We start from the raw sequence: 219,798 nt of genomic DNA, 5'->3' as shown, positions 1-219,798 counted from the left end.
CGTCGGCTCGCCGGCCGCGACAAGACCCGCCTGCCCGTCGGTGGCGTGCCCACCCTCGAGCGGGTGCTGCGCAGCGCGCCGGTGCAGCGACGGATCGTCGTCGGCCCCGAGGGGGAGGACGGCGCCGGCATCGCCGAGCGCCACGGAGCACGGTTCGTGCGGGAGGAGCCCGAGCTCGCCGGCCCCGCCGCAGCCCTCGCGCGCGGCGTCGCGGAGCTCGGGGATCTCGGCGACACGGCGCGGGTGCTCGTGCTCGGCGGGGACATGCCGCTGCTGCGCACGGAGACGCTCCACGCCCTGCTGGATCGGGCGGCGCTGGGCCGGGTCGCGGCGCTCGCCCGGGAGGACGGCACCGCCCAGTTCCTCACCGCCGCCTGGCCGCTCGCCCTGCTGCGCCAGGCGCTCGCCGCCGTCGAGCGGCCCGGCACCGGCTGGCAGGACCTCGCCCTGCGCGCGGTGTACGCCCAGCTCGCGCCCGAGCAGCTCGAGCTGGTCCCCGCGACGGGCGCCGAGGCCGCGGACCTCGACACCCCGGAGGACGTCGCCGCCGCGGAGCGCGCCGCCGGGCCCCGCATCGCCCTCGCCCAAATCGAGGTCTCCGAGGACGTCGACGCGAACCTCGAGACCGTGCGCCGTGCCGCCGAGCGCGCCGCGGGGGAGGGGGCGCGGGTGCTCGTGCTGCCCGAGGCGACGCTCACCCCCTTCGGCACGGACCTCCGCGCGGCCGCCGAGGCCCACGACGAGCGCTTCGCCGCCCTCCTCGAGGCGCTCGGCGAGCAGCACGGGCTGACGATCATCGCCGGCTCCTTCTCCCCGGCGGACGGCACCCGTGTGCACAACACCCTCCTGGTGCGCGGGGGCGGCGTCAGCGCGGAGTACCGCAAGATCCACCTCTACGACGCCTACGGGTCGCGGGAGTCGGAGACCGTCGCGCCGGGGGAGGAGCTCGTCGTGATCGAAGTCGACGGCGTGCGCATCGGCCTCGCGACCTGCTACGACGTGCGCTTCCCGGCGCAGTTCCAGGCGCTCGCCAGACGCGGCGCCCAGGCGGTCGTGCTGCCGCTCGCCTGGGGGGACGGGCCAGGGAAGAGCGATCAGCTGCAGGTGCTGCTGCGCGCCCGCGCTCTCGACGCGACCTGCGTGCTGCTCGCCGCGGACCAGGCCCCTCCGGCGGCGTGCGCGGGCCGGGCTCCGCGCGGGATCGGCGAGAGCGCCGTCATCGGTCCGCTCGGGCAGGTCCGCTCGCGCCTGGGCCGTGAGGAGGGCATGCTCCTCGCCGAGATCGACCTCGAGGAGATCGCGCAGGCGCGTCGAGCGCTCCCCGTGCTCGAGCACGGCGCGGGCGACTCCGCCCTGTGAGGCCGCGCGGGCCCCGCTGTGAGGCCCGCGACACCCCGCCGAGGTCCTGGACCCCGGGTGGGTAGAGGCCGGACGTAGCCTGCCGGGTATGACCACTCCTGTGCACCTCGCGCGCCCGCACGCGGCGTCGCCGCTCCTGCTCCGGCTCGCCCCGCTCGCGGCGCTCGTCGCCGCGGCGCTCCTGCTGCTGCTCACCGCGGCGCCGGCCTCCGCGCACGACTCGCTCGTCTCCTCCGATCCCGAGGACGGCGCGACCCTCGAGACCTCGCCCGAGCAGGTCACGCTGGACTACTCGGCGGACGTCCTCGACGTGAGCCCCGTCGTGCGGATCACGGGGGAGGGCGGCGAGGTGGTCGCCGAGCTCGATCCGGAGGTCGACGGGTCCACCGTCACCGCGGCGCTCGACGAGCCGCTCGCCGCGGGCGACTACGAGGTGCGCTGGCGCGTGGTCTCCTCCGACGGCCACCCCATCGAGGGAACCCAGTCCTTCACGGTCGAGCAGGGTGCCGCCGGCGCGCCGTCCGACGCCGGCGGGCGGACCTCCGCCCCGGCGAGCGACGCGGGCGGCGCGACGAGCGCTCCCGCGGAGACCCCCGCTCCCGCCGCGCAGACCGAGGACTCCGAGGGCGGGGCCCCCGTGGTCCTGATCGTCGTCATCGTCGTGGCCGTGCTCGCCGTCGCCGGCGGGGCCGTCGCCGCGCTGCGCCGGAAGAGGTGACCCCGGCCCCGCGGCGCAGGGAGCGAGCGCGCTCAGCGCCGCGGTGCGGGACGAGAGATCCGTGGCGCGGGCCCGGACATGACGGAACCCCCGGCGCCCTGGGGTGCCGGGGGTTCCTGCGGTCACGCGCGCCGCGAGGGCGCGGGACTCACTTGTTCTCGTCGCCGCCGAGGCCGAGCTGATCGCGAGCGGCGTCGCCCGCCTGATCGACCCCGCCGTCGAACTGATCCGGAGTGCGCTCCTTGATCTGATCGCTGGCACCGTCGATGCCCTGCTCGACCTGCTCGGAGTTCTCGCCGGCGACGTCCTTGGCCTTGTTCAGCGCGTCATCGAAACCCATGGTGAGACATCCTTTCGTCGCTGTACACGCCCCAACCGGGGCGACGGACTCCAACGTAGGCCCGTCCCCGTCGTGACACAAACGTGATCAGAAAAATGACGGAGAAGTGACCGAATCTGAGCGCACGGACGGGCGGGATGCGCGATCCGCGCAATACTGACTGCGTGAATGCGAGCAGTCCCGACTCCCCGGCCGTCGCCGGCACCTCCAGTGCCGCTGCGCCCGACGCCCCCCAGCCCGCCCCCGGGATGCACAAGTCCGCCCGCTGGGACCACGTGCTCTCCCTCCTCGCCCAGGAGCGGCGGCTGAGCGTCGCCGAGGTCGCCGCAGATCTCGGGATCAGCGAGTCCACGGTGCGCCGCGACTTCGTCGAGATGGAGCGCGCGCAGCTCGCGCGGCGCACCCACGGCGGGATCGTCGCCGTGGACGTCGCCTACTCCCTCGCCGCCTCCCCGCGCTCCACCGACCAGGACGGCGCCGACCGCGAGCGCGTCGCCGCGACCGCCGCGGCGCTCGTGACCCCCGGCCAGATCATCGGCGTGAACGGCGGCCGCTCCACCACCTCGACCGCGCGGCGGATCGTCGCCCGCCCCGACCTCGACTCCAAGGACGGCGTCCCCGGGCTCACCGTCGTCTGCGCCGCGCTGAACATCGCGCTCGAGACCGTGCTGCGGCCCTCGGTGCGCACGGTCGTCCTCGGCGGCGTCGCCGAGCCCTACTCCTTCGAGCTCACCGGCCCGCTCGCGACCGCGACGATGCGGGATCTGTGGCTGGACATGATGTTCGTGGGGACCGTCGGCCTCGACATCCATGCGGGGCTCACCTGCAACTCCGACGCCGAGGCCGGGGTCACCCGGACGATGATCGGGCACGCGAGGCGGGTCGTCGGCCTCGCGACCGCGGACAAGGTCGGCCACCGCGCGCTCGCCGGGATCTGCCCCGTCTCCGCCCTCACCGACCTCGTCATCGCGGGCCCCGTCCCCGAGGAGCTCCGGGCGCACCTCCAGGAGACCTCGGTGCGCCTGCACGAGGTGTGAGCCCGCCCGCGTCCGGGCGTCCGCGCGCGGCACGCCTGCACGTGCGGGAGCCCTGCTCCCGGTAGCGTGAGCGACCATGTGGAGTTTCCTGCGCGGGAAGAAGCGTTCCGAGGTCACGGCATCCCCGGCGGAGGGTGATCAGGCCCTGTCCGCCCTCGCCGATCGCGCCCGCGGTCGACAGCAGGACGGGCAGCAGGAGCAGCCGGCGGGGGACCGCCCGGCGTCCTCGCGCCCCGGTGGTCCCGTGAGCCCCGGCAGCCCCTCCGCCGCGCCCGCTCCGCGGTCCGCGCAGGACGGCGTGGGCATCGTCGTGCAGCACCGCCTGGACGCCGCCGGCAGCGTCGGCGCCGGCATCGCCCCCGAGCAGAGCGAGGACGACCAGCTCACCCCGCCGCGCGAGCACCGCCCGCTCAGCCGTGAGGACCTCGTCGCGGACGCCCTGGACCGCTGGACCCACCGGATCACCGGCGGGCGCACCGCCCCGTCCTTCCTCACGCAGATGCGGGCCGGCTCGACTGTCCTCGACCTCTCGCACTCCCATCCCTCGGGCCTCGCGCAGCTCCTCGCGGGCCGCGGGCCCACGCGCCTCTCCTCCCTCGTGCGCGAGGTGGGCGCGCTGGCCGACGCCCGCGCCCACGCCCGCACGATCCGCGAGATCGCCGAGCGCCACGCGGAGGAGGTGGGCCTGACCACCTGCCACCTCGGCATCGGTGAGGCCACCTGGAACCCGGAGGACGGCTCCGCGCCGATCCACGCGCCCGTCCTCGTGCGCCCCCTGACCCTGCGCCTGCGCGGCAACGCCCGCGAGGACGTCGAGCTCGAGATCGACGCGACCGCGGATCTGAACCCCGTGCTGCTGCGCGCCCTGCGGGACGCGGGCGTCGCGATCGACGCCCGCTCGCTGCTCGCGACCACCGACTCCACGCACGGCTTCGACCCCACCCCGGTGCTCGACGCGTTCCGGGCGCTCGGCCAGCCGCTGCCCGGCTTCCGGATCAGCCACGCCCTCGTGGTCGGCAACCTCATGGACGCCGCCGGCTCCGTCGCCACCGACCTGCGCACCGACCCCGCGGACTGGACCTCCTCCGACCTCGTCGCCGCCCTCGCGGGGGACGCCGAGGCCGCCCGCACCCTGCGCGAGGCGCGGGACGCGGAGGTCCCCGCCCTCGACGAGCGCGAGCTCGTCGCCGCCGTGGACCTCGACCACCAGCGCGTCGTCGAGCGGGTCCTCGCCGGCCAGGACCTCGCCGTCGCGGCCGGCCCGGGCGCCGGCACCCTGGACCTCGTCGTCGACCTCGTCGAGGAGCTCGGTGCGCGCGGCAAGAGCGTGCTCGTCGTCTCCCAGCGCCGCCGCAACCTCGCCCAGCTCGTCGAGATCGCCCGCCGCCGCGGGATCGACGAGCTCGTCTTCGACCTCTCCCCGGACCCGTCCCTGCAGCGCAACGCCTCCGCCGCGCTGCTGCGCAGCCTGCGCCGCGCGGGCAGCCACGTGCTCGGCCCCGAGGACGCGGACACCGAGGAGCTCGAGCGCACCCGCGAGATCCTCACCGGCCACGTCGAGGCGATGCACCGGGTGCAGGAGCCGTGGCAGGCCTCCGCGCACGACGCGATCTCCGCCCTCGCCGCGCTCACCCGCCGTCGCCCCGCGCCGCGCACCGTCGTGCGCCTGCGGGCGGACGTCGCCCAGCAGATGATCGGCGCGGACCGCGAGCGCTACGCGGACGCCCTGCGCGAGGCCTCCGAGGTGGGACTGCTCAGCACCGGCCCCGAGGAGACCGCCTGGTACGGCGCCCCCATCAGCACCGACACCCAGGCGCAGCGGGCCGCCGAGCTCGTGGACCTCCTGCGCGGGGAGCTCCTCCCCGCGCTGCGGAAGGCCTCCGTGGACACGGGCGTCGAGATCGGTCTCGAGCCCGCGGGCTCCGCCGCCGCGCTCGTCGAGCGGATCGCCCTGCTCGACCGCGTCGCCGAGCTCCTCGACACCTTCCAGGGCGCCGTCTTCGGCGCCGAGCTCGCGGACCTCGTCGCCGCCACGGGTGACAAGTCCTGGCGCGCCGAGCACGGCGTGACCATGGGCTGGGGCGTCCGACGCCGGCTGCGCCGCGAGGCCGCCGCCCTCCAGCGCCCCGCGACCCTCTCCCCGGACCTGCACGGCGAGCTCCAGAAGGCGCGCCGCGTGCGCGAGGACTGGCGCCGCGCCGCCGCCGGCAGCGGCACCACGCCCTCCGTCCCCTCCGGACTCGAGGAGGTCCGCACGCTCATCGCGCGCACCCAGAAGGTGCTCGACGAGCTCGGCGTGCTGCTCGCCGGCACGCCCGCCGGCGCGTCCCTGCAGACCACGTCCTTCACCGTCCTCGGGGAGCGCATGGACGCCCTGGACGCGGACCGCGCGGACCTCGTGCCGCTGCCGCGCCGCACCGAGCTGCTGCGCCGCCTCGAGTTCGACGGCCTGGGCGAGCTCGTCGAAGACCTCCGCCGGCGTCGCGTGCCCGCCGCCCAGGTCGGCGCCGAGCTCGAGCTCGCGTGGTGGCGCAGCGTCCTCGAGCTGATCGCGGGCGCCGAGCCCACGATCTCCGAGTACGACGGCACCTCCCTCTCCCAGGTCGCCGAGCGCTTCCGCCGGCTCGACGCGGAGCACCTCGCCGGCGCCGGCGCGCGCGTGCACGCCGCGGCGGACGAGGTGCGCGTCGAGACCATGAAGTCCTACCCGGACACCTCCCGGGCGGCGATCGCCGAGCTCGCCCGCGCCTCGACCGTCTCCGTGCGCGACCTCGCCGCGAAGTACGAGGACATCCTCTTCCGCGCCCGACCGGCCTGGCTCGCCTCGCCCTACCTGGTCCCGCAGGTCATCCCGCGCGGCCGCCACTTCGACGTGGTCATCGTCGCGGACGGCGGCCGCCTGCCCACCGCGGCGGCGCTCCCCTCGATCGTGCGCGGCACCCGCACCGTGGTCGTCGGCGACCCGCTCGAGTACGGCGGCGACTCCGAGCCGAGCCTGCTGGACGACATGCTCCGCATCGCGCCTCACGTCGAGCTCGCCCGTGACCCGCAGCCGGCCCGCGAGGGACTGCGCGCCTTCGCCCGCCGCCGCGCGCTCGGCGCGGGCACGGTCGCCGTGCCGAGCCCGATCCCGCCGGAGGACGACCGCCTGGTGCGCGTCGAGAACGGCCGCGGCCCCGTCACCGAGTCCATGGAGTACGTGGAGTCCACCGAGGCGGAGCTGCGCAAGGTCACCGACCTCGTCATCGAGCACGCCCGCTCCCGCTCCGAGCGGTCCCTCGCGGTGCTCACCTTCACGCCCGAGCACGCGCGCCGGCTCATGGAGCGGATCATGAGCACCGTCTCCGTGGTCCCCGCGCTGCGCTCCTACTTCGACCCGGACGCGACGGAGTACTTCACCGTGCTGCCCGCCGCGCAGGCCAGCAGCATCGTCCGCGACGACGTCATCGTCTCGGTGGGCTTCGGCAAGACCCCGCACGGCCGCCTGCTGCACCGCTTCGGTCCGCTCTCCGAGGCGGGCGGCCGCAAGGCCCTCGCCACGGTGATCACCCGGGCCCGCGGCCGCACCACCGTCGTCTCCGCGATCGACGTCGAGGACCTCGATCCGGCGCGGCTGCGCACCGAGGGCGCCGAGGACCTGCGCGCGATGCTGTGGGTGCTGCGCGGCGGTCAGGACGTCCCGGTCGTCCCGCACGTCTCCGCCCTCGCCGGGAGCACGGAGCCCGTGCCGGCGCCCCTCGCGCCGAGCCCCGCCCCGGCGCCCGCGGAGGAGCCCCGCACACCCGCCGCCCCGTCGGACGACGCCGAGGTCCCGGCCGCGGACCTGTCCGAGGAGGACATGGACGCCGCGATCGAGGCGGCTCTCGCGCGGAAGTCCTCCGCGGACGAGCCCGCCGAGGCTGTCGTCGAGGACGGCGCCGACGAGCCCGTCGAGGAGACCGCCCCGACGGCGGAGGATGCCCCCGAGGGCGCGCAGGCCGAGGCCGCCGAGGCCGACGCCGTCGATCCCTCCGGCGAGCCTGCCGACGCGGAGCCCGCAGCTCCCGCCGACCCCGCCGACCCGGCCGACGAGCCCGTCGCGGAGCCCGCCGACGAGCCCGCGGCCGCGCCCACCGCGCCGCGCGAGCTCGAGACCGACGCCCTCGTGCGCGACCTCGCCGACCGCCTCTGGCGGATGGGCCTGCAGGTCGAGCGCGAGTTCGGCCCCACCCCGGACCGGATCGAGCTGGCCCTCGGGCACCCGGATCTCCCCGGCCGGCTGCTGCTGGCCGTGGACACCGACGGCGCCCGGTACGTCGAGACCGCGAGCCAGCGCGAGCGCGACCGCCTGCGGGCCGAGCGCCTCGAGGCCGCGGGCTGGGCGACCGAGCGGGTCTGGTCCTGGGCGCTGTTCATCGATCCCGACGGCGAGGCCGAGCGGATCCGCCGCGCCACCGAGCGCGCGCTGCGCATCGTGCAGGCCGAGGAGAGCACCGACTCCCCGGCGGGTGTGGGCACCATCCGCCATCGCCTGCCGCGCCCGCAGATCCCCGCCGGCCACCCGCTGAGCTTCTACTCGAGCGAGGACTTCGACGAGGTCGTGGAGTACATCTGCTCCGACGGCCGCGCCCGCCTCGAGGAGCACCTCGCGACCGAGGTGCGCAGCTTCCTCGGCTTCGAGAGCCGCTCGGTGCTGCTGGACGTCTCCGTCTCGAGCGCGATCCGCCGCTACCAGGAGCGCCAGTGAGCGGCCGCGTCGTCATCTCCTCGCTGACGGGCCGCCCGATCCCCTGGGAGGACCCGGAGGACCACGCCGGTCCCGCCGGGGCCGCGGCGCGCGGCGAGGAGCCCAAGGTGCTCCCGGACCGCGTCCGCGAGGACGCGCCCGAGCCCGGCGCCGACGAGTCCAACGACTCCCGCCTCGCCCGCGACCGGCCCCCGCACTGGGGGACCGGCGCCTGAGCGGGTCGTTACGCTGGTCGGCATGACATCCAGCGCAACCACCGTCCCCGCCCCCTCGACCGCCCGCATCGCCGTGATCGGCGCCGGGAACATGGGCGGCCCCGTCGTGCGCACCTTCCTCGCCGCCGGCGCCCGCGGGGAGAACGTCCACGTCGCGAACTCCACCCCCGGGAGCAGCGAGCGCGCCGCCGGCGAGCTCGGCGTCACCGCCGCCGCGAGCCGCTCCGAGGCGCTCGCCGGCGCGGATCTCGTCGTGCTCGGTGTGAAGCCCTACCAGGTGATCGACCTGCTCGGCGAGATCGCCGACGAGCTGCCCGAGCAGGCCGTCGTGTTGTCCCTCGCCGCCGGCGTGACCCTCGAGGCGATGGAGGGCGCGCTGCCCGCCGGCCGCCCCGTCGTCCGCTCCATGCCCTCCACGCCGATCGCCGTGGGCGAGGGCGCCGTCGGCCTCATGCGCGGCGCGAGCGTCACCGACGAGCAGTACGGCTTCGTCGAGGAGCTCTTCTCCCGCGCGGGCGTGGCCGTGACGATCACCGAGGACCAGGTGCACGCCTTCATCGGCGCGGCCGGCTCGCTCGTCGCCGTCGTCTACGCGCTGCTCGAGTCCATGACCGACGAGGCCGTGCGCCAGGGCCTCAAGCGCGACCTCGCCGCGCAGCTCGTCCAGCAGACCGTCCGCGGGGCCGCGACCGTGCTCACGGAGACCGGCGTCCACGCGGCCGTCGCGAAGAACGCCGTCACGAGCCCCGGCGGCACCACCGCCGAGGCCCTCGCCGAGTTCGAGCGGCAGGGCGTGCGCGGGTCGATCGCGAGCGCCATGCAGGCCGCCGCGGACCGCTCCCGCGCCATGACCGGGGACTGATCCCGCCTCCCTGCGAAATCGAGACCCGGCCCCGTCGCCCCGCTCCTCCTCGAGCCGGGGCGGCGGGGCCGCTCGGTGCTACTTCGCCTGGTGCGTGAAGCGGTCGATCTTCGTCGTCTCACCCGCGACGATCACCACGTCGTGCGCCTCGACGACCGTGTCCGGGCTCGCGTAGCGGAACTCCTTGCCGGGGGACTTCACGCCCACCACGGTCACGCCGTAGGTGCGGCGGATGTCCGCCTCGGTGAGGGAGAGGCCGTGGATCGAGCGCGGCGGCCGCATCTTCACGATCGCGAAGTCGTCGTCGAACTCGATGAAGTCCAGGAGCCGGCCGTTGACCAGGTGGGCGACGCGGCTGCCCGCATCCGCCTCCGGGAACACCACGTGATGGGCGCCGATGCGGCGCAGGATCTTCCCGTGCGCGGCGGAGATCGCCTTCGCCCAGATGACCGGGCCGCCCAGGTCCACGAGGTTCGCGGCGATGAGCACGCTCGACTCGATCGAGGAGCCCACGCCCACCACCGCGACCTTGAAGTCGCTCGCGCCGACCTCGGCGAGGGCCTCCGCCTGGGTGGCGTCCGCCTGCACCACATGGGTGAGGTGCGCGGCGTGCGCCTGGACGAGGTCCGCGTCGGTGTCCATGGCGAGCACGCGGGTGCCCAGCCGCTCGAGGGTGAGGGCGAGCGCGGCGCCGAAGCGGCCCAGGCCGATCACCAGCACGCCGCTGGCTTCCGAACGGGATCGGGGCACGGGGTTCCTCCTGGGGGCTGGGGGATCGGGGCGGACTATCGGGAGGCTGCCGATCAGGCTCTGCTGTTCTGCTGATCTCCTATCGCTCGCAAGCTCGCGGTACGTCGATCAGCCGACGATAGGACGTTCTGAGGGGAAGCGCACCATCCGGGTGCGCGAGCGCAGCGCGAGCGCCGCACCGAGGGTCACGGGGCCCACACGGCCGATGTACATGCACGCGGCGAGCACGAGCTTCGCCCCGGTGGAGAGCTCGTCGGTGATCCCGTAGCTGAGGCCCACCGTGCCGAAGGCGGAGAGCACCTCGAACAGCGACTGGTCCAGCGTGAACGAGGTCAGCCGCAGCAGCGCGAAGGTGCCCGCGAGGACGACCGCGGAACCCATGACGAGCACGCCGATCGCCTGGCGGATCGTCTCCTGCGGGATGCGGCGCTGGAACACCTCGACGTCCTTGTTGCCGCGCATCTCCGCCCAGATCGACAGCACGAGCAGCGCGAAGGTCGTCACCCGGATGCCGCCCGCGGTCGAGCCGGAGCCGCCGCCGATGAACATGAGCACGTCCGTCAGCAGGCGCGACTCCCCGGTCAGGTAGCCCACGTCGAGGATCGCGAAGCCTCCCGAGCGCGGCATGATCGCCGTGAACCCCGACGCCAGCAGCTTCTCGCCGATCCCGAGCGGTCCCAGCGTCATCTCGTTGGACCACTCCATGACGAGGTACCCGAGCCAGGCGACGGCGAGCAGCAGGCCCGAGGTCGCGAGGGTCAGCTTCACGTGCACGGACCAGCGGCGCGGGCGGCGCCACTTCTTCACGACCACGAGGATCACGGGGAAGCCGAGGGACCCCACGAGCACCGCGAGGCCGATCGGCACGAGGAACAGCGGGTCGCTCGCGTACTGGGTGACGCCCTCCGCCTCCGGCACGAAGCCCGCGTTGTTGAAGGCGCTGATCGCGTAGAACATGCCGAGGAACACCGAGCGCCAGAACGGATGGTCGGTGATGATCATGTACGGCGTCAGCGCGATGAAGGTGAGCACCTCGAAGGTCGTCGAGGTGATGACGATCGTGCGCAGCACCCCGCCCACCTCCGCGATGGACTCCGAGCGGGTCTCCGTCGCGGTCCCGATCCGCTGCGCGAGGCCGATGCTGCGGGCCACGGAGAGCGTGAGCAGGGAGGCGAGGGTCAGCATGCCCATGCCGCCCAGCTTCACGGCGACCATGATCACGGTGAGCCCGCCGTCGGACCAGTGCGCACCCGTGTCCACCGTCGACAGCCCTGTCACGCAGATCGCGGAGATCGCGGTGAACAGGGCGTCCACGAAGGGGGTCGTGGAGCCGTCGGCCGTCGCGAAGGGCATCATCAGCAGCACGGTGACGATCGCGATGAGGCCCGTGAAGGCGCCGAGCGCGAGCCGGGCGGGGGTGGGCTTCGTGAGGCCGCGCAGGGTGGCGCGCCAGCCGCTGTGCAGCGGGGTCGGGGCGAGCGTCCCGGGCGGGGCCTTCACGGCACGGGAACGGCCTCGTCCCATGTCACGCCCCTTCCCTGTGCACCGTCCCGTGCGCCCCGGTGGCGCCCGACGCGGGGGAGTCTACGTCGAGCAGTGCGCTGACCTCGGTAGGCTTCGGCGCATGCATGACGGAGCGATGGCGACCGGGGTGGTGTGGGACGACGCGCTGCGCGACTACGACTTCGGCCCGTACCACCCGATGTCCCCGATCCGGCTCGATCTGACCCGCACCCTCGCCGCGGCGACCGGGCTGCTGGACCGTCCCGGAGTGGTCACCCTGCCCGCTCCCGTCGCGACCGACGAGCAGCTGCTTCGCGTCCACGAACCGGAGTACCTCGCGGCCGTGCGCCGCGCCTCGGAGCCCGGCGCCGAGTGGGAGGACCTGCTGCGCTTCGGGATCGGAGGGGACGACGTCCCGTCCTTCCCCGGCATGCACACCGCCTCCGCACGGATCGCGGGCGGGGCGATCGCCGCGGTCGACGCGATCCTCGACGGTCAGGTGCGCCGCGCCGTGCACGTCGCCGGCGGGATGCACCACGCGAAGCCCGGCGCCGCCTCCGGCTTCTGCGTCTACAACGACGCCGCGCTCGCCGTGCGCCATGCGCTGGACCGCGGCGCCCGCCGCGTGCTCTACGTCGACGTCGACGTCCACCACGGGGACGGCGTGGAGCGCGCCCTGTGGGACGAGCCCGCCGCGATCACCCTGTCGATCCACGAGACGGGGGAGCGGCTGTTCCCCGGCACCGGGTTCGTGCAGGACACGGGCGGTGCGGGCGCCCTCGGCTCCGCGATCAACGTGCCGCTGCCGCCCCGCACCGACGCCGACGGCTGGGTGCGCGCGATCCGCGCGGTCGTCCCGGCGCTCGCCCGCGCGATCGGCCCGGACCTCCTCGTCACCCAGCACGGCGCGGACACCCACCGCTCGGACCCGCTCGCGGATCTCGGCGTGACGCTCGAGGCGCAGAGGGAGGTCATGCTGCTGCTGCGGGAGACGGCCGACGAGGTCTGCGAGGGCCGCTGGCTCTCCCTCGGCGGCGGCGGCTACGCAGTGATCGACGTCGTGCCCCGCTCCTGGGCGCACCTCGTGGCGGTCGCGACCGGCGAGGCGATCCCCGCGGAGGCCCCGCTGCCTCCGGAGTTCCTCGAGGCCGCCGCTCGCGCCCGCGAGGAGAGCGGCCTCTCCCCGGAGCCCGGCATCCTCACCTTCGGCGACGGCCGCCCGCTCGCGGTGCGCGACTGGGAGGGTGGCTACGACCCCGAGGACGACCTCGACCGGGCGGTCCAGGCGGCCCGCCGCGGCGCCTTCCCCGAGTGGGGCCTGGATCCCTTCCTCGACTGATCGCCCCGCCCGCCCCGGACCGGGACGGGCGGCCTGCCACAATGGCGCCGAACCGCACGCCGAGGGGGAGACATGACCACCACGCCCGCCGCCGTGCTCGGCACGTTCGCCGAGCACCTGCGCACCCTCGAGCTGCCGCTGCCCGTGGACGGCGCGGAGGACGCCCGCCGTGAGGTCACCGCGGCGCTCACCCAGCTCGACGACCACGTCATCCCACGCGTGGAGTCCCTCGACGCGCCGCTGCTGGTCGTCGTCGGCGGGTCGACGGGCGCCGGGAAGTCGACGCTCGTGAACTCCGTCGTGGGGGAGGCGGTGAGCCGCTCGGGCGCGATCCGCCCGACGACCCGTCGGCCGGTCCTGCTCCATCACCCGGCCGACGAGCCCTGGTTCACCGGCACCCGGATCCTGCCCGGCCTCGCCCGCGTGACCGGCAGCGGCGGCGGCACCACGGCGGAGGCGGAGGACGCCTCGGTCGCGGCGACCTCCCTCGAGCTGCGCTCCCTGCCCGCGATCCCGCAGGGCCTCGCCCTGCTCGACGCCCCGGACATCGACTCGGTCGCCGCGGGCAACCGCGAGCTGGCCCGGCAGCTTCTGCGCGCCGCGGACCTCTGGCTCTTCGTCACGACCGCGAACCGCTACGCGGACGCCGTGCCGTGGGAGGTGCTGCGCACCGCCGCCGAGCGCGACGTGACCGTCGACGTCGTCATGAACCGGGTGCCGGAGGCGCCGGGCGTCGCCGAGGAGCTCGCCGGGGACCTCCGCGCCATGCTCGAGCGGCAGGGCATCGACGCGGACCACCTGCTGCTCGTCCCCGAGACCCGGCTCGACGCGGAGGGCATGGTCCCCGCGGAGGTCATCGCCCCGCTGCGCGAGCGCCTCGTCTCCCTCGCGGAGGACGCCGAGACCCGCGGCCGCATCGCCCGGCGCACCCTCGCGGGCGCCGTCGGCGGGCTCGCCGCCTCCGCCCGGGAGATCGCCGCCCACGCCGCCGCCCAGCACGAGGAGGCGGAGCGGCTCGAAGGCGAGGTCGACGCGGCCTTCGCGGCGAGCCGCGAGAGCATCGACGAGGCCGTCGGCGACGGCTCGCTGTTGCGCGGCGAGGTGCTCTCCCGTTGGCAGGACGTCGTCGGCACGGGGGAGTTCCTGCGCGGCGTGGAGAGCCTCGTGGGCCGCCTGCGGGACCGCATCGGCATGGCGCTCACCGGCCGCACCGCCCCCGCGGTGAAGGCCGAGCAGGCGCTCGGCGCGAGCCTCGTCCACGTGATCATCGACGAGACGGCGCGCGGCGCGGAGCGGGCGGACACCGCCTGGCGCCGCAGCCCCGCCGGCCGCTCCCTCGCCGAGGGCCACGACCTCTCCCGCCTGCCCGACGGCTTCGGAGAGGAGGCCGCCGCCTCCATCCGCGCCTGGCAGGGGGACGTGCTGGACCTCGTGCGCACCGAGGGCGCGGACCGCCGCACGAAGGCGCGCGTGCTGTCCCTCGGCGTCAACGTGCTCGGCGTCGCGCTCATGGTGATCGTCTTCGTCTCCACCGCCTTCATCCCGACCGGCCTCGAGGTGGGCGTCGGGGCGGGCGCGGCGGTCGTGGGGCAGAAGCTGCTCGAGTCGATCTTCGGCGACGAGGCCGTGCGGCGCATGGCGACCGTGGCCCGGGAGCGGCTCACCGCCCGCCTGGACGCGCTCGTGAACAGCCGCACCGCCCCGTTCCGCGAACGGCTGGACGCCCTCGGCGACCTCCGCGGGGGAGAGCTGCTGAGCAGGGACGCCGACGCCCTCGAGCAGCTCGCCGCCTCGATCCGGGAGCAGGCATGAGCCCCCGCCTCGGGCGCCGCGGCAGCCGCGCCGGCGTGGGCCTCGCCGAGCGCATCGAGGCTCTGGACCGGGCCGCCGCGGTCATCGCCCCCGTCGCCCCCGAGTCGGAGGGGGAGGCCGTCGCCGCGGTCCTCGAGCGGATCGACCGTCGCCGCGCGCTCTCCGCCGAGCACACGATCATCGGCTTCTTCGGGGCGACCGGCTCCGGGAAGTCCTCCCTCGTCAACGCCGTCGTGGGGCGTGAGGTGACGCGGGCCGCCGTGCGCCGCCCCACGACGGGCCACCCGGTCGCCGCGGTCGTCGGCGAGACGGGCGCCGATCCGCTGCTGGACTGGCTGGGCGTCGAGGACCGCCACCTGCTGGACGGCACCGGGGCCGCGCTCGAGCAGGCGGCGCTCGCCGTGCCCAGCTCGCGCCGCGCCCGCCGCGAGGACCAGGGCGCCCCGGGGATCGTGCTGCTGGACCTCCCGGACATGGACTCCGTCGAGGCGGCGAACCGCGCGATCGTCGAGCGCATGACCGGCATGGTGGACGTGCTCGTCTGGGTCACCGACCCCCAGAAGTACGCCGACGCCGTGCTCCACCAGGAGTTCGTGCGCCCCCTCGCGGGGCACGACGCGGTGACCGTGCTCGTGCTGAACCAGATCGACCGCATCCGCGAGGACGAGCGCCGTCCCGTGCTCGCCTCCCTCGAGGGGATCGCCCGCGCGGACGGCCTCACCTCCGCCCCGGTGCTCGCGACCTCGGCGACGACCGGGGACGGGGTCGAGGAGCTGCGTGATCGGCTCGTGCAGGTCGCCCGGTCCCGCGGGGCGATCGCCGAGCGGCAGCGGGCCGACGTCACCGCCGCCGCGACCCGCCTGCGCGCGGCCGCGGAGCCCGCCGGCATGGCGGCGCAGAGCTCCGAGCGGGAGCGTGCCGCGCTCACCGCCGACCTCGCCGTCGCGGCCCGCGTCGAGCCGGTCGCGACCGCCGTCGGCGCCTCCTACCGCCACCGCGCGGCGGGGAAGGTGGGCTGGCCGCCGCTGCGCTGGGTGCGCCGCTTCCGCCCGGATCCGCTGCGCCGCCTGGGGATCGGACAGGAGCGGGACGCGAACCGTCTCGAGCGCACCTCCCTGCCCGAGCCCGATGCCGCGACCCGGGCCCGCGCCTCCGGCGGGGTGCGGCGCTTCGCGGACTCCGCGAGCGCGGGCGGCAGCGACCCCTGGCGCTCGGCCGTGCGCCGTGCGGCCCGCTCACGCGAGGAGGAGCTCCCGGACGCCCTCGACCAGGCGGTCGCGGAGGCGGATCTCCGGGCCCGCTCGGGCTCGTGGTGGTGGCCGGTGCTCGACGTGCTGCAGTGGCTCGCCGTCCTCACCTGGGTGGTGGGCCTCGGCTGGCTGGCCGTGAACGCGGGCCTCGCCTTCCTCGGCATGCCCCCACTGCCGGTCCCGATGCTCGAGGACCTCCCCGTCCCCGTCCCGCTGCCCACCGCGCTGATCGTGCTGGGCGTGGCGGTGGGGGTGCTGCTCGCCGTGCTCGGCACGGTGATCGCGGCGCTCGTGGGCACCTGGCACCGCCGCCGCGCGCGGCGGATCCTCACCGACCGGGTCGAGGATGTGGGCTCGGGGCTCGTCGTCGCGGAGGTCGACGCGGAGCTCGAGCGGGCCCGCGCGGCGGATGTGGATCTCGCGCTGGCGGCCGGCACGGCCCGCTGAGTCCGATCTCGCATCGGCGGCCGTGGCCGTCCGGGTGATCCGCGTGTAAAATGGGTGGTCGACCGTGGCGCCGGACCCGCGCGCACCCGGTGCATGAGCACCGGCGTGGTGCATCCGCGGGCCGCGCATCCCCGATCCGTCGATCCGCACGCAGGCTCATGCCTGCAGAACAGAGGCACCCATGGGTTCTGTCGTCAAGAAGCGTCGCAAGCGCATGTCGAAGAAGAAGCACCGCAAGCTCCTCCGGAAGACCCGCCACCAGCGCCGCAACAAGAAGTGAGCGCTCGCTGAGCGACATCGGGGCCCCCGTCGGATTCGACGGGGGCCCCGATGCGTCGGTGCGTCGTGGGGAGGGGTGGCGGCTCAGCGGCGCAGCAGGCGCCGCCACAGGGGCCGCTTCGCGAGCGCGGTGCGCAGGGCGGCGGCGTCGACCCGGTAGCGGGCGTGGACGGCGCCGTCCACGATGATCACGGGAACGTCGTGGTTCCAGTCCGCGAGCAGAGCGGGGTCCTCGTCGATGTCGCGCACCTCGACGGCGCTGCCGGCGCGGTCCGCCTCGGCGCGCACCACGGGGAGCGCCTCGTCGCACAGGTGGCAGCCCTCGCGGGTCAGGTACAGCACCCGGGCTTCCGGGTCCGTGGGGGAGGGGATGCGAGAGGTCATGGGAAGCACTGTAGCCATCGCCGGGACGCGGCAGGGGCCGCTCACCGCCGTGGCGGGAGCGGCCCCTGTGCGTATGAGGGGAGGGTTCGGCTGCGGGTCAGGCCGCGGTCGGGGCGGTGAACTCCGCCTCGACGACGATCTTCACCGAGTCGCTGACGAGCACGCCGCCGGCCTCGAGCGCGGCGTTCCAGGAGAGCCCGAAGTCCTTGCGGGAGATCGTGGTCTCACCGGTGAAGCCGGCGCGGTAGGTCCCGAAGGGATCGGTCGCGGCGCCCTCGTAGGTGAAGTCGAGGGAGATCTCGCGGGTGGTGTCGCGGATCGTGAGGTCGCCGACGAGCTGGTCGCCCTCCACGCGGGTGGAGACGAAGGTGATCGTCGGGTAGGTCTCGGCGTCGAAGAAGTCCGCGGAGCGCAGGTGGCCGTCGCGGTCCGCGTTGCCGGTGGAGATGGAGGCGACCTGGAGGGTCGTGGAGAACGCGAGGTCCTTGTCGGACTCGCCGACGGTGAGGGTGCCCTCGAGCTCGCCGAAGGTGCCGCGCACCTTGGAGATGCCCGCATGGCGGACGGTGAAGCCCGCGGAGGTGTGGGCGGCGTCGAGGGTCCAGGTGCCGGGGGTGAGGTCGCTCATGCGAGATCCCTTTCTGTCTGTCGTTCTGCTGACCCGGGGCGAGCGCCCCGGGCTTGTGCTTGAAATCTAAACTGTTCTGGCGGAGAATGCAACCGGGACTCGTCCCGATGAATAGGAGAACGTGATGCACACCACCCCGTCAACCGTGGAGACGGCCTCGACCCCCGGGGACCTCTGGCTCTCCCGCGAGGAGCAGGAGGCCTGGCGGCAGTACCTGTACGCCACCACGCTGCTGAGCGAGAAGCTCTCCGAGGCGCTCGAATCCGCCCCCGGGATCGATCTGACGCTGGGCGAGTACGAGATCCTCGTGCGCCTCTCCGAGGCCGACGGCGGCGCCATCCGCATGTCCGACCTCGCCGACCAGGTCGTCCATTCGCGATCGCGCCTCACCCACACCGTCACCCGCATGGAGCGCCGCGGTCTCGTGGAGCGCGTGCGCTGCGCCGCCGACGGCCGCGGCCGCGAGGCGCACCTCACCGCCGTCGGCCGCCGGCTGCTCGAGCAGGCCGCCCCGGTCCACGTCCGCTCGGTGCGGGACCGCCTCGTCGACGTCATCGGCCACGACGACCTCCTCGAGCTGGGCCGGATCCTCGCCCGGACGCTGCCGGAGGACGCCCCCGTCGCCCTCGGGTGTCCGGCACCTCACGCAGGGGCTCCCGCAGGCGACTGATCCGCAGGTTCCGTTGGTACCGTGCGGGCGAACGGACCGGAGGAGGATCCTGCCGCCATGACCACGACCACCGTCCACCTCGTCCGCCACGGCGAGGTGCACAACCCCGAGCGCATCCTCTACGGGCGCCTGCCCGGGTACCGCCTCAGCGAGCGCGGGGAGCGGATGGCGCAGTGCGTCGCGGGGCACCTGGCCGGCAACGACGTGACCCTCGTGCGGGCCTCCCCGCTGCTGCGCGCGCAGCAGACGGCCGCGCCGATCGCCGCCGCCCACGGCCTGGACGTCTCGCAGGACCAGCGCCTCATCGAGTCCGCGAACCACTTCGAGGGGCAGCGGATGGGCCACGGCGACGCCAAGCTCACCGACCCCCGCAACTGGCGCTGGTTCGCCAACCCGCTCCGCCCCAGCTGGGGGGAGCCGTACCGCGAGCAGGTCTCCCGTGTCACCGCCGCCATGCATGCCGCGCGCGCCGAGGCGGAGGGCCACGAGGCCGTGCTCGTCCTGCACCAGCTGCCCATCTGGCTCACGCGCCTGAGCGCCGAGGGCCGCCCGCTCGTCCACGACCCGCGCCGCCGCGAATGCGGCCTGTGCTCGGTGACCAGCTTCCGCTTCGCGGGGCCGCACCTCGCCGGCGTGGACTACACCGAGCCCGCGCAGGAGCTGTACGCGGGCGCCGTCGACGCCACCGGAGGCCGGCTCACATGACCCGATCCACCAGGCGCCGGTTCCTCGCCGGCTCCGGGGGGCTGCTCGGCGCGGCGCTCCTGGCCGCCTGCGGCGACACCGACACCTCCTCCCGCTACGACTCCGGCTACGTCTCCGGGGACGGCGTGACCACCGAGATCCCCGCCGCCGACCGCGCCGAGCCGCTCACCGTCACCGGCAACACCTACGAGGGGGACGCCTTCTCCTCGGAGGACGCCCGCGGGCACGTGCTCGTCATCAACGTCTGGTACGCCTCCTGCCCGCCCTGCCGCAAGGAGGCCCCGGAGCTGGAGAAGATCCACCAGGACTACGCCGACCAGGACGTCCAGCTCATCGGTGTCAACGTGCGCGACGAGGAGGGCCCCGCCGCGGCCTTCGAGAAGAAGTACGGCATCACCTACCCCTCGATGCCCGATCTCGACGCCCAGATCATGTACTCCCTGCGCGGCCAGGTCGCCCCCAACGCGGTCCCCTCCACCCTCGTCCTCGACACCGAGGGCCGGGTCGCCGCGCGCATCTCCGGCGCCGCGGACCCCTCCGTGCTGCGGGCCATGCTCGACCGGGTGCTCGACGAATGAGCGGGACGGACATCGGCCAGGCCTTCCAGGCCACCGCCCTCTCGGGCTCCCTTCTGCTCGCCCTCGCGGTCGCCGCCGCGGCCGGGCTCGTCGCCTTCCTGTCCCCGTGCGTGCTGCCCGTGGTCCCCGGCTACCTCGGCTACGTCTCCGGCCTCGCCGGGCAGGGCTCCACCACCGGCACCGGGCCGGGCGTCGTGCGCCCTCCCGCCCGCCCCAGCACCGGGCGCATGCTCGCCGGCAGCGGCCTCTTCGTCGCCGGCTTCACGATCGTCTTCATGGTCCTCGGCGGCTTCGCCGGGACCCTCGGCTACCTGCTGCAGGCCCACGCCGTGCTCATCAACCGCATCGCCGGCGTCGTCGTCATCCTCATGGGCCTCGTGTTCATGGGCGTGTTCCCCGGCCTCAGCGGCACGAAGTCCCTCACCGGCCGCCGCCCCGACGCCGGCCTGCTGGGCGCCCCGCTCATGGGCATCGTCTTCGGCCTGTCCTGGACCCCGTGCATCGGCCCCACCTACGCCGCGATCCTCGGCCTCACGCTCGACGGCTCGGGCGGCGGCGCCGCGACCCGCGGCGCCCTCCTGTCCCTCGCCTACGCCCTCGGGCTGGGCATCCCCTTCGTCCTCTTCGCCCTGCTGTTCGAGAAGGCGCTCGGCCTCAGCCGCGCGCTCTCCCGGCACCGCCGCAGCATCGGCCTCCTCTCCGGAGCGCTGCTCATCGCCATCGGCGTGCTGCTGCTGACCGGGCAGTGGGCCCAGTGGACGGCCGCCCTGCAGGGCGCGATCGCGACCTTCGAACCGGTGGTGTGATGACCCGCAAGCGAACGACGGACACGACGCCGGGGAGCGAGAGCGCCGGCCCGGACCGCTCCGACTCCTGGAGCAGCAAGCAGGAGCCCGTGAGCGTCCCCTCGCTGGGACTGCGCGGCACCCTGCTGTTCCTCTGGCGCCAGCTCACGAGCATGCAGACCGCCCTCGTGCTGCTCATGCTGCTCGCCGTCGCCGCCGTGCCCGGCTCGCTCTACCCGCAGCGCAGCGTGAACCCCACCCTCACCGAGCAGTTCCTCGACGAGAACGGGAAGTGGGGGGAGATCCTCGACACCCTCGGGTTCTTCGACGTCTTCTCCTCGCCGTGGTTCTCCGCCATCTACCTGCTGCTGTTCATCTCGCTGATCGGCTGCATCATCCCGCGCGTGCTCGTGCACCTGCGCCAGCTGCGCTCCCGGCCCCCGCGCACCCCCTCCCGGCTGGACCGCTTCGTGGGCCACACCCGGATCGAGCTGCCCGCCGCGGATCCCGAGGAGCTGCTCGGCGCGGCCCGCAAGCGCCTGCGCCGTTCCCGCTACCGCACCGACCTGCGCGAGGAGAAGCGCTCCTCCTCGGTGAGCGCGGAGCGCGGGCTGCTGCGCGAGACCGGCAACCTCCTGTTTCACATCGCGCTCGTGGGCGTCCTGATCTGCGTGGCCGGCGGCCAGCTCACCGCCTACCGCGGTCAGATCACCGTGATCGAGGGCGACGGCTTCTCCAACTCCCTCACGCAGTACGACTCCTTCGACTCGGGCGCCTGGTTCGACTCCTCCTCGCTGCCGGACTTCCGCTTCACGCTCGACGACTTCCGGGCCACGTACGACACGACCCAGACCGAGGAGAGCTTCGGCAAGCCGCTCTCCTTCGAGGCGGACGTCTCCGTCGACGCCGACGGCAAGACGTTCTCCCAGACCCTCCAGGTCAACAAGCCGCTCCACGTGGACGGCTCCTCGATGTACCTGCTCGGCAACGGCTACGCCCCCGAGATCACGCTCACCGACCCCGAGGGCAACGTCGTCGCCTCCGGCCCGCTGATCACCGTGCCGCTCGGCGACACCGGCTACACCAGCCAGCTCGTGCTCAAGGCGCCCGACGCCTCCCCGGAGCAGACGGCCGTCGTCGGCTTCTTCCTGCCCACCGGCACGATCGACGACAGCGGCCCGCACTCCTCGTACCCGGACCTCGTGGACCCGCAGGTCGTCGCGACCGTCTACCAGGGCGACCTCGGCCTGGACTCGGGCGTCCCGCAGAACGCCTACGAGGTGGACCTCTCGACCCTCACGCCGCTCACCGAGGAGGGTTCCGAGGACCCGCTCCTCCTGCGGCTGTACCAGGGGGACTCCACGACGCTGCCCGACGGCTCGACGCTGAGCTTCGACGGCGTGAAGCGCTACGCGGCCTTCGACGTCGCCCACGACCCCTTCGAGCGGTGGGTGCTGATCTTCGCCCTCACCGCGGTCGCCGGGCTGATCCTCTCGCTCTTCGTGCCGCGCCGCCGCGTCTGGGTGCGCGTCACCCCGCGCGAGGGCGGCGGCGCCGTGCTCGAGGTCGCGGGACTCGCCCGCAGTGACGACCCGTCCCTCGCGGATGACGTCCGGGCCCTGGCCCGGACGCTCGGGACGGAGCAGGATAGGGGAGCCGGTCCCGGCTCCACGAACAGCCCGGAAGGGGAAGCGCAGTGATCGACCAGCAGCTGGCGGAGGTCTCCCACCTCGCCCTCGTCGTCGCGATCGTGCTCTACGTGCTCGCGCTCATCGGTTTCGCGGCGGATCTCGCCGGGACCTCTCAGCGCCGCAGCGACGAGCGCCTCGCGGCCAAGGACCGGGCGCGCGCCGCGGTCCCCGCGGGCGTCGGCGGAGGAGCCGGGGGAGTCGCCGTCGCCGAGCCGCCGTCGGCCGAGGTCGCCGCCCCCGTCGCGGCCCGTGGCGGCATGAGCGCCCAGACCTTCGCCTTCGGCGTCTCCGCCGCGGGCGCGGTGCTGCACGTGGCCGGCGTCGCCATGCGCGCGATCGCCACCGAGCGCGTCCCGTGGGCGAACATGTACGAGTTCGCGACCACGAGCTCCGCGGTCGTCATGGTCGCCTTCCTCGTCTTCTCCGTGCGCCGCACGGAGCTGCGGGCCCTCGGCACCTTCGTGGTCGGCCCGATCCTGCTGCTCATGCTCGCCGCTCAGACCTTCTGGATCGTCCCCGCCGCGAAGCTCACCCCGAGCCTGCAGAACTCGCACTGGATCTACATCCACATCGGCGTCGCCATCCTCGCCACGGCCCTGTCGATCCTCGGCGCCGTCGTCGCCGGGCTGCAGCTCGCCTCTGCCCGGCACGAGAAGGTGCTCGCCGCGAAGATCGCCGCGGGCGAGGAGGACCCGGAGCACTGGGGCCGCGCGGGCCACGTCCTGGACCGCCTGCCCCGCTCGGTCTCCCTCGAGGCGCTGAGCTTCCGCATCCACTCCGTCGCGTTCGTGTGCTGGACCTTCACACTGATCTTCGGCGCGATCTGGGCGCGCGAGGCGTGGGGCCGCTACTGGGGCTGGGACCCCAAGGAGGTGTGGACCTTCATCATCTGGGTCATCTACGCCGCCTACCTGCACGCCCGCGCCACCGGCGGCTTCCGCGGGACGCGCGCGGCCTGGCTGGCGCTGGCCGGCTTCACGGCCGTGGTCTTCAACTACACGATCGTCAACACGGTGATCAACGGCCTGCACTCGTACTCGGGTCTCGGCTGAGCCGTCGCCGCACGAGAGGCCGACGGTCCACCCGACCTCGGCGTGACCGCCCCCGCGGTCTGCATCGGCACCTGCCGATCAGGCCTCGGGGGCGTCGTCGTCCCCGGGGGTTTGCTCCCGGCGCTCCCGGTCGCGTCGCTCGCGGCGGATCTGCTCGTCGAGGTCGCGCAGGAACTCCGGGTCGTCGTCAGGGGCGAGCGGCCCCTCCCGGCGCGGACCGCCGCGACGGGCGGTGCCGGTGCCCGGGGTCCGGTCCCGGCCCACGAGGAGCCAGGTGATCGGTCCGATCCACGGGATCAGCACGACGAGCACGATCCAGGCCCACTTCGGAATCCCGCGCACCTTCGCGTCCTCCGTCTGCACGCAGTCGGCGAGGGCGAAGATCGTCAGACCGATCGAGAGGACGGCGGCGAGGGCACGGAGCATGGATCGAGTCTAGGCGGCGACGCCGCCCACTGGTCCGCGCGGAGGTCCCGGTCGCGGTGGAGGTCCTGGTCGGAGCGGCGGCCGCATGGGCTCCGGGGGCCGGGGGAGTGACCTCCGCCCCGGAGCGGGCCGCTCCCGAGGCTCCTCGGAGGTGGGGGTCCTACGCTGGGCCCATGCGCAACGTGCTCGGCTACGCCCTGATCCGGATCGCCCTGTGGCTGGTGATCTGGTACCTGCTGACCCTGGTCGGCGTGGGTGTCATCCTCGCGGGCCTGCTCGCGGTGCTCATCGCGATGATGATCTCCTTCCTCCTGCTGGGAGGCCGGCGGCAGAAGGCCGCGGAGGGCTTGCAGCGGGTCGACGAGCGCCGGCGCGAGAAGCGGGGCCCGGTCGTGGACGAGGACGCCGCGGAGGAGGACGCGCTCCTCGACGAGCGCGACCGCGACTGAGCGTCCGCACCCGACGTCGCGGGTCGGCTCAGGATCGCCCCGGTCTCAGAGGCAGAGGCCCGCGAGCAGCAGCAGCGCGAAGACGAGCTCGAGGCGCCCGGCGGCGCCGAGCACGGGGATCAGGGCCCGGCCCTGGGCGCCCCGGAGCACCACCCGCGCGGGGCCGATCGCGAGCGGCAGCGCGAGCAGCACGAGCGCGGCCGGCCAGTGATGGAGCATGAGCGGCACCACGAGCACGAACGGCGCGATGACGGTGAGAGCGAACAGCAGCCGGGTGCCGCGCTCGCCCAGGCGCACCGCGAGGGTCGTCTTCCCCGCCTCGCGGTCCGTGGGGATGTCGCGCAGATTGTTGGTGAGCATGATCGAGACCGCGAGCAGCCCGATCGCGCAGGAGACCAGCAGCGCGGAGAGGGAGAATCCGCCGGTGATCGCGTAGGCGGTGCCGTTCACGGCGACGAGGCCGAAGAACACGAACACGAACAGCTCCCCGAGGCCCAGGTAGCCGTAGGGGTGCTTGCCGCCCGTGTACATCCACGCGGCGGCGACGGCGGCCGCACCGACCACGAGCATCCACCAGACCCCGGCGATCGCGATGAGCACGACACCCAGCAGGGCGCCGAGGGCGAGGGCACCGATCGCGGCGCGCTTGACCGTCGCGGGCTCCGCGGCGCGAGAGCCGGTGAGCCGGAACGGCCCGACACGGTCGTCGTCCGTGCCGCGGATCCCGTCGGAGTAGTCGTTGGCGTAGTTCACGCCCACCTGCAGCGCGAGCGCGACGCCGAGGGCGAGCAGCACCCGCGGGAGCAGCAGCCCCCAGCCGAGGCTCTCCCCGCTCGCGAGGATCTCGCGCACGGCGACCCCGGTGCCGGCGGCGACCGGGGCGACGGCCGCCGGGAGGGTCCGGGGGCGCGCCCCCTGCACCCACTGGGAGAGGCTGGCCATGATGCTCCTGTCGCCGTCCGGTCCCGCGCTGCGCGGCCCCGTCGAGGATACGCCGCTCAGGCGCGCCGTTCGCCCGTGGAGGTCCCGCCCGGGGCCGTGTCATCGCCGACGTCGACAGCGGTGGTGGCCTCCTCTGCCCGGCTCCGGGCGAGCGCGGCGGCGGCCGCCCGGTCGATCTTCCCGATGCCCCGCAGCGGGAGCTCGGCGACCACGTGCACGCGCTTGGGGATCGACCACGAGGGCAGCTCCGCGATCCGCAGCGCGGAACGCACGAGCGCCGTCGCCTCCTCCGGGGCGGCGCCCGCGCCGAGGGTCACGAGCGCCTCGACGCGCTGACCCCACTCCGGGTCCGGCACGCCGACGACGGCGCAGCCGGTCACGAGCCCGCGCAGCACGAGCGAGGCCTCGGCGGCGCGCTCCACGTCCTGCGGGAGCACCTTCCGGCCGCCGGTGACGATGACATCGTCCGCGCGCCCGAGGACCGTGAGCGCGCCGTCCTCCGCGATCCGGGCGAGGTCGCTCGTGACGAGCACGCGCCGACCGTCGACCTCGGCGAAGCCGTCCTGCAGTCCGGCGCCGTCCGCGCCGAGGTAGCCGGTCGCGAGCGTGGGGGAGTCGACGAGCAGGCGGCCCTCGCCGTCGTGCGCGTCGGCGAGGAGGAGGTGCACACCCGCGAGCGGCGCGGCGTCGTACACGCAGCCGCCCGCCGTCTCCGAGGAGCCGTAGGTGGTGCGCACAGCGATCCGGGCGCCGCGGGCGCGGGCGAGGACGTCGCCCGGGGTCGCCGCGCCGCCCACGAGCACCCCGGCGAAGCGGCGCAGCAGGGCGCGCGCCCGGGCGTCGTCCCCCGTCGCGCCCGTGACGATGCGGGCGAGCTGCGTGGGCACGAGCGAGGTGAAGGCGGGCAGGCCCGCGGCCTCCGCCTGCTCGAGCGCCGGAGCGGCCGCGCGCACGAGCGCGGCCGCGTCGAAGTGGCCGCGGAGGTCCGGCAGCTGCTCCGGGAGCGCGGCGGCGTCGAGCCCGAGCACCTGGGCGGTGCGATGGGCGCGCGCGATGACCTGCACGCCCGCGATGTGCGTGGGCGGCAGCAGCGGCAGCCAGAAGCCGTGCCCGCCGAGCGCCGCGGCGGTCGCGTCCTGCGAGGCGAGCAGCGTGCGCAGCGGATGCGCGACCGACTTCGCGGTGCCCGTCGAGCCGGAGGTCGGGACCACGAGAACCGTGTCCTCGAAGCCGGCGGGCAGGGACGACGGCGGGTCCCCGGCGCCGAGCCACAGCCGGGTGCGGCCGGCCATGACCTCGCCGATCGCCGCGACGTGCTCCGCGAGCGAGGCCGCGGAGGCGTCATAGGGGGCGGGCCGGGTCCAGGGCGCTGCGGGGGAGATCGCCGCGGTCACTGCGGGTGCGGGAAGGAGGACCACTCCGGGGCGCGCTTCTCGAGGAACGCGTCGCGTCCCTCCGCGGCCTCGTCGGTCATGTACGCGAGTCGGGTGGCCTCCCCGGCGAACACCTGCTGGCCCATGAGGCCGTCGTCGGCGAGGTTGAAGGCGAACTTCAGCATCCGGATCGCCTGCGGGGACTTCGTGGCGATCGTCGCGGCCATCGCGAGTGCGGCGTCCTCGAGCTCGGCGTGGTCCACGACCCGGTTCACGGCGCCCCACTCGTACGCGTCCTGCGCGGAGTACTCCTCGGCGAGGAAGAAGATCTCCCGGGCCCGCTTCTGCCCCACCTGCTTGGCGAGATAGGCCGAGCCGTAGCCGCCGTCGAAGGAGCCGACGTCCGCGTCGGTCTGCTTGAAGCGCGCGTGCTCGCGCGAGGCGATCGAGAGGTCGGCGACCACGTGCAGGGAGTGCCCGCCGCCCGCGGCCCAGCCGTTGACGACCGCGATGACGACCTTGCCCATGGTGCGCATGAGGCGCTGCACCTCGAGGATGTGCAGCCGTCCCGCGGAGCGGGTGCGCACGGAGGCGGTCGCGTCGAGCTCCTCGGCGTCGTCGTACTCGTAGCCGGAGCGTCCGCGGATCCGCTGGTCGCCGCCCGAGCAGAAGGCGTGGCCGCCGTCCTTGGGGGAGGGGCCGTTGCCGGTCAGCAGGATCACGCCGACGGAGGGGTCCAGGCGGGCGTGGTCGAGCGTCCGGTACAGCTCGTCGACGCTCTGCGGCCGGAAGGCGTTGCGCACCTCGGGCCGGTCGAAGGCGATCCGCACGGCGGGGAGGTCCCGCACGGTGCGCTCGCCGTCGGGGCTCTCGATCCGCTCCACGGCGCGGTGGTAGGTGACGTCGGTGAGCGCGGGGCCGCCGAGCTCCTCGGGTCCCACCTCCCGCCAGCGCGTGGGGTCGAAGGTGTCGGACACCTGACGGGGCAGGGGAGCGGGGTCGACGGTCATCTGCTCAGGGTATCGCCGGGCTGGAGGGCCGGGGAGGCGGTCGGCGGGCGGCGCCGGGCCGTCCGTCCGTGGGGCGACCACGGCGTGGCGCTCGTGCGAACGGTCGATGACCGAGGAGTAGCCTCGCGCGGTGACCTCAGACACCACCTCCCGCACCACCCGGCAGGGCGGCGACGGCGATCAGTCCTCCCCGCACCTGGACCGCGCCCTCGGCAACCGCCACATCCAGCTCATCGCGATCGGCGGCGCCATCGGCACCGGGCTCTTCATGGGCTCCGGCAAGACGATCTCCGTGGCCGGCCCGTCCGTGCTGCTCGTCTACCTGATCATCGGCTTCATGCTGTACTTCGTCATGCGCGCCATGGGGGAGCTGCTGCTCTCCCGCCGCGAGTACCGCAACTTCGCCGACTTCACCGGTGACCTGCTGGGCCCCTGGGCCGCCTACTTCACCGGATGGACGTACTGGTTCTGCTGGGTCGTCACCGCCGTGGCGGACGTCATCGTCATCGCCTCCGTGTACGTGCGCCACCTCGTGCCCGTGCTGCCGGCCTGGGCCACGCCCGTCATCGCGCTCGTCGTGATCGTGGCGCTGATCGGGCTGAACCTGCCGACGGTGCGCGCCTTCGGCGAGACCGAGTTCTGGTTCGCGATGGTGAAGATCGTCGCGATCCTCGCCCTCATCGTCGTGGGCCTCGTGCTCGTCCTGACGAGCTTCGACTCGGGCCACGGCGCAGCGAGCTTCGCCCACCTGTGGGACCAGGGCGGGTTCTTCGGCAACGGCTTCACCGGCTTCGTCGCCGCCTTCCAGATCGCGACCTTCGCCTTCGTCGGCATCGAGCTCGTCGGCACGACCGCCGCGGAGACCAAGGACCCCGAGCACAACCTGCCCCGGGCGGTCCGGTCGATCCCCGTGCGCATCCTGCTGTTCTACATCGGCTCCCTCGTGATCCTCATGTCCGTCATGCCGTGGACCGTCTACGACGCGGACAACTCCCCGTTCATCCAGGTCTTCGACGCGGCGGGGCTGCCCGCGGCCGCCGCGATCGTCAACCTCGTGGTGCTGACCTCCGCCATGTCCTCGGCGAACTCGGGCATCTACTCGACCTCGCGGATGGTGTTCGGCCTCGCCACCCAGAAGGACGCCCCGGCCCTGTTCGCGAAGGTCTCGCGTCGCCGGGTCCCCCAGAACGCCCTCTACCTCACGGGCGTGATGCTGCTCGCCTCGGTCGTGCTGCTGGCCTTCGGCCTCGGCGAGTCCGCGGCGTTCTCCGTCGTCACGACCGTCTCCTCGCTGTGCTTCATGTTCGTGTGGACGATGATCCTGCTGAGCTACCTCGCCTACCGCCGCCGGCGGCCGCAGGAGCATGCCGTGAGCAGCTTCGCCATGCCCGGCGGGCGCGCCATGGTGGGCGTCGTCCTCGCCTTCTTCCTGTTCCTGCTGTGGGCGTTCACCGGTGACCCGGACACGCTCGCGGGCATGCTCGCCACGCCGGTGTGGTTCGTCGTGATCGCGGTGGGCTACGTGCTGCTGCGCCGCCGCCCCGAGCACGTCGCCGCGCGTGCCGCGTTCCGCGAGCAGGTCGCGCGGGAGCAGGGGGAGGCCGACGCCTGGAACGCCGCGCCGCAGGCCCCGTCCGCCGGCCCGGGCGCGGACCGCTGAGGGAGTCGCACTACCCTCGAGGGATGCAGATCCCCGCCTCCCTCCGAGACCTCGGCATCGACCGGGCGCACGCCTGGGCGATCGCCATGACCACTCGTTTCCGCCGCATCGAGGTGCGCGACGGCGTGCTCCTGCACGGGCCGGAGGGCTGGGCGGAGTTCTCCCCGTTCTGGGACTACGAGGCGGAGGAGTCCTCCGCCTGGCTGCGCGCCGCGATCGAGGACGCGACCCTGCCCCGTCCCTCCGCGCTCCGCCAGGAGATCGGCGTCAACGCGACGATCCCCGTCGTGCAGCCGGCGCTCGCCGCCCGGCTCGCGGGCGTGGGCGGCGCACGCACCGCGAAGGTGAAGGTCGCCGATCCCGGTGCGAGCCCCGAGGAGGACCTCGACCGGGTCGCCGCCGTCCGTGACGCGCTGGGCCCGGAGGGCCGCATCCGCGTGGACGCGAACGCCGCCTGGACCCTCGAGGAGGCGCTCGACGCGCTGCCCCGCCTGGACCGCGCCGCCGGCGGGCTCGAGTACGCGGAGCAGCCCTGCGCGAGCATCGAGGACCTCGCCGCCCTGCGCCGCCGCCTCGACGTGCCGATCGCGGCCGACGAGTCCGTGCGCCGCGCCGAGGACCCCCTGCGGGTCGCCCGCGCCGAGGCCGCGGACGTCCTCGTGATGAAGGTGCAGCCGCTCGGCGGGGTGCGCCGCTGCCTCGATCTCGCGCAGGAGTCGGGGCTGCCGGTCGTCGTCTCCTCCGCGATCGAGTCGAGCGTCGGGCTCTCCGCGGGGCTCGCGCTCGCCGCCTCCCTGCCCGAGCTCGCGCACGACTGCGGTCTCGGCACCGCGAGCCTGCTCACCGCGGACCTCACCGCGCGCCCGCTGCACGCCCGCGGCGGCGTCCTCCCCGTGGGCCGGGCGGAGCCGGAGGAGGACCTCCTGGACCGGCACGCGGCCGCCCCCGCCCTCGAGGCCGCCTGGGAGCAGCGTCTCGCGGCGTGCGCGGCGCTGCTCTGAGCCCCGCACCGCCGGCGGGCACCGGCCCCCGGGGCGCTGACTACGCTGGGCCCATGCCCGTTCTCCCCGGCCCCACCACGATCCCCGTCCCGGCCCCCACCGGATCGGGGGCGGTGGACGCCTCGGTCACCCTGTGGCGCACGCTCGCCGCGCTCGGCGTGCGGCACGTGGTCGCCGCGCCGGGCTCCCGCTCCGCCCCGCTCGTCCACGCCCTCCACGAGGGCGACCTCCCGGAGCTGCTCGAGGCGCACGTGCGGATCGACGAGCGCGCCGCGGCCTTCACGGCCCTGGGCCTGTCCCGGGAGGACCCCGCGCATCCCGCGGCCGTGCTCACCACCTCGGGCACCGCGACCGCGCACCTGCTCGCCGCCGTCATGGAGGCCCACCACTCGCGGGTGCCGCTGATCGTGCTCACCGCGGACCGCCCCGCGGAGCTGCGCGGCACCGGCGCGAACCAGACCACCCGGCAGGCGGACCTGTACCGCGACTTCACGCGACTGCGCGCGGACCTCCCCGCGCCGACCGCCGCCGGCGCGACCGCGACCGAGCTGCGCACGCTCGTCTCGACGGCCGCCCGCGCGGTCGCCGCCGCGACGGGCGAGCATCCCGGCCCCGTGCACCTGAACCTCGGGTTCCGCGACCCCCTCGCGCCCGCCGCCCCCGACGCCCGCCCCGCCCCGGCCGCGGACGCACCGGGGATCGTCCTCACCCGTCGGGTGCCCGCGGGGCCTCCCGCCCCGGTCGCCGTGCCGATCGACCCGAGCGCGGTCGTCGTCGCGGGGGACGGCGCCGGTCCCGCCGCCCGGGAGCTCGCGGAGGCGCAGCTGCTGCCGCTGCTCGCCGAGCCCAGCTCCGGCGCCCGCTCCGGGACCTCCCTCGTCCCCGGCTACCCCGCGCTCCTCGCCCGGGTCATGGCCGATCCCGCGCACCCGCTGCGCCCGCGGCAGGCGATCGTGCTGGGGCACCCGACGCTCTCCCGCCCCGTGATCGGCGCGCTCCTCGGCGCGGCCGACGTCGACGTGGTCGTCGTCGATCCCCATCCGGACTTCGCCGACGCCGCCCGTCGGGCCCGGCTCGTGGTCCCCGCGATCACCGCCGCCGCCCCGGACGCCGCCGAGGCCGCGCGGCGCCGCGAGCACCTCGCCGCCTGGCAGGAGCCCGATCCTGCGGCGGAGGGCGCCGCGGTCCCGCCGCCGTGGCAGGCGCGCGCCGCGCTCGCCGTCTGGGACGCGACCGAGGAGCAGGACGTCCTCGTGCTCGGCTCCTCGAGCCTCGTGCGAGACCTCGAACAGCACGCGGGACCCGTCGCGGGCACCGTGCTCGCCAACCGCGGCCTCGCCGGCATCGACGGCACCACCTCCGTCGCGGGCGGCGTCGCTCTCGCCCGTTCCGCCTCGGGGCAGGGGAGCACGGGCCGCGTGCGCCTGCTCGTCGGCGACCTCACCGCCCTGCACGACCTCACCGGGCTCGTCATCGGGCCCGAGGAGCGCCGCCCCGACCTCGACGTCGTGGTGGTGGACGACGACGGCGGCAGGATCTTCGGCGGGCTCGAGCACGCCTCCGCGCCCCCGGCCCTGCTGCGGCGCTTCTTCACCACCCCGCACGGCACCGATCTCGCCGCGGCGGCGGCCGCGCTCGGCGCCGAGGCCCGCACTCTCGCACCCGAGGAGCTGCCCGCCGCCCTCGCCGCGCCGTCCCGCGGCCTGCGGGTCCTCATCGCACAGGAGATGCACAGCCGCTTCCAGCCGGACTCCGGGGAAGCTCCGCTTCACTGACTCCCGTGAACGAGCAGAGCACGCCCCCGCAGCCGCAGCAGCCCCAGCAGCCCCAGGCCCCCCAGGACCCCACTGTGTCCCCGCCGCAGGGCTGGTACGCGGCGCCGGACTCCCGGCCGGGCGCGGAGCAGCCCACCGAGACGCTCGCCCCGCAGTGGGGTGAGCCGCCCACGGAGCAGCTCGGCACCGCGCCCACCGCCCAGCAGCCTGCCCAGGCCGGCGCCGCGCAGACCTCCGCCGACCCCTGGTGGGCGGCGAGCCGCGAGGCGCCGACCTACGGCGCCCCGGCCCCCGGCGGCTCGTACGGCGCACCGGGCGATCCCGGGTACGCGGGACCGGTGCCGGTCGACACGTCGGCGGCGGTCGCCCCCGCTCCCGCCCGCACCCGCCGCGGTCCCGGCTGGGGCGGCGTCGTCGTGCTCGTCGGCGCGGGGATGCTGCTCTCGAGCGGCGTGACCCTCGGCGGCGTCGTCGCCTACGGCCAGCTGCTCGGCTCCGACGGCGCCTCCACCGCGGCGACCTCCTCGTCCTCGACCCAGGGCCCCGTGAGCACCGCCTCCTCGTCCTCGGACCCGGACTGGTCCGCGGTCGCCGCGGCCGTCACCCCGAGCACCGTGGAGATCCAGGTCGCCGCCCAGGGCGGCACCTCCACCGGCACCGGCGTCGTCCTCGACACCAAGGGGAACATCCTCACGAACAACCACGTCGTCGACGGCGGCCAGCAGGTGCAGGTCACCCTCTCCGACGGCTCCGTCTACGCCGCGAGCATCGTCGGCACCGACGCCTCCACGGACCTCGCCGTGCTGCGCCTCGACGACCCGCCGAGCGACCTCCAGCCGGCGACCTTCGGCGACTCGAGCTCCGTCGCGGTGGGCCAGGACGTCATGGCGATCGGCACGCCGCTCGGGCTGCAGAACACGGTCACCACCGGTATCGTCTCCGCGACCGCCCGCCCCGTGACGACGACGGGCCAGCAGCCCGACGGCTCCGACTCGACGTACACCTCCGCGATCCAGACCGACGCCTCGATCAACCCCGGCAACTCCGGCGGCCCGCTCGTGGACGCGACCGGCGCCGTGATCGGCATCAACTCCTCGATCGCGGGCGTCGCGAGCGGCCAGGAGACCTCCGGCAGCATCGGCCTGGGCTTCGCGATCCCCGCGAACACCGCGAAGCTCATCGCGGACCAGCTCATCGACGGCGGCACCGCTCAGCACGCCTACCTCGGCGTCACCACGACGGACGGCAGCGCGGAGGCGAGCGGCACCACCCGCACGGGCGCCGAGATCGTCTCCACGGAGGACGGCACCCCGGCCTCGAAGGCCGGGCTGCGCAAGGGCGACGTGGTCGTCGCGGTCGACGACACCCCGGTCGACGGGGCCGCCGCGCTCACGGGTGTGGTGCGCGGGCTCGCGGTCGACTCGGAGCACACGCTCACGGTGGTCCGCGACGGGAGCGAGCAGCAGCTCACCGTGACCCTGACGGCCGCCTCCTGACGGTGCCGCTCGGGGGCCGCCGGGCCTGAGAGCCGACGGGGCTCAGCCGCGCAGGGCCCGCAGCATCGGCCGGCACTTCGCGAGCACCTCGGCGTGCTCGGAGACCGGGTCGGAGGCGGCGACGAGCCCGCCGCCCGCCTGGAGCCGCACGCCGCCGTCCTCGAGCAGGTGGCCGCCGCGCAGGGCGATCGCCCACTGGCCGTCGCCGCGCGCGTCCATCCAGCCCACGGGCGCCGCGTAGCCGCCGCGGTCCCGCGCCTCGAGCCGGGCGATGATCTCGTCCGCCGCCTCGCGCGGGGTCCCCGAGACGGCCGCGGAGGGATGCAGGCGCGCCGCCACGTCGAGGCTCGTGACGCCCTCGGAGAGCTGCGCGGTGACGTCGGAGGCGAGGTGCTCGAGGCCCGGCAGGCGCAGCACGAACGGCTCGGGGGAGCGGTGCTCGACCTCCGCGATGCCCTCGAGCCGCGCGAGCACCGAGTCGATCGCGTAGGCGTGCTCGGAGAGCTCCTTCGCATCGGCGAGGAAGGCGCGGCGGTCGTCCGCCGCGAGCTCGCCGTCGTCGGCCACGGATCGCGTCCCCGCGAGCACGCGCGAGAACAGCCGGCCGTCCTGGACCTGGGCGAGCATCTCCGGGCTCGCCCCGATCATGTCGGCCACGTGATACGTCCACGTGCTCGGGTAGGCGGCGGTGAGCCGGGCGAGCAGCGCGCCGGGCACGGCGGGCTCCGCGGTGCGCACCGTCGTCGTCTCGGAGAGCACGACCTTCTCCGCCTGCCCCGCCCGGATCGCCCGCACGGCCTCGCGCACGAGCGCCTGGTACTCGTCGGGGGAGTGGTCCGCCTCGATCGTGAGCCGCCCCGGGGGGAGCGGCGGCTCCGCGGGGGCGGCGGGGAACAGCGACGTGAAGTGGGCGGGGGTCGATGGCTCGTCGTCCCGGGAGACGAGCGTGAGGAACGCCTCGCCGTCGTGCACGCCGAGCACGGCCTCCGGCACCAGCAGCGTCGAGGGGCGCTCGGAGGCGGCGGCGTAGGAGAAGGAGCCGAGGGCCACGAGTCCGCTGCCACGGGTGAGGACCTCGTCGCCGACGTCGGCGCGGGCGGCGAGCGCCCGGAAGGCGGCGGAGGCCGCTGTGAAGCGGTCCGGCCCGGCGGAGGTGAACTCCCAGGCCCGGCCCAGGGCGACGAGCCCCTGACCGTGTCGCAGCCACGCCCCCGAGGGGGTCGCCGGCAGGTGCGCCGCGAGGTCGACGTCCTCGTCGATCCGCCAGGTGCGCACCACGAGCCGCGGCGGCTCCGCAGCGGGGTCGGGGTTCAGGTCCGTGGATGGCATCCGTGTCATTATGCGACACCGGACGGCCCGTCCCGGGTGCGACCATGGACCTCGACCAGCACACCCGGCGGATGGAGCAGAGCGTGAGCAGCAGCGGCGGCGGAAGCATCGCGACACCCCTGGTCCGGGGGGTCGTCGCCGCCGCAGTGAGCCTCGGCACGGTCCTCGCGATCACCGTGGTCCCCGCGCTCGCCGCGCAGATCGCCGGGAGCGGCTCGAGCGCCACCGCCCTGGACGCCGTCCTCATCGCCCTGAACCTGCTGGTCCTCGGCCACGGCGGCGGGGTCACGCTCGGCACGGGCGTCATCGAGGGCGCCACGACCCTCACGCCGCTGGGCCTCAGCCTGCTCTTCGTCGCCGTCTCCGCGCTCGGCATGCGCCGCGTGGGCCGCGGCCTGGACCTCGTCCGCGACGACGGCGTGCTGCGCACCCGGGCCCTGCGGGACGCCGGCGGGGCGCTCGGCGCGTACACGGCGGTCTACGCGATCGGCATGGCGGTCGTCGGCGCGCTCGGCCGCAGCGGCGAGGCGAGCCCCGTGATCGCCTCCGCGCTCGTCTCCGCCGCGCTGATCGCCGTGGTGGGCGGACTGCTGGGCCTGCTGTGGTCCGTGCGCCGGGAGGCGACCGCGACGGTCCCCGCGGTGCGGGTCCTCGCCCTGCTGCCCTCGCCCTTCGACGCCGTCGCCCGCGCCGTGCTGCTCGCGCTGGGCGGGCTCGTCGCCGCCGCGACCGCGCTCGTCGTGGTGCTGCTGGTGATCTCGGTCCCGGGCCAGTCGGCGCTCTTCGACCAGCTCGCCCCGGGCGTCGTGGGCGGCGCGGTGCTGACCCTGCTGCAGCTCGCCCTGCTGCCGCTGCTCGTCGTCTGGGCGATGGCGGTGCTGCTGGGCGGGACCGTCTCCGTGGGCAGCGGCACGGCCCTGTCCCTGCACGGCGTCGAGAGCGGTGTGCTCCCCGCGCTGCCGATGCTCGCGGCGATCCCGCAGCCCGGCGCCGCCCCCGTCGGGGTCTGGGCGCTGCTCGTGCTGCCGATCGCGGCGGTGGTCCTCGGCGCGTACCGGCTCGTCCGGGACACCGCCGGACTCGCGCTGCGGGACCGCGTGACGGCCTGGGTCGCCTACCCGGTGCTCGTCGTCGTCGCGGTGCTGCTCGTCGCGGGCCTCTCCACGGGGCGCATCGGCGAGGGCCGCCTGGTGCACCTCGGCCCGGTGATGTCCACGATGCTGCTGCCGCTGCTCGGGATCGTCGTGCTGAGCACCGCCGCCGTGATCGGCCTGCTCGCGACCCCGGCGGTGCCGTGGGTGCGCGGTCTCGTGGGCTCCCTCCGCGAGCGGGTCGAGCGCGCGGAGCAGGAGGAGCGCGGAGTCGGCGCCGCCCGCTCGGGGGCCACGGACGACGACGCCGCTGACGCGGACAGCACCGGATCCGGCGCCTCGACCGCGTCCGATGCCGCCACCGCTCCCGGCGCCTCCACCGCGTCCGACGCCGAGGGGGCGGAGGAGAGCGGGACGAGCCTCGCGGCGGGCTCGCCCTCGGAGCGCTAGCTCTCCGTCAGCTCCCTGTCAGGTCCCCGAGCCAGGTCGCGACGGAGTCCTCGACGTCCTGGCGGCACTGTGCCTCCGCACGCTGCGTGAGCGCCGTGTCCCGGCACTCCTCGAGCTCCGACATCGGGCCGTAGAACAGCACCGAGACGAGCGAGCTGGTGATGATCATGAGCGTCGCCGGCACCCCCACCACGGCGGCGAGCACCGCGGAGCCGCGTCGGCCCCGGCGGAACGCGGAGACCGTGACCGGGACGAGCACCACGAGCGCGGGCGCGGCGACGACCCCCGCGAGCAGCGACCACGGCAGCGGCGCGATCAGCAGGACCCAGGCCAGGAGCATGAGCACCGTGAGCAGCGCGAGCCGCCGCGTCTGCCGGCGGCTGTCGTCGGGGGAGGGGTCGCTCGCGGGACTCATCGCCCCATTGTGCCCGCTCGTCGCTACCCTGGCCCGGTGACCCCCGCGACCCCCCTCCCCGCGACCCCTGCGACCACCGGGACCGCCGGGACGGCGCCCACGCGCGTCGTCGTCCTGCTCTCCGGCGCCGGCTCCACCTTCGCCGCCCTCCTCGAGGCCTCCCGCGCCGCGGACTCGCCCTACGAGATCGTCGGCGTCCTCGCGGACAAGCCCGCCGCCGGCCTCGACATCGCCCGGGACGCGGGGATCCCCACCGCCGTCGTCGCCCTGCGCGACTTCCCCGACCGCGCCGCCTGGGACGAGGCGCTCGCCGCCGCCGTCGCCGCTCACGACCCCGAGCTCGTGGTGCTCGCCGGCTTCATGCGGCTCGTCGGCTCCCCGCTGCTGGACGCCTACGGCGGCCGCATCGTCAACACCCACCCCGCCCTGCTGCCCTCCTTCCCCGGCGCCCACGGCGTGCGCGACGCCCTCGCCCACGGGGTGAAGATCACCGGCGCGACCGTCATCGAGGTCGACGCCGGGGTGGACACCGGGCGGATCCTCGCCCAGGTCGCCGTCCCCGTCCTCGAGGACGACACCGAGGGCACGCTCCACGAGCGCATCAAGGCCGCGGAGCAGCCGCTCCTGGTCGACGTGGTGCGCACCCTCGCCGCCCGGTAGTCTGGCCCCACACGACTGGCGCAGGTGGGAGGACCACCGGGGAGTGAACCGCGAGCATCGACCGCCTGGGTGCTCGTCGCAAGGACCGCACCCGCCCTCGAACAGGAGCCCCCTCGTGACCGCCACCGATCGCCGCCCGATCCGCCGCGCCCTCCTCTCCGTCTTCGACAAGACCGGCATCGTCGAGCTCGCCACCGCGCTCGCCGAGACCGGCGCCGAGATCGTCTCCACCGGCTCGACCGCCGCGACCGTCCGCGACGCGGGCATCGCCGTCACCGAGGTGGAAACCGTCACCGGCTTCCCCGAGATGCTCGACGGCCGGGTGAAGACCCTCCACCCGCGCGTGCACGGCGGCATCCTCGCCGACCTCCGCGAGGAGACCCACCGCGCCCAGCTCGCCGAGCACGGCATCGAGCCCTTCGACCTCGTCGTCGTGAACCTCTACCCGTTCTCCGAGACCGTCGCCGCCGGCGGCAGCTTCGACGAGATCATCGAGAAGATCGACGTGGGCGGCCCCTCGATGGTGCGCGGCGCGGCGAAGAACTTCGCGAGCGTCGCCGTCGTCGTCGAGCAGGACGGCTACGCCGACGCCGCGCGCGCCGCCCGCGCCGGCGGCTTCACCCTCGCCGAGCGCCAGGAGCTCTCCGCGATCGCCTTCACCGTCACCGCGGACTACGACACCGCGATCTCCGAGTGGATGACCGCGCGCCTCTCCGAGGACGCCGGCGAGGAGACCGACGGCGCCGAGGAGGGCCAGGACGTCTCGCTGCTCGACCTCCCCGAGGACGAGGCCGCCGCCTTCGGCATCACCGCGACCCTCCGCTACGGCGAGAACCCCCACCAGCGGGCGCGGCTCGCCGTGACGGACCCCGAGGCCCCGGGCCTCGCGGGAGCGACGCTGCTGGGCGGCAAGCCGATGAGCTACAACAACTACGTCGACGCGGACGCCGCCGCGCGCGCCGCCTTCGACCACGACCAGCCGTGCGTCGTCGTCATGAAGCACAACAACCCCTGCGGCATCGCCGTGGTCGCCGAGGGCGAGGATCTCGCCCTCGCCCACGCGCGGGCCCACGCGACGGACCCGCTCTCCGCCTACGGCGGCGTCATCGCCGCCAACCGCACCGTCACCCTCGCGATGGCGCAGCAGGTCAAGCCGATCTTCACCGAGGTCATCCTCGCCCCCGGCTACGAGGAGGACGCCCTCGCGCTGCTCCAGGGCAAGAAGAACCTCCGCATCCTCCAGGTCGAGGACCGCACCCGCGGCGGCGTCGAGGTGCGCCCGATCTGGGGCGGCACCCTCATCCAGGACGCCGACGCGGTCGACGCGGACGGCGACGACCCCGCGCAGTGGACCCTCGCCTCGGGCGAGGCGGCGGATGCCGCGACCCTCGCGGACCTCGCCTTCGCCTGGCGCTCGGTGCGCGCCGCGAAGTCCAACGCGATCCTGCTCGCGAAGGACTCCGCGGCCGTCGGCATCGGCATGGGCCAGGTCAACCGCCTGGACTCCTGCCGGCTCGCCGTGACCCGCGCGAACACGCTCGGCGAGGACGGCGAGGAGCGGGCCCGCGGCGCGGTCGCCGCGTCGGACGCCTTCTTCCCCTTCGCCGACGGCGCCCAGATCCTCATCGACGCCGGAGTGCGGGCGATCGTCCAGCCCGGGGGCTCGATCCGCGACGAGGAGGTCGTCGAGGCCTGCCGCGCGGCGGGCGTCACGATGTACGTCACGGGCACCCGGCACTTCGCCCACTGAGCCCCGCCGGGGCTCCCGGCCGGTCCCTCGCGCACGCCGTGCGACGGACCGGTCGGTCCCCGCTCCGAGCAGGCCGTCCGTTCACCTGGACGTCATGCACGCCCCCTACAGTGGTGCCCAACATGAGCATGTGTCGAAGGAGTGACCGTGAGAATCCCTGACAACCAGTCCCTGCGCGAGTACATCGAGCACCTGCGCGAGGAGGGCTACACGGTCCAGGACGGCCACACCCCCGACCCCGACCTCATCGACCCGCAGGGCAACCCCGTCTACACCTGGCAGGAGGGGTACCCCTACGAGACCCGGATGGACCGCGAGGACTACGAGCTGGAGAAGTACAAGCTCCAGGTGGAGCTGCTGAAGTTCCAGTACTGGCTCGAGGACAACGACCAGAAGGCGATCATCATCTTCGAGGGGCGGGACGCGGCCGGCAAGGGCGGCACCATCAAGCGCTTCACGGAGCACCTGAACCCGCGCACCGCGCGCGTCGTCGCGCTGAACAAGCCGAGCGACCGCGAGCGCGGCCAGTGGTACTTCCAGCGCTACGTCCAGCACCTGCCCACCGAGGGCGAGATGGTGCTCTTCGACCGCTCCTGGTACAACCGCGCCGGCGTCGAGCGGGTCATGGGCTTCGCGAGCCCCGAGCAGTACGAGACCTTCATGAACCAGACGCCGTCCTTCGAGCGCATGCTCGTGGACTCCGGCATCCACCTCACGAAGTTCTGGTTCTCGGTCTCGCAGAAGGAGCAGCGGACCCGCTTCGCGATCCGCCAGCTCGACCCCGTGCGTCGCTGGAAGCTCTCCCCGATGGACCTCGAGTCCCTCGACCGCTGGGAGGCCTACACGCAGGCCAAGGAGGAGATGTTCCGCCGCACGGACAAGAAGTACGCGCCGTGGACGATCATCCGCAGCAACGACAAGAAGCGCGCCCGCATCAACGCGATGCGCTACTTCCTCTCGCAGTTCGAGTACGAGGACAAGGACCACGACGTGGTCGGCCAGCCCGATCCGAAGCTCGTCATGCGCGGCAAGATGGAGGAGGCCGACGAGTGAGCCGCTGAGCCCGCCGTCCCGCCGTCCCTCGTGACGCGCGGAAGGGCCCGGTCCCCGAGGGGCCGGGCCCTTCCGCGTCCCGGGCGGGACGGGCCGACGGGGTCGGCGGGTCGGCTCAGACCGTGCCGTCGTCCGGGACCGCGAGCTCCTGCGGGTCCTGCTCGAGCGGACGGCCGATCTCCCCGGAGTCCGGGGCCTCGTCCGTCAGCGCGGGGATCGTGCCCGTGGCCGTCGCCCGCACCGGGCGGGTCATCGAGGCGGGGGAGAGCAGCAGCTCCAGCCGGTGCTCGTCGATGAGTCCCCGCTCGAGGACGAGCTCGCGCACGGGCCGTCCCGTGGTGAGCGCGGTGCTCGCGATGTCCGTCGCGGCGGCGTAGCCGATCACCGGCACGAGCGCCGTCACCACCCCGATCGAGCGGTGGATGTAGTCGTCCACGACCTCGCGGTTCACGGTGATCCCGCGGATGCAGCGCTCCGCGAGCGTGCCCATCGCCCGGGTCATGATCCGGGTGGACTCCAGGATGTTGAAGCAGATCACCGGCTCGAAGGCGTTCAGCTGCAGCTGGCCGCCCTCCGCCGCGAAGGTCACCGTGAGGTCGTTGCCGATCACCTCGAAGGCGACCTGGTTGACGACCTCCGGGATCACCGGGTTCACCTTCCCCGGCATGATCGAGGAGCCCGGCTGCACCGCCGGCAGGGTGATCTCGGCGAAGCCCGCGCGCGGGCCGGAGGAGAGCAGGCGCAGGTCGTTGCAGATCTTCGAGATCTTCACCGCGATGCGCTTGAGCACCCCGGAGAAGGTGACGAAGGCGCCCGTGTCGCTCGTCGCCTCGACGAGGTCCGCGGCGACCGTGAACTCGACGCCGGTCAGCTGCGAGAGCTCACGGGCCGCGAGCTGCGCGTAGCGGGGATCGGTCGTGATGCCCGTGCCGATCGCGGTCGCGCCGAGGTTGATCTCCTGGAACAGGCGCGCCGTGCGGGTCAGCCGCTCGACGTCCTCGCTGATCGTCGTCGCCCAGGCGCGGAACTCCTGGCCCACCGTCATCGGGACCGCGTCCTGCATCTGCGTGCGGCCCATCTTCAGCACGTCCGCGTACTCGTCGCCCTTGTCCCGCAGCGCGCCGATGAGCGTGTCCATGGCCTCCGCGAGCGCGGGGAAGGAGAGCATCATCGCGAGCCGCACGGCGGTGGGGTAGACGTCGTTCGTGGACTGCGCGAGGTTCACGTGGTTGTTGGGGTGGAGGTGCTCGTAGTCGCCCTTCTCGTGCCCCAGGATCTCGAGCGCGCGGTTCGCGATGACCTCGTTCGCGTTCATGTTGGTGCTCGTGCCCGCACCGCCCTGGATCATGTCCACGACGAAGTGCTCGTGCAGCGCACCGCCCGCGATCTCCTCGCAGGCCTGCTCGATCGCGGCGGCGCGCTCGTCGTCGAGCGCCCCGAGAGCATGGTTGGCCCGGGCGGTGGCCCGCTTGACCTGGGCGAGCGCCTCGATGAGGCGGGGGAAGTGGGACAGGGGGACTCCCGTGATGTGGAAGTTCTCCTGCGCCCGCAGGGTCTGGATCCCGTAATAGGCGTGGGCGGGGACCTCGCGATCGCCGAGCAGGTCGTGCTCGCGGCGGGTGGCGGATCCTGTCGTCGCACCGGGATGGGTCATGGGTACTGTCCTCCGGGTTCTCGGACGGCCGGCGTCGTCGTCGGCCGCTGACACCCTATCCACCCCGGACCCGTAGCATGTGCCCGTGCCGGAGCCCAGATCACCCTTCACCGTCGGGGCCGCCGTGCGCCGCCAGGCGGTGCTCACGGGAGCCCTCGTGGCGCTCGCGGTCATCGCCCTGCTCGGCATCGCCGGGCACGCCCCGCTCGCGGGGATGCTGCTGAGCGCGGAGCTGCTCGTCCTCGCCGCCCTGCGGCTGCTGCTGCCCACCCGCGCGGTGGGCGCGCTCGCGGTGCGCTCCCGGCTCGTCGACGTCCTCTGCCTCGTCGCGCTGGGCGTCGCGATCGGTGCGCTCACGGGCTCCCCGAACCTCTGATCCCGACTGTGCCGAGCGCCTCCCCGGAGCCGCCCCCGGCACGGTTCCGAGCAGGCCCGCGCATATGGCACGATCGCGGCGTGCCCACCGATTCCGCCCGCCTGCACGCCGTCTTCGACCTCGCCATGAGGGTCGGCGAGGGCCTGCTCACCAACGGCGCCGCGGCCTCGGAGGTCACCGCGACCGTCCTGCGGATCACGAGCTCCTCGGGCCTGCGCAACGTGGCCGTCCAGGTCACCTTCGACGAGGTCACGATCTCCTACCTGCCGGACGAGCTCTCCGCCCCCTTCACCCGCGTGCGCGCCGCGAGCGAGCGCGTGCAGGACTTCGCGCGGCTCGCCGCCTACGAGGACGTCACCTTCGGCTACATCAGCGGTGACCTCTCCCTCGAGGAGGCCCGCCACCAGGCCGCCGCGATCCCGCAGGAGAAGCCGCCCTACCGCCTGTCCCTCGTCTGCGCGGGCTTCGGCCTGCTCGGCGGCGGCGCCGCGCTGAGCCTCGGTGCGAACTGGCTCGTGGTGATCGCCGCGACCCTCGCCGCGGCCCTGATGATCCTGGTGGACACGGTCCTCACCCGGCGGCGCATCCCGCGCTTCTACAGCCAGGCCCTCGGCGGCTTCCTCGCGGTGGGCGTCGCCGTGTTGCTCGGTGCGCTGGACCCCTCGCTGAACCCGTCGATCGTCGTCGTCGCGTGCATCATCGTGCTGCTCGCGGGCCTCACCTCGATCGGTGCCATGCAGGACGCCGTCACCGGCTGGTACGTGACGGCCGCCGGGCGGATCCTCGAGACCCTCATGCTCACGGTCGGCATCGTCGCCGGTGTGCGCGGGGGGCTGCTCGTCGCGGACCTCGTGGGGGTGGACGTGTCGATCTCCTCCGCGGCCCCGGTCTCCCTCGCCTCCGTGCTCGTCCTCGTGGTCGCCGGAGCCGTCATGGGCCTCGGCTTCGGGGTCGGCGCCCAGGTCCCCATGCGGATGCTCGCTGCGGTCGCGCTGGTCGCCGCGGGCTCGGCGGGGCTCTCGCACCTGCTGAGCGACGTCGTGGACCGGGTCTACGCGGTCGGCGTCGCCTCCTTCCTCGTCGGCGTCGCGGCCGTGGTGCTCGGCGACCGCATGCGCGCCCCCACGCTCGTGTTCGTCATGGGCGGCGTGGTGCCGCTCGTCCCGGGCAGCCGGATCTACCGGGGCCTGCTCGCCCTCGGCGACGCCGTGCCCGACGGCGCGCTCGAGCTGTTCAGCGCCGGGGAGATCGCGATCGGCATCGCCGCCGGCGCCGTGCTGGGCCAGCTGCTCGCCTCGCGGGTCGTCGGCGCCCGCCAGATCGCCTACACGCCGATGATCTCGGTGCCCTTCACGACGATGCGCCGCCGTCGCCTCTCCGTGGGCACGCGCCGCCGCGCCCGTGGTCGTGACGGCGTGGCCCTCGTCGAGCCGTCTACGATGACCGGTGAGATGACAGCGCTGTCCCCCTCGATGCTCGAGGAGCTCGACCCCGCCTCCGCCGCGGGGGACCGCCGCACCGATCCCGAGGAGCGAGCATGACCTCTCCCGCACTCGTCGCCGTCGGCGGCTACTCCACGAGCGGCTCCGGCCGCGGCACCGGCATCGCGCTCCTGCGCGTGACCCCGGACGACTCCGGCGCCGCCGCGGAGACCCTCTGGGAGGTGGCCGCCGCGGATCCCTCGTTCCTGCTCTGGAGCGCCGACGGCTCCCTCCTGCACGCGGTCACCGAGACCAGCCCCACGCACGTGCTCACCCTCCGCGTCGCGGAGGACGGCTCGAGCGGGGAGATCATCGGCGACCTCGAGCTCGCCGGCTCCGGGGGCTGCCACCTCGCGCCCGGCACCCGACCGGACACCCTGCTCGTCGCGAACTACGGCTCCGGCTCGGTCGAGACGGTGCGCCTGGACGCCGAGGGCCTGCCCGTCGAGCTCCTCGACCTCGACGACCACCACGACTACGCGGAGGACCGCGACCCGCATCCCCACCAGGTGGTGCGGCTGCCGGGCACCGAGCTCCTCGCCGTGCCGGACCTGGGCCTGGACCGCGTGGTGCTCTACCGGCAGGTGCAGACCGGCCACATCGAGCCGGCCGGGGAGATCCCCTTCAGCCGCGGCAGCGGGCCCCGCCACCTCGCGGCGGACCACGAGTCCTCCCAGCTCCTCGTGAGCTGCGAGCTCTCCGGCAAGGTCGGCGTCGCCGCGCGCGGCGAGGTCCCGCAGGACGTCGGCGCGCTGCAGGTCATGCGCGGCCCGGAGCTGCAGTGGTCGGTGCGCTCGATGGTCCCCGCGTCCGGACGCCCCGAGGAGTCGGCGCTCTCGCACGTGGAGCTCGCCGCGGACGAGCACCACGCCCTCGTGGCCAACCGCGGCCCGGACACGATCGCGCTGTTCAGCCTCGCCGGCATGCGTCCCGAGCTCGTCGCGGAGGTGTCCGTGGGCGCTCATCCCCGTCACTTCACCCAGCTGGGGACGACGATCCTGGTCGCCGCGCAGGAGGGCGACCGCATCGACGTGCTGCGCCGCCACCAGGACACCCTCGAGGTGGCGGGGGACCCGATCCCCGCCCCGAGCGTCTCCTGCCTCGCGCCTCGCCCCTGATCCTCGGCGACGGCCCGCCGTCCTCTGGCCGGTCCTGGACGCCGCGGCGGGCGGGCCCTGGCTAGACTCTGCCGGGCGCCCGCCCCCCCCTGCCCCGCTCTGGAGGACCCACCATGACCCCTGCCACCACCGCCGGCACCCCCGTGCTCTCGGCCGCCCCGGACCGCGCTGAGGCCGCCGCGCGCGCCGAGCAGCTGTTCGTCGAGTCCTACGGGTACCGCCCCGACGGCGTGTGGTCGGCCCCGGGCCGGGTCAACATCATCGGCGAGCACGTCGACTACCAGGACGGCCTGTGCCTGCCGATGGCGATCTCGCACCGCTGCTTCGCGGCCGCCGCCCGCACGCCCACGGACCGCGTGCGCCTGCGCTCCGCGCAGGACGACCTCCAGCTCGACCTCGACGCGGCGGCCCTCGAGCCGGGCGCCGTCGAGGGCTGGCCCGCCTACGTCGCCGGCGTGCTCTGGGCGCTGCGACCCTTCATCTCGGGCGCGCACACGCAGGGCATGGACATCCTCATCGACGGCCAGGTGCCGCTCGGGGCGGGGCTCTCGAGCTCCGCGGCGCTCGAGTGCGCAGCGGCGGAGGCGATCGATGCCCTCCTCACCCTCGGCACCACCCCGCTGGACCGGGTGCGCGCGGCGATCACCGCGGAGACCGACTTCGCGGGCGCCTCCACCGGCGGCCTGGACCAGTCCGCCTCGGTGCTCTCCCGTGCCGGCCACGCGCTGTACCTGGACTGCCGCGACTTCTCCACGCGCCCCGTGCCGTGGGACCTCGCCGGTCAGGGCCTCGCGCTGCTCATCACGGACACGCGGGCCGAGCACTCCCACGTGGACGGCGAGTACACGGCCCGTCGGGCGGACAGCGAGCGGGCCGCCGAGGCCCTCGGCGTCGCGACCCTGCGGGACGTGGACGCCTCCCGGCTCGAGGAGCTGCTGCCGACGATCCAGGACGATGTCGTGCGCCGCCGTGCCCGGCACGTGGTCACCGAGATCCAGCGGGTCCGGGACGTCGACGCCCTGCTCGGCGAGGGCACCGTGCGGGAGCACGTCGCGGAGCTCGGCGCGCTGCTGAACGCCTCGCACGACTCCCTGCGGGACGACTACGAGGTCACCGTCGAGCAGCTCGACGTCGCGGTGGACGCGGCCCGCGCGGCCGGGGCGCACGGCGCCCGCATGACCGGCGGCGGCTTCGGCGGCTCCATCATCGCGCTCGTGGAGGCCGATGCCGCGGGCGGTGTCGCCGCGGCGATCGCGGAGGCCTTCGCCCAGCGGGGCTTCACCGCCCCGGAGTTCTTCCTCGCCCTGCCCTCGGAGGGCGCGGGTCAGGACCGCTGATCCACCGTTCCTGCCGCTGAGGGCGGGGGAGCGGCGAGCCAGTCCGCGACCCCGGCCCGCAGCCGGGCGGCGGTGGCGGCATCCGCCGCGGAGATCCCGATCGAGGAGAGGGCCAGCGCGGCGAGCTCCTCGTCGGTGAGCCCGATCCGCCGGGCGACCGCGTACTGCTCCACGAGCCGGGAGCCGAACAGCAGCGGGTCGTCGGCCCCCAGGGCGATCTGCGCCCCGGCCTCGACGAGCGCCTGCAGCGGGACGTCCTCCGGCTCGGCGACGACGCCCAGGGAGGCGTTCGAGGCGGGGCACAGCTCGAGACCGATCCCCTGCTCGACGATCCGCTCGAGCAGCCGCGGGTCCTCCGCGGAGCGCACACCGTGGCCCAGGCGCCGCGGGGCGAGCGCGTCCACGACCGCCTCGACGTGGGCGGGCCCGAGCAGCTCGCCGCCGTGGGGGAGCGACCACAGTCCCGCCTCGCGGGCGATCCGGAACGCGGGGGCGAACTCGGCGGTCACGCCGCGGCGCTCGTCGTTGGACAGCCCGAACCCGATGACGCGGCCGACGTGCCGGGCCGCGAGCCGCGCGAGGGTCCGCGCGTCGAGGGGATGCCTCGTGCGGGAGGCGGCGACGACGATGCCGACGCTCACGCCCGTCGCGCGCTCGCTCGCCTCGGCCTCGTCGAGCACGATCTCGAGGGCGGGGGAGAGCCCGCCGACGAAGGGCGCGTAGCTCGTGGGGTCCACCTGCAGCTCGAGCCGGCCCGAGCCCTCGGCGGCGTCGTCCTCGACGGCCTCCCGCAGGATCCGCCGCATGGCAGCCTCGGAGTCCACCACCGCGCGGGCCGTGTCGTACTCGCGCTGGAAGCGGAACCATCCGCGGCGGGTCGGCTCGACCTGCAGCGCGACGTCGTCGGTGAGCGAGCGCGGCAGCCGCAGGCCCCGCTCCTCGGCGAGCTCCCGCAGCGTGCCCGGGCGCATCGACCCCGTGAAGTGCAGGTGCAGATGCGCCTTGGGCAGCGCCGCGAGGTCGCGGCCCGTGCTCATGCGCGCCGCCCGCCCGCCGTCACTCGGAGAGCAGGGCGATGACGCGGTCGATGCCCTCGGCGAGGTCCTCGTCGCCGAGCGCATAGGAGAAGCGCAGATGCCCGGGGGCGCCGAAGGCCTCTCCCGGCACGGCGGCGACCTCGGCGTGCTCGAGGATCGCGGAGGCGAGGTCGGAGCTGGTCTCCACACGGGTCCCGCGGATCTCCCGGCCGAGCGCCCCGGTCACCTCGGGGAAGGCGTAGAAGGCGCCCGTGGGGGTGGGGACGGAGAAACCGGGCACTGCGGAGAGCTTCTCGACGATGGTGCGACGACGGCGGTCGAAGGCCTCGCGCATCTCCTCGACGGTCTCCATCGGACCGGTGAGCGCGGCGATCGCCGCGCGCTGGGCGACGTTGTTGACGTTCGAGGTGAGGTGGCTCTGGAGGTTGGACGCGGCGGCGATGACGTCCTTCGGGCCCACCATCCAGCCCACGCGCCAGCCGGTCATGGCGAAGGACTTGGCGACTCCGCCCAGCAGCACGGTGGTCTCCGCGAGCTCGGGGACGGCCTTCAGAACCGAGGTGAAGGCGACGCCGTCGTAGGTGAGGTGCTGGTAGATCTCGTCGGTGATCACCCACAGGTGGTGCTCGAGTGCCCAGCGGCCCAGCTCCTCGACCTGCTCCGGGGTCATGACCGCGCCGGTCGGGTTCGACGGGGAGCACACGAGGATCGCGCGGGTGCGCTCCGTGCGGGCCGCCTCGAGCTGCTCGATCGTGGGGAGGTAGCCCTGGTCGGCTCCTGCGAGGACGGGCACCTCGACGGCGCCGGCGAGACGGATCGCCTCGGGATACGTGGTCCAGTACGGCGCGGGCAGGATGACCTCGTCACCCGGGTCCAGGAGCGTCGCGAAGGTCTGGTAGACGGCCTGCTTGCCGCCGTTGGTGATGAGCGTCTGCGCGGGGGAGAACTCGAGCCCGGTGGAGGCGGCGACGCTCGCGGCGACGGCCGTGCGCAGCTCCGGGAGGCCGGCGGAGGCGGTGTAGCGGTGGTTCGCCGGGTCCTGCGCGGCGGCCACGGCGGCCTCCACCACGTGCGCGGGCGTCGGGAAGTCCGGCTCCCCGGCGCCGAAGCCGATGACCGGCCGGCCGGCGGCCTTGAGGGCCTTCGCGGCCTGGTCGACGGCGAGCGTCGCGGAGGGGGCGATCGCGGCGATCCGCTGGGAGATGCGGTGCTCGCGTGCGCTGCGGGACGGGGCGGGAAGGGCGTCGTCGGTGCTCACGGGCCTATCGTGGCAGAGCGGGCGTCGTCCCGCCAGGATGACCGGCGATCGGCCGCCGGCGCGCGATCGGGCGGGGCGCGACGGGGGAGCGGGACGACGAGTGTGACGTGGGTCCGGTCCGCCGCGAGCGGATTCGCCCCGGGTCCCGGCTGCTTGTATGCTGGTCCTCGGCCCTCGGGCCCACGGGGTTCGCCCCGTGAAGGGTAGTGGCGCAATTGGTAGCGCAGCGGTCTCCAAAACCGCAGGTTGCAGGTTCGAGCCCTGTCTACCCTGCCCGTCCGGCCGGGTTCGTCCGGCTGGATGCGGATGACGACGACCAGATCGGACCCTGCAGACGTGAACTCCAGCCGGAACGACGAGGCCCAGGCCTCACGCAACCCGTTCGTGGCGATCGGTCTGTTCGTGCGCCAGGTGATCGCCGAGCTCCGCAAGGTCGTCGTCCCCACTCGCAAGGAGCTCGCGGTCTACACGCTGACCGTGCTGCTCTTCGTGGCCGTGATGATCGCCTTCGTCTTCGGCGTCGACGCCCTGTTCAGCTGGCTGTCCCGGCTCACCTTCGCGGTCCCTGACTGAGCGGGATCCGCAGCAGTCCCACCGGACCACGGTCCGATCCGATCCCCAGCTGTCAGGAAGGCAGGTTCACGACGGTGAACGAGCAGACCTCCACCCCCGAGGACTCCTACGACGACGTCGACGACTCGCTGTCGTTCTCGTCCTCCCCCGAGCAGGGCGCCGACGACGCGACGCTCGAGGCCTCCGAGGAGCCCGCCGCCGTCGAGTCCGTCGACGTGGATCCCGCCGAGGACGTCGCGGCCGACGAGGCCCCTGCCGACGACTCCGCCGAGGATCCGGTCGAGGGCGAGCCCGCCGAGAGCAACGACGCCGAGGACACCGACGAGGACGCCGCCGCGTCCGAGGGATCCGAGGAGCCCGAGGAGGAGGACCCGGTCGCGGTCCTCAAGCGCCACCTGCGCTCCGCCCCCGGCGACTGGTACGTCGTCCACTCCTACTCCGGTCACGAGAACCGCGTGCGCACGCAGCTGACCACGCGCATCGAGACGCAGGACATGGAGGAGTACATTTTCCAGGTCGAGGTCCCCATGGAGGACGCGACCGAGATCAAGAACGGCCAGAAGAAGATCGTGCGCCGCGTGCGCATCCCCGGCTACGTGCTCGTGCGCATGGAGCTCGCCGAGGAGTCCTGGCGCGTCGTCCGCGACACCCCCGGCGTCACGGGCTTCGTGGGCAACGCGACCGATCCGACCCCGCTCTCCTTCGACGAGATCTTCTCGCTGCTGTCCCCGTCCGTGGGCCTGCCCGAGAAGAAGCGCTCCGGCTCCGGCGCGCCGTCCAAGGCCGCCGCCGCCAAGGCCGTGCCGGCTTTCGAGATCGGCGAGTCCGTCACCGTCATGGACGGTCCCTTCGAGACGATGCCGGCGAGCATCTCCGAGATCGACAGCGAGCACCAGAAGCTGCAGGTGCTGGTCTCGATCTTCGGCCGCGAGACCCCTGTCGAGCTCGCCTTCGACCAGGTCGCCAAGATCTGATCCCCCGAACCCCCGGCGTCGATCGGACGAAGATCACCCTTCGTCCCGCTCGACGGCGGCGCGGCGCACAGGTAGCGTCGCACCCGGTCCTCGCACGCCCCGGCGCGCAGGGCCAGTGGGAGGAGCGCTTGATGAGCTCCGCCCGAACCACGACACAGTAAGGAAGAGCAATGGCTCCCAAGAAGAAGATCGCGAGCATCATCAAGCTCCAGATCCAGGCCGGCCAGGCCACCCCTGCGCCGCCCGTGGGTCCCGCGCTCGGCGCTGCCGGCGTGAACATGATGGAGTTCGTCAAGGCCTACAACGATGCGACCGCCGATCAGCGCGGCAACATCATCCCGGTCGAGATCACGGTGTACGAGGATCGCTCGTTCACCTTCATCACCAAGACCCCGCCGGCCGCCGAGCTCATCAAGAAGGCCGCCGGCCTTCCCAAGGGCTCCGCCACCCCTCACACCGTGAAGGTCGGCAAGATCACCCAGGCGCAGGTCCGCGAGATCGCGGAGACCAAGATGCCTGATCTGAACGCGAACGACATCGAGGCCGCTGCGAAGATCGTCGCCGGCACCGCTCGTTCCATGGGCATCACGGTGGAGGACTGACGACATGGCATTCCGCAGCAAGGCTTACAAGGACGGCGCCGCCAAGATCGAGGCCGGCCGCCAGTACTCGCCGCTCGACGCCCTGCGCCTCGCGCAGCAGACGAACCCGGCGAAGTTCGACGCCTCGGTCGAGGTCGCGATGCGTCTCGGCGTCGACCCCCGCAAGGCTGACCAGATGGTGCGCGGCACCGTCAACCTGCCCAACGGCACCGGCAAGACCGCCCGCGTGATCGTCTTCGCGACGGGCGCGCAGGCCGAGGCCGCTCTCGCGGCCGGCGCCGACGAGGTCGGCGACGACGAGCTCATCGAGAAGGTCGCCGGCGGCTGGACCGACTTCGACGCGGCCGTGGCCACGCCGAACCTCATGGGCAAGGTCGGCAAGCTGGGCCGCGTGCTCGGCCCCCGCGGCCTCATGCCGAACCCGAAGACCGGCACGGTCACGATGGACGTCACGAAGGCTGTGAACGACATCAAGGGCGGCAAGATCGAGTTCCGCACCGACCGTGCGGCGAACCTGCACTACATCGTGGGCAAGGTGTCGTTCTCCGACCAGCAGCTGGTCGAGAACTACGTCGCCGCCCTCGAGGAGATCCTGCGGCTCAAGCCGTCCTCCTCGAAGGGTCGCTACATCACGAAGATCACCGTGTCCACCACCATGGGCCCGGGCATCCCGGTCGACGTGAACCGCACCCGCAACCTCCTCGAGGACACCGACGAGGCCTGAGCCCCGTCGTCCTCCTGCGACGAGCCCCCGCATCCCTCGAGGATGCGGGGGCTCGTCCGCTTCCGCACGGGCCCGGCCGGGTGGGCCCTCGTCCGCGTCGCGCGTGTGACGTGCGTCCGAGTGCCCCCTGATCCGTGGCGCCGGGGGAGGGGGCTGGTCTAGGCTGGACCTACCGAAGACCGCCGGTCGTCGCCCTCCATCCGGAGGACGACCGAAGGATTCCCTCACGGGATGGCCTGCGCAGGTGAATGAAGCGACCCGCACGGTCGCGCCCTCCGCGGGGAGGAATCCCCCGGTGAGCCGGATCGTGCGTCTGGCCTCGACACCTGCGTGTCGAGGCCTTTTCCCGTTCCGGGACTCCTTCAGCCGGCGGCGAGAGACCTCTGGAAGGAGGGCCATGGCGAACCCCGAGAAGGTGGACGCCGTCGCCGAGATCGCGGAGCTGTTCCGCGAGTCCGACGCCGCCGTCATCACCGAGTACCGCGGGCTCAGCGTCGGCCAGCTCAAGCAGCTGCGTCGTTCGCTCGGTTCCGACACTACCTACGCCGTGGTGAAGAACACGCTCACGGAGATCGCCGCCCGCGAGGCCGGCATCGACGCCTTCGATGGCACGCTCAGCGGTCCCACCGCCATCGCGTTCATCAAGGGTGAGCCCGTGGAGCCCGCGAAGGCTCTGCGTGACTTCGCCAAGGATCACGACGCGCTCGTGATCAAGTCCGGCTACTTCGAGGGCAAGGCGCTCTCGGAGGACGACGTCAAGAAGCTCGCGGACCTCGAGTCCCGCGAGGTCCTGCTGGCCAAGGCCGCCGGCGCCATGAAGGCGTCGATGTCCAAGGCCGCTGCCGTGTTCCAGGCGCCGCTGTCCAAGGCAGCGCGCACCGTGGACGCGCTCCGCGCCAAGCAGGAGGCCTGAGCCTCCCGGCTCAGCCCGTAGAACCTGGCGCGTGAGCGCCGTCAACACCACCGGGACACCGTCCCACCGACAGGAAGGAACGCCACCATGGCGAAGCTCAGCAACGACGAGCTCATCGAGGCTTTCAAGGAGATGTCCCTCATCGAGCTCTCCGAGTTCGTGAAGCAGTTCGAGGACGTCTTCGACGTGACCGCCGCCGCTCCCGTGGCCGTCGCCGCCGCCGGCGGTGCCGCCGCCGACGCCCCGGCCGCCGAGGAGAAGACCGAGTTCGACGTGGTCCTCGAGTCCGCCGGCTCCGCGAAGATCGGCGTCATCAAGGAGGTGCGCGCGCTCACCTCGCTCGGCCTCAAGGAGGCCAAGGAGCTCGTCGACGGCGCGCCCAAGGCCGTCCTCGAGGGTGTCAAGAAGGAGGACGCCGACGCCGCCAAGGAGAAGCTCGAGGCCGCCGGCGCCACCGTCACCGTCAAGTGATCCGAGGCGCCCTCGCGGCGCCTTGCATCGCTTCGTGAGGAGCCGTCCCGCTGTGCGGGGCGGCTCCTCCGCCGTTTCCGGGAGAGCACGGCGCGGGGCGCGTGTCCGGCCGTGACCAGCGCGAGCGCGCGGACCGCGGCTCGACGGGGAGCGCCGCGCCGCGCCGGGGGAGCGGCGCGTGCTTGACTCCGGGGCCGCCGAGGTCCAGAATCTTCCCCGTAACAGCGCTGCTGTTCCTGCCGCAGGACCCCCGGGACACCGGGCGCGGTCACGTCGAGAGAGACGGGCAGGAGGCAGGCCTTCCGCGCCAGGCATATGGTGGCCGACGCGGATGGACCGGGCTCTGAGGGCCCTTGCGTCCATCCGTGCATTTGTGTATGCTCGGTCCTTGCGCTGTGCGTCGTCCACGGGTCCCGCTGCTTCACGCTGCTCCACCTGTGCCTCATCGCCCCCGGAGGACGCTCGCCGCGCCTGGGAACCCGTCATCGGCCTGTGGAAGGACCCCACCCTTGGCTGCCTCGAGCACCGACCTCACCACTGACATTCAGCTGCGCACCGCTTCGCCGCGAGTCACCTTCGCGAAGCTCGGAGACCCGATCGAGGTCCCTGATCTGCTCAGCCTGCAGACCACGTCCTTCGACTGGCTGCTGGGCAACGAGCGCTGGCAGGAGCGTGCCGCCGAGGCCGCCGCCGCCGGCCGCGAGGACGTCCCGCAGACCTCCGGTCTCGCGGACATCCTCGAGGAGATCTCCCCGATCGAGGACTTCGCCGGCAACATGTCGCTGTCGTTCCGCGACCACACCTTCGACGACCCGAAGTACACGGTCGACGAGTGCAAGGAGAAGGACCTCACCTACGCCGCTCCGCTGTACGTCATCGCGGAGTTCATGAACAACGAGACCGGTGAGATCAAGACCCAGACGGTCTTCATGGGCGAGTTCCCGCTCATGACGGACAAGGGCACCTTCATCATCAACGGCACCGAGCGCGTCGTCGTCTCCCAGCTCGTGCGCGCCCCCGGCGTGTACTTCGAGGAGAGCATCGACAAGACCTCGGACAAGCACATCTTCTCGACGAAGATCATCCCGTCGCGCGGTGCGTGGCTGGAGTTCGAGATCGACAAGCGCGACCAGGTCGGCGTGCGCATCGACCGCAAGCGCAAGCAGTCCGTCACGACGCTTCTGCAGGCCCTCGGCATGTCCCACAGCGATATCCTCGAGGAGTTCGGCGAGTTCGAGTCGATGCGCTCGACCCTGGAGAAGGACCGCGTGTCCTCGCAGGACGAGGCGCTCATGGACATCTACCGCAAGCAGCGTCCGGGCGAGCCGCCGAGCCGCGATGCGGGCGAGGCCATGCTCAACAACCTGTACTTCAACCACAAGCGCTACGACCTCGCGAAGGTCGGCCGCTACAAGATCGGCAAGAAGCTCGGTCTCGAGGGCAGCCTCTCGGAGTCGACCCTGCGCCTGCAGGACATCGTCGCCGCGATCAAGTACATCGTCGCGCTGCACGACGGCGTCACCGAGTACACGAGCGTCGACGGCCGCACGGTGCGCGTCGAGACCGACGACATCGACCACTTCGGCAACCGTCGCATCCGCGCCGTGGGCGAGCTCATCCAGAACCAGGTCCGCACGGGCCTGTCCCGCATGGAGCGCGTCGTCCGCGAGCGCATGACCACGCAGGACGTCGAGGCGATCACCCCGCTGACCCTGATCAACATCCGCCCGGTCACGGCGGCGATCAAGGAGTTCTTCGGGACCTCCCAGCTCTCGCAGTTCATGGATCAGAACAACCCGCTGTCGGGCCTGACCCACAAGCGCCGTCTCTCCGCGCTCGGCCCGGGCGGCCTCTCGCGCGACCGCGCCGGCATGGAGGTCCGTGACGTCCACCCGTCGCACTACGGCCGCATGTGCCCGATCGAGACCCCTGAGGGCCCGAACATCGGCCTCATCGGCTCGCTCGCGACCTTCGCGCGCATCAACCCGTTCGGCTTCATCGAGACCCCGTACCGCAAGGTCGTCGAGGGTCGCGTGACGGACGAGATCGTCTACCTCACTGCCGACGACGAGGACCGCCTGGTCATCGCCCAGGCGAACGCGAAGGTCGGCGAGGACGGCACGTTCCTCGAGGACGCCGTGCTCTCCCGCACCACGGGCGGCGAGCCCGAGCTGGTCCCGCCGGCCGAGGTCGACTACATGGACGTCTCCGCGCGTCAGATGGTCTCCGTCGCGACCGCGATGATCCCGTTCCTCGAGCACGACGACGCCAACCGCGCGCTCATGGGCTCGAACATGCAGCGCCAGGCCGTGCCGCTCCTCAAGACCGAGATGCCGCTCGTCGGCACCGGCATGGAGCGTCGCGCCGCCGTGGACGCCGGCGACGTCCTCGTCGCCTCCAAGGCCGGCATCATCGAGGAGCTCTCCGCGGACCTCATCGTGGTGATGGCCGACGACGGCACCCGCCAGACCTACCCGGTGCCGAAGTTCGAGCGCTCCAACGCGGGCAACTGCTACAACCACCGCGTGCTCTGGAACGAGGGCGACCGCGTCGAGGCCGGCTCCGTCCTCGCCGACGGCCCCTCCACCGACGAGGGCGAGCTCTCGATGGGCAAGAACCTGCTCGTCGCGTTCATGTCCTGGGAGGGCCACAACTACGAGGACGGCATCATCCTGTCCTCGCGGATGGTCCAGGACGACGTCCTCACCTCGATCCACATCGAGGAGCACGAGGTCGACGCGCGCGACACGAAGCTCGGCAAGGAGGAGATCACCCGCGACATCCCCAACGTCGGTGACGACGTCCTCGCGGATCTCGACGAGCGCGGCATCATCCGCGTCGGCGCCGAGGTGCAGCCGGGCGACATCCTCGTCGGCAAGGTGACCCCGAAGGGCGAGACCGAGCTGACCCCGGAGGAGCGCCTGCTGCGCGCGATCTTCGGCGAGAAGGCCCGCGAGGTGCGCGACACCTCGCTGCGCGTCCCCCACGGCGAGACCGGCACGGTCATCGGTGTGCACGTGTTCAACGACGAGGAGGACGGCGACATCCTCCCGACCGGTGTGAACGAGATGGTCCGCGTGTACGTGGCCCAGAAGCGCAAGATCACCGACGGCGACAAGCTCGCCGGCCGTCACGGCAACAAGGGCGTCATCGCGAAGATCCTGCCCGTGGAGGACATGCCGTTCCTCGAGGACGGCACCCCCGTGGACATCATCCTCAACCCCATGGGCGTGCCCGGCCGCATGAACATCGGCCAGGTCATGGAGACCCACCTCGGGTGGGTCGCCAAGTCCGGCTGGGACATCGACCCCGAGAGCGAGACCGCCGCGGAGCTCCCGGCGTCCGCGCTGCACGGCGAGCCCGGCACCCCCGTCGCGGTCCCCGTCTTCGACGGTCTCTCCGCGGAGGAGGTCACCGGCCTGATCGCGAGCCACCGCCCCAACCGGGACGGCGAGCAGATGGTCAAGGCCTCCGGCAAGGCGCAGCTGTTCGACGGCCGCTCCGGCGAGCCGTTCCCGGACTCGATCTCCGTGGGCTACATGTACATCCTGAAGCTCCACCACCTCGTGGACGACAAGCTGCACGCGCGCTCCACCGGCCCGTACTCGATGATCACGCAGCAGCCCCTGGGCGGTAAGGCCCAGTTCGGCGGCCAGCGCTTCGGCGAGATGGAGGTGTGGGCCCTCGAGGCCTACGGCGCCGCGTACGCCCTGCAGGAGCTGCTGACCATCAAGTCGGACGACATCTCCGGCCGCGTGAAGGTCTACGAGGCCATCGTCAAGGGCGAGAACATCCCCGAGCCCGGCATCCCGGAGTCCTTCCGGGTGCTGCTCAAGGAGATGCAGTCGCTGTGCCTGAACGTCGAGGTCCTCTCCTCCGACGGCACCGCCCAGGAGGTGCGCGAGAGCGACGAGGAGGTCTTCCGCGCCGCGGAGGAGCTCGGCATCGACCTGTCCCGCCGTCCCCACGAGGGCGTCGGCTCCATCGAAGAGGTCTGAGCGACGGGGTGGGACGGGGAGCGCACCTCGCGCCCCGTCCCACCGCCCCCGCCCTGATCCCTCAGACCACACGACTTCAGATTCGAGAGAAGGACACCTGTGCTCGACGTCAACACCTTCGACGAGCTGCGCATCGGCCTCGCGACCGCCGATGACATCCGCGCCTGGTCGCACGGCGAGGTCAAGAAGCCGGAGACCATCAACTACCGCACCCTGAAGCCCGAGATGGACGGCCTCTTCTGCGAGCGCATCTTCGGCCCCACCCGGGACTGGGAGTGCTACTGCGGCAAGTACAAGCGCGTGCGCTTCAAGGGCATCGTCTGCGAGCGCTGCGGCGTGGAGGTCACCAAGTCCTCCGTGCGTCGTGAGCGCATGGGCCACGTGGAGCTCGCCGCCCCCGTCACCCACATCTGGTACTTCAAGGGCGTGCCGAGCCGTCTCGGCTACCTGCTGGACCTCGCGCCGAAGGATCTCGAGAAGATCATCTACTTCGCCGCCTACATGGTGACCTCCGTGGACGAGCAGGCTCGCCACGAGGACATGCCCGATCTCCAGGCCCGCCACGACCTCGAGGTCAAGGAGCTGGAGAAGGAGCGCGACGCGGCCCTGAACGACCGCGCCGTCTCCGCGGAGAAGGACCTCGCCCAGCTCGAGGAGGAGGGTGCCAAGGCCGACGCGAAGCGCAAGGTCCGCGACTCCTCCGAGCGCGAGCAGGCCCAGATCCGCAAGAAGTACGACGCCGAGATCGACCGCATCACCCGCGTGTGGGAGCGCTTCAAGGGCCTCAAGGTCGCCGACCTCGAGGGCGACGAGCAGCTCTACCGCGCGATGAAGCTGCGCTTCGGCACCTACTTCGAGGGCGGCATGGGCGCCGAGGCGATCCAGAAGCGCCTCCAGGACTTCGACCTGGACGCCGAGGCCGAGCTGCTCCGCGAGATCATCGCGACCGGCAAGGGCCAGAAGAAGGCCCGCGCCCTCAAGCGCCTCAAGGTCGTCTCCGCGTTCCGCTCGACCACCAACTCGCCCGTCGGCATGGTGCTCGACGCGGTCCCGGTCATCCCCCCGGACCTGCGTCCGATGGTGCAGCTGGACGGCGGCCGCTTCGCGACCTCCGACCTCAACGACCTGTACCGCCGCGTCATCAACCGCAACAACCGCCTCAAGCGGCTGCTCGATCTCGGCGCCCCCGAGATCATCGTGAACAACGAGAAGCGCATGCTGCAGGAGTCGGTCGACTCGCTGTTCGACAACGGCCGCCGTGGTCGCCCGGTCACCGGGCCGGGCAACCGCCCGCTGAAGTCGCTCTCCGACATGCTCAAGGGCAAGCAGGGGCGGTTCCGCCAGAACCTGCTCGGCAAGCGCGTGGACTACTCCGCCCGCTCCGTCATCGTGAACGGCCCGCAGCTGAACCTGCACCAGTGCGGTCTGCCCAAGACCATGGCGCTCGAGCTCTTCAAGCCCTTCGTCATGAAGCGCCTCGTCGAGCTCAGCCATGCGCAGAACGTCAAGGCCGCGAAGCGGATGGTCGAGCGCGCCCGCCCCGAGGTCTGGGACGTGCTCGAGGAGGTCATCACCGAGCACCCGGTGCTGCTGAACCGTGCGCCGACCCTGCACCGCCTGGGCATCCAGGCCTTCGAGCCGCAGCTCGTCGAGGGCAAGGCCATCCACCTGCACCCGCTCGTGTGCGCCGCCTTCAACGCGGACTTCGACGGCGACCAGATGGCCGTGCACCTCCCGCTCTCCGCGGAGGCGCAGGCCGAGGCCCGCATCCTGATGCTGTCCTCGAACAACATCCTCAAGCCGTCCGACGGCCGCCCGGTCACCATGCCCGCGCAGGACATGATCATCGGTCTGTACCACCTCACGACCGTCCGCGAGGACGCCGTGGGCGCCGGGCGCCAGTTCTCCTCGGTCGCCGAGGCGATCATGGCGAACGACGCGCGGGAGCTGCACCTCAACGCGCCCGTGAAGATCCGCTTCGAGGACATCGTCCCGCCGAGCGACTGGGAGGCCCCGGAGGGCTGGACCGAGGGTGACCCGATCATCCTCGAGACGACCCTGGGCACCGTCTACTTCAACGAGACGCTGCCGGTGGACTTCCCGTTCGTGCAGGGCCAGGTCGGCAAGAAGCGCCTCGGCTCGATCGTCAACACGCTCGCCGAGCGCTACGACAAGGGCCAGGTCGCCGCGTCCCTGGACGCGCTGAAGTCCTACGGCTTCTCGTGGTCGACCCGCTCGGGTGTGTCCTTCGCGCTGTCCGACGTCGTCGCGCCCCCGAACAAGGGCGAGATCATCTCGAAGTTCGAGGCGAAGGCCGCTCAGGTCCAGGAGAACCGCGACCTGGGTCTGGTCTCCGAGGCCGAGCGCAACATCGAGCTCATCGACATCTGGACCGAGGCGACCAACGAGGTCGACAACGCCATGCGTGAGAACTTCGAGCGCTCCAACACCATCTTCCGGATGGTGGACTCGGGCGCCCGAGGCAACTGGATGCAGATCCGTCAGATCGCCGGTATGCGCGGCCTGGTGAACAACCCGAAGGGCGAGATCATCCCGCGCCCGATCCTCTCCAACTACAAGGAGGGGCTCTCGGTCCTGGAGTACTTCATCGCGTCGCACGGCTCCCGCAAGGGCCTCGCGGACACCGCGCTGAAGACCGCCCAGTCCGGCTACCTCACGCGTCGTCTCGTCGACGTCTCGCAGGACGTCATCGTCCGCGAGGCCGACTGCGGCACCTCGAAGGGCCTCACCCTCGCGGTGACCGTCGAGGAGGCCGGCGCGATCGTCCCGGCGGAGAACCTCGAGACGACCATCCACGGACGCATCCTCGCGGCCGCCGCCCTCGGTGCGGACGGCCAGGAGGTGCTGCCCGCGGGTGCGGAGATCGGCGACGTGCAGATCGAGCAGCTGGTCGCGGCGAACGTCCGCGACGTGAAGATCCGCTCGGTGCTGACCTGCGACTCCGCCGTGGGCACCTGCGCGAACTGCTACGGCCGCTCGCTGGCCACCGGTCAGCTCGTGGACATCGGCGAGGCCGTCGGCATCATCGCGGCGCAGTCGATCGGCGAGCCCGGCACGCAGCTGACCATGCGTACCTTCCACACCGGTGGTGTGGCGAGCGCGGACGGCGACATCACGCACGGTCTGCCGCGTGTGCAGGAGCTCTTCGAGGCCCGCACCCCGGCCGGCTTCGCGCCGATCACCGAGGCCGCAGGTCGCCTGGAGATCGAGGAGAGCGACAAGCAGCGCAAGCTGACGGTCACGCCGGACGACGGCACCGACCCGATCACCTACACGGTCTCCAAGCGCGTCACCCTGCTGGTGGCGGACGGCGATCACCTCACGGTGGGCCAGCAGCTCTCGCAGGGCTCGGTCGACCCCAAGCAGGTGCTGCGCATCCTCGGCCCGCGGGCCGTGCAGAAGCACCTGGTGGACGAGGTCCAGAAGGTCTACGTGTCGCAGGGTGTGGACATCCACGCCAAGCACATCGAGGTCATCGTGCGCCAGATGCTGCGTCGCGTCACGGTCATCGAGTCCGGCGACGCGGATCTGCTGCCCGGCGACTTCGCCGAGCGCGTGATCTTCGAGCGGGAGAACCGTCGGGTGCTCTCCGAGGGCGGTCAGCCCGCCTCCGGTCGCCCGGAGCTCATGGGCATCACGAAGGCGTCGCTCGCGACGGACTCGTGGCTGTCGGCGGCCTCCTTCCAGGAGACCACCCGCGTGCTCACCGAGGCCGCCCTGAACCGCCGCAGCGACTCGCTGGTGGGGCTCAAGGAGAACGTCATCCTCGGCAAGCTCATCCCGGCCGGCACGGGTCTGTCCCGCTTCCGCAACATCGCGGTCGAGCCGACCGACGAGGCGAAGGCGCAGATGTACCAGGTGCCGGGCTACGACGAGCTGGACTTCTCGGGCTTCGGCTCGACCGGCTCCGTGAACCTGGACGACATCGACTACGCCGATCCGTTCCGCACGGACTTCCGCTGAGCCGAACCTGCTGAGGGCCCTGCGGCCCGCACGCTCCTGACGGGGCGGTCCCACCTCCGGGTGGGGCCGCCCCGTCGGCGTTCCCGGGGCCGGTGACATCGCCGCGCACGTCGGCCGGACGCTCCCGCGCGGGCCTCGACGCCGGGGGCCCGCGCCCCGCTGGGCGATGGGCCGGACGGGGCGGCCGAGCTGGGATACTGACCCGATGGGACAGGACGGACGGGCGGCGAGCGCGGCGGGGGAGCGGCGCATGCGCCCGGGCGAGCCCCGCGGGGCCACCCGCCGCCGGCTCACGTTCCCACCCCGGCTGCGCGAGCGCCTGCTGGGGCCGCGCGTGATCGATCCTCCGCTGCGCCTGTTCGCCGGGCTCTTCGCGGTGGCCATGGTGCTGCCCTCCCCGGGGACCGATCTGCTGCGCGCCGACTACCTCACCGAGGCCGCCGCGGCGGCGCTCCTGCTCGTCGCCACGGTGCGGCCCACGTTCGCGCTGGTGCTGATCCTGCCGGGCGAGGCAGTGCACGCCGTGCTGGCGCCCGCTGACCCGACCCCGTTCCTCGCGACCTGCGCGACAGTGGTCGCCGTCTCGGCCGCCGGCCGTCGCTGGCGGCTGCTGCTCGTCGCGACGGGCGTGTACGTGGCGCTCATGCTCCTGGGCGGCATCGTGAGCCCGGACCGGACCTTCGGCATCGACCGGACCGAGCCGATCCTGTGGCTGCTGACGATGATCCTGGGGCTCAGCGCGGCCGTGCTCCAGGCACGGATCGACGCGGAGATCCGTCGCCGCGAGCGGGCGGCCCGGCTGGCCGAGCAGGAGCTGCAGCGACTGCGGGTCGAGCTCGCCACCGACACCCACGACACGGTCTCCCATGCGCTCGCGACCGAGGCCGCGATCATCCGGATGATGGGGCGGTCGCGGGAGGAGGGTCTCGACGAGCGGGTGCTCTCGGAGCTCGCCCTCGTCAACGCCCGCGCGCAGCGTCAGCTGCGGCAGCTCCTCGCGCGTCTGCACTCGCCCCGGGACTCCGACGACGTCGTCGACCTGAGGCGGGAGATCCCGGCGTCCCTCGAGGCGATCCGCTCGGGGGCCCGCGCGGGCGGCTTCGACCTCCTCACCGCCCGCGGCGACCTGCCCGGACGGGTCGAGTCGCGGTTCGCCGCGGAGGTGCAGCTGATGCTCTTCGAGCTCGCCACGAACGTCCTCAAGCACGCGTGCTCGCCGGACGGCGCCTCGGTGCGGGCGGGTCTCGCGGAGGGTCCCGGTGTGCAGGCGCTCCTGCTCGTCTCCCGGAACGTCGTGGAGGGGACGGATCCGGTCTCGCCGCGCACTCTCACGCGCCGCGCCCGGGCGCTCGGCGGGGACTGCTCGGTGGGGCACGGTCCGGGGAGCACCCTCGAGGTGCGGGTGCTGCTCCCGGTGCCGGAGCTCCCCGAGACGGATCCCCCGGGGGCGGAGGGCGAGGAGGTCCTCGACGGGCCCGTGGCGGTCGGTGCCCTCGGCCCGGACACGTCGCCCGAGGGACGTGCGGCGGAGGGCCGGGGACCGGGTCGTCCCCGGCGCCGGGATCATCTCCTCCGCGCGGGGGAGGCCGAGGATCGCCGTGCCGGGGTGGAATGAGGCCATGCGCCTCCTCGTCGCCCTCCTCCTCGCCGCCGGGTCGTTCCTGACGACCGCGCAGCATGCGGACGCGCTGGCCCCGTGCTCGCCCGGAGCGCAGCGGGCGGAGGGGGCCGGCGCGCCGGCGACCGTCGGCGTCCCCGAGGGCGGTGTCCCCGCGGAGGGGGCCGTCGTGCTGCTGCGGCTGCCGGGGGAGATCCGGTGGGGATGCCTCTACTGGCGGTTCACCGACCACGAGCGCTTCCAGAGGAACTGCACATGAGCGCCGACGTGCCCGTCGTCCGGGTGCTCATCGTCGACGACGACCGCTGGACCACGCGCGCCGTCGCCGCCGTGCTCGGCGACGACCCGGGGCTGACGGTGCTCGAGCCCGAGCACAGCGGGGAGGACGCGATCGCCGCGTACCGCGCGCTGCGCCCGGACGTCGTGCTCATGGACGTGAACATGGCGCCCGGGATGAACGGCATCGACGCGACCGCCGAGATCCTCCGCCTGGACCCCGCGGCCCGGATCGTGCTGCTCACGACCGTCTCCCCGGGCCCGGGGATCGCGCGTGCCCTCGAGGCGGGGGCCATCGCCTCGGTCGCCAAGACGGCCGCGGAGGAGGTGCTCGTGGACACGGTGCGCCGGGCCGCGGCGGGGGAGGCCCCGCTGCGCCTGGGCACCCTCGCGGAGGACATCGTCATCAGCGGGGACGTGCTGCCGGAGGCGCCGGCGACGGCCCCGCGCCTCACCGAGCGCGAGCGGGAGACCCTGCGCCTGCTGTGCCAGGGACTCGAGTACGAGCAGATCGCGCAGCAGCTGTGCGTCGAGGTGAGCACCGTGAAGAGCCACGCCCGCAGCCTGCGCGAGAAGCTGGGCGCGGCGAACCACGCGCAGCTGATCATCCAGGCCGTGAAGCACAAGTACTTCACCCCCGCCTGATCCTCGTCGCAGCGCGCAGGCTCGACGATCCTCCCGGGGACCTCCTCCGTACGGGGGAGGACACCCCGCGGCGGGTCTCCGTACGGTGGACCGGTCAGGGCACGGGTGCCGGTGACGGCGGGGAGGAGCACGTGATGTCGGGGGAGAGGTCACGCCGCTGCCTGCTTCCCGTCGTCACCCTCGCGGCGACGGCCGTGGTGCTCCTCGCCGTCGATCCGCTGCTCGCGGGCGCGCCGTGGTGGCGTGCCGAGGCGGCCCTGCTGCGCCCCGCGCTGCTGCCCGCGCTCCTCGCCTGGCTCGTGCTCTGCGCGGGCGCCCTCACGGCCGTCGCGATGCGTCCCACGCGCGGCGCCTCGATCCTCGCGGCGACCGCGGTGCTCGGCGGGGCGCTGCTGCCGGCCGTCGTCGGCTCCGTCCTGCTCGGCAGCGTCTTCCCCGCGTCCAGCCCGCTCTGGGCGAGCGTCGTCCTCGGTGCGGCGGCCGCGACCTGGAGCGTGCTCTCCGTCTCCCGTCGTGCGTGGCAGGGAGCACGCGGAGGGTCGTCCGAGGTGACGGAGACCGCGCCGAACCTCAACGCTTCGTAAAGACTCCCTGGGCGTCTCCCCAAAGTCCGCTGGCAGCCCTTCCGTCGCCCCGCGCGCGCCCGGGAGGATCGACCACGGCGGAGAACTCCGCGCGAACTTCCCCCGCAGCACCTCGTGACCCGAGGACGCGCTCGCGCCCGCCCCGCACCTCCGCCCCCGGAGCGTGCGGCTCCGGGAACGAGCACCGCCGGCCGACCGCCGGCGGCGGAACAGGTGGATGCAGTGAAGAAGACCCCGTGGATCATCGGCGCGGCGACCGTGGCCGTGCTCGCCGTGGGCGGCGGCGGCACCGCCTACGCCGTCTCGAGCGAGGCCGACGTGACCGTCTACGGCAAGGCGAGCAGCGTCCGCACGTTCTCGAGCCCCACCGTGGCCGAGCTCCTCGAGAGCCAGGGCATCACCGTCCAGGAGAACGACCTCGTGACCCCCGGCCTCGACGAGACGGTCACCGACGGCATGGACATCCAGGTCGTCCAGCGCCACCTCGCGACCGTGACGATCGACGGCGCCGAGAAGGACGTCCTCACCGCCGGCACCACCGTGCAGGACGCGCTCGACGAGCTCGACTACAAGGCCGAGGGTGCGAAGGTCACCCCCGCGCCGGAGACCGAGCTCTCCGCGACCGAGGCCACCGCCGTCGACGTCTCCACGCTCAAGACCGTCACCTTCACCGGGCAGTACGGCTCCGCGACCTTCGAGACCACCGCCAAGACGGTGGACGAGGCGATGACCTCGCTCCTCACGAACATCGAGGACTCCGACACGGCCTCCGTCGAGCGCGATGCGCTCCTCGAGGACGGCGCCACGATCGAGGTGCACCGCACCCGCGAGAAGGAGCGCACGGAGACCGAGGAGATCCCCTTCGAGACCACCACGAAGAAGGACGACACCCTCCTCGAGGGCACGACGAGGACGACCACCGAGGGCAAGAAGGGCTCCAAGGAGATCGTCTACAAGGACACCGTCGTCGACGGGAAGACCACCGAGTCCGAGAAGGTCTCCGAGAAGGTCACCGCCGAGCCCGTCGCGAAGGTCGTCGTCGAGGGCACCAAGAAGGCCCCCGTCGAGGAGACGACCGACGAGAAGACCGCGGAGAGCTCCTCCTCGAGCGGCTCCGCCTCGAGCTCCCGCAGCACCACCGAGTCCTCGCGCAGCTCCGAGCGCTCCTCGTCCTCCGAGAAGGAGAGCTCCTCCGACGAGAAGAAGAGCTCCTCCTCGAAGAGCGACGACTCCTCCTCCGAGAAGGAGAAGAGCTCCTCCTCGTCGAGCTCCTCCGCCCCCTCGGTCTCCGGCGGCTCCGTGTGGGACAAGCTCGCCACGTGCGAGTCCGGCGGCAACTGGTCGATCAACACGGGCAACGGCTTCTACGGCGGCCTGCAGTTCACCAAGTCGACCTGGCTCGCCTACGGGGGCGGCCAGTACGCCTCGAACGCGCACCTCGCCACCCGCGAGCAGCAGATCGCGATCGGCAAGAAGGTCCAGGCAGGCCAGGGCTGGGGCGCGTGGCCGTCCTGCACCTCGAAGCTCGGCATCCGCTGACGAGGTCCCTCGACGGGTCCCGGAGGACCCTGCAGGCATCCGGTGCGAGAGCGCGCCGCGGGAACCCGCGGCGCGCTCACGCCGTCCCCGGGGGAGGGCTCGCTGCCCCCCCCGGGGGAGGGGCGGAGTCGCCGCGACCGGGCGCGCCGGGCATCCCGTGTGATCTGCGTCGGATGGACGCGGATCCTTTGACCGTTCACACGCGGTCTCACTAGACTGTCGCGTGCGTCCGGAGTGCCCTCCGGTCGTGACCCGGGACGAGATCCGGACCTGACGCCCGTGCGGCGGAGGGGACGGAGGGTGTCCCCCGCGAGGAGCGGATCCTCGCGGCGTGCCCGAAAGACGGGGAGAAGGCCATGCCCGGCCCCTCCCCGCGGGCACCGATCACGGTCCTCCGGACGCCCGAGCGGTGCCATCACCGCACGGGCGGGTCGCCATCCGTCATCCCGGGCATGGGAGCGGATCCGCGGGTCGCCGGTCGTCTCGACGACCGAAGCAGTTGATCCTCGTTCAGCAATACTGATCGGGGCCGAACAGGAAGAGAAGCTGTGCCTACTATCCAGCAGCTGGTGCGCAAGGGGCGGCAGGACAAGCCCTCTGCGTCCAACACGCCGGCGCTCAAGGGCTCGCCCCAGCGCCGCGGTGTGTGCACGCGCGTGTACACCCAGACCCCGAAGAAGCCGAACTCCGCGCTGCGCAAGATCGCGCGTGTCCGACTCTCCACGGGCGTCGAGGTCACCGCGTACATCCCCGGTGAGGGCCACAACCTCCAGGAGCACTCCATCGTGCTCGTGCGCGGCGGTCGTGTGAAGGACCTCCCGGGCGTGCGCTACAAGATCATCCGCGGCTCCCTGGACACCCAGGGCGTGAAGGGTCGTCAGCAGGCTCGTTCCCGCTACGGCGCGAAGAAGGAGAAGAAGTAATGCCTCGTAAGGGAGCAGCTCCGAAGCGCGACCTCGTGGTCGACCCGGTCTACGGGTCCCCGATGGTCACCCAGCTCATCAACAAGATCCTGCTCGACGGCAAGAAGACCGTCGCCGAGCGCATCGTCTACGGCGCGCTCGAGGGTGCCCGTGAGAAGAACGGGCAGGATCCCGTCGCGACCCTCAAGAAGGCTCTCGACAACATCCGCCCGACCCTCGAGGTCCGCAGCCGCCGCGTCGGCGGTGCGACCTACCAGGTGCCGGTCGAGGTCAAGCCGGGTCGTTCCACGACCCTCGCGCTGCGCTGGCTCGTGGGCTACTCGCGCGCCCGTCGCGAGCACACGATGACCGAGCGTCTGATGAACGAGATCCTCGACGCCTCGAACGGTCTCGGCGCCGCGGTGAAGCGTCGCGAGGACACGCACAAGATGGCCGAGTCCAACCGCGCCTTCGCTCACTACCGCTGGTGAGTCCGGTCGGGGGCCCGCCCATCCGGCGGGCCCCCGCCCCGCACCCCCCGGCCGCTCTTCCCGCTTCAGCCCAGACGAAAGGCAAAGCCCGTGGCACTCGCAGTGCTCAGCGACCTCACGAAGGTCCGCAACATCGGCATCATGGCCCACATCGATGCCGGCAAGACCACCACGACCGAGCGCATCCTGTACTACACCGGTGTCAACTACAAGATCGGTGAGACCCACGACGGCGCGGGCACGATGGACTGGATGGAGCAGGAGAAGGAGCGCGGCATCACGATCACGTCTGCCGCGACGACCTGCTACTGGAACGACAACCAGATCAACATCATCGACACCCCGGGTCACGTGGACTTCACCGTCGAGGTGGAGCGCTCGCTCCGCGTGCTCGACGGCGCCGTCGCCGTGTTCGACGGCAAGGAGGGCGTGGAGCCCCAGTCGGAGACGGTCTGGCGCCAGGCCGACAAGTACGACGTCCCCCGCATCTGCTTCGTCAACAAGATGGACAAGCTCGGCGCGGACTTCTTCTTCACCGTCAAGACCATCATCGAGCGCCTCGGCGCGAAGCCCCTCGTCATGCAGGTGCCGATCGGCGCCGAGAGCGAGTTCAACGGCATCGTCGACCTCGTGAAGCAGAAGGCCTTCGAGTGGCCCGAGGTCTTCCCGGACGACGCCTCCGCCGCGCCGTTCGGCAAGAAGGGCGGCGACGCCACCCTCGGTCAGCTGCAGGTGGAGATCGCGATCCCCGCCGACCTCCAGGACACCGTCGACGAGTACCGCGCCAAGCTGGTCGAGGACGTCGCCGAGTCCACCGAGGAGCTCATGGAGGCGTACCTCGAGGAGGGCGACCTCACCGAGGAGCAGCTCAAGACCGGCATCCGCAAGATGACCGTGAACTCCGAGGCCTACCCGGTGTTCGCCGGCTCCGCGTTCAAGAACAAGGGCGTCCAGCTCATGCTCGACGCGGTGATCGACTTCCTCCCCTCGCCCCTCGACGTGCCGCCGATGATCGGCCACGACCCGAAGGACGAGGAGAAGGAGCTCACCCGCAAGCCCGACTGGGACGAGCCCTTCTCGGCGCTCGCCTTCAAGGTCGCGGCGCACCCCTTCTTCGGCGCGCTCACCTACGTCCGCGTGTACTCCGGCCAGGTGAAGACCGGCGACCAGGTCCTCAACGCCACCTCCGGCAAGAAGGAGCGCATCGGGAAGCTCTTCCAGATGCACTCCAACCAGGAGAACCCGGTCGATGAGGCCTTCGCCGGCCACATCTACGCGTTCATCGGTCTCAAGGACACCAACACCGGTGACACGCTGTGCGACCTCCAGGCCCCGATCGCGCTGGAGTCCATGACCTTCCCCGAGCCCGTGATCTCCGTGGCCATCGAGCCCAAGACCAAGGGTGACCAGGAGAAGCTCGGCGTCGCCATCCAGAAGCTCGCCAAGGAGGACCCGACCTTCCAGGTCGAGCTCGACGAGGAGACCGGTCAGACGGTCATCCGCGGCATGGGCGAGCTGCACCTCGACATCCTCGTGGACCGCATGCGCCGCGAGTTCAAGGTCGAGGCGAACATCGGCAAGCCGCAGGTCGCGTACCGCGAGACCATCAAGCGCGCCGTCGAGAAGTTCGACTTCACGCACAAGAAGCAGACCGGCGGCTCCGGCCAGTTCGCGAAGGTCCAGCTGACCTTCGGTCCGCTCGAGGGTGCCGAGGAGGGCGTGTTCTACGAGTTCGAGAACGCGGTCACCGGCGGTCGCGTCCCGCGCGAGTACATCCCGAGCGTCGACGCGGGCATCCAGGACGCGCTGCAGAGCGGTGTCCTGGCCGGCTACCCGGTCGTGAACGTGAAGGCCACCCTCACCGACGGCGCCTACCATGACGTCGACTCCTCGGAGATGGCCTTCAAGATCGCCGGTTCCATGGCCGCCAAGGAGGCCATGCGCAAGGCGAACCCTGTCATCCTCGAGCCGCTCATGGACGTCGAGGTGCGTACTCCGGAGGAGTACATGGGAGATGTCATCGGCGACCTGAACTCCCGTCGAGGTCAGGTCCAGTCGATGGAGGATGCGAGCGGGGTCAAGATCGTCCGCGCTCTCGTCCCGCTGTCGGAGATGTTCGGCTACGTCGGCGACCTGCGGTCCAAGACCCAGGGTCGTGCGATGTACTCGATGCAGTTCGACAGCTACGCGGAGGTCCCGAAGAACATCTCGGACGAGATCGTCGCGAAGACCCGGGGCGAGTGAGGGTCGGGGGAGCAGGTAGCATTCCTGCCTGCTCCCTCCGCCTCCGTCGGAGAGCCACCGGAAGGTGGGGACCCGATCCCGACCAGAAGTACCCAGAGATTACGAAGTCCTAGGAGGACACACCATGGCGAAGGCCAAGTTCGAGCGGAACAAGCCGCACGTCAACATCGGCACCATCGGTCACGTCGACCACGGCAAGACCACGCTGACCGCTGCCATCTCGAAGGTCCTGTACGACCAGTACCCGGACATCAACGAGAAGCGGGACTTCGACCAGATCGACAACGCGCCTGAGGAGAAGCAGCGCGGCATCACGATCAACATCTCGCACATCGAGTACCAGACCGAGAAGCGTCACTACGCCCACGTCGACGCCCCCGGCCACGCCGACTACATCAAGAACATGATCACCGGCGCGGCTCAGATGGACGGCGCGATCCTCGTGGTCGCCGCCACCGACGGCCCGATGGCCCAGACCCGTGAGCACGTTCTGCTCGCCCGCCAGGTGGGCGTCCCCTACCTGCTGGTCGCGCTGAACAAGTCCGACATGGTCGACGACGAGGAGATCCTCGAGCTCGTCGAGATGGAGGTCCGCGAGCTGCTGGGTTCGCAGGAGTTCGACGAGGACGCCCCCGTCGTGCGCGTGTCCGCTCTCAAGGCGCTCGAGGGCGACGAGAAGTGGGTCAAGTCCGTGCAGGAGCTCATGGAGGCCGTGGACGAGAACATCCCCGACCCGGTCCGTGACATGGACAAGCCGTTCCTCATGCCCGTCGAGGACGTCTTCACCATCACCGGTCGCGGCACCGTCGTCACCGGCAAGGTGGAGCGCGGCAAGCTCGCCATCAACTCCGAGGTCGAGATCGTCGGCATCCGCGAGCCGCAGAAGACCACGGTCACCGGCATCGAGATGTTCCACAAGCAGATGGACGAGGCGTGGGCCGGCGAGAACTGCGGTCTTCTCCTCCGCGGCACCAAGCGCGAGGACGTCGAGCGCGGCCAGGTCGTCGTGAAGCCGGGTTCGATCACCCCGCACACCAACTTCGAGGCGCAGGTCTACATCCTGTCCAAGGACGAGGGCGGCCGTCACAACCCGTTCTACTCGAACTACCGTCCGCAGTTCTACTTCCGGACCACCGACGTCACCGGCGTCATCTCCCTGCCCGAGGGCACCGAGATGGTCATGCCCGGCGACAACACCGAGATGACGGTGGAGCTCATCCAGCCCATCGCCATGGAGGAGGGCCTCGGCTTCGCCATCCGTGAGGGTGGCCGCACCGTGGGCTCCGGCCGCGTCACCAAGATCACCAAGTGATCACCGCGGGGGTGACCCCGCAGCCGTGAACGGCACTCGAAGGACCCCTGGCCGGGAGACCGGTCAGGGGTCCTTCCGTCTGTCCCGGGGCGGCTCGAGGCGTGGCGGGGCCGACGGCGGTCGCCGTGGTTGCAGCGGTCCCTGGAGCGGCGGTGCCCGGACACGACCCGGGGGCCCGGTCCGTCCACGGTGGTCGATCGGCATCGGCATCGGCATCGGCATCGGCTCCGGCACCGGCGCGGGCCCGGCACGCGGTCGGCGGCCTGCGCGGATACGGCACCGCCGACCAGCCGGCGGAGGGCGCGCGGGCGGATGCGAGGACGGGCGCCCACCCGGAGGTGGCCGCCCGTCCTGTCGGCGTCGTGCGGAGGCGGCGGCTCAGCCGTCCCGACGGTCGTCCTCGCCCCAGCGCGGTGCGTCGGCGCGCTCGGTCGGCGTGGGCCGGGTGGCGTCGTCGGGCCCTGACGCGGTGGAGGGGGCGTCGGCCGCCGACGGGGACCCGGTGGCCGGGGCCGTCCCCTGCTCGGCGGGCCGGCCGTAGCTGGGCCGGGGGGCGGCGGCGCCGTGCTGGGCCTCCGGCGTCGCGGGCGCCGGCTGCCCGTAGCTGGGGCGGTGGCTCGCACCCGTGCCCGCGTGGGAGCTCGGCGCGCCGTAGCCGTAGGACCCCGCAGGGGAGTCCGGCCGGGTGGGTGCGCCGCCGGGACCGGACGCGCTGTGCGCACCCGTCCCACCGATTGTCTGGCCGGGGGCGCCGTGGCCGACGCCGCTCGCGCCCGCGCCGGGGGCCGCGGCGCGGCCGCTCGGGGATCCGAGACCCGGAGCCTGGGCCGGGGGCACCGTGGAGCGCCCGGTCGCGGGGCCGGGGTTCACGCCGGCCTCGGCGAGCACGCGGCGGGCCTGCTCGGCATGGCTGTGCTCGACCATGAGCTCGTACTGCATAGGGATTGTCGCGGTCATCGACGTGAAGTCCCGCTTGCCGCCGGTCATCGCGTAGCCGATCACGGCCCAGACGGTGAAGAAGATGATGCCGAGCAGCACGCTCGAGACGACGGCCGCGACGCTGCCCCCGGGGTTGAGGAACATGAGGATGAGGCCGATGAACAGGCCCATCCAGACACCGGAGAGCACGCCCTGGCCGATCACCTTTCCCCAGGTGCGGCGGCCGGTGACCCGCTCGATGAGCTTGAGGTCCGTGCCCACGATCATGGTGTTCTGCACGGGGAACTGGCGGTCCGCGAGCGCATCGACGACGGCCTGCACCTCGGCGTAGGTGCTGTACACGCCGAGGGAGCGGGGGTACTCGAGGTCGTAGAGCCGCTGGGTGAGCGGCGAGTGCTGCGGTGAGGTCATGTGCTGAGCCTAGGACAGGAGTCCGGATGCTCCCAGGGAGTGACGCCGATCTGCCTGGGAGTCCCCCGACCCCGTGCCGGGAGACGGCGCCGGCGGGGCCTGCGGAGGGGCGGTGGAGGGCTGTCGGGAGGGGTGCGGAGCGGCCCGCCGGAGCGGGGGAACAAACTTTCATGTCACGACACGGTGTCGAAACTGCCAGAAGTGATCTGCGCCTCCCCGCGCGCGGTAGTGTCCCGGGGACAGCGTCGTCGACGAGGAGTGAGGACCCACCATGACTGCACGTGATCAGCGCCCTGCGGAGGACCCCGCCGCGCTGGAGACCCCCCTCGACCGGCTGGGCGCCAGCCGTCGCCGCTTCCTCTCGCTCGCGGGCGTCTCCGCGGGTGCCGCCGGGCTCGCGGCCTGCGCCGCGGGGGGCGGCGGGGACGATGCCGGCTCGAGCGACGGCGGCGGGGCCGCGGTCGCCGAGGGGGGCGGCGAGGTGAGCGACGACAACCCCTTCGGCGTGGACGCCTCGGCACCGGTGGAGGTCGTGATCTTCAACGGCGGCTTCGGCGACCAGTACGGCAAGGATGCCGGCACGAAGTACGAGGAGCTCTACCCCGAGGCGACGGTCGACGTGAAGTCCACCGTCAACATCCAGCCGGATCTCCAGCCCCGGTTCATCGGCGGCAACCCGCCGGACCTCTTCGACAACTCCGGCGCGCAGAGCATGAACACCTCGGCGCTCATCAGCGACGGCAGCCTCGGGGAGCTCGGCGCGCTCATCAAGGCCCCGAGCCTCGACGGCGGCACCATCGAGGAGTCCCTGCTCCCCGGTGTGCTCGTGCCCGGCACCTACTCCGGCAAGCTCTTCGCGCTGAACTACACCTACACCGTCTTCGCCCTGTGGTACTCGGCCACCCAGTTCGAGAAGGAGGGCTGGAATGCCCCCGCCTCCTGGGACGAGGTCATGGCGATCGGCGAGTCGGCGAAGTCCGCGAAGCTGCCCCTGTTCGCCTGGGGCGGCCAGAACGCCGCGGACTACTACCAGGAGCTCGCGCTCTCGATGGCGATCAAGGAGGGCGGCAAGGAGGTCGCGACCAAGCTCGACAAGCTCGACGCCGATGCCTTCTCCCAGCAGACCGTCGTCGACGCGCACAAGGCGATCGAGGAGGCCGTGAAGGCGGGGTACTTCATGTCCGGCGGTGCCGGCATCAAGCACACGGAGGCGCAGGCGGAGTGGGTGACCGGCAAGGCGGTCATGTACCCCTCCGGCTCCTGGATCGAGAACGAGCAGCGGGACGTCACGCCCGAGGACTTCAAGATGACGGGCGTCTCCACGCCCGTGCTCAGCGACGGCGCGAAGCTCGGGGCGGCCGCCATCCACGGCGCCGCGGGCGAGCCCTTCATGGTCCCTGCCAAGGGCAAGAACGGTGCCGGCGGCCTCGAGTTCCTGCGCATCATGCTCTCCAAGGAGCAGTGCCAGAACTTCTCCAAGCTCACGAGCTCCATCACGATCGTCAAGGACACCGTGCCGGAGGATGCCTTCGGCTCCACTGCGCTCGCCTCCGTCAACGAGCTCATCCAGGGTGCGGGCGAGGACGTCTTCACCTACAACTTCAAGGACTGGTACGGGCTGGGCCCGGACATCAAGCCCCTGTGGACCGAGTTCCTGAGCGGCGACATCACCGCGGACGAGTGCCTCGAGCGCACGCAGGAGATCGTCGACAAGGTGCGCGAGGACGACAGCATCGAGAAGTTCGACGTCGAGTGATGGCAGCAGTCCCCACGTCCACCACCCCGGGGGCGGCGCCGGCCCGCCCCCGGGGGTCCAGCGCCGCGCTGCGACGGCTGACGCCCGCCCGCATCCTCTTCTTCCTGATCTTCCTCGGGGTGCCGCTCGCGATCTACGTCGTCTTCGTGGTCTCCCCGTTCCTCCAGGCGTTCTACTACTCGCTCACGGACTGGCGCGGCCTCTCCCGGGCGCCGCAGTTCATCGGGCTCGAGAACTACGTGACGCTCTTCCACGACCCGGTGTTCCTCAAGGCGCTGCGCAACAACCTGATCCTGCTCGTCACCCTGCCGCTGATCACCATCACCCTCGCGTTCACCCTCGCGGTCCTCGTGACGGTGGGCGGCGACTCCCGCGGAGCGATCCGAGGCGTCCCCGGCGCTACGGTCTACCGCGTCGTGAGCTTCTTCCCGTACGCGATCCCCGCGGTCGTCGTCGGCATCCTGTTCGCCTTCGTCTACTCGCCCAACGGCGGCCTCCTCAACGGCCTCCTGCAGGCGGCGGGTCTGGACGTCTCGATCGGCTGGCTCGGTGAGCGCCGGTTCGCGATGGCGGCGATCGTCGCGGCCGTCGTGTGGAGCCTCGTGGGCTTCTACATGGTGCTCTTCGTCGCGGCGATCAAGTCGATCCCCTCGGAGGTCGTCGAGGCCGCGCGCATCGACGGCGCCGGCCGGCTGCGGCTCGCGGTCCAGATCGTCCTGCCGATGGTGCGGGGCAACGTCTCCACCGCAGCCGTCTACATGGGGATCATGGCGCTGGACATGTTCGTCTTCGTCAACGTCATGACGCCGACGGGCGGCACCGGCAAGAGCACCGAGGTGGTCTCGCGGTACCTCTACGAGACCGCCTTCTCCGAGTCGCGGTTCGGCCTCGCCTCCGCGATGGGCGTCGTGATGGCGCTGCTGACGATGGCGATGGCCGTGCTGGTCCTCGTCGTCAGTCGCGGGAAGGACGAGGCATGAGCGCCACGACCACCGGGCGGGCCACCGAGCCTGCGCCCGCTCCGTCCGCCGCGTCGCCGGCAGTGCCGCGACGGCGCCGGCCGCGCGGCAGCGTCGGGGACCGCGTCTTCGGCGGGGTCTCCCAGATCGTGCTCGCGCTCTGGGCGCTGATCGTCGTCATCCCGCTGCTGTGGACGGTCTTCAGCTCCTTCAAGTCGACCCGCGGCATCCTCACCTCCCCGTTCGCCCTGCCGGAGCAGTGGAATCTCGACAACTTCGTGCGCGCCTGGAACCAGGCGGGGATCGGCCGGTACTTCTTCAACACCGTGCTCGTCGTGGGCTCGGCGCTCGTGCTCGTCATGGCCCTCGGCGCGATGTGCGCCTACGTGCTCGCCCGCTACGAGTTCCCGGGCCGGCGGGTCATCTACTACGCGCTGATCGCCGGGCTCACCTTCCCTCTGTTCCTGGCCGTGGTGCCGCTGTTCTTCATCCTCGAGTCGATGGGGCTGCGGGGCACCTACCTCGGGCTCATCCTGAGCTACGTGGGCTTCGCGCTTCCCTTCACGGTCTTCTTCCTCTACGCGTTCTTCCGGCAGCTGCCGGAGGAGATCGCCGAGGCGGCCGCGATCGACGGCGCGGGGGACTTCCGCACCTTCTTCCAGGTCATGCTCCCCATGGCCGGGCCGGGGATGGCCAGCGTCACGATCTTCAACTTCCTGGGGCTGTGGAACCAGTTCCTGCTCCCGGTCGTGCTGAACACCGACGAGTCGAAGTTCGTGCTCGCGCAGGGCCTCGCGAACCTGCAGGCCCAGCAGGGCTACCGCTCGGACTGGGCGGCGATGTTCGCCTCGGTGACGATCACGATCCTGCCGGTGCTCGTCGTCTACCTGATCTTCCAGCGCCAGCTGCAGGGCGGGATCGGGCCCAGCACGAACAAGTAGGGACCTCGTCCGCGGGTGCGGGGGAGAGGGGCGGGTGCGGCCGGTGTGACTGGCCGCACCCGCCCCTCCCTTGTGGGGGTGAACGCGTCCGGGGCATACTTGGGGAGTTGTCTGCGTGGGCCGCCATGCCCGGTTCCGTTCTCCGTGGGTCCTCCCGCGGCGAATGATCACCGGAGGAGGTCCATCCCCAGGACGCGAACGATGCCTCGCATCGACCGCGCGTCGGAGGAGGGAGAAGCGCAGACGCAGCCGTCACGCGGCGGCATCCGCACGCGCTCGCGCGCTCCGCGGAGGCCGACACGCCCGTCCTCGGGTACCGGGGCGGCTGTTCCATGACAGACGAAGAAGAGAGACAGGACGCCATGGCGGGACAGAAGATCCGCATCCGGCTCAAGTCGTACGACCACGAGGTGATCGACTCCTCGGCGCGCAAGATCGTCGACACGGTCACCAACGCGGGCGCGACGGTCGTGGGCCCGGTGCCGCTGCCGACGGAGAAGAACGTGTTCTGCGTGATCCGTTCTCCCCACAAGTACAAGGACAGCCGTGAGCACTTCGAGATGCGCACGCACAAGCGACTGATCGACATCGTCGATCCCACGCCGAAGGCCGTGGATTCGCTCATGCGTCTCGACCTGCCGGCGGACGTCAACATCGAGATCAAGCTCTGAGGCAGGTCGACATGAGCAACGAACTGACGGGACAGCGTGCCCACGCCGTGTCCGGCGTGCTCGGCACCAAGCTCGGCATGACCCAGGTCTGGGACGAGAACGGAAAGCTCGTCCCCGTGACCGTGGTCCACGCCGGTCCGAACGTCGTCACCCAGGTGCGGTCCGTCGAGTCCGACGGCTACGACGCGGTCCAGATCGCCTACGGGCAGATCGATCCCCGCAAGGTCTCCAAGCCGCTGAAGGGCCACTTCGAGAAGGCCGGCGTCACCCCGCGCCGTCACCTCGCGGAGCTGCGCACCATCAACGCCTCGGACTTCACCCTCGGCCAGGAGATCGACGTGTCGGTCTTCGAGGCCGGCCAGAAGGTCGACGTCGTCGGCACCTCCAAGGGCAAGGGCACCGCGGGTGTCATGAAGCGTCACGGCTTCTCCGGTGTCGGCGCCTCCCACGGTGCGCACCGCAACCACCGCAAGCCGGGCTCCATCGGCGGCGCCTCCACCCCGGGTCGCGTGTTCAAGGGCCTGCGCATGGCGGGCCGCATGGGCAGCGACCGCACCTCTGTCCAGAACCTGACCGTTCACGCGGTCGACGTCGAGAAGGGCTACGTGCTCGTCAAGGGAGCCGTCCCCGGCCCCAAGGGCGGCCTCGTGCTGGTCCGCTCGGCCGTCAAGAGCCCCGCGAAGGAGGCCTGAGCCCGATGGCAGACAACCTGACCGTCGACGTGCTCGACCCGGCCGGCAAGAAGGCCGGGACCGTCGAGCTCCCCACGTCGATCTTCGACGTGCAGACGAACGTCCCCCTGATCCACCAGGTGGTCGTGGCCCAGCAGGCGGCCGCCCGTCAGGGCACGCACAAGGCCAAGACCCGTGGCGAGGTCCGCGGTGGCGGCAAGAAGCCGTACAAGCAGAAGGGCACCGGCCGTGCGCGCCAGGGCTCGCTGCGCGCTCCGCAGTTCGCCGGCGGCGGCACGGTCCACGGACCGGTCCCGCGCGACTACTCGCAGCGCACACCCAAGAAGATGAAGGCCGCCGCCCTCCGCGGTGCCCTCTCCGACCGCGCGCGCAACGGCCGCGTGCACGTGGTGTCCTCCCTCCTCGAGGGTGACGCCCCGTCCACCAAGGCCGTCCGCTCGACCCTGTCGAACGTCTCCGACCGTCGCCACCTGCTGGTGGTCGTGCGTCGCGACGACGACCTGGGCGCCCTGAGCTCGCGCAACCTGCCGACCGCGCACGTCCTGTACGCCGATCAGCTGAACACCTACGACGTCATGCTCTCCGACGACGTCGTGTTCACCTCCGGTGCGCTCGAGGACTTCGTGGCCGCCGCAACCCTGTCCCTGCCCACCTCCGGCTTCGCGAAGGCCCGCACCGAGGCGTCCGCCCCGGCCGCTCCGGTCGCCGCTGCCGCGCAGGACGCCCCCTTCGGCGAGGGATCGGCGGCCCCCCTGGCCGACGGCTCCGCCCCCCAGGGCTTCAGCATCAAGGGCAACAAGGACTCCATGAAGTTCCACTCGGTGGACTCTCCGTGGTACGGCCGCACCAAGGCCGAGGTCTGGTTCGCGACGGAGGAGGCCGCCAAGGCCGCCGGGTTCGTGAACGCCGTCAAGGAGTCCGCCTCGTCCGATGAGGAGGCCGCCAAGTGAGCGCGCTGAACAAGGATCCCCGCGACGTCCTGCTGGCCCCGGTCGTCTCCGAGAAGAGCTACGGGCTGATGGACGAGGGCAAGTACACCTTCCTGGTGGCTGCCGACGCCAACAAGACCGAGATCAAGATCGCCGTCGAGAAGGTCTTCGACGTCAAGGTCTCTTCGGTCAACACGATCAACCGTCAGGGCAAGGCGCGTCGCACGCGCTTCGGGATGGGCAAGCGCAAGGACACCAAGCGCGCCATCGTCACCCTGACCGACGGAGCCATCGACATCTTCGGAGGGTCGGTCGCCTGAGCGCGGCCGACGTCCGAGGAGCCGAAGAGAGTCTGAGGGAAACCCACCATGGGAATTCGCAAGCACAAGCCGACCACGCCGGGCCGTCGCGGCTCGAGCGTCGCCGACTTCGTCGAGATCACCCGCGACACGCCTGAGAAGTCGCTGGTCCGCCCGCTCTCCAAGAGCGGCGGCCGCAACGCCAACGGTCGTGTCACGTCCCGTCACCGCGGTGGCGGCCACAAGCGGGCCTACCGCGTCATCGACTTCCGTCGTTCCGACAAGGACGGCGTGAACGCGAAGGTCGCGCACATCGAGTACGACCCCAACCGCACCGCGCGCATCGCGCTGCTGCACTACGCCGACGGCGAGAAGCGCTACATCCTCGCCCCGGCCAAGCTGCGTCAGGGTGACTGGGTGGAGAACGGTCAGGGCTCGGACATCAAGCCCGGCAACAACCTGCCGCTCAAGAACATCCCGCTGGGCACCGTGATCCACGCGATCGAGCTGCGCCCCGGCGGCGGTGCCAAGATCGCCCGCTCGGCCGGCGCCTCCGTGCAGCTGGTCGCCAAGGAGGGCCGCTTCGCGCAGCTGCGCATGCCCTCCGGCGAGATCCGCAACGTCGATGCGCGCTGCCGCGCGACCATCGGCGAGGTCGGCAACGCCGAGCAGTCCAACATCAACTGGGGCAAGGCCGGCCGCATGCGCTGGAAGGGCAAGCGCCCGCACGTCCGCGGCGTGGTCATGAACCCGGTCGATCACCCGCACGGTGGTGGCGAGGGCCGCACCTCCGGTGGTCGTCACCCGGTCTCGCCCTGGGGTCAGCCCGAGGGTCGTACCCGTCGTCCGGGCAAGGAGAGCGACAAGCTCATCGTGCGCCGTCGACGGACCGGCAAGAAGCGCTGATAGGGAGAACCGCACATGCCTCGCAGTATCGCCAAGGGCCCGTTCGTCGACGACCACCTGCAGAAGAAGGTGGACGTCCAGAACGAGAAGGGCACCAAGAACCTCATCAAGACCTGGTCGCGCCGCAGTGTCATCACTCCGGACTTCCTGGGTCACACCTTCGCAGTGCACGACGGTCGGAAGCACGTCACGGTGTTCGTCACCGAGTCGATGGTCGGCCACAAGCTCGGCGAGTTCGCCCCCACGCGGACTTTCAAGGGCCACGAGAAGGACGACAAGAAGGGCCGCCGCCGCTGACCTCGGTCAGCACGGCAGCACTTCTCGAATTCGAGAGAAAGCAGGAAACGATGGAAGCCAAGGCGCAGGTGCGGTACCTCCGCATGTCGCCCATGAAGGCTCGCCGCGTTGTCGACCTGATTCGTGGCAAGAGCACGGTTGAGGCCCTGGACACCCTGCGGTTCGCCCCGCAGGCCGCCAGCGAGCCCGTCCTCAAGCTCGTCCAGTCCGCGATCGCCAACGCTCGCGTCAAGGCCGACCAGGCGGGTGAGCGCTTCGACGAGCGCGAGCTCGTCGTCTCGGCCGCCTATGTCGACGAGGGTCCGACCATGAAGCGGTTCCAGCCGCGTGCACAGGGTCGAGCCTTCCAGATCAAGAAGCGCACCAGCCACGTCACCGTGGTGGTCGCTCCCGTGAACAAGTAAGGAGTCCCGAATGGGCCAGAAGGTCAATCCGAACGGGTTCCGCCTCGGGATCACCACGGAGCACACCAGCCGTTGGTTCGCCGATTCCACCAAGGACGGCCAGCGGTACCGCGACTACGTGAAGGAAGACGTCGCGATCCGCAAGCTCATGTCCGATGGACTCGAGCGAGCCGGCATCTCCAAGGTCGAGATCGAGCGCACCCGCGATCGTGTCCGCGTGGACCTGCACACCGCCCGCCCGGGCATCGTGATCGGTCGTCGCGGCGCGGAGGCCGAGCGCCTCCGCGGTGAGCTCGAGAAGCTCACCGGCAAGCAGATCCAGCTGAACATCCTCGAGGTCAAGAACCCCGAGGCCGACGCCCAGCTGGTCGCACAGGGCATCGCCGAGCAGCTCGCCGCCCGTGTCTCCTTCCGCCGTGCGATGCGCAAGGGCATGCAGTCCGCGCAGCGCGCCGGTGCGAAGGGCATCCGAGTGGCCGTAGCCGGCCGCCTCGGCGGCGCCGAGATGAGCCGCAGCGAGTTCTACCGCGAGGGTCGCGTGCCTCTGCACACCCTCCGGGCGAACATCGACTACGGCTTCTACGAGGCCCGCACCGCCTTCGGCCGCATCGGCGTGAAGGTGTGGATCTACAAGGGCGACGTCACCGCCAAGGAGCTCGCGGCCCAGCAGGCCGCCGCACAGGGTCCCCGCTCCGGCGGTCGCGGCCCCCGTGCCGAGCGTCCCCGCGGCCGTCGCAACGAGCGCAACGCCGCCGCGCGTCGTGAGGGCAACGAGTCTGCACCGCAGACCTCCGCCCCCGCGGAGCAGGCAGCACCCGCGCAGCAGCCCGGAACGGAGGCCTGAGCGACATGCTGATCCCTCGCAGGACCAAGCACCGCAAGCAGCACCACCCGACCCGCAGCGGCATGGCCAAGGGCGGCACCGAGCTGGCGTTCGGCGACTACGGCATCCAGGCGCTCGCGCCGGCCTACGTCACCAACCGTCAGATCGAGGCGGCTCGTATCGCCATGACGCGCTACATGAAGCGCGGCGGCAAGGTGTACATCAACATCTACCCCGATCGCCCGCTCACCAAGAAGCCCGCCGAGGTCCGCATGGGCTCCGGCAAGGGCTCCGTGGAGTGGTGGATCGCCAACATCAAGCCCGGTCGCGTCATGTTCGAGATCGCCGGCGTGGATGAGGCGACCGCCCGTGAGGCCCTCCGCCTCGCGATCCACAAGCTCCCCATGAAGTGCCGCATTCTGACCCGAGAGGGTGGTGACATCTGATGGCAGCGACCAAGCTCACCGCCGACGAACTCGACAAGCTGGACGACGTCAAGCTGGCCGAGGAGCTGGCCAAGGCCAAGGACGAGCTGTTCAAGCTCCGTTTCCAGAACGCCACCGGTCAGCTCGAGAGCTCCGGCCGCCTGCGGTCCGTCAAGAAGGACATCGCACGGATCTACACGATCCTGCGCGAGCGCGAGCTGGGCATCCGCCAGGCCCCCGGCTCCGCCGAGTGACCGCGAAGCGAGGAACTGAGAGATGAACGAGAACACCCCTGAGGTCGAGGCCGCTGCGAAGGAGGGCGCTCACGCGTCGTCCCACGAGCGTCCCTACCGCAAGACGCTCCGCGGCTTCGTGGTCTCCGACAAGATGGACAAGACCATCGTGGTCGAGGTCGAGGAGCGCGTGAAGCACGCGCTCTACGGCAAGGTCCTCACGAAGACCAACAAGTTCAAGGCCCATGACGAGGACAACGTCGCCGGCATCGGCGACCGCGTGCTCATCATGGAGACCCGGCCGCTGTCCGCCACCAAGCGGTGGCGTCTGGTCGAGGTCGTCGAGAAGGCCAAGTGATCGATCGGTCCTCGTGACCGTCGACCGCATCCGAGAAGGGCCGGTCATCCCCGAGAGGGGGTGGCCGGCCCTTCTCCGTGCCCGCGGGCGGACGGCCGACGGGGCCCGCCGGACGTGCCGTCGATGCTGCCGGGAGAGCACCCCTAGGACCTGGGTCACAGATCGAATTCCGGCTCCGCTTCACCTGGTCAGCACCGATTTCTGAGCATCGATGCAGGTCATGGGCGTGACATCCGCTGCGCAACGTGGTTGTCTATATGGCCGTGCCCAGGATCCGGGCGCCGCAGAGCCCCCGGTCGGGGTCACCGCGCGCCCGTGATCGCGAGGTAGGAAGCGTCGCTCGTCGGCCCCTCGTGCACCCGCCTCACGAAGGCAGGTCCATGTCCTCATCATCCGAATCGACCACCCCGCCCGCAGCGCGCCGCCCCCGCAAGGGCCGCCGCTCACCGAAGCCGCCCCGCCTCGAGGTCGACGACGTCCTCGTCGTCAAGGGGCGCCGCATGCGGACCGCCATCGGCGGCACCGTGGTCGGCAACGTCATGGAGTGGTTCGACTTCGGCGTGTACGGCTACATGGCCATCATGCTGTCGCAGCTGTTCTTCCAGACCGGCAGCGAGAGCCTCGACCTCATCCTGTCGCTGCTCGCCTTCGCGGTGAGCTTCCTGGTGCGACCCTTCGGCGGTCTGGTCCTCGGTCCGCTCGGTGACAAGATCGGGCGCCAGAAGGTCCTGTTCTTCACCATGGCGATGATGGCGATGGCGACCGCTCTGATCGGTGTGCTCCCCACCTACGCCGACATCGGCGTCTGGGCCGCCTTCCTGCTCTACGCCCTCAAGCTCGTCCAGGGCTTCTCGACGGGCGGCGAGTACGCCGGCGCCACGACCTACGTCGCCGAGTTCTCCCCGGACCGCAAGCGCGGCTTCTACTCCTCGCTGCTGGACGTGGGCTCCTACCTCGGCTTCGCGATGGGTGCCGGTGCGGTCGCGCTGACCCACCTCATCACCGCGCAGGTCTGGGGACCGGACGCGATGCTCAACTGGGGCTGGCGCGTGCCGTTCCTGCTCGCGATCCCGCTCGGCGCGGTCGCCATCTGGTTCCGCGCCCGGATCCCCGAGACGCCGGCCTACGAGGCCACCGAGGCCGAGCAGGCCGCGGAGGCCCAGGGCCACGGCTCCGCCGCGCAGACGGAGGAGGACGACTCCTCGCTGCACGCCCGCAAGGGTCCCCGTGCGATCGTCAAGCACCACTGGCGCGAGCTGCTCATCGCGATCGCGATCGTGGCCGCGACGAACACCGCCGGCTACGCGCTGACGAGCTACATGCCCACCTACCTGGGCAGCGAGTTCGGCTTCAACGAGATGGCGAGCGCCGCAGCGACGATCCCCTCGCTGCTGATCCTCTGCGCGATGATCCCGTTCGTCGGGATGGCCTCGGACAGGTTCGGGCGCCGCAACCTGTACTTCGCCGCCGCGATCGCCGCGGTCGTCCTGCTGCTGCCGGCCTTCTGGCTCATGCACCAGAGCTCCTTCTTCGCGATCCAGGCCGCGATGGTGATGGTCGCCGTCCCGGTGGCCCTCTTCATCGGCCCCTCGGCCTCGGCGCTGCCGGCGCTGTTCCCGACGGCCGCGCGCTACGGCGCGATGGGCATCGCCTACAACGTCTCGGTCTCGCTGTTCGGCGGCACCACGCCGCTGATCTCGCAGACCCTCATCGAGATCACCGGCAACAGCTACATGCCGGCGATCTGGATCATGGCGTTCGCCGTGATCGCCGGCATCGCGGTGATCTTCATGCGGGAGAGCGCGCAGCGGCCGCTGCTGGGCTCGTTCCCCGCGGTGGAGACCACCGAGGAGGCGATCGACCTGGTCGAGCACCAGGAGGAGAACCCCCTGCTGAACACCTCGGAGATGCCGATCGTGGTGCCCGAGGAGCTCGAGCGGGAGATCGAGGACGCCCTCGACCAGCCCGGTGCCGGGCTGCCGACGGACGCAGCGGGCGCGGGCGACGCGGAGCCCTCCGCGAAGGCCTGAGCGCAGCGCTCCCTCACACGACCGACGGGCCGTCCACCTCCGGGTGGGCGGCCCGTCGTCGTGCGCGACGGGGGAGGGGCGTCCTCGCTCAGCCCTCGCTGAGGTGCACGAGCAGCGCTCCGGCGAGGGCGTCCTCCGCGTGAGGGGCGGTGATCGCGCGGCTGTCCGTCCCGCGGGCGAGGTCCACGACGAAGCCGGTCCCGGCCGGGTCGCGGCGCAGGGCGAGGAACGCCTCGCCGAGGGCCTCGCGCAGCTGGTCCTCGCGGGGGATCCACACCACCTCGCCCTCCTCCACGGAGTCGAGCGCCCACTCGGTGGTCCCGTTGAAGCGGAGCACCTTGCCGCCGCTGCGGCTGATCCCCGGTTCGATGACCATGGAGGAGAGCAGGAAGGTCTGCTCCCGCAGGTCCTCGGTGTCGATAGCGAAGCGGTCCCCGTCGCGGGGCTCCCAGTCCAGGCCCGCGGCGCGGAGGCGGCGGGCGACGTCGATGTCGATCATGCGGCGAGTCTAGGGACTGCGCCGCCGAGGTGGTCCGTCACGACCCGATGCCGATCGGCCGGGGTCGCTGGCGGTGACGGGCGGGGGCGCGGAGCATCGGAACATGGATCACGGGGCGGTGCGATGGGGGAGCGGTGTGCGGATGCTCGGCGCCGCCGGGATGGTGGCGATGGTGGTGACGAGCTGCGGCTCCGCGATGCCCCCGGGACCGTTCGGGCCCACGTGGATCACCTCCTGGGCCGGGGACGACCAGGCGATGGATGCCGCACTGCACGGCACCGTCGGGGAGGTGGACGGGTGTCTCGTGATCGTCGACGACACGGGGGCCGCCCACTACCCGGTCGTCGAGCAGGGTGACGGCAGGCCGCACGGCTGGTCCGAGGGGGACAGGCTCGACATGGGAGGCGGGGAGGTCAGCCTCCCCGCGGGCGGGCCGCATCCCGACTCGTGGACCGTCCCGGAGGCCTGCCGCGGCGCGGAGGACCTCTGGGTCGTCGCCCCGGAGTGAGGGCTCGGGAGGGTCGCGGGGCCCGGCGCGACCGGAACGGCCGCGCTCCGAGAGCAAGGACACACGGGGGCGGCCCGGGAACTCCCTTCCCACGGTGCACGCGGAGCGCCTATGCTGGGACGGTTGCGAATCCGGGTGAGAGCCCGGATCTCGCGGACGGCAGCGTCCATCCCCCGACGGAGACCTCGCACCGCCCGTCCCCACGGCCCCGGCCGAGGGAACGGTCCTTGTGCCCGAGTCCGCCGGAGGGTTTTTTGATGCCCGTGGCTGTCCGCGCCGACGATCCGCCCCTCCGGGGGCGCCTCGCCGGGCAGCGGTCCACCATCCGTTCCGCCAGGCTCGGCCCGCTCATGCGGGTGAGAACCGGTGAGACGACAGGAGTACGGAGTGATTCAGCAGGAGTCGCGACTCAAGGTCGCCGACAACACGGGTGCCAAGGAGATCCTCTGCATCCGCGTTCTCGGTGGCTCCGGTCGCCGTTACGCCGGAATCGGCGACACCATCGTGGCGACCGTCAAGGACGCCATCCCCGGTGGCAATGTGAAGAAGGGCGACGTCGTCAAGGCCGTCGTCGTGCGTGCGACCAAGGAGCGCCGTCGTGCCGACGGGTCGTACATCCGTTTCGACGAGAACGCCGCGGTCATCCTCAAGACCGACGGTGAGCCGCGCGGAACCCGCATCTTCGGGCCCGTCGGTCGCGAGCTGCGCGACAAGCGGTTCATGAAGATCGTCTCGCTGGCGCCGGAGGTCGTGTGACATGGCAAAGATGAAGATCAAGAAGGGTGACCTCGTGCAGGTCATCTCCGGTCGCACCGGCGACGCCGATGCGGCCGCCAAGCGCGGCCTCGAGGCCGGCGACAAGGGCAAGCAGGGCCGTGTGCTCGAGGTGTTCACCGACACCGAGCGCGTCCTCGTCGAGGGCGTGAACCGTCGCACCCACCACCTCAAGCCGAACCAGGCCGGCGGTGCGGGCGGCATCGAGCAGCGCGAGGCCCCCATCCACGTCTCCAACGTGGCTCTGGTGGACCCGGAGGACAACAAGCCGACCAAGGTCGGCTTCCGCGTCGAGACCGTCGAGCTCGAGAACGGCCGCACGAAGCAGGTCCGCGTGCGGTACGCCAAGCGCTCCGGGAAGGACATCTGATGTCGGAGACGACCACCACGCAGGCGCCCACCCCGCGCCTGAAGACCAAGTACCGCGAGACGATCAAGGGCCAGCTCACCGAGCAGTTCGGCTACGAGAACGTCATGCTGATCCCGGGCCTGACCAAGGTCGTCGTGAACATGGGCGTCGGCGACGCCGCTCGCGACTCCAAGGTCATCGACGGCGCGATCAAGGATCTCACCGCGATCACCGGCCAGAAGCCGCAGGTCACCAAGGCCCGCAAGTCCATCGCCCAGTTCAAGCTGCGTGAGGGCATGCCGATCGGCGCGCACGTCACGCTCCGCGGCGATCGCATGTGGGAGTTCCTGGACCGTCTGCTCTCGACCGCGCTCCCGCGCATCCGCGACTTCCGCGGCATGTCGCCGAACCACTTCGACGGCAACGGGAACTACACCTTCGGTCTCACCGAGCAGGTCATGTTCCACGAGATCGACCAGGATCAGATCGACCGCGTCCGCGGCATGGACATCACGGTCGTGACCACCGCGAAGACCGACGACGAGGGGCGCGCGCTGCTGAAGCTGCTCGGCTTCCCCTTCAAGGAGAACTGATATGGCCAAGACCGCCCTGATCAAGAAGTCGGAGCGTACGCCGAAGTTCGCCGTGCGCGGCTACACCCGGTGCCAGCGCTGCGGCCGCCCCCACTCCGTGTACCGGAAGTTCGGGCTGTGCCGTGTGTGCCTGCGCGAGATGGCTCACCGCGGTGAGCTGCCCGGCGTCACCAAGAGCAGCTGGTAAGGACTATCGCCACAGGTCCCCGTCCCGCGAGGGGTGAGGGAAACCAGGTGAGGAAGAAGCTACAGACATGACCATGACCGACCCGATCGCGGACATGCTCACGCGCATCCGTAACGCCTCCGGCGCTTACCACGAGACCGTGACCATGCCGTCCTCGAAGCTCAAGGTCCGCATCGCGGACATCCTCAAGGCCGAGGGCTACGTCCTCGGCTGGACCGAGGAAGAGGCCGAGGTGGGCAAGACCCTCTCCCTCGAGCTCAAGTACTCCGACAGCCGTGAGCGCGCCATCTCCGGTGTGCGCCGCATCTCGAAGCCCGGCCTTCGTGTGTACGCCAAGTCCACCAACCTGCCCAAGGTCCTCGGCGGACTGGGCGTGGCGATCCTGTCCACGTCCTCCGGCCTCCTGACCGACAAGCAGGCTGCCAAGAAGGGTGTGGGTGGGGAAGTCCTCGCCTACATCTGGTGAGCGGGAGAGGAGCCTTCATATGTCCCGCATCGGACGCCTGCCGGTCACTGTGCCGGCCGCAGTCAACAACGTTTCCATCGAGGGTCGCACCGTCACGGTGACCGGCCCCAAGGGCGAGCTCACCCACGAGGTGCCCGCGCCCATCACCGTCGCGCGCGCTGAGGACGGCTCGATCGTCGTCAGCCGCCCCGACGACGAGCGCGAGAACCGGGCCCTGCACGGCCTGACCCGCACGCTCATCAACAACATGGTCCTCGGCGTGACCGAGGGCTTCACGAAGAAGCTGGAGATCGTGGGCACGGGTTACCGCGTGACCGCGAAGGGCACGGACCTCGAGTTCGCCCTCGGCTTCTCCCACCCCGTCGTGGTGAAGGCCCCCGAGGGGATCTCCTTCGCCGTGGAGTCGCCGACCAAGTTCGCGGTCAACGGCATCCGCAAGCAGCAGGTGGGCGAGGTCGCCGCGAACATCCGCAAGCTGCGCAAGCCCGAGCCCTACAAGGGCAAGGGTGTGCGCTACGCGGACGAGACCGTGCTCCGCAAGGCCGGAAAGGCTGGTAAGTGATCATGGGGTACGCACTCAAGCACACCAAGGGCAAGGCCGGCTCGAAGCTGCGCTCCCGCGGCCGTCGTCACCTCCGCGTCCGTCGCCGCGTCATCGGCACCGCCCAGCGCCCGCGCCTGGTGGTCACCCGGTCGTCGCGCCACGTGTTCGTCCAGGTCGTCGACGACTCCCTGGGTCGCACCCTGGCCTCGGCCTCGACGATGGAGGCCGACGTCCGCGCCGCCTCCGCCACCAAGTCGGACAAGGCCAAGACCGTCGGCACCCTGGTCGCCGAGCGCGCCAAGGCCGCCGGCATCGAGGCTGTCGTGTTCGATCGCGGCGGCAACAAGTACCACGGTCGTGTGGCCGCCGTCGCTGACGGCGCTCGCGAGGCCGGCCTGGCGCTGTGACCGCCCCCCGGACACAGGACGAGAAGAGGATCTGAACATGGCTGCACAGCAGCGGAACAATGGTCCCGCGGCCACCGGCCGGCGGGGCGAGAACTCCACCAACGACAGCGGCCGCGGCGGCAACGATCGCGGCGGGCGTCGCGGCGAGGGCCGTGGGCGCAACAACCAGGAGGCCGAGAAGTCGGCATTCCTCGAGCGCGTGGTCAGCATCAACCGCGTGTCGAAGGTCGTCAAGGGCGGCCGTCGTTTCTCCTTCACGGCCCTCGTGGTCGTGGGTGACGGCGACGGCACCGTCGGCGTCGGCTACGGCAAGGCCAAGGAGGTGCCCTCGGCGATCTCCAAGGGTGTCGAGGAGGCGAAGAAGAACTTCTTCCGCGTCCCCCGCATCCAGGGCACCGTCGTGCATCCGGTCCAGGGCCACGACGCCGCGGGCACCGTCCTGCTGCGTCCGGCTGCCCCCGGCACCGGTGTGATCGCGGGCGGTCCCGTCCGCGCCGTGCTCGAGTGCGCGGGCGTCCATGACGTCCTCTCGAAGTCGCTCGGCTCGACCAACGCGATCAACATCGTCCGTGCGACGGTGGACGCTCTCCAGCGTCTCGAGGAGCCGGAGGCCGTCGCGGCCCGTCGCGGTCTCCCCGTCGAGGACGTCGCTCCTGCGGCCCTGCTGCGTGCGCAGGCCGAGGGCCGCGCCGCCGCCCGCGCCGAGAAGGTGGGTGCGTGATGCAGCTCAAGGTGACCCAGGTGCGCTCCGACATCGGCGGCACTCAGTCCCAGCGTGCGACCCTGCGCGGCCTCGGCCTCAAGCGCATCGGCCACACGGTGGTGAAGGAGGACCGCCCCGAGATCCGCGGCATGATCCGCGCCGTCACCCACCTGGTGACGGTCGAAGAGGTGGACTGATCCATGATCGACGACAACCAGAACCCCCTGAAGCTCCACGACCTTCGCCCCGCGCCGGGCTCCAAGACCGCGCGCACCCGCGTCGGCCGTGGTGAGGCGAGCAAGGGCAAGACCGCGGGTCGCGGCACCAAGGGCACGAAGGCCCGCTACCAGGTGCCCGTCGGCTTCGAGGGTGGGCAGATGCCGATGCATATGCGCCTCCCGAAGCTCCGCGGCTTCACCAACCCCTTCCGCGTCGAGTTCCAGGTCGTGAACCTGGCGACCCTGCAGGAGCTCTTCCCCGAGGGCGGCTCCGTCACGGTCGAGGACCTCGTCGCCAAGGGCGCCGTGCGCAAGAACCAGCCCGTCAAGGTGCTGGGCACGGGCGAGGTGAGCGTCAAGCTCGACGTGACCGCGCAGAAGTTCTCCGCCTCGGCGGAGCAGAAGATCACCGCGGCGGGTGGGACCGTCACCACCGCGTGACCTCTTTTGACGGGGCACCGCGGCGCAGAATACTCTGTGCCGCGGTGCCCCGTCGTCGTGCATCAGCACCTACGGGACCGGTCCGACGACCGTGCCGCCATGGCGGCCACGGGCTCCGCCGGGAGGACCGGCGGTCCCCGTCCCCGGACCTCCAGGAGGAATTTTCGTGAACGCGATCGTGCGTGTGCTGCGCACACCGGAGCTGAGGGCGAAGATCCTCTTCACCCTGGGCCTGCTCGCCGTCTACCGGCTCGGCGTCTTCATCCCCACCCCGGGCTTCGACTACACCAACGTCATGGTGTGCTCCGACCAGGCCTCCGCCGCCCAGGGCGGCAGCGTCCTCGGGATGGTCAGCCTGTTCTCGGGCGGGGCCCTCCTGCAGCTGTCGATCTTCTCGCTCGGCGTGATGCCCTACATCACGGCGTCGATCATCATCCAGCTGCTGCGCGTGGTCATCCCGCGCTTCGAGGCCCTCCACAAGGAGGGGCAGTCGGGCACCGCCAAGCTCACGCAGTACACGCGCTACCTGACGATCGGCCTCGCGGTCCTGCAGGCGACGACGATCATCACCCTCGTGCGCTCGGGCAACTTCTTCACCGGCTGCAACCTCACCCTGATCCCGGACGAGTCGATCGTGACCCTCGTGCTCATGGTCCTCACCATGACCGTCGGCACCGTCCTCATCATGTGGATGGGCGAGATGATCACCGAGCGCGGCATCGGCAACGGCATGTCCCTGCTGATCTTCACCTCGATCGCGGCCTCCTTCCCGGCGGCGCTCGGCCAGATCTGGCAGCTCCAGGGCTGGATGACCTTCGCCCTCGTCATCGTCATCGCCCTCGTGGTGATGCTCGGCGTGGTGTTCGTGGAGCAGTCCCAGCGGCGCATCCCCGTGCAGTACGCGAAGCGGATGGTGGGCCGGCGCATGTACGGCGGCACCTCCACCTACATCCCGATCAAGGTGAACCAGGCAGGCGTGATCCCCGTGATCTTCGCGAGCTCGATCCTCGCCCTGCCGCAGATGGCCGCCTCGTTCGGCGACCCGAGCGCCGGATGGGTGCAGTGGATCAACACGCACCTCGTCATGGGCTTCACGTTCTCGTGGATCTACGCCGCGGTGTACGTCGCGCTGATCGTCTTCTTCGCCTTCTTCTACGTCTCCATCACGTTCAACGCGGAGGAGATCGCGGACAACATGAAGAAGTACGGCGGCTTCGTGCCCAACGTGCGCGCGGGCCGCCCCACGGAGAAGTACCTGACCTACGTCATCAACCGCATCCAGACGCCCGGCGCGATCTACCTCGCGGTGATCTCCCTGATCCCGCTGTTCGCGCTCGTGTACCTGGGCGCCTCGCAGAACTTCCCGCTGGGTGGGGCATCGCTGCTCATCATCATCGGCGTCGGCCTCGACACCGTGAAGCAGATCAGCGCCAAGCTCCAGCAGCACCACTACGAAGGGATCCTCCGGTGACCGACACCTCCACGAGCACCCCCGCGAGCGACACCGCTCCGACCGCCTGCCGCCTGCTGATCGTCGGCCCTCCCGGCGCCGGCAAGGGCACCCAGGCCGCGCGCCTGGCCGAGGGTCTCGGGATCCCCGCGATCTCGACCGGCGACATCTTCCGGGCGAACGTCTCGCAGTCCACGGAGCTCGGCGTCCTCGCGAAGTCCTACATGGACAAGGGTGAGTACGTGCCGGACTCGGTCACCAACGACATGGTGCGCGACCGCCTCGCGCAGGACGACGCCCGCGAGGGCTTCCTGCTCGACGGCTACCCGCGCACCCTCGCGCAGGTCGAGGCGCTCGACGGCATGCTCGCCGAGCTCGGCACCGCGCTGGACCGCGTGCTCCTGCTCGAGGCGGACGACGACACCGTCGTCGAGCGCCTCATCGCCCGCGGCCAGGAGTCCGGCCGCAGCGACGACACCGAGGAGACCATCCGTCACCGTCTCCAGGTGTACGCCGAGCAGACCACGCCGCTGGTCGAGGTGTACGAGGGCCGAGGCGTGCTGCGCCGCGTCGACGGCATGGCCTCGATCGACGAGGTCTCCGCGGCGCTGACCGCCGCGCTGCAGGGCTGAGCGGGCGCGCCGTGGGGATCGTCCGGGAGAAGGTCGAGCTCAAGACCGCCGAGCAGATCGCGATCATGCGTCGCAGCGGACTGCTGCTCTCGCGCGTGCACGACATGCTCGCCCGCGAACTGCGCCCCGGGATCACCACCGCGCAGCTGGACGCCCTCGCCGAGGAGATGATCCGCGACGAGGGCGCCCTGCCGAACTTCAAGGGGTACCAGGGCTTCCCCGCCTCCCTCTGCATCAGCGTCAACGAGGTCGTCGTCCACGGCATTCCCGGTGAGCTCGTGATCGAGGAAGGGGACGTCGTCTCGATCGACGGCGGCTGCATCGTCGAGGGCTGGCATTCCGACGCGGCGCGCACCCACATCGTCGGCGCCCCGCGGCGTGCGGCGGACGAGGAGCTCGTGCGCATCACCGACGCCGCGCTGTGGGAGGGCATCGCCGCCCTCGCCTCGGCCCGCCGCGTCGGCGAGATCGGGGCCGCGATCGAGGACCTCGTGGCGATGGAGGCGGGGGAGACCCTCTCCCATCTCGAGGGCTTCGGCGGCCACGGCATCGGCACCGCGATGCACCAGCCGCCCGACGTCATGAACTACCGCACCCGCTCGCGGGGCGCGAAGGTCGTCCCCGGTCTGTGCCTCGCGATCGAGCCGATGCTCATCCAGGGCTCGGGGGAGTGGGAGATGGACGAGGACGACTGGACGGTGCGCGCCATCGGGGGCGGCCGGGCCGCCCATGCCGAGCACTCCGTCGCCGTCACCGAGCAGGGACTGATCGTCCTCACCGAGGCCGACGGCGGCGCCGCCCGCCTCGCCGCCGCGGGCATCGCGGCCGCACCGGATCCTGCGGCCTGACGCCTCGCCCCGGCGCGTCGCACGACGTCCCGGGAGCCCTCCGGGCGCCGGCCCGTCCGGTCACGTGACGGGGGTCATCGGCACATTCCCTCGCGGGTCCCGCGGATGCCGTGTACGCTGGTCGATCGGGTGTGCTCCGCGCGTGAGCGCCGTGCCCTGCCCCGATCCGGATGCGATTCCCGGTCGGAGCCGAGCCGGTCCGCGGGCCCGTCAGCCGCCGTCCCAGGACGGTCGGCCCGGGTGCTGAGCAGCCTGCGTCGTCCACCGTACCGCCGTCAGGCGGCAGGGGACGGCGGACACCGAATGCGGAACTCAGCCACCGGGCGACCGGGGGTGAGAGATTGGGGAGGCATGGCCAAGAAGGACGGCGTGATCGAGGTCGAGGGCACGGTCACGGAGGCGCTCGCGAACGCGCGCTTCCGCGTCGAGCTCGACAACGGGCACAAGGTGCTCGCGCACATCTCCGGGAAGATGCGCCAGCACTACATCCGCATCCTTCCCGAGGACCGCGTGGTCGTCGAGCTGAGCCCCTACGACCTCGACCGGGGCCGCATCGTCTACCGCTACAAGTGATCGTCCTGGGAGAAGGAAGACATGAAGGTCAAGCCGAGCGTCAAGCCGATCTGTGACAACTGCAAGGTGATTCGTCGCCACTCGCGCGTCATGGTGATCTGCTCGAACCCGCGTCACAAGCAGCGCCAGGGCTGATCCCGGCGCCTCCGGGCCCCGCAGCCACGGTCCTGCCGTGACCCCGCCGCCATCGAGCGGCACACACAAATGAAGAGTCGACATCACCGGCCTCGGCCGGTCACCCGCAGTCGGAGGCTGCGGCGCCACGGGAGCAGCCCGTCGGCGAGATGTCGGATCAGGCCTCCGAAGGAACAAGGAGAAACTGCACATGGCACGTCTGGTGGGAGTCGACCTTCCGCGCGAGAAGCGCCTCGAGGTCGCCCTGACGTACATCTTCGGCGTGGGGCGCACCCGTGCGCTCGAGACCCTCGCCGCCACCGGGGTCTCCGGTGACACGCGAGTGCGCGATCTGAGCGACGACGAGCTCGTCAAGCTGCGCGACCACATCGAGGCGAACTACCGGGTCGAGGGTGACCTCCGCCGCGAGGTCGCCGCCGACATCCGCCGCAAGGTGGAGATCGGGAGCTACGAGGGCCTGCGTCACCGCCGCGGCCTTCCGGTGCGCGGTCAGCGCACCAAGACCAACGCCCGTACCCGCAAGGGCCCCAAGCGCACCGTCGCGGGCAAGAAGAAGGCCCGCTGACCCACGGCACCGCCGTGGTGATGCCGGTGCCGGCGCTCCGGCGCAGCCCCGCACACACTTCGCGCCGCTGAGGGATCCGGCGCACCCGATACCCACCAGAGGAGTTCCGCCGCATGGCAACCAAGACCCGCCAGGCCGCCGCGCGCAAGCCGCGCCGCAAGGACAAGAAGAACGTCGTCAACGGCCAGGCCCACATCAAGAGCACCTTCAACAACACCATCGTGTCGATCACCGACCCGACCGGTGCTGTCATCTCCTGGGCCTCCGCCGGCCAGGTCGGCTTCAAGGGCTCGCGCAAGTCCACCCCCTACGCCGCGCAGATGGCCGCCGAGGCCGCCGCGCGCCGCGCCCAGGAGCACGGCCTGAAGAAGGTCGACGTCTTCGTGAAGGGCCCGGGCTCCGGCCGCGAGACCGCGATCCGCTCGCTCACCGCGACCGGCCTCGAGGTCGGCTCGATCCAGGACGTCACCCCGCAGGCGCACAACGGCACCCGTCCGGCGAAGCGTCGCCGCGTCTGAGCCTCGTCGGCCGTGAGCCGTGATCCCGCGGAGCACCCGTGCTCCCGGATCGCGGCCCGCGGCCGGCACCGGTGCGTCCGGGCGTCCGCCGACCCCCGTCGCACCTGTTGGACCACCACCCTTCTCAGACCATCGCCCCCTTCTGAGCGTCATATGGCGGACGCTCACGGAAAGGACCCACAGTGCTCATTGCACAGCGCCCCACGCTGACCGAAGAGGTCGTGTCGGAGTACCGCTCCCGGTTCGTCATCGAGCCGCTCGAGCCGGGCTTCGGCTACACGCTCGGCAACTCGCTGCGCCGCACCCTGCTCTCCTCGATCCCGGGTGCCGCGGTCACCTCGATCCGCATCGACGGCGTGCTGCACGAGTTCAGCACCATCGCCGGCGTGCGCGAGGACGTCACCGAGATCATCCTCAACATCAAGAACCTCGTCGTCTCCTCGGAGAACGACGAGCCCGTCGTGATGTACCTCCGCAAGGAGGAGGAGGGCCCGGTGACCGCGGCCGACATCACCCCGCCCGCCGGCGTGGAGATCCACAACCCCGACCTCCACATCGCGACCCTCAGCCAGAAGGGCCGTCTCGAGGTCGAGCTGATCGTCGAGCGCGGCCGCGGCTACGTCTCCGCCGCTCAGAACAAGTCCCTCGACGGGGAGATCGGCCGCGTGCCGGTCGACTCGATCTACTCGCCCGTCCTGAAGGTGACCTACAAGGTCGAGGCCACCCGTGTCGAGCAGCGCACCGACTTCGACAAGCTCATCGTCGACGTCGAGACGAAGCCCGCCATCTCCCCGCGCGACGCCGTCGCCTCCGCCGGCAAGACCCTGGTCGAGCTGTTCGGTCTGGCGCACGAGCTGAACCAGGAGGCCGAGGGCATCGACATCGGCCCGTCCCCGACGGACCAGGCCCTGGCCGCCGATCTGGCGCTGCCGATCAACGACCTCAACCTCACCGTGCGGTCGTACAACTGCCTCATGCGCGAGGGTGTGCACACCGTCGGCGAGCTCACCGCTCGCAGCGAGGCGGACCTGCTCGACATCCGCAACTTCGGGCAGAAGTCCATCGACGAGGTCAAGGCGAAGCTCGCCGACCTCGGTCTGTCGCTGAAGGATTCCCCGGCCGGGTTCGACCCGTCCGCCCTGGACTCCTACTCCGACGACTTCGGCGACCAGTACTGACCTTCATCTGAACCTCTAGGAGAACGACCATGCCTGCTCCCACCAAGGGCGCGCGCCTCGGAGGGTCCCCCGCGCACGAGCGGATGATCCTCGCCAACCTCGCCACCGAGCTGTTCCGGCACAAGGCGATCACGACGACCGAGTCCCGTGCGAAGCGCCTGCGCCCGTACGCCGAGCGTCTCGTCACCCACGCCAAGAAGGGCGATCTCGCCTCCCGTCGTCGCGTGATGCGCACCATCCGCGACAAGGGCGTCGTCTACTCGCTCTTCGAGGAGATCGCCCCGACGTTCACCGAGCGTCCCGGCGGCTACACCCGCATCACCAAGATCGGTCCGCGCAAGGGCGACAACGCCCCCATGGCGGTCATCGAGCTGGTGCAGGAGGAGTACTCCCCGAAGCAGGCCGTGGTGAAGGAGGCCGAGGGCGCCGCGAAGGCGAACGCCACCGAGGCCCCCGCCGCCGCGACCGAGGAGACCACCCCGGAGGCGACCGAGGAGGCCTGAGCCCCCTCGCGCCACGCGCAGAGGCCCCGTCGAGCATCGCTCGGCGGGGCCTCTCGCCGTCCGGGAACCGCGCGGTGGCCGTGCAAGGAGTCGAGCCTGGAAGCCTCGGTGCGGAGAGGCCCCTGCCCCGCCGCCACGCCGCCCTCCCCGCACCACCTCTCCGCGAGATTGGCGAGGGCTCCGAGCCGGAGCGACCTGCTCGTCCCCTCCGCGCTCGGTCCTCTCCGCGCTCAGCACCGCCTCCGGCACAGGGATCACCGCCGATTCTGCCGCCGCGGACCCGGCCGCCACCGACGGCGAGACCCGGATCCTCGCCGCGCCGCTCGCGGGCATCCGCTCGGTCGACCCGGAGCGGGCGGGCCTGCGCGTCGGCGTCGCCCACCTCGCGGATCACCCCATGCGCGACGCGGTCGCGGCACGCGTGCGCGTCGTCCACGCGTACGAGACGGAGACCGGCGTCGCGGAGGACGGCGTGCACCTCTCCCGGCCGGAGGTGCCCGGGACACGTCTCGTGGACCACCGCGAGATCAGCCGCCGCACGTCGATCGCCATGCTGCACCGCCGCGAGATCCCCGCGGCCGTGGGCGTCCGCGGCGAGTGCCGTCCGGGGGAGGGAGGGACGAAACCCTCCTCCTCGCGCTGCTCGAGCGCGCCGCATCTCGATCGGACCCGCCAGGACGAGCGCGTCGCCGTCGACGCGGTGCGGCCAGGACCGGGTCGACGAGCAGCTGCGGTCGCTGCACGAGGCGCTCCCCGCCATGCGCGCGGTGCCCGCCGGGGTCCGCGAGAAGGTCGCACGGCTGGATGGATGCCCCGGCCCCCGGGAACGGGACGGGCCACGCCCCGGGAGGAGTTCTCCCGGGGCGTGGCCCGCCGTCGTGGGCGGGGCGCTCAGCCGAAGTGGCGGGGCAGCGTGCCCTCGCGCAGCTCCCGCAGCTCGGCCGCCTCGAAGGAGCCGACGCCCTCGAGGTCGAGGGCGGTGCCGCCGGTGGTGCCGAGGCGCAGCGCGGGCACGCCGTGCTCGGCGGCGAGGTCGGTCAGCTCCTGCTCGCGCACCGCGGGGACGGCGACGATCGCCCGGGCCTGCGACTCGGAGAACAGCGCCGTGAACAGGTCCACGCCGTCCCGCTCGAGCAGCGCGGCGGGATCGACCTGCGCGCCCGTGCCGAAGCGCGTCACGGACTCCACGAGCGCCTGCGCGAGGCCGCCCTCGGAGAGGTCGTGCGCCGCGGAGGCGAGCGAGGCGTCCCGCGCGGCGATGAGCACGCGCCCCAGCGCGCGCTCCGCCTCGAGGTCCACCTGCGGGGGCAGCCCGCCGAGGTGGTCGTGGGCGACCTGCGCCCAGGCCGAGCCGGAGAGCTCCTCGCGGGTGGTGCCGAGCAGCAGCACCGCGAGGCCCTCCTCGTGCCAGCCCGACGGGGTGCGGCGGGTGACGTCGTCGAGCACGCCGAGCACGCCGACGACCGGGGTCGGGTGGATCGCGGAGTCGATGCGCCCCGGCTCTCCGGTGGAGTTGTAGAGGGAGACGTTGCCGCCGGTGACGGGGACGCCGAGCGTCTCGCAGGCCTCGGCGAGCCCGCCGATCGCCTCGACGAGCTGCCACATGGGGCCCGGGTCCTCCGGGGAGCCGAAGTTCAGGCAGTCGGTGACGGCGAGCGGGCGGGCGCCCACGGTCGCCACGTTCCGGTAGGCCTCCGCGAGGGCGAGCTGGGCGCCGGTTCGGGGGTCGAGCTTCGTGTAGCGGCCGTTCGCGTCGGTCGCGATGGCGACGCCGCGGTGCGTGGTCTCGTCCACGCGGAGCACGCCGGCGTCGTCTGGCATGGCGAGCGCGGTCTGGCCGCCCACGTAGCGGTCGTACTGGTCGGTGACCCAGGCGGCGGAGGCGAGGTTCGGGGAGGCCACGAGCTCGCGCAGGGTCGCGGCGAGCTGCTCGGCGCCCTCGGGGCGGGGAAGGTCCTCGGCACGGTCCGCCTGGAGGGCGTCCTGCCAGTCGGGGCGCGCGTAGGGGCGGTCGTAGGTGGGGCCGCCGTGGGCGACCGTCACCGGGTCCACGTCGACGATGCGCCGGCCGTGGTGGTCGATCGTGAGGCGGCCGTCGCCGGTCACCTCGCCGATCACGGCGGTCTCGACGTCCCACTTCGCGGTGATCGCGAGGAAGCGCTCGAGGTTCTCCGGCGTCACCACCGCCATCATGCGCTCCTGCGACTCGCTCATGAGGATCTCGCCCGCGGTGAGGGTCGGGTCGCGCAGCAGCACGGTCTCGAGGTCCACGTGCATGCCGGAGCCGCCGTTGGAGGCGAGCTCGCTCGTGGCGCAGGAGATGCCCGCGGCGCCGAGGTCCTGGATGCCCTCGACCACGCCGCCGTGGAAGAGCTCGAGGCAGCACTCGATGAGCACCTTCTCCATGAAGGGGTCGCCCACCTGGACGCTCGGGCGCTTGACGGGGCCGCCCTCGTCGAAGGTCTCCGAGGCGAGGATCGAGGCGCCGCCGATGCCGTCGCCGCCGGTGCGCGCCCCGAAGAGCACGACCTTGTTCCCGGTGCCGGTCGCGGAGGCGAGGTGGATGTCCTCGTGGCGCATGACGCCCACCGCGAGCGCGTTGACGAGCGGGTTGGTCTGGTAGGCCGCGTCGAAGACGGTCTCGCCGCCGATGTTCGGCAGGCCCAGGGAGTTGCCGTAGCCGCCCACGCCGGAGACGACGCCGTGCACCACGCGCGCGGTGTCCGGGTGGTCGATCGCGCCGAAGCGCAGCTGGTCCATGACGGCGACAGGGCGCGCGCCCATGGCGATGATGTCGCGGACGATGCCGCCCACGCCGGTCGCGGCGCCCTGATGGGGCTCGACGTACGAGGGGTGGTTGTGGGACTCGACCTTGAAGGTCACCGCCCAGCCGTCGCCGATGTCGACGACTCCGGCGTTCTCGCCGATGCCCACCAGGAGGTGCTCGCGCATCTCCTCCGTGATGTGGTCGCCGAAGGTCTTGAGGTGGATCTTGGAGGACTTGTAGGAGCAGTGCTCGGACCACATGACGGAGTACATGGCGAGCTCGGCGTTGGTGGGGCGGCGGCCCAGGATCTCGCGGATCGAGGCGTACTCGTCCTCCTTGAGGCCGAGCTCGGCGAAGGGCTGGGCCTGCTCCGGGGTGCCCGCGGCGTCCTCGACGGTGTCGATCTCGGTGCCGGGCTGCGGGGCCGACGGGGTGGGGGCGGAGGCGGTCATGCGCGGTCGGATCCGTTTCGTGGCGGCGACAGAGGGGGCGGGCCGGTCGTGACCGGCCCGCCCCATCCTACGTCGGCGCCCGCTCCCGGGGCCGGGTCGCTCAGCGCCGGGCGCCGCGGGCGGATCCGCCCGTCCCGCGGGCCGCCTTCTGGCGGCGACGCTCCTGGTCACGCAGGACCTTCTCGCTCACCGGGGCGTCCGCGCTGGCCCGCTGTGCACGGAAGTACGCGGCGGCCTCGTCCTGCCGCTCCTTCTCCCCGCCGAGGGCGATCGGCGCCCGGACGTGGCCGGGGCGCACGTCGAAGGCGGCGACCAGGTCGAGCACGTGCGGGCGCAGTCGCCACAGCAGCCGGCGCTGGTCCGCGGCGATCTGCCGGCCGCGCTGGGTGGAGATGAGGCCGTTGAGCAGGAACCAGGCGAGATCGTCCCCGATGACGGTGAGCCCGAAGAGGTCGCGGACCTCGGTGAGCACGGCGCGGGAGCCCTCGCTGTCGATCGCCTCGATCCCGTCGGTGAAGGCGCGCCAGCGCACGAGATCCGCATGGGCGCGGGCCGCGTCGAGCATCTCGACCTGGTGCTTGTTGACGTGCGCGGCGGCGTCCTCGGGGGACATCCTCCCGGCGGGCCGCAGCGCGAGCGCGACCTCCTCGACCTTGATCCGGGCGCGGCCGGCGAGCATCTCCTCCTGGAAGTCCGCCTGTCGCATCGAGTCGAAGGCGCGGCGCGGGTTGCCGCGGTCGCCGATGCCCTGGGCGAGCTCGGTCCAGGGGGTGTGGCGGCGGGCGAGGGTCTCCGCGCGCTGGGCGATGAAGCGGCCGATCCCCGCGCGGTCCACGCTCTTGAGCTCGGAGGTGTAGTCCGCGAGCAGGCGCTTGGCGACGAGCTGCAGGAGGATCGTGTTGTCCCCCTCGAAGGTCGCGTACACGTCGAGGTCCTGGTGCAGGCCCACGAGCTGGTTCTCGCCCATGAAGCCGGCGCCGCCGCAGGCCTCGCGGCACTCCTGGAGGGTGTCCAGGGCGAGCCGGGTGGAGGTGGGCTTGAGCGCGGCGGCGAGGGTCTCGAGGTCCTCGCGGGCCTCGGGGGTGTCGCCGCGGCCGGAGAAGACGTCGTCGAAGGCCTGCAGCAGCTGCTCGTGCGCGAAGGCGCCCGCGTAGGTCGCGGCGAGCTTGGGCAGCAGGCGGTGCAGGTGCGCCTGGTAGTCCAGCAGGACCGTCTCGCGGGACGGGTCCGCGGCGGAGAACTGCCGGCGCTGGGAGGCGTAGGTGAGCGCGATCGTGAGGGCGAGCTGGCTCGCGCGGTTGGAGGCGCCGTCGAGGGAGACGCGGCCCTGCACGAGGGTGCCGATCATCGTGAAGAAGCGGCGTCCGGGGGAGTCGATGGAGGAGGTGTAGACCCCGTCCGCGTCGACGTCGCCGTAGCGGTTGAGCAGGTTCGTGCGCGGCACGCGCACGTGGTCGAAGGCGAGGCGGCCGTTGTCGATGCCGTTGAGCCCGCCCTTCTCGCCGTCGTCCTCGCTCGAGACGCCGGGCAGGAGGTTCCCCTCGGCGTCGCGCACGGGCACGTAGAAGCAGTGGACGCCGTGGTCGACGCCGCGCGTGACGAGCCGGGCGAAGACGGTCGCGGCGCGCGCGTGGACGGCGGCGTTGCCGAGATAGTCCTTCCAGGCGGCGCGGAACGGCGTGTGGATGACCCACTCGTCGGTCTCGGGGTCGTAGGTCGCGGTGGTCGCGAGGGACTGGACGTCGGAGCCGTGGCCGATCTCCGTCATGGCGAAGGCGCCGGGGGTCTCGAGGCTCATCGCGCCCGGGATCCAGGCGCGATGGTGCTCCTCGGTGCCGAGCTGGAGGATCGCGGAGGTGAACAGCCCCCACTGCACGCCGGACTTGATCTGGAGGGACGGGTCCGCGACGACGAGCTCCTCGAAGGCGGCGACGTTGGCGCCGTTGTCGTTGGGGCCGCCGAGCGACTCGGGGAGCATCGGGCGGGCGACGCCCTCGTCGGCGAGGGTCTGCAGCTGGGCGAAGACCCGCTCGCGGTGCTCGGCGACGGTCGCGTCGACGGGGCGGTGCATCTCGGGCCGGGCGGCGCGCTCGCGGGCCTCCCGGCGGACCTCCGCCCAACGCCCCAGAAGCGCCGCGGAGACGGCCTCGACGTCGAGGCGGGGGCCGCCGGCGGGCGGGACGGGCAGCGGACCGGTGGGGGTCGCGGTGCTCGCGTGCGCGGTGGACGAGGCGACGGCCTCGGGGGTCGTGTCGGTGGTGTTCACGGGTGCATTCCCTTCATGAGCCAGCTGGTGAGGTGGGTGACGACGTCGTCGGCGTCGAGCGGCGGGGGTGTGGTCGGGTCGGAGGCGTGGGCCTCCTGCTGCGTCATCCAGGCGTCGACCGCTCCCTCGACGAAGCCCACCGCCCCGTGGGCCCACATCTGCGGGGCGGGCACGGAGTCGGGCAGGAACGTGGCGATGAGCCGGGAGACGCTGTCCAGGAAGTGGTTCAGCCCGTCGCTGGGCCGGATGATGAAGCGGTACACCCCGGGGGAGCGCTCGGCGGTCTCGACGTAGGCGCGGATCATGGCGTGGATCCGCTCCGGTGCGCCGGGGGTCGCGCCGTCCGCCTCGAGGTCCTGCAGCTCCTGGAGGAGCCGTCGGTGCATCGTGGCGAGGATGGAGCGGCCGAGCTCCTGCTGGAGCTGCGCCTTGTCCGAGAAGTACCGGTAGACGATCGACTTCGAGGTCCCGGAGGCCGCGGCGATGTCCTCCATCGTCACGTCGGGGCCGCGGTCGTGGATGAGGTGCCGGGCCACGTCGAGCAGCTCGGCCCGCCGCTGCTCGCGGTGCTGGGCCCAGCGGGCCGAGCGGCCGTCGAGGGGGGCTTGCGTCGTCGCATTCACGGTACGTAGGGTATCAAGTACCGCCGGTTCTATGTAAAGGGTCACGGGCGATCGATCGCCACGGATCCTCCGCCGACCCGGCGCCGACCACCGACCGCCGGACGCCCCGCCACCCGCAGGCCGTCCCGGACGACGGACCGACCCCGACCCGCGACCACAACGAGGTGCACCGTGAACTCCAGCCCCCGCGACGCCCTGATCCTCGGCGGCAACCGCCTCCCCTTCGCCCGCGCGAACGGCCCCTACGCCGGGATCTCGAACCAGGACCTGCTCACCGCCGCGCTCGACGGCCTCATCGCCCGCTACGGCCTCCAGGGCGCCCGCCTCGGCGAGGTCGCCGGCGGCGCCGTGCTCAAGCTCGCCGGGGACCTCAACCTCACCCGCGAGAGCGCGCTGGGCACCCCGCTGGACCCCCGCACCCCCGCGATCGACCTCTCCAAGGCCTGCGCGACCGGCCTCGAGGCCGTCGTCCACGTCTCCAACCGGATCCGCCTGGGCCAGATCGACTCCGCGATCGCCGCGGGCGTCGACTCCACCTCCGACGCCCCCATCGAGGTCTCCGCCCGCCTGCGCCGCATCCTCCACCGCGCGAGCGCCGCCCGCAGCACCGCCGAGCGTCTCAAGGCCCTCGCCGCGATCCGCCCCGCGGACCTCGCCCCGGTGCCCCCGCGCAACGGCGAGCCCCGCACCGGGCTCTCGATGGGCGAGCACATGGCGCTCACCGCCGCGCAGTGGGGCATCACGCGCGAGGCGCAGGACGAGCTCGCCCTCGCCTCCCACCAGCACCTCGCAGCCTCCTACGACGCCGGCTTCCACGACGACCTCGTCACCGGCTACCGCGGCCTCTCCCGCGACCAGAACCTGCGCGCGGACTCGACCCTCGAGAAGCTCGCCGGCCTCAAGCCCGTCTTCGGCGTGAAGAGCCCCCAGGTCGCCGAGCCCACGATGACCGCCGGCAACTCGACCCCGCTCACCGACGGCGCCTCCGCGGTGCTGCTGGGCAGCGCCGCGTTCGCCGCCGAGCGCGGCCTCACCCCGCTCGCCCGCGTGGTCGACGCCCGCTCCGCCGCGGTCGACTTCGTGCACGGCGACGAGGGGCTCCTCATGGCCCCCGCCTACGCCGTCCCCGAGCTGCTCGACGCGAACGGCCTGACCCTCCAGGACCTCGACGTCTACGAGATCCACGAGGCCTTCGCGGCGACCGTGCTCGCGACCCTCAAGGCCTGGGAGTCCGAGGAGTTCTGCCGCGAGCGCCTGGGCCGCGACGGCGCGCTCGGCGCGATCGACCGCACGAAGCTCAACCCGCTGGGCTCCTCGCTCGCCGCCGGGCACCCGTTCGCCGCGACCGGCGGCCGGATCGTCGCGAGCCTCGCCAAGCACCTCCACGCCCGCCACGTCGAGACCGGGACCGTGCAGCGCGGCCTCGTGTCGATCTGCGCGGCCGCCGGCCAGGGCACCGTGGCCCTCATCGAGTCCGTCGCCTGAGCGCGACGGGAAGGAGAACCGAGGTCACCATGACCGACGCCTACACCCGCTTCGTCCGCTCCGCGCCGGGGAGGAGCATCGCCAAGCAGCTGGGGCTCCCGCGCCCCTCCCGCCTGCTGCGCCGCGAGGACCGCCCCGAGCCCGTGCTCGGCCCCGTCGTCGTGCTCGGCCGCTCCGCCGGGGCCGACGCCATCACCTCCCTGCTGCTCGCCGAGGGCGTCGACGTCCGCCGCCGCTTCGACGAGCTGCGCACCGTCGGCTCCGTGGTCGCCGTCCTCGACGAGGTCGCCGCCCCCGCGGAGCTGGGCGAGATCCTGCTCCCGCTCGCCGGCGCCATGCGCTCCCTCGCCCCGGGCGCGCGCGTCGTCTCCCTCTCCCGCCCCGCGACGGGGGAGGACCCCGCCCGGGACGCCGCCCGCGGCGGCGTCGAGGGCTGGCTGCGCTCCCTCGCCCACGAGATGCGCGGCGGCGGCACGGCGAACGGCGTGCAGGTCGCCGACGGCGTGCCCCTGGACGCCCCGAGCGTGCTGGGCGCCCTGCGCTTCCTGCTCTCCGCCCGCAGCGCCTACGTCGACGGCCAGATCCTCGCCGTGGACGGTGCCGAGGGCTCCGCCCCGGCGGACCGCTCGCGCCCCTTCGCCGAGCGCACCGTGCTCGTCACCGGCGCCGCGCGCGGCATCGGCGCGGCGATCGCGCGGACCCTCGCCGCCGACGGCGCCCGTCTCGTGCTCCTGGACGTGCCCGGCGCGGGCACCGAGCTCGCGCGCCTCGCGAACGAGCTGCGGGCCGTGCCCGTGCAGCTCGACGTGACCTCCGCGGGCGCCGGCGAGCGGCTCGTGGCCCAGCTGCGCGAGCGGGGACTCGTGCTCGACGGCGTGGTCCTCAACGCCGGCATCACCCGCGACAAGATGTTCGCGAACATGACGCCGGACCGCTGGGACAGCGTGCTCGCGGTGAACATCACGAGCCAGATCACGCTCATGGAGGCGCTGATCGCGGCCGGGGACGCGCTCGGCCCGCAGCCGCGCGTCGTCTCCCTCGCCTCGACGAGCGGCATCGCGGGCAACGCCGGGCAGACCAACTACGCGACCTCGAAGGCCGGCGTCATGGCCTTCGTGGCCGCGCTCGCCGAGCGGCTCCGGGAGCGTGGCGGGACCGCGAACGCGGTCGCGCCCGGCTTCATCGAGACTGAGATGACCGCCCGGATGCCCCCGCTGAACCGCGAGCTCGCGCGCCGCGTGAGCTCGCTGCGCCAGGGCGGGCTCCCGGTGGACGTCGCCGAGGCGATCGCCTTCCTCGCCTCCGACGAGGCCGGCGGCATCCACGGCGAGACCCTGCGCGTGTGCGGCCAGAACATCGTGGGGCGGTGAGACCCGTGACCGCCGAGACGATCAAGGACCTCCGGGACGTCCCGTCCTTCCCCGCGGTGTACGCGGCGGCGCTCACGCCGTCCCGCGCGCGCCGCTCCCGCCGCGGGGAGCCCGCGCTGCCCTCGCTCGCCTACCGGGTGCGCGGGGTGCGGATCGACGCGGAGCGGGCCCGGGACGTGGACCACCTGCTGGGCGGCGCCGCGACGGACCTCGTCCACCCTGCGGTGCTGCACATCCTCGCCTTCCCCGTCTCGCTCGCGCTCATGGCGCGGGACGAGTTCCCCTTCCCGCTGCTGGGCGTGGTGCACCTGCGCAACCAGCTGCTCCAGCACCGCAGCGTGCGCGTGGGGGAGTCGGTCGACGTCGAGTGCCGGGTGCGTGACCTGCGCGCGCACCGCAAGGGCTGGACCTTCGAGGCGGTCGCGACGGTGCTGGACCAGGACGGCGCGATCATCGCGACGGACGTCTCCACGTACCTCGCCAAGGGCGACAGCCCCGCCGCGGGGGCCACGGGGGCTGATTCCCCCTCACGGCGCCGCGAGTTCGTCGCGCCCCGCCCCACCGGCCGCTGGTCCCTCGGAGCGGACACCGGCCGTCGCTACGCCGCGGTCTCCGGGGACGCGAACCCCATCCACATGAGCGGCCTGACCGCCCGCGCCTTCGGGTTCCCGAAGGCGATCGCGCACGGCATGTACACCGCCGCGCGGGCGCTCACCGAGGCCCGGCCGGACCTCTCCCGGCCGCTGCGCTGGGACGTCGAGTTCGACGCCCCCGTCACGCTGCCCGGCACGGTGCTCGTCTCCTACGAGGACCGGGCCGACGGCTCGACCACCTGCGTGGGCTGGCGGCCCGGGCGGGACGGGAAGCCCGACCGCCGCTGCTTCGAGGTCGCGGTGACGCCGCTCGGCTGAGTCCGGGTCGGCTGAGGGCGGGTCAATCGCGGCAGAGGCCCTCGCGGAGCGTCGAGAGCAGATGCTCCACGAGGGCCTCCGCCTGCACCTCGCGCAGCACGTCGACGTTCGGCTCGCGGCCCCAGCGGCCCAGCACGTCGCCGACCGTCTGCCCGCGGGTGAGCGTCCCCGCGAGCTCGACGTCCACGGCGAGCGGGGAGGTCGAGGCGAAGCCGCCGGTCACGGCGTGGATCGCGACGATCGGGTCGTGCACGTGGGCCATCCAGCCGAAACCGTCGGACTCGTGGAAGGCGAAGTAGAAGCGCAGGGCGTCCGCGATGATCCGCGCCACCGGGTGCCCCGTGCCGCTCGCGATCGCCTCGACCGCCTCGAGGGTCGCGGGCTCGAAGCGCACCGCCTCGGTCGCCTCGAGGGAGCCGAGCACCGGTCGCCGCGGGGCGCCGGAGAAGGCGGCGAGCACGCGCTGCGCGGCCTCCGGGTCCACGGCCACGTTCCACTCGCTCGTGGGTCCCGTGTTCCCGCGGTGATGGATCGCCCCGCCCATGATGTGCAGGCGTCGCATCAGCCGCGGCAGCTCCGGCTCGATCTCGAGCGCGAGGGCGAGGTTCGTGTGCGGGCCCAGCACGAGGCCCTCGAGCTCGCCGGGATGCTCGCGGGCGAGGTCCACCCACAGCTGCGCGCCCGCGCGGGAATCCTCCTCCCGCTCCGGCTCCGGCAGCGCCGCGTGGCCGAGGCCCGTCGGCCCGTGGGTGTCCTCCGCGTACATGGGCGGCTCCACGAGCGGTGCCCCCGCCCCGCGCGAGACGGGAACCTCGAGCCCCAGCAGGCCCGTGAGCACGAGGTTGTTGCGGTGCACGGCCTCCACGGGCACGTTGCCGCCGGTCGAGACGATCCCGGCGACCTCCACGTCCTTTCGGCAGGCGAGGTAGGTCAGGGCGATCGCGTCGTCGATGCCGGTGTCGCAGTCGACCAGGAGGGGGAGCGTCATGGCGGGAGCCTACGGGCTGCGGCATGATCGCCCCATGGCGCATCCGCGGATGTTCGATGACGACGACCCGGTGCGCGGCGCCCGACCGGCTCGACTCAGCTCTTCTGGAACGCCTCGAGCAGCGGGCCGATCCGCTCGCCCATCTCGAGCTGGGTGAGCAGCAGGCCCACGGAGCCGTCGGGGTCCACGAAGACGTCCGTGCCGTAGCCGCCGGACCAGCCCCAGCGTCCCCGGTGCGCACCGGCGGTCACCGTGCACACCCCCATGCCCCAGCCGGTCGTCTCCCAGAACCCGGGGAAGAAGCCGTCGGGGTCCTTCGCCGCGGCGGGCACCTGGTCGGTGGTCATGAGCGCGAGGTGCGCGGGCGTGAGCAGGGCGCCGTCACGGAGCGCGGTGAGGAAGCGCAGGTAGTCCGCCGCGGTGGAGACGAGCTCCTCGTGGCTCACGTCGTGCGGGGCGGGGCCGGTGAGCGGGCCGCCGCCGGCCGGCTCGCGCTCCACGAGCGCGCCGTCCTCCTCGCCGAGGGCGGGCGGCAGGCGGTGCTCCTGACCGGTGGGGACGCGGTGAGCGGTGTCGACCATGCCGAGCGGGTCGAGCAGGTCCGTGCGCAGGTGCTCCCCGGTGCTCGTCCCGGTCACGCGGGAGATCAGCACCCCGAGCAGGGAGAAGGAGTGGTGGTAGCGCCAGCGCGCACCGGGCTGCCCGACGAGCGGCAGCGTGGCGAGGGCGCCGACGAAGACGTCCGCGTCCATCGGCCAGGGCAGCGCGCCCGCCTCGAGGCCGGCCTCCCGCATCGCGTCCTGCAGCGGGGACGGCGTGAGCGCCATGCCGTAGCCCGAGGTGCAGGTCAGCAGGTGGCGCAGGGTGAGCGGGGCGTCGGTCGCGACCGTGTCCGTCAGCGGGGCGTCGGGGCGGCGCAGCACCCGCGGCGCCGCGAGCTCCGGCATCCAGGGCGCGACCGGCGAGTCCAGCCCCAGCGCGCCGTGCTCCACGAGGCGCAGCGCGGCGACCGCGAGGATCGCCTTGGACATGGACTGGATGCGCACGATCTCGTCGCCGCGCCACGGGGTCCCGTCGGCCCCGCGGATCCCGTGGACGCCGACGGGCACCGGTCGCGGATCGCGGCCGCGGGCGACGATGCCGCCCGGCACCACGCCGCGCCGCACGGCGTCCTCGAGCACGGACTCGGCGGAGCGGGAGGAGCCGGGGGACGGAGCCGCGGGGGTCGTCATGCCGCCAGCCTACGCAGGCGCGCCCGTAGACTCGCGGGCATGAGCGCGTTCGAGGACTTCCTGCTGCTCGCGCCGCGCGAGGTCCCGCTGGGAGGCCCGCGAGCGATGACCGTGCACCGCACCCTCCCGGCCCGCGCCACCTCCCTCATCGGCGCCTGGTGCTTCGTGGACCACTTCGGCCCGGACGACGTCGAGGCCTCCGGCGGGATGCGCGTGCCCCGCCACCCGCACACCGGGCTCGCGACCGTCTCCTGGCTGTTCGACGGCGCGATCGTGCACCGCGACGCCCTCGGCAGCCACGCCCTCGTGCGCCCCGGCGACCTGGACCTCATGGTCGCGGGTGCCGGCATCACCCACTCGGAGTTCTCGAGCCCGGACACGACCGTGCTGCACGGCGTCCAGCTCTGGTATGCGCTGCCCGACGCCCGCCGCTTCCGCGAGCGCGAGTTCCTCGTCGCCACCCCCGCGGAGCAGGCGGGCGGCCCCGCCCGGATGCGGGTGGGCCTCGGCGCCCTCACCCTCCGCGCGGGCGGCGCCGTGCTCGCCGACGCGAGCCCCGTCACGACCGACACCGCCCTCCTCCTCGCCCAGATCGACCTCGCCGCCGGGACGAGCGCGAGCGTGGACCTCGACCCGTCCCACGAGCACGGACTGCTCGTGGACCGCGGCACGGCCCGCCTCGAGGCGGGAGAGCGATCCACGACCGCGGCCCCGCGGGAGCTGCACGTCCTGCCCGACGGCGCCTCCTCCCTCACCCTCACCGCCGAGGAGGGCGAGGACCTGCGGGTCCTGCTGCTCGGCGGGGAGCCGCTCGGCGAGGAGATCCTCATGTGGTGGAACTTCGTGGGCCGCACCCACGAGGAGATCGCCGCCTTCCGCGCCCGCTACCAGGTCGAGATCGGCGTGGAGGACGGGCCCGACGGCACCGCCGTGGACCCGCTGACCCGCGAGCGCGCCGGCCTCGCCGCCGACGCCGAGCAGTTCGGCCCCTTCGCCCCGCACACCCCGGCGGCCCTGCCCGCCCCCGCCCTTCCCCACGGACGGCTGCGCACCCGCGGCCGCGTGGGCCACCCCGAGGAGCACCCCGCATGACCACCAGCACGCCGCACGACCCGGCGCCCACCCCCGACCAGACGGACCGCGCGATCATCGCCGCCGCGGAGGAGGAGGGCATCGGCTGCCCCTGCGACGTCCTCGTCCTGGACGACGTGACCGGCGCGCTCACCGCCTTCGCCCTCGCGACCATGGCCGAGCACGAGGACGGCCGCGTGATCACCCGCGCCTCCTCCCGCGCCCTCACCACCGCGCTCGCCGCACGCTTCGCCGAGGCGCTCGCGAGCGGCCGCCTGGTCCTCGCCACGGCCGGCGAGGAGGGGACCGAGCCCGCCGCGCTCGCCGAGGCCGCCGCCGCGGGCGAGGGGTGCCTGACGGTCCTCGCGCGCCTGCCCAAGTCGCTCCGCGCCCTCGAGGACACCGCCCTCGCCCTCGCCGGCGCCCGCTCCGGGGACGGCGAGCGGGAGCACACGCTCGTCGCCGGCGGCCGCGTCAAGCACATGACCCGCAGCCAGAACGAGGTGCTCGCCCGCGCCTTCACCGAGGTGCGGGGCGGCCGCGGGGTCGGCAAGTCCCGCGCGCTGATCGCGAGCGGGGTCCGGGAGGACGCCCGCGCGCCTCGGGCCCAGGAGGGCGGCGCCGAGGTCGCCGTGCTCGGCGAGCGGCGCACCCTCGCGCTGCGCGCGCACGGCGGGGTGTTCGGCGGCGCCGCGGCGGACTCCGGCAGCCTGCTCCTGCTGGACGCCCTCGACGAGCACCTCCGCCGGGGCACGGAGGGGATCCGCTCCGCGATCGACCTCGGCAGCGGCAACGGCCTGCTCACCGCGTACCTCGCCGCGGCGCTGCCCGGGGCGCGGGTGCGTGGCAGCGACGACGACGCGGACGCCGTGCTCTCCACCCGCGCGACCCTCGCCGCGAACGGCCTGGACCGCGACGGGGTCGACGTCCTCTGGGAGGACGCCCTCGAGCGCACCCGCGAGGAGGCCGAGGCAGCGGCGGAGCTCGACGACCTCCTCGGGGACGAGGACGGGCCGGGCGCCGCCGCGCCGGGCGGCGTGGATCTCGTGGTGCTGAACCCGCCCTTCCACGACGGCACCGCGGTCGACGCGACGCTCGTGCAGGACCTGCTCGACGCCGCCGCGAGGGTGCTGCGCCCCGGCGGGGAGCTGTGGCTCGTCCACAACTCCTCCCTGCGCTACCGCGCGGAGCTCGCGCGACGGATCGGCGCGGTGCGCGAGCGCGCCCGGGACCGTCGCTTCACGGTGCTGAGCGCCCGCCGCCGCTGAGCGGCCCGACGGGCCCCGGGTCGACCAGCCCGGGAACGCGAGAGGCGCGCCCCGACCCGGAGGTCGGAGCGCGCCTCTCGGCGGCAGGAGCCGTGCGGCCGGTCAGGCCACCAGGCTGCGCAGCACCGAGGTGAACAGGCCCAGCCCGTCGGTCCCGGTGCGGGTGCCCTCGCCCGGCTGGTCCGGGCCGAAGCCCGCCTCGACCGCGTGCTCGGGGTGCGGCATGAGCCCTACGACGTTGCCCGCCTCGTTGGTGATGCCGGCGATGTCGTGGCGCGAGCCGTTGGGGTTCGCCTCGAAGCCCGCCGGGCCGTGGGTCGCGCCCGCGACGTAGCGGAACACGACGCGGCCCTCGTCCTCGAGCTGCGCGAGGGTGCGGTCGTCGGCCACGTACTGGCCGTCCTGGTTCTTCAGCGGCACGCGGATGACCTGGCCCTCCGCGTACTCCGTGGTCCACGCGGTGCGGTTGTTCTCGATCCGCAGGGGCTGGTCCCGGCACAGGAACGAGCGGTGCGCGTTCTTGATCATCGCGCCGGGCAGCAGGTGCGTCTCGCAGAGGATCTGGAAGCCGTTGCAGATGCCGAGCACGGGCAGCCCGCCCTTCGCGGCGTCCACGAGCTTGCCCATCACCGGGGCGAAGCCGCTGATCGCGCCCGCGCGGAGGTAGTCGCCGTAGGAGAAGCCGCCGGGCAGCACGACCGCGTCGACGGCCTGGAGGTCGTCGTCGCCGTGCCACAGGGAGACGGGCTCGCCGCCCGCGAGGCGCACGGCCCGCAGGGCGTCCCGGTCGTCGAGGGTGCCCGGGAAGGTCACCACGCCGATGCGCATCAGGCGTCCTCGACCTCGAGGGCGACGACGTCCTCGATCACCGGGTTGGACAGCAGCGTCGAGGCGGCCTCGCGGAGCGTCGCGAGGACGTCCTCGGTCACCTCGCCCTCCACCTCGAGCTCGAACCGCTTGCCCTGGCGCACGGAGGCGATCCCCTCGAAGCCGAGGCGGGGCAGGGCGGCGGCGACGGCCTTCCCCTGCGGGTCGAGGATCTCCGGCTTCGGCATGACGTGGACCACGACGCGTGGCATGGGCGTTCTCCTGGGGGACGGCGCTGGGTGGGCGAAGGCCCGGGGCGGCCCCGGAGGGCACGGCCGCGAGCGTCTGCGGGGCCATCGTATCGACTGCTGGGCCCGCGGCGCCCGGTCGCCCGCCGCCGGGCATCCGCCGCCCCGCCGCGGGTCCCGGGCGGGCGGCGTACCGTGCTGTGCGTCAGCGCCCGCCCCGCCAGGAGGTCCCGCCATGCGCATCCGCCATCTCGTCCACTCGTGCCTGCTCGTCGAGCTCGGGGGCCGCCGCGTCATCGTGGACCCGGGCGCCTTCAGCGCCGAGGCCGTGCGCGCGCTCGGCCCCGAGGTCCTCTCCGCGATCGACGTCGTCGCCATCACCCACCAGCACACCGATCACGTCTCCCGCGCGCTGCTCGCCGAGGTGCTCGCCGCGAGCCCCGACGCCGTGGTCGTCGCGGAGCCGGAGACCGCGACGCTGCTCGAGCAGGCGGACGCGGGGCCGATGGGGGAGGGGCCCGCCGTGCAGCGGGGGCGCACCCTCTCGCTCGCCGCGGGGGCCGCGCACGTGTTCCCCGCCGCGGCCGGGGAGCCGGAGCTGCGGATCGAGGCGGTGGGCGGCCGGCACGCGATCATCCACCCGGACATCCCGCGCGTGGGCAACTGCGGCCTGGTGCTCCGCGCCGGTGAGGGGCCTCGCCTGGGGATCACGGGCGACTCCCTCGAACCGGTCCCCGAGTTCCACGGCATCGACGTGCTCGCCTTCGCCGTCGTCGCCCCCTGGTCGAAGATGAGCGAGACGATCGAGTTCCTCCGTGAGGTGCGTCCCGTGCTCGCCCTGCCCGTCCACGAGGCGGTCGCGAGCGAGCTGGGCCGCCCGATCTTCCTGCGGCAGTCCGCCGCCCTCGCCCCCGCCGGCACCGAGGTGCGCGACTGGGGCGTGGACGGCGAGGTCGAGCTCTGAGCGCAGGTCGCGGCGGACCCGCCCGGCTCAGAAGCTCGTGCCGGTGAGCCGCTCGTAGGCCTCGACGTAGCGCGCGCGGGTCTGCTCGACGACCTCCGCCGGGAGCTCCGGCGGCGGCGTCGAGGAGCCCTTGTGCCAGCCGGAGGCGCGGGAGGTGAGCCAGTCGCGCACGTACTGCTTGTCCAGGCTCGGCTGCGCGGCGCCCTCGCGGTAGGACTCCGCGGACCAGAACCGCGAGGAATCCGGGGTGAGCACCTCGTCGCCGAGGGTCAGGGCGCCGTCGGTGCGGGAGCGGCCGAACTCGAGCTTCGTGTCCGCGAGCAGGATGCCGCGCTCCGCGGCGAGCGAGCGGGCCCGCTCGTAGACCGCGAGGGTCAGGCTGCCGAGCTCCGCGACGAGCTCCTCGCCGAGGCGATCGCCCGCCTCCGCGACGGTGATGTTCTCGTCGTGCTCGCCGGGGCCCGCCTTCGTGGACGGCGTGAAGATCGCCGGGTCCAGGCGGGAGGCCTCGCGCAGGCCCGCGGGCAGCACGTGCCCGCCCACGGAGCCGCCCGCGCGGTAGTCGGCGAGGCCGGAGCCCGTGAGATAGCCGCGGGCGATGCACTCCAGCGGCACCATGTCCAGGCCCCGGCAGCGCAGCGCGCGCCCCGCGACCTGCTCCGGGACGTCGGTCGCGGAGAGCACGTGGTGGGGGAGGAGATCGGCGAGCTGCTCGAACCAGAACAGGCTGATGCCGGTGAGCAGGCGGCCCTTGTCCGGGATCCCCGGCTGCAGGGAGTGGTCGTAGGCGCTGATGCGGTCCGTGGCGAGGACGAGCACCTCCTGGGCGGTGCTCACGTCCTCCCCGGCGGGCACGTACAGCTCGCGCACCTTGCCGGTGACGGCGTGGTCCCAGCCCTTGAGCTCGGGCGCCTCGATCAGCGCGGCGCTCATGCGCGGCCCCCGCTCCGGGACTCGGACTCGGCGGCCTCGGCGGCGATGTCGGTGCGGTGGTGGGAGCCCTCGAGGCCGATCGCGTCGACCCCGGCGAGGGCGGCGGCGCGGGCGGCCGAGAGGTTCCGGCCGCGGCCCACGACGCACAGCACCCGGCCGCCGGCGCTCACGAGGTCCCCGTCGGCGTCGAGGGCGGTCCCGGAGTGGATCACGTGGGCCGCGGTGGCCTCGGCCTGCTCGATCCCGGTGATCACGTCGCCGGTGCGGTTCTTTCGCGGGTACCCGGCGGAGGCGATCACCACGGTCACCGCGGCGTCGTCGCTCCAGGTGAGCTCGCCGGCGGTGGTGAGGTCACCCCGGGCGGCGGCGAGCAGCAGCGGGCCGAGCGGCGAGGTGAGCCGCTCGAGGACCACCTGGGTCTCCGGGTCGCCGAAGCGGGCGTTGAACTCGACCACGCGCACGCCGCGGGCGGTGAGCGCGAGGCCGCAGTAGAGCACGCCCACGAAGGGGATGCCGCGTGCGGCGAGCTCGTCGATCGTGGGCTGGGCGACCTTCTCGACGATCTCCTCGACGAGACCGGCGGGGGCCCAGGGGAGCGGGGAGTAGGCGCCCATGCCGCCGGTGTTGGGGCCCTCGTCGCCGTCGAGCGCGCGCTTGAAGTCCTGGGCGGGGGCGAGCGGGACGACGCGGGTGCCGTCGCTCACGCAGAAGAGGGAGACCTCGGGGCCGTCGAGGTACTCCTCGACGACGACGGAGCCGCCGGCGCCGATCACGGCGCGGCCGTGGGCGACCGCGTGCTCGATGTCCGGGGTGACGACGACGCCCTTGCCGGCGGCGAGGCCGTCGGCCTTCACGACGAAGGGCACGTCCCGCAGCGGGTTCACGCGGTCCAGCGCGGGGAGCACCTCGTCCCCCGTGGTCGCGGTGACCGCCATGGCCGTGGGGACGCGCGCGGCGTCCATGATCTCCTTCGCCCAGGCCTTGGAGCCCTCGAGCCGTGCGGCCTCCTGAGAGGGGCCGAAGACCGTCAGGCCCGCCGCGCGGAGCCTGTCGGCGGCGCCCGCGACGAGCGGGGCCTCGGGGCCGACGACGACGAGGTCGGGGGAGAGCTCCTGCGCGAGCGCCACCTGGCCGTCGAGGTCGTCGACGGTGACGTCGTGGCAGGTCGCGAGCGCGGCGATCCCGGGATTGCCGGGGGCGGCGTGGAGCTCGGGGGCGGGGGAATCGGCGGCGAGGCGGCGCACGATCGCGTGCTCGCGACCACCGGAGCCGATGACGAGGATCTTCACGCGGGCCAGCGTACCGACGGCCGTCCACCTCCCGCGGCGATGCCCGCACTGCGGAGGGCGCGGCCCGGGGCAGGCACGAGGGGGCGGACCGCTCGCCGCTACGATCGCCCGTATGCCGGAGCCCGACCCCACCCGCCGCCTGCGGCTCGACCTCTCCTACGACGGCAGCGACTTCCACGGCTGGGCCGTCCAGCCGGGCCTGCGCACCGTGCAGGGGGAGCTCGAGGCCGCGTTCGCCCAGGTGACGCGCACCCCGGTCGCCGTCACCGTCGCCGGTCGCACCGACACCGGCGTCCACGCCCGCGGGCAGGTGTGCCACCTCGACCTCGGTGAGCAGGTCCTCGCGGGGCTGCCGGGCCGCTCCGACCGGGACCCCGCCGCGGCCCTCGTGACCAGGCTCGCGGGCGTCCTGCCGGCGGACGTCGTCGTCCACGCCGCACGGGTCGTCCCGGACGCGTTCGACGCCCGCTTCGGCGCGCTGCGCCGCACCTACCGCTACCGGATCTCCGACTCCCCGTCCGTGCACGACCCGCTGCGCCGGGACGTGCTGCGCCACCGTCGGCCCCTCGACGTGGAGGCCATGGACCGGGCGAGCGAGGTGCTGCTCGGCGAGCACGACTTCCTCTCCTTCTGCCGGCCCCGCGAGGGGGCGAGCACCACGCGCACCCTCGAGCTGCTGCGCTGGGAGCGCCCGGGCCCCGGCCTCGCCGATGCGGGGCTCGTCGTCGCGACCGTGCGGGCCGACGCCTTCTGCCACCACATGGTCCGCTCGCTCGTGGGGACCCTGCTGCCCGTGGGGGAGGGCCGCCAGGGGGAGGGCTGGCCCGCGGCGGTGCTCGCCGCCCGCACCCGCGAGGCCGGCCGGCGCGGCGAGGCGGGCGCCGCGAGCCTGTGCCCGCCCCAGGGGCTCACCCTCGAGGACATCGAGTACCCGCCGGACGACGGCCTCGCCGAGCAGGCGCGGCGGGCGCGGACCCTCCGGGGCTGAGCCCCGGGCGCGGCGGACGTGGGCGAAGCCACTCCCCGAGGGGCGCTCCCCGCGTTGACCCCCCTGCTCGCCCGCGACTATCCTGGGGCGTCGTCGTGCCTTGATGTGCGCTCTGCTCCGCTGCCGAAACCTGGTTTCCGGCGCGAGGAGGGGTCTCACCCGCATCCAGGACCGTCGCCGCATCGTGGGCGGAACGGGACGGGCTCGACGAGAAGGCCATGCTTTTTTCGAAGGAAGCGTGTCCACGGTCCATCGAAACGTGCCCCGCGAGCAACGAGCTCGACGGGCACTCCGACGAGAGAAGAAGGCACGAGTGCGTACGTTCACCCCGAAGCCCGACGATGTCGAGCGTTCCTGGTACGTCATCGACGCAACGGATGTCGTCCTCGGCCGGCTCGCTTCCCAGGCTGCTCAGCTGCTGCGGGGCAAGCACAAGCCGGTCTTCGCACCCCACGTGGATGCAGGCGACTTCGTGATCATCATCAACGCCGAGAAGGTCGCCCTGACCGGGAACAAGCGTGAGGCCAAGCTGGCCTACCGCCACTCCGGCTACCCGGGCGGTCTCCGGAGCACCCCCTACTCCGAGCTCCTCGAGACGCATCCGGAGCGCGCGGTGGAGAAGGCCATCAAGGGCATGCTCCCCAAGAACAAGCTGGCCGACCAGCAGCTCAAGAAGCTGAAGGTCTACGCAGGCGGCGAGCACCCGCACGCGGCCCAGCAGCCCGTCCCCTTCACCATCGACCAGGTGGCGCAGTAAGCGGCCCCCGCCGCTGCCGCTCACTGCACGGAAAACATCTAGGAGAACCGTGACCGAGACCACCCCCGAGGACCTCGAGACCGTCACCGACGAGTCGGCTCCCTCGACCTTCACCACCGAGTCCACCGGCGAGGAGGCCGTCGGCTCCGGCCAGTCGGCCATCGCGCCCGGGTACGGCACCGGCCGCCGCAAGGAGGCCATCGCCCGCGTCCGTCTGATCCCCGGCTCCGGCCAGTGGACCGTCAACGGCCGCACGCTCGAGGACTACTTCCCGAACAAGGTGCACCAGCAGGAGGTCAACGACCCCTTCAAGGTGCTCGATCTGCAGGGCCGCTTCGACGTCGTCGCCCGCATCTCCGGCGGTGGCCCCTCGGGCCAGGCCGGTGCGCTGCGCCTCGGCGTCTCCCGCGCGCTCAACGAGATCGATCAGGACGCCAACCGCGCGACCCTGAAGAAGGCCGGCTTCCTGACGCGCGACGCGCGCGTCATCGAGCGCAAGAAGGCCGGCCTCAAGAAGGCCCGCAAGGCCTCGCAGTTCTCGAAGCGCTGATCCCCGGATCATCGCTTCGAGCGCTCGAGCGCTCCGCCGAGAGGGACCCCGTCACCGCGAGGTGGCGGGGTCCCTCCGCGTCCGGGGGCGTCGCCGGGTGGCCCTCGCGCCCGGGGCGAGACCGGACCGAGACCTCCGTGCACGCAGAGCGGACCGCAGTCCCCGACGCCGACGGCGGTGCCTAACCTGGCTCCTCGATTCGCGTCGGAGACGAGAGGAACCACCGATGACCACGTCGGGAACGCCCAGCACTGCAGGTCAGGAGCCCGTCGGCAAGAGCCGAGCGGGGGAGCTGATCGACGAACGTCGCCGAGAGCGGGGGATCACCTGGGCTGCGCTCGCCGAGCGCACGGGCCGTCCGGTCGTGTGGCTCACCGCGGCCGTGCTCGGCGCGCACCCCGTGCCGGCGAAGGAGGCCGAGGTGCTGCAGGAGGCACTGGACCTGGAGCCGGCCCTCGTCGCCGCGCTGCGTCGCCAGCCCACCCGCATCGCCGATCACGCTGCGCTCAGCGACCCGACGATCTACCGGTTCCAGGAGCTGATCCAGGTGTACGGACCGGCCCTGAAGGCGCTGATCCACGAGGAGTTCGGCGACGGGATCATGAGCGCCATCAACTGCTCGATCGACCTGCGCCGGGGCGAGCACCCCGGCGGGGACCGCGTCGTGCTCACCATCGACGGGAAGTTCCTGTCCTACGACTGGGTCTCCTCGGAGGCCTGAGCGGGGCCGCCCCGGCTCAGGCGAGCAGCTCGCGGATGTCGTCCGCGCTGATGCCGCGGGCGAAGGCGCCGCCGCCCTCGGTGAGCGCCTCGAACAGCTCCGCCTTGCGCTGCTGGAGGGCGAGCACCTTCTCCTCGATCGTGTCCTCCGCGACCATCCGGTACACCATGACGGTGCGGTCCTGGCCGATGCGGTGGGCGCGGTCCACGGCCTGGTTCTCCGCGGCCGGGTTCCACCACGGGTCCAGCAGGAACACGTAGTCCGCCTCCGTGAGGGTCAGGCCGAAGCCGCCCGCCTTGAGCGAGATGAGGAAGACCGGCGCGTCCCCCTCGCGGAACTCGGTGACCACGGCGTCGCGGTCCTTCGTGGAGCCGTCGAGGTAGGCGTAACGGATGCCGCGCATGTCGAGCTCGTCGGCCACGTGGCGCAAGTGCGAGGTGAACTGGCTGAACAGCAGCACCCGGTGCCCGTCGACCACCTCGTCGAGGCGGTCGAACAGCGCCTCGAGCTTCGAGCTGGCGACGTCGCCGTGCGCCTCCGCGTCGACGATCGACGGGTCCAGCGCCATCATCCGCAGCAGGGTGAGGGAGCGGAAGACGATGAAGCGGTTGCGGTCGAGGTCCTCCTCGATGAGCCCGAGGACCTTCTTGCGCTCCCGCTGCAGGATCGAGTCGTACAGGGCGCGGTGCTGCTCGGAGAGCGTCACCGTGAGCACCTGCTCGTGCTTGGGCGGGAGGTCCTTCGCGACGAGCTCCTTGGTGCGGCGCAGTAGGAAGGGCCGTACGCGGGAGCGCAGCTCCTCCATCCGCTCCGGGTGCTCCCCGGACTCGATGGGCGCGGTGTAGCGCTGACGGAACGCGATCGCGGAGGGGAACAGGCCCGGGGTGGCGAGCGCGAGGATCGACCAGAGGTCCTCGAGGGTGTTCTCCATCGGGGTGCCGGTGATCGCGAGCCGGAAGGAGGCGCGGATCTCCGCGGCGACCTGGTGGGAGCGGGAGCGGCGGTTCTTCACGAACTGCGCCTCGTCGAGCACGAGCGCCTGGTAGTCCAGCGCCGTGAACTCCTCGGCGTCGATCCGCAGCACGGTGTAGCTGGTGACGACGAGGTCCGCGCCGAGGATCTCGCGGGAGACGTCGGTGCCGCGGGCGCGGGCCGTGCGGTCCACGACGACGACCTTGAGCGAGGGCGTGAAGCGCTCCGCCTCCGCGCGCCACACGCCGAGCACGGAGGACGGCGCGACGACGAGGAAGGGCGGAGCGGTCGGATCCTTCGCCCGGGCATGGGCGAGCAGGGCGAGGGTCTGGACCGTCTTGCCGAGGCCCATGTCGTCCGCGAGCACCCCGCCCAGGCCGTGCTCGAGCAGGAAGGCGAGCCACGCGAAGCCCTCCTGCTGGTAGGGGCGCAGGGTCGCCGTGAGGGCGGCGGGCAGCGGCGGGGCGGTGATCTCCGTGAGGCGGGCGAGGGCGCCCACGCTGCGCTCCCACTCGGCGCTCGCCCGGGCCTCCTCGGCGATCGCGGTGATGTCCTCCCACATGTCCACCTGGTACCGGCTGATCTGCTGCTGGTGGGGGTTCCACTCCGCGAGCGCCTCGCCCTCGCCGATCAGCTCGCGCAGCCGGTCGAAGACGGGGTTGTCGAGGGAGAAGTAGGTGCGGTCCGGGAGCATGAGCCGGCCCTGGCCGGTCGCGAGGGCCGTGAACAGGGTGGGGAAGGGGATCGTGCGACCGTCGACCGTGATCTCGAAGCCCAGGTCGAACCAGTCGTTCTTGCCGGGGGTGGGCCACTGGTTCACGCGCACCTGCGGGGAGCCGTCGAGCTCGCGGTAGGCGTGACGGGTGCCGACGATCCGCGCCTCGACGTGGTCGAGGGCGCCGAGCGCGTCGAGGACGTGCTCGGTGAAGGCGGCCGTGTCCGGACCGGAGAGGTGCTCGGTCGCGTCGCGGCCGGCCTGCGCCCACAGGGAGCGGGCGGCCTCCAGCACCGCGTCCTCGTGCTCGACGTCGCGGCGCACGCCCTGGCGACGGTCGATGGGGAGGGTGCGCGAGGGGTCGTGGTACTGCCAGGACCAGCTGAGGTCGAGGCGGTCGCCCTCGGCGTAGGCGGCGGCGAGACGCAGCGTCGCAGGGCGCACCGCGGGCATCTCGACGCTGCCGTCGGAGCTGGTCACGGCCGTGGTGGCCCGCAGGTGCGGGTAGGCGACCTCGAGGAACTCCGCGCGCTCGGCGGGCGGGACCTCGAGCGGCGCGGTGCGCTGGAAGAGGCGCTGCAGGGCGGTGGGGATCGGGCTGCCGGCGGGGGCGATCCGGGCCGGGAGGCGCAGGCCGTCGCCCTTCGGCGCGGGCTCGGCGCGCTCGGGGTCCAGGTCGATGATGCCGGCGCTGCCGAGCGGGCGGGCGTGCGGGGCGGGCACGTCGTCGATCGTGACGAGCGGTTGGACGACGAGCGGTGCGTCCTCGCCGGTGCTGCGCAGGTCCACCGTGACCGCGGCGGAGCCCGCGAGCGAGAGTCCCGTGAGCGCGCTGCCGGGGAGGAAGGCGACGCCGACGTCGCGCGCGTGGGCGAGGGCCTGCCACAGCAGCGGCGAGCCGATCTGGTTGATCCACAGCTGCTCGATCGCGCCCACCGCGTAGGAGCGCTCGGCGGAGGCCGCGGCGAAGATCCGGGTGAGCGCCTCCGCATGGGCGGGGTCGTAGGCGGTCGAGTGGACGCGGTACTCGAAGGTGCGCCAGGAGATGCCGCCCTTGATCCAGCTGCCCTTCCTGCCCATGATCAGCGGGCGCATGCTGAGGGAGAGCGGCGAGCCGGCCGCGAGGTGCTCCGCGGTGACGTCCTCCCGGCCGATCCGCGCGCCGCGGCCCTGCAGCGGCGCGGCCGCGAGGTCGAAGCGCAGGGCGAGCGGCTGCGGCGTCGTCTCCTCGGCGGCCCCCTCGCCGAGCAGCGGTCGCAGCACGGAGCGCCACTCCGAGGGCGGGTGCTCGCGATCCTGCTCCTCGGCGCGGGCGTCGAGCGCGTACAGGGTCGCCGCGACGTGCTTGCAGTCGCGGGAGACGGGGCACGTGCAGCGGGAGCCGATGGGCCGCCAGATGCCGCCCGCCGTGGGGCGCCAGAAGCGGCGGGAGACGGCGTCCTCCTCGTACTCGCGCAGCTCGACGACGACCCGGTAGCGGTCGCTCATCCCCTCGACCTCCGCCTCGGCGCGGCCCGCGGCTCGATCCCAGTCCAGGGAGATCACCCGCTTCTGGCGCGAGTACTCGAGGCCGCGGCCGGCGGCGGCGTCGCCCACCGCCTGGCTGATCGCGAGCGGCGGCACGTGCGGCAGCGGCGCGGCGGCGGAGGACGGGGTGGAGGCGGAGGAGGCCGACGAAGGCATAGGGGACAGCGTATCGAGCGCGGAGCCCTCACGGCGCATCCGAGGGAGGGCTCACGGCGGGCCGACGGGGGCGGCGTGAGCGCGACCACGCGGGGCGCGCCCGGGGCGCCGGGGGACCCCCGGGCGCTACAGTCGGTGCCGTTCCGCCCGCGCAGGCCGCGCAGGGCCCCGCTTCTCGGAAGGACCCTCCTCATGGCTCGACTCTTCGGCACCGACGGCGTGCGCGGACGCGCGAACGACGACATCACCGCGGAGCTCGCGGTCGAGCTGTCGGTGGGCGCCGCCCACGTGCTGGGGACCTTCGGCGCCTTCGAGGCGGACGGGAGGAAGCCCGTCGCGATCGTCGGCCGGGACACCCGCCCCTCGGGCGACTTCCTCGCCGCCGCGGTGAGCGCGGGCCTCGCCTCCGCCGGGGTCGACGTGCTCGACGCGGGCATCATCGCGACCCCGGGCCTCGCCTTCCTCGTGCAGTCCACCGGTGCCGATCTCGGCGTCATGATCTCCGCCTCCCACAACCCGGCCCCGGACAACGGCATCAAGTTCTTCGCCCGCGGCGGCGTGAAGCTGCCCGACGAGGTCGAGGACGCGATCGAGGCGCGGCTGGGCGAGGAGTGGGAGCGCCCGCAGGGCACCGCCGTCGGCACCATCCGCCCCTACGAGAACGCCGTCGAGCAGTACGTCGAGCATCTCGTCGCGACCCTCGACCGCCCGCTCACGGGCCTCACCGTGGTCGCCGACTGCGCGAACGGCGCGGCCTCGGTCTCCGGGCCGGAGGCGCTGCGCCGCACCGGCGCGACCGTCCACGTGATCGGCGACCGCTCCGACGGCGGCCTCATCAACGACGGCGTGGGCTCCACGCACCTGGGCCCCCTGCAGGCCGCGGTGCTCGAGCACGGCGCGGACCTCGGCGTGGCCTTCGACGGCGACGCGGACCGCTGCCTCGCGGTCGCGGCCGACGGCGAGATCGTCGACGGCGACCAGATCATGGCGATCCTCGCCCTGGACCTCCAGGAGCGCGGCAAGCTCCACGACGACACCCTCGTCGTCACCGTCATGAGCAACCTCGGCCTCAAGCTCGCCATGAAGGAGCACGGCATCACCCTCTCCCAGACCGGCGTGGGCGACCGCTACGTGCTCGAGGAGATGAACCTCGGCGGGTACTCCGTGGGCGGCGAGCAGTCCGGCCACGTGATCCTCGCCGAGCACGCCACCACCGGTGACGGCGAGCTCACCGCCCTCCACCTGCTGCAGCGCATCGCCGCGACCGGCACCCCCGCCCGCGAGCTCGCGGACGTCATGTCCCGCCTCCCGCAGGCGCTCATCAACGTCAAGGGCGTCGACAAGGCCCGCGCGACGATCGACCACGAGGTGCGCGACGCGGTCGCCGCGGCGGAGGCGGAGCTCGGCGAGAGCGGCCGCGTGCTGCTGCGCCCCTCCGGCACCGAGCCCGTCGTCCGCGTCATGGTCGAGGCCCCCACCGACGAGACCGCGACCGCCGTCGCCGAGCGCCTCGCCGCCGTCGTCCAGGAGCGCCTCGCGCTCTGAGCGCGGGGCACCGACGGCGCGGCTGATCTGGAGGTCACGGGATGGCGGATCGGACGCCGCGCGCCGTCGCGGTGAGCACGTGGTGGCAGCCGTGGCCTGTGCTCTCCATGGCCGGATCCACACCCTTGCGGCCCGGCGCGGCGATGCTTGCGCTCGAGGTCGGTGGGGAGGTCGCCCTTCGTCTGCGATATCGGATCGCCGACGACGGCCGCTCCCTGCGCACCTGGCCCGACGATCCCCCGTCCTCGGATGCCCGGGTGCCGTCCGTGCTGCTCGGGCAGGACTCGACGACGTCGGAGCTCGACGTCTGGTTCGAGCGCAGGGACCTCGACGACGAGGACCTGCCCCTCGCCCACGCGGCCCTGGCGCCGTCCGCGCCCGCGCAGTGGCACCTCGACCCGCCACCGCGCCCGGAGGGGGCGATCATCGGCGGTCTCGCCGAGCTGCTGAGCCGGTCGATCGAGAGCGAACCTGCGCCGCTCGCCGAGGACGCCGAGGTGCTGCTCCTCCCCGGGATCCTGGACGACGGCGCGCCCGCGGATCTCGCCCAGCGCTCCTGGCACGCCCGGCGCGGAGGAGCGCTGCTGCGTCTGCTCGAACGCCCTCCGCTGCGTCGCGAGGAGGACGACGGGATCAGGGCCCGCTGGGGAGAGGTGCACGATGCCTCCCACCCGTATGCCGCGCACGGGACCGTCCTCTGGTGGCCCGGCACCGTCCGCTGGTGGAGCGGTGGGATGGTCCCCGGCGTCGACGAGCCGCTCGCCCTGAGCTCGCTGCGTCCTGCGGAGCGGCTGCTGGCAGAGCGGCTCGAGCAGGACCCGGCCTTCGACTGAACCGGGGCCGGGCTTTCCCTCGAGCCTGGCGCTCCCGCGAGCCCCGCGCTCCCTGTAGTTCGGCGTTCCCGCGAGCCCGGCGCTCGCGCGCAATTGCCGATGGTCCGATTCTGTTCCAGATCGATGGTGGATCTGGAACAGAATCGGACCATCCCCGTTCTGCGTGGGTGCGCAGGTGCGTGGGTGCGTGGGTGCGTGGGTGCGTGGGTGTGGGCGGGCGCGGGGACGGGTGGGGGCGCGAGCGCGGGGGCGGGTTCTCAGACTGTGCTGCTCCGTCTGATCTCCTACCGCTCGTTCCTCGCAGTACGTCGATCAGACCTTGCGCAGGAGCACGTTCTGCACGCGGTGCTGGGCGTCCTTGCGCAGCACGAGGTCCGCGCGGCCGCGGGTGGGCAGCACGTTCTCGGAGAGGTTCGGCCCGTTGATCGTGTGCCAGATCCGCAGCGCCGTCTCGACCGCCTCCTCGTCCGTGAGCTCCGCGTAGCGGCGGAAGTACGAGCGCGGGTCGGAGAAGGCGGTGCGGCGCAGGGCGAGGAAGCGGTCCACGTACCAGCGCTGCACGTCCTCGCCGCGGGCGTCGACGTAGACGGAGTAGTCGAAGAAGTCGGAGACGGCCATGCCGAGGCGGCCGTCGCGCCGCGGCCGCGCGGGCTGGAGCACGTTCAGGCCCTCGAGGATGAGCACGTCGGGGCTCTCCACGACGACGCGCTCGTCGGGCACGATGTCGTAGACGAGGTGCGAGTACACGGGCGCCTCGACGCGCTCGACCCCGGCCTTGACGTCCGCGACGAAGCGCAGCAGCCGGCGCCGGTCGTAGCTCTCGGGGAAGCCCTTGCGGTGCATGATCCCGCGGGACTCGAGCTCCGCGTTGGGGAGCAGGAATCCGTCGGTCGTCACGAGCTGCACGCGGGGGGTGTCCGGCCAGCGGGCCATGAGCTCGCGCAGCAGGCGGGCCGTCGTCGACTTGCCGACCGCGACGGAGCCGGCGACGCCGATGATGTACGGGGTGCGCACCTGCTGCTCGCCGAGGAAGTCCCCGCGCGAGCGGCGCAGGCGCTGCGCCTGGGCGACCTGGATGTTCAGCAGGCGGGAGATCGGCCGGTACACGGCGTCGACCTCGCTGAGGTCGATCATGTCGCCGAGGCCGCGGAGCTTGTCGACGTCCCGCGCGTCCAGGGGGAGCGGCGTCTGCCGGGAGAGCCTCGCCCAGTCCTCGCGGGGGATCTCGAGGAAGGGGGTGACGGCACTCGACGCGGCAGCGGGTCTCATGGGGCGATTCTTCCAGCCGCCCGCCGGTGCCCCTGCCACTGCCGCGCCGGTGAGACCCACGACGCACCCCTGCGCGATCGTGCACGGGCGTGCGCACCGCCCGTCACGACCGGTCACGAGGTGGGTGAAGCGTGAGCGAACACTCGTGACCTGCGGCGATCCGGTGCGGTCCGCGGCCTCCCGGGGCGCTACGTTCGTCCCCATGTGTGGAATCGTCGGTTACGTGGGCCAGCGCCCCGCCTCCCCCTCCTCCCGTCCCGTCGACGTGGCCCTCCAGGGCCTCGCCCGTCTCGAGTACCGCGGATACGACTCCGCGGGCGTCGCCGTCCTCGACGGCTCCGAGGTGCGCGTCGCGAAGGCCAAGGGCAAGCTGAAGAACCTCCGCGGGGTGCTCGAGGGACAGGACGTCCCGACCTCCGCGGTCGCGATCGGCCACACCCGCTGGGCCACCCACGGCGCGCCGACCGACGAGAACGCCCACCCCCACCTGGGCGGCAAGGACGACGAGCTCGCCCTCGTCCACAACGGCATCATCGAGAACTTCGCCGCCCTCCGCGCCTCCCTCGAGGCAGACGGCTACACCTTCCGCTCCGAGACCGACTCCGAGGCCGCCGCGCACCTCGTGGCCCGCGAGATGCAGCGCACCGGCGACCTCACCCTCGCCCTGCGTGCCGCCGCGGTCCAGCTCGAGGGCGCCTTCACCCTCCTCGCCATCCACCGCGACCAGCCGGACCGCGTCGTCGCCGCCCGCCGCAACTCCCCGCTCGTGGTGGGCCTCGGCGAGGGCGAGAACTACCTCGGCTCCGACGTCGCCGCCTTCGTGGACAACACCCGTGAGGCGCTCGAGATCGGTCAGGACCAGGTCGTCACCGTCACCGCGGACGACGTCGCCGTCACCGACTTCGAGGGCACCGAGGTCACCGAGAAGAAGCAGTACACGATCGCCTGGGACGTCGCCGCCGCGCAGAAGGGCGGCTACGACTCCTTCATGGCCAAGGAGATCCACGAGCAGGCGACCGCCGTCGCGGACACCCTCCGCGGCCGCATCGACAGCGGCGCGCTCCACCTCGACGAGATGAGCATCGACGAGTCGGTGCTGCGCAGCATCGACAAGATCATCGTCGTCGCGTGCGGCACCGCCGCGAACGCCGGCAACGTCGCGAAGTACGCGATCGAGCACTGGTGCCGCATCCCCACCGAGGTCGAGCTCGCCCACGAGTTCCGCTACCGCGACCCGATCGTCACCGAGAAGACCCTCGTCGTCGCGATCTCCCAGTCCGGCGAGACCATGGACACCCTCATGGCCATGCGTCACGCGCAGGAGCAGGGCGCGAAGGTCGTCGCGATCTGCAACACCTACGGCTCGACGATCCCGCGCGAGGCCGACGCCGCCCTGTACCTCCACGTGGGCCCCGAGATCGCGGTCGCCTCGACGAAGGCGTACCTCGGCCAGATCACGGCCTGCTACCTCCTGGGCCTGTTCCTGGCGCAGGTGCGCGGGAACCTCTTCCCCGACGAGATCGCGGCCCTCATGGCGGACCTCGAGCAGCTCCCCGCGCACGTGCAGACCGTGCTCGACGGAGCGGGCGCCGTCGAGGAGCTCGCGCGGTCGATGAAGGACACCACGAGCGTGCTGTTCCTGGGCCGCCACGTCGGCTACCCGACGGCGCTCGAGGGGGCGCTCAAGCTCAAGGAGATCGCCTACATCCACGCGGAGGGCTTCGCCGCCGGCGAGCTCAAGCACGGGCCGATCGCCCTGGTCGACGAGGGGCAGCCGGTCTTCGTCATCGTGCCGTCGCCGCGCGGCCGGGACTCCCTGCACTCGAAGGTCGTCTCCAACATCCAGGAGGTGCGCGCCCGCGGCGCCCGCACCCTGGTGATCGCGGAGGAGGGCGACGAGGACGTGCTCCCGTACTCGGACGTGGTGCTGCGCGTCCCGGCGACCCGCACGCTCTTCGCCCCGCTGCTCACGGTGATCCCGCTGCAGATCTTCTCGTGCGCCCTCGCCGCCGCGAAGGGCCTGGACGTCGACCAGCCGCGCAACCTCGCGAAGTCGGTGACGGTCGAGTGACCCGCTGACGACGGGGCGCGCCGCTGAGGGCGGCGCACCCGTCAGCGCCTCCGCGGCGCGCCCGACGGCCGGTCCGTCACCCCTCCCGGGGTGGTGGGCCGGCCGTCCTGCTGCGGGCCGGCGGGCCTGCACGGGCGGGGGAGCGGGTGTGATACTGCGAGGGTGAGCACCTCTTCCGAGCCCGGGGGCACCGCCTCCGGCCGCACCGCCACCGGCACCGCCGACGCGTCGATCGCCGAGGGCCGCGCGTTCCCGCCCCGCGAGGACGGCCGGATCGTCGGCGTCGGCATCGACGTCGCCCAGATCTCGCGGCTCGAGGGCCTGCTCGAGCGCACCCCCGCCCTCGGCGAGCGGCTCTTCGCCCCCGAGGAGCGCGAGCTCTCCCTCGCCTCCCGCGCGGCCCGGGTGGCGGCGAAGGAGGCCGTCGGCAAGGCCCTCGGACATCCCGGCGACTTCTCCTGGCAGGACGTCACCGTCCAGCGCACCGCCGTGCGCCGCCCCTATCTCGTGCTGCGCGGCGCGACCCTCGCCGCGGCGGAGGAGCTCGGGGTGACGCACCTGCACCTGTCCCTCTCGCACGACGGCGACATCGCCACCGCGATCGTCGTCGCCGAGCGTGCCGAGCCGTCCCCGACTGCGAACATCGAGGTCCCGCGATGATCATCGGCTACTCCGTCGCCGCCGTCCGCTCCGCCGAGCGCCCCCTCCTGGACGCGGGGGAGCCGCTCATGCAGCGCGCCGCCGCCGCGATCGACGCCCACGTCGCGGCGCTGCTCGAGCCCCGCGGCCCGCTGCGCGACCGCCACGTGCTCGTGCTCGCCGGCTCGGGGGCGAACGGCGGGGATGGCCTCCACGCCGCAGCCCTGCTGCGCGGCCGCGGCGTGCAGGCCCGGGCGCTCGCGACCGGCGCGAGCCTCCACGAGGGTGGGGCGCAGGCCCTACGGGAGGCCGGCGGGCGGATCGACCGCCTCGACGAGCTGCCCGAGCGGGACCTCGACGACCTCCTCGACGAGATGGACCTCGTGCTCGACGCGATCGTCGGCATCGGCGGCCGGCCCGAGGTGCCCGCCCCGATCGCGTCGCTGCTGGACGCCGTGCGCCGCCACCGCCTGCCCGTGATCGCCGTGGACCTGCCCAGCTTCCTCGACGCGACCACCGGCGCGGCCGCCCCCGAGGCGCTCGCCGCCCGCGCCACCCTCACCTTCGGCGCGGTGAAGGCCGGGCTCCTCCTTCCCGGCGGCACCGCGCTCGCCGGGACCGTGCATCCCGTGGACCTGGGCCTGGACCCGCACCTGCCCACCTCCGGTCCCGGGCTCGTGGTCCAGCGGCTCACCGACGCCGACGTGCGCAGCCTGTTCCCGCGCCCCGGGGCGGAGTCCACGAAGTACCGCCGCGGGGTCGTCGCCCTCGCCGCCGGCAGCCCCGACTACCCCGGCGCGGCCGTGCTCTCCGTCTCCGGCGCCGCCCGCGCGGGCGCCGGCATGGTGCGCCTGCTCGCCCCGGGGAGCGTGCGCGAGCTCGTGCTGCAGCGGCGGCCGGAGGTCGTGGGACATGAGAGCCCCACGCCGCCCTCGCATGAGACCGGTCACGCCCGGCCCGTCATCGATCTCGAGGCGGCGGGCCGCACCCACGCGCTCGTCGTCGGCCCCGGTCTCTCCCCGGAGGACCCCCGCGCCCGGGCCGGCGTGGCCCTGCTGCGACGCGGCGCCCACGGCCCGGGCCGCGGCGTGATCGACGCCGGCGCGCTCGGCGCGATCGGCCCCGAGGACAGGTTCGGATCGGAGATCGTGCTGACCCCGCACCGCGGCGAGGCGGACCGGCTCGCGGAGCGCCTCGAGATCGACCCCGAGCAGAGCGCCCCGGCGCTGGCCAGCGCACTCGCCCGCACCACGGGCGCGACGGTGCTCCTCAAGGGCGCCGTCACCGTCGTCGCCCCGGGCCGCACGGGCGGGCCGCTGCTCGCCCAGGACGACGCCACCTCGCAGCTCGCGACGGCCGGCACCGGGGACGTGCTCGCGGGGATCCTCGGCACCCTCCTCGCGGCCGGTCTCCCCGGCCCCGAGGCCGCCGCCCTCGCCGCCCTGCTGCACGGCCGCGCGGGCCGGCTCGCCTCCCGCGACGGCCTCGTCCCCCTCGTCGCCCTGGACGTCGCCGACCACCTCCCGGCCGCTCTCGCCGCTATCCTGGCGGACGCCCTGCCCTGAGCGAAGGAGCACCATGACCATCCCGATCCCCGCGGAGGACCCGCGGCACGTGCCGAACCGTGCCGTCGTGGACCCCTCGGCCATCACCGAGAACACCCGCGCCATCGCGGGCACCCTCGCCGGGCACACCGCCCTGATGGCCGTCGTGAAGGCGGACGGCTACGGGCACGGCATGCTCACCGCCGCCCGCGCGGCCCTCGAGGGCGGCGCGACCTGGCTCGGCGTGGCCCACCCCGCGAGCGCCCTCGCCCTCTCGCGCGCGGGCCTCGACGTCAACATCCTCACCTGGCTCTACGAGCCGGAGACCGCGAAGGCCGTGCTGCCGGAGGCCCTGCGCGCCGGTGTCAACGTCTCCGTCGGCTCCTTCGAGATGGTCTCGCTGCTCTCCGAGGCCGCCCGGCAGGCCGACCGCCGCGCCCGCCTCCACCTCAAGATCGACACCGGCATGGGCCGCAACGGCGTGCTCCCGCAGGACGTGCGCCGCATCGCCGCCGCGATCCAGGAGGACGACTACCTCCGCATCGGCGCCGCCTGGACCCACCTGACCAGCGCCGACGACCCGGCGGACCCGGCGACCGACGCGCAGGTCGAGATCTTCGACGCCGCCTGCGCGGACCTCGCCGAGGAGATGGGCCCCGTCCCGCTGCAGCACCTCGCGAACTCCGCGGCGACGCTCACCCGCCCCGACCTGCACCGGGACATCGTGCGCCCCGGGCTCGCGCTCTACGGCTACGCCCCGGTGCCGACGGACCTCGAGCTGCGCCCCGCCATGAGCCTCACGAGCCGCCTCGCCCTGGTGAAGGAGGTGCCGGAGGGGCAGAGCGTCGGCTACGGCCGCACCTACGCCACCTCCCGCGCGACCCGGCTGGGCCTCGTCCCGATCGGCTACGCGGACGGCCTGCACCGCGCGGCGAGCGGCCGCGCCGAGGTGCTCGTGCGCACCGCCGAGGGTGACGTCCGCGCCCCGCAGGTGGGCCGCATCAGCATGGACCAGATCGTCGTGGACCTCGGCCCGGACTCCGCCGCCCGTGCGGGGGACGAGGTCGTCCTGTTCGGCGCCGGCGCCCCCTCCGCGGAGGACTGGGCGCGCGCCGCCGGCACCATCCCCTACGAGGTGCTCACCTCCGTCTCCGGCCGCGTGGCCCGCGAGGTCCTCCCGTGACCACGCTCTGCGTCGCGACGGACCGCGCGGAGGGGACCCGCACCCTCGCCCGTGCCCTCGCAGGCGTGCTCCGCGCCGGTGACCTGCTCGTGCTCGACGGCCCCCTCGGCGCCGGGAAGACCACGTTCACCCAGGGCCTCGGGGCCGGGCTCGACGTGCGCGGCCCCGTCGCCTCGCCGACCTTCGTCATCGAGCGGGTCCATCCCGCGCTGAGCGGCGGCCCGGACCTCGTCCACGTCGACGCCTACCGGCTGGGCGCGGGGGAGGACCTCGACGACCTCGACCTCGAGGCGGACCTCGACCGCGCCGTCACCGTCATCGAATGGGGCCGCGGCCGCGTGGAGCACCTCGTGGAGTCGTGGCTGCTCGTGGAGCTCGAGCGGCCCGAGGTCTGGGACGGCGACCCGGAGGACCCGGAGGAACCGCGCACGATCCGCCTGACCCCGCAGGGCCCGCGCTGGGACGAGACGGCCCGCGGCGACCTCGTCGAGACCGTGCGCTCCGCGGGGCTCTCCGTCACCACCACCACTGCCCCGACCGCCGCGATCGCGGCGGAGGACGAGGAGTCACGCTGATGCTGCTCGGGATCGACACCTCCGGCGCCGTGAGCGTCGCCGCCGCCCGCGGCATCCTCGGCGACGGCCCCCTCGAGGTCCTCGCCGTCGCCGGGGACGACCGCGCCCGCCACCACGACGAGGTGCTGCTGGGCCTCGTCGACGAGGTGCTCACCGCGGCCGGTGCCACCCGCTCCGAGGTCACGGGCGTCGTCGCCGGTCGCGGCCCCGGCCCCTTCACCGGGCTGCGGGTGGGGCTCGTCGTCGCGCGCACGATCGCGGCGGTGCTCGACGTGCCGCTCGTGGGCGTCTGCTCCCTCGACGCGCTCGCGCACGAGGCGCTCGCCGAGGCCGACGCCGCGGCCGGTTCCGACGAGCCCGCCGTCGGCCCCGAGGCCGGGACCGCTGCACCGCTCACGGTCGCGGTCGCCCTGGACGCCCGGCGCCGCGAGGTGTACCACGCCCGCTACCGCCGCACGGAGGACGGGGACCTGGTGCGCGAGCACGGGCCCGCCGTCGGCGCCCCGGCGGACGTCGCCGCCGAGCTCACGGCCTGCGACCTGCTCGTGGGCTCCGGAGCCACCCTGTACCCCGAGCTGCTGCCCGCGACCTCGTCGCTCGCGCACGCGGACGCCGGGCACCTGCTCGAGGTCGCCTCGCAGCTGGTCGCCCGCGGCGAGGACCTCACCGACACGGCCCCGCTGTACCTGCGCGAGCCCGACGCCGCGAAGCCCACCGCGCGCAAGAGCGCGCTGGGCCGCTGAGCCGGGACGGCGCCGTGCCGTCGATCGGCCCCGTGACCGTGGGCGGTCCCGCGCCGGAGCCCGGGTCGCCCTGGGCCCTGCGCCGGGCCCGTCCCGAGGACCTGGGCCCGATCGCGGAGGCGGAGCTCGCGCTCTTCCCCGGTGAGGCCTGGAGCCCCGCCCAGCTCGCCGAGGAGATCGCCCATCCCTCCCGGGACTACGTGGTCGCCGCCGAGGGCGAGGACGCCGACGGCCCGCTGCTCGGCTACGCGGGGATCATGGTCGCCGGCGACGTGGCGGACCTGCACACGATCGGCACCCTGCGGCCCGGGGTCGGGATCGGCCGGGCGCTGCTGCGCTGGTGCGAGGAGGTCGCCGTGGTGCGCCGTGCGGAGCGCATGCTGCTCGAGGTGCGGGAGGACAACGACCGGGCCCGCGCGTTCTACGACCGCGCCGGGTACGTGGAGATCGGTCGCCGCCCCGGCTACTACCGACTCCCGGACCGCACCGTCGACGCCCTCGTCATGGAGCGCCGCCTGCGGGCCTGACCGTCCCCGCAGACCTGGCCGTCGCCGGTCAGACGAAGGCGCGGACCTTCTGGAACAGCTCGGGGTAGGACCGTTCGAGCCGGGCAGAGCCCAGGCGCAGCCCCACGACCAGCACGACCGCGCCGATCACGACGGCCACGATCCCGGCGAGCAGCTCGATGAGCGGGCCGCCGCCCAGCAGGCCCCAGATCGCGAGGCCGATCGCCGGGATCTGCGGCACGCCCACCGCGGCCGAGGTGATCGCCATCGAGAGCATGGCGTTCGCGCTCGAGGCGGACTTGTCCTTCATCGGGTTCGTGCCCGGAGGGGACGTGGGATAGGGCAGCAGGACGCCGACGAGGACCGAGGCGCCCCAGCCGGAGAGCACCAGCCCGAGCACCCCGAGCAGGATCACGGGCAGGTGCGCGGCCATGCCGAGCACGACGGCCACGAGGGCGGAGAGCATGAGCACGATCGGGAGCACGATGACCGCGGCGGCGACGATCCTGCCCAGCAGGTTCGCGCGGGCCGACGCCCCGGCGGTGATGTTCACCCATCCGGCGGGGCCGTCGAAGCCGATCTCGTTGGAGATCGCGATGCCGGTGAGACCGCCCATGGCGACGACCATGATCATCATGAACGAGCGTGACTCGGGCAGCACGAGCCCCATCGCCCCGAAGAACACGAACATCACCGGGTAGATGCTGATCGCCGCGAGGTAGCGGGTGTCCCGTCGCCAGTAGCGCAGGCTGCGACCGATCACCGCGCCGAGCGCCGTGCTGGGCGCCCAGCGGGGGACGAGGGCGGAGACCTTCGCCGTGCCGGAGGAGGCGTCCCCGGTGAGCGCGGAGGTCATCGCCGCGTCGAGGGAGCGTCGCCACCAGCGCCACACGAGCCAGATCGAGGCGGCCGTGACCGTGGCCCGCCCGAGGGCCACGAGGACCGCGCCCTCGGCGAGGTCCATGGGCACCGCGAAGGGGGCGCCGATCGGCGTCCAGGCGAGGACGTCCACGGCGACGAGGAAGGTGGGCAGCAGCTGGTCGAGGTCGAGCGAGCCGAGCGACTGCATGCCCACGGAGAAGGCGTAGACGACCGCGAGGAACACGACCATCGCGAGGATCCCGCCGAGCTCACGGCCGCTGCGGGAGCTCGCCCGACCGGCCTGGTGGGCGAACACGGCGCGCGGCAGCAGCAGGCACAGCACCACCCCGGCGAGGTTCGCGGGGACCAGGGCGATCAGCGCGAGCACCGTCCACAGCGGACCGGGGCCCAGGAGCAGCAGCCAGATCGCCTCGAAGACGGTCGCGACGGCGACGGCGGCGAGCGTGAACAGGCTCGGCAGGCTGAGCGCCGCGGCGGCGAAGAGGCCCGGCTGCAGCTCCCGGGCGCGCCGGGGGAGGAGGGCGAAGGCGCGGGCGTCGAGCGTGTCGTCCACCCCGAAGGCGAGCAGCGGCACCAGCAGCCAGACGAGCACAGCGGCGACGCCGAGGGTGCGCAGGATCAGCGGGAAGCTCTCGCCCTCGCCGCTCCACAGTGTCGTCCCGAGGAAGGCGAAGGTGAGGCCCACAAGGCCGCCGAGCGCGTAGAGCGAGCCGATCACAGTGCCGACGATCTTGCCGACGTTCTTGCGGTAGGACCGCTTCCAGAGCGTCCACTTCAGGCCCATCAGCAGGCGGATCACCGCACGCGTCGGGATCTCGCCGTGGCCCGCGTGCTGCGCGGAGGCGACGGCGGTCTGCTCGCTGCTCAGGACTCCAGCCACGACAGGCTCCCCTCCGCGACGCGTGCGCCGCCCACGAGATCGATGAAGCGCTGCACGAGGGTCCCCTCGCCGCGCACCTCGGCGAGCGTGCCGTCGGCCTTGAGCTCGCCGCCCGCGATGATCGCGACGTGGCTGCACAGGCCCTCGACGAGCTCCATGACGTGGCTCGAGAGCACGACCGTGCCGCCGCCGTCCACGTAGGCGGTGAGGATGGTGCGGATGACCTGCGCGGAGACCGGGTCGACGGCCTCGAGCGGCTCATCGAGCACGAGCAGCCGCGGCGCGTGGATGAGCGCGGAGGCCAGCAGGATCTTCTTGGTCATGCCGGCGGAGTAGTCGACGACGAGCTTGCCGTCCTCGCCCGCGAGGTCGAGCGCCTCGAGGAGGGAGGCGCTGCGCTCCTCGACGGTCGCGGCGTCCATGCCGCGCAGCAGTCCCACGTAGGTGAGGAGCTCGCGGCCGGTGAGCCGGTCGAAGGTGCGCAGGCCGTCGGCGAGCACGCCGAGGCGTGCCTTCGCGCGGGCGGGCTGCTGCCACATGTCCTCGCCGAGCACGACCGCGCTGCCGGCGTCGGGCCGCAGCAGACCGGTCGCCATCGACAGCGTCGTCGTCTTCCCGGCGCCGTTGGGGCCGACGATCCCGTAGAACGAGCCGCGGGGCACGTCGAGGGAGAGCCCGTGGACGACCTCGCGGTCGTCGAAGGACTTCCGCAGTCCGCGGATCGAGAGGGCGGCGGAGGAATCGGGGGCGGCGCCGGCGTCGAGCGGCGCGGCGGCGCCGAGCTCCACGGGAGCGGCGGGGCGGGGGGCGGGGGAGGCGTCGGGCGTCGACATGCGCCCCACGCTAGTGACCCGCGCTCCCACGGGACCCCGCCACGGGGCGCGAGGGAGCGCGACCTTCGTCGGGGGCCTCCCGCCGACGGCCGCCCGACGGGCCCGGGCCGCGTGGACCGGCTGGTCGTCGGCCGGTGGCGCCGTGAGCGGGGCCGCTAGAGTGTGCCCCGTGAGCCGATCGGCTCCGGAAGGAGAAGCGATGCCCCAGCTGCGTCCCGCCCCCAAGGGCCCCGCCCTCGCCCAGGAGGTCGCGGAGATCCCGATCGGCGTCCGCCGCCTCGGCGCCTGGTCCTGGCGCCTGCTCGTCATCGTCGCCGCCGCGGCCCTGCTGCTCTGGGGCATCACCCAGATCTCCACGCTCGTGATCCCGGTGCTGCTGGCCGTGCTGCTCGCCGCGATGCTCCAGCCGATCGTCAAGCTGCTCACGAAGTACACCTTCCTGGGCCGCGGCGCCTCGAGCGCCGTCGCGATGCTGGGCCTGCTCATCGTCATCGCCGGCATGTTCACCCTCGCCGGCCGCCAGCTCATCGCCCAGTGGTCGGACATCCAGAGCAAGGCGATCGACGGCTTCCAGTCCCTCACGACCTGGGCGACCGGTACGTTCCGGATCGACGACACGATGATCAGCTCGGCGATCGACGAGGGGCTCACCCAGCTCCAGCAGAATGCCGACGCCCTGCTGAACTCGGCGCTGAGCACCGCGGCGGTCCTCGGCAACGTCGTCACCGGCATCGTCGTGTGCCTGTTCAGCCTCTTCTTCATGCTCTCGGGCGGCGCCGGGATCTGGCGCTGGGTGATCGGGCTGCTGCCCCCGCAGGCCCGCGTCCCCACGCACGAGTCGGTGCGCCGCGGCTGGAAGGCCCTCTCGGCGTACGTGCGCACGCAGATCCTCGTGGCGGCCGTGGACGCGACCGGCATCGCGATCGGCATGCTGGCGCTGGGCCTCGGCGTGTACGCCGTGCCGATCTGGCTGCTCGTCTTCCTGTTCTCGTTCATCCCGCTCGTGGGCGCGATCCTCTCCGGCGCGATCGCGGTGCTGCTGGTGCTCGTGCTGAACGGCTGGGTGGGCGCGATCATCATGCTCGTCGTGGTGCTCGGCGTGCAGCAGCTCGAGGGCAACGTGCTCCAGCCCTTCCTCATGGGCAAGGCCGTCGAGCTCCACCCGCTCGCCGTGTTCCTCGGCGTGGCCGCGGGCGCGATGGTCGCCGGCATCCCCGGCGCGCTCTTCGCGATCCCGATCATCGCCTTCGTCAACGCGACGATGCTCTACCTGGTGGGGCGTGATCCGAGCCCTGAGCTGGGCACGGATCCCACGTTGCGGACCTTCCTCGCCTCGCTGGGCCGCGGCGCGCGCGGCTCCGACGCCGAGGAGGAGGCGACCGAGCACGAGGCCGAGGTGGAGGAGGCCGAGGAGTCGGACGAGGAGCCGTCGGAGGTGGCGCCGGCGACGTCCCCCGAGGGCGACGCGGAGGACACCCCCGTGACGGCCCCCGAGAGGACGCCCGGGAGGGCTCCGGGGACGACGACCACCGAGGGCTGATCCCCTCCGCGGCCGTCCCCGGTCCTCCGGGACCCGGACACGACGAAGCCCCCACCGGCACGGCCGGTGGGGGCTTCGCTCTCCGCTGTCCCGCGCGGACCCCGGCGCGGGAGGCCTGCGGTCAGGCCTTGTAGGGCGTGGCCCCGGTGATCTCGATCGGCAGCGACTTGCCGTTGGGGGCGATGTAGTCGATCGTCTGGCCGACGCTGGCGCCGTGGATCGCCGCGCCGAGCGGGGAGTCCGAGGAGAAGACCTCGAGGTCGGTGCCCTCGGCGATCTCGCGGTTGCCGAGCAGGAAGGTGCGCTCGGAGCCGGCCATGGTGATGGTGACGACCATGCCGGGCTCGACGACGCCGTCGTCCTCCGGGGCCTCGCCGACCACGGCGTTCTTCAGCAGGTGCTTGAGGTCCGTGATGCGGGCCTCGTTCATGCCCTGCTCCTCGCGGGCCGCGTGGTAGCCGCCGTTCTCCTTGAGGTCGCCCTCGTCGCGGGCCGCGGCGATGCGCTCGGCGATCTCGGTGCGACGCGGGCCCTCGAGCTCCGCGAGCTCGTTGGCGAGGCGGTCGTAGGCATCCTGGGTGAGCCAGGCGCCATTCGGCTGGCTGCTCATGGGTTCACTCCTGTCGTTCTGTGGGGTGCGGAGGGCCTGAGGGCCCTCCGACACGAATCACGGGGCACATGACATCCATGCGCCCCGTGTGCGGGTGATGACGTCCGGCGTGGAGCCGGTATCCGGAGAACTCTACACCGGGTGTGCTCGGTGACCCCAGTATCCACGCAGGTGCCGACCGCGTGTTCGGCGTCCCGTCGTCCCTCGCGGGAGCGCCTCCGGCGACCCCGGGGCGCCGCGGCTCAGACCGGCGAGCAGTCGAGGATCTCCGCGGAGACCGCCTCGCCCTGGGTCGAGATCGTCACCGTGTGCGCGGTGCGGCGCTCGGTCTGCGCGGGGATCGGGACCTCGACGAATCCCACCTGTGCGCGGCCGTCGTTCATCGCCTGGATCGTGCAGGTGGCGGCGTCGCCCGGATCCATCGTCACGGTGAAGTCCACGCGGATCTCGTGCTCGCCGACGTGGTCGTAGGAGACGAGCTCGGAGCGCACGGGCTGGTCCGCGAAGCGCAATCCGACGAGCACGAGCACGACGAGCGCGACGGCCGCTCCGAGCACCAGGAGGAGGCGGGCGGTGCGTCGGGGGACGAGGGGCCCGCCGTAGCGGGCCGTGTCCCGGGCGGGGGAGTCGCTCATGGCGGGAGTCTCCCAGATCCACCTGGGACACGGCCCCCGGGGCGGCCGCGGACGGCTGTGGCGGGAGCGACATCACGGAGCGACGGTCCAGGTGGGGTGGCGTAGTCTCGTGCGGTGCCGGACAGCGCTCCCGCGAGCGCCGCCCGCCCCGTCCCGGCGGCCTCCCGCCGCATCCTCCCGAGGAGAACCGTGAGCGTCCTGCGTCCCGCCCCTGACGAGCCCCTGCGCCTGGTGGCCGTCCATGCGCACCCCGACGACGAGTCGAGCAAGGGTGCCGGCACGATGGCCCGCTACGTGCGCGAGGGCGTCGAGGTCACCGTCGTCACCTGCACCGGCGGCGAGCGCGGCGACATCCTGAACCCGCACCTGCAGGGCGACGAGGAGATCCAGCGGAACCTGCCGGCCGTGCGCCGTGCGGAGATGGCCCGCGCGCAGGAGATCCTCGGCATCGCCCACGAGTGGCTGGGATACGTCGACTCGGGCCTGCCGGAGGGGGACCCGCTGCCGGCCCTCCCCGAGGGGAGCTTCGCGACCCTGGACCCGGCGGAGGCCGCGCGCCCGCTCGTCGAGGCGCTGCGCCGCCTGCGCCCGCACGTGCTCGTCACCTATGACGAGAACGGCGGATACCCGCACCCCGACCACATCCAGACCAACCGCGTGAGCATGGAGGCGTTCCGCCTCGCCGCGGATCCGGCGTACGCCCCGGAGCTCGGGGAGCCGTGGGAGGTCGCGAAGGTCTACTACACGAACGTCTTCCACCGCCAGAAGCTCGCGGTCGTCGCGCGCCATCTGCGCACGCACCAGATGCCGAACGAGGAGCTCGAGCTCATGCTCCAGCACTTCGACGAGAGCCGTGACCGCCTGCTCACCACACGCATCGACGTGAAGGACTACCTCGACGTGCGGGACGAGGCGCTGCGCGCCCATGCCACCCAGGTGGACCCCGAGGGGCCGTTCTTCCGGATCTCGCACGACGTGGAGCGCGAGGTGTGGGGCACGGAGGACTTCGAGCTGCACATCTCCCGGATCGGCGTGCAGCTGCCGGAGGACGATCTGTTCGCCGGCCTCCGCCCCGAGCAGGAGGAGGGCCGATGAGCCCCGTCGAGATCTCCCGTGCCGTGCTGCTGGCGGCGCCGTCCGACGGCGGCGACATGACCCCCAGCTCGATCACCCCGGGGACCCCGGGCTTCATCGCGATCTTCCTGGTGGGGATCGTGATCCTGCTGCTCGTGGTCGACATGAACCGCCGCGTGCGCCGCGTGCAGGCGACCGCGAAGGTCGAGGCGCGCCATGCCGCGGAGCGCGAGGCCGCGGAGCGGGAGGCGTCCGGGACCGGTGCGGCCGCCGGTGGATCGTCCACGGCCGACGCCGACGGCGAGCCCCGCGACGGCGGCTCGGAGCCGGGTGCCGCCGATGCTCCGGGCAGCCCGGAGGACCCGAGCGGGCGCTGACCGCCTCCGGCCCCGGCGCGGGGCCGGTGCGGGATCAGACGACGGCGATCGCCACGGCCACGAAGTGGCAGGCGAAGCCGGCGAGCGTGGCCGCGTGGAAGATCTCGTGGAAGCCGAACCAGGCGGGGGAGGGGTTCGGCCGCTTGAGGCCGTAGACCACCGCTCCCGCCGTGTACGCGACGCCGCCCGCGACGAGCAGCCACACCACGGCCCAGCCGCCGCCCGCGAGGAACTGCGGCATGTAGAAGACCGCGATCCAGCCGAGCGCCACGTAGGCGGGGACGTAGAGCCAGCGCGGCGCGTGGGTCCAGAACACGCGGAAGGCGACGCCGATCAGCGCGCCCGCCCAGGCGATCGTCAGCAGGACCGCCGCGTCACGGGGCTCGAGCAGGGCCACGGCGAGCGGTGTGTAGGTGCCCGCGATGATGAGGAAGATGTTCGCGTGGTCGAAGCGCCGCAGGATGATCGCGTGCTGCGGCGACCAGGTGCCGCGGTGGTACGTGGCGGAGACGCCGAAGAGTAGCGAGGCCGTCGTCACGAACACGACCATCGCGAGACGGTTCGCGAGCGAGTCGCCGAGCGCGACGATCACGAGCCCCGCGATGAGCGCCGCGGGGAACGCGGCGAGGTGGGAGATGCCGCGCAGGCGGGGCTTGGGCAGCGTGATGCCGAGCTGGCGGGCGCGGGCGGCCACCGCGCGGGTGAGGGTGCGGGGCGCCCAGGGGTGGTCCTCCGCGGAGGGGATGTCGTCGTCGCCCGTCTCCGAGCCGGCTCCGGAGCCGGCGGCGCGGGCGTGCGCGGCGTCCGCCGTGTCGACGTCGGTCGCGGCGGCCTGCGGGGCGGGCTGCTCCGTGGCGCCCTCGAGGGCCGCCTCGGCGTCGGGGGAGGAGGCGGGGCCGGAGGTGGGGTCGACGGGGTTCCCGCCAGGGGTGTCGCCAGGGTTCACGGCGGGGCTGCTCGCGTTCCCGCGACGGATGCCGGTGCTCATGGTCGAAGCGTAACCTACGCAACCGTAGGTTCGCTGATGTGCCCTGTGGCGATCCGGTGTGGATCTGCACCAGGTGCCCGGAGCTGCTCCCCGCGTCACGGATAATGGACGAGCGCGGGAGACCGGGGAGGTCCGCGCCGACAGCCTGGACGCCCCGGAGGAACGGAGAGCGCCATGGACGACGACTCCCTCCTCTACCGCGTCTACGAGCGCCGCCTCACCAAGGAGCTCGAGGACTTCTCGCTGCCCCAGCACCTCGGGGTCATCGTCGACGGCAACCGCCGCTGGGCGAAGGCCGCCGGCGCCACCACCGCCCAGGGCCACCGCGCCGGCGCGGAGAAGATCGTCGAGTTCCTCTCCTGGTGCCAGGACCTCGAGATCCCGCTCGTCACCGTCTGGATGCTCTCCACGGACAACCTTCACCGCCCTGCGGAGGAGCTCGGCGCGCTCTACGCGATCATCACCGAGACCATCGAGCAGATCGCGGGCGCCGGTCACCGGGTGCGCCTCACCGGCAACGGCGACCTGCTGCCCGCCGAGGTGCAGGACGCGATCGCCAGGATCCGCGAGGCCGCCGTCGTCGACTCCCCGCTCACCGTCAACGTGGCGATCGGCTACGGAGGGCGCGAGGAGATCGTCGACGCCGTCCGCGAGCTCGTGCGGGACCTCGGCGCCCAGGGGCTCGGGCCGGAGGAGATCGCCGCCGCGATCAGCACCGACTCGATCTCCGAGCACCTCTACACGCGCGGCCAGCCGGATCCGGACCTCATCATCCGCACCTCCGGCGAGCAGCGGCTCTCCGGCTTCCTGCTGTGGCAGTCCGTGCACTCCGAGTACTGGTTCTGCGAGACCTACTGGCCCGGGTTCCGCCGCGTGGACCTGCTGCGCGCGCTGCGCGAGTTCTGCCGCCGCGAGCGCCGCTTCGGCGCCTGAGCCGCGGCGCCCGGCCGTCGGCTCGCCTGCCGGGAACCGCCGGGCACCACCGGCGACCGCCGCCGGCGCACCTCCTGTCGCGCGCCCTCGGGCGGGGCCGACGACCCGCCGACGGTCGCCCGTCCGGGCAGGTCGGGTCACCGCTGGATCACGGCCGCCGCACGGTCCCCGGCCCGCGCGCGGGCAGTGGCAGGATGGACGACATGTGATCCGGACAACACCGGATGACCATCGGGTGAACGTCGATCCCGTGCCCCGCGGGAGGCGCCCGAGCACGGGTGCCCGGAGCGCTAGCCTCCAGGCAACCGCACAGGACGGAGGCTCCCATGGACGAGACCACCACCACCCGCGAGACGCTGACCGAGCAGGTCGTCGCGGGGGACGCAACCGGATACGGGACGGGGACGGCGTCGCTGGGGAGCATCCCCGTGGTGCCCTCGCTGCGGCCGGGCGGTGCGCAGGAGGTGCTGCAGGACCTCGAGACCGGCGTCATCACCTACGTCCTGGACACCTCGGTGCTGCTCGCGGACCCGCTCTCGCTGAACCGCTTCGCCGAGCACGACATCGTGCTGCCGATCGTCGTCATCACCGAGCTCGAGGCCAAGCGCCACCACCCTGACCTCGGCTACTTCGCCCGCCAGGCGCTGCGCATCCTCGACGACCTCCGCGACCAGCACGGCAATCTCTCCCGCCCGCTGCCGATCGGCAAGGACGGCGGGCACGTGCACGTCGAGCTCAACCACATGAGTACCGCCTCCCTGCCGGACGGCTTCCGCCTCGGGGACAACGACACCCGCATCCTCGCCGTCGCCAAGAACCTGCAGCTCGAGGGCAAGAACGTCGTGCTGGTCTCCAAGGACCTGCCGATGCGCATCAAGGCCTCCGCCTCCGGCATCCACGCCGAGGAGTACCGCGCCGAGCTCGCCCGCGACCGCGGCTACACCGGCATGGTCTCCATCGCGACCGACGAGGCCACCGTCTCCCGGCTCTACGACGGCGAGGAGGTCGAGCTGCCCGAGGTCTCCCACCACCCCGTGCACACCGGCCTCACGATCACCTCCAACCGCGGCTCGGCGCTCGGCCGGCTCACCCGCGACAAGAAGGTGCGCCTGGTCCCGGGTGACCAGACCGTGTTCGGCGTCTCCGGCCGCTCCGCGGAGCAGCGCATCGCGATCGACCTCCTGCTCGACGACTCGATCGGCATCGTCTCCCTCGGCGGCCGCGCGGGCACCGGCAAGAGCGCCCTGGCCCTGTGCACCGGCCTCGAGGCGGTGCTCGAGCGCCGCACCCAGCGCAAGATCATGGTGTTCCGCCCGCTGTACGCCGTGGGCGGCCAGGAGCTCGGGTTCCTGCCCGGTGACCAGGGCGAGAAGATGGGCCCGTGGGGGCAGGCGGTGTTCGACACCCTCGGCTCGATGGTCTCCCAGAACGTCATCGACGAGGTCGCCTCGCGCGGCATGCTCGAGGTGCTCCCGCTGACCCACATCCGCGGCCGCTCCCTGCACGACGCCTTCGTGATCGTCGACGAGGCGCAGTCCCTCGAGCGCAACGTGCTGCTGACGATGCTCTCGAGGATCGGCCAGAACTCCCGCGTGGTCCTCACCCACGACATCGCCCAGCGGGACAACCTGCGCATCGGCCGCTACGACGGCATCGCCTCCGTCGTCGAGGCGCTCAAGTCCCACGAGCTGTTCGGGCACATCACGCTTCAGCGCTCGGAGCGCTCGAAGGTCGCCGAGCTCGTGACCCACGTGCTCGACGAGCCGATCGACTGAGCGGGGCCGACGGGCGGGCCCGTCGGCCCGGTCCGGACGCACGCAGGGCGCGCCACCGAGGAGGTGGCGCGCCCTGCGCGGTCCCGGGAGCCGGGAGGCGATCAGGCCTTCGGCGCGGTCATGGAGAGCACGTCGAGGGCGGAGTCGAGCTGCTCCTCGGTGAGCTCGCCGCGCTCCACGAAGCCCAGCGCGATGACGGCCTCGCGCACGGAGATGCGCTCCGCGACGGCGTGCTTGGCGATCTTCGCAGCGGACTCGTAGCCGATCAGCTTGTTCAGCGGCGTGACGATCGACGGGGAGGCCTCCGCGTAGAAGCGGGCCTTCTCCTCGTTCGCGGTGAGACCGGAGACGGTCTTGTCGGCGAGCACCGTGGCGGCGTTGGCGAGCAGACGGATCGACTCGAGCAGGCTCGTGCCCATGAGCGGGATCTGCACGTTGAGCTCGAAGGCGCCCTGCGCGCCGCCCCAGGCGATCGCCGCGTCGTTGCCCACGACCTTCGCGCACACCATGAGCACGGCCTCCGGGATCACCGGGTTGACCTTGCCGGGCATGATCGAGGAGCCGGGCTGGAGGTCCGGGATCGCGATCTCGCCGAGGCCCGTGTTGGGGCCGGAGCCCATCCAGCGCAGGTCGTTGCAGATCTTCGTGACGGACACGGCGATCGTGCGCAGCGCCCCGGACATCTCGACGAGGCCGTCACGCGTGGACTGCGCCTCGAAGTGGTTGCGCGCCTCGGTCAGCGGCAACGAGGTCTGCTCGGCGAGGTTCGCGATGACCTTCTGCGGGAAGCCGATCGGGGTGTTGATGCCGGTGCCGACGGCGGTGCCGCCCTGGGGGACCTCCGCGGTGCGGGGGAGGGCCGCCTCGACCCGCTCGATGCCGTAGCGCACGGCCGCCGCGTAGCCGCCGAACTCCTGGCCGAGCGTCACCGGGGTCGCGTCCATGAGGTGGGTGCGGCCGGACTTCACGACGCTCTTCCAGGCCTCGGCCTTCTCCTCGAGCGCCTCGGCGAGGTGCGCGAGGGAGGGGAGGAGGTGCTCGACGACGCCCTGCGTCACGGCGACGTGCACCGAGGTGGGGAACACGTCGTTGCTGGACTGCGAGCAGTTCACGTGGTCGTTGGGGTGCACCTCGAGGTCGCCGCGCGAGGCGAGGGTCGCGAGCACCTCGTTCATGTTCATGTTCGAGCTGGTGCCGGAGCCGGTCTGGTACGTGTCCACCGGGAACTGGTCGTCGTGCTCACCGGCGATGACGGAATCCGCGGCGGCGACGATCGCGTCGGCGAGGGCCCCGTCGAGGACGCCGAGCTCCTTGTTGGCGCGGGCCGCGGCCTTCTTCACCTGGGCCAGGGCGTGGATGTGGGCGGGCTCCAGGCCCTGCCCGGAGATCGGGAAGTTCTCCACCGCGCGCTGGGTCTGCGCTCGGTAGAGGGCCTTCGCGGGCACGCGCACCTCACCCATGGTGTCGTGCTCGATGCGGTACCCGTCCTGATCGGCGGCGCTGACGGTCTGGGACATGGAGGAACCTCCTGGTTGATGCTCGTTCGGGATGGTGGCCGGTGCCCCGAGGGGCGGGTCAGATCAGCTCGTGGGCCCAGGGCGGGTTCGCCCCGGCGCGGGACACGGTCACCGCGGCGAGACGGGCGGCACGGCGCAGCACGCCGGCGAGCTCGTCGGAGGGCAGCTCGCGCAGCTGCTCGCGGTGCTCGGGGCCCAGCAGGCTGCGGTGGGCGAGGGCGTCGAGCAGGCCGGCGGAGAACGTGTCCCCGGCGCCCACGGTGTCGACGACGTCGACGTGCTCGGGGGCGACCTGCACGCGGCCGGCGTCGGTGAAGCCCACGGCGCCTTCGCCGCCGCGGGTGAGCACGGTGACGGCGGGGCCGAGGGGACGCCAGGACGCGACGACGTCCTCGACGTCGTCGGTGCCGTAGAGCCATTCGACGTCCTCGTCGGAGGTCTTGACGATGTCGCTCAGCGCGATGTTCGCCTCGACGATCGGCCGCACCCGCGCGGGGTCGCCCATGAGGGTGGGGCGCGCGTTGGGGTCGTAGCTGATGAGGGAGGTCGCGCGGTGGCGGCGCAGCACCTCGGCGACGGTCGCGGCGCCGGGATCGAGCACGGCGGCGATCGAGGAGGTGTGCACGGCGTCGATCCGCTCGGGCAGGCCGGAGGGGTCCGGGTCCCACACGAGGTCGAAGGTGTAGGTGGCCGCGCCGGTCGCGTCGAGCACCGCCTCCGCCGTGGAGGTGGGGGCGTCGACGATCGCGCCGCCGGTGAGCTGCACGCGGGACTGCTCGACGTGCGCCCGGATCGCCGCTCCGCGCTCGTCGGAGCCGATGCGGGTGAGCAGGTGCGCGTCGTGTCCCAGGCGGCCCAGGGCCACGGCGACGTTCAGGGGGGAGCCACCGGGGTGCTCCTGACGGTCACCGTCGGACTGGACGACGATGTCGGTGAGGGCTTCTCCGGCGATGAGGAATCTCGCTGTCACCGGGTGATCATCGCAGGTTTCGCGGGGAGGGGCGAACACGGGTGACAATGGGGGACATGCATGCCCAGCCCGAGGACTCCCCTGACCGCTCCGTCGCGACCGCGGCGGCCCCGGACGGCGACCCGGAGCAGGCACCGCGCACCTCGAACTACGAGCTCCCCTCGCGCAAGAACACGTCCCTGCGCAACATGACGTGGGCGCTCGGCATCATGATGGCCGTGGTCGCGATCATCGCCGTGGGTTTCTTCGGCGTCGGCAACGACCTCCAGCGGGAGGTCCCCGAGAACTCGCGGCTCGACGTGGCCGCGAGCGCGGAGCGCGCCCAGGCCGAGGTGGACTTCCCGGTCGCTCACCCTGCGCTCGACGACGGCTGGACCGCCCGCAGCGCCCGCCTCGACGGCGCGGACCCGGCCGCCTGGACGATCGGCTTCACGTCCCCCGCCGGGCACCTCGTCTCCCTCGAGGAGCAGGGCGAGGTCACCCCGCAGCTGCTCTCCGCGCAGATCCCCGGCTCCACCGTCCAGGAGGAGACGACGATCTCCGGCGCCGCGTGCCAGGTCCTCACCGGGGAGGGGGAGGGCGGCACCCAGAACGGCATCGCCTGCCAGGGGGAGGACTTCGGGATCCTCGTGCACGGCACGGCCGATCCCGAGGAGCTGCGCACCGTGATGGAGGCGGCGCTCACCTCGATCGGCTGAGCGGGGTCGACGGACAGGTCGCGATCAGCGCTCCTGCTCGCCCCCGCGGCGTGCGGCGACGGCGTCGTCCAGGCGCTCACGGGCGCCGTCGAGCCACTGCTGGCAGCGGCGGGCGAGCATCTCGCCCCGTTCCCACAGCGCGATCGAGTCCTCGAGCCCTCCCTGCCCGGACTCGAGGCGGCGCACCACGTCGACCAGCTGGTCGCGGGCGGCCTCGTAGCTGAGCGCCGCGACGTCCTCCGGCAGCGGGGCCTGGTCCTCGCCGCCGGACTCGACGGGCTCCACGGATGCATCGGGGCTGGTCATGAGGTCTCCTCGTGGGTCGGGGGGATGTAGGGGTCCTGCGCGGTGCGCTCAACGCCGAAGCGGCCGCCGGCCACCCGCACGGACAGCGCGTCGCCGGGGGTGGAGTCGTCGGGGGAGCGGAGGATGCCGCCGTCGGGCGTCTGCACCACGGCGTAGCCGCGCTCGAGGGTCGCGAGCGGGCTCAGCGCGCGCACCTGGCGGCCCAGGTGCACCACCTCGTCGCGAGCGCGGTCCAGCCGCGAGCCCATGAGCGTGCGGGCGAGCGCGATCCGGGAGCGGATCTCCTCCTCGCGGCCCGAGAGGATCGAGCTCGGGTCCTCGAGAACGGGCCGGGAGCGCATCGCCTCGAGCGCGCTCTGCTCCCGGTCGATGCGGGTGCGGATCGCGGCGCGCAGCCGCGTGCGGCCCAGGGTCAGCTGGTCCCGCTCCGCCTGGATGTCCGGGACGACGCGCTTCGCGGCGTCGGTCGGGGTGGACGCGCGGACGTCGGCCGCGAGGTCGATCAGCGGGGTGTCCACCTCGTGCCCGATCGCGGAGACGATCGGGGTGCGGGCGCCGGCGACGAGGCGAACGAGCTGCTCGTCGGAGAACGGCAGCAGGTCCTCGAGGGAGCCCCCGCCGCGGGAGATGACGATGACGTCGACCTCCGGGGCGGCGTCGAGCTCGGCTAGCGCCGCGGAGACCTCCTTCACGGCGCGGGCGCCCTGCACGGCGACCTCGCGGATCGCGAAGCGCACCGCGGGCCAGCGCCGCTCCGCGTTGACGACCACGTCCCGCTCCGCGGCGGACTCGCGGCCGCAGATGAGACCCACCGTGCGGGGCAGGAAGGGGAGGGGCTGCTTGCGGGAGGCCTCGAAGAGCCCCTCCGCGGCGAGGCTCCGGCGCAGCTGCTCGAGCCGCGCGAGCAGCTCGCCGAGACCCACGGGGCGGATGTCGTCCGCCTCGAGCTGGAGACTCCCGCGCTTGGTCCAGAAGGTGGGCTTCGCGTGCACGACCACGCGCGCGCCGGGCACCGGCTCCACGGGGAGGGAGCGCAGCACGTGCTCGCGCACCGGGACGGAGAAGGACATGTCGACGTCGACGTCCCGCAGGGTCATGAAGGAGAGCCCCGCGCCGGGCCGCCGGTTGAGCTGGACGATCTGCCCCTCGACCCAGATCGGGGACATGCGCGAGACGTACTCGCCGACCTTCACCGACAGCTGCCGCAGCGGCCACGGGTTCTCCGGTGTGGTCTCCGCCGCGGTCGCGGCGGGCGCGGGCCGCGGGGCGGCCGCGGACTGCTCGGGGAGGGGCTCGGTCATGGGTCCACTCTGGCACGCGCGGCGGACACCCCGGGCCCGGCGCCGCGGACGGGGGACGCACGGGCGCTGGGGAGGGACGATCGACGCGAGGAGCCGGGCCCGCCTGTGATGTGGAGGTGTGGTGAGGCATGGCGCACCCTCGTGCCACGGGGCGGGCAGGTTTCCTACGATGGCCTGGTGAGCACCGGAACCGTCCTCCTTGCCGAACCGCGCGGGTACTGCGCGGGCGTCGACCGCGCCGTCGTCGCCGTCGAGCGCGCCCTCGAGCACTACGACGAGACCGTGTACGTGCGCCACGAGATCGTGCACAACAAGTTCGTCGTGGACCGCCTGAAGGAGAAGGGCGCCGTGTTCGTCGAGGAGGTCGACGAGGTGCCCGAGGGCGCCCTGGTCATCTTCTCCGCGCACGGCATCTCCCCGAAGGTGCGCGAGATGGCGGAGGCGCGGAACCTCCGCACGATCGACGCGACCTGCCCGCTCGTGACGAAGGTGCACAAGGAGGCCGTGCGCTTCGCCCGCGAGGACTACGACATCCTGCTCGTGGGCCACACCGGCCACGAGGAGGTCGAGGGCACCGCCGGCGAGGCGCCCGATCACGTCCAGATCGTCAACTCCCCGGACGACGTCGAGCACGTCACCGTGCGCGACCCGGAGAAGGTCGTGTGGCTCTCGCAGACCACGCTCTCCGTGGACGAGACCATGGAGACCGTGGACCGTCTGCGCGAGCGGTTTCCGACCCTGCAGGCGCCGCCGAGCGACGACATCTGCTACGCCACCCAGAACCGCCAGGTCGCGATCAAGAAGATCGCCCCCGATGCGGATCTCGTGCTGGTGGTCGGCTCCCCGAACTCCTCGAACTCGGTCCGGCTCATGGAGGTCGCGCTCGAGGCGGGAGCGAAGGCGTCCCACCGCATCGACGACGTCTCCGAGCTGCGCGAGGAGTGGTTCGACGGCGTCGGCTCCGTGGGCGTCACCTCCGGCGCCTCCGTCCCCGACGTGCTCGTCCAGCAGCTCCTCGCCGAGCTCGCCGAGCGCGGCTACGGCGACGTGCAGCCCGTGCGCACCGCGACCGAGGACCTCATGTTCTCCCTGCCGCGGGAGCTGCGCCAGGAGATGAAGGCGGCCGGCGAGACGGACCGCCGCACCCGCCCCTCGGGCGACCGCGCGACCGCGGAGTCCTGAGCCGGAGTCGCGAGCCGAGGGCGCTCCTGACCCCGGGGGTCACATCGCTCCCGGTGTGATTGACAGCACAGCGATCGCGGAGGACCGTGTCCCCAGCGACGGCATCCGGCGCGACCGAGCCGGGTGCCTCACCGGAGACGAGGTCGCCCCCATGAGCGTGCTGAGACGCAAGAGCATCGAGACCGTGCTGCACCAGGGCGAGGACGACGACCACGCCCAGCTGAAGAAGGACCTGGGGATCAAGGACCTCATCGGGTTCGGCATCGGCATCGTGATCGGCACGGGCATCTTCACCCTCACCGGCCTGCAGGCCAAGGAGAACGCCGGTCCCGCCGTGATGGTCTCCTTCGTGATCGCCGGCGTCGTGGCCCTGCTCGCGGCGCTCTGCTACGCCGAGCTCGCCGCGGCCGTGCCCACGGCCGGGAGCTCCTACACCTACGCCTACAGCACGATCGGCGAGATCTTCGCCTGGGTCATCGCCTGGGACCTGATCCTCGAGTTCGCGCTCGGCGCGGCCGTCGTCTCCCGCGGCTGGTCGGGCTACGTGGCGGGCGTGTTCGGACTCCCCTCGCGCTGGTTCGCGGAGGAGGGGTCGGTGGTGAACATCGGCGCGATCGTCATCGCCCTCCTGCTGGGGGCGGTGGCCATCCGCGGCATCCGCGAGTCCAAGTGGGTGACCAACGGGCTCGTCACGATCAAGGTGCTCGTCTGCGTCTTCGTGATCGTCGTCGGCGTCTTCTACATCAAGACCGACAACCTCGTGCCGTTCATCCCGCCCGCCCAGCCGAGCGAGGGCACCAGCTCCCGCCTCACGGCCCCGCTGTGGCAGGCGATCAGCGGCATCGAGCCCTCGACCTTCGGGGTCACCGGCGTCTTCGTCGCGGCGGCCGTCGTGTTCTTCGGCTACTCGGGCTTCGAGGCCGTCGCCAACCTCGGCGAGGAGACGCGCAGGCCGGAGCGGGACATGCCCCTCGGGCTGCTGGGCACCCTCGCGATCTGCACCGTCCTCTACGTGGGGGTGTGCCTCGTGGTCACCGGGATGGTCGAGTACTCGCAGCTCTCCGAGGGCGATGCGGTGGCGGACGTCTTCCACCAGGTGGGCCTGGGCTGGGTGGGGATCCTGGTGGGGATCGCCGCAGTCGCGGGCCTCAGCTCCGTGATCCTCGTGGACATCGTCGCCATGGGCCGGATCGGCTTCGCGCTCTCCCGCGACGGCCTGCTCCCCGGCGTCTTCTCCCGGGTCCACCCCAGCTGGGGCACCCCGGTGCTGATGACCTCGCTCACCGTCGGCGCCGTCGCGGTGCTCGCAGGGTTCGTGCCCATCGCGGTGCTGGCGGAGATGGTCAGCATCGGCACGCTCTTCGCCTTCGTGGTCGTCGCGATCGCCGTGATCGTGCTGCGCCGCACCGACCCGGGCATGAAGCGTCCGTTCCGCACCCCGCTCGTGCCGTTCCTGCCGATCGTCAGCGTGCTCAGCTGCGCCGGGCTGATGGCGAGCCTCGCCGTGGAGACCTGGCTGCGGTTCCTCGCCTGGCTCGTCCTGGGGCTCGCGGTCTACCTCGTCTACGGCTACCGGCACGCGCGGCTGGGCCGCACCGTCCCGACGACCCCGCCCGCGCCGGGAGCGCATGCCGGCGGCGGGGGCGCGCGATGAGCATCGTGGTGGGCTTCGGCCCGGAGACCCGCAGCGGATCCGGGCTGCGCCTCGCCGCCTCCCTGGCCCGCGCGGCGGAGGACGACCTGGTGCTGTGCTGCGTGGTGCACGATTCCTTCGAGTCCCCGTCCCTGCGCGACTTCTCCGGGGTGGACGACGACTGGCGCCGTGAGCTCGCGGCCCTCTCCCGGCAGGCGCTCGCCGAGGCCCGTGCCCAGCTGCCGCGGGACCTCGCGGTGGAGGAGGTCCTGCGGGTGGGGCGCTCCGTGCCGCAGATCCTCGAGCAGGAGGCGCACCGCCGCGGGGCCTGCCTGCTCGTGGTCGGATCGGCCGACGGCGCGTTCGGGAGGATCGGCCTCGGCAGCACGAGCGACCGCCTGGTGCACAGCTCCCGGGTTCCGGTCGCGCTCGCTCCGCGCGGGTACGACCCGACGCCGGGGGAGGTGAGCCGCCTCGTGCTCGCGGTCGACCCCAGTCGGGCGGACCGGGCCCTGGTGCCTGGCACCGTGCAGGTGCTCGAGCGGCTCGGGACCCCGCTCAGCATCGTCACCTTCGCCGTGCGCGGCGGCAGCCGCGGCGCCTTCACGGCCTTTCGGGAGAGCGGCGTCTACGCCCAGTGGCGCCGCCAGGTCGAGGAGACCCAGGAGCACATCGCTCGCGAGGTGCGGGCCCGCTGGCCCGGGATCGAGGTGCGGACGGCGTCCGTGGTCGAGGGGGAGCGGTGGTCCTCCGCGATGCGCGGGGTGGACTGGCGGCCCGGGGACCTGCTGGTCGTCGGCTCGAGCACCCATGCCTCCCTCGCCCGTGTGTTCCTCGGCTCGACGGCGACACGGATCCTGCGTCACTCCCCGGTGCCCGTGCTCGTGCTCCCTCGCGGCCGGTCCGGATCGACCGGCACGCCCCGGGCGGACGGGGAGTGACCGGGCCCGGGACCGGTGCTTCCAGCGCGGCCGTCGCCTCAGCCGGCCTCGCGATCGCGACGGCCCTCGGCGGGTCGCGGGGCGGCGAGGTCCGCGATCTCGTCCTCGCCGAGGCTGCGGGGGCGGCGCGTGAGCTGGTCGACCTCGTCGATCGAGGAGGCCGTGAGGCCCAGGTCCTCGAAGCGGCGCGCCGTGACCATGACCCGGGACTGCAGCGAGCCGACGGCGTCGTTGAACGCTGCGACGGAGGAGTCCAGGGAGCGGCCCACCTTGCCGAGGTGACCGCTCAGCGTCGCGAGCCGGTGGTGCAGCTCGCGGCCCGCCTCGAGCACCTCGCGGGCGTCCTTGTTCAGCGCGTCGGTGCGCCAGGTGTGCGCGACGGTGCGCAGCAGCGCGACGAGCGTCGCGGGGGAGGCGATCACGACGTCCTTGGCGAAGGCGTGCTCGAGCAGGCCGGGATCCGATTCGAGCGCCGCGGCGAGCACGCCGTCGCTCGGCACGAACATCACCGTGAATTCGGGGGTGTCCCCGAGGGAGGCCCAGTAGGACTTCCTGGCGAGGGCGTCGACGTGGCCGCGCAGGGCCTTCGCGTGGGCGCGGCGGCGACCTGCGGCGTGGTCCGGGTCGGCCTGCTCGATCGCGTCGAGGTAGGCGTCCATCGGGGCCTTCGCGTCGACGACGACGTGCCGGTCCCCGGCGAGGTGGACCACGAGGTCCGGTCGCTGCCCGCGCTCGCCGCCGGCGCTCGTGCCCGCGTGCTGCTCGGTGAAGTCGACGTGCTCGAGCATCCCGGCGGCCTCGACGATCCGGCGCAGCTGCACCTCGCCCCAGCGGCCGCGGGAGGTGGGGGCGCGCAGGGCCGTCGTCAGCGCATGGGTGCCCGCGTCGAGCCGCTCGGTGCGCTCGGCGAGGTCGCCGAGGTGGCGGCGCAGGGCGCCGTCGGACTGCGAGCGCAGCTGCTCGGTGCGGGCGAGCGCCCGCTCCACCTGGGCGAGGGACTCGGAGATCGGGGCGAGGGTGCGAGTGAGCTGGGCGTCCCGCGCGTGATCGGTGGCCTCGCGGCGGGCGCTGTCCCGCTCGAAGCGCTCCCCGGCGAGGTCCAGCAGGGCGGTGGACTCCGCCTGCCGGCGGCCGTGGCCCGCCTCAGCGGCGCGCACACGCTCGCGCAGCAGCAGCCAGGTTACGGCGGCGCCGAGCGCGGCCCCGGCCAGGAGGATGAGGATCACGGTGAGGGCGTCCATCCGCCCAGCAGACCACGGGGGCCCGACGAACGACGCCTGCCGCGCCGTTCGCGAAGGGTGCTCAGGAGGCGGCCACCCGCTCCCGGGAGCTCTGCACGGCGCCGAGGTTCTCGACGGCCCAGGTGATGAGGGCGCCGAGCGGTCCGAGCAGGGAGCGTCCCAGCGTGGAGAGCTCGTACTCCACGTGCGGCGGGATCTCGGGGTAGACGGTGCGCTCGACGAGACCGTCGGCCTCGAGGGCGCGGAGGGTCTGCGTGAGCATCTTCTGGGAGATGCCGTCCACGCGCCGTGCGATCTGCGAGAAGCGCTGCGGTCCGTCCTCGAGGGCGTTGATGACGAGCACGGTCCAGCGGTCGCCGATGCGGTCCAGGAGCTGCCGGGACGGGCAGGCGCGCGCGTAGGGGTCGACGTCGAGGGCGGTCATCGGGGTCTCCTCCGGGGGAGTGGCGGAGCCGGTGGGGCGGCGGCGCGGGGACGGTTACCGGAAAGTGCCTACTTCCCAATGGAGACTAGGTTACCTACAGTGAGCATCGAGGTCCACGGCATGTGCTGTGGACGATCGTCACCAGCAGCGCCCCCAGGGCGCCCGGAAGGAGAGCACATGGCTCGCATCGTCGTCCTCGGAGGGACCGGCTACGCCGGCACCGGCATCGTCACGGAGGCCGCATCGCGCGGCCACGACGTCCTCTCCGTCTCCCGCACCGCCCCGGCCTCGCTCCCGGAGGGCGCCGCGCACCGCGCCGGCGACCTGCGCGACGAGACCCTCCTCCAGGAGGTCACCAAGGGGGCCGACGTCGTCATCGCCGCCTCCGCACCCCGCGGCGACCTCGCCGAGCCCGGCACGCTCCGCGCCGCCTACGCCGCCGCGGCACGCATCGCGGGTGAGCAGGGCGCACGCTTCGGCGTCGTCGGCGGCGCCGGCTCCACCTTCGTCGCCGAGGGCGGCCCGCGGGTCCAGGACACCCCCGACTTCCCCGAGGCCTTCAAGCCCGAGGCGAAGGAGCTCACCGACGTCCTCGCCGACCTCCGCGAGGACACGACCGGCCTCGACTGGTTCTTCGTGAGCCCCGCAGGCGGCTTCGGCGCCTACGCGCCGGGCGAGCGCACCGGCACCTACCGCGTGAGCGACGATCTCCTGCTCGTGGACGAGACCGGCAACTCGGCGCTCTCCGCGGAGGATCTCGGCGTCGCCTTCGTCGACGAGGTCGAGAAGCCCGCGCACCACCGCGCCCGCTTCCACGTCGCCTACTGAGCGGTCAGCAGGGCCCGGCCCGGGAGTGAGACCGGTGGCTCACCGGAACCGCTCCCGGGCCCCGCAGCCCGCCCCGTAGAATCACCTCCCGTGGCTCTCTCTATCGGAATCGTCGGACTGCCCAACGTCGGCAAGTCCACCCTCTTCAACGCCCTGACCCGCGCGGAGGTCCTCGCCGCGAACTACCCGTTCGCCACGATCGACCCGAACGTCGGCGTCGTCCCGCTCCCGGACCCGCGGCTCGCGCAGCTCGCCGGCATCTTCGGCAGCGAGAAGATCGTGCCCGCGACCGTCTCCTTCGTGGACATCGCCGGCATCGTCAAGGGCGCCAGCGAGGGCGAGGGCCTCGGCAACAAGTTCCTCGCCAACATCCGCGAGGCCGACGCGATCTGCCAGGTCACCCGCGCCTTCGCCGATCCCGACGTCACCCGTGTGGACGGCTCCACCGACCCGTCCGGCGACATGGAGATCATCACCACCGAGCTCATCCTCGCGGACCTCCAGACCATCGAGAACGCGCTGCCGCGGCTCGAGAAGGAGACCAAGCGCGGCGTCATCGAGGCGAGCGTCCTCGAGAACGTGACGAAGGCGCAGACGCTGCTGGAGACCGGCGTGACCCTCTTCCAGGGTGCCGAGCAGGCCGGCATCGAGGTCGCCGAGCTGCGCGAGCTGCAGCTCATGACCGCCAAGCCCTTCATCTACGTCTTCAACACCGACGAGGAGGGCCTCGCCGACACCGCCTCCCAGGACGCGCTGCGCAAGCTCGTCGCCCCCGCCGAGGCGATCTTCCTCGACGCCAAGTTCGAGGCGGAGCTCATCGAGCTCGACGAGGACGAGGCCAAGGAGATGCTCGCGTCCACCGGCCAGGAGGAGTCCGGCCTGGACCAGCTCGCCCGGGTCGGCTTCCAGACCCTGGGCCTGCAGACCTACCTCACCGCCGGCCCCAAGGAGTCCCGCGCCTGGACCATCCCGCAGGGCGCGACCGCCCCGCAGGCCGCCGGTGTCATCCACAGCGACTTCGAGCGCGGCTTCATCAAGGCGGAGATCGTCTCCTTCGACCACCTCATCGAGGCCGGCTCCATGGCCGAGGCCAAGGCCAAGGGCTGGGTCCGCATGGAGGGCAAGGAATACGTCATGAAGGACGGCGACGTGGTGGAGTTCCGTAGCGGACTAACCTCTGGGGGTAAGAAGTGAGCAACTGGGATGCCGCGACATGGTCGCAGGTCGTTATCGCGGCGGTGGGTCTCGTCGTGGCTCTCGCCGCTACAGCCGTTGCGTGGTGGACTTACCGCTTCACGATCATCTCGCAACCGATCGAAGTGCTGATTCGTAGGGCAACTCGACCCTCGCCCGTGGGCACTGTTCCAATGGTGATCGAGTGTGCCTCACCGAACATGTATGTTCATCAAATCTGGTCGCCGTCGTGGGATGGTGGAGATGCCGATTCGGTACCTGAAGTGGTCGGGTTCGACGCTCAGGCTCTCGTAGGCGGAGATATCCGTGGGTTCACCGTGGTCGTCCCGGACGGCGTGACGGCATTCGACTTGACTGTTACCGCGTCGGTTACGAAGAGGACCGCCCGCAGGAACGTGCCAATTCCGATGCCGACGTTCTCCGTTGAGGCTGGTGGTTCCCTGTGATCTCAAGACGAGTGGACGGCGATGTGGCGGAGTTCCGTAGCGGACTAACCTCTGGGGGGAAGAAGTGAGCGACGCTGCTGTCAGCGACAGTGCAAAGGGAGACGACCCCGACCTAGGCGTTCTCGAAACTGGGAACGAAGACAGAGGGCCCGAGACGCCGAGTCAACGCCGCTCCTCTCTCGTAATCGATGCTGTGCGTATCCGCAACTTTAAACGGATAAGAGAGTCGCGCATTGAGTTGGGGCCGATCACCTATCTGGTTGGAGGGAACAATTCGGGAAAAAGTAGCGTTCTGCAGGCAATCCATACTGCGGTGAGTTGCGCGCAAGCTTCCGTGGAGTTAGGGCAGCAAGTTATCGCTGAAGCAAGCTTGCGCTATTCTCCAGTAGCCGAGTTCTCCCTTCTTGGACATGGTGCGCAGTACTCAAACCGGGGTGACGGACTCCGGGGTTCCGTACTCTTTGAGGGAACGCCGATGGATAGTGACGTCACGTCGGAGTATCGAATTGAGATGTACAAAGCGCGGAACCATAACAATGTAGGTGTTGATAGATCTGGCACGTCGGCAGGGTTCGGCCAAGTCATTAGCGATCCTAAGAAGCTCTTTAGCGTCTATGTTCCCGGATTGGCAGGGGTTCCTCATCGGGAGGAGATGAGTGGATATGCCGCCGTATTCCGCAAGGCCGCAAGCGGTGACGCGAATCTCGTTTTTCGCAACATTATTCGCCTCCTTGCCGATCGCGGCCTCTTGGGGGGACTCGAAGATATGCTCGAGTCTGTTCTAAGGATTCCAGTTTCGTTCCTGGTTAGATACGATCCGGATCGCGACCTTTATGTGGACGTGCGGCTCGCCACGGGTGAATCCGTGCCAGTAAGAGATCATCTGCCGGTAGACCTGTGGGGGACCGGGATTTTGCAGATAACGCAAATATTTGCGTACGTGCTTCTCTTTAGGCCAGCCCTCTTGCTTGTTGATGAGCCGGACAGCCACCTACACCCGTCTCGCCAGAAGGCGTTGGGCGTAGCGCTCGAACGTATCGCCGTAGATTTTGAATGTAAGGTTATTGTTAGTACCCACAGCCGGCACCTAATTACGGGTGCGTCCGATGCTGTTAAAGTTGTGTGGATGAAAGACGGCGAAGTGGAGGCTGATAATCAGCGAGGTCTCACCGCGCTCCTAATGGATCTCGGCGCGCTCGATCAACTAGATCTAAATAGTCGCGTAATCCTCTGTACTGAGGATGAGGATCCCTGGGCCATGCGACTGGCGTTACGTGAAGCCGGGTACTCCGAGGATGACGTAAAGATTGCTTCGTTCAATGGGCTTGGCAATAAGTACACAGCTGAGGCTTTCCACGAGATGTCTGAAATGATGGCGGTGTCGCCGCGAGTTATTGTCCACCGAGATCGAGACTTTCTCACTGCTGCTGAGGTGGAAGAGTGGTCGCGTGTCTTCGACGATCGAGGCATCGAGGTCTTCTGCCCGGCTCTGTGCGATACGGAGGCTTATCACGCGACAGTTGAGCACATAGTGGCCGCGACTGGCCTTGCCGTTGAAGAGGCTATAAGAATCCGTTCTGAGGTTCTCGGCGAGTGGCTTCCGCAGTTGAGGACTAAGCATCGAGACAAGCGTCGCGTGGTAAACAGGGAATACGTAGACGGTGGGGCCCCTCGTACCGATGATTTATGGCCGGATGGCGCAGAGCCGACGGAAGACATGCTTTACGGAAAGCTGTTGCTTACGCAAGTACAGAAGCGCCTTAGGGAACTTGGACATCTTGATAAGTCGCAATCTCTCCGTGATGTCGCAAGTAATTCGCTCGCTGGTGAGCTGAAGGCTTTCCTGTTGCAAGACGAAGATGCTGACGGAATGTGACTATAGGCGATGCCGGCTACCCAAATCTGGTTCGGCTCGAGCGCGATGAGCTTCCGCTCGACGAGGTCAGACGTGGATCGGGCGCTCACCCGCGCAGTGGCGCTGGCCAACTGAGGCCGCGATCCCGCGACCGGCCGTCCATGGACAGCGGCACAGCTTCGCTGCCCTCTTCCTGTCCGAGGCCGAAGCTGAGCTGCCCAGCACCGCCCAGGCGATAGCCCATGGAGGCGGCCCTTCGGCCGACATCGTGAAGAAGTGCACCATTCAGGTCCCTGGCAGCAGGTACCAAAGCGGGGGCTGCTGCACGGATAGGTGACAGTTGTGGTGTTAGGCCGCGAGGGCCGCGGCGGGGTTCATGATGGTCTCGTATTCGATGGGGGTCAATCGGCCCAGGCGGGCCTGTCGGCGGCGTCGGTGGTAGGTCCGCTCGATCCAGGTGATGATCGCGATGCGCAGCTCTTCTCGGGTCCGCCACCGCTTGCGGTCCAGGACGTTCTTCTGGAGCAGCGCGAAGAAAGACTCCATCGCAGCGTTATCGCTGGCAGCGCAGACTTGGCCCATCGATCCGACGAGGTGATGGCGGTTCAGAGCGTGCGCGAACTTCCGTGACCGGAACTGAGATCCGCGGTCCGAAGCACGATGCAACCAGCCGCGTCGCGACGCCTGGATATCGCGTTGTCCAGGGCGTTCACCGCGAGACGAGCCTTCATCCTGTCACTGATCGAGTAACCGACAATCCGGCCGGAGAAGACGTCCTTGATCGCGCACAGGTAGAGCTTGCCCTCATCGGTCCTGCGCTCGGTGATGTCAGTCAGCCACAGTTCGTTGACATCATCGGCGGTGAAGTCCTGCTTCACGAGGTCATCGTGAACGGGCGGCCCGGGGCGCTTCCCGTTCTTCCCGCGCTTCTTCCCGAGCACCGACCACCACAGGTCGTCCCGGCAGATCCGCCACGCGGTCCGTTCACACATCACCTCGCCAGCGGCGCGAGCCTCCTCAACGAGAAACCTCGATCCGAACTCGGGGTCGTCGCGATGCGCGTTGAACAGGGCGTTCGCGCGGTATGCCTCGGCGAGCTCCGCGGTGGTCACCCCCTGATTCCGCCAGCCGTAGTAGGGCTGGCGGGAGAGCTTGAGGACCCGCAAGGACTCCGAGAAGGGGATCCCGTCGGCGGCGAGCTCGCTCACGAGCGGGTAGAACCTTTTCCCGGCAGGTTCGCCTGCGAGAGGTAGGCGGCAGCGCGGCGCAGGACCTCGTTCTCCTGCTCGAGCAGGCGCACCCGGCGCTTGAGCTCTCTCGTCTCGGCAGCGTCCTCCCGGGACCTGCCAGACCGGTTGCCGTCGTCGATGTCGGCTTGGCGGATCCACTTGTGCAGCGTCATCTCGTGGACGCCAAAGTCCTTCGCGATCTGCGCGAGCGTGACGCCGTCCTCACGGGACCGGGCCACGCGCACGACGTCTTCGCGGAACTCCTGGGGGTACGGAGCGGGCATGGTGCACATCCTTCCAGGCCGCCCAACGGGCAAGCCAGATCGGATGTCACCTATCCGTGCAGCAGTCCCGACCTCGCATAGGCCTCGGCCGCCTCCCGCTGCCGATCGACGCCGAGTTGCTCGCCGGTCAGGTCTCGGCTGATCCTGAGGTAGAGCGCCGCTGTCGTCATACGTCGATCATAGGTTGGTCGGTTACGGAACATAGCGAGGTCTCGTTGCGTGGTCGGCGCTTCCGCCGAAGTTCCGTCGCCGCGGGGTTTCTGACCTGCGGTGCTGCTCAGTCGGCAGCAACTTCGAGTGCCGTCAGAGGGCGTTTAAAGCCGCGACTGCCTCTGAACTGTCGGTGCCTGCTGGCACCATGCCGAGTGAGCCGGGAATCTCCGGACGACTGATACCGGGAGGATCCCATGGCGCAGCGCGCATTCGTCAGCTTCGACTACGACAACGATGCCCGACTCAAGGACCTGCTCATCGGCCAGTCGAAGCTGCCGGACTCGCCCTTCGTGATTCATGACTGGTCGCTCAAGGAGCCCTCGAGCGACTGGAAGGCCCGAGCCCGCCGTCAGATCAGGTCCAGTGGCCTCGTCATCGTGCTCTGTGGCACGCACATGAACACGGCGACCGGCGTCTCTGTCGAGCTGAAGATCGCGCAGGAGGAAGGTGTTCGGTACTTCCTCCTGGCCGGCTACGAGGGCTCGACGAAACCCCTCGGGGTGAAGCCCGATGACAAGCTCTACAAGTGGACCTGGGACAACCTGAAGGCACTTGTCGGCGGTGCGCGTTGACCACGAGTTGGTCACTCGACCCTCGGGTCATGGAGTCCTACAAGCTTGCCGTCGAGATGGCTGATCGACTGTCGGCTCGACGAGCTGTGGCCAACGCCTTCTTTCTCACTGTCAACACCACCCTCGTCGCCGTCGTCGGCCTGCGGCCAGCGGGATCCGGCTCAGTAATCCCGTCCGTAGCCGTCTGTCTCGCCGGCATCGTGGTCGCCGCTTGCTGGTGGTTCCTGCTCCAGAACTACCGTCGCCTCAGTGAGGCCAAGTTCGTCATCATCAACAGGATCGAGGATGAGCACCTCCCAGTAAAGGTGTTCAAGGACGAGTGGACATATCTGGAGGGCGACGAACCGCCAGTAGGTCGAGCGGCCAAGGTGAGGGCCGGATTCAAGCAGCTCGGCAGCATCGAACGTCTCGTGCCGATCGTGTTCGCTCTGTTGTATGTCGCGCTCCTGGTCGGCAGGCTGGCCTCATGACCACGTACTTGGAGCGAGATGCCGAACTGATCCGGCAGCATCTTCCGGCAGGAACCGACGTACCGGAGAACTCCGAAGAGCTCTTCCTGATGTATGCGATCCTTCTGCGTGCCAAGGGGGCTGAGACGCAGGCATCGGACGTCCATGACGCTTGGTCGGCCTGGATGATCGGTCTCGACCCAGGTCACGAGTCGATCTTGCCCTTCGATGAGCTCGATGCTGGGATTCGCGGTGAGGATAGCTCGTTCCTGGCCGCGATCAGGGCGGCAGCCCGCGCTTAGCCGGCCTGTCTACAGGGCGTGTCGAGCGCCCGCTGCCCAGAGGTTGATTGGCTGCGAAACGTGGTGGAGTTCCGCTTCAACGTGTGATCAGCTCCTTCGATCCTTGGTCGGGTCATCGCCCCGGTCGCCTCGTGAAGAGGTAGCCGGGGCGATGTCGTTCCGCGGGGGGATCGGCCCCTGGCGACGCCGCCCGCCCCGCGCTATCATCACTGATAGCAATGGAGGTGGTCCACGATGTCATCCATCATCGTGCGCGGTCTCGATGACCACGTGAAGCAGCAGCTCGCATCGCAGGCGAAGGAGCACGGGCGGTCCATGGAGGCCGAGGTCCGCGACATCCTCACGAAGGCCGCTCGACGGCCGCACATCGGCATGGCTCTTCTGTCTGCGGCACGGGATGTCGAAGGGGTTGACGAGTTGCCGATTCCGACGCGCGATGATGTCGCACGGGCGGCGGGCCTCGAATGATCGTCCTCAACACGAACGTCATCTCGGAGATCTTTCGGCCCTCCCCGGAGCCTCGTGTCGTCGAGTGGCTTGTGTCCTTGACGGGCGACGTCGCGATCACTTCCATCACTCTCGCGGAGTTGCTTGCCGGTGTGCGCAGGCTCCCGAACGGCCAACGCAAAGACGAGCTGGCGCAGAGGATCGATGAAGCGGTAGCGCCGTACCGGGGGAGCCGGTCGGTGCTCGCCTTCGATGATGACGCGGCGGAGCGATACGCGGAGGTGCTCGCGTCGCGTGAGGCAGCAGGCGCGCCGGTCAGTACCGCCGACGCCCAGATCGCCGCGATCTGCCTGGCGAACGGGGCCACCTGCGCTACGCGCAATGTGAAGGACTTCCAGCACACCGGCGTCGAACTGGTGGACCCATGGAAGGTGGACGCGTGAAGCGTCATTCGATCGAGGTCCTCGCCCACCAGGAACTCACTGAGGCCGATCTGGGTGAACTTCGGCTGCTCTTCGACAACGAGTACCTTGATCTCCGCCGACGCAAGAGGGATGCGTCACGGGCGCGAACTCATGAGACGGGCAGCGCAATCGATGCGCGATCGCGGTCGCCTCGCGTTCGGCTACTCGGGCTGTCGAGAGCAAGTCGTCCCGTTCCACGAGTCATGTGGTTGGAAGAGGATCCTTGCTCGCGAGACGTCGATCGGGCGTGATGGCGAATCTGTCGTGGACGAGCTCGGCCCGCCGATCCTCATCCTGCCAATCGCCCCGCTCGAGACATGGCCTGACGGAGACGTCGACCTGCGCGGGCGGGCTGGGTAGTCGCTGACTGCAGATGGTTCTCCGTGCCGGAACGCGGTGGACGAGCTCTCCGGTCGGAGCGGGATGCCGGTGCGGGGTGTGTCCGCTGGCATGCGCGCGGCCACGCCGGCGGTGTCGCGCGCGATCACCGTCAGAACAGGGGCCACGGCACCGCCGGCATCTCACCGCTCGGGGCCGGGAAACGGGCGTCCGCCCGGAGTCGGGTGCACCGCTCGGCGAGCGCGGCGAGCTCCTCGGTGGCGATCAGGTCCGCGAGGCGCCGGCCGAGCTCGCCGTGCAGCGCGCCTGCGACGCGTTCGATGCCGTCCCGCTCCTCGGGGGTCAGCGCCTCTCCCAGCCAGCCCCACAGGACCGTGCGCAGCTTGTCCTCCGCATGGAAGGTGAGGCCGTGGTCGACGCCGTGGCGGTGCCCGTCGGCCATGGCGAGGACGTGGTCGCCCTTGCGGTCGGCGTTGTTGACGATCACGTCGAACACCGCCATGCGTCGCAGCGCAGGCGTGTCCTCATGGACCAGGGTGATCCTCTGCTCGTCCTGGTCGAGGCCGTCGAGAACGCTCCGCCATCCCGTGGCGGGCACCTGGTCCGTCGGGATCAGGTCCACGGCGCGCTGGTCGCGGTCCTCTTCCTGCCAGAGCTGCACCATCCCTTCGCCGAACGGGCCGTCGCGTAGCCAGGTGCGCGGCACGATGTCCCAGCCGAGGGTCTCGGAGACGAGGTAGGCGGCCCTCTCGCGGCGTGCCAGGGTGCCGCCGGGGAAGTCCCGGAGCGGCGCCTCGCCCGCCACGGGTTTGTAGACGACCACCGCGTCACCGATGCGGGCCAGGAACGTCGCGTTCGATGCCGTCGTGAGGCGACCGGTGAGCACCAGTTCGCCGGTCACCAGATCCGCCGCGGGCATCAGAAGTCGGGGATGATGCAGGTGTGTCCATCGGGGTCGATGGGATGGCCGCAGAGCGTGCACAGCGGACGCCCGGCGTCCACGATCTCGCGGGTGCGCTGGGTGAATGCCCGGGCGGCGCCGACCGGGATCCGCACCCGCAGCATCTCGGACTCCGCCGCTCCGGCCTCGTCGGGCTCGACGTCGTCGGCGGGGAGCGGCTGCGCCTCGATGATCAGCTGGGTCGTGGTGGGGTCCCAGCCGATGCCGATGGTCCCGGCCCGGAACTGCTCCTGGACGACGTCGAGCGGATCGTTGTCGACGAGCTCGACGGGCGTGCCGGTGGGCACGCTGAAAGGGTTGCCCTCGACGGCGCGGAGCTGGTCGAGGACCTCGTCGACCTTCATCGCGAGCAGTGCGGACTGCTCCTTCTCGAGGGCGATGCTCATGATCTGCGCCCCGGTGCGCACCTGGAGGTAGAACGTCCGGGCACCGGGACGCCCGAGGGTCCCGATGACGACCCGGTCCGGCCAGTCGAACGCATGGAGATGTGCGGGCACGTCGGTCATGTGACGATCCTAGGCCCGGGGCCATCGGCGGTGGGAGCGCCTGCACCGCCGCCCACCGGTGCATCGCCGGAGGGGACGCTCTTCGCGAGCCAGGAGAGATCCCCGGAGTCGGTGCTGGTCGCCCAGACCCTCGGCCTGCTCGCCCCGTAGGTCACGATCGACACCGAGGCGGGCCCCACCTCGAGCCGCTGGAACATGTCCAGGTGCATGCCGAGCGCATCGGCCAGGACCGACTTGATGATGTCGCCGTGGCTCACCGCCACCCACACCGCCCCCGGACCGTGCTCGGCCTCGACCGCTGCATCGTGGCGACGGATCGCGGCGACCGCCCTGCTCTGCATACCCGCCAGGGATTCACCGCCGGGGAAGATGACCGCGGAGGGCTGCGCCTGCACGGTCCGCCACAGATCCTCCGTCGCGAGATCCGTGAGTCGGCGCCCCTGCCACCGGCCGTAGTCGCATTCCGTGAGATCGACGTCGACCGAGGTGGGCGGGGCGCCCGTCTGTCGATCCACGATGGCCCGGGCGGTCTCCGCACAGCGATCCAGGGGGCTCGACACCACCGCTGACACGGGCACGGCCGCGATCCTGTCCCCGGTCCGCGCCACCTGGTCCCGCCCCAGATCGTCCAGGCCGACACCGGCCATCCGACCCGCCAGCAGTCCCGTCGCATTGGCCGTGGTGCGACCGTGTCGCACGAGGAGAACCGTCGCCATGCCTCCAGCCTAGCGATGTGGTCGAGGCCCGCGTCACCGTCTGCTCGTCAGCCCGGGGAGATGGCCCCGTCCGCGTCGCCCGGCCGGGACGGTGCGTGGATCGCGCACTTCTCGCTCGACCCTGCCGGCGCCGCGCGCTCCGGGTCGTCGCCCACCGTGAGCCAGGCGAGGGACTCCTGCGGCCTCGGTGCCGGGCGGGAGTCCGCTGCCGCGCGCGGGGCGCCGATTGCGTGGTGCGTTCATCCCCTTCCGCGCACCATCCGCAGCTCCGTGCCCACCGGATCCTCCTTGCGGGCTCCGTCGGGGCGGAAGCCCTGCCGCTCGTAGAAGCGGATCACCCGTGCGTTCCCCTCGAGCACCCACAGGGAGGCGGGGCCGTCGCCGATCGCGGTGCGCAGCAGCGCATGGCCCAGTCCGATGCCGTACACCTCCGCACGCACGTAGAGCGCCATCAGCTCCCGCTCCGGGAGACCGCCGTCGGGGTCGTCCCGAACCGCGCCGGCGATGGCGAATCCGAGCAGTCGCTCGCCCGTCCCCTCCGCGACGAGCACGGTGTTCGGGGTGGTCGCGATGTTCTCGCGCCAGCGCTGCGCCCGGGCCTCCGGGTCCGCGCGCCGCGCGGCGAGCACCTCGGAGGCGATGAGCCCCGTGTACGCCTCGTCCCAGGCGTCGAGGTGGAGGGCCGTCAGGGCGACGGCGTCCTCGGGGCGCGCGGGTCGGATCGGCGGGAGCGCGGTGATCCGCGCCGCGGAGCCGGCGGACGGGGACTCGGCGGCGGGGCAGTGGCGCAGGCACAGCAGCCGCGGCCGCTCGTCCCATCCCGGGACCAGGGCGAAGCCGCGGGAGCGGTACAGGCCGATCGCGCGCTCGCGCCAGTCCCAGACGGTGAGCGTGACGGGGAGCGGCCCGGCGGCCTCGATGGCGGCGTCGAGCAGAGCGGATCCCACGCCGCGGCCCCGCACGGAGGGGGAGGCCCACAGGCGCTTGATCTCGAGCGATCCCTCCCGCGGTGCGAGCACGACGATCCCGATGATCGCCCCGGGACGCGCCTCGCCCCCGCCTGCCGCCGTCGTCCCACCGTGATCCTCCTCCGGCGCGAGCTCGGCGACGAGGACCCGGCAGCCGGCGAGCGCCCGCGCCGGGTCCTCGACCTCGGCGCGGTACCGCTCGGGCAGCGCGTCATCCGCCCCCGTCGAGGGGCTCACACCGTGCGCGCGCTTCTCCTCCTCGGTGCCGGAGAGGTACGCCCGCAGCGCCTCCCCGATCGCGGGGAGATCGGCGGGGTGGGCCTCGCGGATCCGGGCTCGGCCGGGCAGGATCGTCATCGCCCCATCCTCCCGCGCGGGCCGGTGCCCGACGAGCAGGCGCGCTCGCCGGGTGCACCTCGCAGGGACTCCCACGGAGCAGGATCCCGCCCCTACGGTGGGCGCATGACCTCGAAGGAGACCGCCCGGGAGTTCCTGATCTCCCGCCGCGCACAGATCACCCCGGCGCAGGCCGGGCTCCCGGACCGCGACGAGGAGCGACGCGTCCCGGGACTGCGCCGAGAGGAGGTCGCCGAGCTGGCCGGGGTGAGCACGGGCTACTACACCCGGCTCGAGCGCGGGGAGATCGGCGGCGCCTCACCGGGCGTCCTCGACGCGATCGCCCGTGCGCTGCAGCTGACGGAGGTCGAGCGGGAGCATCTCGAGGATCTCGCCCGTCGGCCGTCGGGCAGCGGCACCCGCGCGGTCGACGACGGGGCGGGAGAGGTGCCGGAGCGGCTGCGGCGACTCGTCGAGCGGATCGCCGTCCCCGCGATCGTGCAGACCCCACGGCTCGACCTCGTCGCCGCGAACGGCCCCGCCCGCCTGCTCTTCGCGCCGGTGCTCGAGGACGACCGCGTAGCGAACTTCGCCCGCTTCAACTACCTCGATCCTCGGGCACGCGACTTCTACGCGGACTGGCCGCTCGCCCGCCGCACCGGAGCCGCGATCCTCCGCCGTGAGGCGGGCCGAGACCCGCTGGACGAGGAGCTCACGGCGCTGATCGGTGAGCTCTCGACCCGCAGCCCGTTGTTCCGCGAGGACTGGGCCCGACGGGACGTGCACGAGCACCGCACCGGGACGAAGCGCTTCGTGCACCCGCAGCTGGGCCCGCTCACCCTGGACTTCGAGGTCCTCGAGAGCCCCGGCGACCCGACCCACCGGCTCGTCACCTACAGCCCCCGGCCCGGCACCGCGGACGAGGAGCGCCTCCTCGGCCCCGGCCCCTCGGGCACGGCGCCCCACCACCCCTGACCCCACCCCCGGTCCGGACGGGATCCGCGACCACCACCCTGATCGGAGAACAGCATGAAGATCGTCGTCATCGGCGGATCCGGCCACATCGGCACCTACCTCGTCCCCCGGCTCGTGCGCGCGGGCCACGAGGTCGTCAGCATCACCCGCTCCGGCGGCACCGGGTACCGGGACTCCCCGGAGTGGGAGCAGGTGACGCACCTCGCCGCGGACCGCGAGCAGGGGGACGCCGACGGCAGCTTCGGCCGGACCGTCCTCGCCCAGGCCCCCGACGTCGTCATCGACCTGGTCTGCTTCACCCTCGACTCCGCGACCGCACTCGTGGAGGCGCTCCGCGGGGAGGTCGCCCACCTGATCCACTGCGGCTCCATCTGGCGCCACGGGGCCAGCCGCAAGCTCCCCATCACCGAGGACTCCGACTCCGCGGGCGCCCCGTTCGACGAGTACGGCCGGCAGAAGGCCGCCATCGCCCGGATGCTCGAGGAGGAGACGGCCCGCGGCGGCCTCGTGACGACCTCGATCCATCCCGGGCACATCGTCGGCCCCGGCTGGCACCCCACGGGGCCGCTCGGGAACCGGGACCCGGAGTCCTGGCGGATCCTCTCCCGCGGAGGAGCGCTGCGCGTCCCGGGCAGCGGAGCGGAGACGATGCACCACGTGCACGCGGACGACGTCGCCCAGGTCTTTCAGCGCGCACTCGACCGCCGCGACGCGGCCGCGGGGGAGTCCTTCACCGCGGTCGCCCCGACCGCGCTCTCGGTGCGGGGCTACGTCGAGATCGCCTCCGGCTGGTTCGGTGCCGAGGCGAGCATCGAGCCCGTCACCTGGGAGGAGTTCCGCGCGACCGCGGAGGAGCACCACGCCGTCGAGAGCTGGGGGCACCTGCACCGCAGCCAGGTCTTCAGCATCGAGAAGGCGAGAACCCTGCTCGGCTACGCCCCTGCCTTCGAGCCGGACGCGGCGATCCTCGAGTCGGTGCGCCTGCTCATCGAGCGCGGGGAGCTCCCGGTCGAGGCACCGCTCCAGGCCTGACGGGACCGGCGGCGGGCACCTCAGCCCCGCAGGTGCTCCGCCGCGATGCGGGGTGAGCTGAGCACGGGCAGGCCGAGATCGGCGAGCAGCGGCTCCGCCCCGGCCATGCTCGCCTGCGCGAGCACGAGCACGTCGGCCCCCGAGGCGAGGCCGCTGGCGGCGGTGGCGATCGCGGCGAGGTAGCCCTCCTGGTCGCCCCGCTCGAAGAGCGGCCAGGCGTCCTCGGCGAGCACCAGCTCCACCTCGACCTCCGCCCCGGAGCGCGCCGCCTCCTCGAGCAGCAGCGCCCGCGTGGGCGCGAGGGTCGAGGCCAGCGCGGCGACGACGCCGATCCGTCGGCCGGCCCTGACGGCGCGTGCGGCCATCGGCCGGTCCACGCGGAACACCGGCACGCCCTGCGCGGCGCCGATGCTCTCGGCCACGTCGCCGATGCTCGAGCAGGTGCAGCAGATCGTCCCCGCACCCTGATCGCGCAGCTCCGTCATCCGCGCGGAGACCCGGTCCGCGACCGACTCGGCGCCGCGGGTGCGGGCGTCGGCGAGCAGGCTCTCGTCGACGAGATGGACAGCGCCCGTCGCCGGGTCGAGCTCGGCCAGGAGCGAGTCGAAGGTCGGCACGTGGACGGGGGAGGTGTGCAGGAATCCGGGGCGCGTCACCCGCGGATCATGGCACGCCCTCACCCCGGCCCACCGCGTCGTCCGCCGGCCCTCAGACGTACGGCCGGGTGATCAGCTCGAGGTAGTGGCCCGACGGGTCGAGCAGGTAGACGCCCCTCCCGTCGTGCTCGTGGTGGATCTCGCCCGGCCGGGACCGCTGCGGGTCCGCCCAGTGCTCCCGGCCGCTCGCGCGCAGCGCGGCGAGCACCCGGTCGAAGTGGGGTGGGGCACACACGGCACAGGAGGGGCGCGGATCAGGGAGCGACCAGGTCGCCGTCCCGGGATCAGCCCTCGTAGACCGTCTTCGCGAGGCGGAACGCCGCCCAGGCCTTGGGCCAACCGGCGTAGAACGCGGCGTGGGTGAGCACCTCCGCCATCTCCTCCGCGGTGACGCCGTTGGCCTTCGCGCGCTGGATATGGTGCTCGAGGGAGCCGTCCAGCACCCCGCTCGCCATGAGCGCGGTGACGGTGACGATGCTGCGCTCGCGCAGGGGCAGCTGCTCCTCGCGTGCCCAGACCTGTCCGAACAGGACGTCGTCGTTCAGCCCCGCGAACGTGGGGGCGAACTCCCCGAGCGCGTCCCGGCCTGCGGTGACCTTCTCCGCCATGGGTCTCTCCTTCGTGTGGTGGTGGTTGTTCCGAAGCGCCGTCAGGCGGTGGGCAGGGCGCCGTAGGCCTCGTCGGTGACGGGCTCGAGCCACTCGTTGCTCGGGTCCGCCCCCGGGGTGAGGAAGGCGAGGTGGCTGAACCACGAGCCGGCCTTCGCCCCGTGCCAGTGCTTCGTCCCCTCGGGGACCCGCACGACGGAGCCGGGCTCGAGGCTCACGGGCTCCTCGCCCTCGGCCTGGTACCAGCCGCTGCCCGCCGTGCAGATGAGGATCTGGTCGCCGCCGCCCCCGGTGGCGTGGTGGACGTGCCAGTTGTTGCGGCAGCCCGGCTCGAAGGTCACGTTGCTGACGGCGACGCTCCCCTCGGTGATGAGCGGGGCGAGGAAGCTCTGCCCGGTGAAGTACTCGGCGAAGGCGTCGTTCGGCGCGCCCGTCGGGAAGATCTGCTCGAAGTCCTGATCCGTCATCGATGCCTCCTGGGGTGGGATGGTGCGGTGGTCCGGATCCGACGGTAGGCGCGGGCCCGTCCTTGTGGGAGTCCCCGACAGCACCCCCATCGCTCCAGGGCCGCGCGATCAGGGGGGGCGTCAGGCGGGCAGCAGCCGGGGGACGAGCCGCACGAGCACGACCATCGCGATCAGCTCGACGAGGGTCTGCGTGACGACGACCAGCGGGGCGAGGTCGTAGGCCGCCGGCAGCGCGAGCACGAGCGGCAGCACCACGAGCGAGTTCCGGGTGACGCCGCTGAACACGACCGCCCGCCGCCCCGGCACGTCGAGTCCCGCCGCCCGGCCCGCGACCATGCCGATCGGCACCATCACCACGACGAACGCCACGAGCACGGGGACGGCGAGCAGCAGCGCGCCGATCCGCCCCGCGACCCCGGCGATCTGCGAGGCGACGACCACGGCGAGCGTCGCCATCATGAGCGGCACCATCGACGCGCTCGCGGCCGCCTCGACCCGCGCGCCGATCCGGGTCCTCGCCGCGGCGAGCTGGGTCAGGCCCGCCGCGAGCAGCGGCGCGACGATGAGCAGGGCGAAGGCCTCGAGGAACGGCCCGGGCTCGATCGAGCGGGCGAGCTCGCCGCCCGCGAACAGCCACAGCAGCGGCGGGAGCAGGAGCATCTGCGCGACCATGAGCACAGGGGAGGCGGCGAGCAGCCGCTCCCGGTCCCCGCCCGCGAGGCCCGCGAAGACGATCACGTAGTCGATGCACGGGGTGAGGAGCACGAACAGCACCCCGACCAACAGGGCGGGATCGTGCGCGACGACCCGCGAGAGCGCCCACACCACCAGCGGCACGATCAGCACGTTCACGCCGAGCGCCGCCGCGAGGAAGCGCAGGTCCCGCACCGCGGCGCCGATCCGCGCGAAGGGCACGCCGAGGAAGGTCGCGTACAGCAGCAGCGCGAGCACCGGCTGGATCGCGAGCTCCGCGGGGTGGGCGAGGGCGGGGACCAGCAGGCCGACGGCCGCGCCGATCGCGAGCGCCGCGAGGTACAGCGGCACCTGCCGCCGTTCGTGCCAGGGCATCGGGGTCGGCATCACCCCTCCTCGGTCCGTCCCTCGCGCACGAACGGTGGTCGTGACGTCCCTCCGACGGTAGCGGACCCCTGCGGCCCCCGCGCGCCCCGACCTGCACCCGGACGGTTCCCGGGGGCGGCCTCCGCCCGGTGCCGAGCCGGTCAGCTGCGGCCGGCGAGCACCCGCTCGAGCGGGATCCGGTCGTCCTGCCACGGGGTGAGCAGCCACACCACGAGGTAGGCGCCCGGCCCCAGCACGGGCAGGAGGAAGGACGCGAGCACCAGCAGGCGCACGAGCCACACGTTCAGCCCGGTCCTCTGCGCGATGCCGCCGCAGACGCCGCCCACGAGCCGGCGCGGCCCACGGCGGACGTCGAGACGGCGGATGGAGTCGAAGATTCCGTTCATGCGGTCGACGCTACGCGCGCCGCACGTCCCGCGCACCGGGGGCCGCCCCCGAGGTGGGCGGAGGAGAACCGCAGGGCTGCGGCGGGCGGATCAGAGGCCCTCGGGCAGCGGGTGCTCGCCCTTGATGACGAAGAAGGAGCCGCGGATCGTGCCCGCGAGCTTCGACTTCTGCCGGGCGAACTTGAAGGCGCCGAGCTCCTCGGGGACCTCCATGCCCTCGGAGAGCTTGAGGCCCACGGCGCGCTTGCCGCCCTCCTCGCGCGTCCACAGCACGTTCAGCGCGAGGCCGGACTCGTGGAAGACATGCACCCAGAGGATCCCCTCGACGTCGTTGACACTGACCTCGAGCGCGGGGGAGGCGATCACCATGTCCCGCTCGCTGCGCAGGATCTCCCGGACCCAGGCGAGGGTCTCCGGCGCCTCCGCGGCGGGCACGACGGTGAACGTGTGCTTGTACTTCGTGTGGAAGTAGCGGGCCTCGTTGGCGCGCAGGCCGGCGAGGGCCTCGGTGACGGGGGAGGACTCGAGGCCCTCGGTGGAGACATCGGTGAACGAGACGGCCTGACCAGGCATGGGACCTCCTTGGGACGGTGGGGGAAGCGTACGCTGAGCGCCGCCCGTCCGTCTGACAGTCCCCGAGGAGCCCCGCCGCGATGACCGATCCCGTGCCGCACGTCGTCCGCCGCGGGCAGGGGGCGCCACTGCTGCTCGTGCACGGCAACGAGGTGGACCACCGCTTCCTGCTCGACCTCGAGGACCTCTTCGACGAGAGCTCCCCGTGGGAGCGGCTGCACCTCGACCTCGCGGGCTTCGGCCGGACCCCGGCGCTGCCCGCGCCCGGCGGGCTGCCGCAGCTCGCCGACTGGCTGGACCGCGTGGCCGGCGAGCTCCTCGGCGGGCGACCCTTCGCGGTGATCGGCTCCTCGCTCGGCGGACTGCTCGCCCGGGACCTCGTCGCGCGCCGACCGGAGCGCTGTCTCGGCATCGCGCTGCTCGCGCCCGTGGTGGACCCGGTGCACGCCCGCCGCACCCTGCCGCCGGCCGAGGTGCTCGAGCGGGACGACGAGCTCCTCGGCTCCCTCGATCCCGAGGACGCCGCCCTCTACGCCGAGCTCGCCGTCGTGCCGTCGCGGGGGAACTGGGAGCGGTTCCGGGGCACGGCCCTCCCGGGCCTGCGCGCCGCGGATCGTGGAGCCGTCGCGCGCCTCGCTGCGGACTACTCCCTGCCCCGCCTTCCCGACGCCGCGGTCGAGGAGCTCGACGTCCCGGTCCTCCTGGCCATGGGGCGCCAGGACGCCGTCGTCGGCTATGAGGACCAGCTCGCCCTCGCGCGACGTCTCCCGCACGCCACGACCGCGGTGCTCGACCGTGCCGGGCACAACCTCCACCTCGACCAGCCGAGCGCGGTGCGGGACCTGCTGCGCCACTGGCTCGCGGCCGTCGGCGAGCCGCCCCGGCCTGCGGCGTCCGTCGGCATGTCGTCGAGCGGAGCGTTGACCTCGGCGCCCGCGACGCTCCGCCGCCTGCGCCGCGCCGACGCCCCGGACGTCCTCGCCGCCTTCGCCTCGCACCCCGACATGGCCCGCCAGGGCACGGTGCGCAGCCCGGAGGAGGCGGAGCGGTACGTGGCCCGGCTCCTCGACGCCGGGGCCGACGGGCGCCCCTCCGTGCACGAGGCGTGGGTGATCGCCGAGGAGGGGAGGGTCGTCGGCCTCGTCGGCGTCACGGTCGACGAGGCCGAGCGCAGCGGATGGTTCTGGTACTGGCTGCACGCGGAGGCCCGCGGTCGCGGGCTCATGGCCCGCGCGGCGGCCACGGTCGCGCAGTGGGCGCTCACCGATCGGGGTCTCGAGCGGCTCGAGCTCGGGCACCGCGTGGACAATCCCGCCTCGGGGGCGGTGGCCCGCGCCGCCGGCTTCGTCCCGGAGGGGACCGAGCGCGGGAAGTTCCTCATCGACGGCGCGCGGGTCGACGTGCGCACCTACGGCCGGCTGCGCACCGATCCGTTGCCCGCCGTCGAGCCGCTTCCCCTGGACCCCGGGCCGAGCGGTGACTCGTAGGATCGACGGGCACAGCATGGCGACGGGAGCGGAGGGCGTGATGGCGGTGGACGCGGAGGGTGAGGCCCTGAAGGACCCGCTGGCCCTCGAGAGCCAGGTGTGCTTCGCGCTGTCCCTCGCCTCGCGCAGCGTGATCGCCGCCTACCGGCCCGTGCTCGAGCCGCTGCACCTCACGCACCCGCAGTACCTCGTGATGCTCGCGCTGTGGGAGCGGGCGCCGCTCTCGGTCAAGGGGCTGAGCGGCCTCCTGCACCTCGAGCCCGCGACGCTCTCCCCGCTCATCAAGCGGCTCGAGGCCCTCGGCTACGTGCTGCGCACCCGGGACAGCGCGGACGAGCGCTCCCTCGCGATCGTGCTGACCGACGAGGGTGCGGCGCTGCGTGCGGAGGCGGAGAAGATCCCCGCGACGATGATGCGCCGGCTGCGCATGGACGAGCAGGAGCTCATGGCACTGCACGCAAGCATGATGAAGCTGATCACCGTCGCGCTCGAGGACGAGGAGCCCGGCGTCTGACCGACGTCGCCGACGGGACGGGGATCACTCCGAGGCAACTAGTTAGTGCACTAAGCGTTCGCGTACAGTTCCTGGGGTCGGCCGACGGCCGCCACCACGAGTCCCGCCGACCCAGGAGAACGCACCGTGAGCATCCCCGGCCTCGTCATGACCATCGTCTCCGGGATCCTGCTGTTCCTGGGCTCCGTGTGGATCTACTCCACCACCATGACCTTCGGCCGCAGCCGCGCCTCGAGGGCCGCGATCGCCATGGTCTCCGTCGGCGTCGTGCTCGGGACCGTCGGCGTCTTCCTCCTGCTGGGCTGACCGGCGCGGCCCGGGCGAGTGCGGCTCAGCGCCGTCGCCGCCAGGCGCTGACCCGGCACCGGCCGTCCTCGTCCGAGCCCGCGGCGAGCACCGTGCCGTCCTCGCGGCAGGCGACCGAATGCCGCCGCCCCGCGTCGATCACGGCCCGGTGCACGTCGATCAGTCGTCCCACACGCCGGAGCTGCCCCGGCGGTGCGAGCCCAGCAGGTGTGTGTCCACGATGCCCACGGCCTCCATGAGCGCGAACATCGTCGTGGGGCCGACGAAGGCGAAACCCTCCTTCCGCAGCCGCTTCGACAGCGCCACGGACTCCGGGGAGCGGGTCGGGACCTCCGCCGCGGTGCGCGGGCGCGGTGTGTCCTCCGGGCGGTAGGACCACACGAGGTCCACGAGGCCGCCCCGCTCGCGCAGATCGAGCGTGGCGCGGGCGTTCGTGATCGTCGCCGTGATCTTCGCGCGGTTGCGCACGATCCCGGCGTCGGCCAGCAGGCGCTGCTCGTCGACCTCGTCGAAGTGCGCGACGACCTCGGGATCGAAGCCCGCGAAGGCCTCGCGGAAGGCGGGGCGCTTGCGCAGGATCGTCGCCCACGAGAGCCCCGCCTGGAACGCCTCGAGGCTGATCCGCTCGTACAGGCCCTGCTCGTCGCGCACGGGCATGCCCCACTCGGTGTCGTAGTAGGCCTGCAGCAGGGGATCCGTCGCCGCCCAGGCAGGGCGCGCGAGGCCGTCCTCGCCGAGGACCGTCCCGGCGTCGTGGGCGGTGTCGGTATCGGGGGTGCTCATGCGGTCCTCTCGAGGGCGAGCAGGGTGGTCTTCGCGTCGGGGCCGCCCACGTAGCCGCCGGGGGAGCCGTCGCCGCGCAGCACACGATGGCACGGGACGACGATCGGCAGCGGGTTCGTCGCACAGGCGGTGCCCACCGCGCGCGAGGCCCGCGGGTTCCCCACCTGCGCGGCGACCTGCCCGTAGGAGAGCGTGCTGCCGTAGCCGATGCTCGGCAGGAACTCCTGGACCTCGAGGCGGAAGCCGCGGGACAGCGCATGGTCCAGCGGCAGGTCGAAGCCGCGCCGGCGGCCCGCGAAGTACTCCTCGAGCTCGCGGGCCGCGCCGTCCAGCCGTGCCGGGGCCCGAAGGATCCGGGGGCTGACCTTCGTCGCGACCGTCTCGAGCACGGCGTCGAAGTCCTCGCGCTCGAAGGCGATGCGCACGAGGCCCCGCTCGGTCGCGGCGAGCAGCAGCGGGCCGACGGGGGAGTCGACGGTGCGGGTCGCGACGTCGAGCAGCTGCTCCTGGCCGGCTCGCTCGGCGAGCCGGGTGCTCAGCCGCTCGAGGACCGCGGGGTCCACGGGGAGCGCGGCGCTGAGATCGGGATCGGCGGTGGTCATCGGTCTGCTCCTTCGGGGGAGGGGAGGGTGCCCGGCGCGAGGCCGCGGCGCAGGGTCGCCACGCCGTCCGCGGCGGCGCGCCGCACGGCCGCCGGGGTGCTGCCGGTGAGCTCCGCGGTCTCCGCATGGGGGAGTCCGCCCAGGTAGTGGTAGGCGACGGCGAGCCGCTGCTTCTCCGGGAGCGCGGCGACCTCGTCCCAGAGGCCGTCGGCCGCTCCGGGGAGCCCGCTCGTGGAGGGTCGCTCCGGCAGCTCCTCGACGGGCATCGGCGTGCGCGAGCGGCGGCGGATGAGGTCCACGCAGCGCCGTTGGGCGACCCGCACGATCCACGCCTCGACGTTCGTCGACGCGGGGAGGTCCGGCCAGGCGCGCAGGGCGGAGAGGAAGGTCTCCGACCAGGCGTCCTCGGCGTCGGCCTGATCGCGCAGCACGGCGCGGCACACGCGCATCACGGCCGGGCCGTGCCGGGCGACGGCCTGCTCGAAGGGCTCACGCATGCTCATGCCCCGCAGTCGTCCCCTCGGGCGGGGATGTGAGGTGCGGATCCGGGGGCGTCACCCGCCGAACGCTACCGGGGCCGCTCATTCTGCGCTCACGAAGCGCCCCCAGGCTCGGTCCCGCACCGCCACCGATCCCCGAAGGAGCGAACCCGTGAGCACCCCCGTCCCGCAGCACCGACCTCGCGTCGACACCCTCCCGTTCCGTGCGCTGACGCCGGAGCGGATGATGAAGGTCCCGATCATCACGGCGACGTTCTGGACCATCAAGATCCTCTCCACCACCGTCGGCGAGACCTTCGCGGACTACCTTGCCGTGAACGTGGGCCTGGGCCCCATGGTCACGACCGGCATGATGCTCGTGCTGCTCGCTGCGGCGCTCGTCCTCCAGTTCCGCTCCCGGGCCTACACCCCGTGGATCTACTGGACCACCGTGGTGCTCGTGAGCATCGTCGGCACCCAGATCACCGACTTCTTCACGGACACCCTCGGGGTGAGCCTGTACGTCTCGACCGCCGTGTTCACCGTGCTCCTGGCGATCGTGTTCTCCGCCTGGTATGCACAGGAGCGCACCCTCGCGATCTCCTCGATCGACACGGTGCGCCGCGAGGCCTTCTACTGGGGAGCGATCCTCACCGCCTTCGCCCTCGGCACCGCCGCCGGCGATCTCGCCACCGAGGCCCTCGGGCTCGGGTTCCTGCTCGGCGCGATCATCTTCGGCGCGCTGATCCTCGCCTGCGCGGTCGCCGCCCGGGCCGGGGTCTCGGTCGTCGCGACCTTCTGGATCGCCTACGTCCTCACCCGCCCGCTCGGTGCCTCGATCGGCGACCTGCTCACCCAGGACCGCTCCTACGGCGGCATGGGACTCGGGGCGAGCCTCACGAGCCTCCTGTTCCTCGCGATCATCGTGGTCCTCGTGATCCGCGAGCAGCTCCTCGTGCGACGGCACGGCGTCCAGGTCAAGGGGCAGGGCGTCCCCGGCGGCCGGGTGCGGGACGTGGTCTGGGCGGGTGCCGGCGCGCTCGCGATCGTCGCCGCGGCCACGACAGCGACGGCCTTCCACCCCGCGCAGCCGGCGCAGGCCTCCTCGGCCTCGGCCTCCGCCTCCCAGGGGCCGCTCGGCGACCTCTCGAGCTTCCGGGTGATCGTCGACGACGTGAACACGAGGATCGAGGCCGGGGACCTCTCCGGTGCCCGCACCCGGGTGAAGGACCTCGAGACCTCGTGGGACTCCGCGGAGGCCGGCCTCAAGCCGCAGTCCCCGCAGGACTGGAGCACGATGGACCAGGCGATCGACGCGGAGCTCACCGCCCTGCGCGCCGACCACCCGGACCAGCAGACCAGCCTCCGGGCCTCGCACGACCTCCAGAAGGTCATCGACGGCCTGCAGCGCTGATCGACACCGCGCATGATGGGCCTGCCCCGTCCCGGCTCCCCGGGACGGGCAGGCCCGCGAGAAGGAGGAGCAGCCATGAGGATCCTGCTGGCGGAGGACGACCCGATGATCGCGGGCGTCCTCGTGCAGCGCCTCGTCGAGGACGCCCACGTCGTCGAGCACGTCGACGACGGCCCGACCGCCGCCGCCTTCGCCCCGCTCGGTGACTTCGACGTGGTCCTGCTGGACCTCGGGCTGCCGGGGCTCGACGGCATGGACGTGCTGCGATCGCTGCGCGCGGAGGAGGACGGTCCCGCCGTCATCGTCATGACCGCCCGCGGGCGCCTCGAGGAGAAGGTCGCGGGCCTCGACGCCGGGGCCGACGACTACCTCGTCAAGCCCTTCGCCTACGAGGAGCTGCGGGCGCGGCTGCGGGCCGTCGGCCGCCGCGGGACCGGGCACACGAGCGCCGTGCTCCGCGCGGGCGGCATCACCCTGGACGAGACCGCCGTCGCGGCCACGGGACCCGGCGGGGAGGCGGTCCCGCTGACCCGTCGCGAGCTCGCCCTGCTGAGGGCGCTCATGATGCACCCGGGCATGGTCCTCTCCCGCGGCCAGCTCGAGGCGCAGGTCTACGAGGGGGAGGTGGAGATCGAGTCCAATGCGATCGACTTCCTCATCCGCCGCCTGCGCGGCAAGCTCGGCGCGGAGGCGATCCGCAACGTGCGCGGGCTCGGCTGGACGATCCCGAGGCTGCCGTGAGGGCGCCCCGTGGCGCGGGCGCCTCCCTGCGCACCCGGCTGGTCACTGCGCTGACCCTGCTGGTGCTCGTCGTCGCGGCGCTCGCCGCGGTCGGGTCGACCCTCCGTGCGCGGCAGGAGGCCGCAGAGACCCAGGACGACCTCCTCACCCGGATCGCCGAGCTCGCCGCCGTGCCGGACCCCTCCGGCACGGGCGACGTCGCGAGCACGGGGGCGGGCGCCGGGATCGTCGTCGAGGAGATCTCCACCGGCTCCGGGCACGACCTCCCTTCCGCGCTCCCCGACGGCCTGTCCACGACCATCACGGACGACGGCCCGCAGCGGGTCGCCGTGAGGACCCTGCCCGACGGCCGCCGGCTCGCGGCGGCGCAGCCGATCGCCGTGCGCGACGACGCCGTGCGCGAGACCGTGACCTCCACCCTCGTGCCGATCGTGGTCGCCGTGCCGCTGCTCGTGCTCGGCTCCGCGCTCGTGGTCTCCTGGGCGCTGCGGCCGGTGGAGTCCCTGCGCCGCGAGCTCGCCTCCCGCGGGGGCGACGAGCTCGAGCCGCTGCCACGGGACGGCGTGCCCGCCGAGCTCACGGGCTTCCTCGATGCCGTCGACACCCATCACGCCCGCGCTGCGGGTGTGCTCGAGGGACGGCGCCGCTTCGCCGCGGAGGCCGCCCACGAGCTGCGCACCCCGATCGCCGCCGTGTCCTTCCAGGCCGAGCACCTGCTCGCCGCCCAGGACGAGGAGGAGCGGCAGCGGCGAGGGCGCGTCCTCGAGGGCGGGCTGGCGCGGCTGCGGACCCTCGCCGACCAGCTCCTCGTGCTCGGCGACGAGTCGGCCCCCGAGGACCACCGCCAGAGCGTGGAGGCCGTGGTGCGCGCCCTCGCCGGTGACCTGCTGGGCACCCCGGAGGGAGCACGGGCCGATCTGCGCTTCGACCTCGAGGCGGCCGACGGCGCGCACGTCCCCGCGACGGCCGCGACCACGGTGCTGAGGAACCTGGTCGGCAACGCCCTGCGGCACGCCGCAAACTCAGGGCCGATCGAGGTGCGGGCCGTCGCGGTGGGGGAGGGGGTGCAGCTCGAGGTGCGGGACCGCGGCCCCGGGATCCAGGACCCGGAGCAGGTCCTCGCGCCCTTCCACCGGGAGGCGGGGCAGGAGGTGCCCGGGCACGGCCTCGGGCTCGCGATCACGGTGCGCACCCTCGAGCGTCAGGGCGGCAGCCTCGAGCTGCTGCCCCGCCCGGGCGGCGGCACGATCGCGCGCGCCACCCTGCCACGCGTCTGAGCTCTGCCTGGCCCGGCCCTGCCGCCCCGCCGTGTTCACCCTGCGGCCATCCGGCCGGGAGCGCGCCCACCGCGGCATGGGAGCGCACCCACCCCGCGGCGACCTGCGGCCACTCCGAGAAGCGGGCAATCCGGGTATGTGAGGCGCAGGCCACCTTCCGTCCATCTGTCCCACCCCGAAGTTTCGCCTGCGCGGCACGCCGTCGCCCCTCCTGCTCCCTAGCGTCGGGCCCGGCCCTGTCCTCCTCCTCGACCCCTGGAGCCCCCATGTCGCCCCGTCCCCGGCGTTTCTCCCCGCTCGCCCTCGCCGTCACCGTCGCCCTCGGACTCACCCCGGCCCTCGCCCTCGGGCCGACCCCGGCGCAGGCCGCCCCGGTCACCGCCCCGGCCTCCCCGTCGGCCCCCACGACCCCCGTCGTCCCCGCCCAGCGCGACCCGCTGCCCACCCCCGCCGTCGAGGCGCCCACCCCGGACGTGCTCGGCGTCGACATCGACGCGACCGGCCTCGACGAGCAGGCCCAGCAGCGCACGCAGACCCCCTTCGGCACCGCCCCGACCGTCGGCGAGGATGCCGCGCTCGGCCGCCAGGTCGCCTCCTACGACGGCGCCACCCGCTACGACTTCGCGGACGGCTTCGAGAAGACCGCGAAGGCCCTCACCCTCGAGTGCACCGTCCGCTTCGACGACGGCCTCTCCGACGGCGACGACGAGTCCCGCGGCAACTTCTGCGGCGCCAAGGAGGGCGGCGGCTACTCGCTCACCGTCTACGGCTCGACCCTGAAGATGATGGTCAACGTCGACGGGAAGTACTACGGCGCCGGCGTGCCGATCGAGCAGGGCGTCTGGTACCACGCGACCGGCGTCTGGGACGGGAAGTCCGTCTCCCTCTACCTCGACGGCACGAAGGTCGCCGAGACCCCCACCAGCGGCTCCGCCATCAGCGCCCCGCCGAAGACCGCCGCCCACCAGTTCTTCCTCGGCGCGGACACCAACGGCTCCGGCAACCCGCAGTTCCACGGCACCGTCTCCCTCGCCGGCGCCGGCATCTACTCCCGCGCCCTCAGCGGCGAGGAGATCACCGCCCGCTACGCGAGCACCTTCGCCGGCCGCGCCGAGGACCAGGCCTCCTTCACCCTCACGAGCCCCGCCCCCGGCTCCCGCCTCACCGCGCCGACCACCCTCGAGGGGACCCTCGAGCACGAGGAGCTGCTCGCCCGGCCCCTCGCCTACACCCTCGACGGGGAGCCCGTCTCCCTCGGCGACGAGGTGGGCCCCGGCCTCGCCGCCGGCGAGCACACCCTCGCCTGGACCGGTCTCGACCAGTTCGGCGAGGACGTCTCCGGGCAGGAGACCTTCACCTCCACCAGCATCCCCACGGCGGGCGGCACCGAGCAGTCCAGCGGCAGGGGCAGCGCCCAGCTCACCGCGCGCTCCACGAGCCCCACCGGCGAGGACCTCCGCACCACCTTCCTCGCCGGGGAGATCTCCTCCGCGACGGGCACCCGGCAGGGTGTCATCGAGGCGGCCGACGTCGCCGAGGACGGCTCGGTCGCCGGTGACGTCACCCTCCAGGACGGGAAGAAGACCGGCGAGAAGCTCGCCCCGGGCGACGGCAAGGACCTCGACTCCCCGGTCACCGCGAAGGTGCCCGCCCTGCGCACCGAGATCCCCTTCACCGAGGCCGGCCAGCAGGTCGCCTGGAGCGGCCAGGTGGACCCGGCGCGCTCCGTGAGCCTGCTGCTGCTGAACCCGGAGACCGGCCGCTACGAGGTGGCCGACACCGCCCGCGGCAGCTCCGAGGGCGACACCGAGCTGCTCGCCTCCGCCACCGCCGCCCAGGGCACCGGCGGCACGCTGCGCGCCCTCGTCATCGGCACCGACCCCTTCGCCGACGACCTCGACGAGCCCGTCAAGGACGGCTTCGAGGACCCCGACGACTACGACTTCTCCCTCATGCACATCACCGACACCCAGTACCTCAGCCAGGGCGCCACCCAGAAGGCGACCGCGGCGGAGCGCGAGGAGTGGGCGAGCGCCTACGAGGACTCCTACCGCTGGGTCGCCGAGCACGGCGAGGAGCACAAGCTCGCCTACGTCGCCCACACCGGCGACATCATCGAGGACTGGAACACCGGCGCCACGGACCGCGGCAAGGCGGAGGAGGAGATGCAGTTCGCCTCCGATACCCAGAAGATTCTCGAGGACACGGGCGTGCCCCACTCCGTGCTCCCCGGCAACCACGACAACCTCGGCGGCGGGGACACCGGCACCGACAGCCTCTACAACCAGTACTTCGGCGCGGAGCGCTACGAAGCCCTCGCCCAGCAGGACTCCTGGAAGGAGGCGGGCGCCGAGTACCACCCGTGGAAGGAGGGGGACAACGACAACAGCTACACCCTCTTCAGCGCCGGCGGCCAGGACTTCATCGCCCTGAGCCTCGGCTACATCGTCACCGACGAGGAGGCCGCCTGGGCGAGCGACGTGCTCGACCAGTACGCGGGCCGCGACGCCATCCTGCTCACCCACGCGTACAACAAGCCGAGCTCCGAGCCCGACGGCCGCGGCGGGACCTTCTCCCAGGACGGCCAGATCATCCGCGAGCAGATCCTCGAGAAGCACCCGAACGTCGCGCTCGTGCTCTCCGGGCACGAGCACGGCGTCTCGATCGGCGTGCGCACCGACGTGGGCGAGGCGGGCAACGACGTCGTCGAGCTGCTCGCCGACTACCAGTTCTACGAGGTGGGCTCGGACCAGCTGGGCCTGACCGAGGAGGGCGGCTACGGGAAGGACACGGGCCTGCGCTTCGGTGCGGCGTTCTTCCGCCTGCTCCAGTTCGACCTGGACCGCGGCGAGGTCTCCGTGGACACCTACTCGCCGTACATGGACGAGTTCGGCGCCACCGAGTACGACACGAAGGACCGTTACGACGGCCGCGAGGACGACTTCCGCCTCCCCGTGCAGTTCCAGGGCCGCACGACCGCGTTCACGACCGACGCGCTCGTCGGCATCACGCCGACGGACGAGGTGATCGGCGAGGTCACCCACGCCTCCGGCGAGGACGCGAGCGTCACCTGGAAGGGCCTGAAGAACAAGAAGGTGTACGGCTGGTTCGCGGTGAGCCGTGACGCCGCCGAGGTCCCGGGCGACGAGGAGGCCGTGGGCGAGGAGGCCCGCTCCCTCGCCCTGGATCCCACGAAGGACGGCGGCATCGTGCAGGTCAGCGCGTTCACGGCCTTCAAGAAGCCGCTCAAGGACAAGGCCTCCGGCGTCACGTCGTCGGAGGAGGGGTCCACGACGGCCGAGTGATCAGGCGCGTCTCCTCCGTCGGCCCCCTCTGCGGGACTGCCCGTGTCCGGCACCCGCAGCAGTCATCCGGCGGAGGAGACGCCAGGGCCGCACCCGTCCATCTCACGATCAGCTCCATCGAGCACCCGACCCGGGTCCCTGAGCTCCGGGCCCGGCCCGGACGGGGAGAGGGTCAAGGAGAACCAGCTGGCCTTCCCGCTCCCGGCCCGAGTCGCGGGCGGGCTCAGTCGCTGCTCGGCGGGCGGCGCTGCTGCTTGGTGAGCGAGCGCTGCCGCTTCCCTTCGAGACGGCGGCGCTGCGACCCGCGCGTGGGCTTCGTGGCGCGGCGCGGCACCGGGGGAGCGATCGCCTCCCGGAGCAGGGCCGCGAGCCGTTCCCGCGCGGCCGCGCGGTTACGACGCTGGGAACGGTGCTCCGCGGCCGCGACGGTGAGCACGCTCCCCACCAGCCTCGGGGCGAGCGCGGTGAGCGCCCGCTCCCTCTGCGCCGGAGTCAGCGCCGTGGTGGTCGCGAGGTCCCAGCGCAGCTGCACCCGGGAGTCGGCGGTGTTCACGCCCTGGCCGCCGGGACCGGAGGCGTGGGAGAACTGCTCCGTGAGCTCCGCGGCGGGGATCCGCAGGCCGCGCGGGGCACCGGGCCCCGGGGGCACGTGCAGGTCGTCCATCGCCCCAGGATGCCCCAGGACGCCCAGCGGGACCCAGGTTGCGCTCAGCGGGACCCGTCCCCGGGGAGTCGGGGGGCATCCCGGTCGCGGTCGGCGGTGGAGCGGATCCGCGCTCAGGCGCCGGTGGCCCCCTGGTCGCGGGGCTCGTCCTCCTCGCGCAGGCGCGGCTCGACCCGCTGCTCGGGATGCCAGCCGGCCTTGTCCGCGTAGAACGCACGGATCGTGTCCATGTCGCCGCGCAGGTCCTCCGTCATCGCGAGGGTTGGGCCGAGGCCCGTCGTCATCGTCGTGCGGTCCACGTAGCCGAGCGTGACGGGCAGGCCCGTGCGGCGGGCGATCCGATGGAAGCCCGACTTCCACAGGTCGTGGTCCCCGCGGGTGCCGTCGGGCGTGACGACGAGGCTGAAGACCTCGCCGGAGTCCACACGGGTGACGACCTCCTCCACGACCCGGCCCGGGTCCGAGCGGTCCACGGGGATCCCGCCCAGGCGCCGCATGATCGGCCCCTTCCATCCCGTGAACAGGCTGTTCTTACCCAGCCAGTGGATGCGGATCCCGAGCTCCCACGCGATCGCGAGCATGAGCACGAAGTCCCAGTTGGAGGTGTGGGGCGCGCCCACGAGCACCGTGGGCCGCGGGGAGGCGGGCTCGGTGACGAGGCGCCACCGGCTCAGACGCCAGAACGCTCCGGCGATCAGGCGTCGGATCATGGGTGAACCGTAGAGCACCGCGGGCCGGGGCACTCCCAGGCGCCGGATCCCGGTCCGCCGGCCCGGGCTCGGATCAGGCCTCGCCGTCCGCGGAGGGCCAGGGGTTCGCCCGGCAGTCGCCGAGGTCCATCGACTGCTGGAGCATGACCGGTGCGGCCTCGCCCTCGCCGCCGCAGGTCTCGTGGCCGTGCCCCAGGAAGTGGCCCACCTCGTGGTTGACCATGTAGGCGCGGTACTCGCCGAGGTCGTCGAAAGTGGGCGTCATGAGCGTCCAGCGGTCCGCGTTGAGCACCACCTCCTCGCCGATCCGGCAGCTCCACAGGCCGTTCGTGCGGGCCGGCGCGCAGAGCCCGTCCACGGTGGGCGGGGAGGCGAGGGAGATCGTGAAGTCCGCCTCGGCGGGCTCCGTGACCTGGCGGAAGACGACGTGCTCGAGGGGCTCCCAGCCGCGCTCGTCGGCGAGGACCTCGGCGACGACGCCGGCGACCTCGCCGGCCTCCAGGTCGATGCCGTCCTCGACGCGCAGGAGGTAGGAGCGCACGGTGCCTTCCGACGCGCTGCCCTCGGCGGTCGCGGGCTCCGCCACGGTCCAGGTGCCCTCGCCGGTCATGCCCGAGCGGGGGATCTCCGTGCTCGCCGCCGTGATCTCGGCCGTGACCCCGCCCGTCGCCGCCGCGGCGACCGGGCTGCCGTCGGAGGCGCCGCCGCCGTCGGGCCCACCACCGTCGGACGCCCCGCCGCCGTCGCTCGGCACCGGGGCGGGAGACGGGGTCGCGGGGGAGGAGGGATCGCCCGGGGGCTCCGCGGGGCTCGCGAGGGCGCGCACCCCGAGCACCACGACGAGGATCAGCAGCACGGCGAGCAGGGCCACCACGATCGTGCGGGCGAGGCGTCCCCGGCGTGTGAGGACGAGACGCGGGCGGTCAGGGGGCGGCGGGGTGGCGTCGGTCACCAGGACACCGTAGGAGGTCCGAGGTCTGCCCGCCCGGCGCCACGCCTGATGCCACCGGGCTCGGGCGGAATGGCGCCGCGCCGCCGTCGCTCCGGGCCGCCGCCTCAGCTCACCCGCAGGCGGTGCTCCCCGGGTCCGGCCGGGACGAGCACGCGCGCGCCCTCACGGGTGAGGGAGGTGCGGGCGCCGTCGACGACGACCTCGACGTCGAGCTCCTCGGGCACCCAGAACTCGCTCGGCGCGGAGGCCTCCGCGCCGTCCCAGGCGGCCTTCCAGCTGCCGCCCGCGGACCGACCGCTGCGCAGGGAGGTCCCGGCGACCGCGACGGGCCGGGGCCGGCGCAGGGTACGGGCGACCTCCGAGGTCGCGAAGCCCGGCTCCCACCGGTGGTAGATCCATCCGGTGACGTCCTGGTCCAGGGCGTCCAGGAGCTCCTCGTCCAGGGGCTCCTCGCCGCTCAGCTCGCGCAGGGCGAGGCCCGAGACGTCGAGCAGCGCCGGGTGGTCCGCTCCCGCCTCGGGGGCGTCGGCGAGGATCACGGAGAGCCCCTCGGCCTCGGCGAGGTCGAGCAGCTCGCGCGCCTGCTCCGCCGAGCCCGCGCCGACGACGCGCACGGCGTCGAGGCCGAGCTCCGCCAGCTGTCGCAGGTCCTGGGCGGTCACGGGGGACGTGCCGTCGGCGCCCCCCGCCTCGATGTCCACGCCGTGGACCACGCGCAGGCGGCCCTCGGCGTCGGTGTGCTCGGCCGTATCGATCATCCGGGTCATGACTGCCACCTTCCGCGGACTCCGCTGTCCGCTGCTGCCGCGAACCTAGCAGGAGAAGCAGGGCGGCGCGCCGGTGGGTCGGCGTAGTCTCGTGCCCAGGCGAGGGCGCCTGCCCGCGCGCCGATCCGAGGAGCCCCCGATGGCCACCACGACGCCCGACTCGAAGCCCACGACCGCATCCGCCGCCGCGACCGACGCCCCGGACGGCGAGGGCGGCGGCCAGGAGCTGCTGGTCGACTTCATCCTCTCCCTCGACGGGTGCGCCGCGGGGGAGGGCTGGCCCGGCTGGTGGGGCCTCGAGTCCCCCGAGTACCTCGAGTGGCTCGCCGCCGAGCCCGAGCGGATCGGCCTGATGGGCGCGAACACCTACCGGCTCATGGCGGACATGGCCGGCAAGGCGCCCGGGCTCGACGTCTCCGAGGAGGAGAAGGCGAGCTTCGCGCAGCTCGACTCCGCGGAGCAGATCGTCTTCTCCACGACCCTCGAGGAGCCCCTCGCCTGGTCGAACACCCGCCTCGTGCGCACCGACGCGATCGCGGCCGTCCGCGAGCTCAAGCGCACCGCGACGAAGCCCCTCACCACGGTGGGGAGCATCCGCCTGTCCCTCGCGCTGATCGAGGCGGACCTTGTGGACCGCTTCCGGGTGGTGCTCTTCCCCGTCGTCACGGGCCGCACGGGCCTCGAGCGGATCTGGGAGCAGTTCGGCGACCTCTCCCTCGAGCTGCTCGAGGCGCGCACCTTCGAGGGCGGGCTGCAGCTGCTCGAGTACCGGCCCACGGCGCTCGAGGCCCCGCCCGGCACCGGCTGGGAGCGCTGAGCGCCCCTCCTCGCGGGTCAGGCGCCGATCGTTCCGAGCGCCCGTGCGGTGGGAGGATGCTCCTCATGACCGCCACCCTCGTCGCCCACGGCCTCTCCGGCGGCCACGGCCACCGGGTCCTGTTCGAGGACCTGGACCTCACCGTCGCCCCGGGCGACGTGATCGGGGTGGTCGGCGCGAACGGGGCCGGCAAGTCCACCCTGCTGCGGCTGCTCGCCGGGGAGACCGCGCCGATGGCCGGTCGCGTGACCCTCAACCCCGGCGACGCCTTCGTCGGCCACCTCCCGCAGGAGCACGAGCGCGTCGAGGGCGAGAGCATCGCCGCCTACATCGCGCGCCGCACCGGCTGCTCCGAGGCGACCGCCCGTCACGACGCGGCCGCCGCGGCGCTCGCCGAGCCCGCCCCCGCCCGGGGAGCCCCGGACCCGGCCGACGTGTACGCCGCGGCCCTGGACCACTGGCTCGCGACCGGCGCTGCGGACCTCGAGGAGCGCATCCCGCCGATGCTCGCGGACCTCGGCCTCGCGCTCGGACCCGAGGACGCCCGGCGCACGATGATGACCTCTCTCTCCGGCGGGCAGGCCGCCCGGGTGGGGCTCGCGGCGCTGCTGCTCTCCCGCTTCGACCTCGTGCTGCTCGACGAGCCCACGAACGACCTCGACCTCGACGGCCTCGCTCGGCTCGAGTCCTTCGTGCAGGGCCTGCGCGGCGGCGCCGTGCTCGTGAGCCACGACCGCGAGTTCCTCTCCCGCTGCGTGACCACCGTGCTCGAGCTCGACCTCGCCCAGCACAGCAACCGCGTCTACGGCGGCGGCTACGACGCCTTCCTCGAGGAGCGGGCGACCGTGCGCCGCCACGCCCGCGAGAGGTACGAGGAGTTCGCCGCGACCAAGGCGGATCTCGTCTCCCGTGCCCGCACCCAGCGCGAATGGTCCAGTCAGGGCGTGCGCAACGCGATGCGGAAGTCCCCGGACAACGACAAGGTGCGCCGCCGTGCGCAGTCCGAGTCGAGCGAGAAGCAGGCCCAGAAGGTGCGCCAGATGGAGAGCCGCATCAGCCGCCTCGAGGAGGTCGAGGAGCCGCGCAAGGAATGGCGGCTCGAGCTGAGCATCGGCGCCGCGCCCCGCTCGGGCACCGTCGTCGCGACGCTCTCCGGCGCCGTCGTGCGCCAGGGCGACTTCACCCTGGGACCCGTCTCCCTGCAGGTCAACGCCGGGGAGCGGATCGGGATCACCGGCCCCAACGGCGCCGGGAAGTCGACCCTGCTGCGCGTGCTGCTGGGCCGCCGCACCCCCGACGAGGGCAGCGCGAGCCTCGGCACGAGCGTGCAGATCGGCGAGATCGACCAGGCCCGCTCGCTGCTCGCAGGCGCCGCGCCGCTCGCGGAGGCCTTCGGGGCGCAGGTCCCCGAGATGACCCCGGCGGAGGTGCGCACGCTGCTCGCGAAGTTCGGCCTGCGCGCTGACCACGTGGGCCGCGGCATGGACGAGCTCTCCCCGGGGGAGCGCACCCGCGCGGGCCTCGCCCTGCTGCAGGCGCGCGGCGTGAACCTGCTCGTGCTCGACGAGCCGACGAACCACCTGGATCTCCCGGCCATCGAGCAGCTCGAACAGGCGATCGCCGCCTACGACGGCACGCTCGTGCTCGTCACCCATGACCGCCGGATGATCGAGGCGGTCCGGATCGACCGCCGCTGGCAGGTCGAGGGCGGGCGGGTCACCGAGCGCTGAGGCGCCCCGATCGTGCCCGCCCGAGCCGGTCGCCCCGTCAGAGGTTGATCGTCACGTCCCCGCTCTTCTCGAGCTCGTCCGCGATGCTCTGCGCGGCCTCGCCCTCCTTCTGGGCCTTCACCTGCTGGGCGAGCTGGTCCTTGACGTCCTCGAAGGCCGGGGTCTGCGCCTGCTCGCCGCCGGACTCGCCCGTCTGGCCGGCCGCCTGCTCCTGCTGCTGCACCATCTGGTCGTAGGCGGTCTTCAGCTCCTCGTCCGTCGGGTCGCCGATCCCGGCCTTCTTGTCGATGAAGGCGGTGATCGTGAACTGCTTCGCCGCCTCGCTGCGGATCTGCTGCTCGTCCATGCCCTGCTGCTCGAGCGCCGACACGACCTCGTCGGCGGAGGTCATGCCGTTCTGCGCGCCGATCTGCTCCAGCGTCGCGTCGATGTCCTTGTCGCTCGCCTCGATGCCGGCGTCCTTCGCCCCCTGCTGGAGCAGGAGGTTGTCCACGAGCCGCTGGGCGACCTGCTGCTTCAGCTGGTCCTCGTCCACGGACTGGCCGGTGCTCTGCTGCTGCATCGCGGCCTGCTGGTACTGCTGCTCGAAGGAGGTGGAGAAGTCCTCCTTGGAGATCGTCTCCCCGTTGACCTCCGCGACCGGGTCGGGGACGTCGGAGAGGTCCGGCGCGGCGGCCTGGGAACCGCCGCCGTCGGACGCCTGCTGCTGGCTCTGCTGCTGGCCGCCGGCGTCGCTCGCGCCGCCGGCGTCGGAGGCGCCGGAGGAGTCGGACTGCTGGGTGCAGCCGGTGATCGCCACCGCGGCGGCGAGGGAGACGGCGGCGAGGGTCCGCCGCAGGGCGACGGTGCGGGGGAGCTTCGGGGTGGTGCGGGACTTCATGGTGCTGGCCTCCTGGGAGGGGAGTCGGCGGGGATGCGGCGGGCGACGCTACCGCAGGCGCCTCACCACGGCGGTGAGGAAGCGTCCAGGCTCCGGTCAGGCCGGGCATTCCGGTGTGCGACGGCCGATGACGGACACCTGTCCGGATGTCCCGGGGAGCCGCTACGGTGCTGGGCAGGGGAGTGCCGAGCGGGTGGAAGTCGGCCGGAGTGAATCACGTCTCCCCGCTCGCCATCTCGAGAGGAACGGTCCCGTGACCCAGCCCGACCCCCAGCAGCCCGACCCCCGGATCCCCTCCGCCCCGGAGGCCTACGACGCCCAGCCCGCCGTCTCGCAGTACTCCGCCTCGCAGCCCTCCGCGCCGGAGACCTACGGCGCGGTGCCCACCGAGCCCGCCTACGGTGCGGGTGCGTACGGCGCGGGCACGTACGGCGGCGGCCAGGCACCGCAGGGACGCCAGGAGGCCGGGTTCCTCCGCGCCCTGTTCGACTTCACGTTCACGCACTTCATCACCGTGAAGTTCTCGTCGTTCCTCTACGTCATCGCGATCATCGTCGCGCTGCTCATGTGGCTGCTGCAGATCATCTCGGGGATCACGTTCGGCGCCGCCTGGGGCAGCATGAACAGCTACTACGGCGAGGGCGGCTTCAACGCGGTCCCGCTGATCCTCGCGATCCTCTTCGGCTGGATCCCCTCCATCATCGCGCTGCTCGTGTTCCGCCTGGGCCTCGAGTTCGCCGTCGCGACCGTGCGCACTGCGCAGAACACCACCGAGATCGCCGAGCAGGGCCGCACCGCGGGCTGAGCCTCCCACCCTGCCCCGGACGCGAGACGCCCGGCACCCCTCGCGGGGGTGCCGGGCGTCCTCGTCGGTCGGCTCAGGCGTCGAGGTCGGCGCGCAGCAGGTCCGCCGCGCGCTCACCGATCAGCATCGTCGTGATGTTGGGGTTCACAGCGACCAGCTGCGGCATGACCGAGCCGTCGACCACGCGCAGGCCCTGCACGCCCTTGACGCGCAGCTGCGGGTCCAGCGGCGAGTCCGGGTCGTCGACCGCGCCCATCCGCACGGTGCCCGCGGGGTGGTAGACGGTGTTGTGGGTCCGGGAGACGTAGTCGGCGATCTCCTCGTCCGTCTGCACGTCCTCCCCGGGGAACAGCTCCCGGCCGCGGAAGGCGTCCATCGCGCCCTGGGCGACGATCTCCCGCGCCCGGCGGATGCCGGCGACGGCGACCCGCATGTCGTGGCCGTCCTCGTCGGTGAAGTAGCGCGGATCCACCTTCGGCTTGTCGCGGTAGTCGATCGTGCGCAGCCGCACCGTGCCCCGCGAGCGGGCGTGGGTGATGTTCGGGGTGAGCGCGAAGGACTCCGGCGAGGTGGGGTAGCCCTGGCGGCGGGTGTGCATGTCGAAGGGCACCGAGCCGTAGTGCATCATCAGGTCCGGCAGGTCCAGGCCCTCCTCGGTGGCGGCGAAGATGCCGATCTCCCACCACTGCGTGGACTCGCGGGTCATCTTCTGCGTCGACTCCCACGAGATGACGGCCTCGGGGTGGTCCTGGAGGTGGGAGCCGACGCCGGGGGAGTCGACGCGCACGTCGATCCCGACCTCGCGCAGGTGGTCGGCGGGGCCGATGCCGGAGAGCATGAGCAGCTTCGGCGAGTCGATCGCACCGGCGGAGAGGATCACCTCGCGGCGGGCCCGCAGCACCGAGGAGCGGTCGAAGGCGTTGTCGATGTACTCCACGCCGGTCGCGCGCTGAGTCTCGTCGAAGAGCACCCGCATCACCTGGTGGCCGGTGAGCACGTGGAGGTTCTCGCGCTCGAGCACGGGGTGCAGGTAGGAGACCGAGGAGGAGGAGCGGGTGCCGTCCTCGCGGCGGTTTACCTGGAACCAGCCCGCACCGTCGACGACCGTCTCGAAGTCGTTGAAGCGGGCCCGGGGGATGCCCGCCTGCTCGCACGCCTCGAGCAGGGCGATCCCGACCGGGTCCTCCGCCGGGGCGTCCATGAGGTGCACGGGGCCGTCGGTGCCGTGGCCGGGGCCGGTGCGGTCCTTGTTCGTCTCGAGCCGCTCGATGAGCGGGTGGATCGTCGCCGCGTTCCAGCCCTCCGCGCCGAGGCTCTCCCAGAGGTCCATGTCCTCCGCCGGCGGGTGGAAGGCGATGCACGAGTTGTGGGAGGAGCAGCCGCCGAGCACCTTCGCGCGGGCATGGCGCATGAAGGAGTTGCCGTTCTCCTGCTCCTCGATCGGGTAGTCCCAGTCGAGCCCGGACTCGAGCAGCTCGGGCCAGCGCTTCAGCTGGAGGACCTCGTCGTGCTCGCGGTCGTCGGGGCCGGCCTCGAGCAGCGCCACCTGGAGCTGCGGGTCCTCGCTCAGGCGGGAGGCGACGACGGCGCCGGCGGAGCCTCCGCCCACGATGATGTAGTCGTACTCGGCGATCGGGTTCTCGGACGTCAGGTGCTGATCGGTCATGTGTCCTGCTTCCTGTCGGGAGGGTCGGGTCAGTGCGTGCGGGGGAACCAGCCGGAGACGGCGGGCTCCGTGTTCTCGTAGATGTGCTTGGCCTCGGTGTACTCCTCGAGGCCGCTCGCGCCGAGCTCGCGCCCCACGCCGGACATCTTGAAGCCGCCCCACTCCGCCTGCGGGAGGTAGGGGTGGTAGTCGTTGATCCAGATCGTGCCGTGGCGCAGGCGCCGGGAGACGCGGTGAGCGGTGCCGCGGTCGGACGTCCACACGGCGCCGGCGAGCCCGTACTCGGTGTGGTTCGCGATCGCGATCGCCTCCTCCTCGGTGGAGAAGGTCTCGACTGTGATGACCGGGCCGAAGCCCTCCTCGATCACGGCCGGGTTCTCCGCGGTGCAGCGGTCCAGCACGGTCGGGGCGAAGAAGAAGCCCGCCTCGTGCTCGGGGCCGCCGCGATGGCCGCCCGTGCGCAGCCGGGCACCGGCCTCGACGCCGCGGCGCACGTGCTCGGTGACCTTCTCGAGGTGGGCGGCGGAGATCAGCGGGCCGGTCTGCGCGGCCTCGTCGAAGGGGCCGCCCATGACGATCCCTTCGGCGCGGGCGACGAGGTCGTCGACGAAGCGCTCCGCGATCGAGTCCTGCACGATCAGGCGGGCCCCCGCGGAGCACACGAGCCCCGAGTCGAGGAAGCCCGCGTTGAGGGCGTTGTCGAGGGCGGCCTCGTAGTCGGCGTCGGCGAAGACGACGTTGGGGTTCTTGCCGCCCAGCTCGAGGGCCACCTTCTTGATGCCGGTCGCCGCGGTCTCCGCGATCCGGCGCCCGGTGACGAGGCCGCCGGTGAAGGAGACGAGGTCGACGTCCGGGTGGGAGGAGAGCGGCGCGCCGACCTCGGCCCCGTCGCCGAGGACGAGGTTGCCGACGCCGGCGGGGAGGCCGAGGCCGTCGAGCACGTCCAGGAGCAGGATCGAGGTGTGCGGGGTGAGCTCCGCGGGCTTGAGGACGAAGGAGTTGCCGGTCGCGAGGGCCGGCGCGACCTTCCACGCGGCCTGCAGGAGCGGGAAGTTCCAGGGCGTGATCATGCCGCACACGCCGACGGGCTCGCGCACCACGCGGGAGAGCACCGTCGGATCGCCCGCGTCGACGAGCCGGCCCGGGTGCTGGTCCGCGATCTTCCCGAAGTAGCGGAAGCATGCGGCGATGTCGTCCATGTCGATGCGCGCCTCGACGAGGCGCTTGCCCGTGTCCAGGGCCTCCGCGCGGGCGAACTCCTCCTTGCGCTCCACGAGCGCCGCCGCGACGGCGAGCAGGAGGTCGCCGCGCTCGGCGGCGGGGACGTCGGCCCAGACCCGGGACTCGAAGGAGCGCTTGGCGGCGGCGATCGCGCGCTCGGTGTCCGCGGCGGTCGCCTCGGAGACCACGCCCACCTCGGTGCCGTCGGCCGGGCAGGTGATGGTGCGGGTTCCGCCCGCCGCGGCGGCGCTCCAGGCGCCGTCGATGTACAGGGTGGTGATGTCGGTGCTCATGACTCTCCTCGGGTCGGGGTGGTCTCTGCAGGGAGCGGGACGCCGGCGTCGTCCCATTCCTCGGGGACGACGGCGGCGACCGCGCCGGTCGCGGTGCCGAGGTCCCCGCTCATCGTCAGATAGGTGAGATGGGCGTCGTAGGAGTCGAGGACGTCGGCGATGACCTGATCCTTCGTGGTGCCCATGATGTCGCGGCCGCGGGAGCCGAGGATCGAGAAGATCTCGATCCGGTAGAAGGTGTCCCGCACCGCGGAGATGTTCGCCGCGAAGCTCGGGACCGCGTAGGCGACGGGGTAGGCCTGGTACTTGAAGTCCTCGCCCTCCGGGAAGGAGACCACGAGGTCCACGTACGGGATGCCGCTGTCGGGGTGGACGCCGCGGTGGCAGGCGACCTCCGCGCCCAGGTCCTGCAGCTCGGAGGCGACCTCCTCCACCGCGGGAGCGGCGACCTCGTCGACGAAGGCGGTCGCCTGGGCGGCGTCCGCGTAGCTCATGCGGTGGCGCAGGCGCTGGCGCCAGGAGACCTTCTCCCCGCCCTCGCGGACCCGGCTGGTGAGCAGCGAGGGCAGCGCCGCGCGGCGCGAGTCGAGGTTCATCCGCTCGGTGCGCAGCACCTTCCACAGGCTGAACATGACGAGGTAGATCAGCGCGGAGAGCGGCAGCCCCACGACGACCGTCGCCGCCTGCAGCGTGTAGACGCCGTTGATGAACAGCATCACGACCGTGAGCGCGCCCGTGATGACCGCCCAGACGACACGCAGCCACGGCGGGCCGTCGGCGTCGGACACCGAGGCCTTCGAGGTCATGTTCGCCATCACGAGCGAGCCGGAGTCCGCGGAGGTGACGTAGAAGAACAGGCCGGTGAGCAGCGCGAGGGACATCGTGAAGATCGCCCCCGGGTACTGCTCGAGCAGCAGGAAGAACCCGGCTTCCGGCTGGTTCGCCGCGGTGTCCAGGAACGTCGGGTCGTCGAAGAAGCTCATCGCCGCGTTCCCGAAGATCGAGACCCACAGGAGGATGAAGGAGAACGGGATCAGCAGGACCCCGACCACGAACTGGCGCAGGGTGCGGCCCCGGGAGATGCGCGCGAGGAACAGGCTCACGAAGGGCGCCCAGGCGATCCACCAGGCCCAGAAGAACAGGGTCCAGTCCGCCATCCACTGATCCGCCGGGTACCCCTCGGCGGCCGCCCCGTCCGTGTAGGCCATCGTGTTCATGAGCATCCCCGGGAAGCGGGAGAAGAAGTCGCCGATGTTCTGCACGAGGGCGTCGAGCAGGCGGTGCGTGTTCCCGGAGATCAGCACCCACAGCATGAGCACGATCGCGAGCAGCACGTTGAGCTCGGAGAGGCGCCGGATGCCCTTGTCCACGCCGGTGACGGTCGAGGCGATCGTGATGAACACGGCGAGCGCCATGAGCGCGATCTGCACGGCGAGCGAGCTGGGGATCCCGAACAGCGCGGTGAGGCCGGAGTTGAGGAAGACGACGCCGATGCCGAGGGAGACGGAGATGCCGAAGATCGTGCCGATCGTCGCGCCGATCTCCGCGGTGTGGCCGACGGCCCCGTGGATGCGGCGGCCGAAGATCGGCGCGAGCGCCGAGCGGATGCTGAGCGGCAGGTGGTAGCGGTAGGCGAAGAGGCCGAACGCCATGCCCATGAGCGCGTACATCGCCCAGCCGGGGATGCCGTAGTGGAAGATCGTCCAGATCGGCGCCATCCGTGCGGCCTCGTCGGAGCCGACGGGGGCCTCCGGCGGGGTGAGCACGTTCGTGGCCGGGCCGGAGATCCCGAAGAACATGAGGTCCACGCCGATCCCGGCGGCGAAGAGCATCGCCGCCCAGGTGAACATGTTGAACCGCGGGCGCGAATGGTCGGGGCCCATGCGGGTCTCACCCACCCGTGAGAACGCGACGACGAGCACGAACACGACGACCACCGCGGCGGTGAGCACGTAGTACCAGCCGAAGTGCGTCGCGATCCAGCCCATCGCACCGAAGATGACGGTCGACGCGGCGTCGGGCTGCAGCGCCGCCCAGGCGACGAACGCGACGATGATGACCGAGGTCCCCAGGAACACGGGCCAGTTGACGGGGGAGCGGGTGGTGGCGGGCTCGTCGCCCCCGCCTCCGGATGCTCGTGTCGACGCGGGCGGGGGGCTCTCGGCTGCTCCGGTCATGGGGGCCTCTCGGTCGGCGGGCGCGAGTCGGACGCCCGGAGGCAGGGCCTCCCGGGTCCGTACGCGGGGACGGTGCCGGCGTCGCCCTGCCCTCCAGCGGATCGCGAGGGCGCGGCGTCGCGGCCCCTTGACCATAGGGGGACGCTCCGACGGCCTGTCAACCGGCTGGTCGGCTCTCCGTCGAGGGCATGTCGCCGGCATCGTTGCAGGTCATGGCGGCGAATCGGGTGCGGGAGCCGTCGGTCGTCCGACGTGACCGGCCTCATGCGGGACGCGGACGAGGCCCGTCGGCCCCGCCATGGGCAGGGTCGACGGGCCTCGTGGAGGTGCGGCGGAGGCCGCCCGGGCTCAGTAGCCGATCGAGCGCAGGTACTCGCGGGAGTCCCGGATGCAGTCGATCGGGTCGCGGCCGTAGGTGTCGTCCTGCTCGATGAGGAAGTACTCCGCGCCGGCGGCCTCCGCGGCGGGCAGCAGCTCGGGCCAGTTCATGTTGCCCTGGCCCACCTCCGCGAACTGGGCGAGGCCGAGGAAGACGTCGTAGAAGTCCTTGCCCTCGAGCTCCTTCGCCTCGAACTTCGCGTAGACCTCCGCGGGCAGCGGGGCGATGCGGAAGTCCTTGACGTGGATGAGCTTGCAGGCGCCGGTGTACGCCTTGAGCATGTCCAGCGGCGCCATGCCGCCGCGCTGCACCCAGTGGAGGTCCACCTCGAACAGCAGCGACGGCGCGACGCGGCGCACGATGTCGAAGATGCGCTCCCCGTCGAACTGGATGAGGTCCACGTGGTGGTTGTGGTAGCAGAGCGTCACGCCCTGCTCCGCGAGCCGGGCCGCGTACGGCTCGACCTCCGCGGCCCACGCCTCGCAGGCCTCCTTCGAGACCATCGCGGAGAACGGCATCATGCCGATCCGCAGGTAGCGCGACCCCGTCCGACGGCAGGCGTCGACGGCGCGGTCGAACTCGGTCTCGAGCGCGAAGCCGTTGCCGCCGGGCGCGATCGAGGCGCTCATGGCGGCGGTCTCCACGCCGAGCTCCTCCTTGCCGCGCACGAGGTCGGCGATGAGCTCGTCGGTCATCGCGATCTGCGAGACCTCGACGGCCGCGATGTCGAGATCGCGCACCTGGCGGAGCATCTCGAACATCCCCTTCTCGTTGATCCGGTCCTTGAGCATCATCAGCTGCAGTCCGAGCACAGGCATGGTTCTCTCCTTCGAGCGGTGCGGGGAGCGTTGGCGGGGCGGCGGTCAGGACCGCGTGGGGAACTGGCCCTCGGCCTCGATGCGGGCGTTGAGCTCGGCGAGGTACTCCTCCGCCGGGTAGTCCACGAGGTCGATCTCGCGGCCGGTCCACGCGCTCAGCTGCATGCCGGAGGCGAGGCGCACGCCGTTGATCCCCTCGGCGCCGTCCGCGATGAGCGGGGTCCCGTCGAGCACGTGCGCGGCGAAGTTCTCGAGGACGGCGACGTGCTGGTGCCCCCACTGGGACTCGTAGTCCCTCTCCTCGGTGGTGAAGAGCTCCGAGGTGTCGATCATGCCGCGGAACAGGAGGCCCACGTCCTCCGCGGACATGCCGTCGGAGAGCGAGCGCTCGTCCTTCGTGAGCCGCGTGATGGTGACCTTCTTCGAGCCCTCCACGACGATCTTGCCGGCGTCGAACAGCATCTCGAGGCGATCGGTGCCGATGATGTCGTTCGTCGAGGTCATGAAGTGGCCGGTCGCGCCGTCGCCGAAGTCGACGACGGCATTGACCTCGTCCTCGGTGGCGATGTCGCGCTGGAAGCCGAAGGCGAGCTTCGCGAAGACCTTCTTCGGGGTGCCCGCGAGCCACTGCCACAGGTCCAGCTGGTGGGGCGCCTGGTTGACGAGCACGCCGCCGCCCTCGCCGCCCCAGGTCGCGCGCCACGCCGACTGGTCGTAGTACGCCTGAGGACGCCACCAGGTGGTGATGATCCACGAGGTGTGGCGCAGCTTCCCGAGCTCGCCGGAGTCGATGAGCGCCTTGAGGTCCGTGTACACCGGGTTCGTGCGCTGGTTGAACATGATCGCGAAGGTGGTCTCCGGATGCGCCGCCGCGAAGGCGTTCATCTCCTCGACCTGCTTCGTGTACACGCCCGCGGGCTTCTCGGTGAGGGCGTGGATGCCCTTGCCGATCGCGGCGATCGTGATCTCCGCGTGGAGGAAGTGCGGCACCGTCGTGACGATCGCGTCGACGTCGCCGGAGTCGAGCATCGCCCGGTAGTCCTCGTACACCGGCACGCCCGGGTGCTTCTCGGCGGCGAGCTCGCGCTTGGCGGGATCGATGTCGGCGATCGCGCCGAGGCTCATGCCCGCGACCTCGCCCTCCTGGAGGAGGCCGGCGTACATGCCGCCCTGCGCGCCGAGCCCGATGATGCCGAGCCGGACCGTCCTGTCCTGGGTCTCCGTCATGGTGTCTCCTTCTCGTACTTCCTCGTCGTCGGGCGGTGTGCGCCCAGGGGTCGGTGGTCCCGCCGGGACCGGAGAGCGCTCGCCGTCCGCGCGGCGGGCGGTCGGGCACGGGGTGGCCGACGGCCGCGCCGGTGCGGTCCGGGAGGGCGCGCGGTGCCGGCTCGTTCCGGCACGTGCGCTCGCTGCTGAGGGGTCGGTGCTGATGGGTCGATCCTTCCTGCCCGGCGGGGAGGACGGGGCTTGTTGCCGGAGTTTGCAGTCGGCGTGTCGCCGCCACCCGGCGGCGCGGGCCACGTCGTCGCCGGTCCACGGGCGGGCGCGGAGAGGTGCACCCGTCGAGCGCTCCCGGGGCGCAGGGACCGCTGCGGTCGCCCCGCGGGCACGCCGATCCGCTCACGACGATCCGATATTGGCGGGCGCGCCAGGAGAAAAGCATCGGGTGCGTCGGACGGATATTCCGAAGTGCAGTCATGGGGCATGATGGTGTGTTTTCCTAGAACGACTCCGGGCATGCTCGATCGGTCGATCGGGCAGCTTCGGTCGCTCTGATCGGGAAGGGCCGATGGGGTTGGCCAGGGGTGACTCGGAGGTGATCGCCGGTGGTCTCCTCGGTGTCGGTGTCGGGTCGGTGTCGTTGGACTGCTCGGCCCTCAGGGAGCGGTCACGGTGCTGGTCGCCGGGCTGTCGGGCAGTGGGAGTGTGGCTGGAGGGGAATCGTTGCTGGTTGCTGGTTGCCGGTCGCTGCGCGCTGTCGTCCGTCCGTCCGTCCGGTCGCCGGTCGCCGGTCGCCGGTCATCGGTCGCCGACGATCGTTCCTCCCCACTCCATGGTTATCCACAATTTCCACCGATCCGCCCGCGACCCTGGCGTCGAGCGGGGTGAAGGCATAGAATCGTGGCATAAGAGAAACGATTCTTCGATGGCTTCCATGTGTATCGTCGCAGAACCTTTCTCGTGCGTCTCCTGGGGATGGTGGCGCGAATACCGGAGCGTGAGCGGGAGGAGGTGGGGTCGATGACGGCGACGGAGCTCGGTCGTGCCCCGCTGCGTGGCACGGCGGATGCCTGCTCGCGGCCGGATGGCTCTGCGTCCGTCCCGGCCCGCCGTCCTGCCGCGGCGCTGCCGCGCGAGCTGCGCCGGCCGGTGCGGGGTCGCAGCGAGGTCACCACCGAGAACATCGCGCGCCGTGCCCTCGTCGCCGAGGACTCCTCCGATGCCCTCGTGCTGCGGCGGATCCTCGAGCGTCGCCGCACCGCGCACGCCGCCCTGTACGTCGCCGAGCTCCGTGACCTCGCGGCGCTCGCTGACCCGGAATCGCTGGGCGACCAGGACCCGGGGCCCTCGCACGAGACGAACGCGATCGCTGCGGGGATGGTCCTGCGCACAAGGCTCGGCCGTGCCGGACTGCGCCTCCGTGATGCCGGCATCGCGATCCGCGACCTCCCCCTCTGCCTCGACCGGGTCGAGTCCGGTGACCTGCCGTCGGAGTGGTTCGACCAGCTCGTGCGCTCCGTCCGCGATCTCCTCCCCGAGCAGCGGCACCAGGTGGACGAGAAGGTCTCCGCCTGGCAGCTGGAGGCCCTGCCGCCGGAGCGCTTCCGCACCTTGTTGCGGCACCTGGTCCTGTGGTGCGGGCCCGAGGCCGCGGCCGGGGCCCCCGCCGCGTCGCGCCACGTCAGCACGGATCTCACCGCCTCGGCGGACGGCACCGCCTGCATGACCGTCACCGGTCCGATCCCCGAGATCCTCGACCTCACGAAGCGCCTGGACCGGGCGGCGCACTCGGTGCAGGACGCCCAGCGGCAGGCGCTCGCGCGGATCGCCGAGGGTGGCCGGGACCAGCACATCCCCTGGGACCTCCACGGCGAGGCCGCGGCGACCGGGCGGCCGATGAGGCTCGGCGCGATCCGCTACGTGCTCATGACCCGTTCGGAGATCGGGACCGACGGCGTCCCCGTGCCGAGGATGCCGCTGCGCATGAACCTCGTGGTGCCCGTCCTCTCCCTGCTGGGCCTGTCCGACGCCCCCGCCACCCTCGAGGGCGTCCACCCCGTCCCGATCGCCATGGCGCGGGATCTGTGCGCCGACGCGGCCGTCTGGCACCGTGTGCTCACCGACCCCGTCACCGGGGAGTTCCTCCCCGTGGCCGCGCAGCAGTACCGGCCGACGGCCGCGATGGTCGAGCACGTGAAGCTCATCGACCCGACCTGCGCCCTCCCGGGCTGCACCCGGCGCCTCACCGACGTCGGCGAGGTCGACCACATCGAGGAGTTCGACCACCTCCACCCCCGAGACGGTGGGCCGACGACCCCCGCCAACCTGCACGGGCTGTGCCGTGAGCACCACCGCGCGAAGACCCGCGGCGACCTCGACCCGGATGTCACGGCGGGCGGGCGCTCCACCCGTTGGAGCGTGCACGGGACCCACTGGATGGACGTCGCGCGCAACCGCGACCTCGTCACCCAGACCCTCGCCCGGGACCTCGCGCGGGCATGGAGGCTGTTCCAGGAGCGGCTCCACGAGGCCGAGGTCTTCGCCCAGATGCGGAGTGAGGGGGTGATCCCCGTGACCCCCGCGGATCACGCCGCCGAGCGCCGGCGGCAGCGGTGGGGCGACCATCTCGTCGCCCACTACACGCACTGGGAGGGGCCGCCCGGGACGGACCCGCCGCCACCGCCGCCGCTGCCCGAGGACGAGCCGCCGCCGTTCTGAGCCGTTCCCGGCCGGACCCTGCCGCGCTGACCCCTCAGCCGGCGGCAGGCTCCGCGACGGGCAGCTCGAGCGTCATGAACACGCTGTGCGGGTCCTCGACATAGCTGCCGAACGGTCCGCACACCGTGAAGCCCCGCCGTGCATAGAGCCGCCGCGCCGGATCGAACAGCGGCGCGCTGCCGGTCTCGAGCGACACCCGGCCCAGCTGCCGCGAGCGCGCGTCGTCGAGCGCCACCTCGAGCAGCAGCGCGCCGATCCCGCGGCCGCGCAGCGCCGGGGAGGTGCGCAGCGACTTCAGCTCCGCATGCCCCGGGCCGAGATCCGCGAGCGCGATCGTCCCGGCGACCTGCCCGGCCACCCGGGCCTCCCACATCCGCACCGCGGGGGAGCGGAGCCCCTCGAGGTCCAGCGCGTGACGGGACTCCGGCGGGGCGGTGGGCTCCAGCTCCGCGAGATGCGCCGCCAGGAAGGCGACCAGGTCAGGGTCCTCGAGATCCGCCGCGCGGACCGTCACATCGATGCTCACGGGGAGACGGTAGCCGCCGGTCGCCCACCGCCGGTCCTCCGCGGGCCGGTGCGATCGGATCGTGACCGGCTCACATCGAGCGGAGCTCGGGCCCGCCATCGGTGCAGCCGACGACGGGCCCGAGCGCTGTGCCGTGCGGCTCAGTCGACCTGGATCTCGCCCATCGGCCCCCATCCCTCGGCCTGGACCTGCTCCGAGACGATCTGCGGGGTCGCCGTGAGGTACTGCGGGAACTCCTCCTGCATCGCCTTGAAGTGCGCGGACTCCACGTGCGGGCCGGCGCCCTCGTCGGTGAACGCCTCGATGAGCACATAGGTGCTCGGGTCTTCGACGGAGCGCGACCACTCGAACCACTTGTTGCCCTCCTCGGCGCGGGTGGCCTCGGTGAAGGGGCGGGCGATCTCCGGCCAGCGATCGGCGAACTCGGGCTTCACGGGGAACTTGACGTTGATGAGGATCATCGGGGGGCCTTTCTCCTGCGGTCTCGGTGCACGCCCATCCTCCCACCTCCGCCTCCGTGGTCCCGACGGGCGGCCCCCGGGTCCGGGACCCCGAACACCGACGAAGGTCCCGTGCCGCGCCGCGGCGCGGGGACTAGATTCGGTGCCATGAGTGGAACCTCCAAGCTGACCGTGGTCGGAGCCGGCGCCGTCGGATCGAGCGTCGCCTACGCCGCGATGATCCGGGGCAGCGCCCGGCACATCGCCCTCTACGACATCGCCCCGGAGAAGACGGAGGCGGAGGTCCTCGACCTCGCCCACGGCTCCTTCTTCGCCGGGAGCGGGGAGATCACCGGCGGCAGCGACGTGTCCGTCGCCGCTGACTCCGACGTCGTCGTCATCACCGCCGGGGCGAAGCAGAGGCCCGGGCAGACCCGCATCGAGCTCGCCGCGACGAACGCGCGGATCATGGACGCGCTCATGCCGCAGCTGCTCGAGGTCGCCCCGGACGCGATCTATGTCGTCGTCACGAACCCCTGCGACGTGCTCACCATGCTCGCCGCGGAGTCGAGCGGGCTGCCGCCGGAGCGGATCTTCGCCTCCGGCACCACCCTGGACTCCTCGCGGCTGCGCTGGGAGATCGCGCGCCGCGCGGGGGTCGCGACGGCGAGCGTCCACGCGCAGATCGTCGGCGAGCACGGCGACACGGAGCTCGCCCTGTGGTCGAGCGCGACGATCGGCACCGTCCCGATCCTCGACTGGACGCAGGACGGCGCGCCCCTGTTCACCCGCGAGGACCTCGACGCCATCGCGGCCGATGTGCGCGACGCCGCCTACACCGTCATCCGCGGGAAGGGTGCCACGAACTACGCGATCGGCCTGTCCAGCGCGAGGATCGTCGAGGCGATCCTCCGCGACGAGCACGCGGTGCTCCCCGTCGCCCCCGTCCTGCACGGGGTGCACGGCCTGGACGGGGTGGCCCTCTCCGTGCCCTGCGTGGTCGACGCCGCGGGTGCGCGCCCGCTGCCGGGCACGCCCTTCGCCCCCGAGGAGCTCGACCGGCTCCACGAGTCCGCGGAGTCCCTGCGCCGCGTCGCCGCCGAGCTGCGCGGCTGAGCCCGACGAGTCCCGGCCGAGCCCGCGGAGGAGCTCAGCCCGTGGCGCGGGCGACGTCGGCGGCGAGCACCGCCGGCCAGTCGGCGACCTCCGCGCGCGTCGAGGCGATCTGCAGGGACGACTGCGGCAGGAGCTCGTGCAGGCGCTCCGCCGTCGAGACCGGGTGCCCCGGATCGTCGGTCCAGGCGAGGATCGTCACCGGCACGTCGATCCGGGCGATCGCCTCGGGGGAGGGGAGGTCGCTCAGCGCCGCCCCGCGGTACACCGAGGGCAGCAGCTCCTCCCGCACCTGCGGCAGGGTGTCCGGCGTGCCGATCTGGGCGGGCGGCCGGTGCACGTCGCGGCTCGCCGCGAGGAAGCGCTCCATCCCGTGCTGCTCCACGAAGTCGGCGAGCCGCTCGTAGTTCTCCGCCTGCGCGACCCGTGTCTCCCAGGCGGTGGAGGGGATCAGCAGCGTGAGCGAGCTGAAGCGGCCCGGGTCGCGCACGGCCGCGTGCAGCAGGGTCGCGCACCCCATCGACGGTCCCGCCCCGTGCACCGCCTCCCCGGGGAAGTGGTCATCGAGCAGGGCGAGCAGGTCCTCCGCGAGCCGCGGCCAGGTGTAGTCCTCCGGCACCGTCCTCCCCGTCGACTCCCCGTGGCCGCGCGCGTCGTAGCGCAGCAGCCGCGTGCCGGAGAGCCCGCGCCCCAGGTCCAGGTCGATCATGCGGTCCCGCTCCCGGGACGAGGTGAGCCCGTGGAGCTGGACCACGGGATGCCCGTGCTGGTCGCTGAAGGAGGTGGCGAGCTCCGCTCCCGGGACACGGAACGATGACAACGTGGCCTCCGATGGCGAGGGGGAACAGGTGGCGCTTACCGTACCGTCATGCGGCTCACCCACGTCGATCAGCTCCGTCTCCCCTTCGGAGCCCTGCGCAGCTACCAGGTCACGGCGACCCCGGAGCCCGCGGGCCCGGCCGCCGAGCTGCCCGTCTCCTTCGACCAGGCGCGCCACGTGGGCGCCGGCGACCGCCCCGGCTCGTGGATGGCCGTGTCGATCCGGCTGCGCGAGCCCGTCGACCCGGAGGACCTCGCCGCCGCCTGGCTCGCCGTCGTCGCCCGCCACGGCACGCTCCGCACCGGCTTCGTGCAGGACGAGGACGGCGAGGTGCACCTGCGCCGGCTGCGGATCGGCCCGGGCCGCTGGGAGGACCACGAGATCGCCCCCGGCCGGTCGATGAACGCCGCGCTGCAGGAGGTCCTCGACGCGAGCTGCCGCCCGCTCTCCGCGCCCTCGCACCGGCTCTGCACGATCGACACCGCCGTCGGCCCCACCCTCGTCATCGCCTCCGACCACGCCCATGTGGACATGTGGTCGATGCTCGTCCTCGCCCGCGACCTGCTCGCCGCCCTCGCGGACGTCCGCGCCGGCCGGGAGCCCGCCGAGGGCTGGGTCCCCGAGTTCGCCGAGCACACCGCCGTGCTCGAGCGGCGCACCGAGGTGCCCGAGGAGATCCACCGCCGCTGGGCGGAGATCCTCGCCGCGGGGGAGGACGTCATGCCGCGCTTCCCGCTGCCGCTCGGCGACCCGGCCCCGCAGCCCGAGCGGGTCGAGGTGCGCGACGTGCTCGACGTCGACGACACCGCCGCCCTCAGCGCGCAGGCGCGGGCCGACGGCGTCTCCACCCTCGCCCTCACCACGTCCCTCATGACGCAGGTGACGCGCGATCTCGCCGACGCCCCGCTGCGCGCCGTGTTCCCCGTGCACAGCCGCTACGACAAGACCTGGCACGACTCCGTGGGCTGGTTCATCACGAACTCCGTGCTCGAGAGCGCCGACGCGTCCCCGCAGGCGGCCGCCGCCGCCGTCAAGGAGGCCATCGCGCTCGGCTCCTGGCCGCTGCGCGAGGTGCTCGCCCCCTGGGGCGGCATGCCCGAGGCGCCCGGCATGTTCGCGCTCTCGTGGCTGGACCTGCGGCGCCTCCCCGTGCGGATCGACGACATCGGGCTCGAGGCGCAGTACGTGAGCTCCGGGATCCGCACCTCCGGCGTCATGCTCTGGTTCATCCTCGACGACGCCGGTGTGCACCTGCGCTGCCGCTACCCGGACACCTCGCAGGCCCGGGAGAGCGTGGGCACCTGGCTCGACGCGCTCGTCGCGCTGCTGCGCGCGACGGCGCGAGCCTCCGCCGGCACGCGGCTGCTCGCGGGCGGCCGCGAGTACCGCGTCTCCCGTGCCCGGCGTGCCGACGTCCCCGCGATCGTCGCCCTGCTCACGGACGACGAGCTGGGCCGCACACGGGAGGGCGCCGACCTCGAGCGGTACGAGGCGGCGCACGAGGTGCTCTCCCGTGACGGCGCCCACTACCTCGCGGTCGTGCGCGACGCCGAGGAGCGGATCGTCGGCACCATGCAGCTGACGATCATCCCCGGCCTCTCCCGCGGCGGCACGACCCGCCTGCAGATCGAGGGGGTGCGCGTCGCCGGGGCCGAGCGCTCGCACGGGCTCGGCACGGCGATGCTCACCTGGGCGCACGACCACGGCCGCTCCCGCGGGGCCGCGCTCTCGCAGCTCACCACCGACGGCACGCGGACCGCGGCGCAGCAGTTCTACGCGCGGCTCGGCTACGAGGCGAGCCACGTGGGGCTCAAGCGACCCCTCTGACATGCACGAGGCCGGGCCGTCCCGAAGGACGACCCGGCCTCGTGGTGCCGGAGCCGGCGGGGCGCGCCCGCCGCTGCTCAGGATCCTGAGTTCAGGGGTGCTCAGTACAGGTTGAGGAAGGCCTGGAGGACCTTGACGGTGGAGCCGTCGACCTCGTCGGAGCCGGTGTGGCTCGCGCCGACCTCGTGCTCGAGGCCCTTGACGGTGTCCTTGCCGATGACGCCGTCCTGGTCGGTCTTGACCCAGGCCTGGAGCGCCTTCGTGGTGGTCTCGTCGAGCTCGCCGGTCTGCTCGACGCCCAGCCAGTCCTGCAGCGCGGTGATGGTCTTGGGGCCCATCTTGCCGTCGACCTCGAGGGTGCCCGCGACCTGGAGGTCGGGGTTGCCCACGGCGCTCTTCGAGGAGCTGGTGGACTTCTTCGAGGAGGTCGACTCGGAGGAGGACTTCTTCGAGGAGGTGGACTCGGAGGACTTCTTCTCCGAGGAGGTGGACTCCGAGGAGGTGGACTTCTTCTCGGTCTTCTTGGTGAAGCCGTTGTCCGTGCAGTTGTCCGCGATGCCGTCACCGTCGCAGGACCAGTCGCCCTGCTTCTCGGTGGACTTCTTCTCGGAGGAGCTCGAGGTGGACTTGCGCTCGGTGGAGCGGTCCGACTTCTTCTCCGAGGAGCGGGACTCGCTCGAGCTCGAGGAGCTCGAGTCGGAGGACCTCGAGGAGCTGGAGTCGGAGGAGCTGGAGTCCGAGGACGGGGAGGACGAGGTGTCCGCGCCACCGGTGATGTACTTGCCGCAGTTGGGCCACGCGCCGGCGCCCTGGCCCGCGAGGACCTTCTCCGCGACGGCGATCTGCTGGCTCTTGGTGGCCTTGTCGGCGGTGGAGGCGTACTGGCCGCCGCCGTAGGCCTGCCAGGTCGACTTGGTGAACTGGAGGCCGCCGTAGAAGCCGTTGCCGGTGTTGATGGACCAGTTGCCGCTGGACTCGCACTGCGCGACCTGGTCCCAGCCGCCGGCCGCGTCGGCCTGCTGGGCGGGAGCGGCGGCGAAGGCGCCGGCGGCGACGACGGCGCCCCCGGCGAGGGTCAGCGCGGTGCGGCCCAGGAGGGACGCGCGCTCGGTGGTGCTGGTGGTCATGGGGTGCTCCTCAGGATGCTCGACGTAGGGGCCGCGACGCACAGGACCGGTCAGCAGGAGCGCTGAGGGTGCGTCCGCGGCGAACGCAGGGCCCAACCTACGAGCGCCCCCCGGGGGGACCTCAAGCGTCGTGAACGAGGCTTGAAGGAGGCTTGACCAAGCGCGTCTGCTCGGTCACAGGAAGGTCACGGCGGACCGTCTGTAGCAGCGTCACCTTGTTGAACATGCAGGTCAGCGCGTCAAGCGGGTGGTGGGAGGTGGGGCCTCCGGCGTGTCGGCCCGGGTGGCGCGTACGGTGTCGGCCATGGCGAGAGCACCAGGTGGCGACGGTGGTTCGGTCGAGGCTGGGAGGGCGCTGGACGACCCGTCGAGGCCGGTCACCCCGGCACTCCGCGACGTGACGGCGGTCACGCCATCGGGACGGCTCGAGGTGATCGCCGGTCCCATGTTCGCCGGGAAGTCGGAGGAGCTGATCCGTCGCGTGCGCCGGGCGCACCTCGCCGGGCTCCGGGTCGAGGTCATCACCCACGCCCTCGACACGCGCTACGCGGAGGGCATCACCGCGCACACCGGGGACCGGATCCCCGCCCGCGCCGTGGCCGACGCCGCCGCGCTGCGGGACCTGCTCCGGGCGGGCGCCCCGGATCTCCTCGCGATCGACGAGGCGCAGTTCTTCGGCCCGGACCTCGTCGCTCCCGTGCTCGAGGCGGCACGCGCCGGGAGCATCGTCGTCGTCGCCGGTCTCTCCGTCACCTTCGACGGCGACCCCTTCCCGCCGCTGCCCGCCCTCATGGCGCTCGCCGAGGACGTCCGCAAGCTGACCGCCGTCTGCTCCGTGTGCGGGCGCGACGCGGCGTACCACCAGCGGCTCCGCACGGGCGACGAGGACGGCCTCGAGATCGGCGCGCGATCCGTGGGCGGCGCGGAGAGCTACCGGGCGCGGTGCCTGCTCCACCACGAGCGGCCGTGAGTGCCCCACCTCAGGAGCGGGCGGCCTCCGCGGCGGGACGATCTGCCACCTCACGCCCCAGCGGACCGTGCACCGACCGCACAGGGACTCCGCGCCGCTCCGGCTGACGATCGCGTCCCGCCGCAGGTCCACCGCCGCTCGCGCGGCGCCCCCGTCCGGGCCAGTACCGTTCCGCCATGGACTCCGCCTCACCTCCCCAGCTCCTGCTCGTCGAGGACGACCCGCAGCTGCGGGACATGCTCGCCGCGCTCCTCGAGGACGAGGGTTACGCGGTGACGACCGCCGCGGACGGTCAGCGTGCCCTGCACCTCGCCCTCACCCGGGACCACGACCTGATGCTCCTGGACCGCGGCCTCCCCGGGCTCGAGGGCCTCGACCTGCTGGGGAGGCTCCGCGGCGCCGGGGTGGACGTGCCCGTGCTGGTGCTCTCCGCGCGGGGGAACCCCGCGGACCGGGTGGACGGGCTCGACGCCGGTGCGGAGGACTACCTCGCCAAGCCCTTCGACCTCGCGGAGCTCCTCGCCCGGCTGCGGGCGCTGCGCCGCCGTCACCGCGAGACCGCGGAGCTGCTGCCCCTCAGCGGCGGCCGACGCCTCGAAGTGCGGGCGCACGAGGTGATCGGGGAGGGCGCCCGGGTGCCGCTCACCGCGCGTGAGTGCGCGCTGCTCGAGGTGCTCGCCCGCTCCCCCTCCCAGGTGTTCGAGCGCGAGACGCTCCTGCGTCGGGCTCTCCCCGGGGCGGAGGACCTCGGCGTCGTCGACACCTGCGTCCATTACCTGCGCCGGAAGCTGGGTCGCGACGTGGTGGCGACGGTGCGCGGAGTGGGCTATCGATTGGGGACGCCGTGACCGAGCGCACCCGGCCGCTCGGCGAGGCGGACGCCCAGCAGCTTCGCCGCGCCGCCCGCCGCCTCGCCCTGCAGATCGCCGTCGTCATGGCCGCCGTGGTCGCGATCGTCGGGGTGACCGCGTTCGGACTCGTCGCCGCGTCCCTGTCGCGTGCTACCGACCAGGAGCTCAGCTCCGTGCGGGACGACGCCGGCGGCGACGAGCTCAGCCGCGGCACCTACGTGATCCGCGAGCACGAGGGCTCCATCACCTCCTCCGACGACCTTCCGACCGGCCTGCCCGACGATGACGCCCTCGACCGCGTGCAGGCGGGAGAGCAGCGGGTGGACTCCCGGGTCCGTGCCGACGGTCACAGCTTCGTCGTGCGCACCTCCCGGGCGGAGGGAGGGATCGTGCAGGTCGCGATCGACACCCACGCCAACCGCGAGCAGCTGCAGCGGGTGGGCGCGGCGCTCGGCATCGGCGGCGCCGCCGGCGTGCTCCTCGCCGCCGTCGTCGCCGATCGCCTCGCGCGGCGGGCCATGCGTCCCCTCGCCGACGCCCTCGCCCGCCAGCGCCGGTTCGTCGCCGACGCCGGCCACGAGCTGCGTACTCCGCTGACCCTGCTCAGCACCCGCGTGCAGATCCTCCGCCGACGCCGTGAGCGGGGCCGCGACCCGGAGGCGACGGACGGGGAGATCGCTGCGATCCAGCAGGACGCCGCCTCGCTCACGGCTCTCCTGGAGGAGCTGCTCGAGGCCGCCGACGACCGGGAGATCGAGCTCGAGGACGTGGACCTCCGCGCCCTCACCGAGATCGCGCTGGACTCGGCCCGCGCCGAGGCCGAGCGCGCCGGGGTCACCCTCCGTCTGACAGGCGACGGCACGGTGCGCGTCCGCGCCACCACCGTCGGGGTCCGCCGCATCGTGCAGTCCCTCCTCTCCAACGCCCTGGACCACACCCGGACCCGGGTGGACGTCCACATCGCCGCGGGGCCGCGGGGAGGAGTTCTCCGCATCGCCGACGACGGCCCCGGCTTCCCCGCCGGGGACGCGGTCTTCGAGCGCTTCGCCTCCCAGCGCAGCGGCGAGGCATCACGCCACCACTACGGACTGGGCCTGTCCCTCGTGGCGGACGTCGTCCGACGACTCGACGGCGACGTGAGGATCGATCGCTCCGCACCCGGCGGTGTGATCGAGGTGACGCTCCCGCGCGCCGCCTGACGCACGTTCCGGAAGAAACCCGGAAGACTCCGCCGCCACGCTGTGCGCAGGATCGGGACGGACCCGATGCCGAAGGAGGCTCCGATGAGCATCAGGGAGAGCGGCCGACGTCGAGGCCGCTTGGCCACCGGCGTGATCGCCGGCACGGCACTCGCCGCCACCGGGATCGGCGCGGGGGCGCTGTGGGTCGGTGAGCAGGGCGTGGCGAGCACGTCGGCCGCCGCGGCGACGACCCCGGCCGCCACGAGCAGCGCTGCACCGACGGATTCCGACGCGGGCACGGCGACGCCGTCGCCGGAGGACGCGTCGGAATCCGACACGTCATCGTCCGCGTCCGCCGACACGTCATCGTCCTCGTCGGATTCGTCGTCGTCCGACGCGTCCTCCTCCTCGTCGGATTCGTCCCGGTCGAGCACGTCGTCGCAGGGCTCCGCGCAGACCGTGTCCCGCGGCTCCGGCGGTCCCTCCCACTCCTCCAGCCAGGGGTCCTGAGATGACCGCCCGCACCAGCTGGCCCCTGTGGAGCACCACCGCGGAGCTCATCGTCGTCGACCCCGCGGAGCTGGCCGCCGCGCGGGACCTCGCCGGGGCCACCCTCGCGGAGGTCGAGGACGCCTGCTCGAGGCACCGGGACGACGCCGAGCTGCGCGCGGTCGAGGGGCGCGACCTCGTCGACGAGCTCGTCAGCCCGGTCCTCGCCCGCCTGCTCGCGGATGCGATCGACGCGGCGCGTTGCACCGACGGCCTCGTGGACCCCACCCTGGGCGACCGCCTCGAGGCGCACGGCTTCACCGGCGCGCCCGGGGTGCGGTCGGCCGTGGTGCACCGGGCGACCTGGCGGGACGTCACGCTGCGCGAGGGGCGGCTCACCGCCCCCGCCGGCGTGCGGTTCGACCTCGGCGCGACCGGAAAGGCGAGCGCCGCGGACCTCCTCGCCGAGCGGCTCCGGGACGATCCGCGCATTCGCCACGGCGTGCTGGTGTCCCTGGGCGGGGACCTCCGCGCCGCCGGCACAGGGCCCGGCGGCGGCTGGCAGGTCGACGTGCGCGACGGCGCCGGCGAGCCCGGCCAGCAGGTCCGGCTCCATGATGGCGGTGCCCTGGCCACCTCGAGCACTCTCCACCGGCGTCGGCTTCTCGGGGAGCACGAGGTGCACCACATCCTCGACCCACGGCACCTCGGGCCGGCGCCCGACACCTGGCGCACCGTGAGCTGCGCCGGGACCACCTGCGCCGCCGCCAACACCGCCTCGACCGCGGCGATCGTGCTCGGCGAGGACGCGCCCGACTGGCTCGAGCGCCGGGGCGTCCCCGCGCGCCTCGTCGCCGCGGACCGCCGTGTGCTGACCACCTCCTCCTGGCCCACGCCGCTCCCCGCGGAGGTCCGCCATGGATGAGGTGCTCTGGGCGACCGCACGGGCGAGCGGTGTCGTCGCCCTCGTGCTGCTCACCCTCTCCGTGGGACTGGGCGTCCTCACCCGGGGCGGCCGTCCGTTGCCCGGGCTGCCGCGGTTCGCGGTCGCCCACCTCCACCGTGACGCCTCCCTGCTCGCCACCGCCTTCCTGACGCTGCACGTGGTGAGCCTGCTCGGCGACCGCTACGCCGAGCTCCGCCTCGTCGACCTGGTGGTGCCCTTCCTCGCTGCGCGCGACCCACTCTGGCAGGGGCTCGGCACCACCGCCCACGACCTTCTGATCGCCGTCATCGTCACCGCCCTGCTCCGCCGACGCCTCCCGGTCGCCGTGTTCCGCATCGTCCACCTCGCGGTCCTGCCGCTGTGGGGGATCGCGCTGCTCCACGCCCTCGGCTCGGGCACCGACGCGGGCACCCTCTGGTTCCGCGTCATCGCCGCCGCGTGCGCGGCGATCGTGCTTGCAGCGACCCTCTGGCGACTGCTGGCCCCCGCCTTCCGCACCCACCCGGCGCAGCGCGCCCTCCGCACCCCTGAACGGAGCCTCCGATGAGCACCCTCGCCGTTCCGGCCCCCGGCCTGCTCGACCCCGCCGAGCCGGAGCCCCTGCCCACCGTGGACCAGCTCCCCGCCCTGATCACCCGCTCCGGGCTGACCGGCCGCGGCGGCGCCGGCTTCCCGGTCGGCGCGAAGATCGCCGCACTGCGACGTGCACCCTCCACGATCGTCGCGAACGCCTCGGAGGGGGAGCCGCTCAGCGCGAAGGACGCGGTGCTGCTGCGGGAGTCCCCGCACGCGGTGATCGACGGCCTCCTGCTGCTCGCCGGCGCCCTCGCCCCGCGCGCCGGTCTGACGATCATGGTCCACCCGCGGTCGGCCGCCGAGGTGCGCTCGGCGCTCGCCGCCCGCCCCGACGGCCGCCGGGTGCAGGTGCAGGTCGCGCAGGAGCGCTTCGTCGCAGGGGAGGCCACCGCGGTCGCCGCGGCGCTCGCCGGCGGTGAGCAGATCCCCGCCGACCACCCCCATCACCTCACCGAGAGGGGTCTCCGCGGCGGCCCGGTGCTCGTGCAGAACGCGGAGACCCTCGCGCACGTCGCCCGCATCGCCCGCCACGGCGCCGAGGCGTTCCTCGCCGCCGGCAGGCCGGAGGACCCGGGGACGCGGCTCGTGACCATCGCGCGCCCCGAGGGCCCGGAGACCGTCCTGGAGGTGCCCGGCGGATCAACCCTCCGCGAGGTGCTGCACCTCGCGGGCACGGAGCCCGGGACGCTCGACGCCGTGCTCGTGGGCGGCTACCACGGTCGCTGGGCGCTGCCCGACCAGTTCGACGTGCCGCTCGGACCGCGCCCCGCCCCGGGCGTGCTCGGCGCGGGCGCCGGGGTGCTGATGCTGCTGGACCGGGGACGCTGCCCGCTGCCCGTGACCACGGCGATCCTCGACCATCTCGCCGCGGAGTCCGCCGGGCAGTGCGGTCCCTGCGTGCTGGGACTCCCGCGCATCGCCGCATCGATGCACGACCTCGAGGCCGGGCACGGCGACCCGGCCCGGCTCCGGCGACGCCTCGAGGCGGTCGCGGGACGCGGCGCCTGCCACCATCCCGACGGCACCGCGCAGCTCGCCGGCTCGACGGTCACCGCCTTCGGCCCGGAGTTCGACGCCCACGTCGCCGGGCACTGCACGGGGTGGCGGCGATGACGCGAGAGCGGCGGGAGGCCGCCCGCCTCCACGTCGACTGGACCCGCTGCGAGGCTCGCGGCGCGTGCCTCGAGCTGCTCGAGGGCACGCTGGTCGGTGACGAGGACGGCTTCCCGCTCGCCGTCGGCCGGCCGTCCGGGCAGCGGACCGACGTGCCGATCGCCCGCGGGGAGCTCGCCGCCGCCCGGGAGGCGGTGGGGGCCTGTCCGCGGCTCGCTCTGCAGCTGCTCGGGCCGACTGACGGCCGTGCGGGCGCACCGACGCTCGACGTGCACGATGCGCCCCGGGCCGGGAACGGGGACCGGGCTGGTCGCGGAGGGCACCGGAAGCGGTGATCGGCACCCCTCGGCGCCGCCGAGTACCGCTCCCGGACAGGGGAACTCCATCCCCGGCGGAAGTCGGTCGCGGGCCGGTCAGCGGCCTTCGAGAGCCTGCTCGAGCTCCGCCTTGCTCATGCGGGAGCGCCCCTCGATCCCCTCGCGCCGGGCGTCCTGGTACAGCTGCTCCTTCGTGCGGCCCTGCGCCCCCTCGTGGGAGCGGCGCCCGCCGCGGCGGGAGGGGGAGTCGTCCTCGAGGGAGGTGCGGGAGGCCTCCTCCGCCTCACCCGCCTGCGCCCGCGCCTTGTTGACGGTGCGGGCGGCGATCTCCTCCGCCGTGTCCTCGTCCTCGCCCCGATCGAGGGCGCTGTCCTTCACGTGCTCGTACTGGCGCTCGCGCTTGTCGCTCCAGGCCTGCTGCGGCATGGCCGCTCCTTCCGTCGGCGGGCGGGGACAGGACGCCCCGTGCCTCGATCCTGCGCCGTCGCCGCCGGGCTGTCGAGGGATCAGGCGTGCTCGGCGAGCGGCACGGCGGCCTCCGCGGCGACCTCCCGCCAGGTCGCGGCGAGGGAGGCGATCGTGGCGTGGGCGTTCAGACCGCTCGGCTGGGGCACCACCCAGAGCGTCGGCCCCTCGGGCCAGCCGTCCGGCAGCGCCTCCTCCTGGCGGCCCAGGCGCGCCTTCGGCAGGTCGAAGGCCTGGCGGTACGCGGTGATGCCCGCGATCGCGACGACCCGCGGCGCGAGAGCGGGCAGGCGGGAGAGGAGCTCGGCGCCGCCCTCGCGCAGCTCCTCGCGGCGCAGCTGGTCGGCGCGGGCGGTCGCCCGGCCCACGAGGTTCGTGACGCCCACCCCGCGGCCCAGGAGATCCGCGGCGTCCTCGTCCTCGAGGCCGCGGGAGGCGTCCACGGGCCGCGCCGTGAGCCCCGCGGCGTGCAGCGAGGGCCAGAAGCGGTTGCCGGGGCGGGCGAAGGGCGCATTCACCGCGGCGGTCCACAGCCCCGGGTTGATGCCCACGATCAGCAGGCGCAGCGCCGGATCGGCCGACGGGTCCGGCAGCAGGTCGTCGATGACGTCCGGATCCGTGGTGGGGACGTCGGCGAGGTCGTCCTTCGTGGGGCGTCGGCCGCGGAGCGGGGAGGGGCGTCGGGGCATCACCCCGGCACCCTAGCCCGCACCCCGAGAGGTGCCTGTCCGGAGGGCGGACCGCCCGGACGGCCCGGGGAGGGGGCCCCACTAGGCTCGTCCTCATGATCGTCACCGTCGACGCCGGCCCCCAGGGGACCCCCACCAGCAGGGACGGAGCGGGTTTCCTCGCGCCCACCGCCCTCGCCTACCGCCTCGCCCCCGGGGAGAGGGCCGAGGCCCCGCTGCCCGCGCAGGACGAGGTCGAGAGCATCGTCGGCCGCCGCATCGCCCCCGGTGACGTGCTGCGCACCTATCTGTTCCCCGCCCTCGACGAGGCCCAGACCTGGGGCGCGACCCACGTCGCGATCGACCTCGAGCTCGACGACGGCACCCGCCTCTCCGCTCTCGACCCCCGCGACCAGCACGGCACCCCCGCCACCGCGAGCGGCCTCGGGGAGGGCCGGATCCTCTACGCCGACCAGTGGAACGACGTGCAGGTGGATCTCGCCGCCGCCGCGGGCCGCACGATCACGGCGGTGCTCCTCGCGGCGGACGCCCCCGCGGGCGGCGACCCCGAGCTGCGCGGCTGGATCGACGGCCCGTACCTGGGCCCGCTCCCCGCGGATCCTCCCCTCGACGACCCGGTCGCCTGGGTGGACACCCGCCGCGGCACCTACGCCTCGGGCGACTTCTCCCGCGGCAACAACCTCCCGCTCACCGCGTGGCCCAACGGCTTCGCCTTCTTCACCCCGATGACCGACGCCCGCACACGGCGCTGGGTGTACGAGTACCACCGCCGCAACGGCGCCGACAACCGGCCCCGCCTCGAGGGTCTCGGCATCTCCCACCAGCCGAGCCCCTGGATGGGGGACCGCGCCCAGTTCCTGCTCATGCCGCTGGACGCCGACGCCGCGGACGCCTCCCCGGCCGCCCGTGCGCTCGGCTTCTCCCACGCCGACGAGGTCGCCCGCCCCGACCTCTACGCCGTGACCCTCGACGGCGCGCACACCCTGCGCCTCGCCCCCACCGACCACGGCGCCGTGATCGAGATCGGCGCCCCCGCCGGTCCCGCGCCGCGCCTCCTGCTCGAGGGCGTCGACGAGCACTCCCGGGTGCTCACCGAGGACGCCGTCGACCGCGGCCTCGTCCGCGCCTGGGTGGACTCCGGCATCGAGGAGGGCTTCGCCCGGGCCGACGGCACGACCCGCATGTTCGTGCGCGCCGAGCTCGACCCCGCCCCCGTCTCCGTCGAGGAGGCCCCGGGCGCGACGCCCGGCGCGGCCGTGCTGCGCTTCGCCGAGGGCACCACCGCGGTGACCGTGCGCTGGGTGACGAGCTTCGTGGGCCAGGAGCAGGCCGAGCGCACCTTCGCACGGGAGCTCGCGGGACGCTCCCTCGAGCAGGTGCGCGAGGCCGCCCACGCCGCCTGGACCGAGCGGCTCTCCGTGATCGAGGTGCCCGAGGCGACGCCCCCGCAGCGCCGCACCCTCGCCGGGAGCCTCTACCGCCTGAACCTCTACCCCAACTCCCACTGGGAGGACGCGGGGGAGGAGGGCGCGCCGCGCCCCGTTCACGCGAGCCCCGTGCTGCCCGTCCTCGGCGAGGCGAGCGACGACACGACGAACGCGCAGATCGTCGAGGGACGCATGGCCGTGAACCACGGCTTCTGGGACACCTACCGCACCGCCTGGCCCGCCTACGCGCTGCTCTACCCGGAGCTCGCCGCGCAGCTCGCCGACGACTTCGTCCAGCAGCACCGCGAGGGCGGCTGGATCGCCCGCTGGTCCTCACCGGGCTACGCCGACTGCATGACGGGCACGAGCTCCGACATCTCCTTCGCGGACCTCCAGGTGAAGGGCGTCCCGCTGCCGGACCCGCTCGCGACCTACGAGGCCGGGCTGCGCAACGCGACCGTGACGCCGAGCGCGGGGGAGGTGGGCCGCCGCGGCGGGGAGCGCTCCGTGTTCACCGGCTACGTCGACACCGACACCGAGGAGTCCGTCTCCTGGGCGCTCGAGGCGCACATCAACGACGCGGGCCTCGCCGCCCAGGCGGAGCTCCTCGCCGCCGGCCCCGCACTGCCCGAGGCCCGCCGCCGGGAGATCCGCGAGGAGGCCGCCTACCTGCGCGCCCGCTCCGCGAACTACCCGCTGCTCTTCGACCCCGCCGTGGGCTTCTTCCAGGGCCGCCGGGCGGACGGCGCCGTCGCCCAGACGCCCGAGCAGTTCGACCCGCTCTCCTGGGGCGGCGACTTCACCGAGACCGACGGCTGGAACTTCGCCTTCCACGTCCCGCACGACGGCGAGGGCCTCGCCTCCCTGTACGGCGGCCGCGACGGGCTCCGCGCGAAGCTCGAGGAGTTCTTCGCGACCCCGGAGCGGGCGGACCGCAAGGGCACCTACGGCCACGCGATCCACGAGATGGACGAGGCGCGGGCCGTGCGGATGGGCCAGTTCGGCATGTCCAACCAGCCCTCCCACCACATCCCCTTCCTCTTCCACCATGCGGGCGCGCCGGAGCGGGCGATGGAGGTGGTGCGGGAGGTGCAGCGCCGGCTCTTCGTCGGCGAGCAGATCGGCCAGGGCTACCCCGGGGACGAGGACAACGGCGAGATGAGCGCCTGGTGGCTGCTCACGGCGCTCGGCCTGTACCCGCTGCAGCTCGGCACGCCCCGCTACCACCTCGTCGCACCCCTGTTCGTGCAGGCCCGCGTGCGGCCGCTCGGCGGGGAGGCGTTCACGGTGACCGCGACCGGGCAGGCCCCGGACCACCCCTACGTCACCGCGATGACCGTGCGCGGGCAGGACCATCCCCGGGCCTGGATCGAGCACGGCGACCTGCGCGGCGAGATCACGATGGCGCTCGGCGCGGAGCCGGCCGGCTGGGGCGAGGTGCCGCCCTCGCCCACGGCGCCCGGCCGGAGCCCGCGCCCGCTGCTCGACCTGCTGCCGCGCGACGGTGCGGATCCGCTCCTGGACGACGACTCCCGCACCGAGGTCGAGCTGACCGAGGAGGAGCACGCCGGGGCCGACGGGATCACGATCGTGCTGCCCCGGCTCGAGGAGCCGGCCGCGGCCCGCTTCCTCACCCTCACCTCCGGTGCCGAGGAGGGCGCGGACCCGATCGCCTGGCGGCTCGAGACCTCCGCCGACGGCGCCGCATGGGAGCTGCTCGACGCCCGCGAGGACCTGACCTTCCCGTGGCGGCGGCAGACCCGGCCCTTCGCCCTGCCGGAGCACGCGGCCGTCGTGCACCACCGGATCGTGCTGCGCGGCACAGGCACGGCGGTGCGGCTCGCCCAGGTGGAGCTGCTCGCCTGAGGGCATCGGTACGATCGGTGACCTCGCGCCCCACCGATCCAGGAGCAGCCCCACGATGACCCAGGCCTACCACGCCGATTCCTCCGATCTCGCGGAGAAGGAGGTGCTGACCTGGGAGCAGTTCGGCACCGCCTCCCGGGAGCTCGCACAGACGATCGCCGACTCCGACTTCGCGCCGGAGATCATCATCGCGATCGCGCGCGGCGGCCTGCTGCCCGCGGGCTCGCTCTCCTACGCGCTGGGCCTGAAGCTCTCCGACGCGATCAACGTCGAGTTCTACACCGACGTCCACGAGACGCTGCCGGATCCGGTGCTGCTCGCCCCGATGCTCGACACCGAGTCGATCGCGGGGAAGCGGCTGCTCGTCGTCGACGACGTCGCCGACTCCGGGCGCACCCTCGCGCTCGTGCTCGACCTGCTGCGGGAGACCGGCGCGGACGCCCGCAGCGCCGTGCTCTACGCGAAGTCCGCCTCGGTGATCGCCCCCGACTTCGCGTGGCGCCGCACCGACCGCTGGATCGTCTTCCCGTGGTCCGCGGAGCCGCCGGTCACCCCGAGCGCGTGAACGGCCAGGTCATCGCCGCCCACACGGCGGCGATGGCCACGGCCTCCACGAGCAGGTACCACGGCCACGGCCCGAGCACGTCGAGCAGGCTCGGCCCGGCCGGGGCGTGCATCAGATAGGCGTAGTTCGCGCCGCTCAGCAGGTTGCCGACGAAGGCGACCCCCGCCCAGCCGACGGTCGCCGCATAGGCGAGGCCGTAGGAGCGCCAGGTGGGCCGGAAGCCGCAGCCCCAGCACAGCACGATCGGCGCGAGCAGCGCCGTGCTGTGCCCGATCCAGTACTCGGCGAGCTCGAGCGGGGCCCACACGAAGTAGTTGACGTCCGGGGTGAGCACGGACTGCAGGTTCAGGGTGAGCCCCCAGTACCAGCTCACGGCCACCGCCCAGCGGGCCCGGGTGATCAGCGCGATCGGGGTGAGCACCCGCAGGGCGTCGGAGAAGTGCAGCGGCAGCGACTCGTCGATGTTCCAGGACCACGGGGCGAAGCCCCACAGGATCCACAGCAGGTTGTTCACGAGCAGCACCCCTCCCGCGCGGCGCAGAAGCAGGTCCCGGCGCTCGGCGGGGGTGCGGCGCGCCCAGCGCACGACCAGCACGGCCGCGAGGGCCGTGAGGGCGAGCACCACGAGGTGCTCGGTGCCGTAGGGGGTCATGCGCGCGAACGGAGCGGGGGCCACACCGGGAGGCTAGCTCCCCGTGCGGCCCCCGCTCCGGATGCGGTGGCGGCAGCGCGCCTCAGGCGGCGACGGCGGCGCCGGACGTGCGGGCGTGGCGCGCCTTCAGCAGCGTCACGAGCGCCGCGGAGAGCAGCGTGCCTGCGAGGATCGCGACCACGTAGCCCCACAGGGGGGAGATCGCGAAGAACACGAAGATGCCGCCGTGCGGGGCCTGCGAGCCGACGCCGAAGGCCATCGTGAGGGCGCCGGTGAGGGCGCCGCCCGCCATCATCGAGGGGATGACGCGCAGCGGGTCGCCCGCGGCGAAGGGGATCGCGCCCTCGGAGATGAAGGCCGCGCCCAGCAGCCACGCGGTCGTGCCGTTCTCCCGCTCCACGGGGGAGTAGAGGCGGCGGGCGACCGTCGTGGACAGGGCCATGGCGAGCGGCGGGACCATGCCGCCGGCCATGACGGCCGCCATGATCTCGAAGGACGCCTCGGTGCCCTGCGAGAGGCCCGCCGTCGCGAAGAGGTAGGCCGCCTTGTTGACGGGGCCGCCCAGGTCGAAGCACATCATGAGGCCCAGGACCGCGCCGAGCAGGATCGCGGAGGAGCCGCTCATGCCGGAGAGCGCGTCCTGCAGGGTCGTCATCACCCAGGCGAGCGGGCGGCCGATCACGAGCAGCATCGCCCCGCCCACCACGGCGGAGGTCACGAGCGGGATGATCACCACGGGCATGAGCCCCGCGAGCCAGCGCGGCGGGCGGAAGGTCGTCAGCCACAGCGCGATGATCCCGGCGAGCAGGCCCGTGACGAGGCCACCGAGGAAGCCGGCGCCCACGAGCACGGAGATCGCGCCGCCGAGGAAGCCCGGGGCGATGCCGGGGCGCCCGGCGAGGCCGAAGGCGATGTAGCCCGAGAGCGCGGCGACGAGGAAGCCCATGCCGGTGTTCCCGAGCAGGAAGGCGACCGAGCCGAGGTAGAGCAGCAGGCCCGAGCGCTTCGTGAGGAGCTCGCCCGCAGAGCCGTCGTAGGTGACGTGGCCGGGGAGATCGGTGAGGCTGCTGCCGGTCGCGACGCCCTTCGCCACGAAGGCGACGTCGAAGCCGGCGAGCAGGAAGCCGAGCGCCATGAGCAGGCCGCCCGCGGCGACGAAGGGGATCATGTAGGAGACGCCCGTCATCACGGCCGCCTGGATCCGCTTGGGCCAGGACTGCTGCTGCTCGCCGCCGGAGGACGAGGCCGCGGCGGCGGCGCCGGTCGTCGCCGGGACGCGCCGCGCGGCGGGGTCCCCGGCCGCGTCGATCGCCTCGTCGATCATCTGCGGGCCGTGGGAGATCGCGCGCTTGACGGGATGCTCCACGAGGGGAAGGCCCGCGAAGCGGTCACGGCCCGAGATCGAGACGTCGGCCGCGATGATGAGCGCGCCGGCGCGCTCGATCTGCTCGGGCGTGAACGGGGTGATGCCCCCCGAGCCCTGGGTCTCGACGTGCAGCTCGACGCCGCGCTCCTTCGCCGCGTTCTCGAGCGACTCGGCGGCCATGTAGGTGTGGGCGATGCCGGTGGGGCACGAGGTGATCGCGAGGAGGACGGGGAGGTCCTCCCCGGTGCCCTGTGCGGCCGTGTCCTGCGATGCCGTGTCCTGTGCTCCGGTCTCCTGCGGTGCGGCGGGCTGCTCACCGCGGTGCGCGGGCTCGAGCACGTCGAGCACGAGGTCCGCCGCCTCCTGGGAGGTCGTGGCGGCGCGCAGCGAGGCGAGGAACTCGGGCCGGATCAGCGCGCGGGAGAGCTGGGCGAGCAGCTGCAGGTGCTGGTCGTCGGTACCGGCGGGGGCGGAGATGCCGATGATGACGTCGGCCGGGCCGTCCTGGGCGCCGAAGTCCACCGGCTCGCTCAGGCGGATCAGGCCCAGGGCGGCCTCGTGGACCGCCTCGGTGCGGCAGTGGGGGATCGCGAAGCCGCCGGGCATGCCGGTCGCGAAGGACTCCTCGCGGGCGAGCAGACCGGCCTCGAGACCGTCCCGCTCGCTGCGGCCGGTGGAGGCGATGAGATCGGCCATCTGGCCGATGACGGCGAGCTTGTCGCCGGCCGGTGCGACGTCCAGACGGACGAGGTCGGCGGTGATGAGTGCGGACACTGCCAGCTCCTTCACTGGTGGCCCGGGGGTTTCCCGGGGAGGGGCCGACGGCCGGGAGGCCGACGGCGGGGATGCTCAGAGGGCGCGGACGAGGTCCTCGCGGACGACGACCTGATCGGGTCGGGGGATCGTGGTGCCGGGCAGCGCCACCGCGGCGGTGCCGTAGGCGACGGCGCAGGCGAGCCGCTCGGGCTCCTCGCGGCCGCGGACCCTCGCGAGGAGGTATCCGGCGGCCGCGGAGTCCCCGGCGCCGACGGTCGAGAGGACCTCCCCGGGGACGGCCGCGCAGTGCCAGGTCCCCTCCGCGGAGGCGAGCACCGCGCCCGCGGCGCCGAGGGTCACGAGCACGGCGCCGACGCCCTGGGCGTGCAGGGCGCGGGCGGCCTCGGCGACGGGGGCGAGCTCGCCCTGCTCGGCGGCGGCCTCGATCGCGGCGCCGTCGGCCCCGGTGAGCTGGCCGAGCTCCTCGGCGTTCGGGGTCAGCAGGTCCGGGGCGGCGCAGCGGTCCGCCCGCCAGGCGGCGGCGAGGGCGGCGAGCGGGGCGTCGGAGGTGTCCACGCCCACCGGGACCGCGGCCTCGTGCAGCTCCTGGATGCGGCGGGCGTACCAGTCCGCGGGCAGGCCCGGGGCGAGGGAGCCGGAGAGCATGACGAGGTCGCCGGGTCGGGTGGCGCCGTGGAGCGCGGTGGCGAGCATCTCCGCCTCCGCCGGGGTCAGCGCGTGGCCGGGCTCGTTGATCTTCGTGGTCACCCCGGGCGGGGAGACGACGGTGAGGTTCGTGCGCACGGGGCCCGCGACGGGGACCGTGAGGTGGGGGAGGCCGCCGGCCTCGAGCAGGCCCACGAGCGGGTCCTCGGCGCGGGCGGGGAGCACGGCGAGGGTGCCCTCTCCGGCCTGGTGGAGGGCGCGGGAGACGTTCACGCCCTTGCCGCCCGCCTGGGTGACGTCCTCGGCGATGCGGTGCACGCCGCCGGGGACGAGCGGGGCGGTGAGGGTGACGGTGCGGTCCAGGGACGGGTTCGCGGTGAGGGTGATGATCATGCGATCACGACCTCCACCCCGGTCGCCTCGAGCTCGCCGCGCAGGGCGGGGG

215 protein-coding genes, 1 tRNA gene, 1 pseudogene and 1 riboswitch (2 of these 218 cut by a window edge) are annotated in these 219,798 nt (G+C 72.7%); of the genes and pseudogenes, 143 read left to right on the top strand and 74 right to left on the bottom strand.

The window, feature by feature from the left end; genetic code table 11:
• Together ACYVAP_RS01350 and ACYVAP_RS01345 are read left to right on the top strand one after the other, a co-directional pair.
• Positions 1 to 1,359, top strand: partial view of a nitrilase-related carbon-nitrogen hydrolase gene (locus tag ACYVAP_RS01350; protein WP_498859210.1) — the 3' portion only. Its footprint begins 78 nt before the window's first position; only the last 1,359 of its 1,437 coding nucleotides appear in the window; its start codon lies off the left edge, out of view; the stop codon is at positions 1,357 to 1,359.
• 88 nt (positions 1,360 to 1,447) lie between these two features.
• Complete coding sequence (locus ACYVAP_RS01345) at positions 1,448 to 2,077, top strand: copper resistance CopC family protein (protein WP_498859209.1); 630 nt, start codon at positions 1,448 to 1,450, stop codon at positions 2,075 to 2,077.
• A gap of 148 nt (positions 2,078 to 2,225) precedes the next feature.
• Here the strand turns inward: ACYVAP_RS01345 and ACYVAP_RS01340 are convergent, their stop codons facing one another.
• Positions 2,226 to 2,417 carry an antitoxin gene (locus ACYVAP_RS01340; protein ID WP_498859208.1) on the bottom strand — a complete coding sequence of 64 codons (192 nt, stop codon included), beginning with the start codon at positions 2,415 to 2,417 and terminating at the stop codon, positions 2,226 to 2,228.
• Positions 2,418 to 2,581: 164 nt separating this feature from the next.
• On the opposite strand from ACYVAP_RS01340, the gene ACYVAP_RS01335 reads away from it, so the two are divergent.
• The 4 genes from ACYVAP_RS01335 to proC all read left to right on the top strand — a co-directional run bounded on the left by ACYVAP_RS01335 (position 2,582) and on the right by proC (position 9,257).
• Positions 2,582 to 3,454 (top strand): DeoR/GlpR family DNA-binding transcription regulator, encoded by an 873-nt coding sequence (locus tag ACYVAP_RS01335; RefSeq protein ID WP_498859207.1) that lies wholly within the window; start codon positions 2,582 to 2,584, stop codon positions 3,452 to 3,454.
• 76 nt (positions 3,455 to 3,530) lie between these two features.
• Entirely contained in the window at positions 3,531 to 8,180 is a 4,650-nt protein-coding gene (locus ACYVAP_RS01330; RefSeq protein ID WP_498859206.1) for a PDDEXK-like endonuclease domain-containing protein, read from the top strand.
• Positions 8,177 to 8,395, top strand: coding sequence for a hypothetical protein (locus ACYVAP_RS01325; RefSeq protein ID WP_259362281.1), 219 nt, complete (start codon positions 8,177 to 8,179; stop codon positions 8,393 to 8,395). The genes ACYVAP_RS01330 and ACYVAP_RS01325 overlap by 4 nt, the downstream gene beginning before the upstream one ends.
• Before the next feature lie 22 nt (positions 8,396 to 8,417).
• The gene (proC, locus tag ACYVAP_RS01320) at positions 8,418 to 9,257 is read left to right on the top strand and encodes a pyrroline-5-carboxylate reductase (protein WP_264449712.1); all 840 of its coding nucleotides are present in this window, start codon (positions 8,418 to 8,420) and stop codon (positions 9,255 to 9,257) included.
• A gap of 78 nt (positions 9,258 to 9,335) precedes the next feature.
• On the opposite strand, the gene ACYVAP_RS01315 is transcribed toward proC, so the two are convergent.
• Positions 9,336 to 10,007, bottom strand: a complete 672-nt coding sequence (locus ACYVAP_RS01315) for a potassium channel family protein (protein ID WP_264449711.1) — start codon at positions 10,005 to 10,007, stop codon at positions 9,336 to 9,338.
• A 108-nt stretch (positions 10,008 to 10,115) separates the two neighbouring features.
• Positions 10,116 to 11,531 (bottom strand): TrkH family potassium uptake protein, encoded by a 1,416-nt coding sequence (locus tag ACYVAP_RS01310; RefSeq protein ID WP_264449710.1) that lies wholly within the window; start codon positions 11,529 to 11,531, stop codon positions 10,116 to 10,118.
• Positions 11,532 to 11,631: 100 nt separating this feature from the next.
• On the opposite strand from ACYVAP_RS01310, the gene ACYVAP_RS01305 reads away from it, so the two are divergent.
• The 4 genes from ACYVAP_RS01305 to ACYVAP_RS01290 all read left to right on the top strand — a co-directional run bounded on the left by ACYVAP_RS01305 (position 11,632) and on the right by ACYVAP_RS01290 (position 16,638).
• Positions 11,632 to 12,849 (top strand): acetoin utilization protein AcuC, encoded by a 1,218-nt coding sequence (locus ACYVAP_RS01305; protein ID WP_498859205.1) that lies wholly within the window; start codon positions 11,632 to 11,634, stop codon positions 12,847 to 12,849.
• A 72-nt stretch (positions 12,850 to 12,921) separates the two neighbouring features.
• Complete coding sequence (locus ACYVAP_RS01300; RefSeq protein WP_498859204.1) at positions 12,922 to 14,661, top strand: dynamin family protein; 1,740 nt, start codon at positions 12,922 to 12,924, stop codon at positions 14,659 to 14,661.
• On the top strand, positions 14,658 to 16,358 hold the full coding sequence (locus tag ACYVAP_RS01295) for a P-loop NTPase family protein (RefSeq protein ID WP_498859203.1): 1,701 nt from the start codon (positions 14,658 to 14,660) through the stop codon (positions 16,356 to 16,358). Before ACYVAP_RS01300 ends, ACYVAP_RS01295 begins: the two co-directional genes overlap by 4 nt.
• Positions 16,359 to 16,539: 181 nt before the next feature.
• Positions 16,540 to 16,638: a 30S ribosomal protein bS22 gene (locus ACYVAP_RS01290; protein ID WP_019174583.1), complete on the top strand. Its 99-nt coding sequence runs from the start codon at positions 16,540 to 16,542 to the stop codon at positions 16,636 to 16,638.
• 83 nt (positions 16,639 to 16,721) lie between these two features.
• On the opposite strand, the gene ACYVAP_RS01285 is transcribed toward ACYVAP_RS01290, so the two are convergent.
• Complete coding sequence (locus ACYVAP_RS01285; protein WP_498859202.1) at positions 16,722 to 17,021, bottom strand: glutaredoxin family protein; 300 nt, start codon at positions 17,019 to 17,021, stop codon at positions 16,722 to 16,724.
• A 97-nt stretch (positions 17,022 to 17,118) separates the two neighbouring features.
• Positions 17,119 to 17,649 carry a YceI family protein gene (locus ACYVAP_RS01280; protein WP_137770084.1) on the bottom strand — a complete coding sequence of 177 codons (531 nt, stop codon included), beginning with the start codon at positions 17,647 to 17,649 and terminating at the stop codon, positions 17,119 to 17,121.
• Positions 17,650 to 17,773: 124 nt separating this feature from the next.
• Between ACYVAP_RS01280 and ACYVAP_RS01275 the strand changes: the two genes are divergently transcribed.
• From ACYVAP_RS01275 to ccsB, 6 genes are read left to right on the top strand one after another with little or no spacing between them, the layout of a single operon-like run.
• Positions 17,774 to 18,319: a MarR family winged helix-turn-helix transcriptional regulator gene (locus ACYVAP_RS01275; protein WP_498859201.1), complete on the top strand. Its 546-nt coding sequence runs from the start codon at positions 17,774 to 17,776 to the stop codon at positions 18,317 to 18,319.
• A 57-nt stretch (positions 18,320 to 18,376) separates the two neighbouring features.
• Entirely contained in the window at positions 18,377 to 19,024 is a 648-nt protein-coding gene (locus ACYVAP_RS01270; protein WP_498859200.1) for a histidine phosphatase family protein, read from the top strand.
• Entirely contained in the window at positions 19,021 to 19,602 is a 582-nt protein-coding gene (locus ACYVAP_RS01265; RefSeq protein ID WP_498859199.1) for a TlpA family protein disulfide reductase, read from the top strand. The genes ACYVAP_RS01270 and ACYVAP_RS01265 overlap by 4 nt, the downstream gene beginning before the upstream one ends.
• Positions 19,599 to 20,408, top strand: a complete 810-nt coding sequence (locus ACYVAP_RS01260; RefSeq protein ID WP_498859198.1) for a cytochrome c biogenesis CcdA family protein — start codon at positions 19,599 to 19,601, stop codon at positions 20,406 to 20,408. The genes ACYVAP_RS01265 and ACYVAP_RS01260 overlap by 4 nt, the downstream gene beginning before the upstream one ends.
• Entirely contained in the window at positions 20,408 to 22,087 is a 1,680-nt protein-coding gene (gene resB / locus ACYVAP_RS01255) for a cytochrome c biogenesis protein ResB (RefSeq protein WP_498859197.1), read from the top strand. Before ACYVAP_RS01260 ends, resB begins: the two co-directional genes overlap by 1 nt.
• On the top strand, positions 22,084 to 23,130 hold the full coding sequence (gene ccsB / locus ACYVAP_RS01250; protein WP_498859196.1) for a cytochrome C assembly family protein: 1,047 nt from the start codon (positions 22,084 to 22,086) through the stop codon (positions 23,128 to 23,130). The genes resB and ccsB overlap by 4 nt, the downstream gene beginning before the upstream one ends.
• Before the next feature lie 78 nt (positions 23,131 to 23,208).
• On the opposite strand, the gene ACYVAP_RS01245 is transcribed toward ccsB, so the two are convergent.
• Positions 23,209 to 23,556 carry a PLD nuclease N-terminal domain-containing protein gene (locus tag ACYVAP_RS01245; RefSeq protein ID WP_137770091.1) on the bottom strand — a complete coding sequence of 116 codons (348 nt, stop codon included), beginning with the start codon at positions 23,554 to 23,556 and terminating at the stop codon, positions 23,209 to 23,211.
• A gap of 173 nt (positions 23,557 to 23,729) precedes the next feature.
• Between ACYVAP_RS01245 and ACYVAP_RS01240 the strand changes: the two genes are divergently transcribed.
• Entirely contained in the window at positions 23,730 to 24,005 is a 276-nt protein-coding gene (locus ACYVAP_RS01240) for a DUF4229 domain-containing protein (RefSeq protein ID WP_498859195.1), read from the top strand.
• A 45-nt stretch (positions 24,006 to 24,050) separates the two neighbouring features.
• On the opposite strand, the gene ACYVAP_RS01235 is transcribed toward ACYVAP_RS01240, so the two are convergent.
• From ACYVAP_RS01235 to ACYVAP_RS01225, 3 genes are read right to left on the bottom strand one after another with little or no spacing between them, the layout of a single operon-like run.
• Positions 24,051 to 24,947, bottom strand: a complete 897-nt coding sequence (locus tag ACYVAP_RS01235; RefSeq protein WP_498859194.1) for a UbiA prenyltransferase family protein — start codon at positions 24,945 to 24,947, stop codon at positions 24,051 to 24,053.
• Between the two features lie 56 nt (positions 24,948 to 25,003).
• A complete protein-coding gene (locus ACYVAP_RS01230) occupies positions 25,004 to 26,341 on the bottom strand; it encodes an O-succinylbenzoic acid-CoA ligase family protein (RefSeq protein ID WP_498859193.1) in 1,338 nt (445 codons plus the stop codon).
• A complete protein-coding gene (locus ACYVAP_RS01225) occupies positions 26,338 to 27,330 on the bottom strand; it encodes a 1,4-dihydroxy-2-naphthoyl-CoA synthase (protein ID WP_498859192.1) in 993 nt (330 codons plus the stop codon). The genes ACYVAP_RS01230 and ACYVAP_RS01225 overlap by 4 nt, the downstream gene beginning before the upstream one ends.
• A gap of 130 nt (positions 27,331 to 27,460) precedes the next feature.
• Between ACYVAP_RS01225 and ACYVAP_RS01220 the strand changes: the two genes are divergently transcribed.
• From ACYVAP_RS01220 to ACYVAP_RS01205, 4 genes are read left to right on the top strand one after another with little or no spacing between them, the layout of a single operon-like run.
• On the top strand, positions 27,461 to 28,990 hold the full coding sequence (locus tag ACYVAP_RS01220; protein WP_498859191.1) for an APC family permease: 1,530 nt from the start codon (positions 27,461 to 27,463) through the stop codon (positions 28,988 to 28,990).
• A 23-nt stretch (positions 28,991 to 29,013) separates the two neighbouring features.
• On the top strand, positions 29,014 to 29,991 hold the full coding sequence (locus ACYVAP_RS01215) for an o-succinylbenzoate synthase (RefSeq protein ID WP_498859190.1): 978 nt from the start codon (positions 29,014 to 29,016) through the stop codon (positions 29,989 to 29,991).
• Positions 29,992 to 30,044: 53 nt separating this feature from the next.
• The gene (gene menD / locus ACYVAP_RS01210; RefSeq protein WP_498859189.1) at positions 30,045 to 31,766 is read left to right on the top strand and encodes a 2-succinyl-5-enolpyruvyl-6-hydroxy-3-cyclohexene-1-carboxylic-acid synthase; all 1,722 of its coding nucleotides are present in this window, start codon (positions 30,045 to 30,047) and stop codon (positions 31,764 to 31,766) included.
• Positions 31,767 to 31,771: 5 nt separating this feature from the next.
• Complete coding sequence (locus tag ACYVAP_RS01205; protein ID WP_498859188.1) at positions 31,772 to 33,262, top strand: S1C family serine protease; 1,491 nt, start codon at positions 31,772 to 31,774, stop codon at positions 33,260 to 33,262.
• A 42-nt stretch (positions 33,263 to 33,304) separates the two neighbouring features.
• Here ACYVAP_RS01205 and ACYVAP_RS01200 read toward each other — a convergent pair whose 3' ends face one another.
• Entirely contained in the window at positions 33,305 to 34,591 is a 1,287-nt protein-coding gene (locus ACYVAP_RS01200) for an isochorismate synthase (protein WP_498859187.1), read from the bottom strand.
• Positions 34,592 to 34,674: 83 nt separating this feature from the next.
• On the opposite strand from ACYVAP_RS01200, the gene ACYVAP_RS01195 reads away from it, so the two are divergent.
• Positions 34,675 to 36,132: a cell division protein PerM gene (locus tag ACYVAP_RS01195; protein WP_498859186.1), complete on the top strand. Its 1,458-nt coding sequence runs from the start codon at positions 34,675 to 34,677 to the stop codon at positions 36,130 to 36,132.
• Between the two features lie 7 nt (positions 36,133 to 36,139).
• On the opposite strand, the gene ACYVAP_RS01190 is transcribed toward ACYVAP_RS01195, so the two are convergent.
• Positions 36,140 to 36,547, bottom strand: a complete 408-nt coding sequence (locus ACYVAP_RS01190; RefSeq protein ID WP_498859185.1) for a hypothetical protein — start codon at positions 36,545 to 36,547, stop codon at positions 36,140 to 36,142.
• Between the two features lie 36 nt (positions 36,548 to 36,583).
• Here ACYVAP_RS01190 and purN point away from each other — a divergent pair, with 36 nt between their 5' ends.
• From purN to ppk2, 3 genes are all read left to right on the top strand, one after another.
• Positions 36,584 to 37,207, top strand: a complete 624-nt coding sequence (purN, locus tag ACYVAP_RS01185) for a phosphoribosylglycinamide formyltransferase (protein ID WP_498859184.1) — start codon at positions 36,584 to 36,586, stop codon at positions 37,205 to 37,207.
• 1 nt (position 37,208) lies between these two features.
• Positions 37,209 to 37,285, top strand: a riboswitch (ZMP/ZTP riboswitch).
• A 37-nt stretch (positions 37,286 to 37,322) separates the two neighbouring features.
• A complete protein-coding gene (gene purH / locus ACYVAP_RS01180; RefSeq protein WP_498859183.1) occupies positions 37,323 to 38,957 on the top strand; it encodes a bifunctional phosphoribosylaminoimidazolecarboxamide formyltransferase/inosine monophosphate cyclohydrolase in 1,635 nt (544 codons plus the stop codon).
• A gap of 147 nt (positions 38,958 to 39,104) precedes the next feature.
• Entirely contained in the window at positions 39,105 to 40,010 is a 906-nt protein-coding gene (gene ppk2, locus ACYVAP_RS01175) for a polyphosphate kinase 2 (protein WP_259362312.1), read from the top strand.
• 115 nt (positions 40,011 to 40,125) lie between these two features.
• Here ppk2 and ACYVAP_RS01170 read toward each other — a convergent pair whose 3' ends face one another.
• On the bottom strand, positions 40,126 to 41,664 hold the full coding sequence (locus tag ACYVAP_RS01170) for an aspartate ammonia-lyase (RefSeq protein WP_498859182.1): 1,539 nt from the start codon (positions 41,662 to 41,664) through the stop codon (positions 40,126 to 40,128).
• Between the two features lie 85 nt (positions 41,665 to 41,749).
• Between ACYVAP_RS01170 and ACYVAP_RS01165 the strand changes: the two genes are divergently transcribed.
• From ACYVAP_RS01165 to galK, 4 genes are all read left to right on the top strand, one after another.
• Entirely contained in the window at positions 41,750 to 42,040 is a 291-nt protein-coding gene (locus tag ACYVAP_RS01165; protein WP_498859181.1) for a DUF3017 domain-containing protein, read from the top strand.
• Between the two features lie 80 nt (positions 42,041 to 42,120).
• On the top strand, positions 42,121 to 43,581 hold the full coding sequence (locus tag ACYVAP_RS01160; RefSeq protein ID WP_498859180.1) for a threonine/serine exporter family protein: 1,461 nt from the start codon (positions 42,121 to 42,123) through the stop codon (positions 43,579 to 43,581).
• Positions 43,578 to 44,639 (top strand): lactonase family protein, encoded by a 1,062-nt coding sequence (locus ACYVAP_RS01155; RefSeq protein WP_498859179.1) that lies wholly within the window; start codon positions 43,578 to 43,580, stop codon positions 44,637 to 44,639. Before ACYVAP_RS01160 ends, ACYVAP_RS01155 begins: the two co-directional genes overlap by 4 nt.
• A gap of 113 nt (positions 44,640 to 44,752) precedes the next feature.
• Positions 44,753 to 45,976 carry a galactokinase gene (gene galK, locus ACYVAP_RS01150; RefSeq protein WP_264451186.1) on the top strand — a complete coding sequence of 408 codons (1,224 nt, stop codon included), beginning with the start codon at positions 44,753 to 44,755 and terminating at the stop codon, positions 45,974 to 45,976.
• Here galK and ACYVAP_RS01145 read toward each other — a convergent pair.
• Both ACYVAP_RS01145 and ACYVAP_RS01140 read right to left on the bottom strand, forming a co-directional pair.
• A complete protein-coding gene (locus tag ACYVAP_RS01145) occupies positions 45,964 to 47,013 on the bottom strand; it encodes an adenosine deaminase family protein (RefSeq protein ID WP_498859178.1) in 1,050 nt (349 codons plus the stop codon). The genes galK and ACYVAP_RS01145 overlap by 13 nt on opposite strands.
• Positions 47,014 to 47,032: 19 nt before the next feature.
• Complete coding sequence (locus ACYVAP_RS01140) at positions 47,033 to 48,271, bottom strand: pyridoxal phosphate-dependent aminotransferase (RefSeq protein ID WP_264451188.1); 1,239 nt, start codon at positions 48,269 to 48,271, stop codon at positions 47,033 to 47,035.
• Positions 48,272 to 48,471: 200 nt separating this feature from the next.
• On the opposite strand from ACYVAP_RS01140, the gene ACYVAP_RS01135 reads away from it, so the two are divergent.
• From ACYVAP_RS01135 to tuf, 18 genes are all read left to right on the top strand, one after another.
• Positions 48,472 to 48,544, top strand: a tRNA-Trp gene (locus ACYVAP_RS01135).
• 63 nt (positions 48,545 to 48,607) lie between these two features.
• Positions 48,608 to 48,844 carry a preprotein translocase subunit SecE gene (secE, locus tag ACYVAP_RS01130; RefSeq protein ID WP_240811261.1) on the top strand — a complete coding sequence of 79 codons (237 nt, stop codon included), beginning with the start codon at positions 48,608 to 48,610 and terminating at the stop codon, positions 48,842 to 48,844.
• 74 nt (positions 48,845 to 48,918) lie between these two features.
• On the top strand, positions 48,919 to 49,818 hold the full coding sequence (gene nusG, locus ACYVAP_RS01125) for a transcription termination/antitermination protein NusG (protein WP_264451189.1): 900 nt from the start codon (positions 48,919 to 48,921) through the stop codon (positions 49,816 to 49,818).
• 170 nt (positions 49,819 to 49,988) lie between these two features.
• Entirely contained in the window at positions 49,989 to 50,420 is a 432-nt protein-coding gene (rplK, locus tag ACYVAP_RS01120) for a 50S ribosomal protein L11 (RefSeq protein WP_137770111.1), read from the top strand.
• Positions 50,421 to 50,424: 4 nt separating this feature from the next.
• Complete coding sequence (rplA, locus tag ACYVAP_RS01115; protein ID WP_137770112.1) at positions 50,425 to 51,144, top strand: 50S ribosomal protein L1; 720 nt, start codon at positions 50,425 to 50,427, stop codon at positions 51,142 to 51,144.
• 397 nt (positions 51,145 to 51,541) lie between these two features.
• Positions 51,542 to 52,057 carry a 50S ribosomal protein L10 gene (gene rplJ, locus ACYVAP_RS01110; RefSeq protein ID WP_137770113.1) on the top strand — a complete coding sequence of 172 codons (516 nt, stop codon included), beginning with the start codon at positions 51,542 to 51,544 and terminating at the stop codon, positions 52,055 to 52,057.
• A gap of 87 nt (positions 52,058 to 52,144) precedes the next feature.
• Complete coding sequence (gene rplL / locus ACYVAP_RS01105; RefSeq protein WP_103384855.1) at positions 52,145 to 52,528, top strand: 50S ribosomal protein L7/L12; 384 nt, start codon at positions 52,145 to 52,147, stop codon at positions 52,526 to 52,528.
• Positions 52,529 to 53,037: 509 nt separating this feature from the next.
• On the top strand, positions 53,038 to 56,526 hold the full coding sequence (gene rpoB / locus ACYVAP_RS01100; RefSeq protein WP_264451190.1) for a DNA-directed RNA polymerase subunit beta: 3,489 nt from the start codon (positions 53,038 to 53,040) through the stop codon (positions 56,524 to 56,526).
• A gap of 99 nt (positions 56,527 to 56,625) precedes the next feature.
• Complete coding sequence (locus tag ACYVAP_RS01095) at positions 56,626 to 60,510, top strand: DNA-directed RNA polymerase subunit beta' (RefSeq protein WP_264451191.1); 3,885 nt, start codon at positions 56,626 to 56,628, stop codon at positions 60,508 to 60,510.
• 205 nt (positions 60,511 to 60,715) lie between these two features.
• Positions 60,716 to 62,125: a sensor histidine kinase gene (locus tag ACYVAP_RS01090; RefSeq protein WP_264451192.1), complete on the top strand. Its 1,410-nt coding sequence runs from the start codon at positions 60,716 to 60,718 to the stop codon at positions 62,123 to 62,125.
• 4 nt (positions 62,126 to 62,129) lie between these two features.
• Positions 62,130 to 62,387 (top strand): hypothetical protein, encoded by a 258-nt coding sequence (locus tag ACYVAP_RS01085; RefSeq protein ID WP_264451193.1) that lies wholly within the window; start codon positions 62,130 to 62,132, stop codon positions 62,385 to 62,387.
• Positions 62,384 to 63,049 carry a response regulator transcription factor gene (locus ACYVAP_RS01080; protein WP_264451194.1) on the top strand — a complete coding sequence of 222 codons (666 nt, stop codon included), beginning with the start codon at positions 62,384 to 62,386 and terminating at the stop codon, positions 63,047 to 63,049. The genes ACYVAP_RS01085 and ACYVAP_RS01080 overlap by 4 nt, the downstream gene beginning before the upstream one ends.
• Before the next feature lie 134 nt (positions 63,050 to 63,183).
• Positions 63,184 to 63,633, top strand: coding sequence for a hypothetical protein (locus tag ACYVAP_RS01075; protein WP_264451195.1), 450 nt, complete (start codon positions 63,184 to 63,186; stop codon positions 63,631 to 63,633).
• A 222-nt stretch (positions 63,634 to 63,855) separates the two neighbouring features.
• The gene (locus ACYVAP_RS01070; protein WP_498859177.1) at positions 63,856 to 65,172 is read left to right on the top strand and encodes a resuscitation-promoting factor; all 1,317 of its coding nucleotides are present in this window, start codon (positions 63,856 to 63,858) and stop codon (positions 65,170 to 65,172) included.
• A gap of 548 nt (positions 65,173 to 65,720) precedes the next feature.
• Positions 65,721 to 66,095 carry a 30S ribosomal protein S12 gene (rpsL, locus tag ACYVAP_RS01065; RefSeq protein WP_103384966.1) on the top strand — a complete coding sequence of 125 codons (375 nt, stop codon included), beginning with the start codon at positions 65,721 to 65,723 and terminating at the stop codon, positions 66,093 to 66,095.
• A complete protein-coding gene (gene rpsG, locus ACYVAP_RS01060; RefSeq protein WP_137770118.1) occupies positions 66,095 to 66,565 on the top strand; it encodes a 30S ribosomal protein S7 in 471 nt (156 codons plus the stop codon). Before rpsL ends, rpsG begins: the two co-directional genes overlap by 1 nt.
• A 90-nt stretch (positions 66,566 to 66,655) precedes the next feature.
• Positions 66,656 to 68,809 carry an elongation factor G gene (fusA, locus tag ACYVAP_RS01055; RefSeq protein WP_137770119.1) on the top strand — a complete coding sequence of 718 codons (2,154 nt, stop codon included), beginning with the start codon at positions 66,656 to 66,658 and terminating at the stop codon, positions 68,807 to 68,809.
• Between the two features lie 124 nt (positions 68,810 to 68,933).
• Positions 68,934 to 70,121, top strand: a complete 1,188-nt coding sequence (gene tuf / locus ACYVAP_RS01050; protein ID WP_137770120.1) for an elongation factor Tu — start codon at positions 68,934 to 68,936, stop codon at positions 70,119 to 70,121.
• 378 nt (positions 70,122 to 70,499) lie between these two features.
• On the opposite strand, the gene ACYVAP_RS01045 is transcribed toward tuf, so the two are convergent.
• Positions 70,500 to 71,471: a YflT domain-containing protein gene (locus ACYVAP_RS01045; RefSeq protein ID WP_498859176.1), complete on the bottom strand. Its 972-nt coding sequence runs from the start codon at positions 71,469 to 71,471 to the stop codon at positions 70,500 to 70,502.
• Between the two features lie 271 nt (positions 71,472 to 71,742).
• On the opposite strand from ACYVAP_RS01045, the gene ngcE reads away from it, so the two are divergent.
• The 15 genes from ngcE (at position 71,743) to ACYVAP_RS00970 (ending at position 83,194) form a co-directional block, all read left to right on the top strand.
• Positions 71,743 to 73,227, top strand: coding sequence for a type 2 periplasmic-binding domain-containing protein (ngcE, locus tag ACYVAP_RS01040; RefSeq protein ID WP_498859175.1), 1,485 nt, complete (start codon positions 71,743 to 71,745; stop codon positions 73,225 to 73,227).
• The gene (locus ACYVAP_RS01035; protein WP_498859174.1) at positions 73,227 to 74,207 is read left to right on the top strand and encodes a carbohydrate ABC transporter permease; all 981 of its coding nucleotides are present in this window, start codon (positions 73,227 to 73,229) and stop codon (positions 74,205 to 74,207) included. The genes ngcE and ACYVAP_RS01035 overlap by 1 nt, the downstream gene beginning before the upstream one ends.
• Complete coding sequence (locus tag ACYVAP_RS01030; RefSeq protein ID WP_498859173.1) at positions 74,204 to 75,127, top strand: carbohydrate ABC transporter permease; 924 nt, start codon at positions 74,204 to 74,206, stop codon at positions 75,125 to 75,127. The genes ACYVAP_RS01035 and ACYVAP_RS01030 overlap by 4 nt, the downstream gene beginning before the upstream one ends.
• 362 nt (positions 75,128 to 75,489) lie before the next feature.
• Positions 75,490 to 75,798, top strand: coding sequence for a 30S ribosomal protein S10 (rpsJ, locus tag ACYVAP_RS01025; RefSeq protein ID WP_137770124.1), 309 nt, complete (start codon positions 75,490 to 75,492; stop codon positions 75,796 to 75,798).
• An 11-nt stretch (positions 75,799 to 75,809) separates the two neighbouring features.
• The gene (gene rplC, locus ACYVAP_RS01020; protein ID WP_137770125.1) at positions 75,810 to 76,490 is read left to right on the top strand and encodes a 50S ribosomal protein L3; all 681 of its coding nucleotides are present in this window, start codon (positions 75,810 to 75,812) and stop codon (positions 76,488 to 76,490) included.
• A 5-nt stretch (positions 76,491 to 76,495) separates the two neighbouring features.
• Complete coding sequence (rplD, locus tag ACYVAP_RS01015; protein ID WP_498859172.1) at positions 76,496 to 77,440, top strand: 50S ribosomal protein L4; 945 nt, start codon at positions 76,496 to 76,498, stop codon at positions 77,438 to 77,440.
• The gene (rplW, locus tag ACYVAP_RS01010; RefSeq protein WP_103384748.1) at positions 77,437 to 77,739 is read left to right on the top strand and encodes a 50S ribosomal protein L23; all 303 of its coding nucleotides are present in this window, start codon (positions 77,437 to 77,439) and stop codon (positions 77,737 to 77,739) included. Before rplD ends, rplW begins: the two co-directional genes overlap by 4 nt.
• Positions 77,740 to 77,787: 48 nt before the next feature.
• A complete protein-coding gene (rplB, locus tag ACYVAP_RS01005) occupies positions 77,788 to 78,624 on the top strand; it encodes a 50S ribosomal protein L2 (protein ID WP_103384749.1) in 837 nt (278 codons plus the stop codon).
• 15 nt (positions 78,625 to 78,639) lie between these two features.
• Positions 78,640 to 78,921 (top strand): 30S ribosomal protein S19, encoded by a 282-nt coding sequence (rpsS, locus tag ACYVAP_RS01000; RefSeq protein WP_114853748.1) that lies wholly within the window; start codon positions 78,640 to 78,642, stop codon positions 78,919 to 78,921.
• Positions 78,922 to 78,971: 50 nt separating this feature from the next.
• A complete protein-coding gene (gene rplV, locus ACYVAP_RS00995) occupies positions 78,972 to 79,325 on the top strand; it encodes a 50S ribosomal protein L22 (protein WP_103384703.1) in 354 nt (117 codons plus the stop codon).
• Between the two features lie 10 nt (positions 79,326 to 79,335).
• Positions 79,336 to 80,169, top strand: a complete 834-nt coding sequence (rpsC, locus tag ACYVAP_RS00990; RefSeq protein WP_264451245.1) for a 30S ribosomal protein S3 — start codon at positions 79,336 to 79,338, stop codon at positions 80,167 to 80,169.
• 5 nt (positions 80,170 to 80,174) lie between these two features.
• Positions 80,175 to 80,594 carry a 50S ribosomal protein L16 gene (rplP, locus tag ACYVAP_RS00985; protein WP_103384702.1) on the top strand — a complete coding sequence of 140 codons (420 nt, stop codon included), beginning with the start codon at positions 80,175 to 80,177 and terminating at the stop codon, positions 80,592 to 80,594.
• Positions 80,594 to 80,827, top strand: a complete 234-nt coding sequence (gene rpmC / locus ACYVAP_RS00980) for a 50S ribosomal protein L29 (protein ID WP_103384701.1) — start codon at positions 80,594 to 80,596, stop codon at positions 80,825 to 80,827. Before rplP ends, rpmC begins: the two co-directional genes overlap by 1 nt.
• A 22-nt stretch (positions 80,828 to 80,849) precedes the next feature.
• Positions 80,850 to 81,164: a 30S ribosomal protein S17 gene (gene rpsQ, locus ACYVAP_RS00975; RefSeq protein WP_103384700.1), complete on the top strand. Its 315-nt coding sequence runs from the start codon at positions 80,850 to 80,852 to the stop codon at positions 81,162 to 81,164.
• A gap of 380 nt (positions 81,165 to 81,544) precedes the next feature.
• Positions 81,545 to 83,194, top strand: a complete 1,650-nt coding sequence (locus ACYVAP_RS00970) for an MFS transporter (protein WP_498859171.1) — start codon at positions 81,545 to 81,547, stop codon at positions 83,192 to 83,194.
• Positions 83,195 to 83,282: 88 nt separating this feature from the next.
• Here ACYVAP_RS00970 and ACYVAP_RS00965 read toward each other — a convergent pair whose 3' ends face one another.
• The gene (locus tag ACYVAP_RS00965) at positions 83,283 to 83,693 is read right to left on the bottom strand and encodes a hypothetical protein (RefSeq protein ID WP_498859170.1); all 411 of its coding nucleotides are present in this window, start codon (positions 83,691 to 83,693) and stop codon (positions 83,283 to 83,285) included.
• 103 nt (positions 83,694 to 83,796) lie between these two features.
• Between ACYVAP_RS00965 and ACYVAP_RS00960 the strand changes: the two genes are divergently transcribed.
• From ACYVAP_RS00960 to rplQ, 20 genes are all read left to right on the top strand, one after another.
• On the top strand, positions 83,797 to 84,201 hold the full coding sequence (locus ACYVAP_RS00960) for a hypothetical protein (RefSeq protein WP_498859169.1): 405 nt from the start codon (positions 83,797 to 83,799) through the stop codon (positions 84,199 to 84,201).
• Positions 84,202 to 84,588: 387 nt separating this feature from the next.
• A complete protein-coding gene (gene rplN, locus ACYVAP_RS00955) occupies positions 84,589 to 84,957 on the top strand; it encodes a 50S ribosomal protein L14 (protein WP_137770131.1) in 369 nt (122 codons plus the stop codon).
• A 1-nt stretch (position 84,958) separates the two neighbouring features.
• Positions 84,959 to 85,345, top strand: coding sequence for a 50S ribosomal protein L24 (gene rplX, locus ACYVAP_RS00950; RefSeq protein ID WP_103384802.1), 387 nt, complete (start codon positions 84,959 to 84,961; stop codon positions 85,343 to 85,345).
• Entirely contained in the window at positions 85,345 to 85,917 is a 573-nt protein-coding gene (gene rplE, locus ACYVAP_RS00945) for a 50S ribosomal protein L5 (protein WP_103384803.1), read from the top strand. The genes rplX and rplE overlap by 1 nt, the downstream gene beginning before the upstream one ends.
• Position 85,918: 1 nt before the next feature.
• Positions 85,919 to 86,104 (top strand): type Z 30S ribosomal protein S14, encoded by a 186-nt coding sequence (locus ACYVAP_RS00940; RefSeq protein WP_103384804.1) that lies wholly within the window; start codon positions 85,919 to 85,921, stop codon positions 86,102 to 86,104.
• 67 nt (positions 86,105 to 86,171) lie between these two features.
• Positions 86,172 to 86,570 carry a 30S ribosomal protein S8 gene (rpsH, locus tag ACYVAP_RS00935; protein ID WP_137770132.1) on the top strand — a complete coding sequence of 133 codons (399 nt, stop codon included), beginning with the start codon at positions 86,172 to 86,174 and terminating at the stop codon, positions 86,568 to 86,570.
• A gap of 19 nt (positions 86,571 to 86,589) precedes the next feature.
• A complete protein-coding gene (gene rplF, locus ACYVAP_RS00930) occupies positions 86,590 to 87,132 on the top strand; it encodes a 50S ribosomal protein L6 (protein ID WP_264451242.1) in 543 nt (180 codons plus the stop codon).
• 2 nt (positions 87,133 to 87,134) lie between these two features.
• On the top strand, positions 87,135 to 87,521 hold the full coding sequence (gene rplR / locus ACYVAP_RS00925; RefSeq protein ID WP_137770134.1) for a 50S ribosomal protein L18: 387 nt from the start codon (positions 87,135 to 87,137) through the stop codon (positions 87,519 to 87,521).
• Between the two features lie 37 nt (positions 87,522 to 87,558).
• The gene (gene rpsE / locus ACYVAP_RS00920) at positions 87,559 to 88,242 is read left to right on the top strand and encodes a 30S ribosomal protein S5 (protein ID WP_137770135.1); all 684 of its coding nucleotides are present in this window, start codon (positions 87,559 to 87,561) and stop codon (positions 88,240 to 88,242) included.
• Positions 88,239 to 88,421: a 50S ribosomal protein L30 gene (rpmD, locus tag ACYVAP_RS00915; RefSeq protein WP_168198052.1), complete on the top strand. Its 183-nt coding sequence runs from the start codon at positions 88,239 to 88,241 to the stop codon at positions 88,419 to 88,421. The genes rpsE and rpmD overlap by 4 nt, the downstream gene beginning before the upstream one ends.
• A 3-nt stretch (positions 88,422 to 88,424) precedes the next feature.
• Complete coding sequence (gene rplO, locus ACYVAP_RS00910) at positions 88,425 to 88,883, top strand: 50S ribosomal protein L15 (RefSeq protein ID WP_137770136.1); 459 nt, start codon at positions 88,425 to 88,427, stop codon at positions 88,881 to 88,883.
• Between the two features lie 166 nt (positions 88,884 to 89,049).
• Entirely contained in the window at positions 89,050 to 90,354 is a 1,305-nt protein-coding gene (secY, locus tag ACYVAP_RS00905; RefSeq protein WP_259362342.1) for a preprotein translocase subunit SecY, read from the top strand.
• On the top strand, positions 90,351 to 90,965 hold the full coding sequence (locus ACYVAP_RS00900) for a nucleoside monophosphate kinase (protein ID WP_498859168.1): 615 nt from the start codon (positions 90,351 to 90,353) through the stop codon (positions 90,963 to 90,965). The genes secY and ACYVAP_RS00900 overlap by 4 nt, the downstream gene beginning before the upstream one ends.
• A gap of 11 nt (positions 90,966 to 90,976) precedes the next feature.
• Positions 90,977 to 91,813 (top strand): type I methionyl aminopeptidase, encoded by an 837-nt coding sequence (map, locus tag ACYVAP_RS00895; protein WP_498859167.1) that lies wholly within the window; start codon positions 90,977 to 90,979, stop codon positions 91,811 to 91,813.
• Between the two features lie 351 nt (positions 91,814 to 92,164).
• Entirely contained in the window at positions 92,165 to 92,386 is a 222-nt protein-coding gene (infA, locus tag ACYVAP_RS00890; RefSeq protein ID WP_010532507.1) for a translation initiation factor IF-1, read from the top strand.
• Between the two features lie 21 nt (positions 92,387 to 92,407).
• The gene (gene rpmJ, locus ACYVAP_RS00885; RefSeq protein WP_010532506.1) at positions 92,408 to 92,521 is read left to right on the top strand and encodes a 50S ribosomal protein L36; all 114 of its coding nucleotides are present in this window, start codon (positions 92,408 to 92,410) and stop codon (positions 92,519 to 92,521) included.
• Between the two features lie 190 nt (positions 92,522 to 92,711).
• Positions 92,712 to 93,086, top strand: a complete 375-nt coding sequence (gene rpsM / locus ACYVAP_RS00880; RefSeq protein ID WP_137770140.1) for a 30S ribosomal protein S13 — start codon at positions 92,712 to 92,714, stop codon at positions 93,084 to 93,086.
• A 113-nt stretch (positions 93,087 to 93,199) separates the two neighbouring features.
• Positions 93,200 to 93,604: a 30S ribosomal protein S11 gene (rpsK, locus tag ACYVAP_RS00875; RefSeq protein WP_137770141.1), complete on the top strand. Its 405-nt coding sequence runs from the start codon at positions 93,200 to 93,202 to the stop codon at positions 93,602 to 93,604.
• 182 nt (positions 93,605 to 93,786) lie between these two features.
• Positions 93,787 to 94,782, top strand: coding sequence for a DNA-directed RNA polymerase subunit alpha (locus tag ACYVAP_RS00870; RefSeq protein WP_137770142.1), 996 nt, complete (start codon positions 93,787 to 93,789; stop codon positions 94,780 to 94,782).
• A gap of 29 nt (positions 94,783 to 94,811) precedes the next feature.
• On the top strand, positions 94,812 to 95,285 hold the full coding sequence (gene rplQ, locus ACYVAP_RS00865; RefSeq protein WP_264451238.1) for a 50S ribosomal protein L17: 474 nt from the start codon (positions 94,812 to 94,814) through the stop codon (positions 95,283 to 95,285).
• 891 nt (positions 95,286 to 96,176) lie between these two features.
• Here rplQ and purL read toward each other — a convergent pair.
• The 3 genes from purL to ACYVAP_RS00850 all read right to left on the bottom strand — a co-directional run bounded on the left by purL (position 96,177) and on the right by ACYVAP_RS00850 (position 101,393).
• The gene (gene purL, locus ACYVAP_RS00860; RefSeq protein WP_498859166.1) at positions 96,177 to 98,504 is read right to left on the bottom strand and encodes a phosphoribosylformylglycinamidine synthase subunit PurL; all 2,328 of its coding nucleotides are present in this window, start codon (positions 98,502 to 98,504) and stop codon (positions 96,177 to 96,179) included.
• Between the two features lie 100 nt (positions 98,505 to 98,604).
• Positions 98,605 to 100,770: an acyl-CoA dehydrogenase family protein gene (locus ACYVAP_RS00855; protein ID WP_264451622.1), complete on the bottom strand. Its 2,166-nt coding sequence runs from the start codon at positions 100,768 to 100,770 to the stop codon at positions 98,605 to 98,607.
• Positions 100,767 to 101,393 (bottom strand): TetR/AcrR family transcriptional regulator, encoded by a 627-nt coding sequence (locus ACYVAP_RS00850; RefSeq protein WP_498859165.1) that lies wholly within the window; start codon positions 101,391 to 101,393, stop codon positions 100,767 to 100,769. The genes ACYVAP_RS00855 and ACYVAP_RS00850 overlap by 4 nt, the downstream gene beginning before the upstream one ends.
• 171 nt (positions 101,394 to 101,564) lie before the next feature.
• Between ACYVAP_RS00850 and ACYVAP_RS00845 the strand changes: the two genes are divergently transcribed.
• The 3 genes from ACYVAP_RS00845 to ACYVAP_RS00835 are packed head-to-tail and all read left to right on the top strand — an operon-like array spanning position 101,565 to position 105,159.
• Complete coding sequence (locus ACYVAP_RS00845; RefSeq protein WP_498859164.1) at positions 101,565 to 102,878, top strand: acetyl-CoA C-acyltransferase; 1,314 nt, start codon at positions 101,565 to 101,567, stop codon at positions 102,876 to 102,878.
• Positions 102,879 to 102,907: 29 nt separating this feature from the next.
• The gene (locus ACYVAP_RS00840; RefSeq protein WP_498859163.1) at positions 102,908 to 104,248 is read left to right on the top strand and encodes an SDR family oxidoreductase; all 1,341 of its coding nucleotides are present in this window, start codon (positions 102,908 to 102,910) and stop codon (positions 104,246 to 104,248) included.
• A gap of 5 nt (positions 104,249 to 104,253) precedes the next feature.
• Positions 104,254 to 105,159 carry a hotdog family protein gene (locus ACYVAP_RS00835; RefSeq protein WP_498859162.1) on the top strand — a complete coding sequence of 302 codons (906 nt, stop codon included), beginning with the start codon at positions 104,254 to 104,256 and terminating at the stop codon, positions 105,157 to 105,159.
• 22 nt (positions 105,160 to 105,181) lie between these two features.
• On the opposite strand, the gene ACYVAP_RS00830 is transcribed toward ACYVAP_RS00835, so the two are convergent.
• Positions 105,182 to 106,147: a nucleoside hydrolase gene (locus ACYVAP_RS00830; protein ID WP_498859161.1), complete on the bottom strand. Its 966-nt coding sequence runs from the start codon at positions 106,145 to 106,147 to the stop codon at positions 105,182 to 105,184.
• A gap of 95 nt (positions 106,148 to 106,242) precedes the next feature.
• The gene (locus ACYVAP_RS00825; RefSeq protein ID WP_498859160.1) at positions 106,243 to 107,379 is read right to left on the bottom strand and encodes a serine hydrolase domain-containing protein; all 1,137 of its coding nucleotides are present in this window, start codon (positions 107,377 to 107,379) and stop codon (positions 106,243 to 106,245) included.
• Between the two features lie 39 nt (positions 107,380 to 107,418).
• Between ACYVAP_RS00825 and ACYVAP_RS00820 the strand changes: the two genes are divergently transcribed.
• Together ACYVAP_RS00820 and ACYVAP_RS00815 are read left to right on the top strand one after the other, a co-directional pair.
• Positions 107,419 to 108,471, top strand: a complete 1,053-nt coding sequence (locus ACYVAP_RS00820; RefSeq protein ID WP_498859159.1) for a pirin family protein — start codon at positions 107,419 to 107,421, stop codon at positions 108,469 to 108,471.
• Positions 108,468 to 109,718 carry a class I SAM-dependent methyltransferase gene (locus ACYVAP_RS00815; protein ID WP_498859158.1) on the top strand — a complete coding sequence of 417 codons (1,251 nt, stop codon included), beginning with the start codon at positions 108,468 to 108,470 and terminating at the stop codon, positions 109,716 to 109,718. The genes ACYVAP_RS00820 and ACYVAP_RS00815 overlap by 4 nt, the downstream gene beginning before the upstream one ends.
• Before the next feature lie 102 nt (positions 109,719 to 109,820).
• Here the strand turns inward: ACYVAP_RS00815 and purQ are convergent, their stop codons facing one another.
• Together purQ and purS are read right to left on the bottom strand one after the other, a co-directional pair.
• Positions 109,821 to 110,546 carry a phosphoribosylformylglycinamidine synthase subunit PurQ gene (gene purQ / locus ACYVAP_RS00810; RefSeq protein WP_137770156.1) on the bottom strand — a complete coding sequence of 242 codons (726 nt, stop codon included), beginning with the start codon at positions 110,544 to 110,546 and terminating at the stop codon, positions 109,821 to 109,823.
• Positions 110,546 to 110,797 (bottom strand): phosphoribosylformylglycinamidine synthase subunit PurS, encoded by a 252-nt coding sequence (gene purS, locus ACYVAP_RS00805; protein WP_498859157.1) that lies wholly within the window; start codon positions 110,795 to 110,797, stop codon positions 110,546 to 110,548. Before purS ends, purQ begins: the two co-directional genes overlap by 1 nt.
• A gap of 211 nt (positions 110,798 to 111,008) precedes the next feature.
• On the opposite strand from purS, the gene ACYVAP_RS00800 reads away from it, so the two are divergent.
• Complete coding sequence (locus tag ACYVAP_RS00800; protein ID WP_498859156.1) at positions 111,009 to 111,737, top strand: MBL fold metallo-hydrolase; 729 nt, start codon at positions 111,009 to 111,011, stop codon at positions 111,735 to 111,737.
• Between the two features lie 27 nt (positions 111,738 to 111,764).
• On the opposite strand, the gene ACYVAP_RS00795 is transcribed toward ACYVAP_RS00800, so the two are convergent.
• Together ACYVAP_RS00795 and purD are read right to left on the bottom strand one after the other, a co-directional pair.
• A complete protein-coding gene (locus tag ACYVAP_RS00795) occupies positions 111,765 to 112,670 on the bottom strand; it encodes a phosphoribosylaminoimidazolesuccinocarboxamide synthase (protein ID WP_498859155.1) in 906 nt (301 codons plus the stop codon).
• On the bottom strand, positions 112,667 to 113,959 hold the full coding sequence (purD, locus tag ACYVAP_RS00790; RefSeq protein WP_498859154.1) for a phosphoribosylamine--glycine ligase: 1,293 nt from the start codon (positions 113,957 to 113,959) through the stop codon (positions 112,667 to 112,669). The genes ACYVAP_RS00795 and purD overlap by 4 nt, the downstream gene beginning before the upstream one ends.
• Positions 113,960 to 114,071: 112 nt before the next feature.
• Here purD and truA point away from each other — a divergent pair, with 112 nt between their 5' ends.
• From truA to cynS, 4 genes are all read left to right on the top strand, one after another.
• Positions 114,072 to 114,947 (top strand): tRNA pseudouridine synthase A, encoded by an 876-nt coding sequence (truA, locus tag ACYVAP_RS00785; protein ID WP_498859153.1) that lies wholly within the window; start codon positions 114,072 to 114,074, stop codon positions 114,945 to 114,947.
• A gap of 313 nt (positions 114,948 to 115,260) precedes the next feature.
• Positions 115,261 to 115,704 (top strand): 50S ribosomal protein L13, encoded by a 444-nt coding sequence (gene rplM / locus ACYVAP_RS00780; RefSeq protein WP_137770162.1) that lies wholly within the window; start codon positions 115,261 to 115,263, stop codon positions 115,702 to 115,704.
• 49 nt (positions 115,705 to 115,753) lie between these two features.
• Positions 115,754 to 116,254, top strand: coding sequence for a 30S ribosomal protein S9 (gene rpsI, locus ACYVAP_RS00775; RefSeq protein ID WP_264451170.1), 501 nt, complete (start codon positions 115,754 to 115,756; stop codon positions 116,252 to 116,254).
• Positions 116,255 to 116,480: 226 nt separating this feature from the next.
• A complete protein-coding gene (gene cynS / locus ACYVAP_RS00770; RefSeq protein ID WP_264451169.1) occupies positions 116,481 to 116,975 on the top strand; it encodes a cyanase in 495 nt (164 codons plus the stop codon).
• A 16-nt stretch (positions 116,976 to 116,991) separates the two neighbouring features.
• Here cynS and ACYVAP_RS00765 read toward each other — a convergent pair whose 3' ends face one another.
• Positions 116,992 to 120,345 carry a DEAD/DEAH box helicase gene (locus ACYVAP_RS00765; RefSeq protein WP_498859152.1) on the bottom strand — a complete coding sequence of 1,118 codons (3,354 nt, stop codon included), beginning with the start codon at positions 120,343 to 120,345 and terminating at the stop codon, positions 116,992 to 116,994.
• Positions 120,346 to 120,537: 192 nt separating this feature from the next.
• Here ACYVAP_RS00765 and glmM point away from each other — a divergent pair, with 192 nt between their 5' ends.
• Both glmM and ACYVAP_RS00755 read left to right on the top strand, forming a co-directional pair.
• The gene (gene glmM, locus ACYVAP_RS00760; RefSeq protein ID WP_498859151.1) at positions 120,538 to 121,890 is read left to right on the top strand and encodes a phosphoglucosamine mutase; all 1,353 of its coding nucleotides are present in this window, start codon (positions 120,538 to 120,540) and stop codon (positions 121,888 to 121,890) included.
• Positions 121,891 to 121,931: 41 nt separating this feature from the next.
• On the top strand, positions 121,932 to 122,723 hold the full coding sequence (locus tag ACYVAP_RS00755) for a hypothetical protein (RefSeq protein WP_498859150.1): 792 nt from the start codon (positions 121,932 to 121,934) through the stop codon (positions 122,721 to 122,723).
• Positions 122,724 to 123,035: 312 nt separating this feature from the next.
• Here the strand turns inward: ACYVAP_RS00755 and coaA are convergent, their stop codons facing one another.
• Positions 123,036 to 123,992, bottom strand: coding sequence for a type I pantothenate kinase (gene coaA / locus ACYVAP_RS00750; protein ID WP_498859149.1), 957 nt, complete (start codon positions 123,990 to 123,992; stop codon positions 123,036 to 123,038).
• A gap of 202 nt (positions 123,993 to 124,194) precedes the next feature.
• On the opposite strand from coaA, the gene glmS reads away from it, so the two are divergent.
• The 7 genes from glmS to ACYVAP_RS00715 all read left to right on the top strand — a co-directional run bounded on the left by glmS (position 124,195) and on the right by ACYVAP_RS00715 (position 131,274).
• Entirely contained in the window at positions 124,195 to 126,063 is a 1,869-nt protein-coding gene (gene glmS, locus ACYVAP_RS00745; protein WP_498859148.1) for a glutamine--fructose-6-phosphate aminotransferase, read from the top strand.
• Positions 126,064 to 126,225: 162 nt separating this feature from the next.
• Positions 126,226 to 126,723: a holo-ACP synthase gene (locus ACYVAP_RS00740; protein ID WP_498859147.1), complete on the top strand. Its 498-nt coding sequence runs from the start codon at positions 126,226 to 126,228 to the stop codon at positions 126,721 to 126,723.
• A complete protein-coding gene (locus ACYVAP_RS00735) occupies positions 126,720 to 128,267 on the top strand; it encodes a bifunctional ADP-dependent NAD(P)H-hydrate dehydratase/NAD(P)H-hydrate epimerase (protein ID WP_498859146.1) in 1,548 nt (515 codons plus the stop codon). Before ACYVAP_RS00740 ends, ACYVAP_RS00735 begins: the two co-directional genes overlap by 4 nt.
• 13 nt (positions 128,268 to 128,280) lie before the next feature.
• A complete protein-coding gene (alr, locus tag ACYVAP_RS00730; protein WP_137770171.1) occupies positions 128,281 to 129,429 on the top strand; it encodes an alanine racemase in 1,149 nt (382 codons plus the stop codon).
• Positions 129,426 to 130,004: a tRNA (adenosine(37)-N6)-threonylcarbamoyltransferase complex ATPase subunit type 1 TsaE gene (gene tsaE, locus ACYVAP_RS00725; protein WP_498859145.1), complete on the top strand. Its 579-nt coding sequence runs from the start codon at positions 129,426 to 129,428 to the stop codon at positions 130,002 to 130,004. Before alr ends, tsaE begins: the two co-directional genes overlap by 4 nt.
• Positions 130,004 to 130,747: a tRNA threonylcarbamoyladenosine biosynthesis protein TsaB gene (gene tsaB / locus ACYVAP_RS00720; RefSeq protein ID WP_498859144.1), complete on the top strand. Its 744-nt coding sequence runs from the start codon at positions 130,004 to 130,006 to the stop codon at positions 130,745 to 130,747. The genes tsaE and tsaB overlap by 1 nt, the downstream gene beginning before the upstream one ends.
• Positions 130,748 to 130,761: 14 nt before the next feature.
• The gene (locus ACYVAP_RS00715) at positions 130,762 to 131,274 is read left to right on the top strand and encodes a GNAT family protein (RefSeq protein WP_498859143.1); all 513 of its coding nucleotides are present in this window, start codon (positions 130,762 to 130,764) and stop codon (positions 131,272 to 131,274) included.
• 28 nt (positions 131,275 to 131,302) lie between these two features.
• On the opposite strand, the gene ACYVAP_RS00710 is transcribed toward ACYVAP_RS00715, so the two are convergent.
• Entirely contained in the window at positions 131,303 to 133,015 is a 1,713-nt protein-coding gene (locus ACYVAP_RS00710; RefSeq protein WP_498859142.1) for a hypothetical protein, read from the bottom strand.
• Positions 133,000 to 133,848, bottom strand: coding sequence for an ABC transporter ATP-binding protein (locus ACYVAP_RS00705; RefSeq protein ID WP_498859141.1), 849 nt, complete (start codon positions 133,846 to 133,848; stop codon positions 133,000 to 133,002). The genes ACYVAP_RS00710 and ACYVAP_RS00705 overlap by 16 nt, the downstream gene beginning before the upstream one ends.
• 199 nt (positions 133,849 to 134,047) lie before the next feature.
• On the opposite strand from ACYVAP_RS00705, the gene ACYVAP_RS00700 reads away from it, so the two are divergent.
• Positions 134,048 to 135,388 carry an AI-2E family transporter gene (locus tag ACYVAP_RS00700; protein ID WP_498859140.1) on the top strand — a complete coding sequence of 447 codons (1,341 nt, stop codon included), beginning with the start codon at positions 134,048 to 134,050 and terminating at the stop codon, positions 135,386 to 135,388.
• A gap of 121 nt (positions 135,389 to 135,509) precedes the next feature.
• Here ACYVAP_RS00700 and greA read toward each other — a convergent pair whose 3' ends face one another.
• Together greA and ACYVAP_RS00690 are read right to left on the bottom strand one after the other, a co-directional pair.
• On the bottom strand, positions 135,510 to 135,998 hold the full coding sequence (greA, locus tag ACYVAP_RS00695) for a GreA/GreB family elongation factor (protein ID WP_498859139.1): 489 nt from the start codon (positions 135,996 to 135,998) through the stop codon (positions 135,510 to 135,512).
• A gap of 242 nt (positions 135,999 to 136,240) precedes the next feature.
• Positions 136,241 to 136,633, bottom strand: a complete 393-nt coding sequence (locus tag ACYVAP_RS00690) for a DUF4307 domain-containing protein (protein ID WP_264451156.1) — start codon at positions 136,631 to 136,633, stop codon at positions 136,241 to 136,243.
• 189 nt (positions 136,634 to 136,822) lie between these two features.
• Between ACYVAP_RS00690 and mca the strand changes: the two genes are divergently transcribed.
• Together mca and ACYVAP_RS00680 are read left to right on the top strand one after the other, a co-directional pair.
• Positions 136,823 to 137,728, top strand: coding sequence for a mycothiol conjugate amidase Mca (mca, locus tag ACYVAP_RS00685; protein ID WP_264451155.1), 906 nt, complete (start codon positions 136,823 to 136,825; stop codon positions 137,726 to 137,728).
• A complete protein-coding gene (locus ACYVAP_RS00680; protein ID WP_498859138.1) occupies positions 137,725 to 138,084 on the top strand; it encodes a hypothetical protein in 360 nt (119 codons plus the stop codon). The genes mca and ACYVAP_RS00680 overlap by 4 nt, the downstream gene beginning before the upstream one ends.
• Positions 138,085 to 138,118: 34 nt before the next feature.
• Here ACYVAP_RS00680 and trhA read toward each other — a convergent pair whose 3' ends face one another.
• Entirely contained in the window at positions 138,119 to 139,072 is a 954-nt protein-coding gene (gene trhA / locus ACYVAP_RS00675) for a PAQR family membrane homeostasis protein TrhA (protein WP_498859137.1), read from the bottom strand.
• 174 nt (positions 139,073 to 139,246) lie between these two features.
• On the opposite strand from trhA, the gene ACYVAP_RS00670 reads away from it, so the two are divergent.
• Both ACYVAP_RS00670 and phoH2 read left to right on the top strand, forming a co-directional pair.
• On the top strand, positions 139,247 to 140,005 hold the full coding sequence (locus ACYVAP_RS00670) for an undecaprenyl diphosphate synthase family protein (RefSeq protein ID WP_498859136.1): 759 nt from the start codon (positions 139,247 to 139,249) through the stop codon (positions 140,003 to 140,005).
• 326 nt (positions 140,006 to 140,331) lie between these two features.
• On the top strand, positions 140,332 to 141,780 hold the full coding sequence (gene phoH2, locus ACYVAP_RS00665) for a PhoH family protein (protein WP_498859135.1): 1,449 nt from the start codon (positions 140,332 to 140,334) through the stop codon (positions 141,778 to 141,780).
• Between the two features lie 101 nt (positions 141,781 to 141,881).
• On the opposite strand, the gene ACYVAP_RS00660 is transcribed toward phoH2, so the two are convergent.
• Both ACYVAP_RS00660 and ACYVAP_RS00655 read right to left on the bottom strand, forming a co-directional pair.
• Positions 141,882 to 143,297 (bottom strand): class II fumarate hydratase, encoded by a 1,416-nt coding sequence (locus ACYVAP_RS00660; RefSeq protein WP_498859134.1) that lies wholly within the window; start codon positions 143,295 to 143,297, stop codon positions 141,882 to 141,884.
• Between the two features lie 58 nt (positions 143,298 to 143,355).
• A complete protein-coding gene (locus ACYVAP_RS00655) occupies positions 143,356 to 144,267 on the bottom strand; it encodes a carbohydrate kinase family protein (RefSeq protein WP_498859133.1) in 912 nt (303 codons plus the stop codon).
• Positions 144,268 to 144,323: 56 nt separating this feature from the next.
• On the opposite strand from ACYVAP_RS00655, the gene ACYVAP_RS00650 reads away from it, so the two are divergent.
• Positions 144,324 to 144,965: a DUF4245 domain-containing protein gene (locus ACYVAP_RS00650; RefSeq protein ID WP_498859132.1), complete on the top strand. Its 642-nt coding sequence runs from the start codon at positions 144,324 to 144,326 to the stop codon at positions 144,963 to 144,965.
• Positions 144,966 to 144,989: 24 nt separating this feature from the next.
• Here the strand turns inward: ACYVAP_RS00650 and ACYVAP_RS00645 are convergent, their stop codons facing one another.
• Together ACYVAP_RS00645 and xseA are read right to left on the bottom strand one after the other, a co-directional pair.
• Complete coding sequence (locus ACYVAP_RS00645; RefSeq protein WP_498859131.1) at positions 144,990 to 145,271, bottom strand: exodeoxyribonuclease VII small subunit; 282 nt, start codon at positions 145,269 to 145,271, stop codon at positions 144,990 to 144,992.
• Positions 145,268 to 146,572: an exodeoxyribonuclease VII large subunit gene (xseA, locus tag ACYVAP_RS00640; protein ID WP_498859130.1), complete on the bottom strand. Its 1,305-nt coding sequence runs from the start codon at positions 146,570 to 146,572 to the stop codon at positions 145,268 to 145,270. The genes ACYVAP_RS00645 and xseA overlap by 4 nt, the downstream gene beginning before the upstream one ends.
• Before the next feature lie 177 nt (positions 146,573 to 146,749).
• Here xseA and ACYVAP_RS00635 point away from each other — a divergent pair, with 177 nt between their 5' ends.
• From ACYVAP_RS00635 to ACYVAP_RS00625, 3 genes are all read left to right on the top strand, one after another.
• A complete protein-coding gene (locus tag ACYVAP_RS00635) occupies positions 146,750 to 147,754 on the top strand; it encodes a 4-hydroxy-3-methylbut-2-enyl diphosphate reductase (protein WP_498859129.1) in 1,005 nt (334 codons plus the stop codon).
• A gap of 151 nt (positions 147,755 to 147,905) precedes the next feature.
• Positions 147,906 to 149,408, top strand: coding sequence for an APC family permease (locus ACYVAP_RS00630; RefSeq protein ID WP_498859128.1), 1,503 nt, complete (start codon positions 147,906 to 147,908; stop codon positions 149,406 to 149,408).
• A complete protein-coding gene (locus tag ACYVAP_RS00625) occupies positions 149,405 to 150,328 on the top strand; it encodes a universal stress protein (RefSeq protein ID WP_498859127.1) in 924 nt (307 codons plus the stop codon). Before ACYVAP_RS00630 ends, ACYVAP_RS00625 begins: the two co-directional genes overlap by 4 nt.
• Before the next feature lie 38 nt (positions 150,329 to 150,366).
• Here the strand turns inward: ACYVAP_RS00625 and ACYVAP_RS00620 are convergent, their stop codons facing one another.
• On the bottom strand, positions 150,367 to 151,569 hold the full coding sequence (locus tag ACYVAP_RS00620) for a DNA recombination protein RmuC (RefSeq protein WP_498859126.1): 1,203 nt from the start codon (positions 151,567 to 151,569) through the stop codon (positions 150,367 to 150,369).
• 61 nt (positions 151,570 to 151,630) lie between these two features.
• Positions 151,631 to 151,993, bottom strand: coding sequence for a winged helix-turn-helix transcriptional regulator (locus tag ACYVAP_RS00615; RefSeq protein ID WP_498859125.1), 363 nt, complete (start codon positions 151,991 to 151,993; stop codon positions 151,631 to 151,633).
• Positions 151,994 to 152,170: 177 nt separating this feature from the next.
• Between ACYVAP_RS00615 and ACYVAP_RS00610 the strand changes: the two genes are divergently transcribed.
• The 4 genes from ACYVAP_RS00610 to ACYVAP_RS00595 all read left to right on the top strand — a co-directional run bounded on the left by ACYVAP_RS00610 (position 152,171) and on the right by ACYVAP_RS00595 (position 156,337).
• Positions 152,171 to 152,821 (top strand): NAD(P)-dependent oxidoreductase, encoded by a 651-nt coding sequence (locus tag ACYVAP_RS00610; RefSeq protein WP_498859124.1) that lies wholly within the window; start codon positions 152,171 to 152,173, stop codon positions 152,819 to 152,821.
• 90 nt (positions 152,822 to 152,911) lie between these two features.
• Positions 152,912 to 154,015: a redox-regulated ATPase YchF gene (gene ychF, locus ACYVAP_RS00605; protein WP_498859123.1), complete on the top strand. Its 1,104-nt coding sequence runs from the start codon at positions 152,912 to 152,914 to the stop codon at positions 154,013 to 154,015.
• Entirely contained in the window at positions 154,012 to 154,461 is a 450-nt protein-coding gene (locus ACYVAP_RS00600; RefSeq protein WP_498859122.1) for a hypothetical protein, read from the top strand. The genes ychF and ACYVAP_RS00600 overlap by 4 nt, the downstream gene beginning before the upstream one ends.
• Before the next feature lie 64 nt (positions 154,462 to 154,525).
• Positions 154,526 to 156,337 carry an ATP-dependent nuclease gene (locus tag ACYVAP_RS00595; protein ID WP_498859121.1) on the top strand — a complete coding sequence of 604 codons (1,812 nt, stop codon included), beginning with the start codon at positions 154,526 to 154,528 and terminating at the stop codon, positions 156,335 to 156,337.
• 327 nt (positions 156,338 to 156,664) lie between these two features.
• Here ACYVAP_RS00595 and ACYVAP_RS00590 read toward each other — a convergent pair.
• Positions 156,665 to 157,829: pseudogene (locus ACYVAP_RS00590) on the bottom strand (IS3 family transposase).
• Positions 157,830 to 158,236: 407 nt separating this feature from the next.
• Between ACYVAP_RS00590 and ACYVAP_RS00585 the strand changes: the two are divergent.
• The 5 genes from ACYVAP_RS00585 (at position 158,237) to ACYVAP_RS00565 (ending at position 160,255) form a co-directional block, all read left to right on the top strand.
• Positions 158,237 to 158,614: a TIR domain-containing protein gene (locus tag ACYVAP_RS00585; protein WP_498859120.1), complete on the top strand. Its 378-nt coding sequence runs from the start codon at positions 158,237 to 158,239 to the stop codon at positions 158,612 to 158,614.
• A 29-nt stretch (positions 158,615 to 158,643) separates the two neighbouring features.
• A complete protein-coding gene (locus tag ACYVAP_RS00580) occupies positions 158,644 to 159,084 on the top strand; it encodes a RipA family octameric membrane protein (RefSeq protein WP_498859119.1) in 441 nt (146 codons plus the stop codon).
• A complete protein-coding gene (locus ACYVAP_RS00575; protein ID WP_498859118.1) occupies positions 159,081 to 159,365 on the top strand; it encodes a DUF7701 domain-containing protein in 285 nt (94 codons plus the stop codon). The genes ACYVAP_RS00580 and ACYVAP_RS00575 overlap by 4 nt, the downstream gene beginning before the upstream one ends.
• 234 nt (positions 159,366 to 159,599) lie before the next feature.
• Positions 159,600 to 159,833, top strand: a complete 234-nt coding sequence (locus ACYVAP_RS00570; RefSeq protein WP_264451136.1) for a FitA-like ribbon-helix-helix domain-containing protein — start codon at positions 159,600 to 159,602, stop codon at positions 159,831 to 159,833.
• Positions 159,830 to 160,255, top strand: coding sequence for a type II toxin-antitoxin system VapC family toxin (locus ACYVAP_RS00565; RefSeq protein ID WP_498859117.1), 426 nt, complete (start codon positions 159,830 to 159,832; stop codon positions 160,253 to 160,255). The genes ACYVAP_RS00570 and ACYVAP_RS00565 overlap by 4 nt, the downstream gene beginning before the upstream one ends.
• A gap of 511 nt (positions 160,256 to 160,766) precedes the next feature.
• Here ACYVAP_RS00565 and ACYVAP_RS00560 read toward each other — a convergent pair.
• From ACYVAP_RS00560 to ACYVAP_RS00545, 4 genes are all read right to left on the bottom strand, one after another.
• On the bottom strand, positions 160,767 to 161,534 hold the full coding sequence (locus tag ACYVAP_RS00560) for an SCO1664 family protein (protein WP_498859116.1): 768 nt from the start codon (positions 161,532 to 161,534) through the stop codon (positions 160,767 to 160,769).
• Complete coding sequence (locus tag ACYVAP_RS00555; RefSeq protein ID WP_498859115.1) at positions 161,534 to 162,082, bottom strand: DUF3090 domain-containing protein; 549 nt, start codon at positions 162,080 to 162,082, stop codon at positions 161,534 to 161,536. Before ACYVAP_RS00555 ends, ACYVAP_RS00560 begins: the two co-directional genes overlap by 1 nt.
• Positions 162,079 to 162,798, bottom strand: a complete 720-nt coding sequence (locus tag ACYVAP_RS00550) for a histidine phosphatase family protein (protein WP_498859114.1) — start codon at positions 162,796 to 162,798, stop codon at positions 162,079 to 162,081. Before ACYVAP_RS00550 ends, ACYVAP_RS00555 begins: the two co-directional genes overlap by 4 nt.
• 239 nt (positions 162,799 to 163,037) lie before the next feature.
• Positions 163,038 to 164,123, bottom strand: coding sequence for a GNAT family N-acetyltransferase (locus tag ACYVAP_RS00545; protein WP_498859113.1), 1,086 nt, complete (start codon positions 164,121 to 164,123; stop codon positions 163,038 to 163,040).
• Between the two features lie 105 nt (positions 164,124 to 164,228).
• Between ACYVAP_RS00545 and ACYVAP_RS00540 the strand changes: the two genes are divergently transcribed.
• Together ACYVAP_RS00540 and ACYVAP_RS00535 are read left to right on the top strand one after the other, a co-directional pair.
• Positions 164,229 to 165,077: a helix-turn-helix transcriptional regulator gene (locus ACYVAP_RS00540; protein WP_498859112.1), complete on the top strand. Its 849-nt coding sequence runs from the start codon at positions 164,229 to 164,231 to the stop codon at positions 165,075 to 165,077.
• 54 nt (positions 165,078 to 165,131) lie between these two features.
• Positions 165,132 to 166,109, top strand: coding sequence for an NAD-dependent epimerase/dehydratase family protein (locus ACYVAP_RS00535; protein ID WP_498859111.1), 978 nt, complete (start codon positions 165,132 to 165,134; stop codon positions 166,107 to 166,109).
• Positions 166,110 to 166,129: 20 nt separating this feature from the next.
• Here the strand turns inward: ACYVAP_RS00535 and ACYVAP_RS00530 are convergent, their stop codons facing one another.
• The 7 genes from ACYVAP_RS00530 to ACYVAP_RS00500 form a co-directional block, all read right to left on the bottom strand.
• Positions 166,130 to 166,765 (bottom strand): aspartate/glutamate racemase family protein, encoded by a 636-nt coding sequence (locus tag ACYVAP_RS00530; protein ID WP_498859110.1) that lies wholly within the window; start codon positions 166,763 to 166,765, stop codon positions 166,130 to 166,132.
• Positions 166,766 to 166,817: 52 nt separating this feature from the next.
• On the bottom strand, positions 166,818 to 167,000 hold the full coding sequence (locus tag ACYVAP_RS00525) for a VOC family protein (RefSeq protein WP_498859109.1): 183 nt from the start codon (positions 166,998 to 167,000) through the stop codon (positions 166,818 to 166,820).
• A 49-nt stretch (positions 167,001 to 167,049) separates the two neighbouring features.
• Positions 167,050 to 167,373, bottom strand: a complete 324-nt coding sequence (locus ACYVAP_RS00520; protein ID WP_498859108.1) for a carboxymuconolactone decarboxylase family protein — start codon at positions 167,371 to 167,373, stop codon at positions 167,050 to 167,052.
• Positions 167,374 to 167,414: 41 nt separating this feature from the next.
• A complete protein-coding gene (locus ACYVAP_RS00515; RefSeq protein ID WP_498859107.1) occupies positions 167,415 to 167,840 on the bottom strand; it encodes a cupin domain-containing protein in 426 nt (141 codons plus the stop codon).
• A 120-nt stretch (positions 167,841 to 167,960) separates the two neighbouring features.
• Positions 167,961 to 168,920, bottom strand: a complete 960-nt coding sequence (locus ACYVAP_RS00510) for an arsenic resistance protein (RefSeq protein WP_498859106.1) — start codon at positions 168,918 to 168,920, stop codon at positions 167,961 to 167,963.
• A 140-nt stretch (positions 168,921 to 169,060) separates the two neighbouring features.
• The gene (locus ACYVAP_RS00505; protein ID WP_498859105.1) at positions 169,061 to 169,306 is read right to left on the bottom strand and encodes a PspC domain-containing protein; all 246 of its coding nucleotides are present in this window, start codon (positions 169,304 to 169,306) and stop codon (positions 169,061 to 169,063) included.
• Between the two features lie 90 nt (positions 169,307 to 169,396).
• Entirely contained in the window at positions 169,397 to 169,879 is a 483-nt protein-coding gene (locus ACYVAP_RS00500; protein ID WP_498859104.1) for a DUF8821 family protein, read from the bottom strand.
• A gap of 80 nt (positions 169,880 to 169,959) precedes the next feature.
• On the opposite strand from ACYVAP_RS00500, the gene ACYVAP_RS00495 reads away from it, so the two are divergent.
• The 3 genes from ACYVAP_RS00495 (at position 169,960) to ACYVAP_RS00485 (ending at position 172,186) form a co-directional block, all read left to right on the top strand.
• The gene (locus ACYVAP_RS00495; protein ID WP_498859103.1) at positions 169,960 to 171,366 is read left to right on the top strand and encodes a GNAT family N-acetyltransferase; all 1,407 of its coding nucleotides are present in this window, start codon (positions 169,960 to 169,962) and stop codon (positions 171,364 to 171,366) included.
• Positions 171,367 to 171,382: 16 nt separating this feature from the next.
• Positions 171,383 to 171,880, top strand: coding sequence for a MarR family winged helix-turn-helix transcriptional regulator (locus ACYVAP_RS00490; RefSeq protein WP_498859102.1), 498 nt, complete (start codon positions 171,383 to 171,385; stop codon positions 171,878 to 171,880).
• Between the two features lie 126 nt (positions 171,881 to 172,006).
• Positions 172,007 to 172,186: a hypothetical protein gene (locus ACYVAP_RS00485; RefSeq protein WP_137770213.1), complete on the top strand. Its 180-nt coding sequence runs from the start codon at positions 172,007 to 172,009 to the stop codon at positions 172,184 to 172,186.
• A 25-nt stretch (positions 172,187 to 172,211) separates the two neighbouring features.
• On the opposite strand, the gene ACYVAP_RS00480 is transcribed toward ACYVAP_RS00485, so the two are convergent.
• Genes ACYVAP_RS00480 through ACYVAP_RS00465 form a run of 4 tightly spaced genes read right to left on the bottom strand, consistent with a single transcriptional unit; the run spans position 172,212 to position 174,074 of the window.
• Entirely contained in the window at positions 172,212 to 172,328 is a 117-nt protein-coding gene (locus tag ACYVAP_RS00480; protein ID WP_498859844.1) for an RCC1-like domain-containing protein, read from the bottom strand.
• A 17-nt stretch (positions 172,329 to 172,345) separates the two neighbouring features.
• Entirely contained in the window at positions 172,346 to 172,969 is a 624-nt protein-coding gene (locus ACYVAP_RS00475) for a DNA-3-methyladenine glycosylase I (RefSeq protein WP_498859101.1), read from the bottom strand.
• Positions 172,966 to 173,571 carry a methylated-DNA--[protein]-cysteine S-methyltransferase gene (locus ACYVAP_RS00470; RefSeq protein ID WP_498859100.1) on the bottom strand — a complete coding sequence of 202 codons (606 nt, stop codon included), beginning with the start codon at positions 173,569 to 173,571 and terminating at the stop codon, positions 172,966 to 172,968. The genes ACYVAP_RS00475 and ACYVAP_RS00470 overlap by 4 nt, the downstream gene beginning before the upstream one ends.
• The gene (locus ACYVAP_RS00465; RefSeq protein WP_413541895.1) at positions 173,568 to 174,074 is read right to left on the bottom strand and encodes an RNA polymerase sigma factor; all 507 of its coding nucleotides are present in this window, start codon (positions 174,072 to 174,074) and stop codon (positions 173,568 to 173,570) included. The genes ACYVAP_RS00470 and ACYVAP_RS00465 overlap by 4 nt, the downstream gene beginning before the upstream one ends.
• 148 nt (positions 174,075 to 174,222) lie before the next feature.
• Between ACYVAP_RS00465 and ACYVAP_RS00460 the strand changes: the two genes are divergently transcribed.
• The 4 genes from ACYVAP_RS00460 (at position 174,223) to ACYVAP_RS00445 (ending at position 180,787) form a co-directional block, all read left to right on the top strand.
• Positions 174,223 to 175,464 (top strand): COG4705 family protein, encoded by a 1,242-nt coding sequence (locus ACYVAP_RS00460; RefSeq protein WP_498859099.1) that lies wholly within the window; start codon positions 174,223 to 174,225, stop codon positions 175,462 to 175,464.
• Between the two features lie 75 nt (positions 175,465 to 175,539).
• Complete coding sequence (locus ACYVAP_RS00455) at positions 175,540 to 176,205, top strand: response regulator transcription factor (RefSeq protein ID WP_264451150.1); 666 nt, start codon at positions 175,540 to 175,542, stop codon at positions 176,203 to 176,205.
• The gene (locus ACYVAP_RS00450) at positions 176,202 to 177,482 is read left to right on the top strand and encodes a sensor histidine kinase family protein (protein WP_498859098.1); all 1,281 of its coding nucleotides are present in this window, start codon (positions 176,202 to 176,204) and stop codon (positions 177,480 to 177,482) included. The genes ACYVAP_RS00455 and ACYVAP_RS00450 overlap by 4 nt, the downstream gene beginning before the upstream one ends.
• Positions 177,483 to 177,748: 266 nt before the next feature.
• On the top strand, positions 177,749 to 180,787 hold the full coding sequence (locus ACYVAP_RS00445) for a LamG-like jellyroll fold domain-containing protein (protein WP_498859097.1): 3,039 nt from the start codon (positions 177,749 to 177,751) through the stop codon (positions 180,785 to 180,787).
• Between the two features lie 223 nt (positions 180,788 to 181,010).
• Here the strand turns inward: ACYVAP_RS00445 and arfB are convergent, their stop codons facing one another.
• The 4 genes from arfB to ACYVAP_RS00425 all read right to left on the bottom strand — a co-directional run bounded on the left by arfB (position 181,011) and on the right by ACYVAP_RS00425 (position 183,880).
• On the bottom strand, positions 181,011 to 181,451 hold the full coding sequence (gene arfB / locus ACYVAP_RS00440) for an aminoacyl-tRNA hydrolase (protein WP_498859096.1): 441 nt from the start codon (positions 181,449 to 181,451) through the stop codon (positions 181,011 to 181,013).
• Positions 181,452 to 181,564: 113 nt separating this feature from the next.
• Positions 181,565 to 182,161, bottom strand: a complete 597-nt coding sequence (locus ACYVAP_RS00435) for a 1-acyl-sn-glycerol-3-phosphate acyltransferase (protein ID WP_498859095.1) — start codon at positions 182,159 to 182,161, stop codon at positions 181,565 to 181,567.
• 73 nt (positions 182,162 to 182,234) lie between these two features.
• A complete protein-coding gene (locus tag ACYVAP_RS00430; protein ID WP_498859094.1) occupies positions 182,235 to 183,113 on the bottom strand; it encodes a zinc metalloprotease in 879 nt (292 codons plus the stop codon).
• Between the two features lie 104 nt (positions 183,114 to 183,217).
• Entirely contained in the window at positions 183,218 to 183,880 is a 663-nt protein-coding gene (locus ACYVAP_RS00425; RefSeq protein WP_498859093.1) for a hypothetical protein, read from the bottom strand.
• A 139-nt stretch (positions 183,881 to 184,019) separates the two neighbouring features.
• On the opposite strand from ACYVAP_RS00425, the gene ACYVAP_RS00420 reads away from it, so the two are divergent.
• Positions 184,020 to 184,697 carry a dihydrofolate reductase family protein gene (locus ACYVAP_RS00420; protein WP_498859092.1) on the top strand — a complete coding sequence of 226 codons (678 nt, stop codon included), beginning with the start codon at positions 184,020 to 184,022 and terminating at the stop codon, positions 184,695 to 184,697.
• A 65-nt stretch (positions 184,698 to 184,762) separates the two neighbouring features.
• Positions 184,763 to 186,427, top strand: a complete 1,665-nt coding sequence (locus tag ACYVAP_RS00415; RefSeq protein ID WP_498859091.1) for an ABC-F family ATP-binding cassette domain-containing protein — start codon at positions 184,763 to 184,765, stop codon at positions 186,425 to 186,427.
• Between the two features lie 37 nt (positions 186,428 to 186,464).
• Here the strand turns inward: ACYVAP_RS00415 and ACYVAP_RS00410 are convergent, their stop codons facing one another.
• Positions 186,465 to 187,307: a SurA N-terminal domain-containing protein gene (locus tag ACYVAP_RS00410; protein WP_498859090.1), complete on the bottom strand. Its 843-nt coding sequence runs from the start codon at positions 187,305 to 187,307 to the stop codon at positions 186,465 to 186,467.
• A gap of 253 nt (positions 187,308 to 187,560) precedes the next feature.
• On the opposite strand from ACYVAP_RS00410, the gene ACYVAP_RS00405 reads away from it, so the two are divergent.
• Positions 187,561 to 188,112 carry a DUF4282 domain-containing protein gene (locus ACYVAP_RS00405; protein WP_498859089.1) on the top strand — a complete coding sequence of 184 codons (552 nt, stop codon included), beginning with the start codon at positions 187,561 to 187,563 and terminating at the stop codon, positions 188,110 to 188,112.
• A gap of 73 nt (positions 188,113 to 188,185) precedes the next feature.
• Here the strand turns inward: ACYVAP_RS00405 and ACYVAP_RS00400 are convergent, their stop codons facing one another.
• The 5 genes from ACYVAP_RS00400 to ACYVAP_RS00380 form a co-directional block, all read right to left on the bottom strand.
• A complete protein-coding gene (locus ACYVAP_RS00400; RefSeq protein WP_498859088.1) occupies positions 188,186 to 189,778 on the bottom strand; it encodes a GMC family oxidoreductase in 1,593 nt (530 codons plus the stop codon).
• 29 nt (positions 189,779 to 189,807) lie between these two features.
• Positions 189,808 to 191,292, bottom strand: a complete 1,485-nt coding sequence (locus ACYVAP_RS00395; RefSeq protein ID WP_498859087.1) for an aldehyde dehydrogenase family protein — start codon at positions 191,290 to 191,292, stop codon at positions 189,808 to 189,810.
• Complete coding sequence (gene betT, locus ACYVAP_RS00390) at positions 191,289 to 193,469, bottom strand: BCCT family transporter (protein WP_498859086.1); 2,181 nt, start codon at positions 193,467 to 193,469, stop codon at positions 191,289 to 191,291. The genes ACYVAP_RS00395 and betT overlap by 4 nt, the downstream gene beginning before the upstream one ends.
• A gap of 348 nt (positions 193,470 to 193,817) precedes the next feature.
• Positions 193,818 to 194,666: a sugar phosphate isomerase/epimerase family protein gene (locus tag ACYVAP_RS00385; protein ID WP_498859085.1), complete on the bottom strand. Its 849-nt coding sequence runs from the start codon at positions 194,664 to 194,666 to the stop codon at positions 193,818 to 193,820.
• A 45-nt stretch (positions 194,667 to 194,711) separates the two neighbouring features.
• Positions 194,712 to 195,893 carry a Gfo/Idh/MocA family protein gene (locus tag ACYVAP_RS00380; RefSeq protein WP_498859084.1) on the bottom strand — a complete coding sequence of 394 codons (1,182 nt, stop codon included), beginning with the start codon at positions 195,891 to 195,893 and terminating at the stop codon, positions 194,712 to 194,714.
• Positions 195,894 to 196,907: 1,014 nt separating this feature from the next.
• Between ACYVAP_RS00380 and ACYVAP_RS00375 the strand changes: the two genes are divergently transcribed.
• Complete coding sequence (locus ACYVAP_RS00375; RefSeq protein WP_498859083.1) at positions 196,908 to 198,605, top strand: HNH endonuclease signature motif containing protein; 1,698 nt, start codon at positions 196,908 to 196,910, stop codon at positions 198,603 to 198,605.
• A gap of 34 nt (positions 198,606 to 198,639) precedes the next feature.
• Here ACYVAP_RS00375 and ACYVAP_RS00370 read toward each other — a convergent pair whose 3' ends face one another.
• Together ACYVAP_RS00370 and ACYVAP_RS00365 are read right to left on the bottom strand one after the other, a co-directional pair.
• Positions 198,640 to 199,131, bottom strand: a complete 492-nt coding sequence (locus ACYVAP_RS00370; RefSeq protein WP_498859082.1) for a GNAT family N-acetyltransferase — start codon at positions 199,129 to 199,131, stop codon at positions 198,640 to 198,642.
• 140 nt (positions 199,132 to 199,271) lie between these two features.
• The gene (locus ACYVAP_RS00365) at positions 199,272 to 199,592 is read right to left on the bottom strand and encodes a putative quinol monooxygenase (protein WP_498859081.1); all 321 of its coding nucleotides are present in this window, start codon (positions 199,590 to 199,592) and stop codon (positions 199,272 to 199,274) included.
• Between the two features lie 147 nt (positions 199,593 to 199,739).
• Here ACYVAP_RS00365 and ACYVAP_RS00360 point away from each other — a divergent pair, with 147 nt between their 5' ends.
• Positions 199,740 to 200,687 (top strand): L-lactate dehydrogenase, encoded by a 948-nt coding sequence (locus ACYVAP_RS00360; RefSeq protein ID WP_498859080.1) that lies wholly within the window; start codon positions 199,740 to 199,742, stop codon positions 200,685 to 200,687.
• Positions 200,688 to 200,721: 34 nt separating this feature from the next.
• Here the strand turns inward: ACYVAP_RS00360 and ACYVAP_RS00355 are convergent, their stop codons facing one another.
• On the bottom strand, positions 200,722 to 201,504 hold the full coding sequence (locus ACYVAP_RS00355; protein ID WP_498859079.1) for an alpha/beta fold hydrolase: 783 nt from the start codon (positions 201,502 to 201,504) through the stop codon (positions 200,722 to 200,724).
• A gap of 48 nt (positions 201,505 to 201,552) precedes the next feature.
• On the opposite strand from ACYVAP_RS00355, the gene ACYVAP_RS00350 reads away from it, so the two are divergent.
• Complete coding sequence (locus ACYVAP_RS00350) at positions 201,553 to 203,331, top strand: GNAT family N-acetyltransferase (RefSeq protein WP_498859078.1); 1,779 nt, start codon at positions 201,553 to 201,555, stop codon at positions 203,329 to 203,331.
• Positions 203,332 to 203,432: 101 nt separating this feature from the next.
• On the opposite strand, the gene ACYVAP_RS00345 is transcribed toward ACYVAP_RS00350, so the two are convergent.
• On the bottom strand, positions 203,433 to 204,458 hold the full coding sequence (locus ACYVAP_RS00345; protein WP_498859077.1) for a transglycosylase family protein: 1,026 nt from the start codon (positions 204,456 to 204,458) through the stop codon (positions 203,433 to 203,435).
• A 397-nt stretch (positions 204,459 to 204,855) separates the two neighbouring features.
• Between ACYVAP_RS00345 and ACYVAP_RS00340 the strand changes: the two genes are divergently transcribed.
• The 7 genes from ACYVAP_RS00340 to ACYVAP_RS00310 all read left to right on the top strand — a co-directional run bounded on the left by ACYVAP_RS00340 (position 204,856) and on the right by ACYVAP_RS00310 (position 210,919).
• On the top strand, positions 204,856 to 205,428 hold the full coding sequence (locus tag ACYVAP_RS00340) for a thymidine kinase (RefSeq protein WP_498859843.1): 573 nt from the start codon (positions 204,856 to 204,858) through the stop codon (positions 205,426 to 205,428).
• A gap of 176 nt (positions 205,429 to 205,604) precedes the next feature.
• Complete coding sequence (locus ACYVAP_RS00335) at positions 205,605 to 206,276, top strand: response regulator transcription factor (RefSeq protein WP_498859076.1); 672 nt, start codon at positions 205,605 to 205,607, stop codon at positions 206,274 to 206,276.
• The gene (locus ACYVAP_RS00330; RefSeq protein WP_498859075.1) at positions 206,273 to 207,478 is read left to right on the top strand and encodes a sensor histidine kinase; all 1,206 of its coding nucleotides are present in this window, start codon (positions 206,273 to 206,275) and stop codon (positions 207,476 to 207,478) included. The genes ACYVAP_RS00335 and ACYVAP_RS00330 overlap by 4 nt, the downstream gene beginning before the upstream one ends.
• Positions 207,479 to 207,971: 493 nt before the next feature.
• Positions 207,972 to 208,874 carry an FAD:protein FMN transferase gene (locus ACYVAP_RS00325; RefSeq protein WP_498859074.1) on the top strand — a complete coding sequence of 301 codons (903 nt, stop codon included), beginning with the start codon at positions 207,972 to 207,974 and terminating at the stop codon, positions 208,872 to 208,874.
• Positions 208,867 to 209,442, top strand: a complete 576-nt coding sequence (locus ACYVAP_RS00320; protein ID WP_498859073.1) for a ferric reductase-like transmembrane domain-containing protein — start codon at positions 208,867 to 208,869, stop codon at positions 209,440 to 209,442. Before ACYVAP_RS00325 ends, ACYVAP_RS00320 begins: the two co-directional genes overlap by 8 nt.
• Positions 209,439 to 210,584, top strand: coding sequence for an NADH-ubiquinone oxidoreductase-F iron-sulfur binding region domain-containing protein (locus ACYVAP_RS00315; protein WP_498859072.1), 1,146 nt, complete (start codon positions 209,439 to 209,441; stop codon positions 210,582 to 210,584). The genes ACYVAP_RS00320 and ACYVAP_RS00315 overlap by 4 nt, the downstream gene beginning before the upstream one ends.
• The gene (locus ACYVAP_RS00310; protein ID WP_498859071.1) at positions 210,581 to 210,919 is read left to right on the top strand and encodes a ferredoxin; all 339 of its coding nucleotides are present in this window, start codon (positions 210,581 to 210,583) and stop codon (positions 210,917 to 210,919) included. Before ACYVAP_RS00315 ends, ACYVAP_RS00310 begins: the two co-directional genes overlap by 4 nt.
• Before the next feature lie 78 nt (positions 210,920 to 210,997).
• On the opposite strand, the gene ACYVAP_RS00305 is transcribed toward ACYVAP_RS00310, so the two are convergent.
• Positions 210,998 to 211,327, bottom strand: a complete 330-nt coding sequence (locus tag ACYVAP_RS00305; RefSeq protein ID WP_264449848.1) for a plasmid stabilization protein — start codon at positions 211,325 to 211,327, stop codon at positions 210,998 to 211,000.
• Between the two features lie 80 nt (positions 211,328 to 211,407).
• Positions 211,408 to 212,055 (bottom strand): mismatch-specific DNA-glycosylase, encoded by a 648-nt coding sequence (locus ACYVAP_RS00300; protein WP_498859070.1) that lies wholly within the window; start codon positions 212,053 to 212,055, stop codon positions 211,408 to 211,410.
• A 95-nt stretch (positions 212,056 to 212,150) separates the two neighbouring features.
• On the opposite strand from ACYVAP_RS00300, the gene ACYVAP_RS00295 reads away from it, so the two are divergent.
• Both ACYVAP_RS00295 and ACYVAP_RS00290 read left to right on the top strand, forming a co-directional pair.
• Positions 212,151 to 215,348: a GH92 family glycosyl hydrolase gene (locus ACYVAP_RS00295; RefSeq protein WP_498859069.1), complete on the top strand. Its 3,198-nt coding sequence runs from the start codon at positions 212,151 to 212,153 to the stop codon at positions 215,346 to 215,348.
• Positions 215,349 to 215,403: 55 nt separating this feature from the next.
• Complete coding sequence (locus tag ACYVAP_RS00290) at positions 215,404 to 215,913, top strand: phosphoribosyltransferase (RefSeq protein WP_498859068.1); 510 nt, start codon at positions 215,404 to 215,406, stop codon at positions 215,911 to 215,913.
• Here ACYVAP_RS00290 and ACYVAP_RS00285 read toward each other — a convergent pair.
• From ACYVAP_RS00285 to ACYVAP_RS00270, 4 genes are all read right to left on the bottom strand, one after another.
• Complete coding sequence (locus ACYVAP_RS00285; RefSeq protein ID WP_498859067.1) at positions 215,897 to 216,589, bottom strand: YwaF family protein; 693 nt, start codon at positions 216,587 to 216,589, stop codon at positions 215,897 to 215,899. The genes ACYVAP_RS00290 and ACYVAP_RS00285 overlap by 17 nt on opposite strands.
• 58 nt (positions 216,590 to 216,647) lie before the next feature.
• A complete protein-coding gene (locus tag ACYVAP_RS00280) occupies positions 216,648 to 218,705 on the bottom strand; it encodes a PTS fructose transporter subunit IIABC (RefSeq protein ID WP_498859066.1) in 2,058 nt (685 codons plus the stop codon).
• Positions 218,706 to 218,780: 75 nt separating this feature from the next.
• The gene (locus ACYVAP_RS00275) at positions 218,781 to 219,746 is read right to left on the bottom strand and encodes a 1-phosphofructokinase family hexose kinase (protein ID WP_498859065.1); all 966 of its coding nucleotides are present in this window, start codon (positions 219,744 to 219,746) and stop codon (positions 218,781 to 218,783) included.
• Positions 219,743 to 219,798, bottom strand: the end of a protein-coding gene (locus ACYVAP_RS00270; RefSeq protein ID WP_498859064.1) for a DeoR/GlpR family DNA-binding transcription regulator. Its footprint extends 706 nt past the window's final position; 56 of the gene's 762 nt are visible here — the last part of the coding sequence; its start codon lies beyond the right edge, outside the window — the gene reads right to left on this strand; it ends in the stop codon at positions 219,743 to 219,745. Before ACYVAP_RS00270 ends, ACYVAP_RS00275 begins: the two co-directional genes overlap by 4 nt.

It is taken from the genome of Brachybacterium horti (assembly GCF_054777615.1).
Note: the sequence above shows the minus strand (reverse complement) of the source record. Positions and strands in the feature narration are given on the sequence as shown.

What these genes read in the sequence shown, in the direction of transcription:
- alr (WP_137770171.1), top strand. Translation starts at nt 128,281, where the DNA reads ATGACCATCCCGATCCCCGCGGAGGACCCGCGGCACGTGCCGAACCGT.
- ACYVAP_RS00840 (WP_498859163.1), top strand. Translation starts at nt 102,908, where the DNA reads ATGACCGACGCCTACACCCGCTTCGTCCGCTCCGCGCCGGGGAGGAGC.
- rpsJ (WP_137770124.1), top strand. Translation starts at nt 75,490, where the DNA reads ATGGCGGGACAGAAGATCCGCATCCGGCTCAAGTCGTACGACCACGAG.
- ACYVAP_RS01290 (WP_019174583.1), top strand. Translation starts at nt 16,540, where the DNA reads ATGGGTTCTGTCGTCAAGAAGCGTCGCAAGCGCATGTCGAAGAAGAAG.
- rplC (WP_137770125.1), top strand. Translation starts at nt 75,810, where the DNA reads ATGAGCAACGAACTGACGGGACAGCGTGCCCACGCCGTGTCCGGCGTG.
- ACYVAP_RS00585 (WP_498859120.1), top strand. Translation starts at nt 158,237, where the DNA reads ATGGCGCAGCGCGCATTCGTCAGCTTCGACTACGACAACGATGCCCGA.
- xseA (WP_498859130.1), bottom strand. Translation starts at nt 146,572, where the DNA reads ATGACCGAGCCCCTCCCCGAGCAGTCCGCGGCCGCCCCGCGGCCCGCG.
- ACYVAP_RS00315 (WP_498859072.1), top strand. Translation starts at nt 209,439, where the DNA reads ATGAGCACCCTCGCCGTTCCGGCCCCCGGCCTGCTCGACCCCGCCGAG.
- rpmC (WP_103384701.1), top strand. Translation starts at nt 80,594, where the DNA reads ATGGCAGCGACCAAGCTCACCGCCGACGAACTCGACAAGCTGGACGAC.
- ACYVAP_RS00435 (WP_498859095.1), bottom strand. Translation starts at nt 182,161, where the DNA reads ATGATCCGACGCCTGATCGCCGGAGCGTTCTGGCGTCTGAGCCGGTGG.
- ACYVAP_RS00690 (WP_264451156.1), bottom strand. Translation starts at nt 136,633, where the DNA reads ATGAGCGACTCCCCCGCCCGGGACACGGCCCGCTACGGCGGGCCCCTC.
- rpsM (WP_137770140.1), top strand. Translation starts at nt 92,712, where the DNA reads ATGGCACGTCTGGTGGGAGTCGACCTTCCGCGCGAGAAGCGCCTCGAG.
- rplR (WP_137770134.1), top strand. Translation starts at nt 87,135, where the DNA reads ATGGGGTACGCACTCAAGCACACCAAGGGCAAGGCCGGCTCGAAGCTG.
- ACYVAP_RS01275 (WP_498859201.1), top strand. Translation starts at nt 17,774, where the DNA reads ATGCACACCACCCCGTCAACCGTGGAGACGGCCTCGACCCCCGGGGAC.
- ACYVAP_RS01300 (WP_498859204.1), top strand. Translation starts at nt 12,922, where the DNA reads ATGACCACCACGCCCGCCGCCGTGCTCGGCACGTTCGCCGAGCACCTG.
- rplJ (WP_137770113.1), top strand. Translation starts at nt 51,542, where the DNA reads ATGGCGAACCCCGAGAAGGTGGACGCCGTCGCCGAGATCGCGGAGCTG.
- ACYVAP_RS00445 (WP_498859097.1), top strand. Translation starts at nt 177,749, where the DNA reads ATGTCGCCCCGTCCCCGGCGTTTCTCCCCGCTCGCCCTCGCCGTCACC.
- ACYVAP_RS01295 (WP_498859203.1), top strand. Translation starts at nt 14,658, where the DNA reads ATGAGCCCCCGCCTCGGGCGCCGCGGCAGCCGCGCCGGCGTGGGCCTC.
- ACYVAP_RS00705 (WP_498859141.1), bottom strand. Translation starts at nt 133,848, where the DNA reads ATGTCGACGCCCGACGCCTCCCCCGCCCCCCGCCCCGCCGCTCCCGTG.
- ACYVAP_RS00940 (WP_103384804.1), top strand. Translation starts at nt 85,919, where the DNA reads ATGGCCAAGACCGCCCTGATCAAGAAGTCGGAGCGTACGCCGAAGTTC.
- ACYVAP_RS00325 (WP_498859074.1), top strand. Translation starts at nt 207,972, where the DNA reads ATGACCGCCCGCACCAGCTGGCCCCTGTGGAGCACCACCGCGGAGCTC.
- rpsK (WP_137770141.1), top strand. Translation starts at nt 93,200, where the DNA reads ATGGCAACCAAGACCCGCCAGGCCGCCGCGCGCAAGCCGCGCCGCAAG.
- rpsG (WP_137770118.1), top strand. Translation starts at nt 66,095, where the DNA reads ATGCCTCGTAAGGGAGCAGCTCCGAAGCGCGACCTCGTGGTCGACCCG.
- rplD (WP_498859172.1), top strand. Translation starts at nt 76,496, where the DNA reads ATGGCAGACAACCTGACCGTCGACGTGCTCGACCCGGCCGGCAAGAAG.
- ACYVAP_RS00350 (WP_498859078.1), top strand. Translation starts at nt 201,553, where the DNA reads ATGCGGCTCACCCACGTCGATCAGCTCCGTCTCCCCTTCGGAGCCCTG.
- ACYVAP_RS01145 (WP_498859178.1), bottom strand. Translation starts at nt 47,013, where the DNA reads ATGAGCACGGGCCGCGACCTCGCGGCGCTGCCCAAGGCGCATCTGCAC.
- ACYVAP_RS00610 (WP_498859124.1), top strand. Translation starts at nt 152,171, where the DNA reads ATGGCTCGCATCGTCGTCCTCGGAGGGACCGGCTACGCCGGCACCGGC.
- ACYVAP_RS00295 (WP_498859069.1), top strand. Translation starts at nt 212,151, where the DNA reads ATGATCGTCACCGTCGACGCCGGCCCCCAGGGGACCCCCACCAGCAGG.
- infA (WP_010532507.1), top strand. Translation starts at nt 92,165, where the DNA reads ATGGCCAAGAAGGACGGCGTGATCGAGGTCGAGGGCACGGTCACGGAG.
- ACYVAP_RS00815 (WP_498859158.1), top strand. Translation starts at nt 108,468, where the DNA reads ATGACCACCAGCACGCCGCACGACCCGGCGCCCACCCCCGACCAGACG.
- ACYVAP_RS00515 (WP_498859107.1), bottom strand. Translation starts at nt 167,840, where the DNA reads ATGACGGATCAGGACTTCGAGCAGATCTTCCCGACGGGCGCGCCGAAC.
- ACYVAP_RS00495 (WP_498859103.1), top strand. Translation starts at nt 169,960, where the DNA reads ATGACCGATCCCGTGCCGCACGTCGTCCGCCGCGGGCAGGGGGCGCCA.
- ACYVAP_RS00520 (WP_498859108.1), bottom strand. Translation starts at nt 167,373, where the DNA reads ATGGCGGAGAAGGTCACCGCAGGCCGGGACGCGCTCGGGGAGTTCGCC.
- ACYVAP_RS00650 (WP_498859132.1), top strand. Translation starts at nt 144,324, where the DNA reads ATGCATGCCCAGCCCGAGGACTCCCCTGACCGCTCCGTCGCGACCGCG.
- menD (WP_498859189.1), top strand. Translation starts at nt 30,045, where the DNA reads ATGCCCGTTCTCCCCGGCCCCACCACGATCCCCGTCCCGGCCCCCACC.
- ACYVAP_RS00510 (WP_498859106.1), bottom strand. Translation starts at nt 168,920, where the DNA reads ATGCCGACCCCGATGCCCTGGCACGAACGGCGGCAGGTGCCGCTGTAC.
- purS (WP_498859157.1), bottom strand. Translation starts at nt 110,797, where the DNA reads ATGCCACGCGTCGTGGTCCACGTCATGCCGAAGCCGGAGATCCTCGAC.
- ACYVAP_RS00305 (WP_264449848.1), bottom strand. Translation starts at nt 211,327, where the DNA reads ATGCCGCAGCAGGCCTGGAGCGACAAGCGCGAGCGCCAGTACGAGCAC.
- ACYVAP_RS00410 (WP_498859090.1), bottom strand. Translation starts at nt 187,307, where the DNA reads ATGAAGTCCCGCACCACCCCGAAGCTCCCCCGCACCGTCGCCCTGCGG.
- ACYVAP_RS00395 (WP_498859087.1), bottom strand. Translation starts at nt 191,292, where the DNA reads ATGAGCACCGACATCACCACCCTGTACATCGACGGCGCCTGGAGCGCC.
- galK (WP_264451186.1), top strand. Translation starts at nt 44,753, where the DNA reads ATGACCCCTGCCACCACCGCCGGCACCCCCGTGCTCTCGGCCGCCCCG.
- ACYVAP_RS00420 (WP_498859092.1), top strand. Translation starts at nt 184,020, where the DNA reads ATGGCCACCACGACGCCCGACTCGAAGCCCACGACCGCATCCGCCGCC.
- ACYVAP_RS00960 (WP_498859169.1), top strand. Translation starts at nt 83,797, where the DNA reads ATGGATCACGGGGCGGTGCGATGGGGGAGCGGTGTGCGGATGCTCGGC.
- ACYVAP_RS00830 (WP_498859161.1), bottom strand. Translation starts at nt 106,147, where the DNA reads ATGACGCTCCCCCTCCTGGTCGACTGCGACACCGGCATCGACGACGCG.
- ACYVAP_RS01215 (WP_498859190.1), top strand. Translation starts at nt 29,014, where the DNA reads ATGCAGATCCCCGCCTCCCTCCGAGACCTCGGCATCGACCGGGCGCAC.
- ACYVAP_RS00275 (WP_498859065.1), bottom strand. Translation starts at nt 219,746, where the DNA reads ATGATCATCACCCTCACCGCGAACCCGTCCCTGGACCGCACCGTCACC.
- ACYVAP_RS00490 (WP_498859102.1), top strand. Translation starts at nt 171,383, where the DNA reads ATGGCGACGGGAGCGGAGGGCGTGATGGCGGTGGACGCGGAGGGTGAG.
- proC (WP_264449712.1), top strand. Translation starts at nt 8,418, where the DNA reads ATGACATCCAGCGCAACCACCGTCCCCGCCCCCTCGACCGCCCGCATC.
- cynS (WP_264451169.1), top strand. Translation starts at nt 116,481, where the DNA reads ATGACCACGTCGGGAACGCCCAGCACTGCAGGTCAGGAGCCCGTCGGC.
- ACYVAP_RS01200 (WP_498859187.1), bottom strand. Translation starts at nt 34,591, where the DNA reads ATGCCATCCACGGACCTGAACCCCGACCCCGCTGCGGAGCCGCCGCGG.
- rplP (WP_103384702.1), top strand. Translation starts at nt 80,175, where the DNA reads ATGCTGATCCCTCGCAGGACCAAGCACCGCAAGCAGCACCACCCGACC.
- resB (WP_498859197.1), top strand. Translation starts at nt 20,408, where the DNA reads ATGACCCGCAAGCGAACGACGGACACGACGCCGGGGAGCGAGAGCGCC.
- ACYVAP_RS00290 (WP_498859068.1), top strand. Translation starts at nt 215,404, where the DNA reads ATGACCCAGGCCTACCACGCCGATTCCTCCGATCTCGCGGAGAAGGAG.
- ACYVAP_RS00970 (WP_498859171.1), top strand. Translation starts at nt 81,545, where the DNA reads ATGTCCTCATCATCCGAATCGACCACCCCGCCCGCAGCGCGCCGCCCC.
- ngcE (WP_498859175.1), top strand. Translation starts at nt 71,743, where the DNA reads ATGACTGCACGTGATCAGCGCCCTGCGGAGGACCCCGCCGCGCTGGAG.
- ACYVAP_RS00500 (WP_498859104.1), bottom strand. Translation starts at nt 169,879, where the DNA reads ATGCCTGGTCAGGCCGTCTCGTTCACCGATGTCTCCACCGAGGGCCTC.
- ACYVAP_RS01305 (WP_498859205.1), top strand. Translation starts at nt 11,632, where the DNA reads ATGCATGACGGAGCGATGGCGACCGGGGTGGTGTGGGACGACGCGCTG.
- trhA (WP_498859137.1), bottom strand. Translation starts at nt 139,072, where the DNA reads ATGAGCACCGGCATCCGTCGCGGGAACGCGAGCAGCCCCGCCGTGAAC.
- ACYVAP_RS00570 (WP_264451136.1), top strand. Translation starts at nt 159,600, where the DNA reads ATGTCATCCATCATCGTGCGCGGTCTCGATGACCACGTGAAGCAGCAG.
- ACYVAP_RS00735 (WP_498859146.1), top strand. Translation starts at nt 126,720, where the DNA reads ATGATCATCGGCTACTCCGTCGCCGCCGTCCGCTCCGCCGAGCGCCCC.
- ACYVAP_RS00555 (WP_498859115.1), bottom strand. Translation starts at nt 162,082, where the DNA reads ATGACCGACGTGCCCGCACATCTCCATGCGTTCGACTGGCCGGACCGG.
- ACYVAP_RS00575 (WP_498859118.1), top strand. Translation starts at nt 159,081, where the DNA reads ATGACCACGTACTTGGAGCGAGATGCCGAACTGATCCGGCAGCATCTT.
- ACYVAP_RS00620 (WP_498859126.1), bottom strand. Translation starts at nt 151,569, where the DNA reads ATGGACGCCCTCACCGTGATCCTCATCCTCCTGGCCGGGGCCGCGCTC.
- ACYVAP_RS00800 (WP_498859156.1), top strand. Translation starts at nt 111,009, where the DNA reads ATGCGCATCCGCCATCTCGTCCACTCGTGCCTGCTCGTCGAGCTCGGG.
- ACYVAP_RS00535 (WP_498859111.1), top strand. Translation starts at nt 165,132, where the DNA reads ATGAAGATCGTCGTCATCGGCGGATCCGGCCACATCGGCACCTACCTC.
- ACYVAP_RS01080 (WP_264451194.1), top strand. Translation starts at nt 62,384, where the DNA reads ATGAGCGCCGACGTGCCCGTCGTCCGGGTGCTCATCGTCGACGACGAC.
- coaA (WP_498859149.1), bottom strand. Translation starts at nt 123,992, where the DNA reads ATGAGACCCGCTGCCGCGTCGAGTGCCGTCACCCCCTTCCTCGAGATC.
- ACYVAP_RS00475 (WP_498859101.1), bottom strand. Translation starts at nt 172,969, where the DNA reads ATGAGCACCCCCGATACCGACACCGCCCACGACGCCGGGACGGTCCTC.
- ACYVAP_RS01235 (WP_498859194.1), bottom strand. Translation starts at nt 24,947, where the DNA reads ATGGCCAGCCTCTCCCAGTGGGTGCAGGGGGCGCGCCCCCGGACCCTC.
- rpsC (WP_264451245.1), top strand. Translation starts at nt 79,336, where the DNA reads ATGGGCCAGAAGGTCAATCCGAACGGGTTCCGCCTCGGGATCACCACG.
- ACYVAP_RS01085 (WP_264451193.1), top strand. Translation starts at nt 62,130, where the DNA reads ATGCGCCTCCTCGTCGCCCTCCTCCTCGCCGCCGGGTCGTTCCTGACG.
- ACYVAP_RS00455 (WP_264451150.1), top strand. Translation starts at nt 175,540, where the DNA reads ATGAGGATCCTGCTGGCGGAGGACGACCCGATGATCGCGGGCGTCCTC.
- purL (WP_498859166.1), bottom strand. Translation starts at nt 98,504, where the DNA reads ATGACCGCCTCCGCCCCCACCCCGTCGGCCCCGCAGCCCGGCACCGAG.
- ACYVAP_RS00470 (WP_498859100.1), bottom strand. Translation starts at nt 173,571, where the DNA reads ATGACCACCGCCGATCCCGATCTCAGCGCCGCGCTCCCCGTGGACCCC.
- ACYVAP_RS00645 (WP_498859131.1), bottom strand. Translation starts at nt 145,271, where the DNA reads ATGACCAGCCCCGATGCATCCGTGGAGCCCGTCGAGTCCGGCGGCGAG.
- rplE (WP_103384803.1), top strand. Translation starts at nt 85,345, where the DNA reads ATGTCGGAGACGACCACCACGCAGGCGCCCACCCCGCGCCTGAAGACC.
- ACYVAP_RS00615 (WP_498859125.1), bottom strand. Translation starts at nt 151,993, where the DNA reads ATGACCGCCCTCGACGTCGACCCCTACGCGCGCGCCTGCCCGTCCCGG.
- ACYVAP_RS00335 (WP_498859076.1), top strand. Translation starts at nt 205,605, where the DNA reads ATGGACTCCGCCTCACCTCCCCAGCTCCTGCTCGTCGAGGACGACCCG.
- ACYVAP_RS00545 (WP_498859113.1), bottom strand. Translation starts at nt 164,123, where the DNA reads ATGACGATCCTGCCCGGCCGAGCCCGGATCCGCGAGGCCCACCCCGCC.
- rplL (WP_103384855.1), top strand. Translation starts at nt 52,145, where the DNA reads ATGGCGAAGCTCAGCAACGACGAGCTCATCGAGGCTTTCAAGGAGATG.
- ACYVAP_RS01260 (WP_498859198.1), top strand. Translation starts at nt 19,599, where the DNA reads ATGAGCGGGACGGACATCGGCCAGGCCTTCCAGGCCACCGCCCTCTCG.
- ACYVAP_RS00680 (WP_498859138.1), top strand. Translation starts at nt 137,725, where the DNA reads ATGAGCCCCGTCGAGATCTCCCGTGCCGTGCTGCTGGCGGCGCCGTCC.
- ACYVAP_RS00360 (WP_498859080.1), top strand. Translation starts at nt 199,740, where the DNA reads ATGAGTGGAACCTCCAAGCTGACCGTGGTCGGAGCCGGCGCCGTCGGA.
- ACYVAP_RS00580 (WP_498859119.1), top strand. Translation starts at nt 158,644, where the DNA reads ATGGAGTCCTACAAGCTTGCCGTCGAGATGGCTGATCGACTGTCGGCT.
- rplA (WP_137770112.1), top strand. Translation starts at nt 50,425, where the DNA reads ATGGCATTCCGCAGCAAGGCTTACAAGGACGGCGCCGCCAAGATCGAG.
- ACYVAP_RS01345 (WP_498859209.1), top strand. Translation starts at nt 1,448, where the DNA reads ATGACCACTCCTGTGCACCTCGCGCGCCCGCACGCGGCGTCGCCGCTC.
- ACYVAP_RS00415 (WP_498859091.1), top strand. Translation starts at nt 184,763, where the DNA reads ATGACCGCCACCCTCGTCGCCCACGGCCTCTCCGGCGGCCACGGCCAC.
- ACYVAP_RS00820 (WP_498859159.1), top strand. Translation starts at nt 107,419, where the DNA reads ATGAGCGCGTTCGAGGACTTCCTGCTGCTCGCGCCGCGCGAGGTCCCG.
- ACYVAP_RS01330 (WP_498859206.1), top strand. Translation starts at nt 3,531, where the DNA reads ATGTGGAGTTTCCTGCGCGGGAAGAAGCGTTCCGAGGTCACGGCATCC.
- ACYVAP_RS00660 (WP_498859134.1), bottom strand. Translation starts at nt 143,297, where the DNA reads ATGTCCCAGACCGTCAGCGCCGCCGATCAGGACGGGTACCGCATCGAG.
- ACYVAP_RS00825 (WP_498859160.1), bottom strand. Translation starts at nt 107,379, where the DNA reads ATGACGACCCCCGCGGCTCCGTCCCCCGGCTCCTCCCGCTCCGCCGAG.
- ACYVAP_RS00565 (WP_498859117.1), top strand. Translation starts at nt 159,830, where the DNA reads ATGATCGTCCTCAACACGAACGTCATCTCGGAGATCTTTCGGCCCTCC.
- ACYVAP_RS00505 (WP_498859105.1), bottom strand. Translation starts at nt 169,306, where the DNA reads ATGAACGGAATCTTCGACTCCATCCGCCGTCTCGACGTCCGCCGTGGG.
- ACYVAP_RS00365 (WP_498859081.1), bottom strand. Translation starts at nt 199,592, where the DNA reads ATGATCCTCATCAACGTCAAGTTCCCCGTGAAGCCCGAGTTCGCCGAT.
- ACYVAP_RS01285 (WP_498859202.1), bottom strand. Translation starts at nt 17,021, where the DNA reads ATGACCTCTCGCATCCCCTCCCCCACGGACCCGGAAGCCCGGGTGCTG.
- rplQ (WP_264451238.1), top strand. Translation starts at nt 94,812, where the DNA reads ATGCCTGCTCCCACCAAGGGCGCGCGCCTCGGAGGGTCCCCCGCGCAC.
- rplV (WP_103384703.1), top strand. Translation starts at nt 78,972, where the DNA reads ATGGAAGCCAAGGCGCAGGTGCGGTACCTCCGCATGTCGCCCATGAAG.
- rplO (WP_137770136.1), top strand. Translation starts at nt 88,425, where the DNA reads ATGATCGACGACAACCAGAACCCCCTGAAGCTCCACGACCTTCGCCCC.
- ACYVAP_RS01240 (WP_498859195.1), top strand. Translation starts at nt 23,730, where the DNA reads ATGCGCAACGTGCTCGGCTACGCCCTGATCCGGATCGCCCTGTGGCTG.
- purQ (WP_137770156.1), bottom strand. Translation starts at nt 110,546, where the DNA reads ATGCGCATCGGCGTGGTGACCTTCCCGGGCACCCTCGACGACCGGGAC.
- rplK (WP_137770111.1), top strand. Translation starts at nt 49,989, where the DNA reads ATGGCTCCCAAGAAGAAGATCGCGAGCATCATCAAGCTCCAGATCCAG.
- ACYVAP_RS01075 (WP_264451195.1), top strand. Translation starts at nt 63,184, where the DNA reads ATGTCGGGGGAGAGGTCACGCCGCTGCCTGCTTCCCGTCGTCACCCTC.
- ACYVAP_RS00630 (WP_498859128.1), top strand. Translation starts at nt 147,906, where the DNA reads ATGAGCGTGCTGAGACGCAAGAGCATCGAGACCGTGCTGCACCAGGGC.
- ACYVAP_RS00345 (WP_498859077.1), bottom strand. Translation starts at nt 204,458, where the DNA reads ATGACCACCAGCACCACCGAGCGCGCGTCCCTCCTGGGCCGCACCGCG.
- rplB (WP_103384749.1), top strand. Translation starts at nt 77,788, where the DNA reads ATGGGAATTCGCAAGCACAAGCCGACCACGCCGGGCCGTCGCGGCTCG.
- ACYVAP_RS01035 (WP_498859174.1), top strand. Translation starts at nt 73,227, where the DNA reads ATGGCAGCAGTCCCCACGTCCACCACCCCGGGGGCGGCGCCGGCCCGC.
- ACYVAP_RS01045 (WP_498859176.1), bottom strand. Translation starts at nt 71,471, where the DNA reads ATGACCTCACCGCAGCACTCGCCGCTCACCCAGCGGCTCTACGACCTC.
- phoH2 (WP_498859135.1), top strand. Translation starts at nt 140,332, where the DNA reads ATGGACGAGACCACCACCACCCGCGAGACGCTGACCGAGCAGGTCGTC.
- ACYVAP_RS00700 (WP_498859140.1), top strand. Translation starts at nt 134,048, where the DNA reads ATGCCCCAGCTGCGTCCCGCCCCCAAGGGCCCCGCCCTCGCCCAGGAG.
- ACYVAP_RS01280 (WP_137770084.1), bottom strand. Translation starts at nt 17,649, where the DNA reads ATGAGCGACCTCACCCCCGGCACCTGGACCCTCGACGCCGCCCACACC.
- ACYVAP_RS00380 (WP_498859084.1), bottom strand. Translation starts at nt 195,893, where the DNA reads ATGACGGAGACCCAGGACAGGACGGTCCGGCTCGGCATCATCGGGCTC.
- tsaB (WP_498859144.1), top strand. Translation starts at nt 130,004, where the DNA reads ATGCTGCTCGGGATCGACACCTCCGGCGCCGTGAGCGTCGCCGCCGCC.
- ACYVAP_RS00540 (WP_498859112.1), top strand. Translation starts at nt 164,229, where the DNA reads ATGACCTCGAAGGAGACCGCCCGGGAGTTCCTGATCTCCCGCCGCGCA.
- greA (WP_498859139.1), bottom strand. Translation starts at nt 135,998, where the DNA reads ATGAGCAGCCAGCCGAATGGCGCCTGGCTCACCCAGGATGCCTACGAC.
- ACYVAP_RS01030 (WP_498859173.1), top strand. Translation starts at nt 74,204, where the DNA reads ATGAGCGCCACGACCACCGGGCGGGCCACCGAGCCTGCGCCCGCTCCG.
- ACYVAP_RS00320 (WP_498859073.1), top strand. Translation starts at nt 208,867, where the DNA reads ATGGATGAGGTGCTCTGGGCGACCGCACGGGCGAGCGGTGTCGTCGCC.
- ACYVAP_RS00625 (WP_498859127.1), top strand. Translation starts at nt 149,405, where the DNA reads ATGAGCATCGTGGTGGGCTTCGGCCCGGAGACCCGCAGCGGATCCGGG.
- rpsQ (WP_103384700.1), top strand. Translation starts at nt 80,850, where the DNA reads ATGAACGAGAACACCCCTGAGGTCGAGGCCGCTGCGAAGGAGGGCGCT.
- ACYVAP_RS00765 (WP_498859152.1), bottom strand. Translation starts at nt 120,345, where the DNA reads ATGCCTTCGTCGGCCTCCTCCGCCTCCACCCCGTCCTCCGCCGCCGCG.
- ACYVAP_RS00400 (WP_498859088.1), bottom strand. Translation starts at nt 189,778, where the DNA reads ATGACCGATCAGCACCTGACGTCCGAGAACCCGATCGCCGAGTACGAC.
- ACYVAP_RS01340 (WP_498859208.1), bottom strand. Translation starts at nt 2,417, where the DNA reads ATGGGTTTCGATGACGCGCTGAACAAGGCCAAGGACGTCGCCGGCGAG.
- glmM (WP_498859151.1), top strand. Translation starts at nt 120,538, where the DNA reads ATGGCTCGACTCTTCGGCACCGACGGCGTGCGCGGACGCGCGAACGAC.
- rplF (WP_264451242.1), top strand. Translation starts at nt 86,590, where the DNA reads ATGTCCCGCATCGGACGCCTGCCGGTCACTGTGCCGGCCGCAGTCAAC.
- ACYVAP_RS00965 (WP_498859170.1), bottom strand. Translation starts at nt 83,693, where the DNA reads ATGATCGACATCGACGTCGCCCGCCGCCTCCGCGCCGCGGGCCTGGAC.
- ACYVAP_RS01170 (WP_498859182.1), bottom strand. Translation starts at nt 41,664, where the DNA reads ATGACCCATCCCGGTGCGACGACAGGATCCGCCACCCGCCGCGAGCAC.
- ACYVAP_RS01225 (WP_498859192.1), bottom strand. Translation starts at nt 27,330, where the DNA reads ATGACCGTCGACCCCGCTCCCCTGCCCCGTCAGGTGTCCGACACCTTC.
- ACYVAP_RS00300 (WP_498859070.1), bottom strand. Translation starts at nt 212,055, where the DNA reads ATGCCCCGACGCCCCTCCCCGCTCCGCGGCCGACGCCCCACGAAGGAC.
- rpsS (WP_114853748.1), top strand. Translation starts at nt 78,640, where the DNA reads ATGCCTCGCAGTATCGCCAAGGGCCCGTTCGTCGACGACCACCTGCAG.
- rplX (WP_103384802.1), top strand. Translation starts at nt 84,959, where the DNA reads ATGGCAAAGATGAAGATCAAGAAGGGTGACCTCGTGCAGGTCATCTCC.
- ACYVAP_RS00465 (WP_413541895.1), bottom strand. Translation starts at nt 174,074, where the DNA reads ATGAGCATGCGTGAGCCCTTCGAGCAGGCCGTCGCCCGGCACGGCCCG.
- ACYVAP_RS01090 (WP_264451192.1), top strand. Translation starts at nt 60,716, where the DNA reads ATGGGACAGGACGGACGGGCGGCGAGCGCGGCGGGGGAGCGGCGCATG.
- ACYVAP_RS01270 (WP_498859200.1), top strand. Translation starts at nt 18,377, where the DNA reads ATGACCACGACCACCGTCCACCTCGTCCGCCACGGCGAGGTGCACAAC.
- ACYVAP_RS00550 (WP_498859114.1), bottom strand. Translation starts at nt 162,798, where the DNA reads ATGGCGACGGTTCTCCTCGTGCGACACGGTCGCACCACGGCCAATGCG.
- rpsE (WP_137770135.1), top strand. Translation starts at nt 87,559, where the DNA reads ATGGCTGCACAGCAGCGGAACAATGGTCCCGCGGCCACCGGCCGGCGG.
- ACYVAP_RS00795 (WP_498859155.1), bottom strand. Translation starts at nt 112,670, where the DNA reads ATGAGCGCCGCGCTGATCGAGGCGCCCGAGCTCAAGGGCTGGGACCAC.
- ACYVAP_RS00375 (WP_498859083.1), top strand. Translation starts at nt 196,908, where the DNA reads ATGACGGCGACGGAGCTCGGTCGTGCCCCGCTGCGTGGCACGGCGGAT.
- ACYVAP_RS01265 (WP_498859199.1), top strand. Translation starts at nt 19,021, where the DNA reads ATGACCCGATCCACCAGGCGCCGGTTCCTCGCCGGCTCCGGGGGGCTG.
- ACYVAP_RS00310 (WP_498859071.1), top strand. Translation starts at nt 210,581, where the DNA reads ATGACGCGAGAGCGGCGGGAGGCCGCCCGCCTCCACGTCGACTGGACC.
- arfB (WP_498859096.1), bottom strand. Translation starts at nt 181,451, where the DNA reads ATGGACGACCTGCACGTGCCCCCGGGGCCCGGTGCCCCGCGCGGCCTG.
- tuf (WP_137770120.1), top strand. Translation starts at nt 68,934, where the DNA reads ATGGCGAAGGCCAAGTTCGAGCGGAACAAGCCGCACGTCAACATCGGC.
- ACYVAP_RS00755 (WP_498859150.1), top strand. Translation starts at nt 121,932, where the DNA reads ATGGCGGATCGGACGCCGCGCGCCGTCGCGGTGAGCACGTGGTGGCAG.
- ACYVAP_RS00385 (WP_498859085.1), bottom strand. Translation starts at nt 194,666, where the DNA reads ATGCCTGTGCTCGGACTGCAGCTGATGATGCTCAAGGACCGGATCAAC.
- ACYVAP_RS00560 (WP_498859116.1), bottom strand. Translation starts at nt 161,534, where the DNA reads ATGCCCGCGGCGGATCTGGTGACCGGCGAACTGGTGCTCACCGGTCGC.
- glmS (WP_498859148.1), top strand. Translation starts at nt 124,195, where the DNA reads ATGTGTGGAATCGTCGGTTACGTGGGCCAGCGCCCCGCCTCCCCCTCC.
- ACYVAP_RS01155 (WP_498859179.1), top strand. Translation starts at nt 43,578, where the DNA reads ATGACCTCTCCCGCACTCGTCGCCGTCGGCGGCTACTCCACGAGCGGC.
- ACYVAP_RS01310 (WP_264449710.1), bottom strand. Translation starts at nt 11,531, where the DNA reads ATGGGACGAGGCCGTTCCCGTGCCGTGAAGGCCCCGCCCGGGACGCTC.
- rpmJ (WP_010532506.1), top strand. Translation starts at nt 92,408, where the DNA reads ATGAAGGTCAAGCCGAGCGTCAAGCCGATCTGTGACAACTGCAAGGTG.
- ACYVAP_RS00670 (WP_498859136.1), top strand. Translation starts at nt 139,247, where the DNA reads ATGGACGACGACTCCCTCCTCTACCGCGTCTACGAGCGCCGCCTCACC.
- ACYVAP_RS01245 (WP_137770091.1), bottom strand. Translation starts at nt 23,556, where the DNA reads ATGCTCCGTGCCCTCGCCGCCGTCCTCTCGATCGGTCTGACGATCTTC.
- ACYVAP_RS00425 (WP_498859093.1), bottom strand. Translation starts at nt 183,880, where the DNA reads ATGACCCGGATGATCGATACGGCCGAGCACACCGACGCCGAGGGCCGC.
- truA (WP_498859153.1), top strand. Translation starts at nt 114,072, where the DNA reads ATGCCGGAGCCCGACCCCACCCGCCGCCTGCGGCTCGACCTCTCCTAC.
- ACYVAP_RS01190 (WP_498859185.1), bottom strand. Translation starts at nt 36,547, where the DNA reads ATGAGTCCCGCGAGCGACCCCTCCCCCGACGACAGCCGCCGGCAGACG.
- rpsH (WP_137770132.1), top strand. Translation starts at nt 86,172, where the DNA reads ATGACCATGACCGACCCGATCGCGGACATGCTCACGCGCATCCGTAAC.
- betT (WP_498859086.1), bottom strand. Translation starts at nt 193,469, where the DNA reads ATGACCGGAGCAGCCGAGAGCCCCCCGCCCGCGTCGACACGAGCATCC.